This window comes from Streptomyces canus (assembly GCF_030816965.1).
Taxonomy (GTDB): domain Bacteria; phylum Actinomycetota; class Actinomycetes; order Streptomycetales; family Streptomycetaceae; genus Streptomyces; species Streptomyces canus_E.
This window is the reverse complement of record NZ_JAUSYQ010000002.1, coordinates 4,747,501-4,977,314: the sequence shown is the minus strand read 5'-3', so window position 1 is coordinate 4,977,314 and position 229,814 is coordinate 4,747,501. Positions and strand designations below refer to the sequence as shown.

The window sequence follows — 229,814 nt, the reverse complement described above, 5'->3', positions numbered from 1 at the left end:
CAGAATGTCACATGTCGGCAACACGCTGTAGTGACATGTCGACATGTGAGACCCGAATACGCCCTGGATAAAGGGGGTCTGATGGTCTTTCGGCACAGAAGTGTCGGGAACGGCGCTGGTGAGCGATTCCCTCGCGCCGGTTACGCCTCGATACTGCTTGCGAACTGCGGTGTTCCGGAACGTGCGACCGTGCGCCCCTTATGCATCGGCTATGCGTCGATCCGATTGGCGGATCGCAGCCGCTGGAAGCTACGCGCGAGTAGCCTCGAAACGTGCATCTGTGAGACGCCGAGTTCCGCGCTGATTTGCGACTGGGTGAGATTGCTGTAGTAGCGCAGCAACAGGATTCGCTGTTCGCGTTCCGGGAGTTGGACCAGGAGATGGCGGACCAGATCGCGGTGCTCCACGCCGTCCAGTGCCGGGTCCTCGTAGCCGAGCCGGTCGAGCAGACCCGGCAGCCCGTCGCCCTCCTGGGCCGCCTCGAGCGAGGTGGCGTGGTACGACCGTCCGGCCTCGATGCAGGACAGCACCTCGTCCTCGGTGATGCGCAGCCGCTCGGCGATCTCGGCGGTCGTCGGGGTCCGTCCGAAGGCGGTCGTCAGATCCTCCGTCGCGCCGTTGACCTGCACCCACAGCTCGTGCAGCCGGCGCGGGACGTGGACCGTGCGGACGTTGTCGCGAAAGTACCGCTTGATCTCGCCGACGACCGTCGGCATCGCGAAGGTCGGGAACTGCACACCGCGGTCCGGGTCGAAGCGGTCGATCGCGTTGATGAGCCCGATGGTGCCGACCTGGATCACGTCCTCCATCGGCTCGTTGCGGGAACGGAAGCGAGCGGCCGCGTAGCGCACGAGCGGGAGGTTGGCCTCGATGAGTGCCGTCCGTACCCGGCTGTGTTCCGGTGTGCCCGGCTGAAGTCCTTTCAACTGGCCGAAGAGCACCTGGGTGAGTGCCCGGGTGTCGGCGCCGCGGCTGCGTGGAGCGGCCTCCTGGCTGGCCTCCTGGGGAGGCGCGGTACTGGCCGACACGGTCAACGCCACCTCTTCGTTGATCAACCCATCCGTCAAAAGCGGTCATAGCATCACAAGACATGTGCACTGTGTGCAAGCACCGCATAACGTTGGGTTACGCCGTGTTGAGGGGCAAGTTGGAGCGGAAGGCGCAGAAAAGCCCCCCACCGTTCCCGGCGGGAGGCTTCGGAGCGCTCGGGCTCAGTAGGCGTAGTCCGCGACCACCCAGGTGGCGAACTCCTTCCACAGCGCCACGCCCGCCTGGTGATCCGGGTGGTCGAGGTACGTCCGCAGCGCGGCAGGGTCCTCGAAGCCGGAGTTGATGGCGAAGTCGTAGGCGATGGGCCGGTCGCTGAGGTTCCAGCCCAGCTCCCAGAAGCGGATCTCGGGGATCTTGGCCTCCAGTGCGCGGAAGGCCTCGGCCCCCGCCACCACGCGCGGGTCGTCGCGTTCGACGCCCTCGTCGAGCTTGAAGAGGACGAGGTGGCGGATCATGGGCGGTCCCTCGGGTCTGTCAGTGCGCCCCGTCGGCCAGCCAGGTGAAGAAGTCGCCGACGGCCTTGGCGGCGTCCGATATGCCCTCGAACCCTATCTGCACGTAGTCGGCGGCCTTCTCCGGGTCCGTGATGATCACGTACAGCACGAAGACCACGACCAAATAGACGGCGATCTTCTTTCCGTTCACCGCCACCGCGGCCTCCCCCGCTTCTGGTGTGTCTGTTCCTTCTGGGGCGCGAGTGTAACCGGGGTGATCAGTACGCACGAAGGGCCCCGTCTCTCGACGAGGCCCTTCTCAAGCGGTAGCGGAGGGATTTGAACCCTCGGTGACTTGCGCCACACTCGCTTTCGAGGCGAGCTCCTTCGGCCGCTCGGACACGCTACCGAGGGAGACCTTACAGCAAGGGGGGGCGTGCTTTGAAATCGGAATTCAGCGCTCGCGGAAGAACTCCGTGAGGAGTCCGGCACACTCCTCCGCGAGGACACCTTCGATGACTTCGGGCCGGTGGTTGAGGCGCCGGTCGCGGACGACGTCCCACAGGGAACCGGCCGCGCCCGCCTTCTCGTCCCGGGCGCCGTAGACCACCCGGTCCACCCGGGACTGGACGATCGCGCCCGCGCACATCGTGCAGGGCTCCAGCGTGACGACGAGCGTGCAGCCGGTCAGCCGCCACTCGCCGAGCTCCGCCGCCGCCCTCCTGATCGCGAGGACCTCCGCGTGCGCGGTCGGATCGCCGCCGGCCTCGCGTTCGTTGTGGCCGGCCGCGAGCACGGTCGTACCGTCCGGAGACAGTACGACGGCGCCCACCGGCACGTCCGCGCCCGCCTTGCCGGCCTCCTCCAGGGCGAGCCGCATCGCGGTCCGCCAGCGGTCGCGTACCGGATCTGCCGCGGTGGTTCCGGTCAGCGGACGGTCTCCAGGACCTCCGAGGCGCCCAGGGACTCGGCGATCTCGGTGAGGGCGTCCTCCGTGAGGGACTTCAGCTCCTTCTCGCTGACGCCCAGGTCGTCGAGGACCTGCGCGTCGCCGACCGGGCCGTGCGGCACGATCTCTCCGGATACGCCCGCCTCGGCGGCGGGGTCGTCGTCGTCCTCGTCCTCACCGTCCTCGGTGCCGTCCAGGTCGAGGGCGTCGAGATCGGGGTCGTCGTCGCCGGGCTCCCTTCCGAGCAGTTCGTCGGTGAGCAGGATCTCGCCGTACGAGCTGCGGGCAGCGGCGGCGGCGTCCGAGACATAGATGCGAGGGTCCTCCTCGCCGTCGATGCGGACGACGCCGAACCAAGCGTCTTCCTGCTCGATCAGTACGAGCACCGTGTCGTCCTCGGCCGCGGCTTCCCGGGCGAGGTCGGCCAGATCCGACAGCGTCTCCACATTGTCGAGGAGCTCTGTGTCGCTCGCTTCCCACCCGTCTTCGGTGCGCGCGAGCAGTGCGGCGAAGTACACCGTGACTCTCCCACTGGTCATAGGCGTGCCGGTTGGGGGTCCCCCCGGCGGAGGTTGTGGGCGGGGAGAGCTCGGCTCCGAGCCCCGCCCACTCGGAATCGTGGCAGAAACAAGGCGTTCAGGGGACGTCTTCGGCACCCTGTGTCCGGTGGTTTTGATCGCACGTGCGTCGGCACGTCGGTGAAGGACTCACCAGCGCACTCGTCGCCGCCACGAGCGGGATCGTACGCGGCTTTCCCAAGGACCCATGCACGGACACCTGTTCAGCGCACCGTCGGTGCGCCGCCGGTGCCCCGACGGGCTCGGGGCGCGTGATCCTCCTTACCAGCGGAAGGTCCGCATACGCATCGCGTGTCGCAGCCGGGCCACCTTCGCTCGGCGTGGCTGCACCCGGTCGCGCAGTTCTCGGGCCTCCGCGAGATCGCGCAGGAACTGCGCGCGACGGCGTCGGCGCTCGGCGTCGGTCTCTTGTGTCGACGGTTCGTGCTCAGGCAGGTCAGGCATCGGTTCACCACCCCAGTCCGTCCCTCCCACCTTCCCCCGGTCGGGCGGTTTGACGCCAGCGCGAGGGGTGCGGTGGACACGGCTACTGTTGTGGACATGCGTCTCCACGTCGTCGACCATCCTCTGGTCGCACACAAACTCACCGCGCTGCGCGACCAGCGCACCGACTCCGCGACCTTCCGTCGTCTCGCCGACGAGCTGGTCACCCTGCTCGCCTACGAGGCCACGCGCGACGTGCGCACCGAGGCGGTCGACATCCGTACGCCGGTCGCCCCGACGACCGGTGTGAAGCTGTCGTATCCGCGCCCGCTGGTGGTGCCGATCCTCCGTGCCGGGCTCGGCATGCTGGACGGCATGGTCCGTCTGCTGCCGACCGCCGAGGTGGGTTTCCTCGGCATGATCCGCAACGAGGAGACGCTTCTGGCCACCACGTATGCCGCGCGCATGCCGGAGGACCTCTCCGGACGGCAGGTCTACGTCCTCGACCCGATGCTCGCGACCGGTGGCACCCTGGTCGCCGCGATCCGTGAGCTGATCAAGCGCGGCGCGGACGACGTGACGGCGGTGGTCCTGCTGGCCGCCCCGGAGGGCGTGGAGATCATGGAGCGCGAGCTGGCGGGCACTCCGGTCACGGTGGTCACGGCCGCGGTCGACGACCACCTCAACGAGCACGGCTACATCGTCCCGGGCCTCGGTGACGCGGGAGACCGCCTGTACGGAGCGGCCGAGTAGGGGTTGCCTCCGGCGGTTGGGCGGGTGCCTGCGGCGGCCTGTTTCGGCTTCGGTGCGGGCGGGTGCAGCGCGATGGGTCCGGTGGTGGGCAGGGGCCGGGGTGAGGGGTATGCGTCCTCGGTCCGGCGGCTCGGTCCCTTGAGTGGTGCCCTGTAACGGACGCCGGCCGCTGCGGGCGGACACCCCCCACCCCGTCCCCGTCACGCCGTACGCGACCACGGGCCCGTCGTGGCGCGCGGTGCGGCGAACGGTCCGTCGTGGCGCACGAGTGGGGATCGGTCCGTCGTGGCGTGGGTGACTGCAACTCCCCAGGGGCGCGGGGAACTGCGCGTCCCGCCGTCCACCGCCGCAGCCGCACAAGATCCTCGCGACGCACCCTCTTAGGCGCCCGGCCCTAGCCCCGCGCACGCGGCCCGCGGGGAACTGCGCGACCAGCAGGCGCGACCCGCCTGCCGTCGACGGTCTGGAGGCGGACGACCAGCGACAGCGGGTCCGCCACAACGGACCCGCGATCGCCCGAGGACCCGGCGCGGCAACCCCACAGGCACCCGGCCCTACGACACCTCAGCAGCTCTTCTTCGACGCCGTAGCCGTCGACCGGGGTGCACTCAGTGCCGCCAGTGCCTTGTCCGCGGCCGCCTTGCTGGTCAGGCTCTTGAAGCCGGTCCCGATGATCAGGTCGACCTCGGCGCCCTTGCGCGTGTCCGTACGGGTCTCGGCGGAGGCCAGCTGCGTCGCGAGGACCGGCAGCGAGGTCTTGAGGGCGGACGACGGACCGAGCAGTACCCCCGTGCCCTTGACCTTCTTGTCGTAGGTCGCCGTCGCGTTGCCCACGTCGCCGATCTTGAAGCCCCGCTTCTTCAGCTCGTCCGCCGTCTTCTTGGCGAGTCCGCCGCGAGCCGTGGCGTTCAGGACGTTGACGGTGATCTGGCCCGGCTTGGGGAGAGGAATCGCGGAAGCGGAGGGGGACGCGCCGGCCTTCGTCGTGCAGTCCCCCTTGGAGCCGACCGCGGAGGCCTCGTCCCCGCCGCCCGTGAACACGTCGACGAGCTGGAGCGTGCCCCAGACGACCAGACTCAGCGCGGCGACGGAGGCCACCACGCCGAACACGAGCCTGCCGCGCCGCCGGGGCCGACGCATCCGGGGGTACTTGTCACCCGTGATCCGGTACTTACCGCCCATGCCGGGGGGCGTCAGCATGCTCATGGGCGCAGCGTAGTGCGCCAGGACGGCAATGCCTACTAGATGATCATTGACCACGGCGCAGGTGAACCCGAAAGGGTCAAACCTTTACAGCGCGGTCACTCAGTCCAGCTCGAGCACACGCGCGTGCAGCACCTGTCGCTGCTGGAGCGCCGCTCGCACCGCGCGGTGCAGCCCGTCCTCCAGGTACAGGTCGCCCTGCCATTTCACGACGTGCGCGAACAGGTCGCCGTAGAACGTCGAGTCCTCGGCGAGCAGGGTTTCCAGGTCGAGCTGGCCCTTGGTCGTCACCAGCTGATCGAGGCGGACCGGGCGCGGTGCGACGTCCGCCCACTGCCGGGTGCTTTCCCGGCCGTGGTCGGGGTACGGCCGGCCGTTTCCGATGCGCTTGAAGATCACACGGAAAGCCTACCGGTCAAGTCGTTCCGGGCGCAGCCTCCTGGCCCGGAGCGTGCGAGTCAAGTGCGTTCAGATCGTGGCCAATATCTGCCAAAGGGGGTAGATGTGACATGGCTGCTGACATATTCGCGGGTGATCGAAAGACAGTTCGGCGCTACCGCCTCGTACCGTTGCTCCCGGCCGAAGGGCGCTACTGAGTGGGAGTCCGCCCCACTGGCCGACGAGAGGCAACAAGTGGGAGACCTGTGACACCGGTCGTCGAACCACCACCACCCGAATCACGCCGGGTTCCGGTCCGGGATCCGGGGGTACGACGAGCCGCTGAGTGGGGCGCTGCACGGAGCGCCCCACTCAGGATCAGCGGTGCTTCTGCTCGCTCGGCGGCTGTGGCTTTGCTTCCTTCATCTGCGGCTTCGGAGTGCTGCGGGCGGCCTCCGCGCGCAGCAGGGCGCGCAGGACCGCGTACGGGTCGGTGGGCATGGCTGTCTTCCTTGCGTAGTGCTGAGCCGGTCGGCCTGGGGGGAACCGGCTCCGTCAGCAGCGCAGGACCACGGAACGCAGGGCGGGCAGGGCGTACGGCGACCGCGGCGGCGCTGGGACGGAGCGGCGCTCGCGGACATCGGGAGCCGTCTCCTGGCGCGGAGCGGGACGCAGGGGTACGGCCGTGCGGTGGGTGGCGCGGGCCGGTGGCCGCAGGGCCGTGTCGAGGACGTCGTACTCGGCGATCTCACCGGCCGCCACGTGCGCCGCGTGCGTCTGGGCGGGGGCGCCGGACGCCAGGAGGGCGAGGAGCAGCACGAGCGTGCGCAGCCAGATGTGGCGGTGCGGAAGGCGTCGTACGGTGCTCACGGAGGTCGTCTCCCCTGCCGACGCGCCTCGTTCATCACTTCGGCGGTGGGATTCACCCGGTCGCAGTAGCGCCCATGCCGGGCCGTACCGGCCGACGGCGCGGACGGCCGCGGTCTCCCGGGCCCGGGTGGGGATTTGCGGTGTGAACTCCACGACTCCGACGACGACCATCCAGATGCCGCCGACCAGGCTGAGCACGGCGACCGATGCGAAGGGGGGCGGTCAGGACGATCCCGGCGGCGAAGGTGAGCGCGCTGAGGAAGATCTGCTCTGGGTGATGCCGCGGATCAGCCGGACGATGCCGATGCCGATCCCCAGGGCGAGCAGCAGGATCGACCGCATCGGGCCGCGCAGACAGAACAGGCCCAGCAGGATCGACGGGCGCCGCTGATGAGGGCAAGGACGCGCAGGGCCGTCGTCATGGGGGAGGGTGCCCAGGGCCGCGACCAGCTGGAAGGCGCCGCCGATCAGGAGGTGGACGCCGACGAGGACACCGGCCGCGAGCAGGGAGGCGTCGGACCAGGACCAGGACCAGGACGCCCGGGATCAGGCGTCTCGCCCTACGCGCCCGAACCGCCCTTCGCCCTTCGAGGGGCTCCTGCACACCCTCGGCCAGCGTGGACCTTGCGGAGGCCGAAGCGGTCGTCGAACTCGGTGAGGTCCATGCGGGAACGCCTGGACACCGCACTCCCACCGGGGTGGGGCCACCCGGCTGACTAGGACTTCTTGGCCGCCTTCGCCGCCGCCTTCATCTCCTGCTTGTGCGCGCGGACCTTGGTCAGCGACTCGGGGCCGGTGATGTCGGCGACGGACCGGAAGGACTTCGGCTCGCCGTACGCGCCCGCGGCCTCGCGCCAGCCCTTCGGCTGAACGCCCAGCTGCTTGCCCAGCAACGCCAGGAAGATCTGTGCCTTCTGCTTCCCGAACCCCGGCAGCTCCTCCAGTCGGCGCAGCAGTTCGCGACCGTCGGCCACGCCCTTCCACACCAGCTCGGCCTGACCGTCGTAGTGCTCGACCAGGTACTGGCACAACTGCTGGATCCGCTTGGCCATCGAGCCGGGGTAGCGGTGCACGGCCGGCTTCTCGGAGAGCAGCGCGGCGAAGGCCTCCGGTTCCTGCGCGGCGATCTCGTGCGCGTCGAGGTCGTCCGCGCCGAGGCGGTCCGCGATGGTGCGGGGGCCCTTGAACGCCCACTCCATCGGGACCTGCTGGTCCAGCAGCATCCCGACCAGCGCGGCGAGCGGGGAGCGGCCGAGGAGTTCGTCGGCCTCGGGGTCCTGGGCGAGGTGAAGGGTGACGTCCATGTCCCCGATCATGCCTGCGCCGACGGCTCGCCTCTACCGGGAGCCGGCGGACTGCTCTCTCCAGTAGCCGAGCGCGTTCACCCGTTCCTTGGGGACGCCGAGATCCTTGCGGACGTACGACGACAGCGCCCTGGTCGTCGCCGTGTCGCAGGCGATCCACACATACGCGTCCGGGTGGCTCGTCAGCAGACCGGGCAGGTCCGCCTTCAGCTGGGCGACCAGATGCGCGCCGGAGTCGAGGCGGAGGACCCGGCGGACATCGTGGCGGGACGGGTCGGTGCGGAAGGGGAGGTCCTCGTCGCCGCCCTCGAACCAGACGGTCGCGGGGGAGGAGTCCAGGGCGCCGAGGAGGGAGTTGAGGGCGGGCAGGGAGGCCGGGTCGCTGATGGCGAAGACGTGGGTGGGCTCGGGGTCGGGGCGCTCGAAGCCGGTTCCGTGGACGGTGGCCTCGATGGTGTCGCCGGGCCTCGCCGTCCGGGCCCAGTCGCTGGCCACGCCGTCGTGCAGCGCGAACTCCAGGGTGAAGGTGCCGGCCGCGGGGTCCGCGTCGACCAGCGTGTACGCGCGCTGGTGCGGTTTGCCCGCGGCGGAGAACCACAGGCGCACCCACATCGTCGGGTGGACGCCGGTGACCGCCAGCATCCCGCCGTCGGTGAGGTGCACCCGCCGGTAGGCGCCGGTGACGTCCTCGGCGCCGGTCACGGTGAACACGAAGTCCTTCGCGCGCAGCAGTCGCAGGACCGCTCCCTCCCAGCCGTGCCCCTGCCCCATGACCGTTTCACCCCTCGCGTACGATTCCCTCACCAAGCAACTTAGGTAAGCCTAACTTAAAGGGAAGCTGGTTCGAGGGTGAGCATCGAGATCTACCGCGACGCCTGGGGGATTCCCCATCTCCGCGCGGGCAGCGCGCGTGAACTCGCCCGCGCCCAGGGCCGGGTCACCGCCCGCGACCGTGCCTGGCAGCTGGAGGTCGAACGGCATCGCGCGCAGGGCACCTCGGCCGCCTTCCTCGGTGCCGGGGCCCTGTCCTGGGACACCCTCGCGAGACGGGCCCGCCTGGACGACACGGCCAGACGCTGCTTCCAAGCGCTGGAGAGACGGGACCCGGAGACGGCCGACTGGGTGCGGGCGTACGTCGACGGCGTGAACGAGGAGCTGCCGGACACGCGGGCACCGGAGTTCGCCCGCGTCGGCCTCGCCCCCGGGCGCTGGGACCCCTGGACCCCGCTCGGCGTCTGGCTCGCCACCCACATCCTGTTCGCCGGCTTCCCGGCCAAGCTCTGGCGGGACGAGGCGCTACGGCACCTGGGCCCGGACGCGGTCGGCCTGTTCGCCGCCGACGGACCGGGCACCTCCGGCAGCAACGGCTGGCTGGTCGCCGGCACCCGCACCACCACCGGCCACGCCGTCCTCGCGGGCGACCCGCACCGCTACATCGAGGAACCCGGCGTCTACCAGCAGATCCGGCTCTCCTGCCCCGAGTTCGACGTCGTCGGCCTCGCCGTCCCCGGCGTCCCCGGCATCGCCCACTTCGGCCACACCGGCACGGTCGCCTGGTCCATCACCAACGCCATGGCCGACTACCAGGACCTGTACCGGGAGCGACTGCGCCGCACGGGGGCCGGGGTGGAGGCCCTCGGCCCGGACGGCGTCTGGCACCGCGCCACCCGGCACACCGAGACGGTCGAGGTGGCGGGCGAGGTGCCGGTCGAGATCGAGGTGATCGAGACCGGGCGGGGGCCGGTGATCGCGGGGGGTCCGGAAGGGCTGGACGGGGGAGTGCCGGAGGAGGAGCGGCCGGGTTTCCCGGGCACACCCGTGGCCCTCTCCCTCCGCTACCCGCCCCGGGTCACCGAGGACCTCGGCTTCAGTGCCCTGCTCCCTCTGCTCCGGGCCCGCCGTACCGCCGACGTGGACCGGGCGTTCGACCTGTGGGCCGAACCCGTCAACGTCGTCCAGGCCGCCGACACCGAGGGCGGGCTGCTGCACCGGGTCGCCGGAAGGGTCCCCGTGCGCGCGGAGGCCAACCGGCTGCATCCCGTCCCCGCCTGGGAGCCAGGCCACGACTGGCAGGGCTGGCACGACGCTCCCCGCGCCGGTCTCACCGACGGCATCGCCGTGATGGCCAACCAGCGCGGCCCCGCCGCCCCGCTCGGCGTCGAGTTCGCACCGCCCCACCGGGCCGACCGCATCACCGCCCTGCTGCGGGAGAAGGAGCAGTGGTCGGCCGCCGACATGCCCCGGATCCACATGGACACCCATCTCGCCTCGGCGCAGCCCCTGCTGGATCACATCAAGGCTCTGGACGGACTGAGCCCCGAGGCCGTGGCCACGAGGGAGACGATCCTTCGCTGGGATCGCCGCATGGTCGCGAGCAGCCGGGAGGCCGCCCTCTACGCCGCCGTCCGCAGCGCGGTCGTACGACGGCTCGCCGCCCACCCCGCGTTCGCGGCCCTGACCGCCCCGCCCGCCTACCCCGACGTCCTCCTCCCCTGGCTCGGCCTCGTCCCCCGTGTCGCCTTCGCGCTCGAACACCTCCTGCGCGCCGAGGAGTTGTACGGCATCGACCGCGCCGGGATCGTGCGGGCCGCCGTGGAGGAAGTGGCCGCCGATCCGCCGCGGGGCACCTGGGGCGACACCCATCGCCTCGCCCCCTGGCGGGCGCTCCCCGAGGACGAGCGGGAGGCCGCGGCCCTCTCCGCCGCCCTCTCCGGCGACCACGACTGCGTCCTGTGCACCTCCGCGGTCCCCGGACTCACGGACCTCGCCGCCCGCGGCCCGGCCGCCCGTTACGTCTGGGACCTGGCCCGCCGCGAGGACAGTCTCTGGGTGGTCCCGCTGGGCGCCTCCGGCGTGCCCGGCTCACCCCATCACCGCGACCAACTCCCCCTGTGGCTCAGGGGAGATCTTGTCCCGGTCGGCACCGACTGGCAGCACCTGACGAAGGAAGTTCGATGAGACCGAAGTCCGAGACTCCCGCCCGTGAAGCGGTCCACACCCAGACAGTGGACGGCTTCGGCACCGTCCGTGTCCTGCGGCTCGACCCGCACGCCGACGCCGCGACCGTCCACGCCTGGGTGCGTGAGGAACGGGCCGCGTTCTGGGGCATGAACGGCCTCACGAAGGAGCAAGTGGCCGAGATCTACGCCCATTTGGACACCCTCGACACCCACCACGCCTATCTCCTGGAGAAGGACGGCGAACCGGCCGGACTCCTGCAGACCTACGAGCCGGAGGCGGACCGCGTCAGCGAGTGCTACCCCGTGGAACCCGGCGACATCGGCATCCACCTGCTGCTGCCGCCCCCCGGCCCGCACGGCCCGCACCCCGGCTGGTCGTCGGCGCTGCTGTCCACCGTGGCCTCGTACGTGCTGCTGGTCCTGGACAAACGGCGGGTCGTGGTCGACCCCGACGTGCGCAACGAGAAGGCCATCGCCCGTTTCCTGAAGCAGGGTTTCGTGGCCGGAGCCACGGTCGTGCTGCCGGAGATCGACCTCCCGGACGTGCACCTGCCCGAGAAGCAAGCCCAACTGGCGTTCCTGACAAGGGAGGTAGCCTTCCCGGGTGACGCCTGACGACCTCGTCGCCCACTACGGCCTGATACCGATTCCCCGCGAGGGCGGGCTGTTCCGGCAGACCTGGGCGGGCGAGGAACGTGGCGACGGCAGGCCGCACGGCACGGCGATCGTCGCCCTCCTCACCGCCGACGACTACTCCGCCCTGCACCGCCTGCCCAGCGACGAGATCTGGCACCACTACCTCGGCGACCCGCTGGACCTCCTGCTCCTCGCCCCGGACGGCACGACGGCCACCCCGGTCCTGGGCCCGGACATACGCGCCGGCCAGCACCCCCAGCTGACCGTCCCCGCGGGCACCTGGATGGGGGCCAGGACCCGCGGCGCGTGGACCTTCTTCGGCTGCACCATGGCGCCCGGCTTCACCTACGAGGACTACGAACACGGGGACGCTGCCGAACTGACGGCGCGTTATCCGTCCCAGGCCGCGCGCATCGCGGGACTGTGCCGCCCATGAGACTCCTGGAAGGGCAGGTCGCCCTGGTCACGGGTGCGGGCGGCGGCATCGGGCGGGGGATCGCGCTGCGGTTCGCCGAGGAGGGTGCGGCGGTCGCACTCCATTGCCGTACGGCAGTGGCGGCGGCCCGTGAAGTGGCGTCCCGGATCGAGGACTCGGGCGCCCGGGCCGTCGTACTGGAAGCGGATCTGCGGGACGAGGACGAGTGCCACCGGCTGGTCCGGGAGGCCGCCGCGTGGGGCGGTCGGCTGACCGCCCTGGTCAACAACGCGGGTGTGCAGCCCACTCAGCCCCTGCCCGGGATGACGGCGGCGGACTGGCGCGCGGTCGTGGACACCAACCTGACCGGTGTCTTCGCGTGTACCCAGGCGGCGGCCGAGGTCATGGGACCGGGCGGCTGCGTGATCCACATCGCGTCCATCGAGGCGCGCCACCCCGCACCCGAGCACGCCCACTACTCCGCCTCCAAGGCCGCGATCGTGATGCACGCGCGGTCGGCGGCCCTGGAGTACGGACCGCGGGGCATCCGTGTGAACACGGTCTCGCCCGGGCTGATCGACCGGGCGGGGCTGGCGGAGGCCTGGCCGGAGGGGGTGGAGCGGTGGGTGCGGAAAGCGCCGCTCGGGCGGCTCGGTCGGCCCGAGGACGTGGCCGACGCGTGTGTGTTCCTGGCCTCACCGCTCGCGTCCTGGGTCACCGGGCACGACCTGGTCGTGGACGGCGGGGTGTCCGCCAGGCCGACGTGGTGAGCGCTCGGGGGTTCGCGTGCGTACCTATCGGGAAGACCGCGAGCCCAGGTACGGAGTAGTGACGTGAGGTGTGAGCGTGCAGGCAGCAGCACAGGCCGGCGAGGGCGAGGACTTCAAGGGCTGGTGCTGCTGGGCACCGTGCTGGTCCTGCTCCTCTTCGGCGGTGCGGGAGCGGCGTCGGCCCACGCGGCCCTCCGGGCCACCGACCCCGAGGACGGAAGCGTCCTCAGGTCCGCCCCCCGGGACATCACCCTGACCTTCACCGAGTCCGTCGGCCTGCTCGACGACTCCTTCCGGGTGCTCGACCCCGACGGCAAGCGCCTGAAGGTCACTGACGCCGGACACGGTGCGGGCGGCTCGGACACGGCCAGTGTCTCGCTGCCCGCCGAGCTCACCCAGGGCACCTACACGGTGGCCTGGCGGGTGGTCTCGGCCGACAGCCACCCGGTCTCCGGCGCCTTCACCTTCTCGGTCGGCAAACCCTCCCCGGCCACCGTGGTCATGGACACCGGCCCGACCGAGGACCCGGCCACGGAGAGCCTCTTCAACATGGGCCGCTACCTGGCCTACCTCGCCGCCGCCCTGCTCATCGGCACGGCCGTCTTCCTCCTCGCCTGCCGCCCGCCGGAGCCGTCCCGGCTGCGCAGGCTCCTGTGGGCGGGCTGGGGCACCCTGCTCGGCTCGACCGTGTTCCTGCTGGTGCTGCGGGCGCCGTACGAGTCGGGGGCGGGCCCGGCCTCCGCCTTCTCGCTGACGGCCTTCGAACGCACCCTGACCACCCGCCCGGGCGAGGCGCTCCTGGTCCGCCTGGCGCTGCTGCTCGCCGGGTACTTCTTCGTCGTACGACTGCTGCGGCTCGGGGAGTCGAGGCTGCCCCGCTCCTGGCAGGCGGCGGGCGGCGCGCTGGCCGTGGGTCTCGCGCTGACCTGGGCCGCCGCCGAGCACGCGTCCGCCGGGATCCAGGTGCCGGTGGCGATGACGTCCGCGGTGCTGCACGTCCTCGCGATGGCGGTCTGGCTGGGCGGCCTCGCGGCCCTGCTCACCACGCTGTACCGGGCGTCGTCGCAGATCCCGGCCGTCGTCGTCGCCCGTTTCTCCCGGCTGGCCTTCGCCTCCGTGACCGTCCTCGTCGGCACCGGCGTCTACCAGTCCTGGCGCGGCCTCGGCTCCTGGGACGCGGTCACCGGCACGACGTACGGCCATCTGCTCGTCTTCAAGCTGCTCGCGGTGACAGGGCTGCTGGGGGCGGCGCGGCTGTCGCGGCAGTGGACGGGACGGCTCGTGACGGCCGGGGCGCAGGTCGAGGCGGAGTCCGTCGTACGGGAGCGGGTGCCGGAGCCGGTGGGGGGACCGCCGGCCGCCTCCGATGCGCAGCGGGAGCCCGCCGCCCCGGGGGGAGACTCCCCGGCGTACCGGCGTGGCCTGCGCCGTTCCGTCCTCGCCGAAGTGGCCGTCGGGGTCGTGGTCCTGGTGCTCAGCACCGTACTGAGCGGCACGCTGCCCGGCCGGGCGGAGGCCGAGGCCGCCGAGGCGGGCCCGGCCACGGGCGGACTGCCGGCCGCGTCCCTGACCGACGTCCCCTTCTCCGTGGGGGGCGCCACGGGCCGGGTGCAGATCACCCTCGACCCGGGCCGCACCGGCGACAACTCGGTCCAGGCCATCGTCTACGCGGCCGACGGAGGCCTCGCCACCGTCCCCGAACTCCGGCTCTCCTTCACCCTCCCGGCCAAGGAGATCGGCCCGATCGACGCCGAACTGAAGGACAAGGGCGGCTACTGGGGCACGAACGACCTCACCCTCCCCCTCGCGGGCGACTGGCGGATGAAGACGACGATCAGGGTCTCCGACGTCGACCAGGTCAGCGTGACGAAGACGGTGAGGATCGTGGGCTGAGCAGGCCGGCCATGGTCTCGGCGGCCTGTACGGCGGCGGCTCCGCAGCAGTTGTTGAACAGGACGTGGAGCTCGTCCACCTGCTCGGCCAGGGCGTGCAACCGCGGTAACCACTCGGTGAGTTCGGCGCGCCGGTAGTCGTACCGGAAACGCTCCTCCTTGCTGCCGCGCCCCCAGGAGGCACTGCGTCCGTGGAAGCGCACGACGGAGAGCCGGGGTGCGGTGACGGGGGTGACCGGCGGCAGGGAGGTGGGCAGGTCCTGGCTCATGTCCACGGCCACGGCGGCGAAGCCGTACGTGCTCAGCAGCGCACAGGTGAGGTCCCGCTGCCGCTCCCCCCACCAGGACGGATGCCGGAACTCCACATGGACGGGCCATCCGGCGGTCCGCGCCGCGGTCTCCTCCAGGAACCGCTCCGCCCGCGCCCCGGGCCGCAGCCACGGCGGGAACTGGAACAGCACCCCACCGAGCCGCCCGGCCTCCCGCAACGGCTCGATCCCGGCGGCGAACCGCGCCCACACCTCGTCAGGAGCCACGTCCGCGAGGGCGGCCTGCTTCACCGGATGCCCGGTGAGCGGTGCGTACGCCTTCACGTCGAACACGAATCCCGCAGGCGTGCGCTCCACCCACAGACGGCTGTTGCGCTCACTGGGCAGGGCGTAGAACGTGCCGTCCACCTCCACCACCGGGAACCGCTCGGTGTAGTACCGCAACCGTCCCTCGGCGTCCCGCCGACCGGGCGGGTACCAACCGCTGCGGACGAGCGCTGGATCGGTCCAGGAGCAGGTGCCGACAAGGATGCTGGTCATGGGGAGTGGGTACCGACTTAGGGTTCGGCCATGACTTCCCAGGCGTACCTCTCCGAACTGTTCTCGCTGGACGGCCGTGTGGCGCTGGTGACCGGCGGGAGTTCGGGCATCGGCAGGGCGATCGCGGGGGCGTTGGCGCGGGCGGGGGCGAGCGTGGTGATCGTGGCCCGCAGGGAGCCGGAACTGACCGCGGCGGTCGAGGAGTTGAGGGCAGACGGCTGCCGAGCGGACTGGGTGAGCGGCGACTTGAGCACGAGGAAGGGTGTGCGTACGGCGGCGGAGGCGGCCGCCGCGGTGTTCGGTGAGCCGGACATCCTGGTCAACTCGGCTGGGATCAACCTGCGTCCACCGATGACCGAGCTCACCGACGACGTGTGGGACACCACCCTGGCGGTCAACCTGGAGGCCCCCTACCTCCTGGGCCAGCGCTTCGGCCCCGGCATGGCCGAGCGCGGCTTCGGCCGGATCATCCACATCACCTCCCAGCAGGCCCACCGCGCCTTCGTCCAGAGCGGCGCCTACGGCGTCTCCAAAGGCGGCCTGGAATCCCTGGCCCGCTCCCAGGCCGAGGCGTGGTCCCCGCACGGCGTCACCTGCAACACCCTCGTCCCCGGCTTCGTGCTGACCCCCCTCAACGCCCGCCTCGCCACCGACCCGGAGAAGGTCGCGTCCCTGGCCGCCCGCACCATGACCGGCCGCAACGGCCTCCCCGAGGACTTCGCGGGCGCCGCGGTCTTCCTGGCGAGCGGGGCGTCGGGCTATGTCACGGGGCAGTCGATCTTTGTGGACGGGGGGTTGTCGGTGCACTGACCGCGTCACCCGCACCGTTTCCCCTGACCGTCCGGTCACCGTCCCCGGCCGAGCGGAGGCCGCACCGGACGTCCCCGCTGAGCGAACACGTTCGTTACGATCGATGTCATGGGTGCGAGAAGAGAGCCGGCCGGCCGCCGGGAGCGTCCGGCGAAGCCCGCCCTGTCCCGACGCTGGATCGTGGACACGGCCGTGCGGATCATGCGGGCCGAAGGGCTGGAGAAGGTCACGATGCGCCGCCTGGCGCAGGAGCTGGACACCGGCCCGGCCTCGCTGTACGTGTACGTCGCCAACACCGCCGAGCTGCACGCGGCCGTCCTGGACGCACTTCTCGGCGAGGTCGACCTGACCGGCCGGGACGGCGGCGACGACTGGCGCGGCCGGCTCCGCGCTGTCATGACGTCGTACACCCTGGTGCTGTTCGCACACCCGCAGCTCGCCCGGTCCGCGCTCGTGGCCCGGCCGAGCGGAGAGAACTACCTGCGGCTGGTGGAGCGCATCCTCGACCTCCTCTCGCGCAGCGGTGCCGGCCGCGAGCAGGTCGCCTGGGGGGTGGACAAGCTTCTCCAGGACGCGACGGCCACCGCCGCCGAGCATGCGACGCAGGAGCACGACCCCGCCTCCGAGGGCGACTGGAACGCCGCCGTCGCCGCGCTGCACTCCGTGGACGAGACCACGCATCCGGCGATCACCGCACACATGCCGGACCTGATCAGTGGCACGGTCCGGGACCGGATGCGCTGGAGTTTCGACGTCCTCGTCAACGGCATCACGCGCACTCCCGTACCCGTCCCGGCCGACTGAGCCCAGCGGGTCCGGCACGGCCTGTGGACACATGCGCGGCGCTGCGAACTTGTTCGTAACGAACATGTTCGCTACGTTGGAAGCGGCCGGTGGGATCGCTTCTCGAACAGCCGTGCAGTCCCGTGCTGCCCGTCCACGGGCGGCGCCGGCAGCCTTTTCCCCGGTGCGCACACGCATCCCTCACTCCTTCGAAGAGGTTCGCCATGAGCACCCCCCACTTCCCCCTCGCGATCATCGGCGGCGGTCTCGGCGGTCTGACCGCCGCCCGCGTCCTGCACGTCCACGGCATCGAGTCGGCGATCTTCGACCTGGAGGCGTCGGCGGCGGCCCGTACGCAGGGCGGGATGCTCGACATCCACGAGGAGAACGGGCAGCAGGCCCTGCACGCCGCCGGCCTGCACGACGACTTCCTCAAGCTCGTCCACGAGGGCGGCCAGGCCATGCGCCTGCTGGGCCCCGACGGCACCGTGCACGTGTCCGAGGAGGACGACGGCACCGGCGGCCGACCGGAGGTGGACCGCGGCGACCTGCGCGATCTGCTCCTGAACTCCCTGCCCGACGGCACGATCCACTGGGGCCGGAAGGCCACCGGTGCCCGGCCGCTGGGCGACGGGCGTCACGAGGTGACGTTCGCCGACGGCTCGGTCGTCACCACCGACCTCCTCATCGGCGCCGACGGCGCCTGGTCGCGCGTACGGCCGCTGGTCTCCGACGCCGAGCCCCTCTACACCGGCATCTGCCTCGTCGAGACCGACCTGTTCGAGGCCGACACCCGCCACCCTCGTAGCGCCGCGGTCGTCGGCGACGGGTTCCTCATCGCCCTGGGACACGAGCGCGGCTTCCTCGCGCACCGGGAGAGAGACGGCTCGCTCCACGTCTACACCGCGCTCAAGGCCGACGAGGTCTGGCTGGACACGATCGACTTCACCGACCGAACCGCCGCCAAGGCCGCGGTCCTGGCTCACTTCGAGGACTGGGACGAGGGCCTGCGCGCCCTGGTCGCCGACGCGGAGACGATCACTCCGCGTCGTATCCATGCCCTGCCGGTCGGGCACCGCTGGGACCGTGTCCCGGGCGTGACGCTGCTCGGCGACGCCGCCCATGTGATGTCCCCGTTCGCGGGGGAGGGAGCCAACCTGGCCATGTTCGACGGCGCGGAACTCGCCCTGGCCGTCGCCGCCCGCCCCGGCGACACCGAAGCCGCCCTGGCCGCCTACGAGGAGGCGCTCTTCCCGCGCGGCGAGGCGTCCGCCGCCGAGTCCGCCGCCAGCCTGGACACGATGTTCGGCGAGCGAGGCCTGGAGCAGATGGTCGACTTCTTCACCACCGGCCCGGCAGCCCGGTGAGATCAGCCCCCTCAGCACGCTCTCGCCGCTGCACCGGTCCTTGGCCGGCAAGGCGCATGGCGGCTTTCGTCGACGTCGAGGTGTTCAGTCCAGGATCGCGAGGTGGTCGGCGGCGCCTCCGCGCCACTCGATCATGAAGAGGGTGGCGTCGTCGCTGGTGCGCCCGCCCCTTTCCTTCTTCAGCGTGTGCGAGAGCAGTCGCAGATCCGCCCGCATCCCGTCCGACGGCCCCTGCCCCAGGCGGTTGACGCAGCGGACGAGGCGTTCCTCACCGAAGGGCTCTCCGCCGTCGAGGCGCTCCTCGATGATGCCGTCGGTGTAGCAGAGCACCCGGTCACCCCGCTGGAGCGTGTGCTCTCTGATGCGAGGAGCCTCGCCTCCGAAGCCGACGGGCAGCGTCGTCGCGCTCTCCAGCTGCCGCACGACCTTTCCGCCGCGGATCAGCAGTGGGGCGGGGTGGCCGGCGTTGACCAGCTCCAGCTCACCGGTGGCGATGTTCAGATGCATCAGCTGCGCCGTGACGAAGTGGTCGGCGCCGAACTGCCGCGAGACGGCGAGGTCCATGAACGCGTACTTCTCGGCCAGGCTGACGAACACCCGGCGGGCATGGCGGTAGGCGCCGATGGCGATGGTCGCCATCGTGGCGGCGTCCAGGTCGTGGCCCATCGCGTCGATCACGGCCATGTGCAGGATGTTGTCGTTGAGGGCGTAGTCGAAGCTGTCGCCGGCGACGCGGTAGGCGGGCTCCAGGATGCCTGCCACCTCGACCTGCGGCACGGTCATCGTCAGCGGCGGCAGCAGGCCCCACTGGATCTCCGCAGACACACTCATCGGCTCCCGGCGCCGGGCCAGGAAGAACTGATCGGTGTAGGCGTTCTTGGTGACCAGCATGTCGGCGACCAGTCCGGAGAGCCGGCGCAACAGGCGTCGGCCATCGTCGTCGACGGTATCCAGCGTCAGGGCCATGACGCCCACCTGATCGCTTCCGTCCAGCAGGGGCAGATACATCCGGACGCCGCCGCGGGCGTGGGGTACCTCGACGACGTCCGCGCGCTGGAAGGCGCGGCCGGCGGGGGAGTCGGTCACCGGCTCGGGCTGGCCCACATGCAGTTTCTTGCCCGGAAGCGGCATCAGCAGCTCCTGGGCGTAGTCCTGGAGCAGGATGGACACCTCACGGCCGCCGATCCTGGCCACCTCCTCCGCGATCAGCGGAGCGATCAGCTGCGGCGGCAACAGCCGCGCTCGATCCAGCAGCACCCCGAGCAGCCGTTCACCGAAACCCTCCGACCGGTCCACGCTCTGCTCGCCCATGGCCCGGTTCGCCACCGCCTTCCTACCCCGCTCCGGTCACTGCCTCCGCACAACGTGACCTGGTCGAGCAGTCGGAGCGGCTCATTACGCCATGCGCGGCATGTCGGCGGCAGCGGACGTAGGTCGTCGACGTGCGTCCAGATCAGCCACCTGCAACCGCCGCGACGCAGGCGAAGGCGTGGTTGCCGGGCAGGAGGGTGAGCCCTTGCGGCTCGCCGTCGCGGCGACGACGAGATCCACCGCACCCGCACCGCGATGCTTTCCCCGTTTGGCGAGAGCTTCTTGGACCTGGCAGGCGCGGTCGTCGACGGGAACTCGACCGAAGATCAGTCGATGTCCTCGATGCCGCGCGCCCTGTCGGCTGCCGACCGGGCGCTGTAGAAGAACTCGAGCTCGGTCATCGGGCAGGTGGTGATGAGCCCGGCGGCTGCCGCCTGGTCCGGATCGAATGCGCCGTCCCCGGCCGCGGCCCGCAGCCGGGGACGAGCCAGGGCGCGACGCCGACTCTCCGGCACCTTCCGAAGAGCGGTGTCGACTGTCTCTTCTTTCTTGGTGCTCTGCCCATGGGTCCTACGCGGGCATCACGCCATGAATGCGGGAGAGAGTGAAGACGCGTTCCGCTTCGCGCAGGTGGCACCAGGCGTCGAGGTAGGGCGGGTCGAGTTCCAGGTCGCTGAGGGTGCGTACGGTCCGGTTGCCCGATGCGGCGATGTACTCGACCGTGATGGCCGCACCGGTGTCGATGGCATGGGCGACCTGGCGGACGTCGCTGTACGACAGGTGCTTCGCGTATCCGGCGACGATCTCCTCGGTGTCCGTCGCGAAAGGCACCCCGCTGCCGAACGGGTCGGCTTCCGGTGTCGTGGGCGGGGCCTTGAGCAGCCGGTCGGCCAGGACGTCCGTCCCGGCGTCGCTGGGCATGTCCGAGGCGCGGGCCGCGGTGGTCCCGGGTCGGCGCCGCCCGGCGTTCTTTCGCGGGGGCGGAACGACAGCGGCGGCCCTCTGCGGCAGGCGCTTTTCGATGCGTACCGTGCCCCCGGCGGTCTCGGCGACCGGGGCGTAACCCGCGGCACGGAGCGCGGCGAGAGCCGTCGCGGGTGGGCTGCCGCTGACCAGGACCGTCGGGGCGAGCTGCCGCAGGGCGAGCTTGGACAGTGCACGGTGGGCGGCGAGTTCGGCCAGGAGCGCGGGTTCGTCACCGTGGATGACACAGGCCGAGGGGGCGATGCGCACCCGTCCGTGACCTCGTGCGGTGTCGGCGATGAGATAGGTCAGCGGCTGTGGCAGGGCGGTGGCGGAGCCGGCTGCCAGGTCGGCTGTGATGTCGTCCGGGGTGCGGCCGGCGTCCAGGGCCCGGCGGATGCTGCCGGCACTGAAGCGCCATACCGACGCCGTGCCACTGGTCTCCCGGTCGGCCGTCGAATCCAGCAGCGCTGCGAGTCGCGCGGAAGGCGTGCCGGTGACGACGGCGGTGAGGTCGGCGCCGATCCGGGCCGTCGTGGTCGCGGGGGGCAGCAGTCGCCGGGCCGTGCTGTCGAGCTCTTCGTCGGCGTGGGCCGCCAGGTGGGCACCGAGCGGGGACAGCGCACCCCGTGCCAGCACGCCCAGCAGTTCGCCTTCGCGGATCACGGTGCTGAACGGTGCCGTGTCCTCGGGCGAGGCGTCGTCGGCGAGCGGACGGTGCCAGGCCACGAGCGGCCCCAGCTCCGAAGCGACCTTCACACCCTGTCCTGCCGGGAGCCCCGAGGCCGCGGTGAGCAGCCCGTGGCGGGCCTGCAGACAGCCGCCGCAGTCAGGCGCACCGGCGAGCGCGGGCAGCGCCTTGTCGTCCTCGTCGCGCGCCCGGGTGGGGGTGAGCGGCAGATCCCGCCATGCCCGGAGCAGTACGGCGAGTTGTTTCGCGGGCTCCTGCTCGGCCCAGGCGTCGTACGCCTCGGTGAGAGGTACGCGATCACCGTCGCGGGCCAGCAGTCCGGCGGCGTACGCGGTCTCCAGGGTGATGCGTACGACGGCGTCGTCCGCTTGGGCGGCCTTGCCGAGCCGGGCCAGTTCACGCGCGCCGATCCCGCCCGACTTCAGCCGGACCGGTGGAGCGGTGGCGCACGCAGAAAGGACGGCGGCTGCATGGGCCGCGAACGCGGTGGCGGCCACCGCGGCCTCCCGCTCCACCTCCGAGGAGGTGACGGGCACCAACTGTGTGACGGGCGGAAGAGGTTCGAACGGAGCGTGCCAATCGGGGCCCCGCAGAGCCAGGGCCACCTCCAGCGGCATCCGGACGGGCCCGTACCGGTGACGGTCCTGGAGCAGAAGCCCGCGGTCGAGTGCCCATCGGGCGCCTGGTTGCAGGTCGCTGCCAGGAGCCCCGAACGCGACGAACAGTGACTGACGTGGCGTGGACCTGGCGTTCTGCTCCAGCAACTTCCGTGTGGCCGCCGGTGCCCCCGCCACCAGCGCGGCGATCCGTTCCGCGTCACTGTGATGCTCCACCAGGGCCGCGAGTCGCTGCTGCTTGGTGCCGGGTGGCTTGATAACCAGGGCCGTCAGCATGCCGCGCAGTTCCTCCGAGGTGGTGCCGGCCAGCAGTTCTTCCAGCGGGGCGTCAAGTCCCAGGGGTGTGCTCCACGCCTGTCGCAAGGGCGCAGGCATGCGGAGTGTCTCGTTGCCGTCACGCCACACGAGCGCCCGAACCGACAGTGCCTCCAGGGTCGCGTCCAGCGCGTGTACCGCCGCGGGGGAGGTCGCGCCGAGCAACTCCGCCAGGCTGTCCCGGGTCGCTCGGCCCCCCAGGGCGGCCAGCGCCTCGGCGGCCTGCAAGCACGGCAGCGTGAGGTGCGGCAGGACGAGTGCCACGGACCCCGGACGTTGGAGACGGTCCGCCAGTTCCCCCACCGAGCGTGGTTCCGGAGAGGAAGCCGCGTCCTTCCGCATGGCGAGTACGCGTGCCAGGCGTGGACCGTCCAGTTCGCTCAGCCAAGCCGCCAGCGTCGATCGGGACTTCATGAGGGTTCACCTCGACAGACGGGGAACGTCACAGTCGGGCCGAAGCCGCTTCGGCGCCAAGGTCAAGGTTGGCGCAATTCCATGATCCGCGGATGTCGTACCAAGACAGAGTCCGGGCACCTCCCCGCAGCGAGCCCAGCCCGACGAGACGAGCCGACGGCAGACACGGGCTCCGGAACACTGAGACGGCCAACGACGAAGGGCCCCACCGCGAACGGTGGGGCCCTTCGACATCGTGCCCGGTGAGGCACTGGCGGAGGATACGAGATTCGAACTCGTGAGGGGTTGCCCCCAACACGCTTTCCAACTGTGGTGGTGGGGTGGCGGCCCGGGTACAGGTGGTCACCTGCGTTCATGGAGAGCCGGGCTCCGTGCGTTACGGGGCTTGTGGTCTTGCCTGAACGGCTGTGAACGCCGATGAATGAGACGGAAAGTGAGACCGGGCCGCCTTCGGCCTCATGGGTTGTGACATGCGGAGTCGGCTGGCACGCGGTGCGGATAGGGGCCCTCGTGCGCCTCGCCGCGCAACCAGTCGGTAAGCCACTGCGCGAGTGATTGTCCGAGTGGTGCAGGGGCGTGCCGGATGCAGCACAGGTTGGGGTCCCAGTCCCACATCTGGCCGTCGGACGTACGGAAGTCGATCAGTGTCCACATCGCGCAGCCGCGGTCCATCAGCGGGACGAGTCCCGACGGGAGGGCATCTCCGTCGGGGCCGCCGAACGCGTGGTAGGCCATGGTGATGTCCGCGCAGTCGCTGAACCAGTCGTCGGTCTCGGTCAGCGAGACCACCTGCCAGGGCCCGAAGCCACCGTTGGCGACTTCGAGATACATCCGCTTCAGCAAGTCGGGCATCGGACGGCCCACTACCCGCTCAAAGATGGTGACGTCCTCAGCAGATGCGGGACCGGGCAGTCCCCGGCCGGCCACATGCGACCGGACCGCCAGGACGAGTTCGTCATCAGTCACCCCAGGATCCTCAGCGACGCAGTTCCCCTTGTCGATGCCGCGACACAGCAGGGTCTGCGAATGAGCTTGGGAAGCTGCAGGCACTTGAGGGCGGTCTGGACGTTGACCTGGGCTGACCGCACTGGACGGCCTGGCTGGCCTCGTCGGCTTTGACCACGGTTCCCCACTCTCCCCGCTCGACTGGCGCGGTGGTGGTGCAGTCTGGTCGTCGTCGGGAAGCGTGGGAGCGCTCGGGGAGCCCGGCCAGGTGCGGGGCTGTGGAAGCCTTCGTGTCAGTGCGTGCGGTTATGTTGCGTCAGCCAGGATGGGCATCGCTCTGGGAGGGGCTGTGGGAGCCAAGACGGGACTGCTGGTGTACGCCGACGGCGACATACCGCGGCTGCTGCAACGAGTGGGGTCGGCGGACGGTGACCGGACGGCCGCCATGATGCGGCGACTGTATCCGGGGTGCGAGATCGAGGAATGCGAAGGCGCGACTCTCTGGGACGGCGTGTACCCCCCGAAGGGGACCGCGTACGCGGCCAGCTGGCCTGGCGTGGAGGTCATCGGCGATCAGAGGGTGATGATCGACCTACCCTCCCAGCTCCCGGAGTACCTGGTGTCGGCAAGTGCCGGCCGACGGCTGGTCCTGCACGCCATGCACAGCGTTGTCGACTGGCTGGCGTTTGCCGTGTGGGAGGACGGGCGCCTGATCCGCTCCCTGAGTCTGTCCCCGGACAGTGGCGTCATGGAGAACATCGGCGAACCGCTCCCCTTCGAACTGCCCTACTGGGCCGGAAACCGTCCGGCTGACATCGTGCCCTGGCCTGGCGAAGAGGAAGAGCCATACCCCCTGCCTTTTCACCCCTTGGAGCTGGGCGAGGACGCGTTGAGGGCGCTCTGCGGCTTCATCCAAGAGGGGCGCCCCGAGCCCGATGACGTCGACGCAGACGGCATCAAGCTGCACGGATTCCACATGAGGGACCGCCACGGACCCGATCTCGCAGAGCAGGAAGCGGAGTTGTGCAGAGCCGTGGAAGCCATGCCCCCGCCGCGCGTCTACACACTGGGCCCTGATGGTTCACTGATCGAGCGCGACGGCCTTTAGCTCACGACCTCTTTTCGTCCCGAAGCAACTCGGCGGGGGTGCTGCCTTGAAGTGGTGTGCCGCTCACCTGCACTGATGATCCGCGGACCTTCGCGCTTGTTCGCCGTTGTTCGTGGGCGTTGCCACGCAGTCAGACATTCACCGCGCGGCAACGCGACGCATGGTGCCGTTGCTGCTGTGATGCGTGCGCAGTCACTTCTTGCAGCGCTGGCAGGCTGTGAGCCGTTGTCCCTTGGCCTCGTCCTCGGACATCGACGTCTGCCCCGTGTAGGTGTCTTGCTTCCCGTTCAGCGATGGGCAATCCACGTCAGTGTGGTACTTGGACCGGTAGTCACCGATGCGTACGTGGACAGTGCTCATAAGGGCCCCTCCGTTGTTTGCTTCGACGGCACGTGATCCGTTCGCGCCTCCGCCAAGGGGAAACGCTCGGGCTGCACTGGGAAGACGTCGACCTGGACGCAGGGTACGTCCGCATCCGCAAGAACCGCCTCCGGCCCAAGTACACCCACGGCTGTGGAGACAACCCGTGCGGCCGGAAGGCCGGCTACTGCCCCCAGAAACAGCAGACCAGCCGAGAGCACAAGTCCACCAAGTCCCGCGCCGGACGTCGCACCATCGGTCTCCGCGACCCGCTGATCAAGCTTCTTCGCCAGCACCAGGAGCAGCAAGAGAAGGAGCGGGTCGAGGCCGGTACCGACTGGGAGGACAAGGGATACGTCTTCGCCGCCCCGACCGGTGGCCCCCTCAGCCCGAACACCGACTTCCACACCTGGAAGCGGCTACTGCGAGACGCAGGCGTATGAGACGGCCGTCTTCATGACGCTCGCCACACTGCCGCGACCCTCCTCCTGATCCTCGGCCTCCCAGACGTCGTGGTCGACGCGATCATGGGCTGGGAGCCCGGGGGAGCGGCCCGGATGCGCGCCCGGTACATGCACGTCACAGGGACGCTGCTCCGCAAGGTCGCCCAACAAGTCGGCGACGCTCTCTGGGAGCAGCCGAAGACCAGCTGAAGCTCAACTGAGACGGAAAGTGAGACGGACAACGACGAAGGGCCCCACCGCGAACGGTGGGGCCCTTCGACATCGTGCCCGGTGAGGCACTGGCGGAGGATACGAGATTCGAACTCGTGAGGGGTTGCCCCCAACACGCTTTCCAAATGTTCGTCTGGGGGTTCGGGGGTGGCCGCGTACGTCCTGACCTGCGGTGGAATGGTCCATCCGGAGGCTTCCGGACGCTGCTGAACGGAGGTGAATGCAACCAAACCTGCAACCAAGGCTGCCCCCGTTTCACCCAGGTCAGCGGCCGGATTCGAGCCATTGGCCAAGAGGCGGCCCACCTTCGCCACCGCGCTGCTCGGCAGGGAGCCGATGGAGGGGAAGCCATGGCCAGGAAGCGCGGGCGACGATCATCTGCACGCAGGCAGTGGAAGGTGATCCTCAGCGGTGGCGCCCTGCTACTGGTCACGCTGGGTGGTGTTCCGATCAGCGATGTGGCCGTACCTCATCGGAGCTGTCGTGCTCGGTGGCCTTGCTACCGGAGCCGGGTGGCTTTTACGTACGGACCGGGCTCCTTCGCGGCGGGGGCCGGCGCTGGCGCCGGGCAGGACGCGATTCGGGCCGGCCATCGGACACTGGCCGACGTCGACAAGATGTCCGGTACCGAATTCGAAGAACCGGGCGCGGCTCTCTGCTGGCGCGACGGTTGCACCGACGTCCGCCGCGTCGGCGGCTCCGGAGACAACTGTCTGACGTCACCGGCGCTTCCCAGACGGCCACACAATGATCATCCAGTGCAAGCGCTACACCGTCATCAGCACGGGCCTGAGAATCTCACCAGGCTCCGAACTCCCCGGCAGAGAACCGCACCACAGCTTGCGGCTGGCGCTTCTTGGTCTTCTTCTTCTGCGGCGGGTTCCACTCGCCTCGGTGCAACTGACAGCGGGAGTAACCGATCATCGCCGGGTTCTGGCACCGCTTGCCGGTCTTGGTATGGGTCGACCCGCACTTGACCTGTTTGCCCATTCGTCGTCCTCTGTCCGGTCGGAGGCGCGCCATGCCAGGCCCATCGTCACCGGCCAGCGGTGCGAACCGCTCTACCTGCGCGCGTATTCGACTGATTCCAGCTCTTTGGGGTCCGGATCATGACATTCTCGCCGAGGCCGATCGACATCAAGGCGGCAGCTCGCTCAGTGCCGGTGTTACGCCTGGCCGTACAGGGCTGCCAGATCGATCAGCTGGATGCCAGAGGTGGTGTCGGTGGCCATGCGGGCCTTGTCGTTGAAGCCCGCCCCGCTGAAGCAGATGAGCTGAGTGTGGGTGGTGTCGTAGCGGCCGGCCTGGGCGATGAGGTCGCGGATGTGCTGGAGGCGTTCGATGTGCGCGATGCCCATGGTGTCGTTCCATTTGGCTTCGCCGATCGCCAGCAGCGGCGGCTTGCCGCCGTCCGCGATGCCGACGACCGCAACGTCGACCTCGTGGCCGGTACGAGCCTTGGGGTCATGAACGACGCCGTGACCGACGCGGGCTGGGAGGCCGCCGAGCAGGTCGGGGTCGGCGTGGTGGAGGGCCCAGTCGCGGCAGACCTGTTCGAAGTGGGGGCCGAGGACGTTGCTGGTGAAGCGGCGACGGCTGGCCTGCCAGACCCGGGCGGCGCTGCCGGGCCGTTCCAACTGGTCCCAGACCGGGCGCATGATGGCGTGGTAGAAGCCGATCAGGGGTTCGGCGATGCGGTAGGTGGGGCGGTTGTCGCGGAAAGCGTCGGCGTCGCGGTGCAGCAGCCCGGCGTCTTCGAGGACGTTGATGGGGTGCGCGATGTCGGTGGCCTTGCGTTCCAGGTAGCCGGCCATGCCGCCGCGGGTCGCGTTGCCGTCGGCGACGGCCGCCAGGACGGACAGGTACAGGGCGGTGTCACGCAGATCAGGCTCCTCGGCCAGCAGATAACGGGCCTCGCGGAAGAGCGGCGTCTCGGGGTTGAGGACCGTACGTACAACCCAGGCGTCGAAGTCGTCGGGCCCGCTGGGGCTGTCTCCTCGCGCGAACTCGCGCCGGTAGGCGGGCGTACCGCCGACGATCGCGTTGACCTGCAGGGCCAGCCGGGGGTCGGTGATGTTCCAGAACTCGGCGGCGAGGCGGTGGTCGAGGGGGCGCACGACAAGTTCCAGTCCCGCCCGGCCCCTCAGCGGTGCGTTGCCGGACAACAGCTTGCCCATGAAGGACAGGGCCGAGCCGCACAGCAGCAACCGCGCACGAGAGGCCGTGCGCTGCTCCCGCAGCGGACGGAACGCCTCCTGGATGATGGAGGGCAGCTCCGGATTGGCCCTGACGAGGTACGGGAACTCGTCGATCACCACGGGCACGGGGTGCTCGGAGCCGAGGGCAAGGAGCTCATCGACAGCTTCGGCCCAATGTGCGAAGTGGTACGGGCTGGCGGGCCGGACATGAGCGGTGAGCGCCGTGCTGATCCGGCGCAGAGACTCAGCGTCAGCGGCCTCCGTCGCACCGAAATAGAAGCCTCCCTCGGCACGGCAGGCCGCGTCGAGCAGGAAGGTCTTACCCTGGCGCCGCCGACCGGAGACCACTCCGAGCGTGGCACCGGGCTGCTCATCGCCGATGAACCGGGTCAGCGCCGACCACTCGTAATCGCGATCGAACATCTCGGCGGGCTTGTCCACGCGCCACCTCCGGTAGATGTAGAAGTACGTATCTATAAAACGTACCCCTATATGTGAGCCGAGGCTGCTGACGCGCGGAGGAACGGCGCATCGCAAGGGAAGCGTGGCCACGAGGACCTGCTGCGCGCAGAGCGACGTCCAAGACGGTGTCGGCCCGGGCCGCGTAACTGTGAGAGAACCAGGGCATGTTGGCCTCCATCACGGCCCAGCGCTCATGACCGGGGTCGGGGTCCTGGATCAGGCCGACGTCGACGGTCCGCGCTGGGCAGGGACTCCCTGACCGTGGCGAGGAGTCCCTGGGCGAACCGGCGTACCTCGCGCTCACGCGGATCCCCGTCGAGCGGCGCGACGTCCAGCCGCCCCTAGACGGCATACCGGCTCCCGGCCGCGATCCGCCCGTCGAGCACGAACAGCCGGTACTCGACAGAAGAAGGTCACCACATTAGGAGACCAACACCGGGATGTCCGGGCCCACTCCCTCACTCGTGCGAGGAAGCCTCGATCCGAGACATACACCGCAGCAGGGAACGACTTCTCGCTCGGCGGCTTGACGAACACGGGGTGGCGCAACGCCCATGCCTCCGAGAGGGTGGTCAGCTCGATCCGCCGTGCCGTGAACTCCTCCGGCAACCGCACCAACCAGTCATCCGACGGCTCCAGCAATCCCAGCCCCAGGCCGTCGGCGACCCGGTCAGCGGCCAATGGACCCCCGTACCAGTGCACCGCTCGACCCACCAGGGCGTCCAATGCCTGCCCGTCCGTGAGCACCTGCACTTCCATGCCACACCGAGCCGCCGCATCTGCGAGCAGCCCGGTCGTACTGGTCCGCTGCCCGGAGGTCAAAAAGGGAAGCAGAGTTGGGAATACCTCACAGCGCCAGACCGAGTGAAATGACTGTAATGCCCGACATAAATGCAACCAAAACTGCACCCAAAGCACACCGAAGAGCCGGACCGCGATCACGGTCCGGCTCTTCGTTTCGCCTGGTCAGGCGACGGCGGAGGATACGAGATTCGAACTCGTGAGGGGTTGCCCCCAACGCGCTTTCCAAATGTTCGTGCGGGCGTCCGGGATAGCCGTCAGTGTCCTGACCTGCGGTGGACGGGTTCGAGCAGCGACGGCCGCACTGGGCTGAACGGGGGTGAACGCAACCCTGGCTGCAACCCTCAGGGGCTGTCGCTAACAGGCCCTAACAAAGCCTCTGGACGTGCCGGTGAGTGATCAGGCAGACGGCAAGTCCGAGGAAGGCCTCGTGGATGTCGTCGCGTCGTTCCCAGCGGATCCGTAAGCGGCGGAAGCCGTGCAGCCAGGAGATCGTCCGCTCAACGACCCAGCGGAAGGTGCCCAGTCCCGTCCCGTGCGGCTGCCCACGCTCGGCGATCGCGGGCCTGATGCCGCGCTGCCGCAAGAGCCGTCGGTACTTGTCGTGGTCGTAGCCGCGGTCGGCGAAGAGCATGTCCGGCCGTCTGCGCGGCCGCCCGACGACTCCGGCCACTGCGGGGATCTTGTCCAACAGGGGCAGCAGTTGGGTGACATCGTTGCGGTTTCCGCCGGTCAAAGACACCGCGAGCGGGACCCCCTGGCCGTCGGTGATGATGTGGTGCTTGCTGCCCGGGCGTGCGCGGTCGACCGGGCTGGGCCCGCTTTTGGGCCCCTGCGCGCGGCCCGGACATGGGAGGAATCGATCACCGCCCGCGACCAGTCCAGCTGGTTCTTCGAGCGCAGCTTGTTCAGCAGCAACTGATGCAGCTGGTCCCAGACGCCTGCCTCGTTCCAGGCCGCCAGGCGCCTCCAGCACGTCATGCCCGATCCGAAGCCGAGCTCCTGCGGGAGGTACTCCCACTGGATGCCGGTGTGCAGGACGAACAAGATCCCGCACAGGGCTTGACGATCGGGCACTCGCGGTCTGCCCTCGACCTGCTTCGGGGGCCGCTCGGGCAGCAACGGCTCGATGAGCAACCACAGTTCATCCGACACGATCCACGGTCGCGACTGACGCTTCCCCATGCCCACATCAACGAGCGATCAAGTAGACAGTCACATGATCAACCCGCTTTTGTTAGAGCCAGTAAGTGCGGATTGTGTGGTTGTGCGGGAACTCGCCCAACTTGGTTGGTCTCCCAGGCATTTCGCAATAGAGGGCCGGTCGGAAGCCGACAGGATTACAACCCAACTTGTCTTCCGCGAGTCCCACTTACGGATAGTTCTGGTAGCCGTCGCCCCCTGAAGGTACGAGGAAGTTCTCATGACGCAGCCCCTCAGATCGCGGAGGCATGCCACCGGCCGGATCAGGGCCGAGAAGGCGGATCCGGCGGAGTTGGTCGGCGGTGGCAGGGCTGCCATGCGCAGAGCCAGCAAGAAGCCTGACAGAAGGCGCGCGCTTAAGATCGTCGGGCTGTTGCTGGGGTTCGTGCTGGTGCTCGGCGTCGGCACTGCCGCGTACGCGTACTGGAAGCTGAACAGCAACATCAAGTCCGACCATCTGTCCGCCAACGGCAAGGACGGCGCCGGGCACGAGAAGGTCGACGCGTTCGGACGCAGCCCGATCAACATCCTGGTCATCGGATCCGACGCCCGTAACAGCGCGGCGGACTGCAAGCTCGGCGGCGCTTGCGGAACGGCCGGCGGCGCCCGAGCCGACGTGGAGATGATCGTCCACATATCCGCCGACCGGTCCAATGCCACGGTGATGAGCATCCCCCGCGACCTGCGGACCGACTGGAGCGGCTGCCACGACCCGGGCCACCCGAGCATGCCGGCGCAGACCCGCGCGCAGGTCAACTCGGCGCTGAACGGCGGCCCCGGCTGCAGCGTCGTCGCGGTGCACCAGCTCACCGGGATACCCATCGACCACTTCATGATGATCGACTTCGCCGGCGTGGTGGCGATGTCCAACGCGGTCGGCGGGACGCGCGTCTGCGTCAGCAAGAACGTCTACGACCCCTACAGCCACCTGAAACTGAAGGAGGGGTCGCACACGCTGAAGGGTGATGCCGCGCTGGAGTTTGTGCGGACCCGGCACGGCTTCGGTGACTCCAGCGACAGCCGCGGCCGGACCGACGCCCAGCACATCTTCCTCAACGCCCTCCTCAACCAGATGAAGAGCAAGGGCACGCTGAGCAGCCCGTCGAAGATGTGGGGCATAGCCAACGCCGCGACCAAGGCGCTGACCGTCGACAACAGCCTGGACTCCGCCAACAAGCTCATCGACCTGGCACTCGACCTCAACAAGGTGCCCGCCAGCCGGATCACCTGGGCCACCATGCAGACCCAGGACGTCGACCTGCCGGGCGGCGGGTCCGAGACGCTGATCGGCCCGGGCGCCAAGGAGATGTTCAAGACCATCGCGGACGACCAGTCGCTCACCGCGTCCACCGGGAAGAAGGGCTCCCCCTCGGCGACCGCCAGCCCGGTCTCCGCCGCCTCGGTCGTCGTCCACGTCGAGAACGGCACCGGGGTGTACCACCGGGGGGTGGCGATCGCCCAGGCGCTGATCGACCAGGGCTTCAGCAAGGAGACCGACTCGGGGAACGGGACTCCCTCCACCGCTACCTCGCTGACTTACCCGGCCGGGCAGAAGGCGCAGGCCCAGGCGGTCGCCAAGGCGCTCGGCCTCCCGTCCAAGGCGGTCGAGCAGGGCACCGGTTCGCAGATCGTGCTGCTCATCGGCACCGATTGGACGACCGGCGACACCTTCCCCGGCGGCAAGCCGACTCCGACGCACGTCGACACCCAGGTGGCTCTGAACGGCTCCCACCAGCAGACCGGCGACACCAAGAAGTGCGCGACGGTCAGCCCCTACAACGACGTCATCGGGCTGGACGCCAACGGTATGCCCACCAGCGAGGACCACCCGCCGTCCAGCACCTCCCCGACCGAGGCCTACGCCCTTGCCAAGAACGTGAAGGACTCGGCGCCGTAAGCCTCTGGGCCCCCGGACACGGTCGTCGACGCGATCACGGGCTGGGAGCCCGGCTGGTCCGCCCGGATACGCCGCCGCTACCAGCACCTGATCGCCCGCACCCTTGAAGACGTCGCGGACATGTCAACGTCATAGGTTCAAGCCTATCGGTCAAGCTGAGGGGGCGGAGTCGGTGATCGGAACGGCGATTCTGGGTAGCGCCGGAAGCGGCCCCTGTAGACAAAGACCAGGACAACGAGGGCTGGGACAACGTCGATGGGCCCCACCGCGAACGGTGGGGCCCATCGACATCGTGCCCGGTGAGGGACTGGCGGAGGATACGAGATTCGAACTCGTGAGGGGTTGCCCCCAACACGCTTTCCAAGCGTGCGCCCTAGGCCTCTAGGCGAATCCTCCGCCGCAAACAATACAAGACGTTGAGGAGTGCTCGCGAACTCGTTCCCACCCGCTGCCATCGGGTACTGTTTGGGCAGCCCCTCACGCGGCGCTATCTGACTGAACTCCCCCAGGGCCGGAAGGCAGCAAGGGTAGGTCGGCTCTGGCGGGTGCGTGGGGGGCGCTTGCGTTCCCGGCGGAGCGCACGCGCGGGCCCGGGTGTCAGTGGGCGCCTATAACCTCGTATGCGTGTCGTCTCTCGCGTTGTACCGCCGCTATCGCCCGGAGTCCTTCGCCGAGGTCATCGGGCAGGAGCATGTCACCGACCCGCTGCAGCAGGCGCTGCGGAACAACCGGGTCAATCACGCGTACCTGTTCAGCGGTCCGCGCGGATGCGGCAAGACGACCAGCGCGCGCATCCTCGCCAGGTGCCTGAACTGCGCACAGGGACCCACCCCCACCCCTTGCGGTGAGTGCCAGTCCTGCCAGGACCTCGCACGCAACGGCCCCGGTTCCATCGACGTCATCGAGATCGACGCAGCCTCCCACGGTGGTGTGGACGACGCCCGTGAGCTGCGCGAAAAGGCCTTCTTCGGGCCCGCGAGCAGTCGCTACAAGATCTACATCATCGACGAGGCCCACATGGTCACGTCGGCAGGGTTCAACGCGCTGCTGAAGGTCGTCGAGGAGCCCCCGGAGCACCTCAAGTTCATCTTCGCCACCACCGAGCCCGAGAAGGTCATCGGGACGATCCGGTCGCGAACCCATCACTACCCCTTCCGGCTCGTCCCGCCCGGCACCCTGCGGGACTACCTCGGCGAGGTGTGCGGCAAGGAGAACATCCCCGTCGAGGACGGCGTCCTGCCCCTCGTCGTGCGGGCAGGCCAGGGCTCCGTGCGTGACTCCATGTCCGTCATGGACCAGCTGCTCGCCGGGGCCAAGGAGGAGGGTGTGACGTATGCCATGGCCACGTCCCTCCTCGGCTACACCGACGGCTCCCTCCTCGACTCCGTGGTCGAGGCCTTCGCCACCGGTGACGGCGCCGCCGCCTTCGAGGTCGTCGACCGCGTCATCGAGGGCGGCAACGACCCGCGCCGCTTCGTCACCGACCTGCTGGAGCGGCTGCGGGACCTGGTCATCCTCGCCGCCGTTCCCGACGCCGCCGAGAAGGGGCTCATCGACGCCCCCGCCGATGTCATCGAGCGCATGCAGGCCCAGGCCGGCACCTTCGGTGCGGCCGAGCTCAGCCGCGCCGCCGACCTCGTGAACCAAGGCCTGACCGAGATGCGCGGCGCCAACTCGCCCCGCCTCCAGCTGGAACTCATCTGCGCGCGCGTGCTGCTCCCCGCGGCCTACGGGGACGAGCGCTCGGTGATGGCCCGCCTCGACCGCATCGAGCGGGGCGTGAACTTCTCGGCCGGCGGCGCCCCCGCGATGGGGTACGTGCCGGGGCCGGAAGCCCACGGGGGAGCGGCCCTGGGTACCCCGGGCGTCCAGGGCGTCCCTGGTGCCTCGAGTGCCTCGACGGTCGCCGTCCCGCCACCCGCACCGGTCCCGCCCGGTGGTGGCCCGGCCGCGGCGCGTGCGGCGGTCCGGGCCTCGGGCGCGGGCACGCCCGGCGGGGGAGGCTTCGGCGGCGGCACCCCGGGCGGAGTCGGCGTCCCGGGTGGCGGCGTTCCGGCCGGAGCAGGTGGCACGGGCGGATTCCCCGGCGCTACGGCCGACTCGGCGCCGCCCGTCGGCGGGACCCCTGACTCGCCCGCCGGTCCGACCCACGGTTCGACTCCCGACCTCCACACCGGCGACCCCCACGCCGGCCCGGCGCACGGTTCACCCACGGCCCAGCCTCCTGGTGCTCCCGTCGGCCAACCCTCCACCGCCCACCCGGACCAGCTCCGACCGCCCCACCAGCAGCAGTCCGCCACACCGTCCCCGGCTGCGTCGGGTTCCGCCCCCGCCCCCGGAGCCTGGCCCGCCGCCGCCCCGGTCGGCGGCGGCCGGCGTCCCGGTGGCTGGCCCACCGCGGCCCCGGCGGGCGGCGGCGGCCAACCCCAGGCGCCCGCATCGCATCGGCCCGCGACCGCCCCGGCACCGGCTCAGGCCGCACCCGCGGCCTCCGCACCCGGACCGGGCGCCTACGCCCCGCCGACCGGCAGCCCCGACCCCCGTCAGCTCTGGCCCAACATCCTGGAAGCCGTCAAGAACCGCCGCCGCTTCACATGGATCCTGCTCAGCCAGAACGCCCACGTGGCCGGCTTCGACGGCACCACCCTTCAGCTCGGCTTCGTCAACGCCGGCGCCCGCGACAACTTCGCGAGCAGCGGCAGCGAAGAGGTGCTGCGGCAGGCGCTGGCCGAGCAGTTCAGCATCCAGTGGAAGATCGAGGCCGTCATCGACCCGTCGGGCGGCGGAGGGGCGCCCCCGGCATCCGGCGGCTTCAACGGCGGCGGTGGCGGTGGCTACGGCGGAGGCGGCAACACCGGCGGCTACGGCACCGGTAGCACGGCGGGCTACGGCGCCCCGGCCCCCCAGGCCTCGTCCTCCCCCCAGCCGACGCCCGCCCCGGCGGCCCGGCCCACGCCGACGCCGGCCGCCGTACCGGCCCCTGCCCCGCAGCGGTCCGCGCCGGAACCCCCGCCGGTCTCCATCGAGGACGACATCCCCGAGGACGACGACCCCGATCTCAACGAGGCCGCCCTCTCGGGTCGCGAACTGATCGTGCGCGAGCTCGGGGCGACCGTGGTGGAGGAAATCACCAACGAATAAAACGAAGAGGGGGACGAGGGAGGGACGCGCGCGAGAGCTCATCTTGGAGGAACCTACGGCTCCGCTCCCTCCACCCCTTAGGAACCCTCCACAAAAACCCCGTTAGGCTGACCCCCGTGAAGGTCCTCGTCATCGGTAACGGCGCCCGCGAACACGCCCTGTGCCGCTCCCTGTCCCTCGACCCCGACGTCAGTGCCCTGCACTGCGCCCCCGGCAACGCCGGCATCGCCGAGGTCGCCGAGCTGCACCCGGTCGACGCCCTCGACGGCGCGGCGGTGGCAGCGCTCGCGCAGCGGCTCGGTGCCGACCTGGTCGTCGTAGGCCCGGAGGCCCCGCTCGTCGCGGGGGTCTCCGACGCCGTGCGCGAGGTGGGCATCCCCGTCTTCGGTCCGTCCGGGGAGGCCGCGCAGCTCGAGGGCTCGAAGGCCTTCGCCAAGGACGTCATGGCCGCGGCCGGAGTCCCGACCGCCCGCTCCTACGTCTGCACGACCCCCGAGGAGGTCGCCGAGGCCCTCGACGCCTTCGGCGCCCCGTACGTCGTCAAGGACGACGGACTCGCCGCGGGCAAGGGCGTCGTCGTGACCAGCGACATCGAGGCCGCGGCAGCGCACGCCAACGCCTGCGACCGGGTCGTCATCGAGGAGTTCCTGGACGGCCCCGAGGTCTCCCTCTTTGCCATCACCGACGGCGACACCGTTCTGCCCCTCCAGCCGGCCCAGGACTTCAAGCGCGCCCTCGACGGCGACGAAGGCCCGAACACCGGCGGCATGGGCGCCTACTCCCCGTTGCCCTGGGCCGACCCCAAGCTGGTCGACGAGGTCATGCAGACGGTCCTGCAGCCGACGGTCGACGAGATGCGCCGCCGCGGCACCCCCTTCTCCGGCCTGCTCTACGCCGGTCTCGCGATCACTTCGCGAGGCGTGAGGGTCATCGAGTTCAACGCCCGCTTCGGCGACCCCGAGACCCAGGTCGTCCTGGCCCGCCTCGAGACCCCGCTGGCCGGCATCCTGCTCGCCGCGGCCACCAGCAACCTGGCCGACCTGGAGCCGCTGCGCTGGAGCGAGGACGCCGCGGTCACCGTGGTCGTCGCCTCGCACAACTACCCCGCCACCCCGCGCACCGGCGACCCGATCACCGGCCTCGACGAGGTGGCCGCCGAGGACGCCCCGCACGCCTACGTCCTGCACGCCGGCACCAAGCGGGACGGCGACGCCGTCGTCAGCGCAGGCGGCCGCGTCCTGTCGGTCACGGCGTCCGGCAAGGACCTCACCGAGGCCCGCGACCGTGCGTACCGGGCGGTGGCGCGCATCCGGCTCGACGGTTCCCAGCACCGGACGGACATCGCGGCGAAGGCGGCGTCCGGAGCCTGAGAAGCTCGAAAACCAGGGCGAAACCCCCGCTCCCGAACAACCTGACCGGCCCCGGATCCGTCTAAGGATTCGGGGCCTGATCTTTGCTGTACGTCATCCACCTCTCCCCAAAGCCATTCCATCGAGTGACCGGGGATCCATACGGCTGACGGGGGCCCGGGGCCCAACTATGGTGCGGCGCAAGCGGTCCGGCACTTGGCCCACCGGCATTGCGATGTCAGTGGCGGGTGCCACAGTGGGGGAGTGAGCAACGCCAGGACAGCTGGGCATGCAGGACGGCAGGGAGGGGGTGAGGTCCGGTCATGACCGGTATCGGAGTCGAGGTAGCCGCGCAGGCCGCGCGCTCCCGGGCCCTCGCCGTGCTGCGCATCCGCAGCCGTGCGCTGGCCGTGGCGCTGCTGCCCGCGGCGGTGGCCGTGGTGCTGCTCGCCGGAGGTTCCACCAGTCATCTCATGGGCGGGTTCTGGGACACCGCCCGCCTCGCCATGACCGTTCTCGGGGCCGTGGTGCTGCTCGCCGCCGGAGCCGTGGCCCTGGTCGTCGCCCGCGCCCGCCCCGCCGTCAGTCCGACCGTCGCGATCGCCGAGGAGTCCGCGCCCGACCTGTACCGCATGGTGCGCGACCTCGCCGACCGCCTAGACGTCCCGGCTCCCTCCGCAATAGCGCTCACGCCGGACTGCGACAGCTGGCTGGAGGACCGGACCCACCCTGCCCACGGCCCGCCCCCGCAGGAGGGCCGGCACGACGAGATCGCCGGCGTCCGCGGCTCCCACCGCCGTGTCCCGGCCGCACCGGTGCTGGTCATCGGCTCGCCGTTCCTGTGGTGGATGCGCGTCGGCGAACTGCGCGCGGTCCTTGCTCCGGTCGTCGCCGGTACGGGCCCTTCGGCGCACCCCGACATAGCGGCGGCCCGCCGTTTCGTGCGGGGTCTGGACGCGGCCGTGGCCGTCGGCTCCGTCCCGGGCCGCTGTCCGCTCACCCGTGTGATGTGCGCGGGTGTCGCCTGGGTGGCCCGGCTCCTCCTGCGTAGCTGCCGGGAGCACGCGACCCAGATGGAGCGCGGGGTCGCGGCCGCGGCCGCGGAGCGTGCACAGGCTGTGGACTACGGCCTCAGGATCGTGGCCCAGGAACAGGTGGGCCTGGCGTACGCGGGCTGGGACCGGCTGCTGACCCGGGTCGCGCTCCCCGCCTGGCGGATGGGTCGCTGGCCCTCCCGCCTGGACGCGGGCGTGGTGGCCGCCCTCACCGAGCTGTCCCGCCGCGACCGACTGGCCGAGGGTTTCGCCTCGCGTCTGGGTGAGCGCCCCGCCTGCGACCTGCTCGAAGAGCCCGGCGCGGTCGACGAGGCCGCCTCCCTCCTCGCCGCCCGCCTCTTCCACGGCGGCCCCGCGGAGACCGGCCAGGACTGGTCCCCGGTGGACTGGCAGGAGTACCCGGAAGAGGTAGTGGACCGAAAGTGGCGCCTGGACGCGGCCCGACTCCACCGAGTCCTCGATGCCCAGGGCGTGAGCCGCACCCCGGGAACCGCCCCGCCGGAATCCCACGGCCCCACGCTCTCCCGAGTCCTGGCCCACCTGTCGGCTCCCGGGCACACCGGCCCCACTCCACACCCCCCGGCAGCCGACCGACCCGCCACCTCGACACCCACGTCCTCACCCGCCCCCACCACCACGGACCTCGCCCTGGCTCCGCCGACCGACGGCGTGGCGGCGGCCGGTGGACTGACTTCGGCGGACGACCCCGGCGCCGTCCAGCCCGGGCGGGACCGGGGGCCGGTTCGGGCGGACGCGGATGGTCTCGCGTCCGGCGGGACCGCGGCATCTCCGCGTGATCCTGCTTCCACAGACGGCGTGGCGATGGCCGGTGGACTGACTTCGGCGGACGACCCGGGCGCCGTCGAGCACGAGCACGAGCAGGGGCCGGTTCGGGCGGACGCGGATGGTCTCGCTTCCGGCGGGACCGCACCACCCCTGGGCGACCCCGCTTCCACAGACCTCGCCCCGCCTCCGCCGGCCGATGGCGTGGCGACGACCGATGGATCCACCTCCCCGGACGACGCCGACGCCGGAGGCGCGCTGCACGAATCGGCTCAGGCGGACGCACTCGCGACCGCCGCCCCGGCTCCAATCCGGCACGACCGGGCTCCCGCCGCCCCCCTACCGGCTCCACCGGACGGTGACATGACGGCGGACCCGGACCGTGAACCTCCCCCGGCTGACGCCCTCGCGGCCGGACAGCACACCCCCGTCCCGCCGGACGAACCCGCAGGAGTCGACCGTGAGACCGCGGCCCAGGGGGCGCCCGCAGCGGATGACGAATGTGGCGCGGGTTGCGCGCGTGGAAGCACAGACGGCGAAGCCGACACGCTCGCCGCGGCGCTCACCGCCGAGCTGGCCCGTGAGGAAGCCGCCGCCCCGCCGTCCCGTAGCACGCCCGATCTCATCCTCTGGGACGACACCGCCCTCCCCCTCTTCCCGCTCCAACCGCCCCGCAGCGCCAGGGAACTCCTCACCGACCACGTCACCGCGATGGTCTGCTGCGCCGCGATCGACACCGCCGGCGCCGCCCCGGGCCTTGACTGGCTCGATGGCCCGTCCCTCCTCATCAACGGCGAACGCGCCGCGGACCTCACCCCCCGCGTCCTCAGCCTCGTGGAGGACGGAGACCCGGCCCCTCTGCGCGCCTGGCTGGTCAAGTCGGGGATACGCCCCGAGAAGCCGGTCCGCCTCGTCTGACGAATCCGGAGTCCCCGCTTCCACTTTCGGCCAGTTCGCAACGAATAGTGACAGCCTGGGCGCGGAATGTGATGTGCTGAGACCGATCGCGCACATGGCCGCGCACATGGCAGGGGCTTGTGCCACAGGACAGGCGCACGGCACACGCACGGCACGCGCACAAAGCATGGCGCAGGACGAACAACGGGGGCACGAGGGAGGGGAGCGACCATGGGCCCAGGACCGGAGCACATCCGCCGCTGGGAGTCGGGAGCACTCGCGCACGCCGTGACGGACCCCTTCGGCCAGGGCCCCGTCCCCTGGCTGCGCGGCAGTGAGACGTACTTCGACGACACCGGCCAGGTGGTCCCGTGGTACGTCGAGACGGACCCCGCCCACACCCCGAAGGAGGGCGCCCCGCGCATCCCCTCCCCCCGCACCGCCCCCGGCGGCGGCCCCCGCTCCGCCGACGACGTCCGCCGTCAGATCAAGGGCTTCACCTCGACCGGCGCGGTCGCCCCCGGTGAGGCCGTCGACTTCCACATCACCGTCGACCCGCCGCAGGAGTTCGGCGTCGACATCTACCGCATCGGCCACTACGGCGGCGACGGCGCGGCGAAGATCACCACCAGTCCCCGTCTCTCCGGCATCGTCCAGCCCCCGCCGCTCACCGCGGAGCGTACGGTCTCCTGCCACCACTGGTGGCTGTCCTGGCGGCTGCAGATCCCGTCCTACTGGAGCGTCGGCGCATACGTCGCCGTCCTCACGACCGCCGACGGCTACCGCTCCCACATCCCCTTCACGGTCCGCGAGAACCACCCAGCGGACTTACTTCTCCTCCTGCCCGACGTCACCTGGCAGGCGTACAACCTCTATCCCGAGGACGGCCGCACCGGCGCCAGCCTCTACCACGCCTGGGACGAACAGGGCCGGCTCCTCGGCGAGGCCGACGCGGCGACCACGGTCTCCTTCGACCGGCCGTACGCGGGCGCGGGCCTGCCGCTGCATGTGGGCCACGCCTACGACTTCATCCGCTTCGCCGAGCGCTACGGCTACGACCTCGCCTACGCCGACGCCCGCGACCTGCACGCCGGCCACCTCGACCCCACCCGGTACCGGGGCCTGGTCTTCCCCGGCCACGACGAGTACTGGTCGACGGCCATGCGCCGCACGGTCGAGCGAGCCCGCGACAGCGGCACCTCTCTCGTCTTCCTGTCCGCCAACACCATGTACTGGCAGGTCGAGTTGGGCCCCTCGCCGTCCGGTGTCCCCGACCGTCTGCTGACCTGCCGCAAGCGCAGGGGCCCGGGCAAACCGGCGCTCTGGCGCGAAGTCGACCGCCCCGAACAGCAGTTGGTCGGCATCCAGTACGCGGGAAGGGTGCCCGAGCCCCACCCCCTGATCGTTCGCAACGCCGAGCACTGGCTGTGGGAGGCGACCGGTGCCCGGGAGGGCGACGAACTCGCCGGCCTGGTCGCGGGCGAGGCCGACCGCTACTTCCCGCGCACCCCGCTGCCGGAGCACGACGACCGCATCCTGCTCGCCCACTCGCCGTACGCCGACAGCGAGGGCGCCCTCCGCCACCAGGAGACGTCCCTCTACCGCGCCCCCTCCGGCGCCCTGGTCTTCGCCGCAGGCACCTTCGCCTGGTCCCCGGCACTGGACCGCCCGGGCCACGTCGACACCCGCGTCCAGCGCGCCACCGCCAACCTGCTGGACCGCATCTGCAAGCGTGACTGAGTTCACCCAGCAGCACCCCCGCCGCTCCCTGAGCGCACCCCAAGTCCAAGGTCAGCGCCCCGTACGGGACAATCGACCCGTTGGACATACTCACGGGGAGGAACCGTGTCCGGATTCGTAGAAAAGCCCGAGCCGCTCCAGGTTCCGGGCCTGGTGCACCTGCACACCGGCAAGGTGCGCGAGCTGTACCAGAACGAGGCGGGCGACCTCGTGATGGTCGCCAGTGACCGTATCTCCGCCTTCGACTGGGTGCTGCCGACCGAGATCCCCGACAAGGGCCGCGTCCTCACCCAGCTGTCCCTGTGGTGGTTCGACCAGATCGCCGACCTGCTGCCGAACCACGTCCTGAGTACGGCCGTTCCGGACGGCGCCCCCGCCGACTGGGCGGGCCGCACCCTGGTCTGCAAGTCGCTCCAGATGATCCCCGTGGAAGCCGTCGCCCGCGGCTATCTCACCGGCTCCGGACTGCTGGAGTACAACGAGTCCCGTACGGTCTGCGGTCTCGCCCTCCCTGAGGGACTGGTCGACGGCAGCGAGCTCCCCGCCCCGATCTTCACTCCGGCAACCAAGGCCGCCGTGGGCGAGCACGACGAGAACGTCTCCTACGAGGAGGTCGCCCGCCAGGTCGGCGCCGACACCGCGGCCCAGCTGCGCCAGGCGACCCTCGCCGTCTACTCGCGGGGCCGGGACATCGCCCGGGACCGCGGGATCATCCTCGCGGACACCAAGTTCGAGTTCGGCTTCGACGGCGAGACCCTCGTCATCGCGGACGAGGTCCTCACCCCGGACTCCTCCCGCTTCTGGCCGGCCGAGCAGTGGGAGCCGGGGCACGCGCAGCCGTCGTACGACAAGCAGTTCGTGCGCGACTGGCTGACCTCGGCGGAGTCCGGCTGGGACCGCAAGAGCGAGCAGCCCCCGCCGCCGCTGCCGCAGGAGGTCGTGGACCGCACCCGCGCCAAGTACATCGAGGCGTACGAGCGCCTGACGGGCACGAGCTGGTCGTAGCGCTGGTCGTAACGGAGAAGCCCCCCGGTGAAAACCAGGGGGCTTCTCGATGGAGCGAACGACGAGGTTCGAACTCGCGACCTCAACCTTGGCAAGGTTGCGCTCTACCAACTGAGCTACGTTCGCATGCGCCGTGGTGCGAGAACCACTATACCCAACCTCGCTCGCGCGCGAGCCGCACGGCCGTGTGACGGTTCTCCGCCCCCAGCTTGGAGACGGCCGACGACAGATAGTTCCGTACGGTCCCCTGCGACAGCGCGGCCCGCTCGGCGATCTCCGCGACGGGCGCCCCGTCGGCGGCGAGTTCCAGTACCTCGGCCTCCCGCACGGTCAGGGGGGAGTCCCCGGCGGAGATCGCGTCCGCGGCCAACTCGGGATCGACGTAACGGTTTCCCTCGTGCACCGTGCGGATGATCTCCGCGAGCCGCTGCGCGCTCACGGTTTTCGGAACGAACCCCCGCACACCGGCTTCCAGCGCCCGCTTGAGATGCCCGGGCCGCCCGTGGCTGGTGACGATCAGCACCTTGCACGAGGGCAGTTCGGTCCGCAGGGATGTGGCGACCTTCACACCGTCCGCGCCGGGCATCTGGAGATCGAGTACGGCCACGTCGGGCTCGTGCGCCCGGGCCATCGCCAGCGCCTCGGGACCGGTCGCCGCCTCCGCGACGATCGCGAGGTCGTCCTCAAGCGAGAGCAGCGCGGCGAGCGCGCCCCGAATCAGATGCTCGTCATCGGCGAGCAACACCCGCACGGTCACGAGCCCACCTCCGGCGCCACCACACGTACGGTCACGAGCCCATCCCCTCCAGCACCACCACACGTACGGTCACGAGCCCATCCCCTCCGACACCACGCGCACGATCACGGACCGTCCCTTCCAACACCACGTGCTTGGTCACAAGCCCATCCCCTCCAGCAGCACTGCACGGTCACGAGCCCCTCCGGCACCACATGCACGGTCACGAGCCCCTCCGGCAGCTCGTACACGGTCACGAGCCCATCCCCTCCGGCAGCACGTACACGGTCACGAGCCCCTCCGGCACATCAGGCGCGCGGTCACGAGCCTCCCCTCCAACGCCACCCGCCCAGTCACGAGCCCTCCTCTCCGACACCACCCGCCCAGTCACGAGCCCATCCCCTCCGACACCACCCGCCCAGTCAAGAGACCCCCTCCGTCGCCACCAGCGGCACCTCCGCCACCAGCCGGAACACGCCCGCGCGGGCAGGTCCCGCCTCCAGCGTCCCGGTCACGGCCGCGAGCCGCTCGCGCAGTCCGGCGAGGCCGGACCCGCCGGTGCCGGGCGACCGCGAGGCCCCATCGTTCTCCACGGTCAGCACCACCCGCTCCCCCTCTCTCCGCAGGGTCACCTCGCACCGCTTGGCGTCCCCGTGCCGCAGGACGTTCGTGGTGGCCTCCCGTACCACCCAGCCGAGCGCCGACTGCACCTCGGCGGGCAGCCCGTTCGGCTCCCCGGTGACCGTGCAGGTGATGCCGGCGGCGGTCAACACCCCTTGCGCTCCGGTGAGTTCGATCCCGAGATCGGCCTCCCGGTATCCCCGTACGACATCCCGCACCTCGCGCTGCGTCTCGTGCGCGATCCGCTGCACCTCGGTCATCTGGTCCATGGCCTCGCCCCGTCCCCGACGCGTCAGCTGCACGGCCAGTTCGCTCTTCAGCGCGATCACGGCCAGGTTCCGCCCCACCACGTCGTGCAGATCCCGCCCGAACCGCAGCCGTTCCTCGGCGACGGCGAGCCGCGCGCGGGTCTCTCGGGCCGTGTCGAGTTCGTAGACGGCGTTCAGGAGCCAGACGGAGAAGACGGAGGTGAAGGCGAGGAACCCGGCGGCGACCAGCACCACCATCCCGGTGACCAGTGACTCCGGGACGGCGTAACCCAGGGGAAAGCCACCGAGCACGGCGCCCGCGGCGAAGCCGCCCACCAGCGCGAGCACGCGCCGTCGCCTGCGGACGCCGAGCGCGCCGATACCGGCCGCGAAGGTCAGTACGCCCACGAAGACCGCACCCGCCGCCATGTCGAGACCGTCGTCGTCCGGACCCCGCTCGGCGATGCCGATCACCGCGACGGAGATGACGAGAGTGACCGCCCCGAGCAGCCACAGCGTCCGCACCGGCTGCTCGCGCCGCCCCCGCGTCCAGTCGAGCGCCCGCGACGCGGTCACCGCACACACCACGGCATGCGCGCACACCAGCAGCACCAGCCAGACCGCGAGCTGCCCCGTCACCTGCCCGAAGACCGGCAGGCCGACCGAGGCGACGTAGATCAGCGCGAAGAAGTGGAACGACCAGCGCGTGTACGTCTCCACCTTCGCCGGCGTGCTCTTCCGCCGCCACCAGCCCCCTGCCTCGCGCATGCTCTCCCCGTACGTCAGCGCCTCGGCTCCCACCGGAACCACCGCTGTACAGCAAACACGGCCAGCACGGTCCAGGCCACCGCGGTCCCGATGGCGCCCAGGGCCTCGTACGCCGAGAGAGTGCCCGCCCAGCCGCCGCGGACCAGGGTGATCACGGGCGACAGCGGCAGCAGCTCGCACACCGACGCGACCCTGTCCGGCAGCAGTTCCAGGGGTACGGCGACGCCCGAGAGGACCATCGAGATCATCACGAACGGCAGCGTGGTGACCTGCGCGCTCTCCACGGTCCGGGTCACGGCCGCCGTCACGGCCGCGAGCGCCGCGCACAGCACCAGACCCAGCATCAGTCCCAGGGCGACGAGATGGGGCGCGTGCGGTGCGGGCACGTCGAGCAGGGCTGCGCTCGCGGCCATCAGCACCAGGGACTGCGTGAGCCCCGTCGCGGCGATCGGGAGCGCAGTGCCGCAGAGGATCTCCACGTCCCGCAGCTCCCCGGTGCGCAGCCGCTTCAGCACCAGTTCCTCGCGCCGGGAGGTGTAGATCCCGGCAAGGGCGCCGTACACACCGAACAACAGGGCGAAGCCGACCGCGGCCGGCAGCAGGACCAGGCCGACGCTCAGCCCGGCCTCCTCGACGTCCATGTCGGCCACCACGGACCGCAGGCTGAACGGCAGCGCGAGCGGCACCAGCACGGCCGCGACGAGCGTGGCCTTGCTGCGTCCGAGCAGCGTGAACTCGGCGCGGGCGAGGGCGCCCAGCCTGCTCGCGGGAGTGGTGACCGTGCTCATACCGAGACCTCCTCACGTGCCGCGATCCCCAGGAACGCCTCCTCCAGCGAGGCCGACCGCACATCGAGCCGCCGCAGTTCGACCCCGGCCCGCTCGGCCCACACCAGCAGTCCGGTGGCCGTCCGCTGCAACTCCCGCGTCCGCAGCCGTACGACGCTGCCGTCGACCTCGTGCCCGCTCACCCCCAGCTCCCCGAGCGGTGGCAGATCTCCCACGAAGTACCCCTCCGGCAGTTCGAACGAGATCCGCGCCGGCTGCGCGGCGGTCACCTCGGCCGGTGTTCCCGTGGCCGCGATCCGTCCCTCGTGGAGGATCGCCAGCCGGTCGGCGAGATCCTCGGCCTCCTCCAGGTAGTGCGTGGTGAGCAGCACGGTCGTCCCACGGTCCCGCAGCGCCCGCACCAACTCCCAGGTGTCCCGGCGCCCCTCGGCGTCGAGGCCGGTCGTCGGCTCGTCGAGGAACAGCACCTCGGGGTCGCCGAGCAGCGCGAGCGCCAGGTCGAGGCGCCGCCGCTCGCCTCCGGACAACTGCTTGACCCGTACGCCGGTCCGCCGGGCGAGCCCGACGAGTTCCAGCACCTCCAGCGGCGGCCGGGCCCCGCTGACGCAGCCCGCCCACATCCGCGCGGTCTCGTCGACGGTCAGCTCGGACGGGAAGCCGCCCTCCTGGAGCATCACTCCGGTGCGTGGGCGTACGGCGGCCCGCTCCGTGTACGGGTCATGGCCCAGGACGCGGATCCGCCCGTCGGTCGGCGGGGCGAGCCCCTCGAGGAGTTCGACGGTGGAGGTCTTGCCGGCGCCGTTGGTGCCGAGCAGGGCGAAGACCTCTCCGCGGTCCACGGCGAAGCTGATCCCGCGCACGGCCTCGAACCCGCCCCCGTACACACGCCGCAGGCCGGTGACCTCGATCACGTGTTCGTGTTCGTCGGTGTTCATGAAGCCAGCGTCCCGGCGGACCGGATGCGACAGCAGTGCGCGCTGTCACCACTCCGTGTGACAAATGTCAGACGGTGCACGGACATAAAAAGACCCCGGTCGCGATGACCGGGGTCTTCTTCGTGGAGCGGACGACCAGGTTCGAACTGGCGACCTCAACCTTGGCAAGGTTGCGCTCTACCAACTGAGCTACGTCCGCATTGCCTCCGACCGGCTCTCACCGATCGGCGCGAGCATCATCCTACCCGATCCACCAGAGTGGTCCGGACGGCGATGCAGAGCGGGTGACAGGAATTGCACACTGCGCCTTCCCCCTGGAAGGGGGATGTTCTACTACTGAACTACACCCGCGTGTACTCCGTGAGCTGGGCCTTTCGGCCTCGCCCCTCGGCGTGCTCCAGACTCTAGCTGACCAGGTGGGGTGCAACGCAAGTCGGTTGGCCCGAGGGGCGGATGACCCGGCGTCGACAGGCCCTACTGGGCCTGGGTGAACGCCTCGTAGACCCTCTTGGGGATCCGTCCGCGGGCGGGGACGTCCATCTTGTTGGCCTGGGCCCAGGCCCTGACCGCCGCCGGGTCGGGAGCGACCTCGGTCTGCCGGTACGCCTTGCCGGACCTGGACCGCTTGCGGCCGGCCTCCACGTAGGGCTCGAGCGCCTTACGCAGTTTCTTGGCATTGGCTTGATTCAGGTCGATCTCGTACGACTTGCCGTCGAGTCCGAAGGCGATCGTTTCCGCCGCTTCCGAGCCGTCGATGTCGTCAAAGAGAGTGACCACGACCTTCTGCGCCACGAATATCGGTCCCTTCGTGCGGCACGTTGTCAATTCATTTGTACAGTGCCCGACAATGCATTGTGAAGCTCGACTAAATCCTTCCGCGTGTCCGAGCGCAATAGGTATCGGGTGTCGATCTGAGATCTTTCCGGGAAATTTTCACGAACGTCCGCCTCCGTGCTGGGCCGTGATGGCCGTCACGTAGATTCCTCCAACTCAACGCGCGTAGAAATTTTGTGCGGGTAGTCTGAAGGAACCTGCTCAGCACCACACCACCGGGAGTGCCAGTGGCACGCGTCGTAGTCGACGTCATGCTCAAGCCGGAGATCCTCGACCCCCAGGGCCAGGCGGTGCAGCGTGCACTGCCGCGACTGGGTTTCGACGGCATCTCCGACGTACGTCAGGGAAAGCGATTCGAACTGGAAGTTGACGGACCGGTCGACGAGGCCGCGCTCGCCCGCATCCACGATCTTGCGGAATCCTTCCTCGCCAACACCGTGATCGAGGACTTCACCGTCAAGGTGGAGGAAGTCGCGGAGGCCGCGAAGTGACCGCTCGTATTGGCGTCGTCACTTTCCCCGGCAGCCTCGACGACCGGGACACCCAGCGCGCGATCCGCCTCGCGGGCGCCGAACCGGTCGCCCTGTGGCACAAGGACAAGGACCTCCACCAGGTCGACGCCGTGGTGCTGTGCGGCGGTTTCTCCTACGGCGACTATCTGCGCGCCGGTGCCATCGCGCGCTTCTCGCCGGTGATGGAGCCCCTCATCGAGCAGGCGAAGGCCGGCCTCCCGGTCCTCGGCATCTGCAACGGCTTCCAGATCCTCACCGAGGCTCACCTGCTCCCGGGCGGGATGCTCGGCAACGACCACCTCCACTTCATCTGCCGCGACCAGAAGCTGCGGGTGGAGAACGCGGACACCGCCTGGACCACCGACTACTCGGCCGGCCAGGAGATCAACATCCCGCTGAAGAACATGGACGGCCGGTACGTCGCCGACGAGTACACCCTCGACAAGCTGGAGGCCGAGGGGCGGGTCGCGTTCCGGTACCTGGACTTCAATCCGAACGGTTCGCTGCGGGACATCGCCGGCATCAGCAACGAGGCGGGCAACGTCGTAGGCCTGATGCCGCACCCGGAGCACGCCGTGGAGCCGCTCATCGGCACCGGCCGCACCGACGGCCTCCCCTTCTTCACCTCGATCCTCAAGAAGCTGGTCAACGTATGAGCCGGACGCCTCTGGACACGGTCGAGCACGCGGCCGCGACCCCCGACGTCGAGCTGCCCTGGGCCGAACTCGGCCTGAAGAAGGACGAGTACGAGCGGGTCGTGGAGATCCTCGGCCGCCGGCCCACCGGTGCCGAGCTCGCCATGTACTCGGTCATGTGGTCCGAGCACTGCAGCTACAAGTCCTCCAAGGTCCACCTGCGCCAGTTCGGCGAGAAGGCACCCCAGAGCGATGCCCTGCTCGTCGGCATCGGCGAGAACGCGGGTGTGGTGGACGTCGGCCAGGGTTACGCCGTGACCTTCAAGGTCGAGTCGCACAACCACCCGTCCTACGTCGAGCCCTACCAGGGCGCGGCCACCGGTGTCGGCGGCATCGTCCGCGACATCATCGCGATGGGCGCGCGGCCGGTGGCCGTGGTCGACCCCCTGCGCTTCGGCGCTGCCGACCACCCGGACACCAAGCGCGTGCTCCCCGGCGTCGTCGCCGGCATCGGCGGCTACGGCAACTGCCTGGGCTTGCCGAACATCGGCGGTGAGGTCGTCTTCGACGCCTGTTACCAGGGAAACCCGCTGGTCAACGCGGGTGCCATCGGCGTCATGCGGCACGAGGACATCCACCTCGCGAAGGCGTCCGGCGCGGGCAACAAGGTCATCCTTTACGGGGCCCGGACCGGCGGCGACGGCATCGGTGGCGCCTCGATCCTCGCCTCGGAGACCTTCGACGACGCCAAGCCGTCGAAGCGTCCGGCCGTGCAGGTCGGTGACCCCTTCCAGGAGAAGCTCCTCATCGAGTGCACCCTGGAGGCGTTCAAGGAGAAGCTGGTCGTCGGCATCCAGGACCTGGGCGCGGCCGGTCTGTCCTGCGCCACCTCCGAGCTGGCCTCCAACGGCTCCGGCGGCATGCGCGTGACGCTGGACGACGTACCTCTGCGTGACTCGACCCTCTCGCCCGAGGAAATCCTCATGAGCGAGTCGCAGGAACGCATGTGCGCGGTCGTGGAGCCGGAGAAGGTCGACCGGTTCCTTGAGATCTGCGACAAGTGGGACGTCATCGCCACCGTCATCGGTGAGGTGACCGACGGCGACCGCCTGGAGATCTACTGGCACGGCGGCAAGATCGTCGACGTCGACCCGCGCACGGTCGCGCACGACGGCCCGGTCTACGAGCGCCCGTACGCCCGCCCGTCCTGGCAGGACGAGCTCCAGGCGGACGACGCGAACAAGCTGCCGCGGCCGGCTTCGAGTGAGGAGCTGAAGGACCAGGTCCTGAAGCTGGTGTCCTCTCCGAACCAGGCCTCCAAGAAGTGGATCACCTCGCAGTACGACCACTTCGTGCAGGGCAACACCGTCCTGGCCCAGCCGGAGGACTCCGGCATGATCCGCATCGACGAGTCGACGGGGCTGGGCGTGGCGATCGCGACGGACGGCAACGGCCGTTACGCGAAGCTGGACCCGTACACCGGCGCGCAGCTGGCGCTGGCGGAGGCGTATCGCAACGTGGCGACGACCGGCGCCAAGCCGCTCGCCGTCTCCGACTGCCTGAACTTCGGCTCCCCCGAGGACCCGGCCGTGATGTGGCAGTTCGCGGAGGCGATCCGTGGACTGGCCGACGGCTGCCTGCAGTTGGGCACCCCGGTCACGGGCGGCAACGTGTCCTTGTACAACCAGACGGGCGAGGCGGCCATCCACCCGACCCCCGTGGTCGCGGTCCTGGGCGTCATCGACGATGTCGCCCGCCGCACGCCGGCCGCCTTCCAGGAGGAGGGCCAGCTGCTCTACCTCCTCGGCGACACCCGTGAGGAGTTCGGCGGCTCGGCCTGGTCGCAGGTCGTCCACGACCACCTCGGCGGGCTGCCCCCGAAGGTCGACCTGGAGCGCGAGCGGCTGCTCGCCGAGATCCTGATCTCCGCCTCCCGAGACGGCATGATCGACTCCGCGCACGACCTCTCCGACGGCGGCCTGATCCAGGCGGTCGTCGAGTCGGCGCTGCTCGGCGGCAAGGGTGCGCGTCTGGTCGTACCGGACGGGCTGGACGCCTTCACCCTCCTCTTCTCCGAGTCGGCGGGCCGTGCGGTCGTCGCCGTACCGCGCTCGGAGGAACTCCGCTTCAACGACATGTGCGGTGCGCGGGGCCTGCCGGTCACCCGTATCGGTGTCGTGGACGGGGACACCGTCGACCTCCAGGGCGAGTTCGAACTGACCCTGGAGGAGCTGCGCCGGGCGCACGAAGACACGATCCCGGCCCTGCTCAAGTAGGCCGTGGTCGTACGACTCCGAAGGCCCCGCCCGTCGTTGTGACGGGCGGGGCCTTCGCGGAGCCGCTTCCTGGGCGCGCAGGATGAGTTGGCCCAGGAGCTGTCCGGACCCGACGATCACCCTTCCCCTCCTCCTTCTCCGCCTTCCCCGCCGACTAGGCTCACCGTCATGCCCACGGCCAGGAAGCGCGCCCGCGCCTACGACCCCGCCAAGATCCGCACGGCCGTCCAGGCCCAGCTCGGGAACGTACGGGAGGCCGTACGCACGCTGACCCCCGAGCAACTGGCGCTGCGTACGCGGCTGGGGGAGTGGACCGTACGGGAGCTGGTCGCGCACATCGGGATGGCGGTCACGGCCGTCCACCGGGCCCTGGACCGGCCCGCGCCCGCGCGACAGGACGCCGTGCTGCTCGACTGGCCGTTCGCCACCTCCGCCAGCTCCGCGGCCATCGCCGACTTCACCCGGGACCTGGCCCAGCGGCACCCCGACCTCGACGCCTACCTCACCGACGTCGACCGGACCCTGACCGAGCTGCTGGACACCCACCCCGGCACCCGGCTCCTGGAGACCAACGCCGGCGCGCTGCCCCTCGCCGACTACCTGGTCACCCGCACCGTCGAACTCGTCGTCCACACCGACGACCTGAGCGCCGCCGTCCCCGGCCTCGACATCCCCTACGACCGTCAGGCCCTCGCCGCCTGCACCCGCCTCCTCGCCGACGCCCTCGCCGCGAAGGCGCCCGGCGGTTCGACCGAGGTGCGGGTGCCGCCGTACGCCGTCGTGCAGTGCGTCGAGGGGCCGAAGCACACCCGGGGCACTCCGCCGAACGTCGTCGAGACCGACCCGCTGACCTGGATCCGGCTCGCCACCGGGCGGCTGACCTGGAAGGACGCGCTCGACGAGGCCAAGGTCAGCGCGAGCGGGGAGCGGGCGGACCTGAGCGGACTGCTGCCGGTCATGAGCTGACCCCATGGGCGCTGACGACATACTGACCGCGAACACGGCAACAGACTGACAACGGCATCGAACCCACCGCCCGCCTCATGCGTCAAAGAGGCATGAAGCGGACGACATACGCCAAGTACGCGGCCGCAGCCCTGGCCGGGACCACCGTCCTGGCCGCCTGTGGCACGGAGACCGTGGGGACCAGGACCCAGGACCTCTCCACCATCGCGGACACCTCCTGGGTGCCCCAGAAGGTCACCGTCGACGGCAAGGACTACGTCCTGCCCGAGAAGGGTGCTCGCAGGCACGCTCACATCGACTTCAAGCCCGGTGCCGCCGAACCGGACGTCGGCGGCGGGAAGTCCGGTGGTTCCGTGGGCTGCAACAGCATCGGTGCCGACGTGGACATCCAGGGCGACACCGTGAAGGTCTCCGACCTCGCCCGGACACTCGTCGGCTGCCAAGGGGCGGTGGGGACGTTCGAGGAGAAGTTCGTCGGCGTCTTCGACAACGACCTCAAGGCCGAGCTGGAGGGGCCGTCAGGTGCCAGGACCCTCACGCTGACCAGCCCGCAGAACGACACCATCACCCTGCGCGAGGAGAAGGCCCCCGCCCTGAAGGGCACTCGCTGGTCCCTCGGCGAGAACGCCTACCTCACCCTCACCAGGAAGAACACCGTCACCGGCAGCCTCGGCTGCAACACCTTCAACGGCATGGCCACGGTCAAGGACGGCACCATCGAGTTCGGGCGCCTCGCTACCACGCGCATGATGTGTTCGGGCCCGGTGATGAAGGCCGAGCGCGAGCTCGCCGAAATCCTCTCCGGCAAGGTCTCCTACCAGCAGGAACGGGATTCCCTGAAGATCACCAAGGCCTCCGGCGAGAGCGTTACGGCCCATGCGGAGTAAGAAAGCCCACTCTCCGCGAATTCGGACCAGTGGTCGATCTCGCCTACACTCGGAACCGTGCCACGTGGTGACGGACGACTCAACCACGACCTGCTCCCCGGTGAGAAGGGCCCCCAGGACGCTTGTGGCGTCTTCGGTGTCTGGGCTCCGGGCGAAGAGGTCGCCAAGCTCACGTACTTCGGGCTCTACGCCCTCCAGCATCGGGGTCAGGAATCCGCGGGAATCGCGGTCAGCAACGGCTCCCAGATCCTCGTCTTCAAGGACATGGGCCTCGTTTCCCAGGTCTTCGACGAGACCTCTCTCGGTTCGCTCCAGGGTCACCTTGCGGTCGGTCACGCCCGCTACTCGACCACCGGTGCCTCCACCTGGGAGAACGCCCAGCCGACGTTCCGTGCCACCGCGCACGGTTCCATCGCGCTCGGCCACAACGGCAACCTGGTCAACACGGCGCAGCTCGCCGAGATGGTCGCCGACCTGCCCAAGCAGGAGGGCCGTAGCCCGCGTGTGGCCGCCACCAACGACACTGACCTGCTCACCGCGCTCCTCGCGGCCCAGGTCGACGAGGACGGCAAGCCCCTGACCATCGAGGAGGCGGCCCACTCCGTCCTCCCGAAGGTGCGCGGTGCCTTCTCCCTCGTCTTCATGGACGAGCACACCCTCTACGCCGCCCGCGACCCGCAGGGCATCCGCCCGCTGGTCCTCGGCCGCCTGGAGCGCGGCTGGGTCGTCGCCTCCGAGTCCGCCGCCCTCGACATCTGCGGCGCGAGCTATGTCCGCGAGATCGAGCCGGGTGAGTTCGTCGCCATCGACGAGAACGGCCTGCGCACCTCCCGATTCGCGGAAGCGAAGCCCAAGGGCTGTGTCTTCGAGTACGTCTATCTGGCGCGCCCCGACACCGACATCGCCGGCCGGAACGTGTACCTCTCCCGCGTGGAGATGGGCCGCAAACTCGCCAAGGAAGCGCCCGTCGACGCCGACCTGGTCATAGCGACCCCGGAATCCGGCACCCCGGCGGCCATCGGCTACGCGGAGGCCTCCGGCATCCCCTTCGGTGCGGGCCTGGTGAAGAACGCCTACGTCGGCCGTACGTTCATCCAGCCCTCCCAGACCATTCGCCAGCTCGGCATCCGCCTGAAGCTGAACCCGCTCAAGGAAGTCATCAAGGGCAAGCGTCTGGTCGTCGTCGACGACTCGATCGTCCGCGGCAACACCCAGCGCGCCCTGGTCCGCATGCTCCGCGAGGCGGGCGCCGCCGAGGTCCACATCCGGATCTCCTCGCCCCCCGTGAAGTGGCCCTGCTTCTTCGGCATCGACTTCGCCACCCGCGCCGAGCTCATCGCCAACGGCATGACCATCGACGAGATCGGCACCTCGCTCGGCGCCGACTCCCTGGCGTACATCTCCCTCGACGGCATGATCGAGGCGACCACCATCGCCAAGCCGAACCTCTGCCGCGCCTGCTTCGACGGCGAGTACCCGATGGAGCTTCCGGACCCCGAGCTGCTCGGCAAGCAGCTCCTGGAGACCGAGCTGGCCGCAGGGCCCGCCGCCACGGCCGCGGCCGACGCGATCCGTCGCCCGTAGGCAGCCCGTCATACCTGCCGTACGACACGAAAGTTCTCTACTGCCATGTCTGAGACAACTGGTGCCAGCTACGCAGCCGCGGGCGTCGACATCGAGGCGGGCGACCGCGCCGTAGAACTGATGAAGGAGTGGGTGAAGAAGACCCAGCGCCCCGAGGTCCTCGGCGGCCTCGGCGGTTTCGCCGGACTCTTCGACGCCTCCGCCCTCAAGCGCTTCGAGCGTCCCCTGCTCGCCTCCGCCACCGACGGCGTCGGCACCAAGGTCGACATCGCGCGTCAGCTGGGCGTCTACGACACCATCGGCCACGACCTGGTCGCGATGGTCATGGACGACATCGTGGTGTGCGGTGCCGAGCCGCTGTTCATGACCGACTACATCTGTGTCGGCAAGGTCCACCCCGAGCGGGTCGCCGCGATCGTCAAGGGCATCGCCGAGGGCTGTGTGCTCGCCGGCTGTGCCCTGGTCGGCGGCGAGACGGCCGAGCACCCGGGTCTGCTCGGTCCGGACGACTTCGACGTCGCCGGCGCCGGTACGGGCGTCGTGGAGGCCGACCGGCTGCTCGGCGCGGATCGCATCCGTAAGGGTGACGCGGTCATCGCCATGGCGGCCTCGGGTCTTCACTCGAACGGGTACTCGCTCGTGCGGCATGTGCTCCTGAACCAGGCGGGCCTCGCCCTGGACGCCCGGATCGACGAGCTCGGCCGCACCCTCGGCGAGGAGCTCCTGGAGCCCACCAAGATCTACTCACTGGACTGCCTGGCCCTGCTCCGCACGGCCGAGGTGCACGCCTTCTCGCACGTCACCGGCGGCGGTCTGGCGGCAAACCTGGCCCGTGTGATCCCCGACGGTCTGCACGCCGTCGTGGACCGCACCACCTGGACCCCGGGCCCGGTCTTCGACCTCGTCGGCAAGACGGGTCAGGTCGAGCGCCTGGAGCTGGAGAAGACCCTGAACATGGGCGTCGGCATGATCGCGATCGTGCCCGAGGAGTCGGCTGACGTCGCCCTGGCCACCCTGGCCGACCGCGGGGTCGAGTCATGGGTCGCGGGCGAGATCACGGACCGCGGTGACCACACCACGGGTGCCGAGCTCGTCGGTGACTACGCCTAGGAACTGACAGGCAGCGCAAAACCCGGTCCGGTGGTGTGGACCACCCCGGACCGGGTTACGCACAGCTGGGTCGTCAAGCTCCGCGGCGTTGAGACGCAGGACCGGACTCGTCGTCCTCGTCCTCGTCGTCGTTGTAGAGATCCGCGTACTGGGCGTACGGGTCGTCTTCCTCGTCGTCCTCGAACGGCTCGCCATTCGGCGGCTGACTCGAAGTCGAAGCGCCCAGCTCATTGGCCAGACGCGACAGGTCTGTCCCGCCGCTGCTGTACTTCAGCTGGCGGGCGACCTTCGTCTGCTTGGCCTTTGCCCGGCCGCGCCCCATGGCTCGACCCCCTCGAATACGGGGCTCGGTGGCCCCAGAGTCTTGACACGCGTTCATGATCTAGAACGGACTCTCCGCAGAGAGACCGGTCCGTAGGGCTTCCACGGTACCTGAGCCCACGCCCATACGGTACGTCGCCCGCAGCACGTGCCCTGGCCCAGAACCCTCGGGGAGCCCCGTCCCCGCTGGTCAACCGCGATTTTAACCACTTCTTCGCGGCCGACCCGCCGACGAACGTGAGAGTTCTCTCTAAGTGTGCGCCGACGGGTACCGGTCAAACGTCAGTGCGCCCGTTTCGTGGCCGCCTCGTGCATCCGCTGCTCGGCGATCCGGTCGGCCGCGGCGGCCGGCGGAATCCCGTCTTCCTTCGCACGTGCGAAGATTGCCAGCGTGGTGTCGAAGATCTTCGCGGCCTTCGCCCGGCACCGTTCGAAGTCGAACCCGTGCAGTTCGTCGGCGACCTGGATGACCCCGCCGGCGTTCACCACGTAGTCCGGCGCGTAGAGGATCCCGCGGTCCGCGAGGTCCTTCTCCACGCCCGGGTGCTCGAGCTGGTTGTTGGCGGCGCCGCAGACGATCCTCGCGGTCAGCGCCGGCACGGAGACGTCGTTCAAGGCTCCGCCCAGCGCGCAGGGGGCGTAGATGTCGAGACCCTCGGTCCGGATCAGCGCGTCGGTGTCGGCGACGGGGGAGACGGAGGGGTGCCGGCCGGCGATCCGTTCCACGGCCTCCTGGCGTACGTCCGTGATCAGGACCTCGGCGCCCTCCTCGAGGAGGTGCTCCACCAGGTGGTGCCCGACCTTGCCGACGCCCGCGACGCCGACCCTGCGGCCGCGCAGCGAGGGATCGCCCCACAGGTGCTGTGCGCTGGCCCGCATGCCCTGGTAGACGCCGAAGGCGGTGAGGACGGAGGAGTCGCCGGCGCCGCCGTTCTCGGGGGAGCGGCCGGTCGTCCAGCGGCACTCGCGTGCGACGACGTCCATGTCGGCGACGTACGTGCCGACGTCGCACGCGGTGACGTAGCGCCCGCCGAGCGAGGCCACGAAGCGGCCGTACGCGAGCAGCAGCTCCTCGGTCTTGTCCCGCTCCGGGTCCCCGATGATCACGGCCTTGCCGCCGCCGTGGTCGAGCCCGGCCATGGCGTTCTTGTACGACATCCCGCGCGCGAGGTTCAGCGCGTCGGCGACGGCCTCCTGCTCGCTCGCGTACGGGTAGAAGCGCGTCCCGCCGAGGGCGGGGCCGAGCGCGGTGGAGTGGAGGGCGATGACGGCCTTGAGGCCGCTCTTGCGGTCCTGGCAGAGCACGACCTGCTCATGACCGCCCTGGTCCGAGTGGAACAGGGTGTGCAGCACGTCGGCAGCGGCGCCGGTTACGTCGGTCACTGTGGTGACTCCTGGGTACATTGCGGCGATGGGACACAGGCGCCCGTAAGGGTGGCGGGACCTGTGAGCACGAGATTAGGGCTTGTGGCGGCCCAAGACCGTGCAGTGCTCAGGATCACCTTCTCCCGGGGGACGGGCGTGCGACGATTTGCATAGTTTTCCCGCACGTTTGTGTGCGGGTTTCGCAGGTTTTCCCGGCAGGCGGCGGGGGAGAGAGCAGGCGTGCCCAAGGTGTCCTCGGTGATCGTCCCGTACGCGACCTATCTGCGCGTGTACGAACCGCTGGCCGCCTTCCCCGAGCCCGAGCGCAGTCACTGGGCCCGTTACGCCCGTCGTCAGGACCGTCCGTCGTACCAGGACGAACTGCGTCGCTCCCTGGCGGACTTGCTGCCCACCCCGCCGGTCCCGGTGCCGGTGCACGAGAGCAGCGACGCCTTCGTGCTCGACGTGGACGGCGTGGTGTGCGTGTGCCCGTGGCGCACCCGGCTGCGCGGCTGGCTGGCCCTGGAGGAGCTCGGGGAGGAGCTGCCGGGGCCGGTCCTGGACGCGGTGCTGCCCGAGGTCGTACGCCGCCAGACCGCCCAGGACTACGAGCGCTGGCTCGCCCGGAACCCGGACGCCCGGCCCTGGATCCGCACCGCGACCTGGCAGGTGCCGCTGAACTGGTTCGTGCTCGTCTCCGACGAGGAGCGGCGCTTCGACAAGGGTTCCGGCGAGATCCCGCCGATGCTGCGCTACCGGACACCCATGGTGCAGGCCCGGCGGCGCGTGGCGCGGGCTCTGAGGGCCCTCAAGGACGCCATCGACGAGGGACCGCTCATCGACGGTCTGATCGACGTGGGGCGCTGGCTGGAGGAGTTCCACCCGCGCTCGCTGGTCGAGCTCGACTACGGCGGTCTGGTGCATGTGCTGCCGCCCGGCGAGCTGGAGGACGACCACTCGGCGGCGGACGTGGCCGAGGGCATCGAGGCGCTCAGGCACGGCGACGGGGCCGCGGCGGGCGAGGCCTACGGGCGGCTCGTGGAGCGCTGGCGGGGCATCAGGGACCGGCGCTCGGCGAACTGAATGTGCGCCATGTCACGAACTGGCGTTTGACCTGACGCCCGTTTTGGGGTTTCGTCCTCGCTCAAGGTGTCAGCTTCCCCTGAAGTCTCACCGACGGGGACGTAGGTCCCGATCCGGGCGTACACCTCACGGAGTGTCAAGCGTGACGGACCGCACGTACCCGGCTCTTGCATCTCTTGCCCCTCCTCATGCCAAAATAGGACAAGGGGCCCGGGGGAGGTTCCGCTTTGGGGGGTCTGGTGACTCCTGATCGCTCTGTGACTGATCGTCACAGTGGCGTGACTGTCCGCTATGGCATGGTCCATCGGCTTCCGTCGCCGATGAACACCTGGGGGGCAATTCCATCGGTTTGGCCGACGCGGCTGGACGGATGGTGTAGTTGTAGTGCCGAGGACAAGCCGTTCGTCCTATAACCGACTCGACCCGCATCCGCCATTTCGGGCAACGCGGGTCAAGGTGCAGAATTTAGAGGAAAGAACCGAGAACGATCGGTTCTCCCGAGGAGGCCGCTCATGACCGCTCGCACCCCTGATGCCGAGCCGCTGCTGACCCCGGCTGAGGTCGCCACGATGTTCCGCGTGGACCCGAAGACGGTCACGCGGTGGGCGAAGGCCGGCAAGCTCACGTCGATCCGTACGCTCGGCGGGCACCGCCGTTACCGCGAGGCCGAGGTCCGCGCTCTGCTCGCGGGCATCCCGCAGCAGCGCAGCGAGGCCTGAACAACTCAATAACCGGGCAAACCGGCTGGCCCCCCAGTTGGCCGCGCCGCCCGAACTCTGGCTCCAAGCGACGCGGGTCCTGCCCCAACAGGGCCCATTCTCAACCCCGTCGTCGATCGCGCTGGACTCCGCCGAGTCCAGCGCGATCTTTTTTGTGCGTGGGGGGTGGGCGGACGACAGCCCTGTGAGTGGGCTTGTCGGAGTCTGGGGAGGGGTGTCGGATCTCCTGTGAGGGTCCCCTGGCTGGTGTGCGAACAGGAGTGCAATTGCACATATTAAATTGACCTGTTGTAGGGGAGGGGTAAGTTCCACGGTTTCAAAAACTCATGCGGTGACTCCCGTCACATGCCAGAGTCCTTGTTGCCTTCCGCTCCTGTGCGCTAAAAGGGGCCCGCGTCCCGGACTGCCGTCGGTGGGGCGGGGGTTGGGCTCCGTCGACGGTCACGCCGTGGAGGGGCTTTCGTCCTCGACGGCCTCGTCCGGGTCCGGGACGGTCCCTGGGGCCGAGTCCATCGCCAGCCGCAACAGGCGGTGGCAGATCGGGCAGTGGCGGGTCAGATGCCGGTATGACGACGCGGCCGCGAGGTGTGCGCGCAGCAGTGCCCGCGTCTCGTGCCTGGCCGTTGCCGCCATACGCCACCTCCGGGCTCCGCTGGGAACGGGGGCCTGGTTTCTGGGTACCGGTGCGACGCGGCGCCGTCAAGATGGCGTGGACGCCGCCGACGCCTCACAAACAGCCTCGTCCTCAAGCGCCGGACGGTCTGAGATCGCCTGAACCGGCGTACACACACGGAGAAGGCCCGCTGCCCGTTTCCGGCGCTGCGGGCCTGACTTCCCACTGCGGTCCTGACGGGATTTGCGGTGTCTGATTGCGGCTGCGCCGCGGGCGCGGCCTCCGCCTTGATTGGGTGCTGTGGACATGAAGAAGGCCCGCTCCCCGTTTCCGGGGCTGCGGGCCTGACTTCCAACTGCGGTCCTGACGGGATTTGAACCCGCGGCCTCCACCTTGACAGGGTGGCGAGCACTCCAAACTGCTCCACAGGACCAGGTTTCGCGGCGCTTACTGCTGCGTTGCGCTGCGAGAAGGACTGTACAGGAGCAGGGAGGTCCTGGTCGAACTCACCCTGTGTGCGGGAGCCGTCACGGCGCCAGCGTGTCGATCGTCTTCACGATCCGCTTGTCGGAGATCGGGTACGCCGTACCGAGCGCATGGGCGAAATAGCTGACCCGTAGCTCCTCGATCATCCATCGGACGTCCAGAACCTGCTGGGGCACAGGCCGGCCCTGCGGAAGCTGCTCCAGGAGCCAGGCGTACTCGTCCTGCATCTCGTGGACCTTCTCCATACGGGTCGTGTCCCGCTGGACGTTCGTCGGCATCTGCTGGAGACGGCGGTCGGCGGCGACCAGGTAACGCATCAGGTCGGGCAGCCGGCGCAACCCCGTCGCCGTCACGAACCCCGGCTTCACCAGCGCGTCCAGCTGCGCCCGTACGTCCGCCAGGTTCGCCAGCAGCGCCGGGCTCCGTACGGCCTTCAGACGCCGCTCACAGGCCTGCCAGGCGGCGAGCACCTGCTGCACCTGCCCCACCGTACGGACCGTGGTGTCGACGATCTCGGCGCGCACCTTGTCGTACAGCTTCCGGTACGACTCCTCGTCCCACGCCGGCCCCCCGAAGTCCCCGATCAGCTTGTCCGCCGCAGCGGTCGCACAGTCGTCGAACAGTGCCTGGATCGAGCCGTGCGGATTCGACGACAGGGCGAGCTTCTGGGGGTTCGTCAGCTTCTCGGACGCGAACTTCGCCGGGCTCACCGGGATGTTGCGCACGATCAGCCGCCGCGTGCCCTTCCACATCGCCTCGGCCTGCTCCGCCTCCGTGTCGAAGAGCCGGACCGAGACGGTGTCGCCGTCGTCCACCAGCGCCGGGTACGCCTTCACCGGCTGGCCCGCGCGACGGGTCTCGAAGACGCGCGTGAGCGTGCCAATCGTCCAGTCCGTCAGGCCCTTGCGCTCCAGGGACTCGCCGCCCTCGCGGGACGCGGTCGCGGCCGCCGCCTGGGACAGGGCCTGGCGCGCCTTCGGCCTGAGCTTCAGCCGCAACGCCTCCAGGTCCTTGTCCTCGGCCAGGTTCCGGCGCCGCTCGTCGACGATCCGGAAGGTGATCCGCAGATGCTCCGGGACCCGCGTCCAGTCGAAGTCCTCCGCGTCGAAGGGCACGCCGACCATGCGCTTCAGTTCGCGGGCCATCGTGACCGTCAAGGGCTCCTGGAGGGGGACGGCCGTATCCAGGAAGCGCCGCGCGAAGTTCGGCGCCGGTACGTAGTTGCGGCGGATCGGCTTGGGCAGGGAACGGATCAGCTCCGTCACCAGCTCCTCCCTCAGACCCGGGATCTGCCAGTCGAAGCCCTCGTCCGTCACCTGGTTCAGGACCTGGAGCGGGATGTGGACCGTCACACCGTCCGCGTCCGCGCCCGGCTCGAACTGGTACGTCACCCGGAACTTCAAAGACCCCTGCCGCCACGAGTCGGGGTAGTCGGCCTTCGTGACCGCCTCCGCCGATTCCCGGATGAGCATCTCCCGCTCGAAGTCCAGGAACTCCGGCTGCTCGTGCCGCTTCCGCTTCCACCACGAGTCGAAGTGCGCTCCGGACACCACGTGTTCGGGCACCCGCTGGTCGTAGAAGTCGAACAGCGTGTCGTCGTCGACCACGATGTCCCGGCGCCGCGCCCGGTGCTCCAACTCCTCGACCTCGCTGAGGAGTCTGCGGTTGTCGGCGAAGAACTTGTGGTGGGTACGCCAGTCGCCCTCGACCAGGGCGTTGCGGATGAAAAGCTCGCGGGAGGACTCCGGGTCGATCCGGCCGTAGTTCACCTTCCGCTGGGCGACGATCGGCACGCCGTACAGCGTGACCTTCTCGTACGCCATCACCGCGGCCTGGTCCTTCTCCCAGTGCGGTTCGGAATACGTCCGCTTCAGCAGGTGCTCCGCGAGCGGTTCGACCCACTCGGGCTCGATCTTGGCGTTGACCCGGGCCCACAGGCGTGAGGTCTCCACCAGCTCCGCCGACATCACGAACCGCGGCTGCTTCTTGAAGAGCGCCGAGCCCGGGAAGATCGCGAACTTGGCGCTGCGGGCGCCGAGATACTCGTTCTTGTTGCCGTCCTTCACGTCCTTCATGCCGATGTGCGAGAGCAGACCGGCGAGGAGGGAGACGTGGACGCTCTGGTCGGGCGCGTCGTCCTCGTTGAGATGGATGCCCATCTGCTTGGCGACCGTGCGCAGTTGGGAGTAGATGTCCTGCCACTCGCGGATGCGCAGGAAGTTCAGGTACTCCTGCTTGCACATCCGGCGGAAGGACGACGAGCCGCGCTCCTTCTGCTGCTCGCGGACATAGCGCCAGAGATTCAGATAAGCGAGGAAGTCGCTGGTCTCGTCCTTGAAGCGGGCGTGCTGCTGGTCGGCCTGGGCCTGCTTGTCGGCCGGGCGCTCGCGCGGGTCCTGGATGGACAGCGCGGCGGCTATGACCATGACCTCGCGGACACAGCCGTTCTTGTCGGCCTCCAGGACCATGCGCGCCAGCCGCGGGTCGACGGGCAGCTGGGCGAGCTTGCGGCCGGTGTCGGTCAGCCGCTTGCGTACGTCCTTCTGCACCGGGTCCAACGCGCCCAGTTCCTGGAGGAGTTGGACGCCGTCGCGGATGTTGCGGTGGTCCGGCGGATCGATGAAGGGGAACTTCTCGATGTCGCCGAGGCCGGCCGCGGTCATCTGGAGGATGACGGAGGCGAGGTTCGTCCGCAGGATCTCGGCGTCCGTGAACTCCGGCCTGCCGTTGAAGTCCTCTTCGCTGTACAGCCGGATGCAGATGCCGTCCGACGTACGGCCGCAGCGGCCCTTGCGCTGGTTGGCGCTGGCCTGCGAGACCGGCTCGATGGGCAGCCGCTGGACCTTGGTGCGGTGGCTGTAGCGGCTGATCCGGGCGAAGCCGGGGTCGATGACGTACTTGATGCCCGGGACGGTGAGGGAGGTCTCGGCGACGTTCGTCGCCAGAACGATCCTGCGGCCGGTGTGCGGCTGGAAGACGCGGTGCTGCTCGGCGTGCGAGAGGCGGGCGTACAGGGGCAGGACCTCGGTGAAGCGGTAGTTCTTCTTCACGAGGGCGTCCGCGGTGTCCCGGATCTCCCGCTCGCCGGAGAGGAAGACGAGGATGTCGCCCTTGCCCTCGCCCTGGAGCTCCTCGACGGCGTCGCAGATCGCGGTGATCTGGTCGCGGTCGGCATCGTCCGAGTCCTCGTCCAGCAGCGGCCGGTACCGCACCTCCACCGGATACGTCCGTCCGCTGACCTCGACGATCGGGGCGTCACCGAAGTGCCGGGAGAACCGCTCGGGGTCGATGGTCGCCGAGGTGATGACGACCTTGAGGTCGGGGCGCTTCGGCAGCAGCTGGGCCAGATACCCGAGCAGGAAGTCGATGTTGAGGGACCGCTCGTGGGCCTCGTCGATGATGATCGTGTCGTAGGCGCGCAGCTCGCGGTCGGTCTGGATCTCGGCGAGCAGGATGCCGTCCGTCATCAACTTCACGAAGGTCGCGTCCGGGTTCACCTGGTCGGTGAACCGCACCTTCCAGCCGACCGCCTCGCCGAGCGGGGTGTCCAGCTCCTCGGCGACCCGCTCGGCGACCGTGCGGGCGGCGATACGACGGGGCTGGGTGTGCCCGATCATGCCCTTCACGCCCCGGCCGAGCTCCAGGCAGATCTTCGGGATCTGGGTGGTCTTGCCGGAGCCCGTCTCACCGGCGACGATCACGACCTGGTGATCACGGATGGCGGCCGCGATGTCGTCCTTCTTCTGGCTGACCGGGAGCTGCTCGGGATAGGACACGGCGGGCACGCGCGCACGGCGCGCACTCACGCGTTCCTCGCCCTTGCCGACCTCCGCCTCGATCTCGGACAGGACGGCGGCCCGCGCCTCCGGTTTGCGGATCTTGCGCGCGCCTTCGAGCCTGCGCCCGAGCCGGTGCGCGTCGCGCAGGGACAGCTCGGTCAGGCGGGCGGCGAGATCCCCGAAGGCGGGGATGCCGGGGGCGGGGGCAGGATGCGTAGACATACGCGATCCAGGATCTCATCCCCGGGAAATTACTGGCGAACGGTTTTGTCCCCGTGGTTCACCTGCACGTTCACATACAACAAGACCCCGATCAGGAGATCGGGGTCTGTGCTGTGGCTGGGGCCGGGGTCGAACCGGCGACCTACCGCTTTTCAGGCGGTCGCTCGTACCAACTGAGCTACCCAGCCGCGAGGTTTCCGGGGAAACCTCAGCGGTCCTGACGGGATTTGAACCCGCGGCCTCCACCTTGACAGGGTGGCGAGCACTCCAAACTGCTCCACAGGACCAAGCGTTGTGCACGAACAGTGTCGCACACGGTGATGCGTGCCCCCAACGGGATTCGAACCCGTGCTACCGCCTTGAAAGGGCGGCGTCCTAGGCCGCTAGACGATGAGGGCTATCGGCCCGCCTGGGCGCTTCTCAGCGCGTCGGGGACGTGAGAAGCATATGGGATGCCGGGAGGTATCGCCAAAACGGTTTAGGGGCTGCCCGTGGGTGAGGCGGTGGGCGAACCCGTGGGCGAGGGGGTCGCTCCCGGCTGGTTCTCCTCCGGGAGGTGGCGGCTGACCTCCGCCGACGTGAGGCCGAGACCGCCGAGTTTGATCTCGTCCCAGGCCTGCAGGCGGCGCGTGTCGCGGTCCATGTAGAGGATCGAGGCCTCGATGGGGTCGGGGTACTTGCCCTCGACGGCCCGCAGCCCGCTGCCGCCGGTGGAGCCCTCCACCCGCAGCCGCGTGCCCTTCTTCATGACCTCCATCTCCTGGTGATGGAGGTGGCCCGACAGGATCATCGGGACCTCGCCGTCGACCTCGCGGGCCGCCGAGGGCTCGTGGGCGATCGCGAGGTCGACCGGGGTGCCCGCGGCCCGCTGCTCGCGCAGGGCGGCGGCCAGGCGGTCGCCCGCCGCCTCCTGGGACTCGTCGGCACCCGGGTCCGTGGAGCGGTCGGGAGTGAACTGGGGGTCTCCGATGCCCGCGAACCGCAGTCCGGCGATCGTCTCCGCCTTGCCGTTGTCGAGGACGTGGACCCGCTTCAGGCCCTCCATGTAGCGCTGGGTGGTGAGGGAGTCGTGGTTGCCGCGGACCCAGACGTAGGGCGCGCCGAGGTCGGGGATCGGGTCCAGGAAGCCGTTCTCCGCCGCCGTGCCGTGGTCCATGGTGTCGCCGGAGTCGACGATCACGTCGACCTTGTACTGCTCCACCAGCGAGGCGATGATCTTCCAGCTCGCGGGGTTCAGATGGATGTCGGAGACGTGCAGGACCCGGATGGTGGTGGGGTCCGGCTGGTAGGCGGGGAGGGTGGACGTGACGTCGTAGAGCTTCGTCACGTTCGTCACCAGGCGGGCCAACTCCTTCTGGTAGACGTCGAATTCGGTGACGATGCTGCGCGCGTTGCCGACCAGGGACGGGGCGGAGGAGAGCAGTCCCGAGAACTTCGGCTCCAGGACGGATTCCGGGTTCCAGGTGGCGTACGCCGTGCCGCCGCAGGCCGCCAGGAGGGTGAAGGCGAGGCCGCCGGCCGCGAGGGCCCGGCGCGGGCGGCGGTAGACGGCGAGGCCGAGGGCGGTGGCGCCCGACACCACGGCGACGCAGGAGCGCAGGGCGAGGTCGAGGGTGCCGTGCTCGACGTCCGTCGCGACCTCGTCCTGGAGACCGGAGAGGCGCTCGGGGTGGTCGACGAGGGCCTGGGAGCGTTCCGGGTCGAGCTGGTCGACGTTGACGTCGAGGCGGACGGGCGCCTGGTGGCTGTCCAGCTGGAGCGCGCCGAGCGGGGACACGTTGATCTTCGTGCCGCCGGAGAGGGACGGGCGCAGGGTCATCGTCGTGTTCATGGGGCCGACCGGGACCCGTACGTTGCCGACGATCAGCAGACCGAGCCATGCGCCCAGAAGGACGACGACGACCAGGCCGAGGGCGCGGGTCCAGGGGTGCGGCTGGTGGACGAGTTCGACGGACGGGTGGGATCGGCGCCTGCCGTACTGGCGGGCGAGGGCTCGCGGGGGCTTGCGTAGGGCGTTCAGGATGCTCCGGGCGTTCAGGACTGCGGCGGGGACGCGGGCCATTGGTCCCGTATGCCCAAGTCCGCTCGTGGATATGCGGGCGTGCTCATGACTCTCGTACGGATGGTCGTACCGGAGAATGGACGTGTGCTGGAGATGACGCGCGAGGAGTTCGAGGAACTGGTCGCCGAGGCCCTGGACCGGATTCCGCCGGAGTTGACGCGGCTGATGGACAACGTCGCGGTGTTCGTCGAGGACGAACCGCCGGCGGAGGATCCCGAGCTGCTCGGGCTGTACGAGGGCACTCCGCTGACCGACCGGGGCGAGTGGTACGCCGGGGTGCTGCCGGACCGCATCACGATCTACCGGGGGCCGACGCTGCGGATGTGCGATTCGCGGGAGGACGTCGTGGCGGAGACCGAGGTGACGGTCGTGCACGAGATCGCCCATCACTTCGGGATCGACGACGCGCGGCTGCACGCACTTGGTTACGGCTGAGTCCGTTTCGAACGGGGCGCGTGTCCTCTTGTGGGCGGCGGGAGTTGGGCAGGTTGACTTTTTGACGACCGCCCTCGGAGGTGGCTGCTCGTGCGCCCCTTGTACGTACCCGTCCGTCTGGCCGCCACGGTCATGGCCGTCGCCGCCGCAGCGGGCTGCATGAGCGTCGGCGGGGACGGCGGAGGCGACAGAGCGAAGCCGTCGCACTCCGCCGGTGAGCGGGGCGGTGCGGCGCCGGACGGGGGATCCGCGGGCTCGGGCGGTTCCGTGGGGCTCGGCGGGGCGGGCCCGGACGGCAAGCACGGCCAGCACAAGGGGAAGGCCGGCGAGGAGCCGGCGTCCCCGTCGGCGTCCGCCTCGGCGAGTGCGTCGGCCGCCGCGGGGGCGAAGCCGGGGAAGTCGGCCCAGCCGGTGCCGTCGACGACGAGGAGCGACCCGGCACCCACCCGTACGCCCGATCCGGAGCCGCCGGCGTCCAGCGAGCCGCCCGCGTCGCCCACACCGTCGCCGCCGCCCGCCGAAACGTCGTCGTCCGCGCAGCCGGAGACGGGCCCCCAGCTGAGCCAGCGGGAGCCGGCGCCGACCGCGGGGTCGCCGGTGTGACGGTGGAAGGTCCCGAGTGACCTCGGATACATGCGAGGGGATCGGTTTGCCTTCGAGGGCGACGGGTGCGTATGGTTATAGATCGTTTGATCATTTGCCCGGCGCCAAAGCAGAAGAGCGCCGTGTGGCGCGTTCTCTCCCTTGCCGTGGCTGACCGCATAGAGGCGGTCGTATTGCGAATCACGGAGTTGACGGGCGCGTGCCGACGAGACTCCGGAAGGTTTCGCATACGCATGTCCATTTCCAGTACTGATCACGTCGTCGTGCCCGAGAACGAGGGCACGGAGGAAGCCGCCGAGGTCACCTTCGCGGACCTCGGTCTCCCCGAGGGCGTCGTGCGCAAGCTCGCCCAGAACGGCGTGACCACCCCCTTCCCGATCCAGGCCGCGACCATCCCGGACGCCCTGGCCGGCAAGGACATCCTCGGCCGTGGCCGCACCGGCTCCGGCAAGACCCTCTCCTTCGGTCTGCCGGCCATGACGCGTCTCGCCGGTGGCCGCACCGAGAAGCACAAGCCGCGCGCCGTCATCCTCACCCCGACCCGTGAGCTCGCGATGCAGGTCGCGGACGCCCTCCAGCCCTACGGCGACGTCCTCGGCCTCAAGATGAAGGTCGTCTGCGGCGGCACGTCGATGAGCAACCAGATCTACGCCCTGGAGCGCGGCGTCGACATCCTCGTCGCCACCCCGGGCCGACTGCGCGACCTCATCAACCGCGGTGCCTGCTCCCTGCAGGACATCGAGGTCGCCGTCATCGACGAGGCCGACCAGATGTCCGACCTGGGCTTCCTGCCCGAGGTCACCGAGCTGCTCGACCAGGTCCCGGTCGGCGGCCAGCGGATGCTGTTCTCGGCCACGATGGAGAACGAGATCTCCACGCTGGTCAAGCGCTACCTGAGCAACCCGGTCACGCACGAGGTCGACAGCGCCCAGGGCAACGTGACGACCATGTCGCACCACATCCTGATCGTGAAGCCCAAGGACAAGGCGCCGGTCACCGCCGCGATCGCCTCCCGCAAGGGCCGCACCATCATCTTCGTCCGCACCCAGCTGGGCGCCGACCGCATCGCCGAGCAGCTGTGCGACTCCGGTGTGAAGGCCGACGCGCTGCACGGCGGTATGACGCAGGGCGCGCGCACCCGTGTGCTGGAGGACTTCAAGAAGGGCTACGTCAACGCGCTCGTCGCGACCGACGTCGCCGCCCGTGGCATCCACGTCGACGGCATCGACCTCGTCCTGAACGTCGACCCCGCCGGTGACCACAAGGACTACCTGCACCGCGCCGGCCGTACCGCTCGCGCGGGCCGCACCGGCACGGTCGTGTCCCTGTCCCTGCCGCACCAGCGCCGGCAGATCTTCCGGCTGATGGAGGACGCGGGCGTCGACGCCGGGCGTCACATCATCAACTCCGGTACGGCCTTCGAGCCCGAGGTCGCCGAGATCACCGGCGCCCGTTCGATGACCGAGGTCCAGTCCGAGTCCGCGGCCAACGCGGCTCAGCAGGCCGAGCGCGAGGTCGCCCAGCTCACCAAGGAGCTCGAGCGGGCGCAGCGCCGCGCGACCGAGCTGCGCGAGGAGGCCGACCGCCTGGTCGCCCGGGCCGCCCGCGAGCGCGGTGAGGACCCGGAGACGGCGGTCGCCGAGGCGCAGGCCGCGGTGGCCGAGGCTCCGGCCGAGGCCGTCGTCGCCGAGCAGCCCGCCGAGCGTCCCGCGTACGAGCAGCCGCGTCAGCGCCGTGACGAGCGGGGCAACTACGAGCGCCGTGACGACCGTCGGGACGACCGTGGTGGCCGTTCATTCGAGCGTCGTGACGACCGTGGCGGCTTCAACCGCGACCGCCGGGACGGCGAGCGGGGCGGGTTCCGTCGGGACGACCGTGGTGGCCGTTCCTTCGAGCGTCGTGACGACCGCGGTGGCTTCAACCGCGACCGTCGTGACGACCGCTCCACCGGTGGCTTCAATCGTGACCGTCGTGACGAGCGTCCCTCGGGTGGCTTCCGCCGTGACGACCGCCCCACGGGCGGTTTCAACCGCGACCGTCGTGACGACCGCCCCACCGGCGGTTTCAATCGTGACCGTCGTGACGAGCGTCCCTCGGGTGGCTTCCGCCGTGACGACCGCCCCTCGGGTGGCTTCAGCCGCGACCGTCGTGACGAGCGTCCGTCCACCCACCGGGGCAGCGACCGCCCCTTCAACCGTGACCGTCAGGGCGACCGCCCCACCGGCGGAGGTTTCCGCTCCGGCGGCCACGACCGCCCGCACGGCCGTCGTGACGACCACCGCGGCACCACCGGCACCGGTACCGGCACCGGTACCTTCGGCCGCCGTGACGACAAGCCGCGCTGGAAGCGCAACGGCTGACGCCTCTGAGAAGTGAACGCCGTGGCCCCCCGTCGTATCTGACGGGGGGCCACGGCGTTTGTCGTGTCACCCGGTGTGTGCCCCGACAGAAAGGGCTCTCCGTCAAGATGAACAGAAGGTAAGATCACCCCACTTATGAGACGGGTGTGATGGCCGGGGGGCCAGGGACACCGCGCGCCGGTGGGCCGTCCGTCTCCTTCTCAGGGGAGGGTCTTCCTTGGCTCGTCATGCCGCCGTACGTCTACGCCTCGTCGCCGCTTCCGCCGTACTGGTGGCCGGTCTGAGCCCGCTGCTGCCGTCGTCCGCCGTCGCCGACACCGCGCAGGAGACGGTGGTACCGGCGACGTTCCGCGACGCGTACACCGTCGCGACCGTCTCCTACGCCGAAACCACCTACGGGGGAGAAGGCGCGGGCAGCCAGGGCGTCTTCCACCGTATGGAGGGCCGCTCGGGACTGCTGTGGACGCGATACGCGGACGGTGCGTCCGTCGCAGTGCCCGCGGCCGGCAGCGGCCTGGCGATCGACAACGGCACCGGCACCGACGTCCTGGCGCGCCGCTACCAGGACGGCCGCGTCGAGCTGTTCGACGCCGCCGACGGCACGACCAGCACGATCCAGGTGCCCTCGGGGTACGCCGGGGTGTACGGCGGTGTGTACGGCAGCACGGTCGTCGCCTACGAGGACGTCACCGGCGAGGACGGGATCACCACCAAGGTCAGGCATCTGCTGAGCCCGGGACCCGATGGCGGTACCCGGGACCTGACGATCACCGGCCTGCCCTCGGGCATGCAGATCGGTGCGCCGCTGCGGGGCGACGCCTCCGGCATCGTCTTCCGCGCGTCGCTCGACGGCAGCATCCGGTCGGTGATCGTCGACCCGCAGACCGGCCGGGCCCAGGGCTGGACCCCGGCACTGTCCGGCGGTAACTCCGCTGTCCTGTCGCCCGATTACCTGGTCCAGTACGCGGGCAACGCCGCCACGAAGGCGTACGTCTACTCCCGCGCCGACCTCTCGGCACCGCCTGTCGAGGTGGCCTTGGACGGCGTCGGCGCCCTGGACCCCGCCGACGAGCTCTCCGTGGTGGGCGACTGGCTCGTCCACAGTCCGGCCGGCGGCAACAAGGTGACCGCCGTACCGATCGCGGGCGGCGACCCGGTCACCTTGCTCGCCTCCTCCCAGGGCGACGTCTCCGCCTCGGCGGACGGCGACGCCGTCGCCGTGGGCCGCACCGGCGCCGACGACTGGGGCATTCAGCGCATCCATCCTGACGCGGACGGCAAGCCCGTGGTGAGCATGGTCAAGGCGCTGCCGAAGCCTCCGTACAAGATCCAGGGTCTGGCACTGGAGCAGGGGCGGCTGCTGGTCGCCGACGACAGCCGGAGCCGTACCCGGGACGTCTACCTGCGGACCGTCGCCGCCACGGGGACGCCCACCTACGGGGCGCGTTCCGACTACGACGGCACCGACTCGCTGCTGTACTCCTGTCCGACCGCGGAGGGCGGCTGTGCCGTGTTCGGTACGGCCGACAATCGTGTGGTCTGGCTGATGCGGGACGACGGCACCAATGACCGGATCAGGGCCAACGGGCCCGAGGCGTACGACTTCTCGGAGCACTACGTCCCGGCCGGCGGGCGGATCACCGACGTCTCCGGCCAGTACGTGATCCACACGACCGCGACCCAGCAGATCGTCCTCAAGCTCGGCGACAGCGCCGGTCCCAAGGTCACCCGTGCCCCGGGCGCCGCCGCCCTCGACGGCGAGATCCTCTGGACGGCGGGGGCGAACGCCGGTGAGGTAATGGCGTACAACCTGACGACGAAGAAGACCGTCGAGACGGTGAGGACGGACGCCGGCTGCGTGCCCACCGAACTCCAGGCACTCGGCCGCTACCTGTACTGGACCTGTGACGGCCGGGCCGGCGTGTACGACCGTACGGCGGGCAGGTCCGTGGCCGTGCCCGCCGACGAGGCCAAGCTCGGCGACGGGTTCGTCGTCTCGCACGACAAGCGGGCCGGGAAGCTGACGCTGACGACGTTCGCCGAGGGCACGGCCGCGAGCCGGGTCATCGGCGATCTGCCTGACACCGGGACCTCGCAGAGGGACGTGCGCTGGACCGTCGACGAGTCCGGCGCGAACGCTGCCTACGTCGACGAGCAGGAGCAGGTGCACCTCGTGCCGTCCGGCGTGCCGCAGCAGCCGCTGCGGCTGCTCGCCCCGGCCGCCAAGGCGTCGTCCGTCGAGGCGCACACGTTCGACACAACCCCCGACACCCTGACCACCCTGCTGCTGTCGAAGCCGTCCTCCGGCTGGGACGTCACGGTGCGCAACCGTGCGACCGGCAAGGTCTACGGTGACAACGTGGACGGCACGGCCGCGCGGGGTGAGCTGACCGTCGGCTGGAGCGGTCTCGACCCCAAGGGGACCGGGGACGCGTACCTGCCGAACGGTTCCTACGACTGGACCGTCACCGTCACGCCGGCGGACGGCGTCGGCGCCCCGCTGACGGTGACCGGCACGGTCAAGCTGGTGAAGGGCACGGCGGTCCGTCGCGACCACGTGGGCGACGACGGCTTCGGCGAGCTCCTCACCCTCAACTCCTCCGGCGCGCTGACCTTCCAGCAGGGCAACGGCAAGGGCACGTTCTCCGGGAAGGTGAGCGGCGGCGGCTGGGCGACCTCGGTCAGGGCGGTGCCGTTCGGGGACCTCAGCGGGGACCGGTGCAACGACGTTCTGGTGCGGCTGAGCAGCGGCGCCCTGCGCGCCTACCGACCGGGGTGCGGTGCCGCGCTGAAGTCGTCGACGCCGTACACCTCGCTGGGCACGTCCGGCTGGAACCAGTACGACGTGCTGACCGCGCCCGGTGATGTGACCAAGGACGGGCTCCCGGACCTGATCGCGCGGAACTCCTCGACCGGGGCCGTGTACCTCTACAAGGGGACGAGCACGGGCAAGCTGTCGGCGCGGGTGAAGCTCTACGACAACTGGAAGACGTACAAGAAGATCGTGGGCGCCGGGGACCTGAACGGCGACGGCATCGGCGACCTGCTCGCGCAGGACAAGTCGAACAACCTGTACCGGTACTACGGCAAGGGCAACGGCACGTTCACGGCGCGGGTGAAGCTGTTCACCAACTGGGGCGGCTCGTACAACGTGATCGTCGGCGTCGGCGACATCACCGGGGACGGCAAGGCCGACCTGGTCTCCCGGGACAGCGGCGGGAACGTCTGGCGCAACAACGGGGACGGCAAGGGGTCGTTCGGGGCGCGGACGAAGATCGCGAGCGGCTGGCAGGGCTACAAGGGGCTTTTCTAGAAGGGCTCTTCTCAGCCAAGTTGTGACGTGTGTCACGCCCCCGGGATGGGAATCGCTGGGGGCATGACAGATGACGACAGAGTGAGTGGGCTCTCCGACGAAGAACGGCTTGCCCAGCTCGGCTACACGCAGGTCCTCGCCCGCCGCATGTCGGCGTTCTCCAACTACGCGGTCTCCTTCACCATCATCTCGGTGCTGTCGGGCTGCCTGACCCTCTACCTCTTCGGCATGAACACGGGCGGTCCGGCCGTGATCACCTGGGGCTGGGTCGCCGTGGGCCTGATGACCCTGTTCGTCGGGCTGTCGATGGCCGAGATCTGTTCGGCGTACCCGACGTCCGCGGGCCTGTACTTCTGGGCCCACCGCCTGGCGCCGCCCCGTACCGCGGCCGCCTGGGCGTGGTTCACGGGCTGGTTCAACGTGCTCGGCCAGGTGGCGGTCACGGCGGGCATCGACTTCGGCGCCGCGTCGTTCCTCGGGGCTTATCTGAACCTGCAGTTCGACTTCGAGGTGACGCCCGGCCGGACCGTGCTGCTGTTCGCCGCGATCCTGATCCTGCACGGCCTGCTGAACACCTTCGGCGTACGGATCGTGGCCCTGCTGAACAGCGTGAGCGTGTGGTGGCACGTGGTCGGCGTGGCGGTGATCGTCGGAGCCCTCACCTTCGCCCCGGACCACCACCAGTCGGCGTCCTTCGTCTTCGGCGAGTTCGTGAACAACACGGGCTGGGGCAGCGGCTTCTACGTGGTCCTGCTCGGTCTTCTGATGGCCCAGTACACCTTCACCGGCTACGACGCCTCGGCCCACATGACCGAGGAGACCCACGACGCGTCGACGGCCGGCCCGAAGGGCATCGTCCAGTCGATCTGGACGTCGTGGATAGCGGGCTTCGTCCTGCTGCTGGGCTTCACGTTCGCGATCCAGTCGTACGACGGGGCGCTGTCGTCGCCGACGGGCGCGCCGCCGGCCCAGATCCTCCTCGACGCGCTCGGCGCCACGGCCGGCAAGCTCCTGCTGCTGGTCGTCATCGGCGCCCAGTTGTTCTGCGGGATGGCCTCGGTGACCGCCAACAGCCGCATGATCTACGCCTTCTCGCGCGACGGCGCACTGCCGTTCTCGCACGTGTGGCACACGGTGAGCCCCCGCACCCGGACGCCGGTGGCGGCGGTGTGGCTGGCCGCGGCGGGGGCACTGCTGCTCGGGCTGCCGTACCTGATCAACTACACGGCCTATGCGGCGGTGACGTCCGTCGCGGTGATCGGGCTGTACATCGCCTACGTCATCCCGACGTTGCTGCGGCTGCGCAAGGGTGACGCCTTCGACCGCGGACCGTGGCACCTGGGCCGCTGGTCGCGTGCGATCGGCGTGGTCTCGGTGGCGTGGGTCGCCGTCATCACGGTGCTGTTCATGCTTCCGCAGGTCTCCCCGGTCACCTGGGAGACCTTCAACTACGCTCCGGTCGCCGTCCTGGTCGTCCTCGGCTTCGCCTGGACCTGGTGGGCGGTCTCGGCCCGCCACTGGTTCCTGAACCCCGATCACGAACGCACCAGGGCCCGCGAGGCGGCCCGCGTGAACGCCCCCGAACCGGTCGATCCCTGACCTTCCACCCCGTTCCGCCGCCCCGACACGGCCGTGTCCCCGATACCCGATCGGAGACACGGCCACGTCCCGCTATGCTCGGGGAGGCAACATCGCCTGGGCCCTTAGCTCAATTGGCAGAGCAGTGGACTTTTAATCCATTGGTTGTGGGTTCGAGTCCCACAGGGCCTACCACGGTCGGCAGGAACGGACGTTGCCTGACCTGCACGAATAGAGAAGCCCCCGATCACTCGGGGGCTTTCTCATGGCCCTCAAGCTCTTTGGCTCGCTCGTGGCTCGCTCGAAGCGTAAATCCGCGCCGCGCCGTATCAGGCAACGTTCGCCCTGGCAGTGACCGGGACCTGGGACGGCGCTGCGGCTGCTTCACCTCGCTCGGTGTTTCCTCAGCTCAGCGAGCCATGTCCGTACCTGTTCGTCGTCGTGCAGGTAGCCGCCGCTCTCGCCTGCGGAGAGATCGATTCCGTAGAGGCAGTTCAGCGCCCACCAGGACAGGTCGTCCCAGACGATCCCGTCCTCCATCACCCACCTCGCCGCCCAACGGTCAGCCTCGTCCCGGGACAGCCGACCCGCGACGAGTTCAACGAAGCGATCTTCGATCTCATCAAGAGTTGGCTGGCCGCTGTCATCCATGCCCAAACCGTATCGGCAGGGCAACGTTGTCTGACGCGGCACTAGTTCAGTGCGGCAGCAATGTCCCGGGTCTCGATGAGCCAGCCCGCCGGCACCCGCCAGGAGTCCACACACAGCGTCCACGTGCGGTCGACCCACCCTCCGGCCGGGATGGGCGTGGACAGTTCGCGGGTCTGGTTGATCGTCTTCCAGTCGGTGCCGAACAGGTCGATGATGTGCGTCCCGAAGGTGACCATGCCGGACGTCACCGGCGAACCGCCGGTGTTGCGGAACTCCACGGTCACGTCCTCGCACCACCGCTTATCGGTCTGCGCGCGCTGTACCTTCCCGACCGTGAGCTCGGCAGGCTTCACTGGCCCTGGATTGCTCGGCGCTGGCACTGGCGTCGTCTCAGGTGGGGTCTCGCTGGGGGCTTCCGGAGAGTTCGTTGGGTTCGGCGTCGCAGGCTTGTCGGGGGTATGCGGTGCGGCCGGTGTTTCCGTTCCCCAGCCGGGGGGAGCCGCCTCGCTGCTCGGTGTGGTCTCCGGCGGTTGCCCCGCGTCGGAGCCGATGATCTTGTAGTTGCTGATGTTGCGCGGGCCGCCTTTGGTGTCCCCCTTGCTGTCTTGGAGGCCCTGGTCGTCTGAGCCTGGCTGGCTCTGGGCGTCACTGTCGACGAAGCCGGGGGCGGTCGCCGACGGGGCGGGCGAGGTCGAGTCTGGAGTCTCTTCGCCGCCGGCGTTCGCGTAGTAAGCGACGGCGCTGGTGGCGATGAGGACAGAGCTGGCGGCTGCGGTGACTACCGTGGCTCGGCGTCCGCGAGCGATGGTGCGGAGACGGCCGAGGGAGGCGAGGAAGGCGGCCACTCCGCCGCCTAAGTAGAGCGCCAGGTGCTGCTTACGTCGCGCGGGCTCGGGCTCGTCCTCGGCGGCGGCGACCGATGGGGGGAGCGGTATCCGTTGCTGCGCGATGCGGGCGATCTTCTCTGCGGCGAGGTCGGCTTCGAGTTTCGTCAGGCGAGTTTTCTGTTTTTGGCCACTCTGGTAGAGCAGGACGATCGCCAGGACTGCGGCGCCGAGGACGCCAGCCAGCACAACTTCAACCACGTGTGCCCCTCTTCGTAACTATTGCGTTGCTTTGAGGGGCTAATGATCGATCTTTCACATAACTGGATTCTACTAACGAGTAACCTTCGTGATCATAACGTGACGTTCGGTTACTAGAGCGCTTTATCCAGCCCTGCGGCGCCTGGTGTCCTCCGAGGTGTCCGCAGGGCCAGTCTCGCCCGCTGCCGAACGGTCGAAACGGCTCAGCACCTGATCCCGCGCCTCAGGGGTGAGGGTGGCCAACAGCGCCGCGATCGCCTCGACCTGATCATTGCTCGCGGGTGCGCCCGGCGTGCTCGCGGCCGTCGGCGGTGCAGCGAGTTCGTCGAGGAGGTCCGCGGCGGTGCTGCGGCCGGCCTGCCGGAGCTGCTCCGGCGTGAGGCTGACGACTTCCGCCATGCGAACCAGTGTCTCGTCAGGGGCAGTCACTGGGATACGCATACCTCCGACGTCCTGATAGCCGTTGACGATCTGCCGCCATCGGGTCTCGCTTAGCCCGGCCCTCCGTGCCGCTTCCCGCCCTGATAGGCGGGCTCGGCGGACAGCCTCCTTGATGAGCACGGCCTCGGCGGGCGGCTGTGGTGTCTTTGCGTCCATATGGCGAAGGTTCGCATAACTACGCAGTACTGCGCTACGCGACGGCAAGAACTGACGGAATCCGGCAAGCCATTGTGTGACTGACGTCACATCTAATGCAAACTACGCACGCAATGTTCAAACTACGCGCCACTACGCATAGTCTGTGCGCATGAACACCCCCCGCATGCGACGCCGCAAAGGCGCGCCCTTTCACCATTCGCCCGAGGCGGTGACACGCGCACGGGAGAACGCCGGACTGACGCAGAAGGCCCTGGCTGAGGAGTGCGGGTTCAGCTTCCAGCTGCTCTGTGACATCGAGGCGGGCCGACGCAACGCGACCCCTGAGCGGCTGCGCGCGATGGCGCGCGTCATCGGCTGTCCGGTCTCGGACCTGCAACCCAGCTCCGGCGTGACCCGGCTCGACGACGAGCCGCCCGTGGCCATGGAGCGGCAGGCGTCGTGAAGGCGCCTGCACGCGGCGAGGCCGCCGAGCTCAGCACAGCTCGACGGCCTCGATCTTCCGAACGATCCAACGAAGGAGAAGGAACGTTGCCTCAACAGGCTAGCCAACCGTGGACACCGGCCGAGGCCACTTCGGACGCCGTCGCGTACGGGGCGCCGACGGCGCGGCTGCTGCTGCCTGCTGGTGACCTGAACGACCCCGAGTACCGGGCCCAGTGGGAACACGTTCGCCGCAGCGGCATCGGCGGGTCCGAGGTCGCGAAGATCCTCGGCCTCAATAAGTACCAGGGTCCCCGCCACGTCTACGAGGAGAAGCACGGCCGGCCCGTCCCGATGGGCGCCGAGCTGAGCGAGTACGCCGAAGTCGGCCTTGAGATCGAGGACTTCATTGCCCACCTGTTCACGAAGCGGACCGGCATCCCGGCAGTGCCGACGCCGGGAATGCTCGCGAACATCGACCGACCGTGGATGCGGTCCAACGTCGACAGGTACGCCCTCGACCCGGAGACCGGCGCTGTCCTCGCCCCGGTCGAGCTGAAGAACCGCAGCGCCTACCAGTTGGCCGACTGGGAAGACGGCGTGCCCGACGCGCCCGCGCTCCAGGTCCACTGGAACATGGCCGTCGGCGGCTGGCCGTACGGCTGGGCCGTCGCCCTCGTCGGCGGCAACACGCTCCGCTACCACCGCATCGAGCGGGACGAGGAGCTGATCGCGACCCTGATCGACGTGTGCGGGCGCTGGTACCGGCGGCACATCGTTGAGGGATTCCCTCCCCCCGCTGACGGTCTGGAGGCGACGAAGGAACTCCTCGGCCGCCTGTGGAACGTCAAGCCGACGCACGTCATCGACGTGCCCCGCCTGAAGGCGGAGAAGCTGCGCAAGCGGCGCGCAGCGCTGGCCGCTCAGATCAAGGAACTGGACGACCAGAAGACCACGGTCGAGAACGAGATGCGCCTTGTGTGCGGCGCCGCAGGAGTCGCCGAGGTCGATGGCAAGAAGGCCTGGTCGTACGTCCCCAACGGGACGTTCTCGGCGAAGCAGTTGGAGAAGGAGTATCCGGCCATTGCCGCCCAGTGCCGGAAGACGGTCGAGGTCCTCGACATGGACCTGATCAAGGAGAAGTACCCCGCCGAGTACGAGGCGTGCCGCGCGAGGGTCCTGCGCGTGCCCGCTAAGGAGCTGTGATGGCCCTGACCACTCTGAAGGAACGCGTCCAGCAACGGGCAGCGGCGGTCGCCAGCACCGACGACATCCGGCCCGACCGAGCGGACGACGTCGAGGAGACGCCCGCCGGGCACGGCCACGACATCGAGCAGTACCGGGCCGACATCGAGGCCGCGTTGCCGAAGCACGTCAGCGTGGACCTGTTCCTCGCGTCGCTCCGCCCCGTTCTGCCGAAGCTGCGGAAGTGCACGCCGGCGAGCGTGATGCAGGCCGTCATCACGGCCGCCCGGTTCGGGCTGGTCCCCGACGGCCAGCAGGCGGTCATCACCGCCGACGACCGGATCGCGACCTTCCTCGCCACCTACGAGGGCTACGTCGAGCTGATGTACCGGTCGGGCTTGGTGAAGTCGGTCATCGCGAACCTGGTGTATGAGGGCGACGACTACGAGTTCGTGCCGACGGCCCGCGTCGGTGAGGACTTCGTGCACAGGCCGAACGTGCTGGCGTCGAAGAAGGACCGCAGGCCACTGTTCGCGTACGCGTTCGCGTGGCTGGAGGGCGGCGCCCGGTCGAACGTCGCGGTCGTCACGCTGGAGGAAGCGGAGGAGATCCGCGACGAGCACTCCAAGGCGTACCAGCGGGCGGAGGCGAACGGCGAGAAGAACTCGCTGTGGCACACCCGGTTCGACCGAATGCACCTGAAGACAGCGATTCGGCGCCTGGTGAAGCTGGCGCCCAAGAGCGCTGAGCTGCGGGCCCTGATCGCGGTCGAGCAGGCCGCCGAGGACGGCAAGCCGCAGATCCTCGCGGCCGTCGACCGGGACACGGCCGCGCTGGAGGCGGAGGCGCGGCAGGCCGCGCGGGCGGCCGAGGCGTCACAGGACGTTCCGGCGCCCCGCCTGGCGGTCAAGGCGCGGGGCCCGGCGAAGCCGAGGCGCCGCAACCGCGACAGGAACAAGAGGCGGTAGGCGTGCTCGCCGCCTGGTTGGGCCGGGCTCGCGCACTGTTCGCGGGCCCGGCCCCCGCGCCGGCTCCCTCCGTACTGGCGCTGCCCGCGCTGTGGGCGGAAGGCCGCGCCGACATAGCTGACTTCGCTGACTGCCCGCGCGAGAAGCGCCGGACTCCGCACGCGATGCGTGTGGACGGCTCCCAAAAGTGCTTCCGCTGCGGACATGAAACCCCAGGACAGGACTCATGACGATCACCGACAACGAGCCGTTCGGGCCTGAGTATCTGCGCCCAGCGCAGGCTCCTTGCCCCAACTGCCCGTGCTGCTCGGCCCGCTTATGTGAGAAGGGCCGGACCAGCGTGATGCAGTGCCACGGTCATGTGGCCGACTCGGAGACGGTCGCCATCGTCTCCGCGTGCCCGTGCTCGGCGGAGACAACGCGCGGCACGCACGCGTGGCGGATTGCGCAGATCCGCGTCGTGAAGCACGCGACCGAGCAGCCGTTGCCGAAGGCGGCGGCGCATGTGCTGCGGGCCCTGGCCGGCGGCGACTCGTTCCAGGACCCCACCGACGAACTGCGCGGACTGCGTGCTCGCCGGTATGCGGACGGCAGCGAGGACTCGTGGCGGATCACGCAGCTGGGCCGCCGGTATCTGCTGGCCCTCGAAGAGCCGCGCTACACCAGCGCCGTCTACGTGAACTCGGTCGACCTGAAGACGCGGACGGCGAAGGTCGTCGTCCTCGGCTGGCACATGGAGCGTGAGGTCACAGTCCTCGCCGACTTCCTCGCGCAGGCCGGGGGCCTGAAGCTGGGCGACCTGCCGGGCCGCCACCTGGACGCGAAGGTGAACCTCGGCGTCGCCGACCCCGACGACCTGGTGCTCACGCGAATCCAGATGCCCGAGCAGGTCACCGAGGACTACGCCGCGGTGCGCCCGCTGCGGATCATGAAGAGCGGTGCCCGGTGACGCACAAGATGAAGAGCATCCACCTGTTCGCATCTGATCCGGAGCCAACGGCCGAGATCGCTCCCGGCCCGAACGTCGTCGGGGTTGACCTCTCGCTGTCGGCTACCGGCCTCGCCTCCTCGATGGGGTGGTGCCGGGTGATCGGCTACGAGGACAAGAAGAACCCGATCACCAAGCTCCCGCACGGAGTGCGGCTCTTCCACATGCGGCGCGTCCTGGACGCGGCGACGGAAGCGATCGGCCGCCCGGACCTGGCAGTCATCGAGGCGGCGGCTCTGTCCAGGTCCGGCGGCGGAGCGCATGAGCGTGGCTGGCTGTGGTGGCGGATCTTCGAGCGGCTCACTGACGCCGAGATCCCCGTCGGCCTCATGTCCCCGAACCAGCGGATTTTGTACGCGACCGGCAAGGGGTCGGGGCCGAAGACGGCCGTCGTCGACGCCGTCGCCCGCCGGTGGCCGCAGTGGCGCACTGGCGGCAACGACAACGCGTGCGACGCCGTGACGCTCATGGCCGCTGGCCGTGACTGGCTGCTCGCCCCGATCACCGGAATGCCCAAGGCGCATCGCGCCGCAGTCGAGAACGCCACGTGGCCGGAGGTGGAGCAATGACCACGATCGTCGAGGTCAGCGACGAGCAGATACTTCGGGCGCTGCTCGCCGAAGAAGACGTGTCGAATCGAGCCGTTGCTCAAAGGCTCGGCATCAGTGACCGGCGGGTCGACGAGGTGCGTAAGCGGGCCGGGTTGCCCTCGTACGTGCGCGGCCGGCGCGCGGCCTACCGCTCATGGGAAGAGGCGTTCACCCAGCAGTCCGAACCTGTCGATGGCGGTCACCGGCGGTGGACCGGCCCGCGGGAGAAGTCAGGGACGCCCGTGGTTCGGTACCGGACGGCCATCCAGACCGCGTACCGGGTGGCGTTCCGGCTACACAACGGGCGCGAGCCGGAAGGGTACGTGACCCGGTCGTGCAAGATCCCGGGCTGCGTCGCTGGTGAGCACCAACAGGACCGGATCATGCGCGAAGCGGCGAAGGCCGGTGAAGCGGCGTGAACAGCCTGGCGGACTTCGCCACATGGGAGCACGGCATCGACAAGGTGGCCGTTCAGCGGGTCCTGAAGGGGACGTTGCCGCACACGGCGCTGGAGCCGGAAGAGCTGCGGTACGCGGCTAGGCACTCAAAGGAGTCAGCGCGCAGCGTCGCGAAGCTCCTCGGCGTCACGGAGAAGACCGTCATGAGCTGGCGGGAGGCCGAGGGATGAAGACGGCCCTGGAGGTTCTGATCTGGATCGCCGAAAACCTCAGCTGGTGGTGGCTGCTGTTCCTGGCCCCGGGCGTGCACGTGTGGGCGTGGCTGTGGCTGCGGCCGACGGGCAAGCACCGTCGGCCGCGCCCCGGCCGGTCCGAGCCGGGGGAGGTGGTGGCGCCGCCTGCCGTCGACGAGGACACGATCGTGTTCCAGCCGGTGACCTACGCGGGCGTGGGGGACGACGGCTGATGCCTCGTCCCAGCCGCTACGCGCCCGACACCCTCTCGCGTGCTCCGCACTGGTCCGACCGGGCCGCCTGCCGCGAGTTGGACGACCGCTCGATCTTCTTCCCCGAGGACTTCCCCAAAGGGCTGGTGCTGCTCGTCACCAGGGAAGCGAAGGCGGTCTGTGCTGGGTGCCCGGTGATCGAGGCGTGCCTTGAAGCGGCTCTTGAACGGCCGGAGCCGAACGGCGTCTGGGGCGGCTTGGACAAGGACGAGCGGAAGACGTTCCGGCGACGGCAGCAGCGGCGTGCTCGCCGCCGGGACGACCGCAGACGGGAGGAGGGCGGCGATGGCGCGGGCGAAGCGGCCGACGCTGCCTGACCTACCGGCGAGCGGAGTTCTCGACTGGTCGAACGCGAAATCCCACTGGGCCGAATGGCGACGGCCGTGCCGGTACTGCAAGGGGCCGACCAACCTCCGCGACGAGGAGGGCCGCCCATCCCACAAGACCTGTGCCGAGACGCACAGGGCGCGCAAGCAGGCGTACGCCGCGCAGGAGTACGCGGAGCGGACCCAACTCATAGACCCGCGCGCACGAAACGCGCGCAGCACTTCAGGAAAGGCGGTGCCGTGAAGGCGTTCCGCAAGTTCATGGTCGGCCTGTCGTTCGGCGTCGCGACCTGGGCCGGGACCGCGTTCATACCGGTCGTCGGCCCGTGGTCGCCCGTGCTTGGGCTGGCCGTGGCCTTCGTCTTCTGGGCCTGACCCCTTCACCCGGCCTGGGCCGCAACTGGGCGGCTCCAGCTTCAGATCCACCAGTGCAGAAAGGTTCGTTCGTGTCCGTGGACGTCGCTGCTCTCTACGAGGAGGGCCTGGGTATCCGCAGCGTGGCCGAGGAGCTCGGCCGTAGCTACGCGACTGCTCGGCGGGAGTTGCTGGCCGCCGGGGTGGAGCTCCGCGCCAGCGGTGGCCGTCCCATGGAGGCCGACCCGCTCGCCGAGCACCTCGCGGTCCTGTACCGGGCCGGCCAGTTCGGGCGCGGCCTGAGCATCCGTGCCATCCAGAAGCGCACCGGGTACGGGTACGCGTTCATACGGACGCGCCTCCTCGCGGCCGGCGTCGAGATGCGCGACCAGCACGGGCGGCCCCGAAAGGCGGCGGCCTGATGCTCAGCCCCTCGAACTGCGGGGTCTGTGGCGCCGCAATCCGGTGGACCATCACCGAGGGCAGGAAGCGGCTCGCCGTCGACGCCGAGCCGCACCCGGACGGCAACACGGCCGTCTCCCGGGACGGGCGGGGCACGTGGCTCTCGCGTCGGCCAACGGAGGAACTGCCGGTCGCTCCCTACGAGAAGCTGCACAAGCCCCACGTGGCCACGTGCGAGGGACAGCAGAGCGACGAGCCGATGACCCGCTGCCTCGGCGTCATCCATCTCGACGAGCGTTTCCGTGACCGAGATGGGCGCGTCGGAGGTGGCCGGTGATCCTCGTCGGCCTCTATCTCTTCACCGTCCTGACCGGCTCGGCGGGCCTCCTTGGGCATACGCCGGTCCTGGCCTCCATGACCCAACGCGCGGCCGTCTGGGCCGTCCAGCGGGCTGCCCGCGGCCGCCGTCGGCCGCCCGTGCGGCGGGTGCCGTCGTGGGCCCGAAACGGGGGGCAGCGATGACGCCGGCGACGCCTCCGCCGCTCGGGGACTGTCAGCTGTGCCGTCACCGGAAGCACCTGTGGTCGCACAAGTCGAAGCGGGACGGGCTGGTGCGGAACCTGTGCGGCAGCTGCCACGAGTCAGCGTCGCTGGCCGAGGAGCGGGGCGGGTTCATCGACTTCGACCAGGCGTACACGCACGGCTCGGACGAGGACCTGCTGACGTGGCTGCGAGGCGACTTGTGACGGCCGAGCTGACCGAACTCCTTGCGTTGCCCGAACGGTTCCGGCAGCCCGAGCCGCCGCCTCCCGCCCGTTTCACCGACGAGGCCTAGCCGTCGCCCCTCCCCTCCCCTCAGCGCGACCTGAAAGCGAGCATCTGTTGAGCACCGAGCGCCCCCGCGTCATCCGTCGCGGCGCCGTCGTCGACTGGATCAAGTTCGACGCCGAGCTTGCCCGCGACGGCAGCGTGGACCCGGTCGACAAGGCGCTCTACGCGGCTATCGCGTCGTTCGTGGATGCAGGGACGCGGGAGTCTGCCGAGTCGGCGGAGGTGGACCCGAACAACGTCCCCACGCGGGTGCCGACCCGCAAGCGGCTGGCCGAGTGCATAGGCCGGTCGGTTGACACGGTGGATCGCGCGACGAAGCGCCTGGAGGCGTACGGCCTGCTCCGCGTGGAGCGCGTGGCCGACCCAAAGCACCCCAAGCGGCACCTTCCGAGCGTGTACGAGCTGCTGGACCACCACCGGTGGGATGAGCGGGCCGAGCAGCGGGCTGCGGCCCGCCGGGCGGCACGGAATTCCTCGGGGGGTGGCCGCAGTGGTGCGGCTACCCCTGACCGCACAGATGCGGCTACCGGTGGCCGCATCCATGCGGCGACCCCTGGCCGCATGGATGCGGCGGTAAAAGATCTACAAGAAGGTGTTGAAGAAGAGAGTGGGGAGAGTGCGCCTTCGGCGCGTAGCGCCGCTGACGTCCGTAGGACCGGTGCAGGTAGTAGCGCGCGAGCGAACGGCGGCTCCGCCGCGTCGAGGAAGAAACTGCGGCTGACCGGTGAGCAGAGGGCGGCTCTCCGGGCCGTGGAGGCCGCGCTTCCCCGCCCGCTGCTCGCCCAGCTGCCCGGCCAGCGGATCCCGGGCAACAACCACCGCGCGGTGCTCGCTGCCCTGGACGCGCGTACGCCCGAGCAGATCGCCGGGCGGATCGGCCGCCGGTGGGTTGGCTGGGGCATCGAGCCCGCCTTCTACGACGGCCTGATCCGGAATCCGATCGGCGCGGCTATGGCGCTGCTGGGCCCGACGCCGTGCTGCCCCGACCCGTCGTGCGAGGACGGCGTCATGGTCGACACGGGCGCTGAGTGCCGGGCCTGCGTCGCACGCCGGGCGAACCGGCGCGCGGCCTACAACCGCGGCGAAGACCCGCGCCGCCCCCCTGGCGCCTCCACCCCGCGCCCAGAGTGCGTCGACTGCGGTCGCCCGCTCGCCGGCGGCATCCCGGACGACGGGATGTGCCGAAGGTGCCGCGCAACGCCCGCCGACGCCATCACCGCGCTCATGGCGCGCTGGGCCGCCGAGGACGCCGCCCGCGCCGAGGCGGAGGCCCTCCACGCCGAAGCCGCCCGCCGTCGTGAGCAGCGTGGCGCCAACCCCCAGACCGCCGACCAGCACGGCCAACCGCCGTTCTGAGCCACCACGAAGGAGAACCCCGTTGCAACCCCAGTACGACACCCCCGAGGCGCTCCGCAGCTTCCTGAAGCTGTGCCTCGACCCCGGCCACGGCATCAAGCGGACCCCAGAGAAGCTGGCCGAGGTACTGCCTGAGCCGCTCGTCCGGAAGGCCGTCGAGTTCGCCCCGCACCTGGGCACGCTGCGGCACGCGGCCCAGGCCCTCGACGAGCAGGCGAAGAAGGCTCAACAGGCGTACGCCGACGCGTTGGCCGGGTGGATCCACGGCGAGGAGCCGGAGCCCGTTCGGTCGATGCCGCTACTCCAGGCCGTCGCCGTCGCGTACGACGCCGCCGTCTCCCACGCCGTGGGGTGCGGTACCTGCTGGCCGGGCATGCGGCTCGCCGAGATGTGCCCGGACGGGCAGCGCGCCGCTATCGCGAGTCTCGACACGGTCCCCGCCACGGCGGCCGAGTGCACGCACGACGAGGACGACGAGATCCGCACGGTGGCCGACCAAGTCCTGAGGTGTATCTGCGGCGCCCCCGTCGTATGGGCGAGCGGCATCGTGGACTTCGGCTGGAGGCACTCGCCTGACTCGGGCCGGAGCTGCCAACGTGCCCGGCCGCGCTGCCAGGAATGCCACATGCCGCACGCGTTGCTGCCTGGCGAACCGCCACTATGCAGAGGCATCCGCGAACACGTCACCGGCCCGGCAGCGACCAAAGCGACCGGCCCCCAGACACCGCTGACGTCCCCCGAGCAACGAGACGGCGTCCGCCTCGAGTACCGGGCGCGCGTGCCCCGCGGCCTCGTCGGCGCAGCCCTCGCCGAAGCGGTCACCGCCATCCACCGCGAGATACAGCAGCAGGAGGGACCGCCCGCCCGCGACTGAACGCCAACACACGCAGGGCCCCGGAGCCACTGCCGGTACGTCGACGCAGCGCCTAGTCCAAGATCCCCAGCTCGGTGTCCGGGCGGCAGAACGCGCACGCCTCCAGCTGCGCATCCGTCAAGGCCAACCGCGCTTCGTGCGCGGTCACCGGGTGCGTCATCTCGCTGGTCATCGTGCAGTCGTCCGAGTGCACCGCAGCCTCTTGCGGGCCTGACGGAGTCCGCCGCTGCTCGATGACGAAGCCCGTCGACTTCCGCTCGCCACGGGTGGGCGCGGGCCCCAGGGCCGCAACGGCTGTCGCTGGCCGGCGCTGCGGCGGGCGTGGGCGGGCGGGCTTCCTGTTCTCGGCCACCGTGAGGGCGTGCCGTACGGACTCGACCTGAAGCCGCAGGTACGTGACCACGGTCTCTTCCTCGGCGAGCTGCTGTTCGAGGTACCCGAGGATCGCCCGAAGGCGAGCAGGGTCAGGCGGCAGCTCGTTCATACGTTCGATTCAAGCACCCGTGCCTGCGGCTCGTCGATGTGACGTCGAGTGTCCTCTGCCATCGAACCTTGATCGCGTGCCATCGAACTTTGACGGATGTGAGTTCATGCCATCAAAGCTTGATCACGCCTGGTCAGAGGCCCCGCTGAGCGGGGGCGGCGCCGCGTAGTGCGTGCGCCTGATGCGCCAGGTCAGAGGTGGCGCGAGACCGAGGCGCTCGTGACCACGGCAACGGTTAGTCCTACAGATCGCGGGGGCGGCGTCGCCACCATCGCCGCCGCACGAACGTGGTGTCGGGCTGTGGGGTTATGCGGGGCCCCCAGCGACGTACGAAGACAGTGCCAGGCGGCGGGGCGTCAAGACGCGCTCGTTGCCAGTGACCGGTCTCTGGGTCCCAGGTGATCACCTGCCATGGTGCGAGAGGGGCTCCTTCCTCGGGCTCGGTAGGCTGCGGTGGTAGCGACGGACGTAAGGCGTCGGTGGGTACTCGCAATACAACCTTGCTGCGACGGTGGCCCACCACGATGTCCTCGCCGTTCGCGGGTCGCCCTGGGGTGCGGCGGCCTAGCAGCTGGCGGACTTTCGCGTAGGTGTCCTCGCCCGCTTTCGTGCTGATGGCCTGTACAAATGGGATCAATGCGCTCCCACCAAGCACGCCGAGGAGGAAGTCCACGGACCCGCCCCCGGCCGTCGCCTCTGCGCTGACTTCTAGCTGGTCGCCTTCGAGTACTCCCTGTTCACTCAGTGGAACGTCCGGGGCGAGGCGCACCGCGTCGCCGTCTTTGTTGCGCAGATCAACGACGGTTCGGGGGCGGCGATCGGGCCCATCCGGCACTTGCTTGTAATGGAGCCACACTGCATCGGCGATTTCCTTGGGAGTGGCGTTCCATGGCATGTCGCTGCATTCGAAGAGCTGCCGATCAGGACCTAGTACGAACAACTGGCGGTAGGCCGCCCCCTCTGTCCCCATGTTCCGCAATGATCCTCCGCTGGCCGCGTCGCCGCCATACCACTATCAACATTCGGCATCCCGCCAACGCGTCCGCTCAAGGTTTGCTGTCAATCGCTCAAGATTCGCTGGCACAGGACATCGAGTTGCCGGGCGGCCTCGATCGCCGCTGTCCGTTCTCACCAAAGCTAGTCGTCGTCTCATCCAATCCAGTCGACGCGGCTCATGCCAGGGAAGTCAGCCCAATGGCTGTGTCCGACGACTGGGTCCCTGGTCGCTGGGGGCTTAGCTGGCGGCGTGACACAGGTGGTCTTCGTGGCGACCGGTGGAGCGGGATTCCCGATGAGGCCAGCGAACCAACAGAGGGCGATTGTGAGACCAGCCAGGGCAACAAGCGGCCAGGTTGTCGCCCACGACTGGCGAACGGAGAGCCGGCGCGTCTCGCTGTGTTCGAGGACGTGAGCTGGGTCGTCGCCTCTGAGGACCGCGAGTGCACGGTCTTCGTTCGTCCGGTAGACGATGCGATCGAGGCGGTTCCGCCGCTCAATCTGGATCGCCATCCCGGCAAGGGCTACGAAGGTGCCGATGAACACGAAGCGGAGCACCCAGGTCAGCTGTTGTGGGTGCGACACTCTGCCTACGGCATCCAGTGCGAGCTTAGTGGCTACGAAGTCGACGACGGCTACGGCAGTGAACATCCGAAGCCCGATACTGCGCCGGTCCTTCATCGCATCGCGTCGATGGCGAGCCACCTCAACGAACTCAGCCGCCGTCCGTGGTGCTGACGGCTGGGGCAAGATCCCGGACAACTTGGCTCCCTTGTCACTCGGAGGACAACAAGAAGATCCGTACCTTGCTGGCGGTCGGGCATATCCAGCTCAAGGGTGGATTGGATTGAATGAGACGACGGCTGGCTTCGGTGAGAACGGACAGCCGCCCGGCTTATTCACGACGAGGTGATCCGCTCAGTCGGCGGTGCCGGCTCCGCCGTCCGCATCCTCGGCCTTCTCCTTGCGCGGCCGGGTCTTGCCCGACCCGGAGTAGCCGCGCTCGATGTCCTGGACGGTGGAGGGGGAAACGTCGATCTTCGCCGCGATTTTCCGGTGAGGGACCTTCTGCTCTCGCTGGCGGAGGACGAAGTCCCGCCGCAGGTCGCTGAGCTCCTTGACCTTGGGCCCGTACTGCCGCAGGAAGACGCTGATCTCCCGCGCCCTGTCCGCCTCGTCCTCGATGGCTTTGAGGGCTTCCAGGGCGTCGAACACGCGCTGTGCCACCTTCCCGCCGCCTGCCTGTTCCTCGGCCATCCGGTTCCTATCTGCCGCGGCCGCTTGCCCGACTGTATGGGGGTCCCATACAGTCGGGCAAGCAACGTGATGTTGCGCCTACAAGTCGGCCCCCGGTCGGGGCCTAGGAAACGCCGACCGGGGGCCACGTCAGATGGAGCTGACGCATGCGACAGCGTACTAACGCGCGCCCGGGTTCTCCCCGGGACGTCGCGAACGACCGCACGAGCAAGGCGATCCGCCGGTGACCGCCCGCCGGATCGACACGAGGACGCCGAACCAGGCGGCCACCCAGCCGGCGACGGTGCAGGCGTGCCAGCAGGACCGGGGCGCTGCGCCGGAGCGGGACGCTCGGGCTGAGGAAGCCGTCGGACAGCTGGAGTCGACGCGGTTCCACGCGAAGGCGAGTGCCGAAGCCGCCGGGGGTGCCCCTGATGGGCGAGCGCCTCGACCGCATCCGCGAAGCGATGACGGGCGGTCCGCGCTACACGCCCGCCGTCGGCCCGCACGCCTCGACCCGCGACCAGGAGAAGAACGCCCGCCGTCGCGCCCGTGAGATCGACCTCGGGGCGGGCCGTCGCCGCCGACACCGCGAGTCCGTCGCGAAGGGCAAGACGACGTTCGCCTTCGAGGAGAAGCCGGGCTTGTTCCGCCGACGCCGCTCCTGAGACCGGGCCGGGCTCCGCCCCTCGCGGAGCCCGGCCCCTCAAGCGGGCCGCTGCCTTCCCGCCTTCCCGGGCGGGGGCCGCTTCCCCAGACCGCCGGGCCCGTGCCGGCCCCCCTGTGCGCGGGCCCGGCTTCACGTCCGATCGAGCACGAAGGATCACACCATGACCACTCCGCCCGCCGTCGGTAAGAACGCCTCGGTGAAGGTCGACGCCCAGATGTATGACGACCTTGAGGTGATGCTGTCCACCGGTATGACCCTGTCGGACGCCGTGCGATCCGCGCTGCTGATCGTTGCCGGGGTCTACCGGAAGGTGTGGGACGCCGGAGCGGTGCCCGCGCGCACGCGTCCGACGATCGAACGGTTCTGGATCACACGGTGTGACCCCGGTCAGTGGCCCGGCCGCGGTACGGCGCAGACGACGGTTCCCACCGCCTACAGGCTCCGTCCGACGCCCGGTCCCCGGGGTGTGACGGCCCGTCCGACGCCCGGCCCTCCTGGTGCGACGGCCCGTCCGACCGACCTCCCTTCGTCGTACCCGGTTCTCCCCGCCGGTGTGACCCGGCCCGTCCCGTCTTCCGCACCGGTACGACCGGACGGCCCCGCAAAGACGGCCCGAGGACACCAGCCGTGAGCGAGCCCGATGAGGGGGAGACGAAGGTTCGCGCGGCACTGCATCGTCTCGGCGCCCGCTCGGCCGGGCACGCCCCGGCCGGGGACGCTGAGCGGCAGCCCGCGCCGGTCCCGGTCCGGCCCGAGTACGAGCCGACCGTGCCCGGCCCGCGCCGGGCCTGCGCGCCGCGCCTGCCCGACTGGTGGAACGCCAGGAAGCCGGAACTCGAGACCGACGACGCCCAGGAGGATGACGAGCAGGGGGAGAGCCCCGCATCCGTCGAGCAGCACGACGACGGCGACGACCTTGCCGAGGGCCGCCGCCCCCGCCTGCGGAAGGTCTCGAAGCAGCCCGACGCCGACGACATCGACGAGCCCGACGACCTGGGCGAAGAGGACGCCGAAGCGGTCGACGAGGACGCGGGGGAGGGGCAGCCACGGAAACGGGCTGCCCGGTGGCGGCGTTCGCACGGCGAGACCACCCGGCCGCCGTTCGCGACCGCCGTCCCGCTGTACCGGGAGGCCGAGAAGGTGTCACTCGCCGAGCTGATCCGCCACGTCCCGGCGCACAAGAAGTGGCTGCTGTACATCGGCACCGGCTTCGGGGCCGGCTGGTACTTCGGCGTCCCGCAGTTCGTCCGCGACGCGACGGCCAGCGTCGCTCAGCACGAAGGCCGGCTCCAGGACAACCCCGACGTCTACTTCTGGGGCGTCGTCGCGCTCGTCGTCATCTCGCTCGACCGCCGCGCCCGCCACTCCTGGTTCCTGATCGCCTGGGTCACCCGCGGCCTGACCGTCTGCCTGATCCTCGGCGCGCTGCTGTACGGCAACCCCCTCCCGCACTGACCTCGGCCACCCCCTCGTAAAGGAAGCAGACCCGTGAAATCCCTGATCCCTTCGCTCGGGGTCGTCTCGTTCGCCGTCGTCCTCACCGTCGTGCTGATCCTCGGCACGAAGGAACAGAAGGCCGGCAAGGCGAAGCCGCTCGGCTGGTGGTGGGTGCTCGGCCTCAGCATGATCGCCGGGGCTTCGTACACGGCTGCCGGGTGGCCGTTCGACATCGTGTCTCAGCTGATCATGGGAGACGCCGTGAGCCTGGCGACCGCCACCCTGCCGGGGATCACGCTGCCGGGTCTGGCGCTGATCCTCCTGGCGTTCCTGGCGTGGATGGGGCTCACCCGACGCCAGGTCGCCGTGCTCGGCATCGTCCTGGTCCACATCATGGCGGGCGCGGGCGGCGGGTTCGGCACCCTTGCCCAGCGCATCCACGCGATCGCGATGCACTTCGCGTCATGACCACCACGGCGCACACGCCCGGCCCGGACAGCGAGACGACACAGCTCGCCGCCGGGCTCACCGCCGAGCAGGCTCAGGATCACGGCGCACGTGAGCCTGAGCCTGCTGTTGGGCCTGCGTGTGAGCCTGAGCCTGAGCCGGGGGAGACGCCCGAGAAGATCCCGGCGCTGGTGATCTCGGACCTCCGCCCGTACGCCGACCCGAAGGCCGCTGTCAGCCTCGCCCGCCGCGGCCTGGCGGCGAGCCGTAAGCCCGCGACCAGGCTCGGCCACCACGCCCTGGCTGGCGTCGCTGCCGTCGCCGGGTGCTTCTGGAGGGGGACCCGGATCCTCGCCCGCCTACTGATCGGCTGGCTGAGAGGAACCTACGGCGAGAAGTTCTCCATCCCGGCTCGGTGCGGGGGAGTGGTCCTGGTCCTCCTCGCCACCGTCCACACGGTCCAGCGCTACGGCACCCCCGTGGTGCTGGCCGTCGTATGGCTGTGGTTCCAAGCGGCCGTCATGACCGGCCGGGGCCTGTTCGACCGGAAGCTCAGCAAGGCCAAGGCAGAGCAGCCAAAGGCCGCACCGAAGGCCCCCGAGAAGGCACCCGAGAAGGGCCAGGAAAAGGCCCCGACCAGCCGCCGTAAGGGCCCCGCCCGATGGCTGCGCAGGCCCGCCGAGCAGACCCCCGCCGAGGCCGTTGAACAGGCCCCCGACGAGGACCGCAGCGAGGCCCTGGCGGAGCCCGCGCTGACCGCCCTGATCCGAGAGCTGATCGGTGACGACAACGGGGTACACCTGGGCGTCCTCCGACCGGCCATGCGGGAGCGTATCCCCGGCCTGGCAGAGGCCGACGACAAGCAGCTGCGGAAGGTGCTCGTGGAGGCCGGCTTCGACCCCTCCCGCACCTTCCGGGCGAGGGGGGTCGCTGGGCGCTCCGGCGTGCACCGCCGGGACCTGCCTCCGCTCCCCTCCCCGGGAGGGGCCCAGGAGGACCCTCCAGGGCACTCTCCACTAGCGGAGAGTGGTGCTGACCTGCGGAAATCTCCGAAGGTGGAGAGTGGCCGGAGAGCCCTGCGGAAGCTCCCCGAGGGGTGGACGGAGGAGGACGACGCACGCGGATACCGATGGAAGAACGACCCCGGTCGCGGCCCATCCGCATGGGTGATGGAGCGCCGCGAAGACGTCGAATGACCGGCTGGCGCAGCGAAACGAACAGCCCGTACGAGGTGTGAAAGGCAGGGAACCATGGGCCAGCTGAGGGGGGCATCCTCCATCATGAGCGGTGACGAGACGCGACTGAGGAGGGCGCCCGTGGGCGGGCCGTACGCGTACCGCTGTCCGCTGTGCCGGACGACGTCGGAGCCAGTCGATACCCGGGCGGAGGCAAGAGCCGAGGGGAAGCAGCACCGCCACGACTTCCACGGCGGTCACCACCCCGACGGCGAGGAAGTCATCCCGGTCGCGCCTCCACCGGTGCGATGGGTCGACGTGCCGCGCGGGCAGAAGATCGCGACGGTCCTCCTCGTCCTGGCCCTGCTGCTCGGCGTCTGGGCCAAGACGGGCTGACGAAGACGCGAAGAAGGGCCGCACCTTCCGGTGCGGCCCTTCCTGTGTCCGTGGACTACTCCTTCGGCTTCGCCTTGTTCGGCTGCCGGGGCAGATGAGGGTCAGTCCTGGGTCGTCGGCTGCTGCTCAGACTGCGCGGCGCGGCGTTCCGCCCTCCAGGCTGCCTTGTTCGGCTGTCGGGGCGGGATGTCGTACTCGTCTTTGAGGAGGCGGAGTGTCGCTTCCGTCCACGGCACGAGCGGGTGTTCAGCGACGGCCTTGTAGGGGAGATCGGTGTCGGCCTTCAGGTCTGCGGCGAGTGCCGCGCGGGCCGCGTGACGTGTCCGCTCTTCCAGTTCGACGGCGTCCTGCCACGCCTTGATGGCGGCGCGGGCCTCGTCGCTGGGCTTGTACTCGGGCACTGGCTGCTTGCCGAAATAGGGCTTGGGCATGCCTCCAGTGTTCCATAACCGGTTTGTTTAAACTGCTTAGCTCCAGCCGGGCGGCGCTCAACTCGGCACCGAGAGCGGCACATTTGGGAGTTTCTTTACAGAATCAACTTGTTAAAACTGGCTAGGGTGAACCGTTTTGGACAGAATGAAAGTAGCACCACAAACCGCCACAGACAGGAATGAGCTGGTCATGAGCCCATACGCCGAGCGCCTCGCCGCGGCCTCCCCGCTGGCCGCCGCCGCATACCGGTTCGGTGAGATCGTGGACGCCACCGACAAGGCCCGCGCCGCCGAGGCGGCCGAGCCGAAGGTGTGGCACTTCGCCAGCAGCAACGACGCCCGCACGGCCGCCGACCGCGAGGAGGTCGCCGACGGGGACGTCCTGGTCGTCGAGTCTGAGCGCATCGTCGGCTTCACCGTGGGTGTCCTGCCGGTCGCGATCACCGAGCAGCACGGCGCGTTCAACCGCTACGCCAACCTCGGGAAGCCCGCCCGCGAGTACGCGGAGGGCTCGTGGACCCGCAGCGTTGAGCGCGCCGAGCAGGTCGCCATCGAACTGGACTACGCGCTCGCCGACCCGTCCGCCGCCCAGGCGGCCCGGATCGCCGCAGGCCGACCGGTGCCCATCGAGATGCCGCGCATGCTGGTCGAGCCGGGCGACGTCCTGCACGCCTTCGGCGCACGCCTGAACGTCCTCGACACCGGAACCCGGATCACGGCCACCGGAGAGGGCGAGTGGTGGGCCCTCGTTCACGGCGATACCGAGGCGGACCGCCGGCGCACCTACCGCGACCAGTGGGCCTTCGCGGTGCCCCTCGCGACGGCCGCCTGGGACGTCGTCACCGTCGAGCGGGTCCTTCCGGTAGCACGCGGCTGACAAGAATGCCCCGCCTCCTCCCCTCCACGAAAGCGAGACAGACATGAGCGCCACCACCTTTGAGGACCTGGTCCGGATCGCCGCGAGCACCGAAGCCCCCGGCATGCACGACGAGTGCGGAGCCTGCGAGGCGGCCATCGGGGAGCCGTGCACGCTGAACTGCGACAACCGCGGCGCGGCTGCCCGGGACGCCGTACGCGCCGAGGTGGTCGAGATGACGGGCGAGCGGTTCCGCGAGGTCCTGAAGGACGCCCGTGAGCGCGAGGCCCGCGACGACGAGACGCCTGGCTTCTTCTGGGCCTGGTGGGCGGTCGACGCCGAGGCCCAGGCGCGCGGCCTCGACTGCCCGGTAGGTATCTGACCTGCGATTTCTTGAGGAATCCTTTACCGAATCAATTTGTGAAAACTGGCTAGGGTGAGTTGATTCGGGCAGAATGAAAGTAGTTCAAAACACACCAAAGAACACGGAGTGAATGCCATGACCGCCACCGCCCGCACCGCCTCCATCGCGACCAATGCAGTGAAGTGCAAGGGCGGCTGCGGTCGCACGCTGACCTCCGCCAAGAGCATCGCGCTCGGATACGGACCGACCTGTGCCCGCCGGGCCGGCCTCACCGCACCGCGCCCGCGCCGACAGCCGGCCTACCGCCTCTGGCAGGACCGCTGCGGCTGGTGCGTCGAGGAGGTCTGCACGAACCTCGGCTACTACGGCCTCGCCTACATCGGCGCCCGAGCCCTCGCCGACCACTTCGAGCGGCGTGCCTTCACCGTTGCCGCCTGACCCGCCCGCCCGTCGCAGAAGGAGCATGACCGTGAAGCTCTCGCAGTACGAGATCGAGATCCTCGAAGACGCCCCCACGTCCGGAGCACTCAGGCCGTACGCCTACGCGGCGTGGACCGACCGGCGCGGCGACCTCCAGATGGGACCGGTCCGGAACCGCTGGGTCGACCCGGCGGGCACGGTCTACTACCAGTGCAGCCCGTTCGCGGGCGCGTGGGACAACCATGTCCCGCAGGGGCGCATCCATCGTGTGCGGCACCTCCAGGCGATGAGCCTCCAGGGCGCCGACGACGTCAAGTAGCGAACCGCAGGCCGCTGACCTGCGGTTTTCTTTGACGATCCTTTAATGAATCGGCTTATAAAAACTGGCTAGGGCAAGTCGATGAATGAAAGTAGTTCAAATCACCACCAACCAGGGAGCGGGACGTGCGCGCAAAGAAGGTCACCACCGAGCACAGCAGGTGCCTGAAGTGCCACCGGCCCCTCCGCAACCCCAGCCCGGACGGTCTCGGCCCGAAGTGCAGGCGGAAGGTCCGCCGCGCCACCCGGGAGGAGGCCGCCCACCCCAAGTGGCAGGTCGCCAAAGCGGCCGAGCTGCTTGAGCTGGGCGCCGTCATTCCGCTCCGCCAGAACCGGATCTTCCTCGTCGTCGCCGACGACGGCACGGAGGTCTACCGGACCGCCGCCACCGGTCAGTGCAACTGCCCGGCCGGCCTGCGCTCCGTCCGCTGCTACCACGCCGTCGCGGCCCACCTGCTGGCCGCGTGACCACCGAAGGAGACGCAACGATGTCCGCTTACCTCGCCACCGCCCGCCGCCTGAACCACCTCGCCGCCGTCGTGCGCGGCCGGGCCTACCACCCGCAGCACTTCATGATCGAGACGGTCGCCGGGGCCATCGAGGACGCCGCGATCGCCATCCAGTCGTCCCCGGTCGACGAACCCGGCCAGCTCCCTCAGCCCGCCGTGGACGCCCTGCGCGAGGCCACCGACCTGCTCACCCAGCACGACTTCATGATCCCGGCGGTGATCGTCGACTACGCGACCGCACCGGTCACCGGCGTCATGCCACAGATGGAGCCGCTCAAGGCGGTCGGCGTCCGGCTCGCCCGCCTGGACGCGGACTTGCGTGCCCGCCGGTTCGCCATCGTCGAGCACGGCCATCTCAACTCGCGCGACGAGGAAGTGCTGAACGCGGCCCTCATCGGGCTCACCGTCCTCCACCGCAGGCACGAGCGCCTGGCCGCCGAGATCGCCTTCGACAACAACCGGCCCTGGAACCGCGGCAAGGCCCCTGCCGACCTCGCCAACCAGTGACCGCCACCCGGACTCGAACAAGGAGTGTCCCGATGAGTAAAGAGTTCGCCGTCAACATCGACACCGTGCCGAGCTGGTTCGAGATGCCCTGCATCGCATGCGACATCACCGGCGGTGAGAGCCGGGCGAAGTCCGTCGTCAAAGCCAGCAGCGGCCTCGGCCTGGGCACATGCGACGACCACACCGACGTCACCTATCAGGTCATGCGCAGCCTGCGCACCTACGACCTGGCCGGACTGCGCACCTCGTTCGTGACCGCCGGGCTCACGGCCGAGCCGCATCCCGGCCAGCAGCTGGCCGACGCCTACCGCGCGGCGCGGCACGCCGCAGCCGCCGGCGGGCCGACCGAAGGCGACATGCTGCGCGCGGCGCTGGCCACCTTCGGTATCCCGTCCTTCTACGGCAAGGACCGAGGTGTCTCGTGCGTCCTGGTCGCCGTCGACCGTACCGCCGACGAAGACGACGCTCACACGGGGGCGCGCGTGTTGCTCCACTCCGGCGAACACGCCATGCGACCCGCCCGGCAGCACGACAAGCCATGGGCGGCATCCCTGTACGCGGCCGACGGCGAGTACATCAACGAGCTGTTCGCCGTGCGGCCGGGCCTGCCGCTCGACGAGGAGTGCGCGACCGCCGCCCTGTCCCTGGCCAGCTGGCTCACCGCGAACGCCCACCGCTACCCGCGCGCCCTCTGACCTGCCACCGACCTCGACCAGATAGGAACGAACGTGCCGATCTACCTGCGCGCACCCGAAGCCCCGGCCGGCGGCCCCGACGGGAAGGGCTGGAACAGGCTGAGCCTCAACGCCCACGGCGGCCTCCCGAATCAGTGCGCCCTGCGGCCCCGCCGTTGGGGTGCGCTGCTGGAGTCCCACGACACCCGGCGGGCCCGCTGGGGCGGGTTCGGCCACTGCATCAACCGCGGCGACTGCAACGACTGCCCGGTAAGAGCGGCAGTGTACGAGCAGTGCACGGTCGTACCAGTGAACGCTCCCCGCGTCCTGGTGCGCTGCGAGCCGGTGTTCGCCCCCGGCACGCTCTTCGGCGGCCCGGACGCATGGCGCCTGTGGGTCACGACCGGCCCGGACGACCAGGACTACCGCAACCGGCAGCCGAAGCCGTGGACTTGGGAGCACGCCGTCCGGGTTCACGGATGGGACCTCGGCCGCCCGTACCTCGACGAACACGGTGAGGGCTTCTGGCTGGAGCGCACCACGCGCGTCCCCGCGTGGGGCTGCGTCATCACAACCCGCACGCGGCCGTCCTTCACCCGGCACGCGTTCCGCGTGAACAGGACCAGCGTCGCGCTCCTGCACCACCACGGCGAGTGCACCCACGACGACGAGTTGCTGAACGCGATCTCCCACGCCTGCCCCGGCCCGGACGGCGCCGACGAGGAGCGCGTACCGGTCAGCTGGCGGCAGGCGCAGGAGATGACGCCGCAGCCCGCCGGGAGCGTCCGCTTCGGCGTCGACGTGGGGACGACGAGCGTGAAGATCGTCGCCGTCGACGGGCCCAGATACGAGCGGGTCCGGCTGACCCTGTCCGGATCCGGCTGGACGGCCGAGCGCGTCCGAGCCGCCGGCGAAGCACTCCGTACCCACCTCGCAGGCTGACCCCTGACCCCCTCGCAGAGAACAGGACGACGAGCATGAGCCAGCACGACATCCAGACCCCCGAGCGCTTCGGTGGCGAACCCCTGTACGGCAACCTGCCCCTCGACTACCGGCAGACCGTACGGCCGTTCACCGTCACCATCGCCGGACCCGAGCGCCGCGAAGGTTCCCGCCCCACCACGTACGTGGTCGAAGAGTGCTCCATGGAGAAGGCCTGGGCGAAGGCCCTCGCCTGGCACATCACGGCTGACGAGACGATCGACTGCTACGTCCTCGCCGACGAGTCCCACGAGGGCCTGCCGGACGGGGAGCGCGGAATCCACTGGAGCGACCTGCGAGCCGAGTACCGGCGGCAGGAGGACCTCGACGACCTCGCGGACCAGGCGGCCGAACTGGTCCACGAGTACGAGGCGGCCGTCACCGGCCGCGTGGACACCGATGGGCAGGCGCTGCCCGGTCAGCGCGGCTACGTGGACGGCGTCGTGAGCAAGTACGAGGCGGACGCCTGGCCGATGGTCCGCAGGCTGTCGGGCCTCAACGGTCGCACGGAGCTTGGCCAGTGACCGCGAGGGGCCCGGTGCCCGTCAACGGGATCCTGTACCGGGTGCGCCTGATCTGGCCGGACGCCGGATGGGTACTGCGTGAGCCGCCCGGCGTGAAAGCGTCCCTCACCTGGCAGGGTGGGCCGAGCATCGAGGAGGTCACCGAAGAGTTGCGGCGGCCCGACATCGACATGAGCCGCACCGACTGACAACCGCCTGACGGGCTCCTGACCTGCGGGTTCTTGAAAGTTCTTTTACCGAAATGGCTTGTTAAAACTGGCTAGGGCAAGCCATTTCGGACAGAATGAAAGTAGTTCAAAACACACCAACCTGCACGGAAAGGGAGCCCGCCATGGACACCGCCACCGCCAACGAGGTCTTCGCCGCGGCCGCAACCGCCTCCCACTGGAAGCGGACGAACCTCGGCCTGACCGTCCTGGTCTCCCACGACCGCTACTGGTATCTCGTCCAGCTCCCCGCCGAGGAGCGCGCCGAAATCATCGGCCGCGAGGGCATCGGCGGCGACGAGTGGGTGACCGCGCGTGCCACCTGGCCGCAGACGATCGCCATGGTCGACGCGGCCATGGCCGCCACCCGCGTCTGAGCCCTCCCCGGCCCGACACTCGCCGGGCCGGGCCTTCCATCCCGGAACGGAAAGGACCGATCGACATGACCACTAGCCACGTCTGCAACGAGGAAGACGAGCGCGCCGCGTACCGCCGGTACGTGTCCGACGGCCTAGCCGACACCGACGGCTGGTACAGCCCCGAGCCCTTCGAAGCCTGGCGGGCGCACTACCACCGGGGGATCGGCTACCAGGAGCCGCGCGCGGCGGAGTGCACCGACACCGAGTGCAACGCCCCGCAGCACGAGCGGACCTGCCTCCTGGACCACGGCAAGCGCAGGAAGCCGCGATTCGAGTCCTTCTGCCCCTCCTGCTACGAGCCCCGCGCGGCGGTCATCGTCGCCGCCCAGCGTGCCGCACGCGCCCCCCAGCAGAGCGCCGCCTCAAGCCCTCCCGCCGCGCCCCACGAAGGGACCAAGCCGGTAGGAACGAGCGCCACCGCCTCAACCCCGACCGTCGCCATCGCGCGCGTCCTGCGCCGCCTCGGCCTGACCCAGGGGCGAGGCGGCGACTTCCGCGTCACCGGGGACTACCGCAACGGCGAGCGCATCGGCACGTTCGTCGTCGTCAGCACCCGCCACGGCGACGAGGTGATCGCCGAGCGGGCGGACGACATCGAGCGCTGGGTCAGCGAAGACGGCGGCTGGGCGTTCCGCGTGTCGGTCCGCTACAGCAGCGCAGGCCGCCCGATGACCACCGTCGCGAACTACGGCAGCCGGGTCCGCGAGACGCCGCCCGCCGCACCGGCGGTCCTCGAGGACCCGGCGCAGCCGGAACCGGCTGGCGAGCCCGAGCCGGTCGAGGAGAACGAGCCGGTCCCCGTGCCCGCCCCGCCCGTCGAGGACCCGCAGGACCTGCGCCTCCAGCGGGCGCAGGCCGCCGCGCTCGGCTGGTCGACCGGCCAGGCCGATCTCGTCGCCAGCGCGGCAGCCGGCCAGCTGCACCGCGACTTCGACGGCACGCTGCGCGAGGTGCCGGTGCCGGGGCTCCCCGGCCGCATCGTCGCCAGCCACCGCCTGCCCCCGCTGGTGAAGGCCGGGTTCCTCACCATCGGCGAGCCCGACGAGACCGCGCGCCGCCCCATCCGGGTCACCGCCGACGGCCGTCGCGCCATCGCCGTATGGAGGCGGTGGAAGCCTCAGCCCGTCGAGAAGAACCGCCCCGAGGAGTACGAGGCGCTCCGCCCGCTCCTTCACGGCGAGCAGGCCGCCCGGCTTGCCCGGCGAGCCCGCGAGGAGGACGAGAAGAGGCAGGCGGACCGGACCGTGTTCTACGAGGCCCTGGACCGCCTGCATGCCTAGGAGGACCGGGAAGAGCGGCTGTGGGCGGTCTGGGCGCAGGTGAACGGCGTCCGCTTCAAGTTGCAGCGGCGGCCGGCGGACTGGTTGCCGACCGAGGAGGAGATCGCCGCCCACTTCCTCGACCCCGAGCTGGTGGCCGAGCTCCGCGCGGATGTCGAGAATCCGCAGCCGAAGCCTGAGTTGCCGAGTGTCCGGAGTGCGCCGCCCGAGGAGCTGCCGCCGCTGGAGGCGGACCTGCGGACCCCCGAGCAGCTCGACCTGTTCGGCGCGAGCCTCGCCGGGGTGGGCGCCTGACCTGCGGTTTTCTTAGAAGTTCCTTTACTGAAATGGTTTGTTAAAACTGGCTAGGGCGAGTCGTTTCGGAAAGAATGAAGGTAGTTCAAAACACACCAACCCGCCCGGAAAGGGAGCCCGACATGGCCGCCACCTTCACCGCCGACACCGAAGCCCTGGCCAACGCCCTCGCCCTCGCGTACGAGGACCTCGACCTGACCGACCTCCACCCGGGCATGGCCGCCCGGTACCGGGGCCTGGCGGCCGACCTGGTCGGACAGAACCTGCCGCGCGAGATGAAGGTGATCGCCGAGGTGCTCGCCCTGTGCATCGAGGATGCCGGCCACCTGGACCAGATCGCCCCCTGGGACGTCTGCCGTCACCTGGACGTCGCGGAGGACATCCTCGCCCGGTTCTGACCCCCGCCCCACCCCCGGCCCGGCACTCCAAGGGTGCCGGGCCGGCTCATGCCCGCAAGGAGAGAAGCGATGGAACAGCTCGACCTGTTCGCCGACCTCGGCGAACCCGAACCCCCCAAGCCCGAGACGACGATCACCCTGCCGAAGCCGACCGCCGGTCAGTGGGCGTCCACCCTGCCGAAGCCGCAGCAATCGGCCAGCATCACCCCCGAGGTCAAGAAGACCGGCAGCCGCGGCCGCGAGTTCGCCATCCGCCCCGCCGACGGCCCGACCTTCGGGGAGTCCGTCTCCACAGCCTGGCACCAGGCTCACGGCGGCAACCGCATGGAGATCCCGCTCGGCCTCGTCGCCACCCTCGCGCTCTGGCCGCAGAAGGAACACCCGCGCACCCTGGCCGAGTTCTTCCGCGGCCTCGACGCCCAGCAGATCCTCGCCTGCGTCCGCGAGGTCGCCGCCTATTGGTGGATGCGCCGCCCCGACCTCATCGACACCGCCTCCGTCCTCTTCCAATGGGCCGAGGGGGAGAAGCACACGGCGAACGAGCTGCGCGCGATCCGCGCCACCTTCCACGCGGCCCTGGACGCCAACGTCCTCGACCACACCGGGCGAGCGGATCCAGCGTGGAACGGCGATGTCGACCTGATGTCGTGGGCGGTCACCAGCCTGCGGCACAACTCGGCCCGGCAGGGCCTCGGCGAGTACCACACACCGCCCGAGGTGTGCGACATGATGGCCGCGCAGATCATCGGCCAGGACAGCGAAGCAATCCACGACGGCTACTCGTTCCTCGACCCGTGTGCCGGAACCGGCGGCATGTTCCGCTCCGCTGCCCAGCACCTGCGATACATGGGCCTGGACCCGGCCAACTACACCTGGTTCGCGCAAGAGCTCGACCCGCTGGCCGCAGCCGGGTGCGCCGTCAACGTGATCGTCTGGGGCCTCGGCCCGAACGCCATGGTGGCCTGCGGCGACACGCTCGCCGAGGGCAACCTGTGGCCCCGGGCCGTCGAGCACCGCCGCGCCATGGTCGAGCGCCGAGACGACGTCGCCGCCCAGATGGCCATCGCGTACGCGCTGGCCCGCACCGAGCAACTCCTGGGCATGGACTCCGAAGCAGCCTGACGTGCTTCTTTTGCCGTTCCTTTACTGAAATAGCTTGTTAAAACTGGCTAGGGCAAGCCATTTCGGACAGAATGAAAGTAGTTCAAAACACACCAACCTGCACAGAATGGGAGCAAGTCATGGCCGTCACCCTCGCAGAGATCTTCGAGTCCCTGGCCGAGAGCTACACCACCCGCGAAGAGAACGCGCGCACGAAGCTCGCCAAGTGCCTGACGGACCTCAGCCAGGGCGTCGACACGAGCCTGATCCGCACCGCGATGGACGCCGCCGCCGAGGCCGTCCCGTACAGGCGAGTTCTGGAGTACGCCGAGAAGGCCGGCGTCCGCGTGGCCCTGACCGACGTGCGCAAGGACCTCACCCGCCAGCTGCTGACGCGGTATGCAGGGTCCAGCACCTGCCAGATCCGCAACGAGGCCGCCCGCATGGAGGTGGAGGCCGCGCAGCGGTTCCTCCAGAACACGGACAACCCTCCTGGGTCACTACGAGGACGCCCCGAACGAGGAGACCGCCGAGCAGGCCGAGGCCGAGCCGGCGCCCGCGCCGGTCAACGTCCCGACGGCGACCCCGGCGCAGCAGCGCACCCTGGAGGCCATCCGGGACAACGGCGTGGCGCTCCAGGAGCTGCGGGTCGGCCAGTGCCGGGTGACCGTCGAGCGCGGCGAGAGGCCCCGCCGCGACATGGTCGAGTGGGTCGTTGGCCAGGGCTGGGCGCGGCAGGCGCGGAACACGTCGCTCTTCGACGGCCAGGCGGTGACGCTGACCGACATCGGCGAGGCGATCCTGGCCCGCTGACCCACGGCCACCGCACCTCACCGGCCCGGCACCGGGCGCCTTCGGGCGCACCGAGTGCCGGGCCGGACCCACCCCGGAAGGGGGCAGCCGCAATGAGAACGCCTCTGACCTGCGGGTTCTTAGAAGTTCTTTTACTGAATCAGCTTGTTAAAACTGGCTAGGGCAAGCCGATTCGGAAAGAATGAAAGTAGTTCAAACCACCCCACCAGCAAGCGATTGGACGCGCTATGACCGCCACCGCCACCACCGAGGCCACCACGACCACCGACCTCGACGGCACGGAAGACGTCGTCAGCCCGACCGACACCCCCGCGGGTTTCGCTCCGGACGGACTCGGCGCACCGAAGGACGACGACTTCCCGGCGGAGAGGACGCCCGCCCGCAGGCTCCCGCGCCGCCCCCGCACCCGGGCCGCTGCCGCCGAGCCCGCCGAGGCGCCCGCGAAGAAGACCACCGCGAAGAAGGCCCCGGCCGCGAAGAAGGCGACCCCCGAGAAGAAGGAGACGGCCCCCAAGGCGGCCGGCGATGAGAAGCGGACGCAGCTCCGCACGATCCCGACCAGCAAGATCGACCGCGACCCGGGCCAGCCGCGCGAGCACTTCGACCAGGCCTCCCTCCAGGAGCTCGCCAAGTCCATGGCGAAGCTGGGCCAGCTCCAGCCGATCACCGTCCGGTACATCCCGGAGACGAAGCGGTTCACGCTCGTCATGGGCGAGCGCAGGTGGCGGGCCGCGCAGATCGCCGAGCTGCCCCAGATGCAGGCGGTCGTCCTGCACGGCGCCAGTGACGGCCTTGAGACGTTCGCGAAGGCCGTCGCCGAGAACGTCGGCCGCGAGAACATGACCTCCATCGAGGAGGCGAAGGGCTTCAAGAAGCTCGTCGACGGCCGCATGGACGAGAACGGCAAGCAGATCGAGCCCGGATACACGGTGGACGAGGTCGCCGACCTCGTCGGCAAGAGCCCGGCCTACGTCCAGTGGCGCATCGACCTGCTGCGCCTGTGCCCCGAGGCGCAGGAAGCCCTCGTGAAGAACCAGCTGCCGGTCGGCCTGGCCTGGTACGTCGGGAAGCTGTCCAACGACAACCAGGTGCGCTTCCTCGGCAAGTGGGTGCGCGGCGACTTCAAGAGCGCCCGCGACGCCGAGGCCTTCGCGCAGGCCCTCCACACCGAGGAGAAGCGGCAGGAGGAGCAGGGATCGTTCTTCGTCCTCTCCGACGAGGCCGCCGCCGCACGCAAGGACAACGGGCAGGAGTCCCTGCCGGGCACCCTCGACCTGCCCGAGCAGGAACGCGAGCGGATCGTCGTCGACCGGAAGAAGCTCGTCGGGAAGATCGAGAAGCTCGGTGAAGCCGGGGAGATCCTCTCGCTGCTCGCCGCCACCGAGCCGGAAGAGCTGGCACTGCTCCTGGCCGGTACGCCCGGCGGCATCGGCGGTCACCGGCTGCGCATCAAGCACCTCCAGGACATCGCGGGTAAGGCGATGGCCAACCTCCGCAAGGCGGAGATGGTCGCCGCGGTCCGCGCCAGTGGCCTGACCGTCAACCCCGACGCCGAGGCCGGCGACGATGCCACCCCCGACGCCGGGGCCGACGTCGAGGCCTGACCCCCGTCCCGCCCGAGGCGCACCGCCCACCGCGCGGTGCGCCTCTCGGCCGGACATCGATCACCGGCCACCACTGCCGATCTAAGCCCCGTTCACGCGGCCAGACACCCCAACCCCTTCGGAGGGTCCGATGGAGATCCCAAGCGGCGTCCACGACATCCTCACCGACACCCGCACCGTCATCACCGGCGACCGGGTGCAGATCCCGTTCGAGCTGGACAGGCCCACGTACGAGCAGGTGAACAAGGTCCTGAAGGAGATCGGCGGACGTTGGGACGGCCGCACCGCGGTACGCGCCCACGTCTTCCCGTTCCCGGTGGAGGAGTTCATGCGGGCGTGCCTCGCCACCCGCGAGTTCCCGAGCCGGTTCGAGCAGGGCTGGTACCCGACCCCGCCGCGCGTGGTCGACGACATGCTGGCGCACGCGGGTGTCCGTGAAGGGATGAGCGTCCTGGAGCCGTCAGCGGGCACCGGCTCCATCGTGGGACCGGCCGCCGAGTGTGGCGGGGTCGTCGACTGCGTGGAGATCGACGCCCGGCGCGTACACGTCCTCCGCGAGCAGGGCACCGCCCGCCGCGTACTCGAGGCGGACTTCCTCGACCTGGACCCGCTCGACTGCCCGCACGGCTACGGACGGGTGCTGATGAACCCGCCGTTCTCGGCAGCCGTCCAGCACGTCACGCACGCGCTGGGGTTCCTCGACGACAACGGCACGCTCGTCGCGGTCCTGCCGGAGTCGGTGACGTGGCACAGCGACCGCGCCACCGTCGAGTTCCGTGAGCTGATCGCCCTCGCCGAGGGCACGTTCGCACCACTGCCCGACGAGTCGTTCGCGCCGTCAGGGACGAGCATGCGCACGGTCATCCTGGTCGTCGACGCCGAGGAGGGCGGACCGCTGCCCACCCACGGCTGGCACCAGAGGCAGCCCCGACAGCTCGACCTGTTCACGCTCGCCTGACCACCACTCTTTGGCATTCTTTTACCTAATCAGTTCTGTTAAACTGGCTAGGTAAAGCCAACTAGGAAAGAATGGAGGAAGTACCACACACCACCCCTAAGAAAGGCAAAGGCCATGGAGAACCAGGACATCCTCAAGGCAATCCAGAGCGGCGACATCTTCACCCTCACCAGGGAGGAAATGGCCCTTCTCCTTCCCTGGCTCCGGGAGACCCTCACCGCCCAGGAGAGGAAGGACGAGAACTCCGACCTCTGCCAGCTCACCGCGCGGATCCTCCGGCTCTCCAACCGGCTCTACGGCACCGAGCCGGGCGACAGGAGCACGTGCATCTGTCACGGCTAAGGCCCCATGGGGAGGGGCCGTCCACACGGCCCCTCCCTATGGCACCAGCACCCAGCACCACCAGAAAGGACGAGGATGGATCTCGCCACCTGCACCTATCAGGAGTTCCAGCCCCCCATGGGCGCTCCGATCCGCACCACCGCCGGCCACCCGCGCTTCCCGCTCGGCTACGAACTGGCCGGTCACGCGAAGCTCGTCACGCCGACACGGGAGCTGCTCGCGCAGAACCTGCCGCAAGACGCGTACGAGTTCAGCTACCGGCGGATCCTGAACAGCTACGGCATCGACCGCGTCTACGCCGAGCTGGCCGGCCTCGCAGCACGGAACGGCGGCGCCCGCCTGGTCCTGCTCTGCTTCGACCGCCTCGACAAGCTGAAGCCCGCAGACGCCTGGTGCCACCGCAACCACTTCGCGAAGTGGTGGCTTGAGCAGACCGGCGAGGAGATCCCCGAACTCGGCGCCAGGCCCTCGACCCCGCCCCCCAGCCTCTTCTGACCACCCCACACAGGGAGGACGCCATGCCCGGCGCCTACTGCAAGTTCTGCGGCCGCCGTTGCTTCGTCTACCGGGAGATCCCCGACGGCCCCGAGAAGGGATGGGCCGGGCACCTCGCCACCTGCGCCCAGGGCATGGCGCACGACCGGAAGCAGACCGGCCACGACCACACGACCGCCATCAACCCGGTGCAGAGCAACAGCGACTGACGCTCTGCACGACCGACCGGCCGGGACCCCGCAAGGGTCCCGGCCGGACCCATACCCGAAGGGAACAGTCATGATCGACACCCGCGTCACCCTGGACAGCATCGTCGGCCCTTACGACTGCGTGGCCACCGAGGAAGGCCGCGCTCCTCGCTTCACTCTCGACGTCACCCGGGAGGTATCGGCGGGGACGCTCCAGATGGCCGACGACTACGGCTTCAGCTGCACGGAGACCGTCCACGTCATCGACGGGTATGCGGGCAGCCCGGACACGGTCCACCTCTTCGACAGCGGCGAGACGTATGTGCTGAACGAGGACGGCGAGCGCGCCCCCCGTGCGGTCGCGGTGCGCGTCTGCTGGCGCGGCAAGACCCCGACCGTCACCCCGGTGCCGGTTAACAGGGAGACCCGCAGGGCTGCCCGCAAGACGCGGAGCAAGGCCCGTGGCGGCCGGGGCGCCGCCGCCCGCACGGCAGTCATCTGTGTCCACTGGCAGTGGGTGGACAACGAGGGCTCGGGCGCGCTCGACGTTATCGAGCCGCTCGCCGATGGCCGCTATCCGATTGGCGGCTGGGTGTGGCCGTGGTGCCTGGTCACCTGGAAGTGCGCGTGCGGATACGAGATGGGTTGGCACGTGACCGAGTGCCTGTGCGGCCTGACCCGCGACGGGCAGCCGCCCACGACCCTCGCGGCTGCCAGCCACCTGGCCGGAACCGAGCTGCGAACCCTGGCCCCCGAGACGACGTCGGTCACGGTCGACCTGACCAACAGCGCCTGCATCATCGACGTCTTTGCCGGCGAGCGCGTCATCACCGGAACCGACGACATCGGCCCGTTCGACACCGAGACGCTCGGCGCGGCCGACGCGATCCTCCGCCAGGCGCTCGACGAGGACCAGGACCTCGCCGCGGCCGGATGGGAGCACGTCCCGGACGAGGAGTCCGCCCGGCTGTACCGGATCACCTTCCCGACCTCCCGCTGCGCACCAAGGAGAACGCGCGTGACCAGCACTGACACCACCGCCCGCACCGCGGCCGCCGAGCCCGTACTGCGGCAGATGCCCCTGACCCGGAAGGCCGAGCACTGGTTCTGGTTCGAGCTCGGCCCGGACGGCGAGCGCATCGCCTACGCCTGCGTCATGCAGTGCCACGGCTTCGCCTGGCTCGAAGAGATCGCCGTCCACCCCGACCACCGAGGCCACGGCCTTGCCACCCGCCTGCTCGTTGCAGCCATCGACAGGTTCGGCCGCCAGCAACTCGGCCTGGGCTGCGAGGTGTTCCAGCCCGCCTTCCCGGTGAAGCGCACCGGACTCGACGCCGACCAGCTGCGCGCCTGGTACGGCCGTCACGGCTTCGAGCCCGACGACGGCAACACCCTGATCCGCCCCGCCTCCTGACCTCCACCCGCACGAAAACGAGGACCTCACATGGACAACCAGCCCGCCTCCCGCCCCGCCTATACGATCCCCGCCGACCTCGGCACCGTGACCCACACCGCCCTGGACAGCGCCACTGACGCACGCGACCAGCTCGGCCGCGCGATGGTCGTCGCGATCGCCGCCGCCGTGCGCGACATCCTGACCGGTTACGAGCCCGACGCCCCGTTCGACGCGGCGGGCCTGGAGTTGGTCGAAGCCGTGCGCGGCCCGCTCTACCCGACCGGCCGGTACTGGACGCTGGCCGGCGAGGAGCGCACCTTCACCGAGGCCGTCGGCGAGAGCGAGGCCGGTAACGGCATCCACGACATGAGCGAGTGGACCGTGTACCTGGACGACAGCACGCGCTACGTCTGGTACCCGCTGTGCACCGAGCTGCCTGACCGTGACGGGTGCCCCGCCTACCGCCTCGACCTCCTCAAGGCGGCGGCCGTCCCGCTCGCCCCGCCCGCGCCCGCCACTCCGGCCCGTCCCTTGAGCGCGATGGTCGACGTCACGGTCTGCGCGAACGACCGCGACCGCTACCCGGCCAAGGTGGACCCCGCCGACCAGCGCGACGGGTACGTGAGGCCCTGGTTCGACCTCGACACGGTCCGGTGGATCGCGGCCGACAGTCAGGCCGAAGCCGTCCGCTACGGGCACGGCTCTGTCGACACGGTGCACGTCTTGGACGGCAGTGTCGACCGCACGGCGCATGCGGTCGTCCTGGTCGTCTCCTGGATGTACCTCGGCGGGGACAAGCACGAGCAGGCGACCGAGATCCTCCAGCCGAACGAGGTCGGCCGGTACGCGGTCGGCGGTCACGACTGGTGCTGGTACGCCGTCTCGGACGACCTGCACCCGATGATCCCGTTCCTGCCCGACGGCACCTGACCTGCATTCTTTTCGAGTCTTTTACCAAATCGGATTGTTTAAACTGGCTAGGGCAAGCCGATTCGGAAAGAATGATCTTGGAACCAACCCGACCAGTCGACGCCGCCCCGGCCACGGGGCGGCGTCCCTCATTTCAGCAAGGAGACGAAGTCGTGCCCCGCCTCGACACCACCCCCCAGCCCGCGGCCGCCAGCAACCCCGAGCCGCCCATCCGGCACACCGTCCTCTCCGGGGAGCACGGCCACTGGTTCGAGATCGGCCCGGAAGGCGGCCACGTCGCCCACGTCCACGTCATCCAGTGCCGGAGCTTCGCCTGGATCGAAGAGATCGCGGTCCACCCCGCCCACCGCGGCCGGCGCCTCGCCACCCGCCTCCTCACCGCGGTCATCGCCGAGTTCGGCGACCAGGACCTCGCCCTGTCCTGCTCCGCCTTCGTGTCCGACACGTACTGGGAGCCCAAGCGCCCCGGCCTCAACAACGAGCAGCTGCGCGCCTGGTACGGGCGCCACGGCTTCCACGGCGACAGCGGCGACGCGCGCCTGATCCGCGAAGCCAGCAACTGACCTCCCCAGCGCAGAAGGAAGACATCCATGCCCTACATCGACGCCACCACTCAGGCTTGGGCCGCCAGCAGTCCGGCCCGCGCCTACAAGCACGACGGGAACGTGCTGACCGGCATGAGCTGGTTCTGCGGCGCCGGAGGCGACACCCAGGGATCGGATGCGGTCCCCGGCGTGCAGGTCACGAGAGCCGCGAACCACTGGGACGTGGCCCTCGCCACGCACACCTGGAACAACCCGTACTGCGACGTGTGGAAGGGCGACATCCGCCGCGCCCCCGTCGAGAAGTGGCCGGTCTGCCAGCTCTTTTGGGCGAGCCCCGAGTGCCCGAAGTGGAGCGCGGCCCGGGGCGTGAAGCGCGACTTCGACCGCACCATGCAAGGCGACTTCGACTTCGAAGAGGAGGACTTCAAGAACGAGAAGGAGCGCCGGGCGGCCGAGGAGCGCTCGCGCGCCCTGATGGAAGAAGTCCCGATGTACCTGTGGGGCGTCATCAACCGCGGCGGCCTGGTCCTCGCCGGGGTGGTCGAAAACGTCATCGACTGCCGGGACTGGGACCAGTGGGACCGGTGGGTCGGCGAGTTCCACAAGATGGGCTACCGCACGAAGCTCCTCGCCATCAACTCGATGCACGTCGACCCGCGCACCATGCTGCGCGTCCCGCAGAGCCGCGACCGGCTGTACTTCGCGTACTGGCACGAGAGCCTCGGCCGCAACCCGGACTTCGACAAGTGGGTGCTGCGCCCCGACGCCTGGTGCCCCGACTGCGACGACGTGGTCCGCGCGATCCAGGTCTTCCGCAAGCCCGGCAAGGACATGGGGCGCTACCGCCAGAGCTACGACTACCGGTGCCCGAACGCCAACTGCCGCGCGGTCGTCGAGCCTGCCGTCCTCCCGGCAGCGGCGGCGATCGACTTCTCGATCCTGGGCACGCCGATCGGCGACCGAGAGAAGACGGACGACTGCCCCGAGGGCCTCGCCCCGGCCACGATCGCCCGCGTGCGCGCTGGAGGCGCCCAGTACTGGGGCTGGGGCGTCGAGGAGGATGACGGCCAGGACTCACTGTTCGGCGACATGGGCGCCGAGCCCGCCGCCGAGCCCGGCTCGCTCCTCGTCCCGGCCGGCGGCACCTGGCGGGACAAGGCGATCACCCTGGATGTGCCGATGCCGACCCGCACGACGGTGGAGACCGACGGCGTCGCCTTCCCGCCCTTCCTCGTCCCGTGCGAGGGCCGCACCGGCAAGAAGCCGATGCGGGTGGACGAGCCGATGCGCACCCAGACGGCCCGCGCGGAACTCGCCATCGCCCACGCGCCGTTCGTGGTCCCCATGCGCGGCGGCGGCGACAAGGAGAAGGCCCGGCACCTCGGCCACCCGCTGCACACGGTCTCGGCCGGAGGCAACCATCACGGGCTGGTGAGTCAGCCTGAGCACCTCCTGGTCCCGTACTACGGCAACGGCCAGGCCCGGCCGGTCAGCGACCCGGTCGGCGCCTTGCCGACCCGTGACAGGTACGCGCTGGTCAAGAAGAACTTCACGCTCGAAGAGGTCCTGTTCAGGATGCTTCAGCCGCACGAGATCCACAGGGCGATGGCCTTCCGGCCGAAGTACAAGGTCATGGGCTCCAAGCGGCACCAGGTCCGCCAGCTCGGGAACGCCGTCACCCCGGCGGTCGCCGAGGTCCTGTACTGCGCGCTGGTCGAATGCATCACCGGCCAGGAGATGGACCGGTACGCGATGGCCGCCTGACCTGCCCCTTTCCTTGGGAGTTCTTTTACCGAATTGACTTGTTAAAACTGGCTAGGGCAAGTCAATTCGGAAAGAATGGAAGTAGTTCAAACCACACCACCCCGACAGGAAGGCGAGCGCCATGCTGAACATCCGCCTCACGCCCCCCACCACCACCGGCCCCGTCAAGACGGAGGTCACCAGCGTGCGCGACCTGCCCACCGAGGACCTCGACACCTGCACCGACTGCGGTGGCGACCTGGACACGCTCACCGGCAACAACGGCGAGATCCGGGCGGTGTTCTGCCCCTACTGCGACGAGTGACTGGCCGGGCGGCCGCCAGGCCGCCCCCTGAGCAGGCAGCGCGACGGGCCACCGCCCGGTGCGCGCTGCCCGCCCAGGAGCCGCCAACCGCCCCACCCGGGGCCTGGCTCACCACCACCCCAAGAAGGAGAACCCGAATGACCAGCACCCCCACCCGCGAGTTCATCATCGTCGGCCAGGAGCGGGGCGCCGGCTACGCCCTGTGGGACATCGCCCCCGCTCCGACCGACCCCGCCAAGCGGAGCGCGGTCCTCGAAGAGCTCGGCGTCGACGCGGCGGACGCCTTCGGTGACGTGAACACCGAGTGGGGCGCCACGCCCCGCGAGGCCCTCGACAACTTCCTCGCCATCATGCGCGAGCAGTCCGGCCTGGACGACTACGGGCTGACCCCCGACAGCAGGACGGAGAAGTTGGACGAGCAGGAGGGATGACCAGTACCCCACGTGATGCCGGGGAGCAGGCAGCGCTCCCCGGCTCGCCCGATCGGCCACCACCCCACGAAGGAGCACCAGCATGACCACCACCGCCCGCCCCACCCGCACAGGCGTCATCACCGACGGCGTCCTCACTGAGGACGGCAACCCGTTCAACCTGAAGTACGCCGTCCTCGCCGCGCAGCCCGGCGACGTTCTCGAGGACGTCACTACCCCGAACTACGTCGTGGGCGACGCCCTGTACCGCACCGGCCTGGTCGTCGACGCCGACCAGCGCGGCCTCGGCGTTGCCTGGCCGACCGAGCAGAACAGCACGAGCCAGGGCCGCGCCACGGTGCGCGCCGCCACCAAGACCGCCGCCGTGATCCACGCGACGGTCAGCCCCGGCCTCGACTCGTTCACCATCGACGGCGTCACCCACGGGCAGGAGACCAGGGACCGCATCCGCGCGGCCATCATCAACGGCGGCTACTCCTGGCCCACCGGCCGGGTCACGGTCACCGTCGAGAAGGTCACCGGCCCCCCTCTGGACAGTACCCACGACCTCGCCATCGCCTGCGCGATCCTCGGCGCGGACGGGCACTACAGCTCGGACGCCCTGGCCAACGTCGTGTTCATCGGTGAACTCGGCCTCGACGGCCGGGTGCGGCCCGTGGCTGACGTCAACGAAACCGCCCGCTTCGCCATCGTCAGCGACTGGACGACCGCGCTCATCGCCGACGACGACCTCAGCACCATCGACGTCGCCGACATCGGCATCTACAGCGTGGAGAACCTCCACCAGGCCGTCCTCACCCTCCAGACCTTCGACCGGGCCAACTCCTAGCCATCGTGGGGCCGGGGCGCAGGCAGCCCACCCCGGCCCCACCACCCGCCCACCCCCACCAACGGAAGGAACCGCCCCACATGACCAGCAAAGCCTTCTGGACCGAGTACTTCGAGGACGCCTACCGCGACGCCGCCAAGAAGCGGCGCGAAGTCCTCGACCGAGGCCTGCTCCTCATCGCCCACCTGATCCGCGAGGAGCTGCCCACGGCTACCGCCATCAGCGTCAACGCCAACGTCCTGACCACGGTCCACGACGGCGACAAGGTGATCTGGCGTTTCAACGACGACACCTTCCACACGCTGAGCCGCCAGGCCGTCAACGACATCCGGCACACGCTCCTCGACATGACCACCTTCAGCCGCACCGTGCACCCGCTGCTGGCGGCCGACTGGAAGCCGGTCAACGACCTGCTCGGCACACTGCGCGTCGACCTGCCCGAAGACCCCGACAAGGACCAGGAACAGGACGCCGCCCCGGCCGCCGACGACTGGCCGCACGGAACACCGGGGGAGAACGCCGGGAACCGCGCCCAGTGCGGCCGACTGCTGATCTGGGACGGAACCGGCAAGCGCGTGAACGACGGATGGGGCGAGTACCTGTGCGCCGGACCCCGCCAGGCAGGCAACCGGACCGCGACCCACGTCCTGGCCGCACCGGACACCGCTGAGGCGCAGCCGGCGGCGCAGAGCTGACCGCCATCCGACCAGCAGTGAGCCCGGGGAACAGGCAGCGTTCCCCGGGCTCACTGCTGTTCTACCGGGCCCACCCCCTTGCCGCACAACCCACCCCACCTGACCGCGATAGGCCGCCACAGATGGACAACTGGAAGCCGCGCCCCATCCGCCTCCCCGACTCCCACCTTCCCAGCGGCCCCGAGACCGACTGGAAGTGCCGAACCTGCGGCACCGCCTGGCCGTGCGCCACGGCCACGGAGCACCTGACGCAGAACAGTTGCAGCTGCGGCAGCCCCTCGTACTGGGAGAAGCGCGGCCCGAGGAACTGGCACATCGGGCCCGCTGTTACACGGACGTTGACGTCATCAACCGGCAGGCCGCCGCCCTGCACACCCATAGATCGAGAGCGTCGATTCAGCGACCTGAGGTGGGGGTCGAGACTCCCTGCCGTGCTGTGAGTTTTCTGTGAGGGAGGGGGCTTGATTCGATTCAAACCCTGACCTGGCCCTGTCAAGGTTTCGTCACTCAAAAGTGTTGACTTGATGCAACGAGTCAACTTAGATCTTCAAATTGTAAAGATCTGTTAAGGGTGGGGTGGGGGGCTATGGGGTGGCGTGTGTCACGCCGTCATGCCTGCGTGCATGCGGTGCAGAGCAAACACAGTGAACACGGCGGGCGAACTAGGGGACGATTCCTGGCGAGCGCGGTCGTGACGGCGCTGCTGGCCGGACTGCCAGTCGTCGCCGGGTCCGCGACGCAGGCGCAGGCGGATGCGACGTCGGAGGCGCAGGCCGCTTCGGCCCAGGCAGCCGAGTCCGGCGAGCGGGTCGAGGTCGTGGGCCAGCGCACTGAGTACTCGACGACGTACGCCAATCCTGACGGTCTGACCTTCAAGCTGGTGCAGTCGGCGGTTCCGGTGCGGGCCAAGCTTGCTGACGGGTCGTGGGTGGCACCGGATGCGACGTTGGAACGGCGAGCCGACGGCTCGATCGGGCCGAAGGCCGCCGTGTTGAACGTCTCGCTGTCCGGAGGCGGCGACGGCGCCGGCCTGGTGACGTTGGCTGACGACGGCATGTCCCTGTCGTTGGGCTGGCCTGGGTCGCTTCCCGAGCCGGCGCTGGAGGGTGCGTCCGCGCTGTATGCGGACGTGCTGCCGGGTGTGGACTTGCGGATGACGGCCACCGTCGAGGGCGTTCGGCAGGTGTTGGTTGTCAAGAGCGCGGCCGCGGCCGCCAATCCGCAGTTGAAGAAGCTCGATTTCTCCCTGAGGGCCAAGGGCCTCACTGTGCGGGACGGGGGCGGGAGCCTGTCTGCGGTGGACGCCAACGGCAACACGGTCTTCCGTGCCCCGTCCGCGCAGATGTGGGACTCGGCAGGGGACTCGGTCTCCTCATCGCCGAGTGCCTCGTCAGCGAACGCGTCGCAGGCTTCGTTCAGCCTGGCGTCGGCGGAGGGCACATCGGCAGGGGATGAGGACGGGTCCGGTGAGGCATCGGCAGATCCGGCGGATGGCCCGGGCGAGGGCGATGCCTCGGTGATGTTGCCGGTGTCGGCGGATGCGGATTCGGTGACGGTGGTACCGGACGCGGAGCTGCTGACCGGCGAGGACACGGTGTACCCGCTGTACATCGATCCGGATGTGTCGTGGGGCGAGTCGGAGCGCACGCTGCTGTCCTCTGACGGGGACACGTTCTACAACTTCTCCGGCGGTGACGATGGCAAGGGTGTTGGCTACTGCGGCACCTATGTGACCGGCGGATACGCCTACTACTGCGGTTCGGGATACAGGAACCGGATGTACTTCGAGTTCTCGCCGAGCCAGCTGGCGGGCAAGCAGGTGCTGGATGCCACCTTCCGGATCACCGAGCGATTCTCGATGTCCTGTGAACCGACCTGGGTGGATCTGGCGCGCACCGGAAACATCTCCTCGTCCACCAGGTGGCCGGGGCCGACCGCGAACTGGGACCTGATGGTCGACCGGTACGTTTCGGCGGGCCGGGGTTCGGCCTGCGATCCGAGTCAGCCGGACAAGGCGATCGAGTTCAACGACAGCTCGACCGAGCCCAACGAGAACCTCACTTCGACCGTGAAGAAGTTCGCGGCCGGTGACATCTCCCGTCTTACTCTGATGCTGAAGGCGCACGACGAGTCCGACCCCAACGGCTGGAAGCGGTTCGACGACGACGCGACCTTGGACGTGGACTTCGTCGGCATTCCGGCTAAGCCCACCGCGATCGGACTGGTCACCGGTGATGGCATCCAGTGCGAGACCGACCAGAGCGATCCGTTGATCGTCTCGACCCCCAACGCCCGGTTGACCGCGACCGTGCAGACGGCCAAGGGGGGCGAGGAGGACGCGCTGTTGCGCGCGGCGTTCGACCTGGACAAGTACACCGACAGCAGCAAGTCCTGGTCCCAGGCGGTCGATGAGATGGAGCGGCCCACCAGCGGACACGCCGCCGACAACACCCAGCTGTTCGCGGACACTCCGACGCTGACGGATGGCACGCTGTACCGCTACCGGACCTGGACCCGCTCGTACTACAACAGCTACAACAGCCATCTGTCGTCGGCCTCCAACGCTTCTACGACAGGCTGGTGTTACTTCAAGGTCGATTCGACTCGCCCGAAAGCCCCCGGCATCGCGGTGGCCAGCCCGTACTTCCGTTGCACGACCAACGCCTGCGTGCCGGGCGGCGGACCGGGCGTCGATGCGTCCTTCACCTTCACTCCGTACTCGGGGGACACCAACACCGCCTACATGTACAAGTTCTCCACGGAGGTCTCCTGGTCTGCCCCGATCCCCGGCTCGACGGTGACCAAGGTCATCACTCCGACCGCACCGGGCACATACACCATCTTTGTGCGCGCCAAGGACACCATCGGCTGGGGTGCCCAGAACGCGATCGATTTCGTGGTCGCCGAAGGCCCCGGCCCCGTCGGACAGTGGCATTTCGATGAGCCCAGTGGCGCTGCCGTCGATACCTCAACCACGGTGACGGCCGACCAGGACAACGCCGCCCTCTCCGCCTCGGGTGCCTCCCGTGACGGACGCGGTCGGCGCGGCGTCATCACCAAGGATGCCAACGGCAACGACCTCGGCACCCCCGTGACCGACACCGGGCTGACTCTTGACGGTTCCGCCGGCTACGCGGCGACCTCCGGCGCGGTGCTGGAGACCCGGGCCTCCTATACGGTCTCGGCGTGGGCCCGCATCGCCTCGGCTCCGGCCCACAACTACGCCGTCGTCTCGCAGGTGAGCAGCGATGCCACCGCGTCAGGGTTCTCGATCTACTACTCCACCTCCTACAAGGGCTGGATCTTCAACTGGCACTGGCGGGACTCCGCGGGGACCTCGCACATCGCCCGCTCCTATGCCAACCAGACCTCGGTGCCCTTCGGCGTGTGGACCCATCTGGCCGGCGTTTACGACTCGAAGGCCAAGACCATCCAGCTGTACGTCAACGGCAAGGCCCAAGGCTCCCCTGTCGTCCTGGACAGTGGGCAGCCCACGGCCGCCAATGGCAGTTTCCTGATCGGCCGGGCCCTTTACACGGCCGGATCTCCCACCGACTACTTCGGTGGCCAGATCGACGAGGTCCGGGCCTGGCAGGTCAAGCTCACCGATGACCTCGTGTCCACGGACGCACGGCTGAAGAACCCCAACGGGTACGCGGGAGCCGAGTTGGTGGCCTCCTGGAACCCGGCCGATGCCAGCGGCACCACCCTCGCGGACAGCGACTCCGGCTACGGCCGCTCGCTCACTCTCTCCGGTGGTGCCTCGTTGGACGGTGAAGGGATCGTCCTCCACGGTGCGGACAGCGCGGCTACAGCTTCCGGGCCGCTGGTGGATGAGACCGGTTCGTTCACCGCGACCACCGCCGTGCAACTGGACGCTGACGCACTGGTAGCCAAGAACATCGGCTACACCGCGCAGGTGATCGGTCAGCGCAGCGCCGACGGGTCCGCCTGGGGGTTTTGGTACGAGCTGAAGAACACCGACACCGACCTGGAGACGGACAAGACGATTCCGGTCGGCGTCTGGCACTTCGGACGCCTCAACGCCGATGGCAGCTTCAGCGGCGTCACCTCCGACGCGGCAGCCATGCTAGGCAGCTCGGTCCGTATGACCGGCGTATACGACGCGCAGTCCGGCACGGTCAGCCTCTATCTGGGCCTCAACCAGAACGGTGACGACACCGCCTACACAGCCGTGGTCGGATCCGGCGACTTCGCGGTTGGCAAGGGCTTCGCCAACTCTGCCTGGGGCCACTATTTGCCGGGATCCGTCACCGACATCCGGGTCTGGGCCGGCGCCATGGCCAGCCAGGACCAGATCGCCAACACCGTCGGGGACTAATCCCGAAACTTGGCGCGGGACGGGCGGCGGCAGGCACCGCCGCCCGCCCCGCGTCCGCCGTCGGACGCGGGTTGCCGCCCGCGTGCCACCACCACGTCTGCTGCGCCGACTTATGTATCCCGCCGCCGCTCTCTCGGACTTTTTCGATCCTTTTTCACCTGGGGGTTTCGTGCGTACCCGAATACCAGCCCGATGGGCGCCGCTCGTAGTGGCCCTGTCCATGGCTTTGACCGTGCCGGTCGCTCTGACGCCCGTCGCGGCTGCCGCGACGGGCGGTGGCCTGGGCAAGCCCGCGGTGGCCGAACAGCGCGTGAGCAAAGTCCGCAAGGTCACCGGGTTGGGTGACAAGAAGGCCCGCGCCACGGTCGCCAAGGCGAAAGCGGCCAACGCCGCCCAGTCCAAGCGGGCAGCTGCGGAACAGAAGGCGTCGTGGCCCACCGCGGCCGAGGACACCGCGCAGATCCCGGACAGTGGGAAGGCCAAGGTCACCGCCGGGGGCCTGCCGGTGACGATCGCCCGGTCCGGCGCCAAGAGCGCCGCCTCGGGCCAGGCACGGGTACGCGTTCTGAGTCATGAGGCCGCCAAGGCGGCCGGTATCAAGGGGGTTCTGCTCACCGCGGATGCCGCCGATCCGGGCACGGCCGAGGTGAGTGTCGACTACTCGGCGTTCGCGTCGGCGTACGGCGGCGGCTGGTCCGGCCGTTTGCGGTTGGTCCAGCTTCCTGCGTGTGCCCTCACCACGCCGAAGAAGGCGGCGTGCCGGGTTGAGACCCCGCTCGATTCGCACAATGACATCTCCGGCCAGGCCGTCTCGGCCAAGGTAGGTCTCGCCCCCGCCTCGACCACGACAGCCACCAGCCTGCTGAGCACTTCGCAGACGGCAGCCGCGACGTCCTCGGCCACGGTCCTCGCATTGACCGCTGCCGCCGGGGAGTCCGCCTCGGGCGCGGGCAACTACGCAGCTTCCCCGCTGTCGTCGTCCTCGACCTGGGAGGCGGGCGGCTCCTCCGGCGCGTTCACCTGGTCGTACCCGCTGAGCACGCCCCCTGCCGCGGCAGGCCCTGCCCCGTCGCTGTCGCTGTCGTACGACTCCGGCAGCTCGGACGGCAAGACGGCGTCCACGAACAACCAGTCCACGCAGGTCGGCGAGGGCTTCAACCTCACGTCCTCCTACATCGACCGTTCCTACGGTGCCTGCGACAACGACGGCCAGGACGACAAGTACGACCAGTGCTGGAAGTACGACAATGCCTCGCTGGTCCTCAACGGCAAGTCCAGCGAGCTGATCAAGGACGACACCGACGGCAAGTGGCGGCTGAAGAACGACGACGCCTCCACCGTCACCCACTCCACCGGCGCCGAGAACGGCGACGACGACGGTGAGTACTGGACGGTGATCACGGGCGACGGCACGAAGTACGTCTTCGGCCTCAACAAGCTCACCGGTGCCGGCACCGAGCGGACCAACTCCGTATGGACCGTTCCGGTTTACGGCGACGACTTTGGTGATCCCGGCTACGACAAGGGTGACTCCTTCTCCGGCCGCTCCCTCACCCAAGCCTGGCGCTGGAACCTGGACTATGTCGTAGACCTGCGCGGTAACGCGATGACGTACTGGTACACCGCCGAGACCAACTACTACGCCAAGAACGGCGCCGCCACCGCCACCACCGCCTACACCCGGGGCGGCTACCTCTCCAAGATTCTTTACGGGCAGAACAAGGACACCCTGTTCAGCGGGGTCACCTCGGACAAAGTCACCTTCTCCTACGACGAGCGCTGCACCGCCGCCGACTGCTCCTCACTGACGGACTCCACCGCCGACAACTGGCCCGATGTCCCCTTTGACTCCGTCTGCAAGCAGGACGCCGACTGCGACGCCAAGAGTCCGTCCTTCTTCACCCGCAAGCGCTTGACCGGCATTGACACCTACGCCTGGTCTGCCGCATCCAGCGCCTTCACCGCCGTCGACTCCTGGACGCTCACCCAGAACTTCCTGGACGGCGGCGACCTGGCCGGGGACACCTCCGACCAGACGCTGGCATTGATGTCCATCCGGCACACCGGTAAGAACGGCACCGACATCGCTCTGGACCCAGTCACGTTCGACTACCAGATGCGCGCCAACCGGGTCGACTCCAACGACGACGACATCCTCCCGCTGACCCGCCCGCGCATCGAGACGGTGACGTCCGAGACCGGCGCGATCACCACCGTGACCCTGTCCGACCCGGAATGCGTGCGCGGCTCCAACATGCCGGCCGCCGAGGACAACGACACCAAAAGCTGCTACCCGACCTACTGGCACATCAACGGCGCCGCCGAGTCGTTGATCGACTGGTTCCACAAATACCGCGTGACCGCGGTCCTCTCCTCCGACCCGACCGGCAAGAACCTCGCGGTCGAGCACGCCTACACCTACTCCGGCCCGGCCTGGCACTACAACGACGACCCCATCACCCCCTCCGACGAGCGCACCTGGTCCATCTGGCGCGGCTACGGCAAGGTCACCGAGACCACCGGTATCTCCGGCGGCACCCAGTCCAAGACCGTGTCGCTCTACCTGCAGGGCATGAACGGCGACAAACAGAAGAACGGCACCACACGTACCGCCTCCGTCGCCGGCATCGACTTCACCGGCCTGGACGTGGCCGACCAGACCGACAGCGACCCCTACGCCGGCCAACTGCGCCAGCAGATCACCTACAACGGCTCGACACCCGTGGCGGTCACGGTCAACGATCCCTGGCTGAAGAAGACCGCCACCCAGCACAAGTCGTACGCCGACATCGAGGCGTACTACGTCCGCACCGCTAAGACCTACACCCACACCTACCTCACCGCCACGTCGAAGTGGCGCACCAGCGCCTCCTCAACCACCGCCTTCGACGACTACGGCATGCCGACCAAGGTCTACAACGAGGGCGACACTGCTGCCACCGGCGACGAGACCTGCACCCGCACCTGGTACGCCCGCAACGACACCCTCGGCATCAACTCCCTGGTTTCGCGCACCCGCACGGTCGGCCAGCCCTGCTCGGTCGCCGAAACCTCCCTGTCCCTACCGACCTCTACCGCCGCGCGCGGTGACGTCCTGGCCGACACTGCCACCGTCTACGACACCACCACCGCCACCACGTGGACCGCCTCCCAGACCCCCACCAAGGGCGAGGCGACCTGGACCGGCCGCGCCTCCGCCTACCCGGCCACCGCCACCAGCGGCGAGCGCGCCCCGAGCTCCTGGCAGACGCTCTCCAAGCTGACCTACGACACCCTCGGCCGCGTCGTGACGTCGACCGACGCCGCCAGCAACACCACGACCACGGTCTATACCCCCACCGGCGCCGGCCCACTGACCAAGACCAAGGTCACCAACCCCAAGTCCCAGAACGTCTACACCTACGCCGACTACGCCCGGGGCACGCCCACCAAGGTCTACGACGCCAACAACAAGATCACCGAGAGCACCTACGACGCGCTCGGCCGCAAGACAGCCACCTGGCTGCCCAACCGCTCCCGGTCGCTGGAACAGAGCGCCAACTACACCTACGCCTACTCCGTCTCCAACGACGCACCGTCCTGGACGTCCACCTCGACGCTCAAAGCCGACGGCACGTACAACACCACCTACACCGTCTACGACTCCCTGCTGCGCACCCTTCAGACGCAGTCCCCGACACCCGTCGGGGGCCAGCTGCTGACGGACACCCGCTACGACAGCCGGGGCCTGGCCTACGAGACATACGCCGACATCTTCGACTCCACGGCGACCCCGTCGGGCACCTACACCCGGGCGGAGTACGGCGAAGCACCCAAGCAGACCAAGATCGTCTTCGACGGCGCCGGGCGCCCCACCTCCAGCACCCTGCTCATCTACGGCGTTCAGAAATGGTCCACTACCAGCAGCTACACCGGTGACTCCAGCGCCACCACCGCCCCCTCAGGCGGCTCCGCGGTACGGACGATCACCGACGTGCAGGGCCGGCCGGTGGAGCGCCGCGAGTACGCCAGCACCTCCCCGGCCGACACCGGCTACGGGGCCACCGTCGGCGCCGCCTACACCCCCACTGCGTACACCTACACCCGCGACGGCAAACAAGCCACGATCACCGGCCCCGACAGCAAGTGGACCTACTCCTACGACCTCTTCGGCCGCCAGACCTCGAGCACCGACCCTGACAAGGGCACCGCCACCACCGGCTACACCAACCTCGACCAGACGTCCTGGACCAAGGACGGCGCGGGCCGCGTCACCGTCTACGCCTACGACAGCCTCGGCCGCACCACCGACACATGGAGCGCCGCCTCCACCGCCGACCTCACCTCCACGCTGGAGGAACAGGTCGACGCCAACAAGCTCACCCACTACGCCTACGACACCCTGGCCAAGGGACAGCCGGACTCCTCCACCCGCTATGTCGGCGGAGCCTCCGCGAGCGGCAGCGCCTACACCAAGCAGGTCACGGCCTACGACAACCTCTACCGCGCCACCACCACACAGGTAGTCCTGCCCGCTGGCGACGCCCTGGTCAAGTCCGGTGCAGTCCCGTCCTCGACCCTGTCCTTCTCGACGTACTACAACATCGACGGAACCCAGCAGTACACCTCCGAGCCCGCCGCCGGCGGCCTCACTGCCGAAACCATCGACACCGAGTACAACGGACTCGGTCTGCCCACCGCCGTCACCGGCACCACGGGATACCTCCTGGACGCCGGATACTCTGCCACTGGCCAGACCGCAGAGCTCACCCTGGGAACATCCGCCGCGGCCGGTATCTATAAGGCGTACATCAAAAACAAGTACGAGGAGGGCACGGACCGGCTGACCGAATCCAGGGTCACCGACCCGACCCATCAGCTGCAGAACCTCAATTACACCTACGACGACGCCGGCAACGTCACCGCGATCAGCGACGCCACCACCCAGAGCGGCACAGTTGTAGCGGACAACCAGTGCTTCGCCTACGACGGCTACCGCCGCCTGACCAATGCCTGGACCCCGTCCACTGCCGACTGCTCCACCAGCAAGCGCACCACCGCCAATCTCGGCGGCGCCAGCCCGTACTGGTCCTCCTACACCTACACCGACGCCGGCCTGCGGAAGACCGAGACCACCCACACCACCAGCGCCGACACCACCAAGACCTACTGCTACAGCGCCACCAAGCTCCACCAGCTCGCCGCCACCACGACCGGCAGCACCTGCACCGGCGTCGCCCCCACCTACGTCTACGACGACACCGGCAACACCACCACCCGCCTCGACGGCACCACCTCCCAGACCCTGGCCTGGGACAACGAAAGCCGCCTGAACAAGCTGGTGGAAGGCAGCAGCACCACCGGCTACGTCTACGACGCCGACGGCACCCTGCTCATCCGCCGCAACACCGCGGGCGAGACGGTCCTCTACCTCGGCGCCACCGAGGTCCACCTGGACACCAGCACCTCCACCACCAAGTACTGGGCCCAGCGCTACTACTCGGCCGGCTCCGCCGTCATCGCGGTCCGCAGCAACAAGTCCGGCACCTCGACTCTCTCCTACCTCGCTGCGGACCAGCACGGCACGTCCAGCCTCGCCCTGGACGCAACGACCCAGGCCATCACCAAGCGCTACACCACCCCCTTCGGAGCCTCCCGCAGCGGCGGCACCGGAACCTGGCCGGACGACAAGTCCTTCCTCGGCAAGAGCGCCGACTCCTCCTCCGGCCTCACCCACATCGGCGCCCGCGAATACGACCCCGTCCTCGCCCGGTTCATCAGCGTCGACCCGCTCCTGGAAACCGACAAACCACAGACCCTCAACGGCTACACCTACAGTTCCAACAACCCCGCCACCTTCTCCGACCCCACCGGCGAAGGACTCGCATGCGGCGACGGCTTCGACGTCGGCTGCGGCAACGGCGTCGTCACCCATGGGGACGGCAGCCTGTCCAAGAACGGCAATCCAACCGGCGGCGGAGTAGCACCCGGATGGAACACCGGCACCGCAACCTACACCAGCATTTTCACTAATAACATCGTCCCCGGCCTGCCCTTCCAGAACGCCCTGGCAAATACCTCCATAACGCACTTCAGCAGCGGCCAGGTATTTGACGAAAAGCGTTTCATGGCAGGAGTCGCATGGGCGCTCGGTGGCATTCTGAGAGAGCTCACAAAAGAGCCGGAACCCACCGTCATGTGCACCCCAGACCACTCCTATTGTGGAACTATCGAGACAAAAGGTGGAACCTTTGCCGGTGGGGGTGGACTTCTGGGTGGGGGCGGACTATCACCGCGCACGCCTGACGGGAAGTTTGCAAACGGGGAGCCAGGAACGGGCAGCCCTGCAGGAAAAGCACCGCGTACGCCTGATGGGAAATTTGCAAAGCGAAATGGCGAGCGAGGAACGGACGGCTCTCTCGATGAGCGAACCGTGATGGATCAGCTCGAATTGGACGGCGCTCCCATAATTCGTGGCCAGGTCTATGCAAGGGTTCCTGGTTTCCCGCTCCGGAAATATGACGGAGCGGTTCAGATTGGTGGACGCTGGCTTGGCGTGGAGGTGAAGGGGGGGTCATCGCCGCTGACTCCGCCGCAAAGGGCATTTGACCAATGGCTCAATAAGCCGGGGAACACGGTTACAATCACCGGGGGTCCCACCCTGGAGGGAACCTTCAACGCTTGGGTTCCCCACTGATTGGCTGGGGGCGGCCTGCGTCTGTAGGCTGCCCCCAGCAGTGCTCAGGAGCTTTTTCCTACAGGAGTGATCTAGTGAGCTTTGATCTTGGGTTTTGGTGGGAGGCGCAGCCGATTCCTCCTGCTGAAGCGGCTCGAAAGTACAGTGCGATGATCGCGGGCGAAGCTGGAGTTGTAAGCGAGCACCCCGCATTGGACCGGTTCTTCGGTGAGCTAATCAGCCGGTTTCCTGACCTGACCGAGGAGAATTTCGAAACCTCCCCGTGGGCGGCACCTCTATATCGAACTAGCGAATGCCTGATCGTCTCTATCTCGTACCCCCGACAGCCGGAAGCGTCTGAGTTTCTGCTGGAATTGGCTAGTGCGAGCGGGGTAACTTGTTACGACCCTCAATCCGAAAATGTGCATTTTCCGACAAGCGGGAACTCGGTAACCCTAGAATTTGCTGACGGTTCCGTAGTTCACAGTCCAAGCCGAGACGACGTAACTCGAGCATTGAATGGACTTTCCCCGGAAGATTGGTACCTGATTCTCGAGACCCGGCCAGGTTGGTTCATTCAGGTAGGGTTTGGTGCCGCCGCTGGAATTCCCGCTGGCTCCTACGTCTTGGAAGTCAGGGACGGGTCGGAAAATAAGCATTTTCGTGCCATGGTGACAGAACTTCCGCGCATCATCGATGCCTTCCACAGGTCTCTATCTGGAGATTCGGATTGGCGCGCCAACTTCCATTTCTCCCGTGTCTCCTACTGAAATACGGGACCGGCGTCAGGCAGCAGACTCACCCTCACGGCCTTCGTCTTGATCGGTGCACCTTGATCGGAGCACATGATCAGGCGAAGGCCGCTTCAATCACTGCACCCCCTGTGAACTGCGGACCTCCTGCACCACTGCCGAAACCGGCCGCAACCTGACCCTGCGCCCCAAGGCCGAACACGAGATCCTCCAGCAGGCCCGCACCGAGCAGGACACCGACCACTGGCGCCGCCGCTACGGACACCGCGCCGGCGTCGAGGGCACCATCTCTCAAGGCGTCCAGGCGTTCGGCCTGCCGATCCCGCTACCGCGGCCTCGCCAAAACCCGGCTGCAACACCACGTCACCGGCGCCGCCGTCAACCTCGCCCGCATCGATGCCTGGCTCACCGGCAGACCGCTCGCCCGCACCCGCATCTCACCCTTCGCAGCACTCCGCCCCGCTGGATGAGATCCAGCGGGGCGGAGTTACCAACAGCGTCTCACCCCCCGGCGGGGGCCTTCCGCATGCCCGCCGATCCTTGGAACCGGGAGAAAGCCGCAGGTCGGCTACCATCTCCGCCCGCCTCAGACGGATCACCAAGGAGCGGCCCTCATGTTCCACGGCTCGATACCCGCGCCCCTCCGCTCGATCATCTACGAGCACGCCGGGACCTGGCCCGGGGAAGACATCTACATCGGCTGCTCCGGGAACATGACCATCGAGCGTGTGCTGCACGCCCGTTTCGGTGATGAGCGGCGCGTCCACGGCAACGACATCCAGGCCTACAGTTGCGCCCTCGGCTGGTACCTCGCCGGAGACGAGCTCAACTACACCCTGCGCGAGGAGTACGAGGAGCCCCTGGGCTGGCTCAAGCCCTACCTGGAGGACCGCACCGACCTCCTCGCCACCCTCATGCTCGGCACCCGCTTCCTCCAGTACGTCGGAAAGGACGGCGCCTACTACCGGCGAATGATGGACGCGACCCAGGACCAGTGGCCGCGCATGCACGAGAAGACAGCAACCAAGCTCCGAGGCCTCCAAACGAAGCTGGGCTCCTTCTACGCCGGCGACGTCCGCGACTACCTGCGCGAGGCCGTGCCATCCAAAGCGCCGGTCGTGATGTTCCCGCCGTTCTACTGCCTCGCCCCCGAACACCGGCTGTTGACCGCAGACCTGCGGTGGGTGCCGTGCGGTGAACTGCGGGCCGGCGATCGCCTCATCGCCTTCGACGAGGAAGCACCCGAGGGGTACACGCATCGCCGCCTGCGCTGGTCGGAGATCGTCCGGTCCGAGCCCGCCATGAAGGAGTGCGTGCGCGTCGTCCTGGAGGACGGCACAGACATCGTCTGCACAGAGGACCACCCGTGGCTGGCCGACCGCCATAACCGACCCAGCCGCGTGCTCCGCAAGTGGGTGCGCGCTGACCGGCTGCTCGAAGAGGCGCCGTACGTCATCCGCCTCACGAACACGTGGGAGCCGGTCCGTACATACGAGTCCGGGTGGCTCGCGGGGATGTTCGACGGCGAGGGCTCGGTGTACCTCGGCAAGTCGGCGTCGAAGGTGGGCATCTCACAGCGGCCCGGCCTGGCCGCCGACCAGTTCGCTCTACGGTTGAAGGAACTCGGTTTCGACACCAGCGTGAGCCCGCGCCCCAGTGGCGTGAATGGGATCGACATAGCGGGCGGCTGGCCAGAGATGCTGCGCGCCCTCGGCACTCTGCGCCCCGAGCGCCTGGTCGCTCGCCTCCAGAAACTGGAGGTCGAGCGCCTCAGCGTCCGGTCGCGCGGCAACCCCCGGGTGAAGGTCGTCGCTGTCGAGCGGGTCGGCGTCCGCCCGATCCAGTCGATCATGACGACGACGGGCACGTACATCGGCGAAGGCTTCGCCATGCACAACAGCGGCGACTACCAGGCCCAGTTCGCGCCCATCGACGCCGCATTCAACTGGCCCGAGCCCACTTTCCGTGACCTGACCGAAGAGGGCAAAGAGGAGATCATCGCCCAGGTACAGGACCGGCCCAACTGGGTCCTCGGCCTGCACATCGAACGCCCCGAGCTGCGAGACAAGCTCGCCGGCGTCGTCCAGACCGCGAACCGCGGCCTCCCTATCTACGTGTACGCCGCCGCAGGCCCGCGCCGCATCGTCCGGCCTCACCAGCCGGTCGAGCCGATCCCCATGCCGAAGATCGCGCCTAACGAGGACCTCGGCGACCGCATGACGCTCCACATCCTCACCGGCGGCCAGTTCGCGGGCATCCGCTCCCAGTTCATGTCGAAGACGATCAAACCCGGCAGCCCGCTCATCGCCTGTGGTGTCGCCGTCGACGGCAAGCTGATCGGCGCGTTCGCCTACCTGCCGCCGAAGTTCGACCCGAACACCGCCTACCTGATGTCCGACTTCCCCGTGTCGTGGACCCGCTACCGGCGCCTTGCGAAGCTCATCGTCATGGCCGCGTCCACGAAGGAGGCGCAGCTCCTCATCCAGCGCTCGCTGTCCAAGCGGATCGACGGCTGGGCGACGACCGCGTTCACCGACCGGCCGAACTCGGCGAAGTACGGGCGCGGCATCCCCGGCGTGAAGCTCCAGAAACGCACCGAAGCGAGCAGCAAGGATCCCGGCGACGGCATCCACCGCTACCAGCTCCAGTACGGCGGTCCCCTCGGCGCCTACGACCTGAACGAAGCCCTGACCCTGTGGAAGACCAAGCACGGCAAGGACATGCGATGACGACCAGCACCAGCGACAAGCGCATCCGGCCCCGCCTCGTCCAGCGCGACCCCCGCGCCCTCACCCGCCTCGCCGTCAACGCGCACTACCAGACCAAGGAGGAATACGACCGGCTCGTCGCGAACGTCAGGGCCGACGGCTGCCTCACCAGCGTCCCCCTCATCTACGGGGCCGGCGAGTATGCCGAAGGATCCGAGCTGATCCTGTCCGGCAACCATCGCTGCGACGCGGCCGTGCAAGCCGAGCTCCAACAGATCACCTGCCTGCTCATCGACGACCCGCAGGAGAAAGATCAGCTCATCGCCCGGCAGCTGTCGCACAACGCCATCACCGGCAAGGACGACCCGGCCACCCTCCAGCAGCTCTACGACCAGATCGAAGACGTGGACTGGCGGGCCTACTCCGGCCTCGACGACGCACAGCTCCAGCTCCTCGCCGAAGTCAGCCCCGAAGGCCTCTCCGAAGCGAACCTCGACTTTGCCACCGTGAGCCTGATCTTCCTGCCCATGGAGCTGGAAGCCGCCCGCGAAGCCTTCGAGCAGGCCCGCCTCGGACAGAACGAAAGCTGGCTCGCCGCACGCGCCGACTACGAACAGACCCTGGACACGCTCGCCTCCACCCACGCCGCCCACAAGGTCGGCAACGTCGCCACCGCCCTCCACGCCATCCTGGCGATCGTCGAACGCCACCTCGACGAACTCCAAGAGGGCTACACCGCCCCGGACGGCACCCACCTGCACAGCGGCAACGTCGGCCTGGAGACCGTCCTCGGAGCCCGCACCCTGCCCGCCCCCGCGGCCGTCACCATCAACAAGGCCATCGCAGCCGCAGAAGGACGCGGAGAGATAGAGCAGGGGCAGGGCTGGCGTCTCCTCGAGCGCCTGGCAGGTGAGTACCTCTCCGGCCCCAACCACGTCCCCAGCGAAGCGGCATGAGCATCCGCCCACCCATCACCCTCGACCCCGGCCTGGACCCGTGGGAACGTCAGCCCACCGAAACCCCACACAAACACGGACAGTTCGTCACCTACCGAGACATCGGCAGGACCCGCACCCTGACCGAAGCCGCGCAAAGGCTGACTCTCGCGTACGGGCACGTGAGGAACCTCGCCGCCCAGTACCGGTGGCGAGAGCGCGTCGAGGCGTACGACCGGCACCTAGACCGGCAGTACGAGGCGATGTGGCTGGAGGAACGCCGGAAGGCGGCCGAGACCGACGCGAAGATCCTGGGCGCAGCGATCGGCAAGCTCGCCCAGCGGCTCGGCACCCTGCGCGCCGACGAGCTGTCGGCCGGCGACTTCATCCGGCTGATGGACGTCGCCATGCGCCACCGGCGCGTCCTGTTCGGCGATCCGACGGAGACGATCGCCGTCACCGGTGACGGATCGAACCCGCTCGCCCAGAAGTTCGCCGAGTTCGCGCAGATGCCGGCCGAGCAGCGGCGTGCTCGCCTCGCCGACCTGGCCGCCTCGGTGAACCAGCGGATCAAGGCCGTCGACGGCGGAGACGACGGGGACGAGGAGGCATAAGCCCGTGACGACGGCCGTGGACGAGCTGGAGCACCTGGACGACGAGGAGGTCTACCGGCAGCTGGAGGCGGCACGCCGGGCCATGAGCGCTGACCTGCTACGAGATCCGGTGACGCTCGCCCGCGGCCTCGACCGCCGGTTCCGGCTACGCCCACACCTGAAGCTCATCGGCGACTCCCTCGCCGAGGTGGGCCGGGGCGAGTACGACCGGCTGCTGATCCTGACCCCGCCCCAGGTCGGGAAGAGCACGACGGTCGCGGAGTGGTTTCCGTTCTGGTGGCTGTGCACCTACCCGGAGGACAAGGTCGCCGTCACCTCGTACGGCGACGACCTGGCGCTGCGGCGCGGCAAGAGGATCCGCGGCTACGTCGAGGACTTCGGCGACGAGTGGGAGCTGCGGATGAAACCCGGCTCCGGGGCGATGCAGGACTGGGAGATCACCAAGGGCGGCGGCTGCCGCTCCGTGTCCGTCGGTAAGGGCCTCACCGGCTTCGACGTGAACCTGCTGATCATCGACGACCCGCACAAGGACCGCGCCGACGCCGAATCCGAGGCCGCGCGGCGCGCCCTGCACGACTGGTACTCGTCGGCGGCCCTGTCCCGCCTCCAGCCCGACCGGAGCGCCGTGGTGGCGATCCAGACCCGCTGGCACCCGGACGACTTCGCCGGCCGCCGCATCCAGGAAGAGGGCCGCATCGAGGACGGCGGCCGGTGGAAGGTGATTCACCTCCCCGCGGTCGCCGACCCCAAGTTCGGGGACGACCCGCTCGGCCGTGAACCCGGGGAGCCGCTGCCCCACCCGAAGATCCCCACCCGTGCCGTCGCGCGACTGAAGGCGTGGTGGGCGCAGAAGAAGGCCACGTCGATCGTCCGTGACTGGCACGCCCTCTACCAGGGCGACCCCCAGCCCGGTGAAGGAGCGCTCGTGTCCGAGGACCTGCTGCGCCTGCTCCGCGACACCACCACCCCCGTGGAACCACAGAAGATCGCCGTCTCCATCGACCCCTCCGGCGGCGGCCGCGACGTCGCCGGCGTCATCGGCGGCTTCCTCGGCGACGACGGCCGCGTGTGGATCACCGACGACGTCTCCGCGCCCATGTCGTCGGCCGAGTGGTCGACGGCGGCCTGCCGCCTCGCCTACCGGACCAACGCGGCGATCATCTACGTCGAGTGGAACTTCGGCCGGGACATGTGTGTCCTGGCGATCCAGACGTCGTGGGAGGCGCTCCAGCGCGAGGGGGAGATCCCGAAGAACGTCCTCATGCCCGCCATCGCGCCCGTGCGCGCGAAGCAGGGCAAGCTGCTGCGGGCGGAGCCGATCGCCCAGCAGATGGTGCAGGACAAGGTCCGCTTCGGTGGCCTGTTCCCCGACATGGAACGCGAGTGGGCGACGTGGCAGCCCACCGACCCCGACAGCCCCGGCCGTATCGACGCGTCCTGCATCCTCGTGTACGGGCTGATCCCGGAAGCCAACGCGGGCGCCATCGTGCACGCCCCGCTCCCGCAGGCCCCTGAAGCTGGCGGAGCTGCCCGGAGCGGTCTACCGGGCGCCGTGCAGCAGAACCGGCCGGCGGCCCCGTACGGGCGCCGTATCGGCCGATGAAGGCGCTGCCGTGGCTGAGACGGCAGCGGCCCGGTACCGCTCTCTCTGTACCGGGCCGTCAGCCTGTGCAGTTATCGGCGGACGTTGATGACGATGCGGATGCCGGCGCCACTGACGCCGGCGCTCGCCAGGGCAGCCCCTAACGTGATCGAGCACGTGAGGCCGATGATGACGCCGCAGATGACGCTCGCGGTGCACAGAGCGAGTTGGGCCCACGCCAGAGCCGAGGAAGGCCGGGTAGGCATCTCCGGCTCTGGCAGGTGCGCAGGCTGCGGTGTCTCCGGGTTGGGTACCCGCAGTGGGGTACCGTCGGTAGTGGTCACGGTTTTGCTGCCCTCTCGTTTCTCGAATGGTGCGACCGTGGCACGGCAGGGAAGTTCTCGGTAAAAGGCTCTTCGCGGTGCCACCGAGCGCTTCCCTTTGTCGTTCCACAAATTCGCGGTCTCGTTTCCGAGCTTAGGTCATCCCCAGGTGTGAGAGGGGAGATATAAGGCTCTGACCTGCGGAAACGTGGATATCTGATCGCGGGAATCTGCAGTCGCTTCACGGAAATCTGCGATTTGACCGCAGCTTTATCGGGTTGTCGCAGGTCACAGATTTTGGGGTCTGCTCCGGCGTGGACAAAAAGAGATTTCCACCACACAGGCGTGCTGGCCCGAGTGGGCGGTAGGCAAGTGGCCTTCGTGCACCGACGGCTAGGTAGTGGCCGGGAGCCGCCCCCGCGTTCTCGAACTGGAGGAGCCGAAGGATGCGCACCTCGTCCTTCGCGAGGTGGCCCATCTTGTAGTGCTGGCAGGGTGGGCCGCCTGGAGGCACCTCGGGCACCTCAAGGCGGCCCCGTTCAGCGGTGCTCGAACCAGTAGACCGCCCCCGCGAACACGCCCGTCACGGACGCCTTAACCGCCAGCCGTACGAGTTCATCGCTCGCGGTGTCCAGCAGCCGGCGCGCACGCATCCGGGCTGGGCTCAGCCGCCTGTTCTGCGGCTTCTCACCGAGGGGCGGGCCCTCAAGGTGCTGGTCAGAGTTGCTTTGACAGTGGGAGCCCGTAGGCTCGTTTTCGGTGGGAATCGTGACCTCCTCAGGTCGTCGGTTCTTGCTGTCGAAGTCGGTGGCCTCCTGCTCGCAACAGGGGGCCGCCGCCGTTTTGGCGGCGGCGCCCGAAAGGCCGCCGAGAACTAGTCTGTAGTGCAGCACTGACAAAACCGGGGTACGTCCGGGGAGTGACTCGGTCGTTGCAGCGGGGCAGTTGAAGCCCTGCATCTTGTCTGGCGTGTCGTTTCTACGGCACGACCCTGACAAATGAGACGCCCAACTCCGCTTACGTGCAGGCCGGTGCGTCCGCGTTGTTTCACGTGAAACGTGCTCAGCGGCAACTGCCTTGATCGAAGGAGCAGTACAGCCGCTCGGCCTGCTGATAGTGGCACGCGCCGGACCGTCGGCCAATCTGGCCGTCCACAGGGGTCTGGGGACAATGCCCGTACCTCTGGGGACAGTTGAGTCTCAGCTGTGGACGAGCCCGGTACGAGCCTGTGGACGACGTGGCACGCAACACCAAAAGGTGGCTTTGACCAGCAGGCTTACCCGTCCCCAGCCTGTGAGGAAGAAAAAGTACGCAGTCGCCCCAGGATTGCTTCTTCAGGTGCCCGCTGCGCGCCCCCACCGTGGGTTTTCGTAAGTGATGAAGCGCCATTGCATCTCTTACCTGTGGATTGGAGTGCCTATGGCGTGTCGCGGTGGAGCTCGGCGGTGAACTTGGCGTCGCTGAAGATCCACGTCCACGACACGGGTGCAGATGCCCGTCTTGATGCGCTTGTCGAACTCGGCGACGCGCCAGTCCGCCCGGCTGCAGTCCCCGAGCCGTTGAGCTCGTAGTCGCCCTTGGGGGCTCGCATCTCGCTCCTGTCTGAGGCCTCCAAGTAGCACGCTCAGATGCCCTTGTTCGACGAGCCGCAAGAAGTCCCAGACGAGGAGTAGCGACAGGGCCGGGATGGCGCGCCTCCCCGTCTGGTGCTTCTGGTTGGGTCATTTTGACGCAACTCTCAGCCGTAGCTGAATCTGTTTGATTCGGCGAGTGGGTGGACCCTACGGCACCACTCGACATGGCGCAACATCTGCCGTATCTTGCGTCGATATGGAGCAACCGGACTGGATGTCGCGTGTCGGCACGGGGATCGCCCGGGAGATCCGACGCCACAGATTGGCTCGCGGTATGAGCGCGCAGCAGTTGTCGGACGCCTGCGAGGAGCTCGGCACTCCGATCCCTCGCACCGTGATCTCCAACATCGAGAACGGGCGGCGGACCAACATCTCGGTAGCGGAGACCGTGGCGCTTGCGCAGGCCCTAGGGGTGCCGCCCATCGCGCTGATCATTCCTGCCGGGTATGTGGAAGAAGTGGAGCATCTCCCTAATCGCTGGATCGATCCCATTCGCGCGGTCAATTGGTTCTCAGGCGTCATCACCATTCACCGGAGGTCGAGTCTCGACGGCCTACCCAAGGACGAATGGGCCCTGACCGTGGCCCGTACCCACCGCTGGCTGGAGAACCTGATCAGCGGCATCTACAAGGACATCAACGAAGACGCTAAGGGCTTGTGGGAGATGTCAGCTGTCGATGCCGAATCGCAAAAGGAACGCGCCTATCACCTGAAGCTTGAGTTGAAAGGGCTGAGGGAGGAAATGGTCAGACGTGGCCTAACGCCTCCGCGCACGTATCTGCAGGTCGACGACCTTGAGGTGCCCGCAGATTCCGAGAAGGCCAGTTCATACTGGACGTACAAGGCAGAGATTCCGCCCTTCTGAGACTGGGAGCCAGGATGCCCGCGTCCCGCGGCGCTGGTGTCCAAGCGACAGGAGTGTCGAGGTTCGGCGTCTGTGTTGATGGTGGGCATGTGACGCCCTCGATCTCGCGCAGGGCACCCTCGGCCAGCCGCAAGCACGGCTGACACCGCCTGCCCCTCGTAGTCCTGCGCACTACGCACGTAGTGCTGCGCAGTATCCTTACCGCCGTTTCTTGACCTGGGGATCTTCACCGGAGGCGGTTCGTGATTTCTCTGCCCGTGCTCGCAGTGCTTGGCTTCGCCGCGTACCGCGCGACTCAGCTCGGCGTCCATGACACGATCCTCGACCCGGCGCGGGAGCGGCTCGCCGCCTGGCAGGCGAACAACCTCGACTCCAAGCCGCGCTCCTTCCTGATCCAGCTGATCAGCTGCGTGTACTGCCTCGGCTGGTGGCTGTCCGGGATCACGCTCCTCGTGTACCTCCTCGCCACCGACAGCTGGGACCAGGCCCCGTGGATCGTCCACGGCATCGAGTGGTTCTCCATCGCTGGAGTGCAAGCACTGCTCAACCGCCGCGACGACACGTTCAGCGGGTGACCTGTGCCCCGTCAGCTCACCGCGGCAGCCTCCCGCTACAGCGTCAAGACCACCAAGAGCAGGGCCAGCAGAAGCGACTCCTCATGGCAGCAAGAGGCGTGGAAGCACTTCAAGGACGTCCCCGAAGTGCGGTTCGCTGGAACGTGGGTCGGCAACGCCATGGGCGGCGCCACCCTGTACGCCGGGCGCCGTGCCGACGACGGCACCATCGAACGCGCCCCCGACAACCACCCGGCCAGTGAGATCGTCCGGGAGATCGCAGGCGGCCCCGACGGGCAGTCCCAGCTCCTCGGCGACTTCGGCCCCCACCTCGTCGTAGCCGGGGAAGGCTGGATTGTCGTCCGGCCCACCGTCGACAAGACCGACAACGTCGACGGCTACGACTGGCGGGTCCTGTCCACCCGCGAGGTGAAGCAGCAGAGCGGCGGGAAGATGACCGTCGAGATCGACGGCGAAGACATACCGATCCCGCCGTACGACCCGGACGCCGAACCCGATCCGATGGCACCCATCGCGATCCGCGTGTGGAAGCCGTCCCCCGACCGGCACATCGAAGCCGACAGTCCCGTCCGCTCCAGCCTCGTCCTCCTCGAAGAACTCCAGCTCCTCAACGCGGCCGTCGCCGCCATCGCCCGCTCCCGCATCACCGGCAGGGGTGTGTTGCTCGTCCCCAAGGGCACCAGGTTCCCCACCTCGCCCGGCACGGCCGGCGACGCAGAGGACGACCTGCTGGAAGTGTTCCTCGAGGTCGCCTCCACCGCGATCCGTGAACCGGACAGCGCGGCGGCGACGGTGCCGATCATCTTGGAAGTGCCCGCCGAGGTGATCAGCGACATCAAGTGGATGTCGTTCGAGTCGAACTTCGACGAACTCGCCCTGCGGTTGCGGGACGAGGCGATCCGCCGCTTCGCCAACGGCTTGGAAGTCCCCGCCGAGATCTTGTTGGGTCTCTCTGAGGCGAACCACTGGTCCGCCTGGGCGATTTCCGCCGAGGCTGTTCGTCTCGGTGTCGAGCCGCGTCTCGCGCTCGTCGCGTTCGCCCTGACCACCCAGTGGCTCCGCCCCCTCCTTGAGGACCAGGGCCTGGAGGACGCCGACGAGTGGCTCGTCTGGTACGACACGAGCCAGCTCCGCGTCCAGGCCAACCGCGCCCAGACCGCCCTCGAAGCGTTCCAGGCCGGCCTGATCTCCGCCGCTGCCGCCCGCCGTGAGACCGGCTTCGACGAAGCCGACGCCCCCACCGCGGCCGAGACCGCAGCGCGTAAGACCACCACCGACGACCCCGACGACACCGAGGGCAACGCCGAAGAGGAGACGCCGAGCAACGTGACGACCCTGCCCGTGGGAGAGACCACCAGCATCCCCGACACCCTTCCCGCCTCGGCCGCCCACCCTGAACGCGTCCTGGCCGCCGTCGACGGGCTGATCTGGGCCGCCCTCCAGGCCGCGGGGGAGCGCCTGCGGAACAAGCCGGCCTGCCCCCGCTCCGAACGCGCCCGCGCCCGCGACATCGTGCCTGCCGAGCTGCACACCGTGTTCCCGGTAGAGCCGGACATGATCGACGCCTGGCACCTCTTCGACGGGGCGTGGGTGCGCGTCCCAGAGATCGCCTCCCGCTACGGCCTCAACCCGGAATGTCTCACCGGCGTCCTCGACGACTACGCGCGAGCGCTGTTCGCGGCCCGGCACCCGCACACGTACGAGGACACCGTGCGGGTGCTGCGCGCCCCGTGCATCTCCGAGGCCGCATGAACTCCCGGGAGGCGCACGTCACCGTCACCGTGGCCACCAGCCGGCCACGGCCGAAGTGGTGCCCGGACTGCAAGGCGAACAGTGCCCTCGCCGTCGACGTGCACGCGCTCTTCCCGACCGGAGTGACGTACATCAGCACCGTCGCCGTCTGCGAGTTCTGCGACGACCCCGACGCCCCGGAGGTGAACCGTGGCTGACCTGCTCGATGCGCTCACCGCGGCGGAACAGACCGTCGCCGACGAGGGGCGCGCCGTCCTGGACGAGGTCGCCGCCGAGATAGCGGCCGAACTCGCCGATGCGAGCGAGATCGTCGCCGCCCGGTTCTCCCTCGCCCAGATCGGCCGCATGTGGACGTCCCGGATGCCGCGCCTCGTGCGCCGCCTCCTCGGTGTCGCCGAAACGGCCGGCCAGCAGGCGGCGAGCGACGTCGACGCGGAACTCCCCGACGGCTGGGACGACTTGCCAGGCCGCCACGACCGTGGTGACGGTCTCCCCGCCTCCCTCGGCTCCTACGTCACCGACACCGAGCACCTTCTACGGGCCGTGGGTGACCGGTTGACCGAGGCTGCCGTCACCGAGCTGGGCGCCGGCCTCGATGCCGGGGAGGATGTTGAGGCGCTGCGGGCCCGGCTGCGTGAGGTGTTCTCCCGTGAGGGCGCCCAGCTCGGCGAGATGCGGGAGGAGCGCATCGCGCGCACCGAGTCCACCCGCGCGTGGAACGCCGCCACCCTGGCAGCCGCCGAAGACCTCACCGGTGAGGGGCGCCCGCTGGTCAAGCAGTGGCAGACCCGCCGCGATAGCCGTGTCCGTGATGCCCACGACGACGTAGACGGGCAACTCCGCCTCCTCGGTGAAGCCTTCACCGTCAGCGGTGTCGCCATGGCGTATCCCGGCGACCCGGCCGCGCCGCCGCAGCTTACCGTGAACTGCCGGTGCGTCCTGCGACTTGCAGCAGAACAGCAGGCGTCGGCCTACGAATCTCAGGAACCGTCACCGGCTGCATTTGCAGATCCACGGAATTCGAGGGATGAGGCGGCCGCAGCGGATGGGAGTCACCTCATTGGCGGCATGATCGCGCTCCTGCCCCGGGACGAAGACGCACGGTTCCTCGCCCTGCCCGACGGGGAGGACGCCGGCGAACTCCACTGCACGCTGTGGTTCCTCGGCGACGACGTCTCCCAGTGGACCGACGACCAGCGCAACGAACTTGTCGAAGACGTGCGCGCCCAGGCTGCCGCCCTGTCAGGTCCCGTCGTCGCCCGCGCGTTCGGCGTGAACCACTGGAATCCCGACTCCGACAACCCGGCCTGGGTGTGGGCCGTCGGCGACGACGGTGACCACGACGGCCCCGGCCTGTACGACGCGCGCTCTCTCGCCGTGCAGGCCCTCGAAGGCACCCACGACCGGCCCGAGACGCCCGTCCAGCACACGCCCTGGGTCGCCCATGTCACCGGCGCCTACGGGGCCGACACGTGGCCGTTCGAGGCGATGTGTGAGCGGCTCGGCGCGATCACCTTCGACCGGATCCGCCTCGCCTTCGCGGGCGACCACTACGACATTCCGCTCGGCCCCGCAGAGGAGGAACCCCCCATGGCCACACCCGTGCAGGCGGAAACGGAAACCCCACCGCCGCCACCCGTCCGTACGTGGTCGACACCCGACGGTGCCGCGCTCGCCTACGAGGACGAGCAGACCGGCGACGGCCGGGTCTTCACCCCGAACGCCCTGTTCTGGGACAGCGGCGGCCCGTGGCCGCTCCAGTACGCGGAAGCGATGGGCCAGGGCCACAACGGTGCCGAACTCGCCGGAGCGATCCAGACGCTCGGCCGGGCCGGTAACCGCATCACCGGCACCGGCGTGCTCTACATGACACAGCCCGCCGGATTCGACGCCGCGATGCTCCTCGACCAGGAAGCGCCACTCGGAGTGTCCGTCGACCTGGACGACGTGGATGTGCAGCTCGTCGACACCACACCCCAGCCCGAAGACGACGAGGCCGAACCGGCATTCCTGGAAGCGTCGTTCGCGTCAGCGAGCGTCATGCGCCTCGCAGACGGCGCGTGGATGATCACCGCCCGCTCCCGCGCCGAATGGACCGCCTCCGGCGTCGAGATGGCACACAGCGCCCGCTCCGTCATGCTGTTCACCAGCCCCGGCGGCACCATCACCGGCGCGACCGCCCGCCGCGTGTTCGGCGACCAGATCACCGCGGCCGCCGGCGACTCCGACCCGGGCGACGGCGTCGTCTTCCACGAGGAGAAGTCCGGCGACTACCTCGTACGGATCACCCGGGCCCGGCTGCGCGGCGCAACTCTCGTGTCGATGCCCGCCTACGACAAGGCCCGTATCGTCCTCGACCCGCCCGACGAACAGACCGCGTCCGCGCCCGTGCTGGTGGCGTCCTCCAGCGACGGCCACGAGCGCGTCGTCACCTATGTGCGTACCTCGCCGACACCGGTTGGCCCGCGCCACCTGTCCAACAAGCTCGGCATGAGCCTCGACCAGGTCCACGCCCACCTCAACCGCGCCCTGGAGGTCGGCAGCCTGGTACGGATCGCCCGAGGCCTCTACGTAGGCGCGTCCACCCTCCCCGAAGGCCCGATCACGGCCGCCGCGCCCGACGACACGGAACCCGCCCCGCTCTCAGCGGATGAGGCGACGGCCGCCGCAGCCCTGGATGCCCTGTACGAGGAGCGGGGCGCCGATATCGTCGCCTCCGCCTGGCAGGTGATGCAGACCGAAGATCCGATGCCCGCCGCCTGGTTCCGTGAGCCGACCCCCGAGGAGCTGCCGCCGGGTAGCGGCGGCGTCCACATCGTCGGCGGCCGCGCGTACGGCTGGGTCGCACAGCGCGGTGTGCCGCACGCCGCGCACGGCCGGAAGGTCACCATCGAGAAGCTCGCCCAGCGCGGCCTGGACTTCAGTCACTTCCTGCGGACACAGTTCCGGCTCGACGACGGCAGCGAGGTCCGTGCGGGTGCGATGACGATGAACGTCGGCCACCACCGCGACGGCTACGAGTGCGAGACCGCGTCCTGCCAGTTCGACGACTCCCGCACCGTCGCAGCCGTCGTCACCGTCGGCATGAACGAGGGCGGCCTCTGGTTCTCCGGTGCCGCCGCCCCATGGCTGTCCCCCTGGGATCGCACCGTGTTCCAGGCGTGCCAGCCCAGCTACCACATGACGCGGGGCGGAGACGGCCGCTGGCAGCTCAAGGCGGTCCTCTCGGTGCCCGTACCCGGGCACTCGTCGCCGCTCACCGCGGCCGCCGTCGTCGACCGGTCGAACCTCGCGCTCACCGCCGCCGCGGCCGTCATCGACGAGACCACCGTCACCGCCAGCGAGCCCCTTGTCAGCGAGCCGGAACCCGAGCCCGAGCATGCACCCGCCCGCGACGAGGCCCCGGCACCGTACGTCGGCGAGATCACGGCTGCGCTCCTGGAGCCCGCATTCCTCGACCAGTTCGCCGACGCCCTCAAGACCCGCGAGGAACAGCGTGCCGTCGCCGCGCGCGCCGAACTCGCCGAACTCACCGCCCGGCTCGCACCCCTCCGCGCCGAGCTCGCTGCCACTGCTGCCCCGCAGCCGGAAAGGAACTGACCATGCCGTGCTCGTGCCAGAAGAACAAGACGCAGTACGAGGTCGTCGACGCCGACGGGAAGCGCGTGTTCGGGCCCACCCCGTACAAGACGACCGCCGACGCCATGGCCGCGCGCGGCGACGGCCGCGAAGTCCGCGAAGTGGCCAAGAAGTAGCGAAGGGGAGAGCCCCATGGGATGTGGCTGCGGCAGCAACCGCAAACGGTCCCCGAACGTAGGCCCCGCCCGCCCCTCCAGGACCACATATCAGGTGGTCATGGACGGCGGTAACGGCCGCGTCGCCTTCACCACCAGCAACGAGCCCTTGGCGAACAGCGTCTCCCGCAGCTACGCCGGGAGCATCGTGCGCCCGCTCGGCGCTGTCACAACGCCCTCGGAGACTTAAGCCCATTGGCGCCCAGGCCGATTCGGGCGGCCGAGCAGGAGGATGGGCTGCACAGTCGCACTGTGCAGCCCATCGCGATTTGAAGGCCGGCCCCACAGGTGCACCACTACCTCGGGGAGGGCCCAGGTCACGCTGCCCGAAGCAGCCTGCTGAAGAAATCGGTAAGTATCGAACGGGCGTGCTCTCGCTTCTCGAGCTCGTCATGACCAAAGCGGTAGACGTGATAGCCCAGAAGCTTCAGTTCGCGGTCCCCGGCCATAGTTTCTGCGTATTTGCGAGGGTTGGGAACCGTGCCTCGGTTGTCCGTGAAGTGCTGGCTTCCGTCGACCTCGAGTACGACGCGTTTACGGCCGGGCATCAGCAGCAGGAAGTCCATCCGGATGTGTTGCTGGGCGCGCTCACGGCGCTGCTTGACCGTCTGGTGATCCCAGTGCAGCCATACCTCGGGCAGCAAGGCGGGAAGATCGTCGAGCTCGTGCTGATAGATGTTGTAGTACAGCCAGTACAGGTTGTCCTGACCACTTGATTCCTTGGGCAGGCTGGCCCGCATGCGGTCGAACAGCGACGACCGGGCATGTCCGGTGTCGGTGATGTCGTGCTTTTCCTGCCACCAGCTCATGAGGTCACGCCAGCGGAGGCCGTCGTTGCCGATGACGCGGTTGTACACGAGGATCTCGTCGGCTTGCTCGGCGTGTTCGATGACCTCCAAGTCACCGTCCAGGACGCTGCTGACCCTGATGTCCGGCTTAACCAGGGTGGCGAAGATGACCTGCCGGGGCCGACGGGATGACGCCTGTCCGACGTTGATCAATTCGAATAGCGGGTAACCGTCGTGTTCTCCGACTGCTTGAAGTTGTGCGCCCACTCGTAGCAGGTGCTCATTGGCCATTTCGGTGAAGCGCCGCTGTGCTGGCTCCTCAGGCAGCGTTGAAGGCGCCGCCAACGCCTCCAGGAAGCGCGCGAAACGTGGATGCGGTGCCTCGAAACAGCCAAGCTGTTCGAAGAGGTATTCGGCGTCCCAGTCATCGTGCCCGATCACATGCCGGATGATCTTCGCGCGCAGGCTCTTGTCGGGCCCGCCCCAGCCGGCCAGAGGATCGTCGTCCAAGATCCAGAAGGCGTCGAGCGTCTTGAGGAAGCGTTCCGAGTGACGAGCGTGATCCTCAAGGGCAAACGACGCGGCCAGTTCACGTCTGGTCCGACCTGGGATCTCGACGCAACTACTCTCTTGCCACAGCACGTCTTGCAAGGCGTTGCGATGGGCTGCGGCGACGGGCTGGCTGGCCAGGACAGCGTGCGCGATCGCCGGAAGGGCTTCGCCTTTGCAGGCGCTCAAGCTGGCAGTCAGGCGCTTGTGCTTAGAGATCTCGCGGTTCGTGTGGGGATCTATACGTGGTGGAGGCGCAGGCATGCTGAGGCTTTCACACAGTGCTGGGATGTCGTCATGGCGGAAAACCTCGTATCGAGAGACAACTGCCTCGTCGATCAGCCTCCGAAGACTGTCCACGTCCATCTGCACTCCCATCCCGCGATGACGGTTCACTTCGAAAGCCGGCCGCCTGCGGAACCGAGCCCCCCATGCAGCGTTTCCAGCAGAACCGGTTTCTACTACCCAGATGGAGCGCCAACCTGACAGCAAGGCACGGCAGTTGCTACCGGTGGAGGCGGCATCCAAGAGTGCGAGGGGTCGGTGTCCTGTCCGTGTTGCGTACCGGTATCTGCCTGGTGGGAGCAGCGTCCGAGAAGACCACGGCGCGGTGAAAGTCTGGTGAAGCCACTACGACGTCGGTGACAGGGCGGATCGCATCCCAGGGGAAGGTTCCCAGCTTCTTCCAGGTACCCGGGGCCGCGTTGAGCCGGAGAGCGAAGTAGAGATCCAGCACGAAGCACACCACCCTTCGGCTCTTGCCCTGCCGTTCGGCCAAGTCGAGCTTTTGCTGAACGTCTGTTCTCTTCCCATCCGGGCTCGCCCGGAGTAGACCCGCGATCTCGTGAGCCAGGTCATGCAGCCCCTGGGAGAGCAGGCTCTCGGTCACACTGACGACCACGTTCCCGGTCCGGGAAGCCATTAGCCCCTCGTCATCCACGTAGGCGTCGAAGGGCGCGGTGCATGCGACCTGACAGAAGGTGCAAATGTGGCCGCCCGATCCGGCGGGGCAGCGGCGACCACCGCATCCATGAGCGTGGGTTGTGTGGATACCGGCCCGCTCCATAGAACGCACTGCTTCCAGGACCGAGTCCAACCGGTCGGTGCGAGTACGGGCGGGCACCTCGATCACCCACGGGAGGGTCAGTCCGAACTCGGCCGGATCCCCATCGAGTGGTCCAGGGTGGCGCCTGTTCCAGGAGGAGAAGTTCCTGAGCGCGGACGAGTTCACGACCGAAACGACCTCAACGGCCACATCCTCCCCCGCGAAGTCGTAGCGGCCGTTATGAGGATCCTCGGAACTGGGCGGGATGTGCATGGCTCCGCAGCCGAAGCACCTGTCGTAGGGATAGATGGGGCCGAACAGCCTGCGGCACGTCCAGAAAGCGAACTGCTCCGAAACCTGTTTCTGCACAGCCCAAAACTTCCTTCCCGCTGCGTAGTTGTCGTCGGCTCATCATGCGTCGAAGAGCGCTCGAGGACCTCGGCATCGCACTCATGGGCCGCATGCTGGGGAGAGCAATCGAGCAGGTGTGAGGTCACCCTTGAGCAGGGCGCGGCGGGTTACAGGGAGCGTCATCAGGTCCGGACGCCGTTCGTACAGGCAGCCGTCCTTGAGGCCTAGGCCAGAGCGCCCGTACAGCTAATATGCCTGTTGGACAGCTGGTTCAGGGCCGTGTCAGGTGCTCACACAGGAGACATCTGGCATGACCGAGCCGTTCGAGCTTCCCGAAGACCACACTGCCCTGGACGACGAGCAGCTTGCTGCTGCCCTTGCGGGCGCCGTTCAGGCCTTCGACGCCAAGGCGACGTCCAGCCTCGTCACCGAGAAGGACATCACCGAACTCCGCTCGCTGGCCTCCGCTGTTGAGGCCATGCGCACGGAGCAGAACGACCGCATCACCGCCGCGAAGGCTGCCGCTGCGGAGATCGAGCAGCTCGCCGCGCAGGTCCGTGGGGACGACCCGAACGCTGCCCCGGCCGTGGAAGAGCCCGTCGTCGAGGAGCCCGTGGCCGAGCCGGAGCCCGACCCGGAGCCGGTGGTGGCGTCCGCCGCCATGGTGCGGCGTCCCGCCCTCAACCTCGCGTCGGTGCGGGCCGTACAGCCGCGCGTCCTGCCGGAGCCGCCGGCCCCGGGCACGCACATCACCGCGGCCGTCGACGTCCCCGGCTACACCCCAGGCGCACCGCTCGACTTCGGGCAGGTCGTCACCGGCATCATCAGCCGCGCCAACGCCCTAAAAACCGCTGGTGGCGGCACCGGTCAGGTCATCTCGTACCGGCACCCGTACCCGGACGAGCTGATCGTCACCGACTCCAGCTCGGCGCCCGAGGGCACCACCGTGGCGATCGCCGCGCAGAACCAGGGACGGCTCCCGCAGGGTGAACTCGTCGCGTCCGGCGGCTGGTGCGCGCCCAGCGAAACGCTGTACGACATCACCGGCGTGGCCTGCCCGGACATGCTGTGGGACGCCCCCGAAATCCAGCTCGCCCGTGGCGGACTGCGCTACTACAAGCCGCTGTCCCTGGACGTCGGGTCGATGACGTGGGTCCACACCGAGGCCGACGACATCAGCGGTGCCACGAAACCCTGTTTCAAGATCCCTTGCCCGGACCCGGTAGAGGTCCGCTGCGACGCCATCGGCGTCTGCCTCGAAGCGGGCATCTTGACCCAAAGGCACTTCCCGGAGCTGGTGGCCTGGTACCTGCGCAACGCGATGGTCGCCCACGAGATCCGCGTGAAGCAGGTCCTGTTCCAGCAGGCCCTGAACACGGCGACCCCGGTCACCCTGGCCCCGACGTTCGGCGCCTTGTCCGCGATCTACGGCGCGGTCGCCCTCCAGGCCGCCGACGTCATCGAGCGGCACAGCCTCTGCGAGACCACGGCGCTGGAGGTCGTGTTCCCGTGGTGGAGCCGCAACCTGTTCCTCACCGACCTGGCGCGGCAGAACGGCGTCAACATCTGTGACCTGAGCCCGACCTGCATCCAGGACGTGTTCAGCACGCTCGGGGTGCGGGTCCAGTTCGCGCGCGGCCTGTCCCCGGCCGTCCCGGACGAGATCGGCGGCTCCGACGCGGCCGTCGACTGGCCCGCCGTCGTCCGGTTCCTCATGTACCCGTCCGGGTCGCTCCAGATCGGGCGCGGTGAGGAGGTCAACTTGGGCGTCGTGCACGATTCGACCAAGTTTGTCACGAATGACTACACGGCCTTGTTCGCTGAGGAGTGCTCGACCCTCGTCGACCGGTCGGTGGACACCCGCCTCGTCACCGTCCCGGTCTGCCCGGACGGCGCGACCGGCGCGCAGCTGGAGCTCGTCTGCGCCGCCGGCAGCAGCTGACCCCCTTCACCGTTCGCAGCCCCGGCCATCTGCCCGGTCGGGGCTGCCCGGATGAGAGGAGGTGAGGCAGATGCCATCAGCCGGACTGCGTAGGCGCGTTGCGGCCATCCCGGGCACGCCGTTGCCCCACGGCATCCTCGGCGGCTGCGTCGACATCATCGACGTGGAGGACGTGCACGAACTCCTCGGCACCGAGTGGATGCCGCTCTCGTGCGCCGCCGCGCACGACTGGGACTGGTGCCCCGAGGACAGCACCACACCCGGGCCAGCGGCCAAGGTGTTCGAGCGGCCCGGCGTGTGCTCCGCCTCGCCGATCACCATTTACGCCGGCGCCACCTGCTCCACGGTCGGCTGGCCGTACGAGGAGGCGGTCCAGCACGCCCGCGAGACGCTGCGCATGGGGGAGCAGCGCGCCCTGGAGGAGTGGTTCGCGCGGGACGTGCTCTGTCCCATGGCCGCCGACCTCACCCCCGCCACTGGGGCCGTGTCCATCGCGCAGGGTGTGGCCGCCCTTGAAGGGTGGCTCGCGGAGAACTACGGCGGTCAGGGCATCCTCCACGTCCCCGCCGGGGCCGCCGCCCTGTTGGGCTGCTGCAACGTCGTCCACATGGAGGACGGCGTCCCGCGCACCCTCATGGGCAACTGCGTGATCATGGGCAGCGGCTACTCCGTGAACGTCGGCCCGCCGGACTGCACGCAGGCCCCTCCCGGTGAGGCGTGGCTCTACATCACCGGCCCGATCCGTATCCGCCGCGAGGCCCCGCAGATCGTCCCGGACACGGACAAGGAGAGCTTCCGGATCAGCACCAACGACCGGTTCGTGCTGGCCGAGCGGTCGTTCGTGGTCGAGGTCGCGTGCTGTGAGGCCGCAGCGATCCGGGTGGTGCTGTGCCCGTGAACCTGATCATCGTCCGGCCCGCGCGGGAGCTGCGCGTGGACTTCGCCCGGTGGGCGGTCGCCCAGACGCCGAAGGTCCGCACCTGCTCCACCACGGACTTCGCTGTGCCGCCGCATCTGTTCACGCACCTGCCGGAACACCTCCTCGTCGGCTCCCTCGTGGACGGCCACCGGTACGTCCCGGTGGAGGACGAGAACCCGGAGTGGCTGACGGCCGTGCCCGGGGAGCCGCTACCGGCTGTACCGGACTCCGCGTACGGGCCGGGCTCTGTACCGCTCGACGCCGCCCCCGGCCACGGTGCCTTGCTGGCAGGTGCCGCCGAACCGGGCCAGGCGGCAGTGGAAGAAGCGGCGACCGTCGTCCAAGCCGCCGAGGACGCTGCTGCTGAAGGGGACAGCAGCGACCCCACCAGCCCGTCGGGCCCGCCGTACGCCTGCCAGTTGTGCCCGCGCACGTTCAGCACAGCGCGCGGCAGGGACGCCCACCACCGCCAAGTGCACCGGGAGGCATGAGCGATGGCCCTTGAGCCTGCCCCGTGCGCCCCGTGTGGGGGCTGCGGTGGTGAACCCGTTGAGGTGACGACGTGCTGTTCCCCGTCGCTGACCTCACAGCCCCTGTGCCTTCAGGACGGCACCCCGATCACCGTCCTGATCGAAGGCGCGTGCGTCGACTGCGGTACCGCGGCCGCGCAACCGGCCGTCACCGGCTGGGTCGACCTCACCACAGGAGCGTTCACCCCGGGGCCGCCCCCGGCCGGGGCCGGGCCGTGCGACCAGTGCGATCCCACCCCGCTGTGTCCTCAACTCCTCGGCCTGTCAGGGCCGGAGACGTGGGCCATGCCCGAGGGCACGGAGTCCGTGTCCATCCAGGTCGCGTGCGGGCCCGTGATCGTCACGGACTGCGCCGGCAATGAGACGCAGATCAACGAATGCGGGACGGGCCTGAACTGGTCGGCGCCGCCCGGCGGATGCGCCCCTGGCCGCTTGTGCACGCCGTTCACGGTGCAGGTCCTCGACGGAGCGGCGGCATACATCAACTTCCTCGGTCCCTGCGACCAAGGCGGCGCGACGATGAGCGGAGAGAACTAGTGGCCGTCGGCGGAAACTTCACGAACTGCAACTGCGGCCCAGGGGCGGAGACTTGCCAGTCGCCGACTCAGCCGGTCGCGACGGTGGGCCTGTGCCTGGCCGACGGGACCCCGATCGCGGTGACCGTCGTGCGGGACTGCGCCGGGAACATCACCTCCGAGGGCTGGATCAACCTCCTCACCGGCCAGTTCACGCCCGGCCCGGCCCCAGCTGACACGGGCTCATGTGACACCGGGTGCGCCGACACGATCTGTGTGCAGCGCTGCGACGACACCGACGGGGACGGCGCCGCCGACCAGACGTACAGCGAGCTGTGGTGCATTCGCGCCGACGGCACCGCTCAGCTCCTCCTCACCTACCAGGACGACCCGGCCAGCCCGTACACGCCGACCGCCCCGGTGGACTGCGAGTACGGGTGCACCGAGACCGACACCCTGACCCTCTGCGACGACGCGGGCCCGTTCCTGCGCCGCTACACGTGGCTGGGCGGCACCGCCACCTTCGAAGACTTCGAGTTGGACGGCGCCACCCCGCACACGGTGACCGGCACCGTCCGTACATGCGCCGGGGACGGCAGCCCGGAGACGCCGTGTGAGGCGGCCACTACCCCAGCCGCCACGCTCGGCCTGTGCCTGCCGGACGGGACTCCGCTCGCCGTCCTCATCACCCGGGACTGCGCTGGCACCGTCACCCAGGACGGATGGCTCAACCTCACCACCGGCGCCTACACCAGCGGCCCGCCCCCGGCCGGGGCGATGGCGTGCGGCGACTCCCGCGCGTTCGAACTTGCTGGGCTCCTCTGCGACGTCGACCCGGCCAGCGGGGACGTCCTCGGCCTGGTCCTCGTCGAGTACGCGTACAACCCGGACGGCTCCCTCGCGTCCGTGCGCCTGGTCGACCCCGCCACCGGGACGACGTACACCCTCCAGGGCGAGCTACGGCACTGCCCCGCCGGCACTGAGGAGCAGCCGGAGCAGGATCTCGCGGTCCTCTGCGACACCGCGGCGGACGGCACGGTCACCGCCTTCGTGCGGGACTATCGGCGCGATCCGGCGAGCGGGCAGATCATCGGGCACACGGACTACACGCTGGACGGCCAGCCGTACACGTCGACCGGCGCCGTGGGCGCCTGCCATGAGCCCGAGACAGCAGATGTGGAGTCCTGGCCCCTGTGCGTCGTGAACGCGTCCACCGGTGTCACGGTCACCCAGGTCCGCCGCGAGACGGTCTACGACGGCAACGGCGAGGCGATCACGACGCGGCTCGTCGACGCGATGACCGGCAACCCGTACACGCTGCCGGCGGGCACGCGCCTCGGCGAGTGCTGCGAGACCACACGGGAAACCGTGTGCGTCACCCCACTCTTGCCGACCTCCAAGCGGGTGGTGTCCAACCCCGGCAACAACACCAGCGGGCGCGTAGACCCGGCCTGGACCTGGGGAATGACCAAGGCCGGAGGCCGCCCCGTCTACGACGTTGCCGGACCGGCGGCTTGGAGGACTCCGCGTCCCCCCGGCGGCGGCTGGGTGTCCCTGACACCGAGCACGCTGACCACGCCGCTGCCCCCCGGGGCCCCGGTCGACTACTACATGGTCACAGAGTTCGAGCTGCCGGACGATGCGGTCCTGGACGCCACCACGATCAAGATCGACACGCTCAACGCCGACAACGCCGTGCCGGGCTACGCCCTCAACGGCGCGGCGGAGACGCGGACCAACCCGCAGGCGGCGACATGGTTCAACCAGCCGCCCTACAGAGAGGCCGAACACCGCATCGCTGGCGCGGTGCGGGGCTCCAACCTCCTCGCCATCCGCGTGACCGAGGCCGGCCCTGGGAGTAACGGCGGTGTCCTGCTCGACGTCACTCTCACCTACCGCGTGCCGGGCGTACCGGAGTACTGGACGGTCGAGCACCGCGACTGCGGCACCACCACGTTCATCGCCCCGGACGGCAAGCGGTACGAGGGCGGCCTCCCGGACGGCTACATGGCCTGCGGGGGGTCCGGCGGCTCCTGCTGCCCGGAGGAGCCCTGCCCGGCCCAGAACGTACTTGAGGCATGCCGCTGCGACGACACGGACGGCGACGGCATCGGCGACACCGATTACGTCGAGCTGCTGGCCGTGGACTGCGATGGAGCGCTCTCCAGCCTCGGTACGTACACCGCGGACCTGTCCGCTCGGTACACGCCGGTTGCCCCGGTCGACTGCGACGCCGGCGTACTGGGCGCCGAGGCTGCGGTGGGCGTGCAGGCCCGACGTGTGCAGCTTGATGCGGGCGAGACGTGGGATGCCGCGACCTATCCGGCGCTGCGTTCGGCGACCGCCACGGCCCACACCGGCACCGGGCTGATCACCACGGCGGACGGCACCTCGACCCTCTTCCAGGGCGAGTCGGTCACCTGGTCGATCGGCGAAGACCCGGACGCGAGGCTGACCGGGCCGCTCACGATCACCGCGGACACCGGGACGACCACCATCACCTACACCACGGGAGTCACGCTATGAGCGGATGCTGCGGGCCGATCCTCGTCGGCTCAGGCACCGGGGGCAGCACCCAGCCGAGCATGGACGTCGAGTACGTGACGCTGTGCGATGTCGCTGCCGACGGCACCTCCACGCCCTTCCTGCGCCGCTTCACGCACGCTGCCGACGGCACGCTGAGCGCCACGGCAGACCTCGCGCTGGATGGGGTCACCGCCTACACCCCGGCCGGGACCGTCACCGTCTGCGATGCCAGCAGCGATACGACCACGCCGCCGGTCACCACCCAGACGGCCAGCAGCCACCGCCAGGTCCTCGACAGCGCCCAGTCGTTCGACGTATTCGCCACGGCGGCCGGGACCGTCGAGTCGGTCACCGTGACCGTCATCGCCACCGGAACCGAAGGCCCATCGGTGACGACCGCCTCCGGAACCTCCCACCTGTACGGCGGGGAGTCCGTCACCTGGTCGGCGCTCCCCGATGTCGCCGCGGGCTCCGACGAGCTCACCGGCCCGCTCTCCGTGGAGACCACCGCCGGAGACATCGTCGCCGTCTCGTGGACCGAACGCCCCTGACCCCGCCCCTGTTTCGACCATCCTGCAAGGAGAGCCATGTCTGGTACCGGTGGAAGCATCTCGACGAGCGCCCCGGATCGCGAGTTCGAACTCCTCTGTGACGTCGCCGCCGACGGCACCCCTACCCCGTTCCTGCGTCGCGTGTCCGTCGACAGCACCGGCAACACGACCGTGGCCGACACCGCCCTCGACGGCATCACCGCGTACACCCCGGCGGGCACCGTCGGCGTATGCCCGGCCGAGGTGACCGACTACGAGGTCATCGAGCTGTGCGACGTCGCCGCCGACGGCACCGTGACGCCGTTCCTGCGCCGTCTGGCGATCGCCGAAGACGGCACGGTCACCGTCACGGACACCACCCTGGACGCGGTCACCGCCTACACCCCAGCCGGAACCGTCGGCCAGTGCCCGCTCACCGCCCCGCCGAAGACCGTGACCCCGCACGGCACGCAGAACACGAACTGGGACCTGGCCGCGAACGCGGGCACGCAGTCCGTGACCCTGCTCGTCTACAGCGGCACCGTCACGATCACCACCGCCGACGGCACCCTCACCGTCCCGGCCGGCAGCTCCCTCACGTGGGGTGTCGACGGTGACGCGGTCGACTCCGCGCTCACCGGAACGATCACCATCGACGGCGACCCGGCCACGGCGACGTGGCAGGTCCTTTGGACCGCCCAGCCGTAACAGCCCCACGCCTCCCGCGGGAGGCCTGACGGCCCTCGCGGGAGGCAGGCGGTCGCCCGCACCGGGCCCCCTGCGAATCCCTACGGAACGGAGAACTGATGAGCGGCACCGCAGGCCAAGTCGGCGACTGCCCCCAGACCCTGAGCAGCGAGTGCTGGAAGATCCCCGGCTACCGGTACGTCTCCTACGACAACAGCGGCACCACGCCGTGCGGCGTCTCGACCATCAACGGCACCCCGACCGGGGTCTGCGACCGGCCGAACCTCAAGTTCACGTCGTGGATCATCAACGGCCGGAACGTCATCCACGCCCCGTTCAATGACGGCCTGGACGAGTGCGGCACGCCGCTCCTGTCCGACCTGGCCGCCATCATGAACACCTGGGACCCCTTCGCGGGCGGCTGGACGGTGACCGTATCGGACCAGTGCGCCTACCACCTCCGTTCAAGGGCGCTCCCGCCCACGGGCACCAAGTACGGCGTCCTCACCGCCGTGGACAACGACACCGGGGAGACGATCACGTTCGCCCCGGTCGACGTCGTGGTCCCCGACACGTTCTATCGCCGCATCACCGAAGTGGACTGCGACGGCACCACCACCACACGGTGGACCAACGACGCCGGCGCCACGGTGCCCGCGCCGAATCCCGAACAGATCGTGGAGTGCACCGTCCAGGTCACGCCCGATGCCCGGGTCACGCCGACGCAGCGGGTCCGGTCGCGCATCAAGCGGTTCACCGGCACAGCCACGAGCGGCAACGTCGACTCCTTCCCCTCGGACGTTCAGGCCGTGACGCTCACCGTCCTGGCGGGCGCGGTACGAGTCCAGGCGGCAGGTTCCGGCTCCCGCAACGGGGGCGCACCAACCGCGTTCGAGGACGACGTCACCGTGCCGGCCGGGGTGACGCTGTCGTGGGGCGTGGACGGGGACTCCTATGACCTCGCGCTGGACGGCTCCCTCCTCTTCACCGGCACGGCCGCGGGCGCGGACTTCCTCCTCCACTGGACCGAGCATGTCTACACGGACTGGGACTAAGCCATGGGGACCTCCAGCAGCATCCGCATCTCCGGGCACGGCTACGCCGAACTGCCCGCCCCTGTTGACCTGGCGGCCACCGCGAGCGGGACGTGGGTGAACACGGGCCTTCAGGTGACGCTCCCGGCCGCCGGCACCTACCACCTCGACGCGAACGTGCGCGCGGTGCTGACCGCTGCGGACGGCACCAACGCGTGGATCGGCGTCCGGCTGTTCGATGTCACGGCGGGCGCGGTCGTGGCTGACTCCGAGCTCCTGGTCCAGCAGCTCGACATGACCGTCTCGACCGCCACGCCGGTCATCACCCAGGGCGTCAACCAGCATGGGCCGATCCTCGTCCCGTACACGGTCCCGGGCACCCGGCTCGTCCGCCTTCAAGCCGTGAAGAACTACAGCGGCCCCGCGCCGAGCGTGGCCCGTGTCCAGTCCGACGGCAACGGGCGCACCACCCTTCGGTGGGAGCGCGTCGCATGAGCGCTGGGTGCGGCTACCGGCCGTTCCACGGACTCCGTGCTGAATTGACCACCCCCCACGAGGCGGATAGCGCCTGATGCCCCGGACCACTGCCATGTGCATCCTTGCTGTCCTGCCGTCGTACGGGGCGGTGCCTCCCACAGGGGCGGTGATCACCACCCGCGAGTACCTTCGCGGGCTCGTCGCAGCGGGCCACTCCGTACACGTCGTCACCACGGGCCGCCAGTCGGGACGTGTGCGTACGGAGGACGGGGTCAAGGTGTGGCCGCTGGGGAACTGGCGGTCGGCCATCCACCAGGAGCGGCCACAGCTGATCATCACCCACCACGGCGACCGGCGTGCCGACCTGGTGGTGCGTCAGCTGTGGAGGGTTCCACATCTGCTGATGGTGCACGGCATGTCAGCGAACCGGAACCTGAGCAGCCCCGCTCTGGCCTGGTTCCCCTCGCAGGCGTGCCGGGACTATTACGCCGACTACGGCGGCCCGGGGATCGTTCTGCCGCCCCCCGTCAACCCGGCCCTGTACGGCACGACGCCGGGCGACATGGTCACCCTGAACGGGGCCACGGCCGCCAAGGGCGCGGACGTCGTTGCTCAGGTCGCCGCCCGCCTACCGGACATGCGGTTCCTGGTGGTGAAGACCGTCGGCCGCGTCCCCGCCCGCATGCCCCGCAACGTCGAACTGGTCGAACGGACCGACCCGCGGGCGGTGTACGCCCGCACCCGCGTGCTGGTGATGCCGTCCACGGTGGAGTCGTATGGGCGGGCCGGGGTTGAGGCGATGCTGTCCGGCATCCCTGTCCTGGCCGCCGCACTGCCGGGCCTGCGGGAGGCGCTCGGCGACGCAGCCACGTACATCCCGCGCGACAACATCGACCGGTGGGTTGAGGAGCTGCGCCGCCTGTCCGACCCCGACGCCTACGCCGACGCCTCCGCCAAGGCGCGGGCACACGGCGCGGGCCTGGACTGGGCGGGGAACCTGCGGGAGTTCGAGGCGACGTGCGCCAGCCTGGTACGGCCGGCCGACCTCGACCCGGTCGCTGCCTCTCCCGCCGCCCTGCATGAGCGGTCGCCGGACGTCGTGGCCTGGATCCACTTCGGGGTGCCCTACCGGCGTGCAGGCTCGGAGACGATGATCCACACCATGATGCGGGCCTTGAAGGACGAGGGTCTTGACGTCCTGGTCGTGTGTTCCGCGATGCCCGAGGCGCCCTCGCTGTGGGACGTGGACGGCGTGACCTACGCCCAGCTCACCTCTCCGGCCGCCGACGCGGCGATCCGGTCCATGCGGCCGCGCATCCTCGTCTCGCACCACGACTTCGCCGAGAGCTCCGTCATCTTGTCCCGTGGCATCGGCGCGAAGTCCGTCGTGGTCATCCACTCCGACTTCGATATTGCTGCCCGTCCCCTGGCCCTGTGGCCGGACCTGTGCATCTACAACACGGACTGGGTCCGCCGCGCCCTGGCCCCCCGCTACCTTGAGGTCGATGCGATTCCGTCCCTGGTCGTGCACCCGCCGGTGATCCCGGCAGAGCACCGGGCCCCGAAGACGGGCGACCGGGTCACGCTGGTCAACCTGAACAGGCACAAGGGCGTGGACACGTGGCGGGGGGCCGCTGCCCACCTGCGGTCCACCCCGTTCCTCGGCGTCACCGGCGGCCACGGCAAACAGATCCTGCGGCCGGTGCTGCGGAACATGCGCGTCATCGGCCAGACCTCCGACATGCGCGGCAACGTGTGGGCGCAGACCCGGGTGTTGATGGTGCCCAGCGTCTACGAGTCGTACGGCATGGCCGCAGTGGAGGCCCTCGCCTCCGGCATCCCCGTCATCGCCCACCCCACCCCCGGCCTGCGGGAAGCCCTCGGCGACGCGGGCACGTTCGTCGACCGGGCCGACGTCCGCGCGTGGGTGGCGGCGATCAAGGAGCTGTACCCGGACGGTGAGCGCCGGGACGCGGCGGTCGCCGCCGCGTTCGCCCGGAGCGCGTTCCTCGCCGACCAGATGAACACGGAGACCAAGAAGTGGGTGGAAGCGGTTCAAGCGCTGCTGTGACGGACGGTTGCACGGTCTGCGGGCTGCAGGCGCTGGTGAGAGCCGGTCATCCAGTTCGTTGGAGATCGTTTACGGGGTCTCTTAAGGTCCCCGGCGACCGTACGGGCGTGCAAGGTGCCGGGCATGCTGGGCGCGACACCGCGCGCCAAGGCTGGTGGAGAGGGGCATCGCTGTTCTCCTCGGAGGTTCGTGGGCTCCTTGGCACACAGGGCACCCACCAGGGTCCCGCGCCCGCGACGGGACCCCTCCCCAAAACGGGCCCGTATAAAAGACAGGCCCCCTCGCCGGGGCTACAGCGTAGGCAGGCGTACGAGTTGAGGGGTTGACCGATGACCACTGGCAGGGGCCGGGCGGGTGTCGCCGTAGTGCTGGCTCTGATGGCGGTTCTCTCCGGCTGCGGAGGGAACGGCGGCCGGGACGACGGCTCCGGGGAGGGGGCGGAGCCGTCGTCCCCGCGTACGTCGTTGAGTGCGAGCGACGCGGGCGCGCCGTCGGCGTCGGAGCGGCCGCCGACCTCGCCCTCTCCCACGAGTACCCCCACGAGCGGATCGGCCGCGGCCGACGGGACCGATGTCGGCGCCTGCTTCGACGGACGCTGCGAGATCACCGTGTCGAAGCCGATGACCATCAAGACTGACAGTCGGCTCGGCGTCAGCGATCTCCGGATCACGCAGATCACGGACGACGCCGTGGTGCTCCAGTCCTCGGGCTCCGGAATGTTCCTGAGCACGTCGGTCGGCGAGGGTGGCACCGGCGGCCTGAACGAGCTCGGCTTCCGCGTGAAGTCCCTGGACGGCGGTACGGCGGTGCTGGAGTTCTACCCCCGCGATTGACCGGCCCCTCCCGGGCTATCGGCTGCTTCGCGCAGGTCGTGCATCACCTCGTCGTGCCCCGGGCGGTGCAGTGGTGAGGCCGCCAGGAGGCGAATGAGCAGGCCGCCGAGGCGGCAAGAGCTGCCCGGAGGTCCTCGAATACACGTCGATCACCACATAGGACACCGTCTAGTGCCGCATCAGGCAACGTTCGCCCTGTTGTAGAACCAAGCAAATACAGCCGCGCCGACGGGTGTCCCGATAAGGAAGCCTGCGAGGAAATCAAGGTCGTGATCAGCCGCTGTCGGAAAGACCCAGTCCGCTGCTGCAGCAACGAGCAGTGCCGCCGTAATCAACGAGAGCAGGGCGGCAGCAGCAGCGAGCCGACGCGGTGGCCCTTCGCGGTACAGCTCGCCCGCAGGCTTCGCCGCGAACATGGCAGTCATGAGAGCGACGTAGTGAGAGTCGGGCAGCCACCCGAATGGCCACGCCACCAAGACGATAGCTCCGCACAAAGCGAGGCCGACGAGTTCCAGCACAACGGTGGCCATCACTAGGTCTGACGGCCTGCGCCGGATCGAGCCGTCCCCCCTGCCCTTCTCGTCGGTCACGCCGGAAGAGTAGCCGCAATCAAGGCGAACGTTGCCTGATGCGGCACTAGCGCCGGTAATTCGTGCCGTAGCACCTAGCTGCTGCGCCCGGGGTCCGGTGGTGGATGGTGCAGTCGTCGTGCATGAACTCAAGCTTCTCGCCGGGCGGGAGCTTGGATTTCACACACTCAAGAGCCTGTGCCTCAGTCATGTGCATCTCGGCGCACCCGTCATGGTGGTATCCCACGGTCTCGCCGGGGAACAGGCCGGTGGTCGGGTTGCGCCGGGGCGGCTTAGGGATCTTGCGTCCGAAAAAATCAGTGTTCGCTGGACGCCTGCGCCTCCGCCCTCCTGACAGCGGGATGGACATGCGGATCGGCCCGAAGCCGAATCCAAGACTGAGTCCCATAACCGCTCCTTAGAACGTTTATGTGTATACTTTACTCCTTTTATCCCTAACGAGTCGGTGCTTGTCGTGTAGGCCAAGCTCCATGACCTCATCGCAAGGCACATCCCAGAAATGAGCCACCAGCCACGGATCGGATGGGGTACCCAGCCCCGATGCGCTGGCGCAAGTGCTTGAGGGCCGCAGCTGCTCCGAGCTGGTCAGGCGGTACGGGACAAGTCTTAGACTGTGCTAAGTCGCTGGTTGTGGGCCGGACTTCTGCGAGATGTCAGGAGTCCTTGGGCATGTCCTGTCCCCTGATCGCCAACGCCGACGTCATGCGGATCACCAGGGTCGACCAGTGCGGTAACCCGGTCTGCGGCGAAGACAACGGCTTCGTCTTCGAGTGCTTCAGCTCCCTCGCCATGAACGTCAACTCGGACGACGGCGACGACATCACCTACAAGGCCGCGAACGGCAAGGTTTGCGGGACGAAGCGAGGCTGCCCGACGTTCAACGGGCTGGACCTGGAACTCAACGTGTTCTCCGTGTCCCCGGAGATGGTCGAGATCCTCACCGGCAACCCGGTGTTCCTCGGCTACGACGGCACGCCCATCGGCTTCGACACGTGCTCCATCCAGTGCAACACCGGCTTCGCACTGGAACTGTGGGCGGAGGTCCTGGGCGAGGAGTGCGCGGACGGCGCCGAAGGCCAGTGGCTGTACTGGCTGATGCCGTGGGTCACCAACGGGATCATCGGCGATCTGGAGATCGGGTCGGAGGCCGTCACCCTCCAGATCACCGGCTCCACCCGGGCGGGCGGCTCGTGGGGTGTCGGCCCGTACGACGTGCAGCCGCTCGACGCGGCCGGCACCCCGGGCCCGATGCTCACCCCGCTGTCCTCGTCCTGCCACCGGCGTACCTTCCTCACGACCGTGGCGCCGCCGGAGCCGTCGTGTGACTACACGCCGGTGACGTGCGACTCGATGTCTCTCGCTTCGTAATGGAGCTGCCGGACATCGTCGTTCCGGTGCGGGAGGGGGCCCACAACGAGCAGCTGCGGTACGCGCTGCGTTCGTGGGCGGCCCACCTCCCGCACCGGCATGTCTGGATCGTCGGCTACCGGCCATGGTGGGCGGCCGGCACCCGGCACATCCCGACGCACCAGCGGACCACCCCCGCATACGTCAACACCACCACCGCGGTGCGAGCGGCGTGCGAACACCCGGACGTCTCGGACCCGTTCCTGTGGGCGAACGACGACTTCTTCGTCATGGCCCCGCAGCCGTCGCCGTTCCCGGTGCTCCACCGCGGCCCGGTACGGGAGGTGTTCGCCCAGTACGGCACCCGCTCTTCCGCGTACGTGGCGGCCATGCGGGAGACGCACGCCTTCCTCGTCGGCCTGGGCTACGAGGATCCGACGTCGTTCGAGCTGCATGTGCCGCTGCCCGTGCACAAGGACGGCATGCTGCGGGCACTGGAGGCCGCGCCGGGCCACGACGTCCACAAGCGCACCGTGTACGGGGTGTTGAACGGTGTCACCGGCCTACCGATGCGGGACGTGAAGGTCGCCCGCCGCGGCCCTCAGTTCGACCCCGCCTCCCCGTTCCTGTCGACCATGCCGGACTCCTTCACCAACGGCGCCGTCGGCCGGTTCATCCGCGAACGGTTCCCGGACCCGTGCCGGTACGAGAAGCGTGGGAGGCGCTGACCCATGCCGCTCCGTATCGGCCCCTGCGAGCCGTGGCCGTTCGACCCGGTGTGCTGCAACCTCCCGGAGGGCGTCGACGAGGACGTCATCGACCGGCAGCGCGCCGTCGCGACGTTCATCCTGTGGGCGTTGTCCGGCCGACGCGTAGGCCCGTCATGCCCCTACACGGTGCGCCCGTGCCGCCGGGCTTGCCTCGACGCCTCCCCGCTGACCGTGAACTGGCAGACAGCCGGCCCGTGGATCCCATACCTCGGCCGTGACGGGGCCTGGCGGAACGCCAGCGTCTGCGGCTGCAAGTCGGACTGCTCGTGCGGCGAGTTGTGCGAAGTGCGCCTGGAAGCCCCGGTCCACGACGTCCTGGCCGTCGAGATCGACGGCGTCACGCTGCCCCAGAACGCCTACCGCGTCGACTCGGCGGGCCTCCTGGTGCGTACGGACGGCGGCTGTTGGCCCGACTGCCAGGACATGGCCGCAACGTGCGGCGCCCCGAACACCTTCTGCGTCACCTACCGGATCGGCCTGCCGCTCGACGAGGCGGCGATCACCGCGTTCAGCACCCTGGTCTGCCACCTGGTGAAGGACTGCTCTGGCGGCTGCGGCTGCAAGGTTGCCTCGAACAAGAACTTGAGCCGCCTGTCCCGGCAGGGGGTGGATCTCGAGTTCGCGGATCCGACGGTCATCTACTCGGAGATGCGGACTGGCATCCCCGCGGTCGACCTGTGGCTGAACGCCGTGAACCCCTACCGGCAGACCTCTCCGAGCCGGGTCTTCAGCCCCGACTTCAAGCGTCCGCGCCTCCAGATCTGGCCGTAGAAGGGACCACCGTGCCGCTCCTGCCGCTCGCCATCCACGAGGCCGCCTCCGACCTCCTCGAATGCGTGTGCGCCACCCTGGACGACCTCGCGACCCAGGTCGAGGACTATCCGGGCTGCCCGACCTGCCGACGCTGCCTCGTCCCCGGCCTGCCCGCGTGGGACGAGTGCGCCGACCCGTGCACCGGCGACGCCGGCGGCCAGCTCACGGTCAACCTGTCCCGCATGTACGGGTCGACGAACTTCCCCGCCGAGGACAACACGCCCCAGAACGTACGCGGCTGCACGCCGCCGCTGTCGACGGCGGTCGAGCTCGTCGTCACGGTGCTGCGGTGCGCGCCCGGCCCAACCGAAGAGGGCTGCCCGCCTTCATGTGAGGACCTTGAGGCGGCGGCCCGTGTCACCCACATCGATGCCGTCGGCGTCTTCAACGCGATCACCTGCTGTCTCGCCGCCACCGGAGGACGAGGACGGCGGCGCGGCCGGCCGTACATCCTCGGCCGTCAGCAAACCCTCGGCCCACAGGGCGGCTGCGTCGGCGTCGAGCAGCGCGTCACGATCGCCCTGCCCGGCTGCAAGTGCCCAGAGGAGGTGCCCAGCTGTGAGTGTTGAGGTACGGATCGAGCCGGGCCGGATCGCGAGACTCCTGCGTGCCCGGGGCGGCATCGCCTACCGGCGGATCAGCGCACGCACCGAGCGGGTCGCGCGGATCGCCGAGGGAGAAGCGCCCGGGTCGATGGGCTCGTACATCTCGTGGAAGGTCCAGGAGGGGCCGCGCGGTCTAGAAGGCGTCATCGTGTGCGACCACCCCGCAGTGCACTACGTCCTCAGCGGCACCCGCCCGCACCTGATCCGTCCCCGCCGCGCAAAGGCGTTGAGGTTCGAGGTCGGCGGCGAGGTGGTGTTCACACGGCTCGTCCGGCATCCAGGCACGCGGCCGAACAACTTCCTTGCCCGTGCGTTGCGGCTGGGCCGTTAGGACCTGATTTCGGACCCTACTGGTCTGTGATCACATCGGAATGCGACAGAGCCGTCCTGGCAGAGGCGATGAATTTGGCCTCCGCCTGCATGATGTAGGCGTAGAAGTGCGAGCCTTGCGGCATAGGGATTCTCTCTTCGTCCCAAAAGCAGCGGGTGAAGAGTGCAATATGGTCCTTCTCTGTGAACGTGTCACTCGGTAGGTCGGCGTAGGCATTCTGGGCTACCCGGTATGCCGTGGTGACCGGCTCTGGAACATCCTCATCGCCGTTGTGGTCGTGTATCTCGACGATTTCATAACTGCCGGAGAAGTTGCTTTCGGTGACAGCCCTCTCCAGTGCTTCGAGGCTTGCTTGGAGAGCCCTGGCAGCTTCCTGCTCGGGGTCATGTGCGGCGACCAGATCGAGCAACTTCGTCCACGCTCGAATCTCCTCGTAGCAGCGCCTCTCGCGGCGCACATAGGCGTGGACTTGTGTGCTGTACCAGTCCGCTTTCGAAGCGACTTCTGGAGGTCCTTCGAGTTTGATTATGAGGAGCTGTGAATTCAAAGCAACGTTGAACTCGCCCAGTTCACCTAGCAGAGCCGCATGTGCTTCCTCGTCGCGAGGGTTCAAGTAACGCAGCCGCATAGACCGTGTCTTCAGGTCTCCGGCTGTCGAGAGAAATGCGGCGTATGCATCCCTTCGTGCACTTCTTTGCCATTGTGTGTGCGTGTTCGCGGCGTCGGCGCGGACCGCGTCGAGGGCTGCGCGGTAAGTCGTCTCAGCAGTCCGCAGGGCCGCACGCATCTGCCACCGGCCGACGAGCAGCGCGGCCGGTATGCCCACCGCTGCGACGGCTGCCGCCGCAAGGGCGCCGACTCCCTGTAGATCCATAATCTGATCTTGCCGCAACGCGCCATTGAACGAGGCTGTTCCGCTGGTATGGCTACCCTCGGGGGTGCGCCGCTGGTTGTGGGCCGGGCGAGGAGCGGAAACCCCAGGGGAAGACCTGTGCGCAAAACCTTTGCCCTTCACACTGAGCCCCATGTCGCCGACATCGGTGGAACCGAGCTGCGGTTCCAGCCTGAGGTCATGGGCGATGAGTTCATGGACGCGTACGCCGAGTTGCGCGACGCCCAGAAGGCCAAGGGCATCGACCTGGACAACCTCGCCGAGGCCGACCCGAAGGACGTCCGCCGCACCGCACGAGCGCTGCGCCTGTTCCTCGCCAAGCAGATGCAGGAGGAGTCCGCCGCGCTGTTCCTCCGCCTCGAAGTCAAGGACCAGGCCGGCAGCGTGTTGGAGTCCTTCACTGACTTGGACGAGGCCGAGGCCTACGCGGCGCAGCACGAGGGCGCCCGTGTCGTCGACGCGTTCCGCCTGCCGACGCGCGTCATCGTCGAACTCCTCGAATGGGTGGTCGAGCTGTATGGGGGTGGTGGTAACCGCCCTACTACGTCGTCTTCCGCCTCCTCGACTCCATCGCGGCAGGCTGGGAGGCGTGGGACGGGAGTCTCGCCCTCCAGGGCGTCGACCCGCACACCTGGCCGCTGAGGCGAATGCTGAACGCCGCCGAGGCGTCCATGGACATGGCGGCCGAGGACGACGCCGCGCGGCAGCGGAACCGGGCCGAGCTGTATGCCCCGCCCAAGGGCGCCCGCCGTCGACCGGCCGAAGGGGCATGGCCACGCAGCGCGGCCCGCATCGACCCGAGCCAGGCACGTGCGCTGATGGCACAGGCGGCGGCCGAGGACGCGCGAGCATAAGTCCGAAGGTAGGGCCGGATAGTCTGGAGATCACGGCAGGCCCGTAGCGGTCTGCTGTAGCCGCTGGTTTTGGGCCGGGCAACCACACGCGAAAGCGGGGGTTGCCCGGTGGCCGGCGAGGACGAGGACTACGGCCGCGCGGTCATACGCATCGACCTCGATGACAGCGGGGCCGTCGCGGATGCGCGTGACCTCGGCATCCGGATCCAGCGCGCTCTCAACCGCGCAACTCGCGGTATCGGCGCGCAGATCCGCCGCAGCATCCAAAGGGGCCTGGACGCCGCTGCGGTCACTGTCCGGGTAACCCCGGACCTGCGGCGGTTCGATGCGCAGCTCCTGGACGGGCTGCGCTCCCTCGACTCGATCAACATTCCGGTCGCGCCTGACCTGACCGGGTTCGTCGAGCGGCTTCGGGCCGCGCTCGCCGGCGAAGAAGTCTCGATCCGGGTCGTCCCCGATCTCGACGGGTTCGACGCCCATATCAGGGCTCACCGGCCGCCCGACGTCACGGTCAACGCGAACGTCGACGTCGATAACGACCGGTTCACGCGGGCCCTGGCCGGGCTGTCCGGGGTGGCCGGTCGCCTCGGCACGGCGCTGTCGTCGGCGCTCCGCTTTGGCGTACTCGGGATCGCCGCGGCGGGCGCCGCGCAGGGCGTCCTCGCGCTCACGGCCGCTCTCGCCCCGGCCGCCGGAATCGTCGCCGCGTTTCCGGCGGCGATGGCCGGGGCCCAGGTCGCTCTTGGCACCCTGCAGCTTGCCGTCCTCGGAGTCGGCGATGCCCTGTCGGCGGCGTTCTCGGGTGACGCCGCCAAGTTCGAAGAGGCGCTGGAGAAGCTGGCCCCGGCCGCACAGCGGGCCGTCACCGCGGTAAGGGATCTCGGGCCGGAGCTGCAGAAGGTCCAGCAGTCCATTCAGCAGGCGTTCTTCGCCCAGTTCGCCGACGACGTCTCCGCGGCGATCAAGAACCTGCTGCCGCTGCGGACGCAGCTCGCCGCACTGGCGACCGAGTTCGGCCAGGCCGCCGACGAGGGCCTGAAGTTCGCGGCATCGCAGCAGGCTGTCGGGCCGCTGCACGCCATCATCCAGGGCACCACGCAGGCCGCAGCCGGGCTTCAGGCTGCCGTCGCCCCCTTGGCGAAGGGCTTCCTGGACGTCGCCGCGGCCGTCTCGCAGGCGTTCGGGTCTCAGATCGGCGGCGCAATCGCGCAGGCAGGCGCGCAGTTCGGGACGTTCCTGTCCGCGTTCGCGGCGTCGGGCCGCGCGGTTGAAGCGGTACGCGGCGCAGTCGGTGTCTTCCAGCAGCTCGGCGCGATCGCCTCCAACGTCGGGCAGATCGTGTCGGGGGTATTCGCGGCGGCGTCCGGCGCAGGCGGCGGGCTGCTGAACAACCTTCAGACGATCACGGGTGCGTTCCGTGACTTCGTCCAGAGCGCGGCCGGTCAGGAGGCGGTCGGGAACGTCTTCCGCACGGTTGCGACGATCGCCGCGCAGCTCGGGCCGATCCTGTCCGCGCTCGTCACACAGATCGGGCAGATCGCTCCCGCCCTCGCGCCGGTCTTCTCGACCCTGGGCCCGGCGATCACCGGGGTCATCAACGCGCTCGGGCCCGCCCTGGCGGCGATCGCGCCGAGCCTCCAGACTGTCGCGTCCGCGCTCGCCGACGGGCTCGCCATCATCGGGCCGAGCCTCGGGCCCGTGGGTGCGGCTGTCGGCTCGGTCCTGTCCGCGCTGTCCCCGCTGCTGCCGCTCGCCGGTCAGCTCGTCGCGGTCCTGGCGCAGGCGCTCGCGCCAGTTCTGCAGACCCTGGCGACGCTGTTCACGCCGATCATTCAGGCGCTGGTCGGCGCGCTCATGCCCGTGTTGCCGCAGATCGCGCAGGGGTTCGGGATGCTCGTGCAGGGCATGGCGCCGCTCGCCGCCGGGGTCGGGCAGGCTGTCGCTCAGATTTTCGTCGGGCTCGCCCCGCTGCTGTCGACGCTGGCCGGCGTGCTCGTGCAGGTGGCGACCGCACTGGTGCCCGTCTACACCGCGTTCGCTGACGCTCTGCTGCCGGTGCTGCCGCCGATCGTCGACGCGATCAACGCGATCTTGCAGGCGCTGATCCCGATCCTGCCTCCGATCGCCGGACTCGTCGCTGCCCTCGCGCCGCTCGTCGTCCTGATCGTCCAACTCCTCGCGCCTGTGCTCCAGGTCGCCGCGGCGTTCGCGTTGTGGGCCGCGATCAATATCGTCGTCCCGATCATTCAGGGCGTCGTCGGTGTACTGACCGGGCTCGTGTCGGGGCTGACGTCGGCGGTCACGTTCATCACCCAACTGCCCGGCATGATCGTTTCCGGGCTTTCGGCGCTCGGCTCGACGATCACGACGTTCTTCACCGGCCTCGTCACGACCATCGGTTCGTGGCTGACGACCGCCTTCACCACGGTCGTCGGCTTCTTCACCCAACTACCCGGAATGATCATGTCTGGGCTTGCCGCGCTGCCGGGCCTGCTCGTCGACCTGTTCGTGCAGGCCGTTGCGGCCGTCGGCATCGCGATCCTGACCGCGATCGCGGCCGTCGTGTTCATCTTCACCGCGCTGCCGGGCCGGATCGTCAGCGGCCTGTCGTCGCTGGGCTCGCAGCTGCTGTCGGTCTTCACATCGGCGTTCAACTCGGCCCGCTCGGCGATCTCGTCGTTCCTGTCATCGGCGGCTGCGTTCTTCTCGTCGTTGCCGGGCCGGATCGCATCGGCCGCCGCCGCGCTGCCCAGCCGTCTGTCCGCGTTGTTCCGGTCGGCCGGATCGAGCGCCCTGTCCGCCGCGCGGTCCTTCGGCTCGTCGATCGTCTCGTTCTTCTCCGGCCTGCCAGGCCGGATCGTGTCGACCCTCAGCGCCCTGGGTTCCCGTATCGCGGGTGTGTTCAGCAGCGCCGCGGGCGCAGCGCGAGGCGCTGTCTCGTCGCTGATCTCCGGGATCGTGTCCCTGTTCTCGGGCCTGCCGGGCCGCATCGCCGGCGCGCTCGGCAACATCGGCTCGCGGATCATGTCGAGCATCAAGAGCGGTCTGCCGTCGGCCGTACGCAAGTACTTGCCGTTCGCGGACGGCGGCATCGTGCTCGGGCCCACCCACGCCCTGGTCGGGGAGGCGGGCCCGGAGGTGATCATCCCCCTGACGAAGCCGAAGCGGGCCCGGCAGCTGGCCGCGCAGTCAGGTCTGGCCGAGATGCTCGGCAATGACGGCTCCTCCTCCACGCCGGGCAGCGACGGCGGGGTCACCATCGCGCCCGTGTTCAACATCTCCCAGGTCGGCGACGCCGAGACGACCGCCGCCCGGGTCATGCACCGCATGGCGCTGACGTACAGCATGTGACCTGGTGGGGCGGCCGTAAGCTGAGGGACGCCGCTGGTTGTGGGCCGGGCACCTCTCCGAATTAGGGGTGCCACGTGCTGACCGACTTCCTCCAGGTAGGCGGTATCGAGGTCATCAACACGGCCCGCCTACGCGCCTACCTCGAGACCGTCGGCTCCCCGCTGGACTCCGGCCCGGACATCTGCGGCTGCGACACCCTCACCGCCGACGTCCTCGACCCGGACGGCCGGCCGTACACGACACCCGACGACCCGGACAACCCCGCACCCTGGTACGACCCCGACGTCCCCGAGTCCGCCGACTTCGCCGGGTTCCTGCCGCTCTCCTTCGATGGCATCGACGACTATCCGGTGAAGCGGGTGGTCACGAACGCCGTTGTCGGCGGCGGCGCGCTCGGCCCCGCCCGGGTGCAGCCGCGCACCATCACCGTGACTGGCCTCCTCCTCGGCGCCACCTGCTGCGCCGTGGAGTACGGACTGCACTTCCTGGCCGAGGCGTTGCAAGGCTGCACCGGCAGCGCGTGCGGCGGCGACTGCGTGAGCATGTTCAACTGCTGCCCCGGCGAACAGGAAACACCAGCCGAATTCAACGAGCGGCACCGCCGCACCTACCGGCGCGTGGCGCTGGTGGACGGCCCGACGGTCACGGCCCGGCACGGCGACGGCAACTGCGCCTCCGGGCGGTGCTCCATCGGCGCGGACATCATCACCGTGGAGTTCGTTCTCGTCGCTGCCACTCCGTGGGCGTGGACGGACGAGATCCCGCTGCTGGACGTCCACTTGCCGGCCGACGACGACACCGAGTGCATCACGTGGTGCCTGCACACCGGTCAGAACGCCTCGGGTGAGTGCGCCGATGGGTCGTGCCGGCTTGCGGGCTGCCCGGACGTGGCGGCCGCGTGCGCGGACCCGTTCTGCACACCACCGGCGCCCCCTCAACCGGCCGTGCCCTCCTCCTGCTTCTGTGAGGCGCTCGCCACGAACCGGGAGTGCTACGAACTCGATCTGTCCAACCGTCCGGCGTGGGGCACGGATGTGCCTGTGATCTCGGTCTTCGCCGGGAGTGAGGACCTGCGGCGGCTGACGATCTCCTTCTACGAGCGGGCCGAGCAGGACGGGGACCTGTCGTGTGCGGAGATCGCGGACCGCAAGCGCTGCGACCCGCTCGCCGTGTTCGAGGTCGGGTTCGTCCCCGCCGGTGGCACGCTCGTGCTGGACGGGCAGATCGGCCGCGCCACTGTGGAGTGCGGGGGCAACTGCGAGACGAGCACGAGTGTGTGGGGGGCAGGCGGCGCCTCTCCGACATGGCCGGCCTTCGACTGCGCCTCGGTCTGCGTCTGCCTGGAGACTGACGCCATCCACCCGCCCGCCGACGACGCGCGCCTGACGATCGGGGTCACCGGCCGCGGCTACTGATCGGCCCTGCGGCCCGCTTCAACGATGCGAGCGAGATCGCCATCCACGGGGATGTCGAAGGTCTGAGCGATCTCGACTACCGCTGTTCCCACTCGCCTACGCAGGCGCCGCAATGCGTTGCAGAAAGGATTCCAGTTCCGCCGTGCCCGGTTGCTGCTCATGCCGGTGAGGAACTGACGCACCGCTGCCTGAATCTCCCGAAGACCGCTCCGCAGTTCGATAGTTTCGCACTCAGGGATTTGCTCGCTGAGATAGGACCGCAGACGCTCAGCCGAAGTGACGACCTGATCGGCGATCTCCGATTCGTAGACGTCGTAGAGCATCCGATGATCTTCCAGACGGTGCAGGGCCTCCCGGGCCCGTCCCCGATCGGTCTTCACAGCCTCCCAGTTCGCCGAGACGCCCGTCAGCGAGACGCCCACCGAAGTCAGCCGCTTCTTCTTGGTCCGCTTCCGCCAGAACCACATTGTTCCTCCCCGGACCGTGACCGACTTCCTGTCTCACAGCGCCCAACCGTTCCCCAGCCCTCTGCCTGATGACTTACCGCCGGCTCGGGCCGTTTAGTCTGGCGTCGTGCCGCTGGTTTTGGGCCGGGCCTCCTTCTCTCGCAGGGGGCCCGTTGTCTTCAGCAGGGTGTGGCGTCCACTCGGCCTACATCGTGGATCGGGGCGGAGCGGTGGTGACGCCGGCGGACACGCTGGTGTCCGTGGACTGGACGAGGATCCTGGACGACGTGAGCACGGCGCACGTCGTCATCAACCCGGACGGCGACTGCTGCGCACAGCTCGGCAAGGTGCGCACGTGGCGTCACAAGCTTGTCCTTGCCCGCGACGGTGTCACCGTGTGGGAGGGGCCGATCATCCAGGCCGAGTGGTCGTTCGGGAAGGTGGAGCTGTGGGCCTCCGACATTCTGGTGTGGCTTGACCGGCGCGTTCCGCACGAGTCGATCGTGTTCGACGGCTCCGACCTCACCGACATCGCGAGCTGGCTGATCGAGGACGCGTTCGCGCCGGATGACCCGGGCCATACCGTGGACATCCTCGGGCGCTCCGGTGTGGAGGGCGGACGGCAGTACACCGAGGACATCGGGCAGAGCGGCGACCACCTCCGCGATCTCGCGGATACCGGCCTCGACTACACGGCCATCGGCTCAACGATCGTCCTCATGCCGGAGGACTGGGACGCGAGCGTCGGCACGCTCACGGACGTCGACTTCCCCGAGGGCCTGGTCGTCGCCGAGGACGGCTCGGCGCTCGTGACTCGCTACATCGTGCACGGCGACGAAGACAGCGGTGTCAAGGGCGTCTCGGGCGGTATGGATTCCTACTACGGGCTGCTCGAGCGCAGCGTGGAGGAGACCTCGGTGACGACGAGTGCCTCGGGGGCGTCGGCGGCGCGGTCGAAGCGTGCGTCGGCGTACCCGGTGCCGGTGTTCCTTAGTTCCGACGAGGTGACCCTGTCGCCGGAGGCTGCGGTGGACGTGGCCAGGCTCGTGCCGGGCTGGTGTGTGGACGTCACCACCGCGGCGACATGCCGGCCGCTGCGGCAGCGGTTGAAGATCGGCGGCGTGAAGGTGTCGGAGGACGGAGACGGCGAGAGTGTCCAGGTCACCCTTGCGCCGCTGAGCAGCGATCTGGGGGACTGATGGCGATACGAGGATCCGCAGCGCGGCGCAACCTGGACCCCATGGGCGGCGTCCTGCGCGACCTGAACCGCCAGTCGAGGACGCTGTCTCGGAAGCCGGGCCGACGTGGGCGCCAAGGCGACCAGGGGCTGCAAGGTGAGCAGGGTGTCCCGGGGGTGCCGGGACCGCCGGGGGAACAGGGTGTGCCGGGGCCGCCCGGACCACGGGGCGCGGCACCCGCCGCCGCAGTCCTCACGACGGCCGCTGACGGCCGCGCCACCTGGACGTACGCCGAGCCGTTCGCAGAAGCCCCGGTGATCAGCGCACTGCCCGTGGATCCTCACCCGGGCGACGACCACACGGTGACGGTGACCCTGGAGCAGGTGACCGGCGAGTGCGCGATGGTCCGCGTGTGGCGGACGCAGCCGCTTCTCGGCCTGGGCCTGCTGCCGTTGCTGCCCGCTGGGGCGGGGGTGCAGGTGCACGTCACTGCGAGTGGTGAACCGGCCAGCTAACCTCTGCGGGTAGCCGCTGGTTGTGGGCCGGGCACGTGCGATTCCCCGGGAGGGGCTCTCATGGCGCGCGCCTGCGTATGCGACGACTACTTCACGGTGGACTCGGACACCGGTGAACTCTGCCTGAAGCCGGGCACGATGGGCCTTCGCCGGGTCGTCGTCCACAACGACCCGGGCACCTTCCAGTTCCGGAAAGCTGATTTCCCGTGGCTGGCGAGGGTGTTCGTCCGGGTTCAGGGGGGCGGAGGCGGCTCGGCTGGAGCGAACGCGGCCGCCAATCAGTGCATCGTGCGCCCCGGAGGCGCGGGCGGCGGCTACAGCGAGCAGCTGATTGCCGCGTCGTCGCTGGGTGCTGTGGAGACGATCGTGGTGGGTGCCGGCGGCGATGCGGGCGGGACGGCGACGAGCGGCGGGGCCGGCGGCAGCAGTTCCTTCGGCGGGTTCGTGACGGCCAACGGGGGCGACGGGGGACACTCGATTCAGACCTCGGGCACGGTGGCGGACGTGTCGTCGGGCGCGGCGGCCCCGTTCGCCGGCCGCGGCCAGTTCGCGCAGGGCGGCGCCCCCGGCGGAGGCGCGATCCGTCTCAACGGCACCAACGGGATTTCCGGCGCAGGCGGTGAGTCGTACCTGGGCCACGGCGGGCAGGCGCGCGCCAGCGAAGGCAACGGCACCGGGCCGCGCGGCTTCGGCGCCGGTGCGGGCGGCGGGCTCTCCTACGGCGGCTCGGTCAACGGCGCCCCGGGCGGCGGGGGATGCGTGATCGTGGAGCTGTACGGCTGAGCTGCCGCAGTTGGGGGCGTTGTCCCGCGCCGTAGACTGACGTTCACGCCGCTGGTTGTGGGCCGGGCCGAGATCACCTTTGAAGGGTGGGCGTCTTGGCCAGGTGTCAGTGTGGCGGTGACGGCTGCAACTGCGTGGTCATCGCCGGTGAGAACGCCGAAGTGACGGGCGCGGGCAGCACGCTGAACCCTTATGTGGTCTCGGCCGTCATCGGCTGTGAGGACGTCCGCCCGTGTATCTCGGCCGGGGACGGCATCAGCTACGACGCGTCGACCGGCGTCGTATCAGCGCACCTGTCCGGCCAGGCCGGAAACAACGTCGCCATCGGCCCGGACGGCGGCCTGTTCGTCCCCACCGGGGCGGCGACGGTGAGCGTGGGGTGCGGCATCACCGGTGACGGCTCCGCCAGCGCGCCCGTCACGGCCAACACCGGGGCGTGGCCGTATGCGTGCGACGTGGACACCTTCGGCGGTGTCGTGGCCTGCGACAGCAACGGCGTCCTGCGCTCGGAGCCACGCGGCAAGGTCTCCATGACCCGGTACGGGGAGACCCGGACGTACAACCGGGCGGTTCCGGCGGGGAGGATCCAGAGGGCGGACACGTTCTCCACCACGATCACCAACCCGGACACGTGCCGCCCAGCCTTCGTGGTCGTGGAGCGTGAAGTGGACGTGTTCTTGACCCTTCCCGCGGGTGCTGGAGCGGCGACGGGCTTCGACGGCGACGAGATGTACTACACCCGCAACAGCGGATCGAGCACCATCTCGGGCGCTCACGCGCAGGGAACGAAGGTGCTTGCGGGCGGCACGATCCCCGCGGGCGGCCGGATGACGGTCACGTTCGATGCGACGGTCGGGCGGGGCTCGGGTGGCGCCCGCTACACCCAGATCATCGGCATCATCCGCTGCTTGATGATCAGTCTGTGAGGACGACCATGCTTGAAAGCGTCGCGGCGGCAGAACCTGTATCGGCCGTCTATCACGTCGTTTACGAGGACGGCACAGCCGGCCGTATCGAAGTCACCGCTGGAGCTGTGCCCGAACTGGCCCGCCCGGGTTGCTTCGTAGAGCAGGAGGACTACCAGGCGCGGATCAAGGCCCTTCAGGACCTGGAGGCTGCGGTCCTCGCCGACGAGGAGGCCACGCAGCACGGGCAGGCCCTCGCGGACTACACGGCGCTCACCCTGTTCGGGCTCGCCGAGGAGACCGCGCGCCGTCTGTCTGGCTACGACGGACCAGGCCGTCCGGAAAGTTAGACTCCCAGGTAGCCGCTGGTTGTGGGCCGGGCGAGAACTCTCCGCATGAGGAGTGGTCCCCTTGGCCGGTTGCGGGTGCGGTAGCCGCAGGTGCACGTGCACCGTCACCGCTGGCACCGGCGTGCAAGTCGGTGGCAACGGCAGCACGTCGAACCCTTACGTCATCAGCGCGAAGCCGCCGGTCACCGGTTGCGGTCTGACCGGTGACGGCACCGCGGCAGCTCCCCTCGCCGCGCACGTCGGGACTTGGCCGTACGCGTGCGACCTCGACACCGTCGCCGGAAGTGTGTACTGCGATCCGGCCAGCGGTGAACTGCGCGGCGACCCGCCGTACTGGGCCGATTTCCAGGGAAACCAGACCACCACGCTTCTGAGCACCCCGCTTCGGGTGCCGGCTGCCGAGCAGGTGGTGATCGACACGATCTCGGTCGATATCACGAACCCTGATCCGTGCCGCAGGGCGATCGGGCTGCTGTTCCGTGAAGTCGACCTGGACTTCGTGCTGCCGCCGGGCTCGGGCGCCATGGCCGGTATCGACGGCGACGACATGAACTATCTGGGCAACCAAGGCAACGCGACGATCTTCAACACCCACTCCCAGGACAACAAGCTCAGCGTCTTCACGCTCAACCCTGGGGCGACGCGCACGATCACGATGAACGTCGAGGCCGGTCGCGGCAGCGGCGGCGCGACGATCACCAAAATTCAGAAGTCGATTCGCGCCTGGGTCTGGTCGAACCAGTTCAACTGACAGGAGCCGCAGTCATGGCAGACCAGACCTTTTACTACGAGTACCCGGACGGCGCGATCGCCGAGCGGGTCACGACGGCAGACGACCCGGAGCACCCGGAAGGCGTGACGCTGCTGACGGCGGCCGAGTACGCCACGAAGAAGGCGGCGATCGAGACGGCTCTCGCGCAGCAGCAAGCCGACGTCCAGGCGGCGGAGACCGCGGCGAAGAAGAACGCGTACGACGCACTGATCGCCGCCGGGATTCCCGAGGAGGCGGCCCGGACGCTGTCGGGCTACCGGCCCGAGCCGACGGGCGGTGCGTGATGGCAGACCCGATGACACCAGCTGAGTGGCGTGCCGCGCTGCGTGCTGAGGGCGTGCGGTTCGTCGAGTACCGCGGCTGGACCACGCGCGGCCGGGACGCGGCCACGGGCAAGACGTTCGGGCCGGTTCACGCCGTGCTCAATCACCACACGGCTGGCCGTGACTCACTCGCGGCTGTCGCCGTGAACGGCCTGCCGGACTTGCCGCCGCCGCTCGCTCACGCGTACCTGCCGAAGTCCGGTGTGTTGACGCTCGTCGCCGACGGCCGCGCCAACCATGCCGGGCTGGCTGCGAAGAACGTGGTCGACGCACTCGTTGCCGAGCGAGACCTTCCGAGGCAGTCAGCCGGGTCGGGCACGGTCGACGGCAACGATGCGCTGTACGGGATCGAGGTCGAAAACCTCGGGGACAACGTCGACACGTACACGGCCGAGCAGTACGACACCTGGGTCCGCTTCAACGCGGCGATCTGCCGTCATCACGGCTGGTCGGCCGCGTCCGTGGCCGGTCACCTCGAAACGAGCGTCGAGGGCAAGGTCGACCCTCGCGGGCCTGTGGCCGGTTACGGCAACCGCGGACGCTTCACGTTCACGATGGACCGCTTCCGCGCGGACGTGGCCGAGCGCCTGGCCCACCCGGCGAGCTGGGACCCCACCCATGAGGAGGACGACGACATGCCCGAGTACGCGAACCTTGGCCTCGCGAAGCCGTTCACGCTCAAGCCCGGCGCCTGGGACTCGATCGAGTTCACGCAGGAGTGGAACGACACGGCCGGCGACCACGGCACGAACGGCAGCGTCTTCGTCCGAGGCGCCGCTCGCTTCACCGGCAGCGTCAGCCTGACGTTCTCCGGGCTGCCGGTCGGCGACGCCGTGCAGGTCCGGATGAGCGAGTACGACGGCGACGAGCACAAGGCCGATCACCCGGTGCACGAGGTCGTCGGCACCGAGGGCGGGACCTTCCAGGTCGTGCCGCTCACGAAGCGTCTCCCCGCCGGGCGAGGAATGCGGGTGCGGCTGCTGAACCAGTCGGACGCGCCGATCACCGTCGAGAGCGCCGTCCTGACCGCGCTCGTCTGGAAGGAGTAACCCTATGCTGCTGCCCTCCCTGCTGCGCACGCTCGTGCCGCTCCTGGCCGGCTGGATCATCGTCGCCCTTACCGGGCTCGGGTTCACGCTCGACTCGAACTCCGCGCAGACCGCCGTGGCGTTCGCCGTCGCGGGCGCCTACTACGTGGTGTTCCGGCTCGTCGAGCGGGCGGCCGAGAAGTTCGGCGGTCCCCTCTGGCTCCAGGGCGCGGTCGGCGCGCTGCTCGGCTATGCCCGGCCGCCGCGCTACAAGTCGACTGATGACGTCGTCGAGCTGCTGCGCCAGAGCCGGTCATGACCGTGCAGCCGCCGGAACCCGGCGTCTACATCTCGCCGACGCAGACGTATACGGAAGTTCAGCGGCTGGTGCGAACGGTGGACCAGATCAACGGCAAGATCGACCGCATCCTCGAAGACAACCGTGAGATTAAGGGCGACGTGTCCGACCACGAGACGCGGCTTCGCGCGCTTGAACTCGGCGAGACCGAGAGGCAAAAGAGGGAGACGATGCGGATCGACGAGCTCGAAACTCGCCGGTGGCCGTTGCCCGCGCTCGGCGCCGTCGCCGCCCTTGTGGGTGCGGCCGGTGGCGCCGCCGGGTTCTTCCTGCGCTGACCGTCCCGAGTGGCTTTGTAGGTGAGAGTGGAGGCCAGATGTTGGTGGGTTCTGACTCCAGTGAGGGGAGTATCGGGGTGCATCAGCTAGAGCGTGTCTCCTTGTTCGTGGACTACGCTCCGGCCATGGGTAAGTTCCTCGCGGTCCTGAATGGCGCGGCCGACGACGCTGACAAGGCGGAGTTCACCGAACAGCAGCGAAGTGAGTTCATGAACGCGTGGGCGGCATGGGCTCAGAGGAACAAGCACGCGCTGCTCGATCCCGGCGCGCCACTGTTCCGCAAGAAGCTGGTGACGGCCCAAGGCGTCGAGGACTTCACCGACTCGAAGACCGGATACGCGATCGTGGAGGCCGAATCGCACGATGACGCGGCGCGGCTCTTCAGTGAACACCCTCATATCGCCTTGATTCCAGGGAACTCGATCGAGGTCCTTGAGTGTCCGTCCATCCCTGCCTAGGTTCTGCTTCCTTGGTCATCGTCGTGTCCAGATGAGGATGGCGGCGAGGTGCAGTGCCGCCTGGTAGGCGAGGGCGAGCTTGTCTGTCCGCATGGCCAGACCGCGCCACTGCTTGAGCCGATTGATGCAGCGTTCGACGGTGTTCCGCTCCTTGTATGCCTCGGCGTTGAAGTCGGGCGGTCGGCCTCCGGCACGGCCTCGCCGCAGACGGTGGCCGACCTGATCGGAGGGCTGAGGGATGACCGCACGGATTCCACGCCGCCGGAGGTGATCCCGGATCGCGCGGGACGAGTACGCGCGGTCCGCCAGGACGGCATCTGGTCGGGTCCTAGGTCTTCCGGAGCCGCTTCGCGGAACACGGATGCTAGCCATGACGGCCTCGAAGGCCGGTGCGTCGCCCGCCTGGCCTGCGGTGACACGCAAGGCCAGCGGCCGTGCACGGCTGCTGGCAAGGTGGATTTTCGTGCTCAGGCCGCCGCGCGAACGTCCGAGCCCGTGATCATCGGGTTCGTCCCTGTCCGGCGCCCCTTTTTCTCGGCTCCGGCGGCATGCTGGTGGGCCCGGCAGACGGTGGAGTCCACCGACACGGTCCAGCCGATGTCCTCGCCGTCGTCCGCTGCTGCCAGGACGGCGCCGAGGATCCGTTCCCAGGTTCCATCCACGGCCCACCTGATCAGTCGTTTGTGAGCTGTTTGGAACGAACCGAGCTCGTCGGGCAGGTCCCTCCATGGCGAGCAGGTGCGGTACTTCCAGGCGATGGCCTCAAGGGTTCGGCGGTGGTCGGCCCATCGCCGCCCACGGGCTGGATCTGCCGGCATCAATGGCTTGATCCGGTCCCACATCGCATCAGTGATCACTAATCGGACGGACATATCTGATCAACTGCCCAGCCGACCAAAGAGACACGCTCTAGCCCTGGGTGGCTCAAGTGCCCCTTTCGAAGGTCGAGTTGTACGCGGCGATACGCCATGACGCTCGGGTCGAAGGGCTGTCCAGCACTCCTATCCGTGACTCACGGTGCAAGGTAGCCACTGCCGCGATGTGACGCATGCCACATGCGGTTCCTGTCAGTAATCAGGGCGCTGTTCCGCTCAGGTCACGGAGAGCCAAGCGAACCGACAGGAGCAGCACATGAAGCACCGCATCGTCGTCCTCGGCGCCGGCTATGCCGGGGCCTACGTGGCCGGAACTCTGGCCCGTCGGCTGTCCCCGGCGGACACCGAGATCACCGTGGTCAGCGCCGAGCCGGACTTCGTCCAGCGGCTGCGGCTGCACCAGCTCGCGGCCGGACAGGAGATCAAGGCTCCACCACTCGCCGACGTCTTTGTGGGCACGGGGATACGGCTGCGCCTGGCCCGTGTCACCGCCGTCGACCCCGAGCGCCAGGTCGTCGCTGTGGCCGACGCCGAGGGCGGCGGCGAACTCGGCTACGACACGCTCCTCTACGCGCTCGGCAGCCACGCCGCCGACCACGGCGTCCCCGGAGTGGCCGAGCACGCCTTCGACGTCAGCAGTCGTCCGGCGGCGCTGCGCCTGCGCGAGCGCCTGGACAGCCTGAGCAGGCGGGACGAGGACGGGAGTGTGCTGGTCGTCGGCGACGGGTTGACCGGCATCGAGACCGCCACCGAGATCGCCGAATCCCGGCCCGGCCTGTCGGTGGCGCTGGTCGCCCGCGGCGAGCTGGGCGCCCCGCTCTCCGCCGGAGCCCGCAGCCACCTGCGCCGGGCCTGCGACCGGCTGGGCATCACCGTCCTGGAGCACACCAGCGTCGAAGCCGTCGAAGCGACGCGGGTGCTGTGCGCCGACGGCACCGCCTTGGCATCCGACGCGACCGTGTGGACGGCCGGGTTCGCGGTCAGCCCCATCGCCGCCACCAGCGGGCTGGAGGTCACCGAGAACGGTCGGATCGTCGTCGATCGCACCATGCGGTCGGTCTCGCACCCGAACGTCTACGCCGCCGGCGACAGTGCCTACGCCATCGGCGACAACGGCCGGCCACTGCCGATGTCCTGCGCTTCGGCCGGCTACACCGGCATGCAGGCCACGTCCGCGATCGTGGGACGCCTGACCGGCCGCAAGATCCCGAACACCAAGCTGGACTACCTGGGCAACCACATCAGCCTCGGGCGGCGGGACGGGATCCTGCAGATGGTCGACGGCGAAGCGCAAGCAAAGCCGAAGTATGTGGTCGGCCGGAAGGCCGCGCGGATCAAAGCGGGCATCCTCAAGATGTCGCTGTGGACCACCTCGCACCCGACCTTCGGCCTGCCCAAGCTCAAGCGCCACCTGGCCGCCGTACCGGATGGGGCAGCCGAGAGGATGGTCGCGTAGCCGCCTGACGAGGGAGGTCCGCGTGGACAGCACCGCCACTGATCGCTTCGACACCAGCCGGTTCGAGGCCAGCCGGAACCGGCTGGCCTCGCTGGCGTACCGGCTGCTGGGCTCCGCCGCCGACGCCGAAGACGCCGTGCAGGACGCGTTCCTGCACTGGCAGGCCACCGACCGGCAGCTGATCAAGGTGCCGGAAGCATGGCTGACCAAGGTCGTCACCAACCTGTGCCTCGACCGGCTCCGCTCGGCACAGGCCCGCCGCGAACGCACCGTCGGCGCCTGGCTGCCCGAACCGCTCCTGGACGGCGACCCGATGCTCGGCCCGGCCGACACCTTCGAGCAGCGCGAATCGGTCTCCCTGGCCGTGCTGACTCTCATGGAACGCCTGTCACCCCTTGAGCGGGCCGTCTACGTCCTGCGCGAAGCGTTCTCCCACCGCCACGCCGAGATCTCCGAGATCCTCGACATCACCGAATCCGCAAGCCAGCAGCACCTCCACCGGGCCCGGCACCGCATCACCGCCGCGCGCCCCAGCGTCGGCGAAGTCGACCCGGCATCCGCCCGCAGGATCGTCGAGGAATTCCTCGCCGCTGCCTCCTCAGGCCGCACCGAACGCCTGGTGGCGCTGCTCACCGACGACGCGACCGCGATCGCCGACTCTAACGCCGCCGGCCCGGCCAAGACGCTGCTGCAGTACGACACTCCGCAGCGCATCGCCGACATCGCACGGGCCGGTTTCAAACCCACACCCGCGAAACGGCGACTTGCCGGCGGCACGCCCGCCATCCACTACGCGCTCGTCAACGGCGCCCCCGCCATCCTCTTCGTGATCGGCGACCAGGTCATCGGCGCCGTGACGTTCGACATCACAGCCGGCAAGATCGCAACCGTGCGCGGCATCGCCGCCCCCACCCGCCTCGTCCGCCTCACCGAAGCCTGGCGGCAGCACGGACCGGACACGCCGCTCGTCACCCAGTGGTGACCCGCCACAGGCTCAACCCGCACAAGGTGGGGGGCGCCAGGTGGAGTCATTTCTCACCTACAAAATCGGCACCCCCACCCACCGGGTGGAGTCAGAACTGACTTACAAGTGGCGTCAACCGTCACCTACGAAGCCACTCATTGACCTGGCGGCAGTCAATCCTCCTGCTTAACGGAGCGCAGCATGACCGAGAAGACGGGCGAGTCAGGAAACGGCTTCTGGTCACCCAACTTGCGATAGCCCCATGCCTCGTAGACGGCTTGGACAGCGCCGTCGCCATTCGCCGGGTTGACGAGCAGGGTCACGCGCTCCTCTGCCCGATGGCTCAGCCAGGCCTCGTGGAGCTGCCAAGCAACGCTCCGTCCCCGCCACTGCTTGCGCACGACGATTTCGTTGAGTGCGACGGTGCGCTTTCCATCCTCGGCGGTGACGTCGGCAGGCAGAGGGGTGAGCATGTTGTTCCACCACTTGGTGTCTGGTGCAAGGGTCGTGCCGAAGCAGAAGCCAACGGTCTCGCCGTTCTCGTACCCGAGTACCGCTGTCCACCCGGGTCGCGATGCGTACGCAGATAGGCGCTCGTCAAAGCGCTCCATGTCGTAGAACGGGCCTGTGAGGCCGAAGTCGCGGTGGCGGACCTCGACATGCGTGTCGAGGATCTGCTGCCGGATCTCGGGGAGGTCCTCGGCGACATAGTGCTTTACGTCGACCGTCACGGTGTTTGATCTCCTTCGGCGTAGCGGTCGGCCCACTCGACCGCGATGCGGGAACCGGGGGCCAGGCGGGTCAGCCCCTGGTCGAACTGTTGCAGAAGTTTGCCGGTCCGCCCAGACGTCTTTTGCCCCGGTGCAGGCAGATACTGGAGAGCTGTTGCATACGCCTGCTCGGCTTCGCCCTGGGCGAGTTGCGCTAGGGCGAGGTTCAGCCCGTAGTACGTGCGGTTACGGCGGTACTCGGGACGCAGGCGGGCCAGCGTTCGGTGTAGGTGGGCCTCGCTGTCGGCGTGCCGCCCCAACCGGCCCATGACCAGAGCGGACAGGCCGTCCAGTTCCGCGCGGTCGAAGAAGGCCATCCAGGCCGCGCGCTCATCCTCAAGGTCGGCCCGTTGGTACGCCTTCTCGGCCGCGGCCAGGCTGCGCCGTGCCGGAGTGTCTTCACCTAACGCTGACTGGATGCCCGCCAGTCTGGCGCTGGCAAGAGAGCGGAACAGAGGGTCCTGTCGGCAGATGTGCTCGCGGGTCCCAGCTTCGGCCGCGGCCAGAGCGTCGTGCATCTGATGTTCTTGATACGAGAGAAGCGCCGCGTGTCCCCACAAACGCATCTGCATCTCGCTGCTTCCAGCCATGCCAGCTAGCTTCATCGCCTGATGGAGGTGGCCCAGTGCACGCTGAGGATGCTGCGAGTCAACGGCTGCCCAGAGTGCCGTCCCGGTGAATGCGGCAGCGAGGTAGTACAGGCGTTGCCGGACCCGGGTCGCTGCCTGGCCGACGGCTTGTAGGTCGAGCGCGTGCTGAGCGTGGGCAAGGGCGCGGGTTTCGAGTCGGATGCTGGCGCCAGTCTCGTTGTCGTCGTGTACGAGCTCCACGAAGTTGCGTTCGAGGCGGTCTGCGTCGCTCATGCCGACCCGGCGGGAGCCGTTGGACGGCGCGGAGGGAAGCAGGGCAGCAGCCGTCAGGGAAGCCGTAGCGGTGGTGAAGGTGCGGCGCCGCACAGAGTCCTCCGATGGTGCTCGTTCTCGTCCGGCGGGAGGGCTGAAGCCCAGTTCTTCCGCTGTGACACCGAATTCTTCTTCGAGGACGAGCCGCTGTCTTGTCTGTGGCCAACGGGTTTTTCCGGTCACCCAGTTCCTGACGTGGCGATCGGTCAGCTTCCCTAACTGGCCTGTCAGGGCGCCGATTCGCTGGTTCAGGCGGTCTGCTAACTCGCCTTGTGTCAGCCCAGCGCGTTCCATGCGCGCGGCCAGATGCGGGTTACCCGTCATGTCCTCACGGTAGAGCGATCCGTGCCTACGGCAGAGGCGGAAGGTAAAAATTTCCGGTTGGCCGCGTAGAGACCGCTCCCGCAATTACCTGTCAACGCCAGGTAGTTAAGCGGTTACCTCGGATGTGCGGACGTCTTCCCCAGCCGTAGGGCGAGGCTCCACGGTGACGAGAGAGCGGAGGTAGCCCGGTGAAAGGAGAGCTGCAACGAGCTGCGGCGGACGAGGTGGAGGGGGAAGCCGTGATGATGCTTAAGGAGCGGCAATTCGCCGTCTCCCAGTGGCTCCTGACCGCCGCAGATGACCGGGAAGTGGCGCGTTCCCAATGGGCTGACCAGGGCATCGCGCTCCTGTGCTGCGGCGGCGTCCTCTCCGCTATGCGTATCCCCGCCCGTCTGGTGTGGGCGGCGGCCAGGACGGATGACCTCAACGAGGTGGACGACTTCCTGCGCCGCTTCTTCAGTGGAGGCGCGGTGTTCATGGATCTCCACGCGCAGCGTTACTACGCCCTGGTAGGCGGGGCCACGCGATGGCCGTGGAGAGGACGGGACTTCCCCGAGGTGGGGCGCCTCGGCCGTGACACGTTCCTCGGCGTACCTGCGACCCACCTCACCGAGCCGCGCGGGCGCTCGTACTGGTGTGTCCCGATGGAGTCCCCCGGAGACCTGACCTACATGGATGAGGTGGGGGATCTGTGCCACCGCGGGCGGGCGGCGCTGGCTGAAGTAGGTGGCCTGTGAACGGCGATGCCTTCGCCGCTGCGCCCGCGCTCCCCCTCCCCGAGGCCCTCATGCCTGACTCGTTAGCGACCAGCGCCATCCCCACACGCCGCGGAGAACCACGAGTGCCCTTACGTGACATGACCCTGATCGTCAGTCCGATCGGTGAGGACACAGACCTGCGGGCAGCACTGGAGGATCTAAAGCTGGGGCGCTACTCGGCCGCCCGTGACCTGTTGTCGCGGACGGGTTCGCACTGGGCATTGCGTACGAGCCGCAGCCAGCTTCTCGCCGCCGGCGCGGGGGAGGCCGGTGTCTTCAAGGCATGGCGGGATGAGGAGCCAGACAGTCCGCACGCCTGCATGATGTGGGCGCGGGCGCTCACCCGGGCGGCAGTGGAGGCCTACCGCAAGGGCGAGCGTCAGCAGGTGGTGGGGCGTGCCGCGGCCCTGGCCCAGCAGGAGTGGCGGAGGCTGGACCACCTGTGGCCGGAGTGTCCGGTGCGGTGGATCGGCCGCCTGCACCTCACCCAACTCCCGTACTCGGCGAGCTACTTCGACCCCTACGCACAGAGGCGCCGGGCTCCGTGGGATCAGCTGGACGATCCCGCCATGCACTATCGGGGGCCGTGGCCGCTCCTGGACGAGGTCAACCGGCTCCACCCCGGCAACCGGGAGAGCCATCACCGCATGCGCGAGTACTTCCTGTACCGCGGCGGCGGGGCAGCGGCCGCCATGCAGTTCTCGGCCTGGCTCGTGTCCGGCAGGCTGTCGAATCCTGAGCTGCTCATGCTGCCTGTGTACTCGCTCCTGGACCTCTACCGGGAGCGGCACGGCGACGGTCGGGGCGGCGCGCTCCAGTTCTGGCAGACCGCGCAGGTGCGGCACTACGCCTGCCGGGCCTACGACGAATGGTTCGCGCCTCTTCCGGCCACCGAATACCCGTGGCTCTCGATCTCCGATCTGAGCCATCTGGCTCATGCCCTGGTGGCCTGCGGAGAAGACGACCGGGCCGCGTGGGTGTTCAAGGCGATGGGCCCCTACGCCATGCCGCAGCCCTGGAAAGACGTCAACGCCAGCCTCGGCCGCTCTCGGGACTGGACAGACGCATTCCTCCGCATCCGCGCGTCCGTCTTGCGATAGCAGCGCCGTGGCGCACAGCCGGGCACCGCCAGGTCGCCAACGCGCCCCTGACCCATCCGTCTCCCCTTCTTCACCTGAAAGTGGATCTCTGGTGTCTCACAGAAGCGCTGCCATGACTGCACCAGCCAGTGACGATGACGTCCTGGCTGCCCTCGGGATCAAACCCGAGCTGTCCCGCAAGATGGGGCCCTTCGGCAATTTCGCGATCAGCTTCTCGGTCATCTGCATCCTGGCCGGCGGCATGAGCTTGTTCGGGTTCGGCCTGGGCCACGGCGGCCCGGTGGTCATGCTCGGCACGTGGATCATCATCGGCTTCATGACGCTGCTGGTCGGCCTGTCCCTGGCCGATGTCGTCTCCGCCTACCCCACCAGCGGCGGCCCGTACTTCATGGCCGACAAGCTCGGCGGGGCCGGCTGGGGCTGGGTGACAGGGTGGCTGAACCTGCTGGGCCTGCTCGGTGCGATCGCCGGTATCGACTACGGGGCCGCCACCTTCGCCGGAGCCTTCGCGCAGATGCAGTGGGGCATCACCCCCACGGACGGCACCACGATGACCATCTTCGCGTGCATCCTGCTCCTGCACGGGCTGCTGAACTCGGCCGGGGTGCGCCTGGTCACCGTGCTGAACTCGATATCCGTGTGGTGGCAGCTGCTTGGCGTGGCCGTCATTGTCGGCGCCCTCACCATCGCCCCGGCCCAGCATCAGTCGGCGAGCTTCGTGTTCACGCACTTCCACAACGACACCGGCTTCTCCAGCCCCTTCTACGTGCTTCTCATTGGCTCGTTGTTGGCCGGTTACACGTTCTGCGGCTACGACGCCTCCGCCCACGTGGCCGAGGAGACCAACGACGCGCAGACCTCCGCGCCCAAGGGCATCGTCCGCTCCATCTGGGTCTCCTGGGCGGCCGGGTTCGTTCTCCTGGCCGGGCTGCTGTTCGCCATGCAGGACTACACGGCTACGCAGAACTCTGCGACCGGGGTGCCGCCCGCGCAGATCTTCCTCGACGTCCTCGGCGCGAGCGGGGCCAAGGCGCTGCTCCTGGTCGTCATCGTGGCGATGCTGTTCTGCGGTAACGCGGAGGTCGCCGCGGCGAGCCGCATGGTCTACGCCTTCTCCCGCAGCCGGGCCCTGCCGGGCTGGCAGAGCTGGCGGATCGTGAATGACCGTACGAAGACGCCCACGCGGGCGGTGTGGTTCGTCATCGTCGTGCCCTTCGTGCTTGCCCTGCCGGCCCTGTGGTCGCCTGCCGCCTATGGCGCGATCACCGCGATCAACGCGGTCGGTATGACGCCGGCCTACGGCATCCCCGTTCTCCTCGCCCTGGTCAAGGGCCGCGACTACCGGCCCGGCCCGTGGAGCCTGGGGCGCTGGCGTCGGCCCATCGGGTACGTCGCGGTCGTCTACGTCGTGGTCATCACCCTCGTGTTCTGCCTGCCGCAGTCCTCGCCGATCACCGCCGACTCCTTCAACTACGCCGGGGTGACCCTGCTGGCCGCGCTGCTGCTGGCCTGGGGCACCTGGCTGACCCGCGGCAAGCAGCAGTACCAGCTCACCGCAGCCAGCGCGGCCCGGCCCGGCGAAGCCATGATCAGTGAGGGTTTCTGATGAACGCAGAGACCAACCGCACCGACGCCCCGTGGCCGACAGGACCGGTGACCCCGGAAACGCTTCAGCGCCTGCTGAAGGACCGGTCTGTCACCGACATCATGCTGGCCGTGCCGGACCTCCAGGGTCGGCTCCTCGGCAAGACTTTCAACGCCCCGGTGTTCCTGGAACGGATGACCGACGGGGCGGAGATGTGCTCCTACGTCCTGGCGACCGACGTCGATATGACACCTCTCGACGGATTCGACTTCACCGGCTGGGAGCAGGGGTTCGGTGACTTCCTCGTCACCCCGGACCTGGACAACGTGCGGATGCTGCCGTACCGGCCCGGCACCGCCCTGGTGTTCGGTACGCCGGTCCACGACGACGGCACTCCCGTGGAGGTGGCGCCCCGCCGCATGCTGGAAACCCAGATCGAGCGGCTCCACGAACTGGGCTATGTGGTGAAGGTGGGGGTCGAGAGCGAGTTCGTGCTCTACTCGGACGGGCCATCAGGTCGGACACCGGTGTGGGGTGAAAATTTCGACTACGGCCTGTACTACCCGCCCCATGTCAGCGACGTCTTCCGCCACCTGGCCGATGCGATGCGCGACGTCGGCATCGTCCACGAGGCGATCAAAACGGAAAGCGCAGCGGGCCAGACCGAGGTGACGCTCGCCTACGGTGAGGCGCTGAAAGCCTGCGACGACTACGCGGTCTTCCGTCACCTCATCCGCGACATCGCCGGGCGGCACGGCATGGTCCCCGTGTTCATGGCCGCCCCCGAGACCGGTGTCGGCAGCGGACTGCACCTGCACGTGTCGCTGTGGACCGAGCGCGACGAGCCGGGATTCGCCCACCACCGGGGACAAGAGCTGCCGCCCCTGATGGAGCGGGCCATCGCGGGACTGCTCTCCGCGCTGCCGCACATGGCCCCGCTGTATGCGCCCACCCCCAACGCCTACAAGCGCTACCAGCCGCACTCGTTCGCCCCCACCCGCTACAGCTGGGGATTCGATCACCGCGGGTGCGCGATCCGCGTCACCGGCCACGGCAACGGCGCCCACCTTGAGGTCCGTCTCGCCGGCGCCGACGCCAACGCCTATCTCGCCCTGGCCGCCTACCTCGCCGCGATGGCCCACGGCCTCGAGGAGGAACTGTCGCCGCGGCCGGCCTGCGACGGCGACGCCTACCAGGACCGGGCCTCCATCCCCCTCTACGCCGATCTCGCCGAGGCCCTCCAGCACTTCGAGCACAGCACCATCGCCCAGTCCCTGCTCGGCAAGGACGTCGTGCGGCACTACGCCCACGCAGCCCGGGCCGAACTCGCCTGGTACCGCACACACGTCTCGGACCTGGAACGGCTCCGCGGCATCCGATGAGCCCCCTGCCGCCGGGTGAGACTCCCCCTCGGCGGTAGGGCCCCGCTCCTTGCCGCCCAGCCCTGGATCGCTACTCCCCGGTCTGGGCGACAAGGGGCCAGACAACGACCCACTCAACCTGAAAGCAACGCATGCCTTCTGTTGATGTCCGCAATGAAGCCGGACCTCGATTCGACCCGCTCGCGGCGCGTCTTGACACCCTCGCGGTCGAGACCCTGCCGCTGGTGGAGGCAGTCACCGGACTTCCCCTGCCCGATCCCGTGGTCATCCGCACCATGACGGTGCGCGACTGGAAGCGGGAACACCGACGCAGCGCAAAGCGGCAGCTGCACTCGGAGACCGTGGAGCTTGATGTTCCGCTCAAGGCTCTGCGCCAAGCCGGGATTCAGAGCGCTGGCAGGCAGCGCTTCCGCAAGCGGTTCTGGCCGACGATAGGCGGCCAGGCCGTGCTGTTCGAGCCCGGCCGCCCCGAACTGGTCCTGCTGCCCAAGGCGTTACGGCACGGCGGCCGCCTCGATGACACGGCGTTCCTGTACAAGGCTCTGGGCCACGAGATGACGCATCTGGCACAGTACGCGGCCAGCGACGGCGCCATCTGGGCAGCACAGGACACTTTCTATCCGGCCCAGCGGGGCATCGCGGACCGGGATTACGCCTTCCTGCTGGAAGGGCACGCGTACTGGGCCGACCAGCAGATCACCACCAAGATCCTGGGTGCGCCGGTGTCGACCGTTGAGGCCAGCCCGCATGCCTCCAGGCGCTACCGGAAACTTGCTGCCTCTCCACATCGCCGTGCGGCCCTAGAGCAGTTCCGACGGGCCTGCGACACCGTGTCCCAGATCGTCAACTCCTACGGCCTCGACGTCTTCAACCAGGTGTGGCATCGCCCGGATCTCGTCCCCACCCAAAAGGAGACGAGCGATGACGTCGCCGCCTGGCAGGCCCGCTTTTCGGCGCTGAGAACTCAATGAAGGGGCGGTCGTCGTGAATGATGACCGGTTTCGATCACCGCAGCCGAGCTGGCACCGCAGACACGTCACGGACGTGGAGCGGCAACGCGGCATCCGCTGAGACTCCCTGCCGCCGGGTGCAACTCCCCCTCGGCGGCAGGGGCAGAATCCTCGCTCTTCGACCGGACAGCGGCCGGAGCGCCAGGAGACGGCTCGTTCAAGCCCCGCCCACCCGCGGCATCTTCCGAGCGGCGCGGTAGGCGGGCAGGTACTTCCCCTGCCGGTGTCCTCTCAGGGTTGGGCGATCCTCAACCGAGGGGACAGCGAGTGTCCGGCAGGGGGCCCGTGAGATGCAGCCGAGTCGCGAAAACAAACGGCCGCGTCGGCTGACGTCCGGTCCGACCCCGGACACGGGCACAACTCTTTCCGTTCCGGCCGCGACGTCATGGCAGCACGACCAGACAACCAACCCTCTCGGAGGTGTTCGTGCATTCCCTGCTCGTGAGCCCTTTCCTGGGCCAGTACCTCATCCTGCAGCCTGGTCACGCGGCCGGTGTTCAGATCCCCGAGAACCGGTACGAAGAACTGCGGACCGCCGTCGCGGAGGACCAGCCCGCCCCGCCCTGGCTCGACCAGGCGACGGAAGCCGCCTGGAACACGCGGCTGCTCGCCTCGACCATCGGGAGGGCCGTCCTCGTCCGGGAGCGGTCCCGGTTCGGGTTCGGCCGGGCATCGTGGGAGATCAACCTCGGCTGTGATGCCGACTGTGGATTCTGCTACCTCGGCGAGAAGCGGTTCGAGGGCCTGGGGTGGGCGGACAAGACGCGGATGCTCGACATGCTCGCCGAGGCCGGGGTGCTGTGGTTCCAGATCACCGGCGGTGAGGCGCTGATCGATCCGCAGTTCGCCGCCGCGTACGAGTACGCATACGGCCTCGGCCTGATGATCCAGGTCTCGACGAACGGCAGCCAGCTCCACAAGAAGCCGATACAGGAGCTGTTCACGCGGCTTCGGCCGTACCGGCTGACGGTGAGTCTGTACGGAGCGACGTCGGGCACGTACGAGGCGGTCACCCGCAACCGCGGCATGTACGAGCGAGTCACGTGCGGGCTCGACAAATGCCGGGACGCCGGACTGCCGGTGCGGATCAACATCATCGTCGCGGCGGAGAACGCCCACGAGACCGACGCCATGGTCCGCCTGGTCGACGAGCGGTGGGGATTCCCATACCAGGTCTTCAGCAACATGTCGCCGACGATCCACGGCGAAGCGGCACCCCTCGCGCAGCAGGCCGAGAAGTACCTGACGCCGCGGCGAGTCTTCACGGGCTGCAACGCCGGTCACACGTTCTTCCACGTCAATCCGCACGGCATCGCGTCTATCTGCAAGATCGGCCGCGACCCGAGCGTGAATCTCATGGTCGAGGGCGTCGACGCCCTCGCCCGGCTCGGCGGCATCGCCGAGTCCCTACAGCTCCGCACCGGTGGCTGTTCTGGCTGCACGAAGGCCGACACGTGCCGCACGTGCCGACCGATGGCCAAGCTCCATCAGGAGGCGGGGGACGACCGCTCACTCTATTGCCAACACGGAGGTTACGGATCATGACCGCACCCACCCTGACCCGGCCCGAGCCGGTGATGGTCACCATCGGACGCCGCCCGCCCGAGGCGACGGCCAGCACGCTCCCCATCCCGGTCACCCCGCCGGCGATCGCAGACAACGAGTTCCGCGTCATCGCCGACGTGGACGGCGAGGTTGTCGAGACGGCGGGTTGCAGCTGCAACGCGAGCGACGACCAGCCTTACTAGGCCAACCGGCCTGACCTTCTGCTGCCCCGGCCGTACTCTGACGGCCGGGGCAGCGCCTCCACCGGACGCGACAGACGAGGAACCAGAGTCACCGTGGCCATGGACCGCATTCACTACGACGACCTGCCGCAGGCTGCCCGACAGGCGGTCGAGATCCAGACCGGCCGCATCAAGGGCGCCCGCACCACCGGGGGCGGGATCAATTCCGGCGTCGCCGCTGTCCTCGACGGCGAAGGCGGACCCGTGTTCGTCAAGGGCATCCCGCGCGAGCACCCGCAAGCCGTCTCGCAGGCCCGAGAGGTCGCTGTCGCTCCGTACCTGCCTGCCGCCTGTCCGCGGCTTTTGTGGCACCTCGAGGCGGGCGGCTGGGTCCTGCTCGGGTACGAGGTCATCGACGGCCGTCATGCGGACTACACCGACAGCGGCGACCTGGTCCTCGTCCTCACCGCACTTCGGGAGCTCCAGGAGGTCACCGCGCCGGACGTGCCCGAGCTGAAGCGGGCCGAGCAGCGGTGGACGGCGTACGCCGACGAGGGCACCGCCGGCCTGTTCGCCGGTACGGCCCTGCTGCATACCGACTGGGCCCCGCACAACGTGCTGATCGGCGATGGCCGCGCCCACCTCATCGACTGGGCGTGGCCGACGCAGGGCGCCGGGTTCATCGACCCTCACGTCCTGGCGGTGCGCCTGATGGAAGCCGGTCACTCGGCGGGCGACGCGGTCACGTGGGTGCGCCGCATCATGTCATGGCGCGAAGCGGGCAGGGCCGAACTGGACGCTTTCTCTGTCACCTCGATGCGGATGTGGCGGGAGATCGCCGACAACGATCCGCAGCCGTGGAAGGTGACCATGGCGGGATGCGCGGCCGAACTGCGCGCGTTCCTCCTGGCGTCGTCCTGGGCGCGGTAACGGGTCACTGCGCATGGCAGCGGGCCCGGCTACGTCGAGCTGCAGGCACTGCCCGCCAGAGAATCCGTCCTGCATAAGCCCCTGCACGGTGGCCCGGTGGCCCGGCTGCCCTGCGGGCCCTGGCCATCGGGCAGACAACAAGCTCCGCCCGTACGAGAAATGGCATTCGGCGCGGGCGGAAGCGGCGCTGGGGTCTCGCTCCCCTCGGGACCCCCGGCGCCGATCGAAAAGACCATGGCCCGCTCACGCGGGTCCTACTGCGACACAGAGGAGAGGCATGTTCGTCCACACTGATCGTCTGCCCACAAGTCCAGCAGTCCCGCAGGGGACCATCACTCCGCGCCCGTGGGGCGTCAGCCGCATGGCGCCGTACCCCACGATGGCACCCGCGTACGCCGGTGTCCGGCTGGACCCGGACACCCAGACCGCCGTGTTCTTCGACGCCTCCGGGCAGGTCATGGAGATGCCAGGCCACGGCACCAGCACCGGCACGACCCCGTCGACGGGTACGAGCCCGGACGGGCAGGGCCAGGGCACCACGGACACCGACCAGGGGAGCGACAGCGACCAGTGAGTGACTCACGTCCGGTGTTGGTCGTCACCAGCCTGCACGACCCCACCGCCGACGTGGTGATTCGCGAGCTGCACGACCGGGGCGTCCCGGTCGTGCGGTTCGACTCGGGGGACTTCCCCGCATCACTGTCGGTGGAGGCAGAGATCACCCAGGACGGCATCCGGGGGCGCCTGGCTACCCCCTCGCGTACTGCCGACCTCCACGACGTTCGTGCGCTGTACTACCGGCGTCCGACTGGCTTCGCCTTCCCGCACCTTGACGAGCAGGACGCGCGGTTCGCCATCACTCAGGCCCGGTACGGCCTCGGGGGCGTGATCGCGTCGCTTCCGAACTGCCTGCACGTGAACCATCCGCACTACAGCGGGGACGCCGAGTTCAAGCCGTCTGGTCTGGCTACTGCGGTCAAGGCCGGCCTCAAGGTTCCACGCACGCTCATCACGTCGAACCCCGACGCCGCGCGGGCCTTCGTCAAAGAACACGGCCCGGTGATCTACAAGCCTCTGTGGAACCCCGTGTATCGGGTCGGTGACGTCTCCTCCGTCGTCAAGATCGCCGAGGTGACCGCCGAGGACATCGACGACCGGGTTGCCGGCACCGCCCACATGTTCCAAAAGCGCGTGCCCAAGACAGCCGACATCCGTGTGACCGTCATCGGCCCGCGCACGTTCAGTGTCCGTATCGACTCCGATCTCTTGGACTGGCGGACCGACTACAGCCGCTTGAGCTACAGGCCGGTGCCCACGCCCGCGGACATCGAGCTGTCGCTGCACGAGTACATGGACCACTTCGGGCTCCATTTCGGTGCTTTCGACTTCGCGCTGGACGCCGACGGGCAATGGTGGTTCCTGGAGTGCAACCCGTCGGGTCAATGGCACTGGCTGGAGCACGAGACCGGCCTGCCGATGTGCGCAGCCCTGGCCGACCTACTGGAGAGGAAGACGTGAGCGACCACGAACAGCTCCATCGGCAGCTCATCGACAGCATGACCGCGAGCGGCTCGCTGCGCACCGAACCGTGGAAGCGCGCCGCCGAGGCCGTCCCGAGGCACGAGTTCCTGCGAGGCGGGTTCTTCCGCCTCGTCCCTGGCTCGGTGCCTTCCGCGTGGGCCCCCGTGGTGGAGGAGGGCGACGGTTGGCTTGAAGGCTGCTACGCGGATGAGTCACTCGTGACGCAGATCGCTGGCACCATCGTGCCGGCGGACATCCGCGGCGAGATCATGCGGCAGCCGACCAGCTCCAGCACAGTGCCTTCCCTCGTGCTGCGCATGTGGGAGGACCTCCAGGTGGACCCGGGGTCCAAGGTGTTGGAGATCGGCACCGGCACCGGCTACTCAACGGCGGTGGGGTGTGCACGGCTCGGCGAGGAGAACGTCACCTCGATCGAGTACGACCAGGAGGTGGCCGCACGGGCACAGACCGCCCTCGGCCGGATCGGCATGTACCCCACGCTCGTCACCGGCGACGGTCTCCTCGGTCACGGCGACGGCGCCCCGTATGACCGCGTGATCGCCACCTGTGGCGTGCGGACCGTCCCCGCGAAGTGGATCGAGCAGACCAGACCGGGAGGGCTGATCCTGGTCACAGTCGGCGGGTGGCTCGGCTCCTCAGAGCTTGCACGGCTGACGGTGCACGAGGACGGCACGGCGTCCGGCCCGCTGCTGGGCGGGGGTGTCAGCTTCATGCTCGCGCGCCCGCAGCTGCCGCCCCCGCTCGGGCTGCTGCCGGACCTGAGCGTCGGCAAAGAACGCGAGACGGTCACGGGCGCGGACGTCCTGAACAACTGGACCTCTCGCTTCGTCGTGCAGCTCGCCGTACCGCATGCGCAACGCCTGACCCTGCAACAGGACGCGCGTACGGAAGACGTTCTGATCGATACCAAGTCTGGTTCCTGGTGCGTCCTCTACGAGGAGGCCGGCCGCTGGATGGTTCGCCAGGACGGCCCGGATGCGCTCTGGGACGCCGTTGAGGAGCACCTCGGCCGCTGGCACGCCGCCGGTACGCCGGCGCTTGAGGAGTTCACCGTCCACGTCACCGCAGAGGGGCAGAGCATTCGCTGGTAGCCGCAAGACCGGCCCCGGTCGTCCGCACCCCCGTAGCGGATGGCCGGGGTCCTGCGCATGGCAGCGGGCCCGGCCGAAGGGGAGATGGAACACCGACACCATGAACTTCCAGTCCTGGCCACACCGCGTGCTCGTCGTCGACGTCGAAGGCAACGGGACGACTCCGCCCGATCTCGTCGAGATCGCCGCGCTGCCCGTCCGCGCCGGCCAGCCGGACACCAGCACTGCCGGCGCCTGGCTGATCTGCCCGGAACGGCCGGTCACGGCGCGCGCCGCGAGCATCCACGGCCTGACGAACGAGTTCCTGGCCGACAAACCGGCGTGGACGGAACTCGCCGACCAGGTCCACGACTTCATCGGCAAGGACTGGATCTGCGCCCACCACGCGCATGTCGACTACCGGGAGCTGAGCCGTCACCTCCCGACGTGGGAGCCAGCCGGGGTCATCGACACCCTTCGCCTCGCCAAGGCGACGTACAAGGGCCTGCCCTCATACACGCTCGACGCCCTGCTCAAGCATGTAGGGCCGAACCTGTCGCAGGCCCCGCGTGTGGGCCGACACCGGGCGACGTACGACGCCTACGCCACGGCGCAGCTCCTGCTCGCCATGGCTGGCCACTACGAGACCTGGGACCAGCTCATCGCCGCGGCGGTTCCGCCTGGCCTCCCCGGCGCCCCCGAGCCAGAAACGGACCCAACTCTGTGGTGACTTACTGACTTCGGCTTGTCAGGGTGAATCTTTGTGAAGTCCCTGAAGGGTCCGAAGTGGCCGTATCCCGTTCTGTGCGAGGTATGCGGATGGTGGCGGGCTGACCGCTGCGGGGCGGCAGCGCCGGGGAACGGTACGGATGCAGGCAGCCGAGCTGTTCGAGCAGAAGATCAAGCCGCCGGAGGTCGCAAGGCGCCTGAGGGTGAGCCTGAAGTCGGCCTATCAGTGGCACCAGCTGTGGCGGGAGGGCGGTCGTAAGGTTCTGGCCGCCCGTGGCCCGAGCGGGTCGCGATGCCGTTTGTCTCTGCGCTGCTTGGAGAAGCTCGCCGGGTATCTCAAGCAGGGGCCGGCCGCGCATGGATGGGTGGAGGACCAGGTGGGGCCGCGGCGAGGGTGGCCACGCTGATCGGCAGGAAGTTCCACGTCTCCTACAGCGTCTCGGGTGCCACCCGGCTGATGCACCGGCTCGGCTTCAGCTGCAGGTCCCCGTGCGGCGATTGGCAAGCTGCCGCGGCCTTGGTGACCTTCGCACTGTGTGGCTGTGGACGAAGGTCACCACCGGCAGGTGCGCGGCTGGTCTGGCCGTGGCGTACAGCTGGTCGAGTCCTTCCGGACCGGTGGAGGGCGGTGAACGTCTCCCTCCTCGTCGCTCTCGTCAGGGGGTGGGCGCGATGGCCACGCCAAACGGGTTATCGCCGACGGGGATGGTCGCGGTGACGGTGTTGGTGGCAGTGTTGATCACCGACACGTTGTCCGAGTTGGCATTGGTGACGTAGGCGCGGGTGCCGTCCGGGGTGACCGCCACGTCCAGCGGGGTATCGCCGACGGGGATGGTGGCGATGACGGTGTTGGTGGCAGTGTTGATCACCGACACGTTGTCCGAGTTTTGGTTGGTGACGTAGGCGCGGGTGCCGTCCGGGGTAACCGCCACCCCTCTCGGGTTTGTGCCGACGGGGATGGTGGCGATGACGGAGTTCGTGGCGGTGTCGATCACCGACACGTCGTGCGAGTTGAGGTTGGTGACGTAGGCGCGGGTGCCGGCAGGGTTGACCGCCACGCCAACCGGTTCAACGCCGACGGGGATGGTGGCGATGACAGTGTTCGTGGCGGTGTCGATCACCGACACGTCGTGCGAGTCCGCATTGGCGACGTAGGCGCGGGTGCCGGCAGGGTTGACCGCCACGCCCTCCGGGTTATCGCCGACGGGGATGGTGGCGATGACGGTGTTGGTGGCGGTGTCGATCACCGACACGTTGCCCGGGACGAGGTTGGTGACGTAGGCGCGGGTGCCGGCAGGGTTGACCGCCACGCCCCACGGGTTATCGCCGACGGGGATGGTGGCGATGACGGTGTTGGTGGCAGTGTCGATCACCGACACGTTGTCTGAGTTGATATTGGTGACGTAGGCGCGGGTGCCGTCCGGGGTAACCGCCACCTCACACGGGTTATCGCCGACGGGGATGGTGGTGATGACGGTATTGGTGGTGGTGTCGATCACCGACACGTTGTCCGACAAAGAATTGATGACGTAGGCGTCTCCCGTCTGGACGGGGGGCGGTGGCGTGGGTGACGGCACGGCCGTCGGTTCCGATAGCCTGGTTCTGGCACTCGACACGCTGTCCGAGCGATTGTTGGAGACGTTGTCCGAGCGATTCTTGGAGACGTGGACAAACGGTCCCGTCTGGTCGGGAACTGGTGGCGTGGGCGATGACACAGCCATCGGTGTCGACAGCCCGGCCGCAATGACTACTCCGAGCAGGGTGATTCCGACCCGAAGCCACCAGCCCGCGATGGCAGGTGTGATTCGTCTTTTCCGCAACGGGACCTCCGTACCCATGCGACACACGCCAAGGCGGCCCAAGGCGGCAGCGCTTCACAGTGATGTCGCGAAGCATAGGAAGGCCCCTGTCATTTCGACGCGAACGTTGGACCGTTCTGCGGGGAGTCACCCAGCACTCACACCCAAGCGGCGGAATCGTCACACCAGACATGCCCAACCACCGTTAACCCCGCGACGAGCACGACAGCGGGCCCGGCCTCCGGAGGGGGGAGGGGAGGCCGGGCCCGCTGATGGGGGGATGGGCAGTGGCCTGTAGGGCAGCGGTCAGGCCGCCGCGGCGTCCTCGGTGCTCTCTGGGACGCAGAGCACGCGGAGCATGTCGGCGGTGACGACGCGGTAGGACCCACCGACTCTGACGACCTTGCACGGGAACTCGCCGGCCTTCGCGAGCTGGTAGGCCTTCGTACTGCCCATCCCGAACGCCTTCCCAGCCGTCACTACGTCGGTCACCGGCGGAAGGCTGAGCAGGTTGCCGACGGTGAGGCCCTGTTGCTCCGTACTCGCCTCGTGGGTCATGTCGCGTAACTCCCGTGCTGGCAGGTTCTCGTCCGCAGCGCATAACTGCGCGCTACTACGCACGGTAGGGCATGGGTTGTTAAGAAACAACAGGCGGCGTAGCTTCCCGTCGAGAATCGTCCACGAAACCGCGTGCGTAGTGCGCGCTGATGGCGGAGGTCCCGTATGCCCGGAGCGCGGCGAGCTGGCAGCATCACGCGGCGCTGCAACTGCCGAGACGCGAACCGTAGGAGGCTCGGCAAGTCGTGCCCGCAGCTCGCGAAACGGAGCCACGGCACCTATCAGTTGCAGCAGGAGATACCGCCAGGCGAGGACGGTACGCGCCGGATCTTCCGCCGCACCGGCTATCCGACGGTCAAGGACGCGCAGAGCGATCTGGACAAGGTGCGCGCGATCCTCGACCTCGCTGGGGACGACGAGGACGCGGTCCGCCGCGTCGGTGACCTCCTCGACGAACTCAGCGGCAGCCGCGAGCCTCTGCCGGATCCGTCCGACGTGTCCCGGAAGCTCGGCGTCGGTGTGCCGCTCGACGGGAAGACCACCGTCAGCGACTGGCTCGACAGGTGGATGGCGGGCAAGAAGACGCGGCCGACGACGAACCGCGGGTATCAGTCGCACATCCGCTACCACCTGAAGCCCAAGATCGGGCACCTCCGCCTTGACCGGCTCACTGTCGGGCACCTGGCCGACATGTTCGCCAAGATCGCCGACGAGTCCGACGTGATCCGCGCGGAGAACCAGGCGAGACGCGAGCAGGAACAATGGGCCAGATGGGGTAAGCCCGGCCGGCCACCCGCGAAGGAGCGCGAGCGCCTGGCGGTTGAGAGGGAGAAGCTCGCCGAGATGAAGCCGTACCGGAAGGCCAACGGCCCGGCGACACGGCAGGCGATCCGGCGCACGCTGCGGACCGCCCTCAACGCAGCGATAGCCCAGCAGATGATCACCTTCAACGCTGCCACGCACGTCGAGCTGGACGCGGCGGCCCGGCCCACGGGTCTCCTGTGGACGCCCGAGCGTGTGGCGCGGTGGCGGGAGACGGGTGAGATCCCGAGCCCGGTCATGGTGTGGACGCCCGAGCAACTGGGCGAGTTCCTGGACGCCGCCGAGGGGCATCGCCTGTATTCGATCTATCACGTGATCGGACACCACGGTCTGCGCCGCGGTGAGGCTGTCGGCGCAGGCTGGGACAACGCGCACCTCGACGGCCGTCCACCCCGCCTGGAGGTACTCGAAGAGATCGTGTTGGACGGCTCGCAGCTGATCGAGACTGCCCCCAAGACGGACCAGTCGATGGCGGCCGTGGTCGTGGACCGCGAGACCGTCCAGGTGTTGAAGGAGCGCAGGAAGCAGCAGCGCGCCGAGCGGAAGGCATGGAATGCGCAGGCCGCAGATAAGCGGGAGCGCGGCGAGGAGGCGTACGACTGGCTCGACACCGGGAAGATCTGGACGGCGGAAGACGGTTCCTGGATCCACCCAGACGTGGTGAGCCGCGAGTTCGACAGGATCATGCACCGGGCCGGGCTGCCGCCGATCAATCTCCGGGACCTACGGCACTGCGCGGCGGGCCTGGTGAAGGCTGGCGGCGGCGACATCCACGACGCGCAGAAGAAGCTACGGCACAGCACCATCGTGCTGACGGCGGACACGTACACGCCGCTGTTCTCCGAATACGAAGAGAAGCTCGTCGAGGCGTCCGCAGCGGCCGTTCCCCGAGCCCGGCGGCGCGCGTCGAAGGCAGCGTACTAAAGCGTATTGCAGAAGGCCGTGATCACGCAGCCTGAAGCGGGCGGCCGACGTGGGGCGAGGGCAGCTGGATCGATCCGGCAGGGACGTCACGATCGCCTCGGAACACAGCGCCACGAGATCCTTGGGTGGCCAGAATCCGCCAGGTTTGGGAGCCGTGCGGCATCGCAGGCGCGGCACTGTACGCCTTGGCGCGTTGGCTTCGCGGTATCCGTCGCATCGAGCTGGCCACGCTGGAACAGGAGACTGCCGACGAGTGAGACGAACCCGCCCCAGCCGCCTTCGACCGGCGGGGAGGCGGCGGCTCCGATGTAGCCGTGCTACCGATTTTGCGCAGATGGAGAAGGGCGAGCTGCGCCTCCTTGAAGCAACCGAGCTTACGCCAGCGGGTGTTGCGGGCCCGGCGGTGCTCGTACAGCAGCCAGGCAACATGCTCAACCAGCTCGTGCGGGATGTCGAGCATGGCAGGATACGGAACCAACAGGGCTCCTTCGGTCGCCGGTGTGATGAGTGGAATCACCACGCCAACGACGAGGGGCCCTGTCTCGTCACCACACCCGCTGACCAGCCCATTTCACCCTTCAGCACAGGATGAAAGAGCCCTGCGACTCGCTGGAATCATCCGGGAGTTCCGGGCACTGGCTGGTGCCCGCCTCCATTCGGCTCGAACCCTGCCAGCATCTGCTCCAGCGCTGCCTGGTCCGGCCCCACGTACGCCGGAGCCCCAGCCGCCGAACCCAGCCTGTCGATCATCGCCCCGGTGATCCCCGGGGCCGGCGGCAGATGCGTGGAGAGGATGAGCTCCGGCTCCCTCTCCCGCAGGGGCCGGAAGCTGCCGAGGAACTTCTGGACATCCACGTTCTGCACCCACGGGCTGTCGACCGTCGCCCACAGCAGCTGCGCGGCCCGCAGATCCTCCTCGCCGACCGCACCGACATCATCGGCTCGTGCCAGGTCGGCGCTAGGCATCGGCCCGCCGAAGCAGTCGGAGGTGAAGCAGGCTCCGGACCGGTCGTCGAAGAAGCCGACCGTGCCCGGGTTGTCGAAAAGCGGTGGTCTGAACCCCATGAGGGTACGGTCGCCGACATCCAGGCTCTGCCCTGGGTTGATCAGATAGAGGCGATCGAGCGGCAGTGGCCGCTCACAGGACAGGTACCCCACGGAAAGGAACGTGGTCACGACACGAGCCTCGGGCGCCGCGGCCAGCAGATCGAAGATCCCGCCCGTGTGGTCTCGGTCCGGGTGTGTGAGCCAGATCCATCGCACATCGACGGGGTCGAGCACTGAACCCACCAGCTCCAGGAAGTTCCGGTCGGGCAGCCCGAGACCGGTGTCGATGACGACGGGCTGCGAGGCATGCAGCACAAAGGAATTCACCGGGAGATGCCCGATTCCCGGCACCTCGAGGCTGTCATTCAGGACGCTGATGTCCGGTCGGACCTTGTGAACCGGCATGACGCATCTCCAAACCCCCAGGATGGTGATCGCGTCGCGGCCTACTGTCCATCCTCGCTCCTTCTCGCAGAGGCTGCATCCGTCAAGACGCCGGGGCACACACCGCGAAGATGCGTGCGCGTGCAGGGCCACCAGGTGGCGGGCGAACCTTCACCTTGCGAGAGGCTGCACTACCGCGCCACGGGGCACATGACAGCACAGACGGTTTTGTAAGCGCGAGCGGGCAACGTTTAGCGATGGTTTTGGGCAGCACTGAGCGATCAGAACAGCTCGAAAATCTCGATGAGAACCGGCAACGCTCGCAGGGCTGGGATGGTGGCGAGGGTGCTCGGCACCCCTGCCTCAGCCGGTCGGCCCCTTGATCGGCTCGCGCTGGATGCGGGAGGCGAGCCGGTCCGCCGCCGTGACGAGACCCGCCTCGACGGTCGTCATGAGGTCCAAGACGTCGACGGGCGCCGCGCGGGCGCCGGGGGCGTCCTGGTTGGTGTCGGCTCGTTCCTCGGCGAACTCCTGGCGCTCCTCGTCGCTCATGAGCCGGGCTACGCCCATGGCCGGGGGCCAGGTGCAGCGGGTGCCAGCGCGTTCCTCGAGGGCGGGTGGCGTGGTCCGCGAGGACAACACGAAGGGCCCTGTCGAGACTGGTCGGCGGGGCCCTGTGGCTCGCTCGTGGCTCGCTCGGATGTTTCGGTGAGTCCCGGGAAAGATCGATAAGAAGCGTTGACCTAGGCTGCGCGGGAGAGCGCGCAGCACCCGCCTGACCTGCGAGGATCGGTGGCTTCTGGCGTCGCCCGGCAAGGGCTGACAGAAAGCGTGAACACGAGGGTGCTTTGGTCAATTGGCAGGGCGCTGGACTTTTAATCCATTGGTTGTGGGTTCGAGTCCCACAGGGCCTACCGGTGGTGGGCCGGGGGGTGCCCCCCCCCTCCAGCCCGCTGCGCAGCGCTCGGTTCGGCTTCGGTCGGGTCGGGCGCTGCGGCGTTCTCGGGCCTGCGCGGGAGCGGGTCCGCCGCCGAGTGGCCGAGCGTCTGCGCTCCGAATTATTCAATAGCTGTGCCCGTGAGGTGAGATTTCACCCGGACACGCGGACAGCTTCTCTGACGTATAAAGCAGAGTCGGACTTCTTACCGCACACAGACCGCTGCGGCGTGCTACTGTCGATCTCAGTTGCAGGTGTGGTTGCCGGTAGGTTCATTTTCCGACGGGTTAATCACCGCGATTCCCCAAAGGAGATATGACATGGCTGCTGGTACTGTGAAGTGGTTCAACGCGGAAAAGGGCTTCGGCTTCATCGAGCAGGACGGTGGCGGCGCTGACGTGTTCGCCCACTACTCGAACATCGCCGCCCAAGGCTTCCGGGAGCTGCTCGAGGGCCAGAAGGTGACCTTCGACATCGCGCAGGGCCAGAAGGGCCCGACGGCCGAGAACATCGTTCCCGCCTGACGCTCACGCGTACTTGCAGCTGGGGCCCGCATCCTTCGGGGTGCGGGCCCCAGCTGCTCGCATTTCCCGCAGTGTTTTACCGACGCATCTCTTCATGACCGCACCGCGGTGGACGCCCCGAATATCGCGTCCGCGCCGCGCCACTCGTTTCAGCGCCTGTGCCCGTACGAATTCTTCGTCGGCCAGATTCGCTGTCTCGTTCCACCGGCCTTTCTTGCAATTCACCGTGCTGCTCATCGCTGCGGGAATTCCTTGATATGTGCCGCATCGAGGAAGGTTCCGCATGAACCGCACACGTACGAACGACCGCTTCGCCCGCACCCGTAACGGCAGTGCCGACTCCGGAAGGGGTGGCGGCCGGTTCGGTTCGCCGGCCCCGCGCCGGTCCGGCGGGCCGAGCCGTTCCGGTGGTCAGGGCCGCCGACCCGCCGCGGTACAGGGGGAGTTCGCCCTTCCCCAGTCCGTCACCCCCGCGCTTCCCGCCGTGGAGGGCTTCGCCGATCTCGACATGCCCGGGGAACTGCTGGCCGCGCTCGGCTCGGAGGGCGTGACCGTACCGTTCCCGATCCAGGCGGCGACCCTGCCGAACTCCCTGGCCGGCCGGGACGTCCTCGGCCGCGGCCGCACCGGCTCCGGCAAGACCCTCGCCTTCGGGCTGGCGCTGCTGGCCCGTACGGCCGGTCGGCGCGCCGAGGCCAGGCAGCCGCTGGGGCTGATCCTCGTACCGACGCGTGAGCTGGCCCAGCAGGTCACCGACGCACTCACCCCGTACGCCCGCTCCGTGAAGCTGCGGCTGGCCACGGTCGTGGGCGGGATGTCGATCGGCCGGCAGGCGAGCGCGCTGCGCGGGGGCGCCGAGGTCGTCGTGGCCACCCCGGGACGCCTCAAGGACCTCATCGACCGCGGCGACTGCCGGCTGGACCAGGTCTCCATCACCGTCCTGGACGAGGCCGACCAGATGGCGGACATGGGCTTCATGCCCCAGGTCACCGCGCTGCTCGACCAGGTCCGCCCCGAGGGCCAGCGCATGCTGTTCTCCGCCACCCTCGACCGCAACGTCGACCTGCTCGTGCGCCGTTACCTCAGCGACCCCGTCGTGCACTCCGTCGATCCCTCGGCGGGCGCGGTCACGACGATGGAGCACCACGTGCTGCATGTCCACGGCGCCGACAAGCACACCGCCACCACCGAGATCGCCGCCCGCGACGGCCGCGTGATCATGTTTCTCGACACCAAGCACGCCGTCGACCGCCTCACCGAGCACCTCCTGAACAGCGGGGTACGGGCCGCGGCCCTGCACGGCGGCAAGTCCCAGCCGCAGCGCACCCGCACGCTGACTCAGTTCAAGACCGGGCATGTCAACGTGCTGGTGGCGACCAACGTCGCGGCGCGTGGCATCCACGTCGACAACCTCGACCTCGTCGTGAACGTGGATCCGCCGACGGACCACAAGGACTACCTGCACCGCGGCGGCCGTACGGCCCGCGCCGGCGAGTCCGGCAGCGTGGTCACCCTGGTCACCCCGAACCAGCGCCGCGAGATGACCCGCCTCATGGCGGCGGCCGGCATCATCCCGCTGACCACCCAGGTCCGCGTCGGTGACGAGGCCCTGCGCCGCATCACCGGCGCCCAGGCCCCGTCCGGCATCCCGGTCGTCATCACCGCACCGGTGGTCGAACGCCCCAAGAAGCGCGGTGCCACCTCACGCGGTCGACGTCGCCCCGCCTCGGCGGCCCGCCGCGTGTCCGTACGGCAGCCCGCCGTCGGTGCGGCGGCCTAGCACCTTCGTGATCAGGAAGCCGGCCCATCTTCGCAGGAGGCACCCTTTGACGCTGGTCCAGACGCAGCCCCGCCCCGTGAGCGCCCACCCCGGGCACGGCACGCCGGCCGACACCAGGGACGTGGCCGGGCCACGGGTCTGGGGGGACATGACCGTCGAGGTGGCGCTGTCCGTGATGGCGGCCGCCCGTACGGGCCGTCTGGTCGTCTGTGACGAGGACGGCCAGCGCGTCGGCCTGGTCACCCGGGCCCGGCTCACCGCCGTTCGCAACAGCCTCGGATACACGGACCGCATCCGCCTGCGTGACGTCACCGACGGCAACGGGCTCCTCGCCCTCTTCCGCTGAACCGCTTCACTGCTGTCTCGGCCCGTCTCCTCCTCTCCCCTTCTCCCTGTGAGGCATCATGCGCTGTGTCATCGCCCGCTTCCCGTTCGACCTGACCAAGAGCGGCGTGCTGGAATCGATGAAGGGTGTCAAACCCGAACCGGTCACCGGCGAGTCCGTGATCATCGGACGACGCCACTATCCCCTCAAGCAGGTCGGCCAGGTGATCACCCGTCAGGACCGCCGCGATTTCAGTGCCGGCGAGGTCCTTCGGGCCATGGCCCAGCTCGGCTTCACCTGCCGCGCCCTTCCCGAGGCCGCGCCGGCGCACAGCGAGAGCCCGTTGCAGCGGGCTTCCGCGATGCTCGGCACGCCCTTGTCCGTCTGACCGACGGGACAGGGGGCTCTCACTCACGCGTATGGCCGGAAACGACGCGGGAGTTTCCTATGGTGGCGGCGGGTGCGGACCGGTAGCGTCTGTGCCAGCTGTCGTGGTTCGGAGTTCCCCTTGCCCACGCCTTAGGTGTGGGCGCTTTGCTGTGCTGTGCCGCAGGGACCAGGGCGATCACCTCCGTCTTCCCCACAGGGGGAGGGCGTTCATCGACTGGAAGGCATGACTATGGCTTCGGGAACTGTGAAGTGGTTCAACGCCGAGAAGGGCTTCGGCTTCATCGCCCAGGACGGCGGCGGTCCGGACGTCTTCGCGCACTACTCCGCGATCAACTCCTCGGGCTTCCGTGAGCTCCAGGAGGGCCAGACCGTGACGTTCGACGTGGTCCAGGGCCAGAAGGGCCCGCAGGCGGAGAACATCACCCCTGCCTGACCTTTCTCGTGACGTTCGGGGCCGCGCGGCGCACGCCGCGCGGCCCCGGCGTTTTGTGTGACGTTCTTGGTCACAGCTTGATCGGACGTATCTCCTCGCTTTGATCTGCCATGTCCGTGGCGTGCCTAGGCTTGGCCCGCCTTGGGGGTCTGGAGGGGAGTTGAAGATGGTGCGACGGAGATCGCTCGCTTTCGTCGGGGTGGCCGCGCTGGTACCGCTGGTCGCTTCCGCCGTTTCCGCGCAGGCGGCGTCGGGCTCACTGGCCGTCACCACGCTGGGTCGGCACGGCGCCAAGGTCTCGACGACGGTCACCGTGGTGGCCGTGCCGTCCGGGCAGACGTACAGCGTCACGTCGGGCAAGCGGATCAGCCTGCCGGCGGGGCGCTACCTCGCGATGACCGACATCTGGGAGCACGGCACGGAGGGGCTGGGCACCGACACCATCGGCGCGCGGGTCGTCCAGGTGTCCGGCAGCACCTCGGTGACGCTCGACGCGCGCAAGGGCAAGGCCGTCAAGGTGTCCCTCGACACGCCCGCCGACGTGACCGGCCCGCCGCGGATCAGCGCGCAGGTGTGCGCCGCCACCGTCAGCAACCTGCCCTCCGCCTTCAGTTCGGGCGGCTGGAACTACCAGGGATCCCTCTACGCCATCCCGAACTCCTCCAAGCTGCTGCAGTTCGGGTACCTGGCGCAGTGGTCGGGCAACGACAGCTACGTCGCCGTGAAGAACACCACGGGCATCCCGGCCGCGCCCGGCGGGTCGTTCAAGCGGTCGAACCTGGCCACGATGCGCTTCTCGGTGCGCAGCGGCACGCAGATGGCCCGGCAGAACGACACCGCGCTCCAGGCGATGCCCAGGACCCACGACTGCACGACCGACCTGATGACCGAGGTCCGCGACGACAGCGCACCGTACAGCGCCACCGTCCATGTGACTCCGGGGACCTGGCAGCCACGCGACGACCTCATCGCGAGCAACGGCGAGGACGTCGGCGGCGGTTTCCCGAAGGTCAGGACTCTGAAGGCGGGACAGAGCTTCACCCAGTCCTTCGGCCGGGCCGCGTGGAGCCCGATGCACTACCTGCCGATGATCGGCGACAAGTCCGTCACCTTCATCCCGGACGCCCTGATCGGCGACCCCGACGTCGGGGTCAACGGGGCCGACCCGACGAAGGAGACGGTGGTCCTGTCCAAGGGCGGCACTACCGTCAAGAAGCAGACCGTGACCAACTGGGGTGCCGGCGACGCCGAGTTCTCCGCCGGGATCCACTCGGTCGGCTGGTACGACCTGACCGTCGACGCCCATCGCTACCGTCCCGGCATCACCTTCCCCGCCGGCATGCTGTCGTCGCGCGTCACCCTCGACTGGCACTTCAAGGCCGACCCGGACAAGGCGATGGTCGCGCCGGTCTTCATGACCCGCTTCCTGCCGACCGGGCTCAACAGCCACAACCAGGCCGCGGCGAACGGCACCACCACGGTCGACGTGAGCGCCGGGCGCGGCTCCCAGGGCCCCGACCTGAAGTTCACCGAGGTGACCGCCAAGTCCGTGCGGGTCTGGTCGTCCGCCGACGGCGGCAGGACCTGGAAGGCGGCGACCGTCAAGCACTCCGGCTCGACCTGGCAGGCGTCCGTCCACAACCCGGCGTCCGGTGTGGTCGCCCTGCGCTCCGAGGTGACCGACGCGGCCGGGGACCGTTCGGTGGAGACGGTGTACCGGGCGTACGCCATCGGCTGAGACCGGCGGGGCGCGGGTTCACAGCAGGTGGCGGTTGGGTGCCTTCGCGCGGCCCTCGTACTCGCCCAGCACCACCACGTCCACGCCCGCCCCCGTGAGCAACCCCGTCCCGTCGGCCCCCGCCACGAACGTGTCCGGCTCCCGCCACGCCGTCACCACCCGGCGTACTCCCGCGTCCAGGATCAGCCGGGCGCAGGGGAAGGGCCGGGACGCCCGCCGGGTACAGGGTTCCAGGCTCGTGTACACCGTGGCCGTGGCCAGGCGGGGGTCGGCCGGATCGATCTTCGCCAGGGCCGCCTCCTCGGCGTGGACCACCGGATCGCCGACCTCCCTGGAGTGGCCGCGGGCCAGCTCCGTGCCGTCGGCGGCCACCACGACCGCGCCCACGCTGAACGCCGTCTGTGAGGGCGGGCACCGGGTCGCCAGCTCGCAGGCCAGGGAGAGCCAGTGGCGGTCCGCGGGGGACGGGTGCAGGCCCGTACCGGGGGCGGTGGGTTCGTAGCGCATGAGGACCACGTCCTCGATCCGGCGGGACTCCACGAGGCGGAGGCGTCCTGCCTGGTAGGAGCCCGGGCCGAAGAGGCGGGGGGCGTCCGGGGTGCCCACGAAGAGGGGGGCGAGGACCAGCTGCAGCTCGTCCGCCAGGCCCTGCTGGAGGAGCTGGGTGTGGACCCGGCCGCCGCCCTCGACCATCAGGCGGTCCACGCCGCGCTCCTCGTGCAGGTGCTCCAGCAGGCGGTGCCAGTCCAGTTCGGGACCGAGAGAGACGACGTCGGCCGCGAGACCCAGGGAGCGGGCCCGCTCCGCGCCCTTGTCCGTCGTACAGACGAGCTTCTCGCCGCCGGTGTGCCAGAAGTTCGCGGACGGGTCCAGGTCTCCCGAGCCGCTGACCGTGACCTTCAGGGGGTACGGCGGCTTTCCGGCGGCGACCCGGGCCGCGCGGCGTGCCTCGGAGTTCACCAGCAGGCGGGGGTTGTCGGCGCGGATCGTGCCCGCGCCGATGAGGATGGCGTCCACGGAGGCGCGGACCTCGTCGACGCGGTCGAAGTCGGCCGGGCCGGACAGGAGGAGGCGGTCGGGGCCGGTGTCGTCGAGGTAGCCGTCGAGGGAGACCGCGGCGGAGAGGAGGACGTAGGGGTGGGGCATCGGGGCTGTCCCTCTCGAAAACGGATGACGGGTCTTGGTTCAAGTTTGAAGCAAACCTACACTGGGGGCATGACGACCCGCTGGCTCAGCCCCGACGAGCAACGCGCCTGGCGCGCGTACATCGCGGCCTCGCTCCTCCTGGAGGACACCATCGACCGGCAGCTCCAACAGGAGGCCGGCATGCCGCACCTGTACTACTCCATCCTGGCCAACCTTTCGGAAACCCCGGAGCGGCGGCTTCGGATGACCGAGCTCGCCGAAGGGCTGAAGATCACCCGGCCCCGGTTGACGTACGCCGTCGCCCGGCTGGAGAAGGACGGGCTGGTGCGGCGCGAGAGCTGCCAGTGGGACAAGCGCGGCAGTGTCGCGGTCCTCACGGACGAGGGGATGGCGGTGCTGGAGCGGGCGGCGCCCGGGCATGTGGAGACGGTCCGTGCCGCGCTCTTCGACCGGCTCACTCCCGAGCAGGTGGGGCAGCTGGAGGAGATCTTCATGAGCGTCACCGAAGGGCTCCAGAGTGACGGTGGCGGCTCCGAGGGGGTCCCCTGGCGCCGGCGCTCGTCCCCGTCCTGCTCCTGAGGGACGCCCTGCGTGACGAGCGCCATATATCCATTGCTTCAAATTTAAAGCATGAGGTAGGGTCTCGGATCAGTAGAACTGCTTCAAATCTGAAGCAGGTATGCCTACGAACCGGAGTACCCGCATGCCCGACCTGCCCGCCGCCACCCAGCGCTCCCGCGTCCGCGTCCCGCTGCGCTTCGGGGACGGCTACCGCGTAGACGCCGAGCTCGTCACCTTCCACGGCCTGACCGACGGCCAGGAACACCTCGCCGTCGTCCTCGGCGACCCGGGCCCCGTCCCCCTGGTGCGCCTGCACTCCGAGTGCCTCACCGGCGACGTCTTCGGCTCCGCCCGCTGCGACTGCGGCCCGCAGCTGCGCGAGGCGGTCGAGCGCATAGCCGAGCGCGGCGGCGTCCTGCTCTACCTCCGCCAGGAGGGCCGTGGCATCGGCCTCTACAACAAGCTCGACGCGTACGCCCTTCAGGACCAGGGCCTCGACACCTACGCCGCGAACACCGCGCTGGGCCTGCCCGAGGACGCCCGCGACTACACGGCGGCCGCGCAGATGCTCCGGGCGCTGGGCATCGGAGAGCTCGACCTGCTCTCCAACAACCCCGACAAGGCGGGCCAGTTGCGCGACCTCGGCATCGACGTCCGCGACCGTGTCCCCACCGGCGTCTTCACCACCGCCCACAACGTCCGGTACCTGCGCGCGAAGGTCCTGCAGACCCAGCACACGCTGCCGCTGGGGGAGTTGACCGAGCTCGGCGTCGGATGAGCGTCACTTGGGCGTGTGCGCCAGATAGGCCAGTACCGCCAGCACCCGCCGGTGGCCGCTGTCGCTCGGCGGCAGACCCAGCTTGAGGAAGACGTTGCCGATGTGTTTGCTGACCGCGCGCTCGGTGACGACGAGGGTCTTCGCGATGGTGGTGTTGTCGTGGCCCTCGGCCATCAGCTTCAGCACCTCGCGCTCGCGCGGGGTGAGGGAGTCGAGGGGGGTGTCGCGGCGGCGGGTGAGGAGTTCGGTGACGACCTCGGGGTCGAGCGCGGTGCCGCCGGCCGCGACCCGCTCCAGCGCGTCGAGGAACTCGTCGACCCGGCCGACCCGGTCTTTCAGGAGGTAGCCGACCCCGCTGCTGCCACCGCCGAGCAGTTCGGCGGCGTACGACTCCTCGACGTACTGCGAGAGCACCAGCACAGGGAGTCCGGGGATCCGCTCGCGCGCCTCGAGAGCCGCCCGCAGCCCCTCGTCGCGGAAGCCGGGCGGCATGCGTACGTCGAGCACCGCCACGTCCGGCCGGTGCTCCAGCACAGCGGGCAGAATTTCCGGACCGGTGCCGACGACAGCCACCACCTCGTGCCCGGAGGACGTCAGCAGGAGGACCAGCCCCTCTCTCAGGAGGGCGTTGTCCTCGGCGATCACCACACGCACGGCAGCTCCACATCGATCACGGTCGGGCCCCCTACGGGGCTGGTCACTTCGAAGGTCCCGTCGAGCGCGGCGACCCTGCGCCGCATCCCGAGCAGCCCTGAACCCGCGGACTCGTCGGCGCCGCCGCGGCCATCGTCCCGCACCCGCACGGTCAGGCCGCGCCGGGTGCGGGCGAGCCGGACCTCGGCACGGTCCGCCCCGCTGTACTTGGCCACATTGGTGAGGGACTCGGCGACCACGAAGTAGGCCGCGGCCTCCACCGCCGCGGGCGCCCGGGTGCCCGCGTCCAGACCGCCGTCCTCGACGCCGACCGTGAGCCCGCTGCTCGACGCCAGTGCCCGCACCGCGCCCACGAGACCCCGGTCGGTGAGGATCGGCGGATGGATGCCGCGCACCACCTGCCGCAGCTCCGTCAGCGCCTGTTCGGCCTGGCCCTGGGCGTCGTCCAGCAGTCTGCGGGCGGCGTCGGGGTCTCGGTCGTAGGCCCGCTTGGCGAGTCCGATGCGCATCGAGAGCGCCACGAGGTTGGCCTGGGCGCCGTCGTGCAGGTCCCGCTCGATGCGGCGCAGTTCGGCCTCGTGCGCGGCGATGGCGTCGGCCCGGGTCTCCTTCAGCTCCTCGACCCGCCGGGCCAGCCTGGCCTTCGGGGAGGGCATGAGCAGCGCGGTCGACCAACGGGCCTCGGTGTCCGCGAGCTTCACGATCAGCGGCAGGACGACCGGGCTGCGGCGCAGGATCCCGGCCCACACACCGTCGACCACGAGGCCGAGGGGCCACAGCGGGAGGGCGAGGGCGAGGAGGGCGCCGTAGAGGTAATAGGAGAGCATCCAGCGGAAGTCCCTGAGCGTGCCGGGGTCTTGCACGGTGATCCTCAGCCGCTCGCGGAGGGTGCCGGTCATCGGCGTGTACGCCTCGGGGATCTCCCGGCCCGTCCACAGGGCGGTCAGGTTGCGCTTGGCGCCGGCGATCCGCCGTATCAGCAGCACGGCCTCGGGCAGCAGCCAGCAGCCGACCACGGCGACCGTACCGATGGCGGCGATCAGCAGCACGGTGATGAAGATGTACACGCCGAAGCACATCGCCGCGGCCACCACGAGGTGCACGGTCGCCATCGCCGCACGCTGCACCGACTTCCACATGCGGCTCACGCTAGATGATCGGGCCCGGGAGCACGGTGTAGCCCGCTACACCATCGGGACCCGAACGAGGCTCACTCCGGGCTGCCGCCGTCACCGTCGCCGTGGTCGCGGACCCGGTTCCGGTGGGCGTTCGATCTTTCGCGGCCGGGGGAAGCGTCAGTACGGCCCCGTCGTCGATCTGCTCCAGGCTCGTCACCACGTAGGGAGAACACGCCCGCACCGCCAGCCGGATGCCGCCGTCGCCGAACTCCGTCACCCGCAGCGTCCGGCCGCCGGAGAGCGGGATGTCCCGCTTGTCGATCTCCACCGGCCGCTCGTCGGCTGCCGCCCTGTGCCCCTCCCCGTTTCCGTGAGGGGCGCCACGGTACGCCGCCCTCGCCCGGCCGATCCCCACCATGGCGCGAACCACCCCGTGGATGGCGTATGCTGGTCACACAACGACGCGGGGTGGAGCAGCTCGGTAGCTCGCTGGGCTCATAACCCAGAGGTCGCAGGTTCAAATCCTGTCCCCGCTACTCAAGGCTCAGGGCCGGAATCCAGTTACTGGACTCCGGCCCTGAGTGTTTCCCCAGGCCGGGCCACCCGGTGCCGAGCTCATCCGCGCGCACCTTCGTTCGCCCACTCCCGGCGCGGCTGCTCGTCGCGGGGGGCGTGCTACGACTACCTCGCCCCGTCACGGTTCTCCGCCGCGCCCCTCTTCACCGCCGCGCCTCTGGTCGCGGCCCCGCTCTGCTCCCGGCGCGGCACCGTCTCACCGGCGTCGAGTCCGCCCTCGTCGTCCTCGCGGTCCACCTGCGGCTCGGCATCCTCCTCCAAGCCGACGCCGTCACCGAGCCGGCCACCGCGGCGACGGTCGCCCGTCCCCGCGGCCTTGTCGATCTCCTCGTCCGCCGAGGCAGCGAACCGCCGGCCTACCGGCGCGAGATCGCCGAAGCCGCCCAGCGAGCGGTGCTGCCCCGTGCCGCCGGGCGGATCGGCAGGTTCGCCCTCGCGGTGCCCTGCGAGGCGGCCCAGACGGACGCGTTCATCAGGCGCCCGTTCGCACGGATGGTCGTCGGGGACGTGCGCGGCAAGGGAATGGGGCCGGTGGCGGCTGTCGCGAGCGTCATCGCGGTGTTCCGGGAGGCCGTCGAGGAAGAGACCACACCGACGCCGACGCGAGGTGGGACCCGGCGGGACAGCGTCGAGGCCTTCGAGGAGTTGACCACGGCCGTCCTCGCCGAACTCCCGCACGGCGACGGGGTCGTACGGATCGTCAGCCGCGTGGGCAACCACCGCGTACGGCCTCCACGAGCGGTTCTACGACCCCGGGCGCTGCTCGCCGCCCGACGGCCTTCGTGACCTGGCGTGAGCGGGTGAGCGCCCTCCGCATAACAACTGACGCACCGTCAATACCTGTGGGGCGCCCGGGGTGAGGTCAACTCGCCCGTTTTTCACCGCTCATGGGCCGTAAGTCCTGCGGGATTTCGTTAATGATCAAGTGGAACAGCTTGGAATCGAGCCCCCGGGTCTATTAACGTTCGATAACGCAGCGCGGTCGTCCCAGCCGTCACAAGAGACGGCTCCGTGCTCACGCGCCGAATCCCGCAAGGGAACCGGGGAACCACTAACTTGGGGTGAATCGCTCGTACTCCGCCGTGGCAGCACGGCGGGTATACGCGCGTAGGAGACCTTCCTGCTCCGAACCCGTCAGCTAACCCGGTAGGCGAGAAGGAAGGAAAGGAGTGCGCCCACGTGGCGAACCCGCCTGCCCCTGAGGCCCCGTTCGAGCCCGGTCAGCGCAGTACCGACACACTTGTGTACGGCGGCTACCGTGCCGACGACGAGGCCACGCTGGGGGAGTGGAACCCCACCGCGGAGACCCTCCCCGCCGTACGTGGCCGGCACCGCGTCACCAAGCAGCGTGGCGGGGGATTCGCCCGCAGCTCCACCGTTCTGGGCGTCGGTGTCATAGCCGCCGTCAGCGCGGGCGGGATGGCCAGCGCCAACACCGGCAAGCCGCCGGTCTCCATCTCCATGCCCGACCTGCCCTCCGTGGGTTCGCTCATCTCGGACGACTCCGACTCCGCCGCGGACGACACGAGCGCCTTCAGCAGCGTCGGCACCGCCACAGCCGACACCGCCAAGGGCACCTCGGACGCCGGTGAGGCGCTGCGCTCGCGCATCCTGGCCCAGGCCGAGCGGCAACAGGACCAGATCGACACCAAGGCCGCCGCGGCCGTCGCGGCCGCCGCCGAGAAGGAGGCCGACGCGGCCGCCGCCAAGGCGGAGAAGGACGCTCAGGAGAAGGCCGCCGCCGCGAAGAAGAAGGCGGAGGAGGAGGCCGCGAAGAAGGCCGAGGCCGCGCGCCTGGCCGAGCTCGCCAAGCAGTACACGCTGCCGACCTCGTCGTACACCATCACCTCGACCTTCGGTCAGGCCGGCTCCCTGTGGTCCTCCGGCTACCACACGGGCCTCGACTTCGCCGCGCCCACGGGCACGCTCATCAAGGCCATCCACAGCGGCACCATCACCGAGGCTGGCTGGGCCGGTTCCTACGGCTACCGCACGATCCTGACCCTCGACGACGGCACCGAGCTGTGGTTCTGCCACCAGTCCTCGATCAGCGTCAGCGTCGGCCAGAAGGTCGGCACCGGTGACGTCATCGGCCGCGTGGGTGCCACGGGCAACGTGACCGGCGCGCACCTGCACCTGGAGGTCCACCCGGGCGGCTCGGCCGACGGGATCGACCCGATGGCGTGGCTGCGCGGCAAGGGTCTCAACCCCTGAGGTTTACGGCGATTTTGCGGCCGTCACGGAAGGCGGGCGTCCGGTGCTTGCGTTGACGTAGGACATGACTGCTTCTCCGCTTCGCAAGCTCGGCTCCTCCGACATCGAGGTCTTCCCGCTCTCCCTCGGCGGCAACGTGTTCGGCTGGACGGCCGACGAGTCCCAGTCCTTCGCCGTCCTCGACGCGTACGCCGCCGCGGGCGGCAACTTCGTCGACACGGCCGACTCGTACTCGCACTGGGTCGACGGCAACTCCGGCGGTGAGTCCGAGACCGTCATCGGCAAGTGGCTGGCGGCGCGGGGCAACCGCGACGACGTCGTCATCGCCACGAAGGTCAGCCAGCACCCCGACTTCCCCGGCCTGACCGCCACCAACATCAAGGCCGCCGCCGACGCCTCGCTGCAGCGCCTGGGCACCGACCACATCGACCTCTACTACACCCACTTCGACAAGACCGAGGTGCCGGTCGAGGAGATCATCGGCGCGCTGGACGAGCTGGTGAAGGCGGGCAAGGTGCGGGCGATCGGAGCCTCCAACATCTCCGCCGCGCGCCTCGCGGAGTCCCTGGCCTTCTCGGACCGCGAGGGCCTGGCGCGCTATGTCGCCGTGCAGCCCCACTACAACCTGGTCTCCCGGGACACCTACGAGGGCGAGCTGCAGGCGGTGGCCGCGCGTGAGGGCCTCGCCGCCGTCCCGTACTACGCCCTCGCCTCCGGGTTCCTCACCGGCAAGTACCGCCCCGGCGCGACCGTCGACAGCCCGCGGGCGGCGGCGGGCGCCGGCAAGCACCTGGACACCGAACGCGGCCGGAAGGTCCTCGCGGCCCTGGACGACATCGCCGAGTCCCACAGCGTCCCGGTCGCCACGGTCGCCCTCGCCTGGCTCGCGTCCCGGCCGACGGTCGCGGCCCCGATCGCTTCCGCGCGTACGGTGGCACAGCTGCCGGCGCTGCTGGGGGTGGCGGAGCTGGCGCTGACGGAGGAGGAGGCGGCTCGCTTGACGGAGGCGTCGGCCTGAGTCGGGCGCAGGGGCCGACCGGCGGTGCCGAGGTCTGAGCAGCCCTACGTCCGGTACGGGTTGTAGGCGGGGTACGGCACCGTCGAGTGGGCCGGCTGGACCGGGTGCGGCGGATAGCCGTACACCCCGTACACCGGCCAGGGCGGCGCGGCCACCGGGACCGGCGGCGCCGTCATCCGGGCGGCGTGGTCCAGCGCGGGCCGCGCGACGTCACGACGCCGCCACAGCTCGTGCAACAACTCCCGCTCCCGTACGACGAAGTCGGCGTTCGCCCGCCCGAGCCGCCCCCGGCGCCGTAGGAACGCCAAGGACGTCGCGTACGCCTCGTACTGCGAGACGGCCCGTGCCGCGGCCCGCCCGCCGAACTGCCGCCGCGCGTACTCCCGCGCCACCCGTCGTGCCCGCATCGAGCCCAGTACGTACGGCTCCGTCGGCGCCAGCCACCCGGCGACGGCGTACGCGGGCAGTTCCTCGCGCACGGTCTTCAGCTCCCGCTGCCGCGTCCAGATGACCAGCCAGGTCAGCAGCGCGAACGCCGGCACCATGAACATCGCGTACACCGCGAAGAACCCGTACTCCCCGAGCGTCGAGGAGCCGTTCCACATCGCGTGCATGCCCATCGCGAGCAGCAAACCGGACAGCGGGACGAGCACTCGCCGTACGTGCTGGCGTTCCGCCGAGAGCGCGGAGATGCCGAAGCCGATGCCGGTGAGGACGGTGAACAGGGGGTGCGCGAACGGTGACATCACGACGCGCACGAAGAAGGTCGCGGCGGTGACGGAGGCGATGCCGCCGTGGCCGTTGAGCTGGTCGGTGCCGAAGGCGGTGCCGATGTAGAGGATGTTCTCGGTGAAGGCGAAGCCGGTGGCGGTGACCCCCGCTATCACCACCCCGTCGACGATCCCGGTGAAGTCCCGTCTGCGGAACAGGAAGACCAGCAGCACGGCGGCGGCCTTGGCGGACTCCTCGACGATCGGCGCTATGACGGTCGCGCCGAGGGTGTCGGCGCTGGTCGGGTCGGCGGTCGCCGTCGCTATCCATTTCGTCGCGAAGCTGTTGGCGATGATCGCTATCAGCGCCGCCGCGCAGGCGCCCCAGGCGAAGGCGAACAGCAGATTGCGCCAGGGACCCGGTTCGACCCGGTCGAGCCAGCGGAACGCGGCTATGAGCAGCGGTACGGGCAGAACGGCCAGGCCCAGTCCGACCAGGAACCCCTCGGTACCGGTCTGCTGGCGGACCAGGGCGAGGATGACGAGCCCGGACAGCGCGAGGAGCGTGATCAGGGCGCCGTAGCGCACCCACTTCCGCTGCCACCAGTGCGCATGCCGCAGCGCGGCGCCGCCGGTGGGGTCACCGGGGTGCGTCGGATACGGGGGACAGGTGGCCACAGCATCGACCTTAACGAGACAGAGGCGCCGCCCGCAGGCGGAGCGGGTGATCAGGCGCCGGTGGGGGACTGGTCGGATCGGTCGGGTCGGTCGCCGTGCTGTACGCGGCGGAACAGCAGGTCGTTCACGACATGTCCTTTGTCCAGTCCCTGGCCCTCGAAACGGGTCAGTGGCCGGAAGTCGGGACGCGACGCAAAACCGCCGTCTGCCTGTGTGTTCTCGAAGGCGGGGTGCGCGGTGAGCACGTCGAGCATCTGTTCGGCGTACGGTTCCCAGTCGGTCGCGCAGTGCACCAGCGCCCCCGGCCGCAGCCGTGTCGCGGCCAGGTCCAGGAACTCCGGCTGGATCAGTCGCCGCTTGTGGTGCCGCTTCTTGGGCCAGGGGTCCGGGAAGTAGACGCGCAGTCCGTCGAGCGAGTCCTCGGTCAGCATCTCGCGGAGCAGGATGATGGCGTCGCCGTTGCCGACCCGGACGTTGGACAGCTTCTGCTGCTCGGCGAGATTGAGCAGGTTCCCCTGCCCAGGGGTGTGCACATCGACGGCGAGGATGTTGATCCCCGGCTCCGCGGCGGCCATCTGCGCGGTGGCCTCACCCATGCCGAAGCCGATCTCCAGCACGACCGGACGGTCGTTGCCGAACATCTCACCGAAGTCGATCGTGCGCTGTCCGTCGATGTCGAGGCCCCATGTGGGCCACAGCCGCTGCAACGCGTCCGCCTGCCCCGCCGTCACCCGGCTGCGGCGCGGCTGAAAACTCCGGATCCGCCGCTCGAAGTGCGATCCCGCGGGATCGGCACTGGGCCCGTCGGGAAACCGCGGCTCCCCTTTGGCCCGGGCGTGCCGAACGGGGACACCGGGGGCGTGCGGAGCGGACTCGTCGGCGGCGGTCGGCCGGGACCGGGGAGCTTCGGGGGCGTTGAGGGAGTCAGACACAGTGGAGTCGATTTTACGGTGGCCTCGGGGACGAGCGCCGCTCAGGGATGTTCCGGCCGTCACGTCCGGGGGCACCAGTCACCCCTCACGCCGAGCGCAGCGTCTCCAGCGCCCGTCGGGCCACCTCCCGCCCGATCGGCAGGGACGCCGTCGCCGCGGGCGAGGGGGCGTTCAGCACATGCACCGCCCGAGCTCCCTCGCGGATCAGGAAGTCGTCCACCAGCGTGCCGTCCCGCAGCACCGCCTGGGCCCGTACCCCGGCCGCCGAAGGCACCAGATCATCCGCCGTGACGGCAGGCAGCAGCCTGCGCACAGCCGCGGTGAACGCCCTCCGCGACACCGACCGCCGCAGCTCCCCCGTGCCGTACCGCCAGTGCCGCCGGGCTATCTGCCACGACCCCGGCCAGGCCAGCGTCGCCGCCAGCTCCCGAGGTCGTACGGTCCCCCAGTCGTACCCCTCCCGGGCCAGTGCGGGCACCGCGTTGGGCCCGACGTGCACACCCCCGTCGATCCCGCGCGTGAGATGCACCCCGAGGAACGGAAACGCCGGATCCGGCACCGGATACACCAGTCCCCGCACCAGCTCGGGCCGCGCCAGCGAGTAGTACTCCCCCCGGAACGGCACGATGCGCATCCCCGGCTCGTCCCCGGTCAGCCGGGCCACCTCGTCGCAGTGCAGCCCGGCGCAGTTCACCAGCACCCGCGCCCGTACGACGTCCCCGGCGCCCGTCAGCACGGCGACCCCGAGCTCCGGCCGCCGGTCGATCCGCCGCACCTCGGCGCCGTACCGGATCTCCGCGCCCGACGCCTCGGCCAGCTGCCGCGCGACCCCGACGAAGTCGCACACGCCGGTCGTCCCGACGTGTATGGCGGCGAGCCCCTCGACCTCGGGCTCGTACTCCGCGATCTGGGCGGCGCCCAGCTCGCGCACCGGAATGCCGTTCTCCCGGCCGCGCTGCACCAGTCCGTGCAGCCGGGGCAGCTCGCTGCGCTCGGTGGCGACGATCAGCTTGCCGGTGACGGCGTGAGCGATGCCGTACTCCGCGCAGAACTTGACCATCTCGGCGGCGCCCCGCGCCGCGTACCGCGCCTTGAGCGACCCGGGCCGGTAGTAGATCCCGCTGTGGATCACCCCGCTGTTGCGCCCGGTCTGATGCCGGGCGGGCCCCGCCTCCTTCTCCAGCACGACGACCCGGGTACCGGGCGCGCTGCGCGTGATCGCATACGCCGTGGACAACCCGACAATGCCCCCACCGACCACGAGCACGTCACAGTCGTAAGCGATCCCCGTCGACACCTGCACCACCTCCCACACCCGATAGTGCACTGCACCACTGACAGTCACTTCAAACGCGGGGGCGGTGACGGCCGCCGGGGCTCAGGCCGGCGCCATCAGCAGCGGCCGGGCCCGCTCCCGGAGCTCCACCACCCGCGGCTCATCACCGTACGGCTCCAGCCGATGGAGCAGATCCTTCACGTACTCGGTGGTACGGGCCGAGGAGATCCGCCCCGCGACCTCCACCGCCCGCACGCCCTGCTCGCAGGCCGCGTCGAGATTGCCCGACTCGAGCTCGGCGACCGCCGAGACGACCAGGCGGAGCCCGTGCGACCGTACGAACTCCTCCGTCGGCTTCGACAGCGCCTGCTCCGTGAACCGTCGCACCTGACGCGGTGCCTTCAGATCCCGGTAGCACTCGGCCGCGTCGGCGGCGAACCGGTCGTACGAGTAGAACCCGAGCCACGACGGATCGTTGTCCCCGTCCCGGGACCGCTCCAGCCACCCCTCGGCCGCCTTGAGCGCCGCTCCGGCCGCGGCGGCGTCACCAGCACGCGCGTGTGCCCGTGCCTCGACGAGCCGGAAGAAACTCATGGTGCGGGCCGTCGCCAGCCCCCGGTTGCGCTCCAGCGCGGCCTGCGCGAGATCGACCCCCTCGTCGCCGAAGCCTCGGTAGGTCGCCTGCAACGACATCGACGCCAGCACATACCCGCCGAGCGGTACGTCGGCGGCGGCCCGGGCCAGCCGCAGTGCCTGGATGTAGTACCGCTGCGCCGCCTCCTGCTGACCCGTGTCGAAGGCCATCCAGCCCGCGAGACGGGTGAGTTCGGCGGAGGCCCCGAACAGTGCCCGGCCCACTTCGTCGGAGTACGAGCCGAGCAGCAGCGGTGCCGCCTCCACCCGTAGACACTCCGGCACCATGGACGAACGCCAGTCGCCGCCTCCGTACTTGGAGTCCCAGCGCCTGGCGTCCTCGGCGGCCTCCCGCAGCTTCTGCACGTCGCTGTGGCCGACTTTGAGTGGTGCGCCCGAGTCCTCGGAGTGGTTCACCTCGCGCGCGACCGAGCTGTCGGCCGGGGTTATCAGCCACCGTGAGGCGGGCGTTGCGTATGCGCTCACTGCGAACGAACCGGCGAGGGACTGCCAGATGCCGCCCGCGCCCGACCGGCGGCCGGCGAGGTCGAGACGGTAGAGCTCCGTGGCCGACCTGACGGCCTGTCCGACGTCCCTGGGGAAGGCGAGACCCACCTCCGGCGCGGGATCCGCGTCCGCCAGGCCGATCTCGTGGAGCGGCACCGGGCGGCCGAGCTTCTGGCCGATGGCGGCGGCGATGAGGTGCGGCGCCGCACCTTGCGGCACCATTCCCTTCGACACCCAGCGCGCCACCGACGTCTTGTCGTAGCGAAGAGTCAACCCGCGTTGAGCGCCAAGATCGTTGACGCGACGCGCGAGTCCTGCGTTGCTGATTCCCGCGAGGGCGAGAACGGTGCCGAGTTTTTCGTTCGGCCCGCGTTGCTCCCTGGACATGCGCCACCCCTCGACACAGACGGCTGCCGCGCTGGCATAACCACGCGGCATTCGTAAACCCAGCGTAGTTCGCCGCATCCCAAGCGTTAAGAGGCATTGTTCCGGATGGCGGGATTGTGGTCCGTACTGAAGTACGGGTCCGATACGCGCAGTTGTGTCGTGCTCCCGTTGTGTGGCCGTGCGCCTGTCCGTGCGCTCTTCTCCGGCCACCGGGGGAGCGCTTCCATGGATGATGCGTGGGTCGGCCCGCTGTACTGGATCCAGTGGGCTGGGGGACACCGCCGCCTTCATCCCCGCGGGCGGCGGACGGGCCCGGGGGGCGAAGTGGCGTCTCCCGGGCTGCGCGCCTGTCGTGCGGCGCGCGGACTGTGTACGGAGCGTGCGCGAGCCTGTCCCCGTGACGCCGATTTGGCTGAAAACAGACCCTCGTCCTCGCGGGCGATCAGCCCTCCTACCATGGTAGTTGAGGGCGCGTTAGGCGTTTTGGGGGAGCGTATCGGGGGCGCATTCGCGTCGCACTTCCCTTGCCTCGCGTGGGTGTTCGCACGCGTACGCGGGTGTTCACAGGGGCGCGTTCCCCGCATCTCAAGCGACTCCACCGGCCCTCCGGCACGCTTCCTTCATGGCAGCATGGTGACCGGTTCGTACGGTGCACTGGTTGTCCACAGCCTGTGGAGGCGTCGATGCGGTGGTTGGTGGGATGGAGCAGCACCGCCGCGGGCGTCTCCGGAATCGGGACGGCGGGGGCGACCGGAGGCGACGGCGAGACCGTGCACCCGGTGGGTTCCCACCTGTTGTGGGGCGACCCGGATCCGCTGTGGGCGGTCGGCGACTGGCGCCCCGACGAGGTGCGCGTGGTCACGGTCGACGCGCAGACCCGGATCGCGGTCCTCGGCACCTGCGGGGCCTCCGACGAACAGCTGCGGGTCGGACTGCTCGCCGCGCGCGGAGGGGCACTTCGGCATCTGACGGCCTGGTCGGGGGCGTACACGGCGGTGGTCCAGGTGGGCCGCCGGATCACCGTGGGCGGCGATCTGGCGGGCGCGCGGCCGGTGTTCTACACCCCCTGGGCCGGCGGTACGGCCTACGCGACGGCGGCCCTGCCCCTGGCCGACCTCATCGAGGCCAACCTCGACTTCGGGCACCTCGCCGCGCTGCTCGCCGCCCCCGACGTACCGGCCGCGCTCCACGACTCCACGCCCTACGAGGGCGTACGGCGCATTCCGCCGGGTCACGCGCTGATCCTGCGCAACGGCGCACGCGAGATCGCCGGCTACGAGCCGGTCGCCTCCCTCGCGGTCGCCGCGCCCTCCGCCGACCCGGACAGCGCGGTCGACGGTGTGCGGGACGCTCTGGTCGAGGCGGTGCGTGCCCGGCTCTCCGCGCCCCGCCACGTGCCCGACATCGACCCCGGTCCCGTGCCCGGCATGGGGCCCGCCGAACGCCGTGCCGCGCGCGGGATGCCGGTACCGGGGATCGGGGCCGACCTGTCCGGGGGGCCCGCGTCGGGGACGCTCGCCCTGCTGGCCGCCGGGCTGCCAGGGATGCCGGGGACGGTCCTGGGGCACGGCACCGGGGCCGGCGAGCGGCTGCTCGCGGTCACCTTCAACGACCTCGCCGTGGGCGGACGGGAGGCCGAGCTGGAACGGGCGGGGACGCTCGCGGCGAATCCCCGGCTGCACCATGTGGTGGTGACCGGCGGCGAGGAAACGCTTCCCTACGCCGAACTGGACGGGCCGCTGACGGACGAACCCGGGCCGTGCCTGGTGACGGCCGCGCGGCACCGTGCTCGGCTGGCCGCGGGCAGCGCCGACCACTTCACCGGCTACGGGGCCCGGCAGGTGCTGGACGCGCATCCGGCGCGCCTCGCGGACCTGCTGATGGACCGCAAGCGGCGCCATCTGGTCCGGCCTGTGGCCGCCCTGACCAAGGCGGACGGTTCCGTACTCGTCCCCGCGCGGGTGTACGGCGCCGCGCGGCGGCTGGCCCGTACGCCGTACCGGGTCGGTCTGGAGATGTTGGCCGACCGGCTCATGCACCAGCGTTTCGACGAACCCGGGGGTGCGGTGGGGGCGTCTCTCGCCGCGCTCACCTGGGCCAGACCGGGCCCTGCGGCGCGCTGGCTGACGGGGGAGGCGCTGGCTGAAGTATCGGTTCGCCTGCAGGGGGCCACGCATCGATCCGGGGTGGGGCCCGGGCAGCATCCCGGCGATTTCCGCGCGCGTGCGGCACTCGCGCGTCACGCCTCGGACCTTCGCGTCCTGGAGCAGGCCGCGGAGATCCGCTCCCAGCGGCTGCACGCGCCGTTCCTGGACAACCAGGTGGTGCGTGCCTGCCGTGCCCTTCCCGAGGCGCTGCGGGTCCGGCCGGGGGCCCGTGCGGAAATCCTCCGTACGGTCCTGGAGGGCGCCGGTGTCTCCGACCTCCCGCCCGGCTGGGGTGCCCCGTCCCACGCGTCCTCGGCCGCGGCGACCCGTACGGGGCTGCGGGTGGCGGCGGACTCCTTGATGTCCCTGTTCGGCACGCCGTTACTGGCGCAGGCGGGGCTGGTGGAGGCCCGGGTGGTCCGCAAGGCGCTGCGGGCGGCGGCGGAGGGCGAACCCCTGCCTCTGGACGGCTTGGCGGACCTGGTCTCGCTGGAGCTGTGGCTGGGTCGGCTGCTGGCCCGCCGAGGCACCTGCTGGACCGGAACCCCGGCACGCGCGCGTGCGGTACCGGCGGGGATCCGGCCGCAGCGGGGGGCGTTGGGGGCGGGTGCCTCCGGCGGTTGAGCGGGGGTGCCTGCGGCGGCCTGCTTCGGTTCGGTGGGGGCGGGCGTTGTGCGCGGTTCCCCGCGCCCCTGAGTGCCTGTGGCGGCCCGTTTCGGCTTTGGCGGGGGCGGGTGCCTCCGGCGGTTGGGCGGGGTGCCTGCGGCGGCCTGTTTCGGTTCGGTGGGGGCGGGTGTAGCGCGTGCGGTCTGTGGGTGGGTCGGGGCCGGGGTGGGGGGTATCCGTCCTCGGTCCGGCGGCTCGGTTTCTTTGAGCAGGGCTCGGTGCCGGACGCCGGCCGCTGCGGGCGGACACCCCCACCCCGTCCCCTTGCCGCCGTACACGGCCAACGGTCCGGCGGGGCACGCGGTGCGGTGAACGGTCCGGCGGGGCGCGCGGTGCGGTGAACGGTCCGTTGTGGTGGGCGAGGTGGCGAATGGTCCTTCGTGGCGCGGGGTGCGGTGATCGGTCCGTCGGGGCGCGCGAGGTGGCGAACGGTCCGTCGTGGCGCGGGTGGCTGCAGCTCCCCAGGGGCGCGGGGAACTGCGCGACGAGCCACAACGGACCCGCCGCCGCCGGACAACCCGACCCGGCACCCCCAATAGGCGCCCGGCCCAAGCCCCGCGCCCGCGGCCCGCCCCGAGGACACAGCCAGGCACACCCATCGGCGAAACTCCCCGGCTCCTGTCAGGAACCCGGCGACAATGGCTCCGTGCGGTACAGAATCCTGGGCGTGACCGAGGCGGCGGACGATCACGGTACCGGCATACCCCTCGGCGGCCCCCGCGTGCGCGCCCTGCTCGCCGCCCTCGCCCTCCGCCCCGGCCGTACCGCGAGCCCCGAGACCCTGATCGACGAGGTCTGGGGTCAGGAGCCGCCCCAGGACGCCCCGGCCGCCCTCCAGGCACTGGTCGGCCGGCTCCGCCGTACCGTCGGCAAGGACGCGATCGTCTCCGAACCCGGCGGCTACCGGCTGGCCGCCGCCGAGGACGACGTGGACCTGTATGTCTTCGAGCGCCTCGTACGGCAGGGAACCGTCGCCCTGGCCCACCGGGACGCACGGACAGCCGCGCGGAACCTCACCGCGGCCCTCGCCCTGTGGCGCGGTGACGCCCTCGCCGACCTCCCCGACCGCACCGCCGCGACCCGCCCCGAGACACTGCGCCTGGAGGCCACCCGGACCCGGATCGAAGCGGATCTGCTGCTCGGCCGTGCCCAGGACGTCGTACCGGAACTGAAGGAGCTGACCGGGACGCATCCGTACGACGAGCCGCTGCACGTTCTGCTCATCCGTGCCCTGCGCGACACCGGCCGCGGCGCCGACGCCCTCGCCGCCTACGAGACCGCCCGCCGCGCTCTCGCCGACGGCCTCGGCACCGACCCGGGCTCGGAGTTGCGAGACCTGCACGCCGAGCTGCTCACGGCACCTCTCAGCCGCCCCCGTGCCGAACGCACCGGCAACATCCGTCCGCGACTTACCTCTTTCGTGGGCCGGGAACCCGAACTCGACGCCATCCGTTCCGAATTGCACAGGGCCCGCCTCGTCACCCTCACCGGACCGGGCGGATCCGGAAAGACCCGTCTCGCCGAGGAAGCCGCCTCCGGGTTCCCGCAGGCGTGGCTGGTCGAGCTCGCCCCGCTCGACCGGCCTGAGGCGGTGCCCGGCGCGGTGGTCAGCGCGCTCGGTCTGCGCGAGACCGTGCTCATGACCACCGAGCTGACGGCCCCGCAGGACGACCCGATCGCCCTGCTCGTCGAGTACTGCGGCCAGCGCAGTGAGCTCCTGATCCTTGACAACTGCGAACATGTCATCGAGGCGGCGGCCCGCCTCGCGGAGACCCTCCTCACCCGCTGCCCGGGGCTCACCGTCCTCGCCACCAGCCGGGAACCCCTGGGCGTGCCTGGCGAATCCGTGCGGCCGGTCGAACCCCTCCTCCCCGACCAGGCCCACCGCCTGTTCGCCGAGCGCGCCGCCGCCGTCCGCCCCGACGCGGCCACCGTGCTCGCCGACCAGGAGGCCGTCGCCGAGATCTGCCGGCGCCTCGACGGGCTGCCGCTCGCCATCGAACTGGCGGCGGCCCGCCTGCGCCTGCTCACCCCCCGCCAGATCGCCGACCGCCTCGACGACCGTTTCCGCCTGCTGACCTCCGGCAGCCGTACCGTCCTGCCCCGCCAGCAGACCCTGCGGGCCGTCGTCGACTGGTCCTGGGAGCTGCTGGACGAGCGGGAACGGACACTGCTGTGCGAGGTGTCCGTGTTCGCGGGCGGCTGGGAGCTGGAAGCGGCGGAGGCCGTGTGCACCGGGCCGGCCGCGGAGCTGCTGGGTGCACTCGTGGACAAGTCCCTGATCGTGGCCACCCCACACGAGCGGGACGGCTCCGACGGCATGCGCTACCGCCTGCTGGAGACCATCCACGAGTACGCCGTCGAGCGCGCCGCCGAGCGCCCCGAGCTGCGCGCCGCCGCCGAGCTCCGGCACCGCGCGTGGGTGCGCGCGCTCGTCGAGGAGGCCGAACCGCAGCTGCGTTCGGCCGGACAGCTCCCGTGGATCTCCCGTCTGGAGACCGAGCTGGACAACATCCGCGCGGGCGTCGACCGCACGCTCACCGCGGGCGACGAGGCGCAGGCCGGTGCCCTGGTTCTCGCCATGGGCTGGTTCTGGTGGCTGCGCAACTACCGCCGCGAGGGAATGACCTGGGTGGACAGGCTCCTGCGCCTGGGGGTGGCCCTGGACGGGGCGGCCATGACGGGCACGCACCACCTCCGGTCCGATGGCGAAGCCCCGGACCCGATCGACGCCTACCTCACCGCCCCGCACACCGAGACGAACCACCCGGCACACCGCCGACGCATGAACCTCCGGATGCTGCATCTCTTCCTCAAGGCCGAGACGGAGCCCATGGACGGCGATCTGGACCCCCGGCTGCGCCGCTATGTGGAACTCGTCCGCAACCACTTCGCCCAGGGCGGCCCGGACGCCGCCCGCCTCCCCGGCATCGTCTGGCCCATGATCGGCCTCACGCTGAAGGAACCGGTGGACATCCGCCCCCTGATGGACGCCTCCGTCGCCCACTGCCGAACCCACGGCGACGACTGGGCCGTAGCCACCGCCCTGATGCTGCGCACCCACATGGTGGTCGACTCCCCGGGCGGCCTGACCGGTGTGGACGACGACCTGGAGGAACTCCGCGTGCTCAGCCGCCGCGTGGGCGACCGCTGGCTGCGCGCCCAGGTCAGCAGCGCGGCCGGCGAGGCTGCCATGGCCCGCGGCCGCCCCGCCGAGGCCAAGGAGGAGTACGAGGAGGCACTGCGCCTCGCCTACGAGGTGGGGGCGTACGCCGAGACGCCGTTTCTCATCGCCCGGCTCGCCGAGGTCGCGTACCGCACCGGCGACCGCTCCACCGCGCTGACCACCCTGGACGAGGCGAGCGCCGCGGGTGACCGGTACGGCGTCCCGGAGACCCGGGCGTTCGTCAGGCTGATGCGGGCCCACATCGCCCTGGAGGACAAGGACACCGCCCGTGCGCGCGAGTTGGTCGACGGGGTGCGCGAGGAGATCGGTCAGTCGTCCCCGCCACCCCAGTTCACGGTGATGCTGAACTCGGTCGCCGCGATGGTGACTGCCGCCGAGTCGGGCCCGGAGCAGGGACTGCCCCTGCTGGCGGACACCGTCCGGGAGGCGATCGAGAGGCGGTGTTCCGACACGGTCGTGGCGACGCTCGTGGACGGCGCGGCGGCCCTGCTCTGCGACCTCGGCGACCTCCCGCGCGCGGTCCGGCTGCTCGGCGCCGCGGACCGCTGGCGCGGCGGCGACCCGCGCCCGCACCCCGAATGCGTGGAGGCGGAGCGAGCGGAGGCCACCGCCCGCACCGTCCTGGGCCCCGTGCGCTACGCGGCGGAACACGCCCGGGGCTCGGCCCTCACCCCGGCCGAGGCCCTCGCCGAACTCGACGAGGTGGAGTGGGCGCGGCGCGCTATGAACACCTGAACTTCGACTCCGCCCAGTCCGCGAGCATCACGTCGTCGATGGGGCTGTGCGGCTCGACCACCAGGCGTACGGACCTGCGCCCGGCGAGGTTCACATGCACGGGCACGGCCCGTTCGCCGCCCTCGAGCAGCCCGGACCTCCACAGCCGCACCCCGTCGGCGTAGACGGAGAAGTACACCTTGCCGAGGCCAAGCGTCATGTCGTCGACGCCGACCATCGCGTCGTAGGAGGAGCAGGCGCGGTTGAGGTCGATCGTGACGGAGGAGCGGCCGTGCACGGTCACGCCGTGGGCGTACGCCTGGTCGGCGACCGAGACGCCGTAACGCTGCCACACCCAGCTGCTCTCGCCGATCCGCATCTCGGGCTCGCTGCCGTCGCCGGAGATGTCGTAGGCCAGCTCGCTCCACTGGTGGAAGGCCGGAGGGGGCGGGGGAGTCGGCGTAGGGGTGGGCGTGGGCGTGGGCGTGGGGGCGGGCGTCGGGGGCGGTGTCGGCTTCGGCGTGGGAGTCGGGGTGGGCTTCTGGGCCGGTGTGGGAGTGCGGGTCGGTGTCGGCTTCGGGGACGGTGCGGCCGCGACGGGGATCACGGGGGGCGCCGGCTCGGGCTTCCTCGGGGAAGGCGTGGGCGCGGGATCGGCCGGCTCGACCACCGGCGTGGGCGCGGGGTCGGCCGGCTCGACCACCGGCGCGGACGCGGGCGGTTTGGCGTCCGGCTTCCTGGCCGGGCTGTCGTCGCCGGTCAGCGCGAGCGCCACCGCGGCGGCGGCCACGGCGACCACACCGGCCGCGATACCGGCCTTCACCGGCGCGCCCAGCCCCTCCGAGGCCGCTGCGCCGCCGGCTCCCGCTCCCCCCGAGGAGCCCCCGCGCGCTGCGGCGGCCGCGCCCGCGGCACCGGCCGCTCCCGCCCCGGCGCCGCCCGCGACGAGCCCGACGGCCTTGGCGTACCCGGCAGCCCCGAACCAGCCGATGACCGCGATCGGTACGACGGCCGGGATACCGCCGGCGACTTCCTTGATCTGGCCCGCGGCCAGCCGGCACTTGGCGCACTCCTCCAGGTGCTTGCGCAGACCCCGTTCGGCACGGGTGCGCAAGCCGCCGCGGGTGTAGGCGCCCAGCCGGTCGGCGTAGCGGGCGCACTCCTCGTCGGCGGCGAGGGTGGCGCTGACGTGGGCCTGGAGGTACGCCTGCTTGAGGCCCTCGCGGGCGCGGCTGGCCAGCACACGCGTGCCATTGGCGTCGAGTCCGAAGAGCGTGGCGACCTCGCTCGGCGACTCGTCCTCGACCTCGGTGTGCCACAGGACGGCCTGCCAGCGTTCGGGCAGCGAGCGGAAGGCCTGCATGGCCATGGACTGCTCGGCCACATGCATCGCGCGCACGTCGGCGCCCAGGTCCAAGGCGTCGTCGGAGACCTCCGACGAACGCGTGGCCTGCGCGGCGAACACCGCGAAGTCGTCGACGAGCTGCTCCCGCCTGGCCGACTTCGTCCAGCCGACGGCGACGCGGCGGATGCTGGTGAGCAGATAGGGACGCACGGCGTGCTCGGGGCCGTGGCCGCCGCGTACGGCCTGCAACATGCGGGCGAAGACCTCGGCGGTGAGGTCGTCCGCCGTGTGGCCGTCGCGGCAACAGGTGCGGGCGTAGCGGCGCACCGACCCCGCGTGGCGCCGGTAGAGCTCTTCGTAGGCCGTGTCGTCGCCGGAGCGCATCCGATCGATCAGGTCGGCGTCGGACGTGGGCATCTCCCTGGGCGGCGGCAGGAGGCCGCCGTCCTGCCTCCGGTCGCGCTGCGCCGGGACGGTGCCCTCGACGGGTTCGCCGGCCTGTGCCGGGATTCCGCCCTGCGGGATCCCGGCGCGGCTGCCCTGGCCCGGCACCTGTGGGGTGCCCTCGGCTTCCCCGTCGCCCTCGCCAAGGGGTTCGTTCCGCCCGTCAACGCTCATCGCGGAATGCCCCCGCCGCCGGCCCAACCAGTCCCGAACACCGGGTCAGAGTGCCATATTGGCTTTTGGTCAGTGCCCTGCCGTACGGAGCATCCGCCCGCCTGTGGGGACTTCCCGCACGGCAGCACCGAGGATCATCCGTCCGGGGAAGACTCAACTGTCGCGGCTGGTGCAGGAGTTGGTTCGCCCGCCCGGAAAGCGCCGGAATGTTCCCGGGTGCGGACGTCAGACGACCGCACCCCCGCTGTCATCCTTTCGAGTCACACCGGCCGGGACCGCAACCCCTCCAGCAGGATGTCCAGCAGCCGCGCCGAGGCCGCCGCCTGCTGCGCCGCGTCCGGCAGCGAGGGCGCCGCGGTCGCGATCACCAGCAGGACGTCCGACACCGACACATCGGTCCGCAGCTCACCGGCCGCCCGTGCCCGGTCCACGAGCCGGCCCACGACCTCCAGCAGCGCCGCCGCCCCGGTGTCGTCGTCGGCGGAGACCATCGGGGCCTCCTCCGGCACCAGCCGCAGCTCGCCGGAGCCCGGAGTCGTCCGCTGCTGCGGCACCCGCGACCCGTCGTAGCCATCGGTGCCCTCGTCGGCGACGCCGACCCGCAGCACCTGCGGCGGCAGCAGCCGCCCGGCACCGGACGCGACCGACGTGCGCAGGAAGCGCGACAGCGCCGACCACGGCTCGTCCTCCTGGCCGAGCGCCGCCCGCGCCTGGTCGGTCAGCCGGGAGGTCTCCTCCTCGGCTATCCGCCGGACCAGGACGTCCTTGCTCGGGAAGCGCCGGTACACCGTGCCGACACCGACCCGGGCGCGCCGCGCCACGTCCTCCATCGGCGCGCCGTAGCCCAGCTCACCGAAGACCTCGCGCGCCGCGCGCAGTACGTGTTCCAGGTTGCGCTGTGCGTCCACGCGCAGCGGGGCCGAACGTGATCCGTCACGTCCGTTGCCCGCCGCGCTCATCGCCGAACCCATCGCGCCGCCCATCGCCCCGCCACCGGGTGCGATGGCGGACGCGGTAGACCAATGAGAGTCCTGAATGTGCATAAATAATCCCCCGGTAATGACGTCTCCCCCCGGAGACTCTCCCCGTCATCGAAAGCCGGAGCGTGCGGAACAAGCCCGTTTCGCGAGTCCGCCCGTCGCGGACCCGGAGCGCATCCCCCTACACCCCGTCGACACACGAACATAGTTGAGCGGGGGTCAATTCAGAAGGGGCAGGTTCCGCACGGAGCGCCCCCCGATCGGAGTACGGGTGCCAAACGCCCCGATTGCACCCCCTCCGCCCGCCCGGCGCACCCCCATTGACCTGCGCACCTTCCGCGCACTCCGCAGATCCGGCCAACCCGGCGCGCCGACGAACTCCGGTCACACAATTTGTCGAGGCTGTGGACAAACTCAAGCGACGGGTGCGTCATGGGATGGTGAAGGAACGTGCGCGCATTCTGGTTGTCGGCGGCGGCTACGTCGGGATGTACACGGCTCTGCGTCTGCAGCGGAAGCTGAAACGGGAACTCGATCGGGGAGAAGTCGAGATCACGATCGTCACGCCCGACCCGTACATGACCTATCAACCGTTCCTGCCGGAAGCGGCCGCCGGATCCATCTCCCCGCGCCATGTCGTCGTACCACTGCGCCGGGTCCTCGACCGCTGCCGTGTCGTCGTCGGCGAGGCCACCGCGATCGACCACGCCAAGCGCACGGCCTCCGTCACCACCCTCGCCACCGAGGAGGAGCGCACGGGCGGCGAGCAGCTGTCGTACGACGAACTCGTCCTCGCCCCTGGTTCGATCGCGCGCACGCTGCCGATCCCCGGACTCGCCGACCACGCCATCGGGTTCAAGACGGTCGAGGAGGCCATCGGCCTGCGCAACCACGTCATCGAGCAGATGGACATCGCCTCCTCCACCCGCGACCCCGCGATCCGCGACGCAGCCCTCACCTTCGTCTTCGTCGGCGGCGGCTACGCGGGCGTGGAGGCACTCGGCGAGCTGGAGGACATGGCCCGCTACACCGCGCGCTACTACCACAACGTCCGTCCCGAGGACATGAAGTGGATCCTCGTCGAGGCCTCCGACCGCATCCTCCCCGAGGTCGGCGAGGACATGGGCCGCTACACGGTCAGCGAACTGCGCCGCCGCAACATCGACGTACGCCTGAACACCCGCCTGGAGTCCTGCGTGGACCGCGTCGCCGTCCTCAGCGACGGCAACCGCTTTCCCACGCGTACGGTCGTGTGGACGGCCGGCGTCAAACCCAGCCCGCTCCTGGCCGCCACCGACCTCCCCCTCAATGACCGCGGGCGACTGAAGTGCACCCCTCAGCTCACCGTCGACGGCACCACGCACGCGTGGGCGGCCGGAGACGCGGCCGCCGTCCCGGACGTCACCGCCGAGGAGCCCGGCAAGGAGACGGCACCCAACGCCCAGCACGCCGTCCGCCAGGCCAGGGTCCTCGGCGACAACATCGTGCACGCGCTGCGGGGCGAGCCCCTGGAGACGTACTCCCACAAGTACGTCGGCTCGGTGGCCTCCCTGGGCCTCCACAAAGGTGTCGCGTACGTCTACGGACGCAAGCTGAAGGGCTACCCTGCCTGGTTCATGCACCGCGTCTACCACCTCAGCAGGGTCCCCACCTTCAACCGCAAGGCCCGCGTCCTGGCCGAATGGACCCTGTCGGGGCTCTTCAAGAGGGAGATCGTCTCCCTCGGTTCACTCGAACATCCCCGAGCGGAGTTCGAACTCGCGGCCGGTGGAAAACATCCTCACGACCCGAAGAACGACCCGAAGGGGTCGTCCTGACCGGACCGAGGAACTCCACGGACCGCCCCGGCGTCTGACGAATGTCGACCCGGTCGGTCACCCTGCCAGACTGGTGCCCGACTTCGGACGGGCAGCCGCCCGCCCCTCGAACCAAGAGGTTTCCCCGTGCTGCACCCCCGGGCTGCCGTCCCCAGCCCACCGGCCGGGCCCGGAGCCGGCCCGAAGACGCCGAAGACGACGACACGAGGCAAGGATTCGTGAACTTCACGCGCTGGAGCGCCCGCCTCCCCGGAACGCAGCGCCGCGCCGCAGCGCGGACCGACGATTTGGTCACCGAGGACCGCCTGAGCGACGGCGCCGTCCCCGCGGCCCGCGCCGAACAACTGACCGTGCCGGCTCCCGCCGTCGACGAACTCCCCGTACGCGAGGTCCTCGACCGTGTCCCCGCCCTCGTCGCCCTCGTCCACGGCCCCGACCACCGCCTCGCCTACGTCAACGACGCCTATGTGGTCGCCTTCGGCCTGCGCCCCACCGGCGAACCGGCCCGCCGAGCCCTCCCGGAGCTCGACGAGATCGGCCTCCTCCCGCTCCTCGACCAGGTCCTGCGCAGCGGCAAGCCACGCACCGTCAAGTCCCGCAAGGCCCCCGACGGCCGCTCCTACACCTTCACCTGCACCCCGGTGACGGAAGGACACGGCGGGGGTGGCGGTGGCAGCGGTGTCCTCGTATTCGCGACCGACGTCACCGACCACGCCGAGGCCGCCGAGCGCCTCCGGGCCAGCGAACGCCGCCAGCGCGAGACCGCCGTGACCCTCCAGCGCAGCCTGCTCCCCCAGGAACTCGAGGAACCGGACGACCTGCGCATCGCCGCCACCTATCTTCCCGGCGGCACGGAGGCCGCGGTCGGCGGCGACTGGTACGACGTCATCACCCTCGGCGGCGGCCGCACGGCCCTGGTCATCGGCGACGTCATGGGCCGAGGGGTCCGCGCGGCGGCGGTCATGGGCCAGCTCCGCACGGCCGTCAGGGCGTACGCCCGCCTGGACCTGCCCCCGCACGAGATCCTCCAGCTCCTGGACGGCCTCGCCATGGAGATCGACGCCAACCAGATCGCCACATGCGCGTACGCCATCCACGATCCGAACGAGGGCAAGCTGGTCTACGCCTCGGCTGGTCACCTGCCCATCCTGGTCCGTGACGAGAGCGGCGTCGTCCTGCGCGCCGACGAACCCACCGGCCCGCCGCTGGGCACCGGCGGCTGGATGCACACCTCGGGCTCCATCCCGCTCGGCCCCGGTTCCACGGCGGTGCTCTACACGGACGGCCTGGTCGAACGCCGTGACGAGGACCTGGACGAGGGCATCGCCGCGCTGGAGCGCGCCCTGGCCGGCGCGACCGGCACCCCCCAGGTGATCTGCGACCGCCTGGTCCGCTCGGCCGGCGTCACCGCGGAACACGACGACGACGTGGCCGTCATGGTCCTCCAGCACCCGGCCCACCTGGGCCCCGACGGCGATCTCTTCCGCAACGCCGCATTGGAACTGCTGGGCGGAGTCGAGGCGGCTCCACGCGCGCGTGCGTTCGCCTCCGGCGTGCTGACGAGCTGGCGGTTCCCGGTGGAACTGCATGATCTGGGCGTGCTGGCGGTGAGCGAGCTGGTCGCCAACTCCCTGCAGCACGGGGCCCCGCCCATGCGGTTGCGGCTCCGCCGTACCGACCGGCGACTGATCGTCGAGGTGACGGACGGGGACGACCATCTGCCCCGGCGTCGGCGCGCGGAACCCGGCGACGAGTCCGGCCGGGGCATCGCCATCGTGGCGACCATCGCGTCGAACTGGGGGTCGCGGAGGACTCCGGGGGGCGGGAAGGCGGTCTGGTGCGAGTTCGTGTTGCCGAAGGGGTAACGCCGCGGGGGGGTGCGGGTTGCCTGTGGCCGGTATGGGCGCGTCGCAGTCAGACGGTGACGGATTCCGTCTGCTTTCCCCCCTGGGCCACCACACGGCTCCTGCTCAGTGACGGCTGGTTCTGAGCCGGGGTCAGCTGCCTGCCCAGTCGCACGGCCAGGTAGGTGATCCCCAGGGAGAACAGCAGGAACGTCACGATGTACGGCGCATGCAGGGAGGCACCCATAGGGCCGCCGACCGCCGGGCCCACCGCCAGGGCGAGCTGCTTCACCAGGGCGAAGGCGGAGTTGTACTGGCCCGCCATTCCCTCCGGCGCCAGATCGGCGACCAGGGGGGCCACCGTCGGCGACAGCATCGCCTCACCCAGTCCGAACAAGGCGTACGTCGACACGAAGGCGGCCGTGGCCATCTCCCGGCTGCCGTGGCCGAGGCCTGCGTAGCCCGCCACGATCCACGCCACGGACCAGATGATCCCGACCGCGGCGATCACCCGTGACCGCTTCCGCCGCTCCACGAACTTCAGCACGGCGAACTGCGCCACCACGATCATCGCGGTGTTGGCGGCCAGAGCCGTCCCCAGCGCGGAGGTGGAGATACCGGCGGCCTCGACGCCGTAGGCGCTCAGCCCGGACTCGAACTGTCCGTAGCAGGCGAAGAACAACACGAAGCCCAACACGCACAGCTGCACCATGGCGCGGTTGCCGAGCAACTGCTTCCAGCCGCTCTTGGCGGACTGGGTCGGCGCGCCCTCGACGCGGGGCGCGTGCGGCAGCCGCAGGGTCGCCATCACGACCACCAGCAGCAGGAACACCGCCGCCTCGATCGCGAACAGCATGGTGAAGGACGTGGCGCTCGAGGTGTCGACGAGATGCCCGCCGATGAGACCCCCGACGCCGAGTCCGAGATTCTGCAGGAAGAACTGCGTCGCGAAAGCCCGGGACCGCGTCTCCGAGGTGGAGCAGTCCACGATCATCGTCGCCAGCGCCGGCTGCATGACGGCCTGACCGGCCCCCAGCGCGGCCGCCGCCAGCAGCACGGTCGCCGCATGGCCGGCGAGTCCGAGACTCAGTGCGCCGAGCGCGGCCGTGATCAGGGCGACGAGCAGCACCGGCAGCGGGCCCCGCCGGACGATGGCCCGCCCGGCGAACGGCAGCACGATCAGTGCCGCCACGGCGAAGACGGTGAGGACCAGCCCCGCCGTCATGGCCCCCAGCCCACGCACCTGCGCCACATAGACGTACAGATAGGGGACGGTGAAACCGAGCCCGAACGCGCTGAGTGCGTTGCCCACGTGGATCCGGCGCATCGCTGCGCCCATCGCCCTGGTCACGTTCACCTCTCTCACTAGTTAGGAGTGAAGACTTCAAAGCTAAAGTTCGAAGTTGAAGAGTACATAGTGAAGGACTTCAAGGCAAAGAAGGCGCGTGCCATACTGCGACCATGGCCGAGACTCCTGGCGTCCCCGAGCCGACGCTCGAAGAGCAGATCGCCGCCTACCAGCGCGAGTTCCAGGACCTCGACCCTCAGGTCGAGCAGATCGTCTCGGCGCTCTCTCGTCTGAACCGCCGCATGAACGTCGCTTATGGCCGTCAGACCGCAGATCTCGGCATCAGCAACGCCGAGTGGGAGGTCCTCAAGGCCCTCGTGCTCTCCGGTGCCCCCTATCGGATGGGTCCCAGCGATCTCGCCAAGCGCCTCGGCCTCACGCCG

The 229,814-nt window shown here is 69.4% G+C and carries 217 protein-coding genes, 11 tRNA genes, 1 other RNA gene, 5 pseudogenes and 1 riboswitch (1 of these 235 running past the window's edge); of the genes and pseudogenes, 163 read left to right on the top strand and 71 right to left on the bottom strand.

Annotated elements, in window-relative coordinates; genetic code table 11:
- Positions 1-209 precede the first annotated feature (209 nt).
- From QF027_RS23920 to QF027_RS23890, 7 genes are all read right to left on the bottom strand, one after another.
- Positions 210-1,067 carry an RNA polymerase sigma factor SigF gene (locus QF027_RS23920; RefSeq protein ID WP_306979175.1) on the bottom strand — a complete coding sequence of 286 codons (858 nt, stop codon included), beginning with the start codon at positions 1,065-1,067 and terminating at the stop codon, positions 210-212.
- A gap of 144 nt (positions 1,068-1,211) precedes the next feature.
- Positions 1,212-1,505 carry a Dabb family protein gene (locus QF027_RS23915; protein WP_306979177.1) on the bottom strand — a complete coding sequence of 98 codons (294 nt, stop codon included), beginning with the start codon at positions 1,503-1,505 and terminating at the stop codon, positions 1,212-1,214.
- Between the two features lie 19 nt (positions 1,506-1,524).
- Entirely contained in the window at positions 1,525-1,701 is a 177-nt protein-coding gene (locus QF027_RS23910) for a hypothetical protein (RefSeq protein ID WP_306979179.1), read from the bottom strand.
- A gap of 107 nt (positions 1,702-1,808) precedes the next feature.
- Positions 1,809-1,893: transfer RNA gene (locus QF027_RS23905), tRNA-Ser, on the bottom strand.
- Positions 1,894-1,938: 45 nt separating this feature from the next.
- A complete protein-coding gene (gene tadA / locus QF027_RS23900) occupies positions 1,939-2,364 on the bottom strand; it encodes a tRNA adenosine(34) deaminase TadA (protein WP_307076975.1) in 426 nt (141 codons plus the stop codon).
- 47 nt (positions 2,365-2,411) lie between these two features.
- Positions 2,412-2,951: a tRNA adenosine deaminase-associated protein gene (locus QF027_RS23895; RefSeq protein ID WP_306986626.1), complete on the bottom strand. Its 540-nt coding sequence runs from the start codon at positions 2,949-2,951 to the stop codon at positions 2,412-2,414.
- 321 nt (positions 2,952-3,272) lie between these two features.
- On the bottom strand, positions 3,273-3,455 hold the full coding sequence (locus QF027_RS23890) for a hypothetical protein (protein ID WP_306979184.1): 183 nt from the start codon (positions 3,453-3,455) through the stop codon (positions 3,273-3,275).
- 96 nt (positions 3,456-3,551) lie between these two features.
- Here QF027_RS23890 and upp point away from each other — a divergent pair, with 96 nt between their 5' ends.
- Entirely contained in the window at positions 3,552-4,187 is a 636-nt protein-coding gene (gene upp / locus QF027_RS23885; RefSeq protein ID WP_306979186.1) for a uracil phosphoribosyltransferase, read from the top strand.
- A 564-nt stretch (positions 4,188-4,751) separates the two neighbouring features.
- On the opposite strand, the gene QF027_RS23880 is transcribed toward upp, so the two are convergent.
- The 4 genes from QF027_RS23880 to QF027_RS23865 form a co-directional block, all read right to left on the bottom strand.
- Positions 4,752-5,393: a LytR C-terminal domain-containing protein gene (locus tag QF027_RS23880; protein ID WP_307076973.1), complete on the bottom strand. Its 642-nt coding sequence runs from the start codon at positions 5,391-5,393 to the stop codon at positions 4,752-4,754.
- A 99-nt stretch (positions 5,394-5,492) separates the two neighbouring features.
- Positions 5,493-5,789 (bottom strand): type II toxin-antitoxin system VapB family antitoxin, encoded by a 297-nt coding sequence (locus QF027_RS23875; RefSeq protein WP_003999914.1) that lies wholly within the window; start codon positions 5,787-5,789, stop codon positions 5,493-5,495.
- 357 nt (positions 5,790-6,146) lie between these two features.
- Positions 6,147-6,269, bottom strand: a complete 123-nt coding sequence (locus QF027_RS23870) for a hypothetical protein (protein ID WP_306979192.1) — start codon at positions 6,267-6,269, stop codon at positions 6,147-6,149.
- A 54-nt stretch (positions 6,270-6,323) separates the two neighbouring features.
- Positions 6,324-6,638 carry a hypothetical protein gene (locus QF027_RS23865; RefSeq protein WP_307082473.1) on the bottom strand — a complete coding sequence of 105 codons (315 nt, stop codon included), beginning with the start codon at positions 6,636-6,638 and terminating at the stop codon, positions 6,324-6,326.
- A gap of 142 nt (positions 6,639-6,780) precedes the next feature.
- Between QF027_RS23865 and QF027_RS49660 the strand changes: the two genes are divergently transcribed.
- Positions 6,781-7,029 carry a hypothetical protein gene (locus tag QF027_RS49660; RefSeq protein ID WP_373432431.1) on the top strand — a complete coding sequence of 83 codons (249 nt, stop codon included), beginning with the start codon at positions 6,781-6,783 and terminating at the stop codon, positions 7,027-7,029.
- A gap of 325 nt (positions 7,030-7,354) precedes the next feature.
- Here the strand turns inward: QF027_RS49660 and QF027_RS23855 are convergent, their stop codons facing one another.
- Together QF027_RS23855 and QF027_RS23850 are read right to left on the bottom strand one after the other, a co-directional pair.
- On the bottom strand, positions 7,355-7,942 hold the full coding sequence (locus QF027_RS23855) for an HhH-GPD-type base excision DNA repair protein (RefSeq protein WP_307076971.1): 588 nt from the start codon (positions 7,940-7,942) through the stop codon (positions 7,355-7,357).
- 33 nt (positions 7,943-7,975) lie between these two features.
- On the bottom strand, positions 7,976-8,713 hold the full coding sequence (locus QF027_RS23850) for a siderophore-interacting protein (RefSeq protein ID WP_307076968.1): 738 nt from the start codon (positions 8,711-8,713) through the stop codon (positions 7,976-7,978).
- A 78-nt stretch (positions 8,714-8,791) separates the two neighbouring features.
- Between QF027_RS23850 and QF027_RS23845 the strand changes: the two genes are divergently transcribed.
- The 5 genes from QF027_RS23845 to QF027_RS23825 all read left to right on the top strand — a co-directional run bounded on the left by QF027_RS23845 (position 8,792) and on the right by QF027_RS23825 (position 14,616).
- On the top strand, positions 8,792-10,900 hold the full coding sequence (locus tag QF027_RS23845) for a penicillin acylase family protein (RefSeq protein WP_307076966.1): 2,109 nt from the start codon (positions 8,792-8,794) through the stop codon (positions 10,898-10,900).
- Positions 10,897-11,517, top strand: a complete 621-nt coding sequence (locus QF027_RS23840; RefSeq protein ID WP_307076964.1) for a GNAT family N-acetyltransferase — start codon at positions 10,897-10,899, stop codon at positions 11,515-11,517. The genes QF027_RS23845 and QF027_RS23840 overlap by 4 nt, the downstream gene beginning before the upstream one ends.
- On the top strand, positions 11,507-11,974 hold the full coding sequence (locus tag QF027_RS23835; RefSeq protein ID WP_306979205.1) for a cupin domain-containing protein: 468 nt from the start codon (positions 11,507-11,509) through the stop codon (positions 11,972-11,974). The genes QF027_RS23840 and QF027_RS23835 overlap by 11 nt, the downstream gene beginning before the upstream one ends.
- A complete protein-coding gene (locus QF027_RS23830; protein ID WP_306979207.1) occupies positions 11,971-12,723 on the top strand; it encodes an SDR family NAD(P)-dependent oxidoreductase in 753 nt (250 codons plus the stop codon). Before QF027_RS23835 ends, QF027_RS23830 begins: the two co-directional genes overlap by 4 nt.
- 123 nt (positions 12,724-12,846) lie before the next feature.
- The gene (locus QF027_RS23825) at positions 12,847-14,616 is read left to right on the top strand and encodes a copper resistance CopC/CopD family protein (protein WP_307076962.1); all 1,770 of its coding nucleotides are present in this window, start codon (positions 12,847-12,849) and stop codon (positions 14,614-14,616) included.
- Here the strand turns inward: QF027_RS23825 and QF027_RS23820 are convergent.
- A complete protein-coding gene (locus tag QF027_RS23820) occupies positions 14,582-15,424 on the bottom strand; it encodes a DUF72 domain-containing protein (RefSeq protein WP_307076960.1) in 843 nt (280 codons plus the stop codon). The two genes, QF027_RS23825 and QF027_RS23820, sit on opposite strands and share 35 nt — an antisense overlap.
- A gap of 30 nt (positions 15,425-15,454) precedes the next feature.
- On the opposite strand from QF027_RS23820, the gene QF027_RS23815 reads away from it, so the two are divergent.
- From QF027_RS23815 to QF027_RS23805, 3 genes are all read left to right on the top strand, one after another.
- Positions 15,455-16,234, top strand: a complete 780-nt coding sequence (locus QF027_RS23815) for an SDR family NAD(P)-dependent oxidoreductase (RefSeq protein ID WP_307076958.1) — start codon at positions 15,455-15,457, stop codon at positions 16,232-16,234.
- Between the two features lie 108 nt (positions 16,235-16,342).
- On the top strand, positions 16,343-17,038 hold the full coding sequence (locus tag QF027_RS23810) for a TetR/AcrR family transcriptional regulator (protein ID WP_307076956.1): 696 nt from the start codon (positions 16,343-16,345) through the stop codon (positions 17,036-17,038).
- Between the two features lie 203 nt (positions 17,039-17,241).
- Entirely contained in the window at positions 17,242-18,384 is a 1,143-nt protein-coding gene (locus tag QF027_RS23805) for an FAD-dependent oxidoreductase (RefSeq protein ID WP_307076954.1), read from the top strand.
- Positions 18,385-18,468: 84 nt separating this feature from the next.
- On the opposite strand, the gene QF027_RS23800 is transcribed toward QF027_RS23805, so the two are convergent.
- From QF027_RS23800 to QF027_RS23780, 4 genes and pseudogenes are all read right to left on the bottom strand, one after another.
- Positions 18,469-19,695 (bottom strand): PP2C family protein-serine/threonine phosphatase, encoded by a 1,227-nt coding sequence (locus QF027_RS23800; protein WP_307082471.1) that lies wholly within the window; start codon positions 19,693-19,695, stop codon positions 18,469-18,471.
- A gap of 142 nt (positions 19,696-19,837) precedes the next feature.
- Positions 19,838-20,135 (bottom strand): annotated as a pseudogene (locus QF027_RS23795) (PIN domain nuclease); the annotation flags it as partial.
- A 130-nt stretch (positions 20,136-20,265) separates the two neighbouring features.
- Positions 20,266-22,695: a helicase-associated domain-containing protein gene (locus QF027_RS23785; RefSeq protein WP_307076951.1), complete on the bottom strand. Its 2,430-nt coding sequence runs from the start codon at positions 22,693-22,695 to the stop codon at positions 20,266-20,268.
- 456 nt (positions 22,696-23,151) lie between these two features.
- The gene (locus QF027_RS23780) at positions 23,152-23,661 is read right to left on the bottom strand and encodes an SMI1/KNR4 family protein (protein ID WP_307076948.1); all 510 of its coding nucleotides are present in this window, start codon (positions 23,659-23,661) and stop codon (positions 23,152-23,154) included.
- Positions 23,662-23,965: 304 nt separating this feature from the next.
- Between QF027_RS23780 and QF027_RS23775 the strand changes: the two genes are divergently transcribed.
- Positions 23,966-24,748: a DUF6928 family protein gene (locus QF027_RS23775; protein WP_307076946.1), complete on the top strand. Its 783-nt coding sequence runs from the start codon at positions 23,966-23,968 to the stop codon at positions 24,746-24,748.
- A gap of 192 nt (positions 24,749-24,940) precedes the next feature.
- On the opposite strand, the gene QF027_RS23770 is transcribed toward QF027_RS23775, so the two are convergent.
- On the bottom strand, positions 24,941-25,108 hold the full coding sequence (locus QF027_RS23770; protein WP_306979224.1) for a hypothetical protein: 168 nt from the start codon (positions 25,106-25,108) through the stop codon (positions 24,941-24,943).
- A 47-nt stretch (positions 25,109-25,155) separates the two neighbouring features.
- On the opposite strand from QF027_RS23770, the pseudogene QF027_RS23765 reads away from it, so the two are divergent.
- Positions 25,156-25,761: pseudogene (locus QF027_RS23765) on the top strand (site-specific integrase); the annotation flags it as partial.
- An 819-nt stretch (positions 25,762-26,580) separates the two neighbouring features.
- Here QF027_RS23765 and QF027_RS23760 read toward each other — a convergent pair.
- The 4 genes from QF027_RS23760 to QF027_RS23740 form a co-directional block, all read right to left on the bottom strand.
- Entirely contained in the window at positions 26,581-26,772 is a 192-nt protein-coding gene (locus QF027_RS23760) for a hypothetical protein (RefSeq protein ID WP_307076944.1), read from the bottom strand.
- A gap of 176 nt (positions 26,773-26,948) precedes the next feature.
- Positions 26,949-28,421, bottom strand: a complete 1,473-nt coding sequence (locus QF027_RS23755; RefSeq protein WP_307076942.1) for an AAA family ATPase — start codon at positions 28,419-28,421, stop codon at positions 26,949-26,951.
- Positions 28,422-28,742: 321 nt separating this feature from the next.
- Complete coding sequence (locus QF027_RS23745; protein WP_307076938.1) at positions 28,743-29,201, bottom strand: ATP-grasp domain-containing protein; 459 nt, start codon at positions 29,199-29,201, stop codon at positions 28,743-28,745.
- Positions 29,202-29,610: 409 nt separating this feature from the next.
- Positions 29,611-30,428, bottom strand: a protein-coding gene (locus QF027_RS23740) for an IS5 family transposase (protein ID WP_373432430.1) whose coding sequence is annotated in 2 segments (ribosomal slippage) — positions 29,611-30,077 and positions 30,077-30,428 — 819 coding nt in all. Because the reading frame shifts where the segments join, the coding sequence is not laid out codon by codon here.
- A gap of 238 nt (positions 30,429-30,666) precedes the next feature.
- Between QF027_RS23740 and QF027_RS23735 the strand changes: the two genes are divergently transcribed.
- Positions 30,667-32,343 carry an LCP family protein gene (locus QF027_RS23735; RefSeq protein WP_307076935.1) on the top strand — a complete coding sequence of 559 codons (1,677 nt, stop codon included), beginning with the start codon at positions 30,667-30,669 and terminating at the stop codon, positions 32,341-32,343.
- 308 nt (positions 32,344-32,651) lie between these two features.
- Here the strand turns inward: QF027_RS23735 and QF027_RS23730 are convergent.
- A tRNA-Ser gene (locus QF027_RS23730) sits at positions 32,652-32,739 on the bottom strand.
- 72 nt (positions 32,740-32,811) lie between these two features.
- Here QF027_RS23730 and ffs point away from each other — a divergent pair.
- The 6 genes from ffs (at position 32,812) to QF027_RS23700 (ending at position 42,313) form a co-directional block, all read left to right on the top strand.
- Positions 32,812-32,910, top strand: an RNA gene (gene ffs, locus QF027_RS23725) — signal recognition particle sRNA small type.
- Positions 32,911-32,967: 57 nt separating this feature from the next.
- Complete coding sequence (locus tag QF027_RS23720; protein ID WP_307076933.1) at positions 32,968-35,484, top strand: DNA polymerase III subunit gamma and tau; 2,517 nt, start codon at positions 32,968-32,970, stop codon at positions 35,482-35,484.
- A 116-nt stretch (positions 35,485-35,600) separates the two neighbouring features.
- Positions 35,601-36,854 (top strand): phosphoribosylamine--glycine ligase, encoded by a 1,254-nt coding sequence (gene purD, locus QF027_RS23715; protein WP_306979238.1) that lies wholly within the window; start codon positions 35,601-35,603, stop codon positions 36,852-36,854.
- 302 nt (positions 36,855-37,156) lie between these two features.
- On the top strand, positions 37,157-39,589 hold the full coding sequence (locus tag QF027_RS23710; protein WP_307076931.1) for a hypothetical protein: 2,433 nt from the start codon (positions 37,157-37,159) through the stop codon (positions 39,587-39,589).
- A 210-nt stretch (positions 39,590-39,799) separates the two neighbouring features.
- On the top strand, positions 39,800-41,308 hold the full coding sequence (locus QF027_RS23705; RefSeq protein WP_306979242.1) for a N,N-dimethylformamidase beta subunit family domain-containing protein: 1,509 nt from the start codon (positions 39,800-39,802) through the stop codon (positions 41,306-41,308).
- A 105-nt stretch (positions 41,309-41,413) separates the two neighbouring features.
- Positions 41,414-42,313, top strand: a complete 900-nt coding sequence (locus QF027_RS23700) for a phosphoribosylaminoimidazolesuccinocarboxamide synthase (RefSeq protein WP_306979244.1) — start codon at positions 41,414-41,416, stop codon at positions 42,311-42,313.
- 50 nt (positions 42,314-42,363) lie between these two features.
- Here the strand turns inward: QF027_RS23700 and QF027_RS23695 are convergent.
- The 8 genes from QF027_RS23695 to QF027_RS23660 all read right to left on the bottom strand — a co-directional run bounded on the left by QF027_RS23695 (position 42,364) and on the right by QF027_RS23660 (position 47,201).
- Positions 42,364-42,439: transfer RNA gene (locus tag QF027_RS23695), tRNA-Gly, on the bottom strand.
- A 22-nt stretch (positions 42,440-42,461) separates the two neighbouring features.
- The gene (locus QF027_RS23690; RefSeq protein ID WP_306979246.1) at positions 42,462-43,070 is read right to left on the bottom strand and encodes a response regulator transcription factor; all 609 of its coding nucleotides are present in this window, start codon (positions 43,068-43,070) and stop codon (positions 42,462-42,464) included.
- 401 nt (positions 43,071-43,471) lie between these two features.
- Positions 43,472-44,686: a sensor histidine kinase gene (locus tag QF027_RS23685; protein WP_306979248.1), complete on the bottom strand. Its 1,215-nt coding sequence runs from the start codon at positions 44,684-44,686 to the stop codon at positions 43,472-43,474.
- 14 nt (positions 44,687-44,700) lie between these two features.
- A complete protein-coding gene (locus QF027_RS23680) occupies positions 44,701-45,474 on the bottom strand; it encodes an ABC transporter permease (RefSeq protein WP_306979249.1) in 774 nt (257 codons plus the stop codon).
- Complete coding sequence (locus QF027_RS23675) at positions 45,471-46,409, bottom strand: ABC transporter ATP-binding protein (RefSeq protein ID WP_306979250.1); 939 nt, start codon at positions 46,407-46,409, stop codon at positions 45,471-45,473. Before QF027_RS23675 ends, QF027_RS23680 begins: the two co-directional genes overlap by 4 nt.
- A 123-nt stretch (positions 46,410-46,532) precedes the next feature.
- Positions 46,533-46,608: transfer RNA gene (locus QF027_RS23670), tRNA-Gly, on the bottom strand.
- 80 nt (positions 46,609-46,688) lie between these two features.
- Positions 46,689-46,760: transfer RNA gene (locus QF027_RS23665), tRNA-Gly, on the bottom strand.
- Positions 46,761-46,883: 123 nt separating this feature from the next.
- Positions 46,884-47,201 (bottom strand): histone-like nucleoid-structuring protein Lsr2, encoded by a 318-nt coding sequence (locus tag QF027_RS23660; protein ID WP_306979252.1) that lies wholly within the window; start codon positions 47,199-47,201, stop codon positions 46,884-46,886.
- Positions 47,202-47,470: 269 nt separating this feature from the next.
- On the opposite strand from QF027_RS23660, the gene purS reads away from it, so the two are divergent.
- From purS to purM, 7 genes are all read left to right on the top strand, one after another.
- Complete coding sequence (gene purS, locus QF027_RS23655; protein ID WP_007383088.1) at positions 47,471-47,734, top strand: phosphoribosylformylglycinamidine synthase subunit PurS; 264 nt, start codon at positions 47,471-47,473, stop codon at positions 47,732-47,734.
- The gene (gene purQ / locus QF027_RS23650; RefSeq protein ID WP_307076928.1) at positions 47,731-48,411 is read left to right on the top strand and encodes a phosphoribosylformylglycinamidine synthase subunit PurQ; all 681 of its coding nucleotides are present in this window, start codon (positions 47,731-47,733) and stop codon (positions 48,409-48,411) included. Before purS ends, purQ begins: the two co-directional genes overlap by 4 nt.
- The gene (purL, locus tag QF027_RS23645; RefSeq protein WP_307076925.1) at positions 48,408-50,666 is read left to right on the top strand and encodes a phosphoribosylformylglycinamidine synthase subunit PurL; all 2,259 of its coding nucleotides are present in this window, start codon (positions 48,408-48,410) and stop codon (positions 50,664-50,666) included. The genes purQ and purL overlap by 4 nt, the downstream gene beginning before the upstream one ends.
- A gap of 168 nt (positions 50,667-50,834) precedes the next feature.
- Positions 50,835-51,632 carry a maleylpyruvate isomerase family mycothiol-dependent enzyme gene (locus QF027_RS23640; protein WP_307076923.1) on the top strand — a complete coding sequence of 266 codons (798 nt, stop codon included), beginning with the start codon at positions 50,835-50,837 and terminating at the stop codon, positions 51,630-51,632.
- A 92-nt stretch (positions 51,633-51,724) separates the two neighbouring features.
- The gene (locus QF027_RS23635) at positions 51,725-52,519 is read left to right on the top strand and encodes an META domain-containing protein (protein ID WP_307076921.1); all 795 of its coding nucleotides are present in this window, start codon (positions 51,725-51,727) and stop codon (positions 52,517-52,519) included.
- Between the two features lie 57 nt (positions 52,520-52,576).
- A complete protein-coding gene (gene purF / locus QF027_RS23630) occupies positions 52,577-54,103 on the top strand; it encodes an amidophosphoribosyltransferase (RefSeq protein WP_306979262.1) in 1,527 nt (508 codons plus the stop codon).
- 45 nt (positions 54,104-54,148) lie between these two features.
- Positions 54,149-55,213, top strand: a complete 1,065-nt coding sequence (purM, locus tag QF027_RS23625; protein ID WP_306979265.1) for a phosphoribosylformylglycinamidine cyclo-ligase — start codon at positions 54,149-54,151, stop codon at positions 55,211-55,213.
- Positions 55,214-55,286: 73 nt separating this feature from the next.
- Here purM and QF027_RS23620 read toward each other — a convergent pair whose 3' ends face one another.
- Entirely contained in the window at positions 55,287-55,535 is a 249-nt protein-coding gene (locus QF027_RS23620; protein ID WP_053849467.1) for a DUF3073 domain-containing protein, read from the bottom strand.
- Positions 55,536-55,816: 281 nt separating this feature from the next.
- Positions 55,817-56,917 (bottom strand): Leu/Phe/Val dehydrogenase, encoded by a 1,101-nt coding sequence (locus tag QF027_RS23615; protein WP_306979267.1) that lies wholly within the window; start codon positions 56,915-56,917, stop codon positions 55,817-55,819.
- A 222-nt stretch (positions 56,918-57,139) separates the two neighbouring features.
- On the opposite strand from QF027_RS23615, the gene QF027_RS23610 reads away from it, so the two are divergent.
- Entirely contained in the window at positions 57,140-57,982 is an 843-nt protein-coding gene (locus tag QF027_RS23610; RefSeq protein WP_306979269.1) for a hypothetical protein, read from the top strand.
- A 512-nt stretch (positions 57,983-58,494) separates the two neighbouring features.
- Positions 58,495-58,701 (top strand): developmental transcriptional regulator BldC, encoded by a 207-nt coding sequence (gene bldC, locus QF027_RS23605; RefSeq protein ID WP_003949541.1) that lies wholly within the window; start codon positions 58,495-58,497, stop codon positions 58,699-58,701.
- A 441-nt stretch (positions 58,702-59,142) separates the two neighbouring features.
- Here the strand turns inward: bldC and QF027_RS23600 are convergent, their stop codons facing one another.
- From QF027_RS23600 to QF027_RS23570, 7 genes are all read right to left on the bottom strand, one after another.
- Complete coding sequence (locus tag QF027_RS23600) at positions 59,143-59,334, bottom strand: DUF6274 family protein (RefSeq protein WP_306979271.1); 192 nt, start codon at positions 59,332-59,334, stop codon at positions 59,143-59,145.
- A gap of 338 nt (positions 59,335-59,672) precedes the next feature.
- Positions 59,673-59,747, bottom strand: a tRNA-Asp gene (locus QF027_RS23595).
- A gap of 94 nt (positions 59,748-59,841) precedes the next feature.
- Entirely contained in the window at positions 59,842-63,801 is a 3,960-nt protein-coding gene (hrpA, locus tag QF027_RS23590) for an ATP-dependent RNA helicase HrpA (RefSeq protein ID WP_307076919.1), read from the bottom strand.
- 114 nt (positions 63,802-63,915) lie between these two features.
- Positions 63,916-63,989: transfer RNA gene (locus QF027_RS23585), tRNA-Phe, on the bottom strand.
- A 24-nt stretch (positions 63,990-64,013) separates the two neighbouring features.
- A tRNA-Asp gene (locus QF027_RS23580) sits at positions 64,014-64,088 on the bottom strand.
- Between the two features lie 38 nt (positions 64,089-64,126).
- Positions 64,127-64,199: transfer RNA gene (locus QF027_RS23575), tRNA-Glu, on the bottom strand.
- 80 nt (positions 64,200-64,279) lie between these two features.
- On the bottom strand, positions 64,280-65,863 hold the full coding sequence (locus tag QF027_RS23570) for a metallophosphoesterase family protein (RefSeq protein WP_307076917.1): 1,584 nt from the start codon (positions 65,861-65,863) through the stop codon (positions 64,280-64,282).
- Positions 65,864-65,947: 84 nt separating this feature from the next.
- Here QF027_RS23570 and QF027_RS23565 point away from each other — a divergent pair, with 84 nt between their 5' ends.
- The 6 genes from QF027_RS23565 to QF027_RS23540 all read left to right on the top strand — a co-directional run bounded on the left by QF027_RS23565 (position 65,948) and on the right by QF027_RS23540 (position 74,347).
- Positions 65,948-66,298, top strand: coding sequence for a metallopeptidase family protein (locus QF027_RS23565; RefSeq protein ID WP_037722149.1), 351 nt, complete (start codon positions 65,948-65,950; stop codon positions 66,296-66,298).
- A gap of 90 nt (positions 66,299-66,388) precedes the next feature.
- Positions 66,389-66,901 (top strand): hypothetical protein, encoded by a 513-nt coding sequence (locus QF027_RS23560; RefSeq protein ID WP_307076915.1) that lies wholly within the window; start codon positions 66,389-66,391, stop codon positions 66,899-66,901.
- Positions 66,902-67,134: 233 nt separating this feature from the next.
- A complete protein-coding gene (locus tag QF027_RS23555) occupies positions 67,135-69,261 on the top strand; it encodes a DEAD/DEAH box helicase (protein WP_307076913.1) in 2,127 nt (708 codons plus the stop codon).
- 217 nt (positions 69,262-69,478) lie between these two features.
- On the top strand, positions 69,479-72,574 hold the full coding sequence (locus tag QF027_RS23550; protein ID WP_307076911.1) for an FG-GAP repeat domain-containing protein: 3,096 nt from the start codon (positions 69,479-69,481) through the stop codon (positions 72,572-72,574).
- 63 nt (positions 72,575-72,637) lie between these two features.
- Entirely contained in the window at positions 72,638-74,173 is a 1,536-nt protein-coding gene (locus QF027_RS23545) for an amino acid permease (protein WP_306979286.1), read from the top strand.
- 98 nt (positions 74,174-74,271) lie between these two features.
- Positions 74,272-74,347, top strand: a tRNA-Lys gene (locus QF027_RS23540).
- A gap of 189 nt (positions 74,348-74,536) precedes the next feature.
- Here the strand turns inward: QF027_RS23540 and QF027_RS23535 are convergent.
- The 3 genes from QF027_RS23535 to QF027_RS49655 all read right to left on the bottom strand — a co-directional run bounded on the left by QF027_RS23535 (position 74,537) and on the right by QF027_RS49655 (position 76,287).
- Positions 74,537-74,803, bottom strand: a complete 267-nt coding sequence (locus QF027_RS23535) for a hypothetical protein (protein ID WP_307076909.1) — start codon at positions 74,801-74,803, stop codon at positions 74,537-74,539.
- Between the two features lie 41 nt (positions 74,804-74,844).
- A complete protein-coding gene (locus QF027_RS23530; RefSeq protein WP_307076907.1) occupies positions 74,845-75,888 on the bottom strand; it encodes a hypothetical protein in 1,044 nt (347 codons plus the stop codon).
- A 123-nt stretch (positions 75,889-76,011) separates the two neighbouring features.
- Complete coding sequence (locus QF027_RS49655) at positions 76,012-76,287, bottom strand: hypothetical protein (RefSeq protein ID WP_373432429.1); 276 nt, start codon at positions 76,285-76,287, stop codon at positions 76,012-76,014.
- A gap of 349 nt (positions 76,288-76,636) precedes the next feature.
- Between QF027_RS49655 and QF027_RS23520 the strand changes: the two genes are divergently transcribed.
- The 15 genes from QF027_RS23520 (at position 76,637) to QF027_RS23450 (ending at position 85,685) form a co-directional block, all read left to right on the top strand.
- Positions 76,637-76,930: a helix-turn-helix domain-containing protein gene (locus QF027_RS23520; RefSeq protein WP_307076903.1), complete on the top strand. Its 294-nt coding sequence runs from the start codon at positions 76,637-76,639 to the stop codon at positions 76,928-76,930.
- Between the two features lie 86 nt (positions 76,931-77,016).
- Positions 77,017-78,114 (top strand): YqaJ viral recombinase family nuclease, encoded by a 1,098-nt coding sequence (locus tag QF027_RS23515; RefSeq protein WP_307076901.1) that lies wholly within the window; start codon positions 77,017-77,019, stop codon positions 78,112-78,114.
- Positions 78,114-79,061 (top strand): recombinase RecT, encoded by a 948-nt coding sequence (locus QF027_RS23510; protein ID WP_307076899.1) that lies wholly within the window; start codon positions 78,114-78,116, stop codon positions 79,059-79,061. Before QF027_RS23515 ends, QF027_RS23510 begins: the two co-directional genes overlap by 1 nt.
- A gap of 226 nt (positions 79,062-79,287) precedes the next feature.
- A complete protein-coding gene (locus tag QF027_RS23505) occupies positions 79,288-80,010 on the top strand; it encodes a hypothetical protein (protein WP_307076897.1) in 723 nt (240 codons plus the stop codon).
- Positions 80,007-80,618, top strand: coding sequence for a hypothetical protein (locus tag QF027_RS23500; RefSeq protein WP_307076895.1), 612 nt, complete (start codon positions 80,007-80,009; stop codon positions 80,616-80,618). Before QF027_RS23505 ends, QF027_RS23500 begins: the two co-directional genes overlap by 4 nt.
- The gene (locus QF027_RS23495) at positions 80,615-81,058 is read left to right on the top strand and encodes a winged helix-turn-helix domain-containing protein (RefSeq protein WP_307076893.1); all 444 of its coding nucleotides are present in this window, start codon (positions 80,615-80,617) and stop codon (positions 81,056-81,058) included. Before QF027_RS23500 ends, QF027_RS23495 begins: the two co-directional genes overlap by 4 nt.
- Positions 81,055-81,267 (top strand): hypothetical protein, encoded by a 213-nt coding sequence (locus QF027_RS23490; RefSeq protein ID WP_307076891.1) that lies wholly within the window; start codon positions 81,055-81,057, stop codon positions 81,265-81,267. Before QF027_RS23495 ends, QF027_RS23490 begins: the two co-directional genes overlap by 4 nt.
- The gene (locus tag QF027_RS23485) at positions 81,264-81,503 is read left to right on the top strand and encodes a hypothetical protein (protein ID WP_307076889.1); all 240 of its coding nucleotides are present in this window, start codon (positions 81,264-81,266) and stop codon (positions 81,501-81,503) included. The genes QF027_RS23490 and QF027_RS23485 overlap by 4 nt, the downstream gene beginning before the upstream one ends.
- Complete coding sequence (locus QF027_RS23480) at positions 81,503-81,859, top strand: WhiB family transcriptional regulator (RefSeq protein ID WP_307076887.1); 357 nt, start codon at positions 81,503-81,505, stop codon at positions 81,857-81,859. The genes QF027_RS23485 and QF027_RS23480 overlap by 1 nt, the downstream gene beginning before the upstream one ends.
- A gap of 249 nt (positions 81,860-82,108) precedes the next feature.
- Positions 82,109-82,243, top strand: coding sequence for a hypothetical protein (locus QF027_RS23475; protein WP_307076885.1), 135 nt, complete (start codon positions 82,109-82,111; stop codon positions 82,241-82,243).
- A gap of 71 nt (positions 82,244-82,314) precedes the next feature.
- On the top strand, positions 82,315-82,644 hold the full coding sequence (locus tag QF027_RS23470) for a helix-turn-helix domain-containing protein (protein ID WP_307076883.1): 330 nt from the start codon (positions 82,315-82,317) through the stop codon (positions 82,642-82,644).
- On the top strand, positions 82,644-82,961 hold the full coding sequence (locus QF027_RS23465; protein WP_307076881.1) for a hypothetical protein: 318 nt from the start codon (positions 82,644-82,646) through the stop codon (positions 82,959-82,961). The genes QF027_RS23470 and QF027_RS23465 overlap by 1 nt, the downstream gene beginning before the upstream one ends.
- 181 nt (positions 82,962-83,142) lie before the next feature.
- Positions 83,143-83,370: a hypothetical protein gene (locus tag QF027_RS23460; RefSeq protein ID WP_307076879.1), complete on the top strand. Its 228-nt coding sequence runs from the start codon at positions 83,143-83,145 to the stop codon at positions 83,368-83,370.
- A gap of 136 nt (positions 83,371-83,506) precedes the next feature.
- The gene (locus QF027_RS23455) at positions 83,507-84,811 is read left to right on the top strand and encodes a hypothetical protein (RefSeq protein WP_307076877.1); all 1,305 of its coding nucleotides are present in this window, start codon (positions 83,507-83,509) and stop codon (positions 84,809-84,811) included.
- Between the two features lie 22 nt (positions 84,812-84,833).
- Positions 84,834-85,685 (top strand): hypothetical protein, encoded by an 852-nt coding sequence (locus tag QF027_RS23450; protein WP_307076875.1) that lies wholly within the window; start codon positions 84,834-84,836, stop codon positions 85,683-85,685.
- Positions 85,686-85,737: 52 nt separating this feature from the next.
- Here the strand turns inward: QF027_RS23450 and QF027_RS23445 are convergent, their stop codons facing one another.
- Entirely contained in the window at positions 85,738-86,169 is a 432-nt protein-coding gene (locus tag QF027_RS23445; protein WP_307076873.1) for a DUF6233 domain-containing protein, read from the bottom strand.
- Between the two features lie 1,395 nt (positions 86,170-87,564).
- Here QF027_RS23445 and QF027_RS23440 point away from each other — a divergent pair.
- Positions 87,565-87,903: a hypothetical protein gene (locus QF027_RS23440; RefSeq protein WP_307076871.1), complete on the top strand. Its 339-nt coding sequence runs from the start codon at positions 87,565-87,567 to the stop codon at positions 87,901-87,903.
- Between the two features lie 180 nt (positions 87,904-88,083).
- On the opposite strand, the gene QF027_RS23435 is transcribed toward QF027_RS23440, so the two are convergent.
- A complete protein-coding gene (locus QF027_RS23435; protein WP_307076868.1) occupies positions 88,084-88,422 on the bottom strand; it encodes a helix-turn-helix domain-containing protein in 339 nt (112 codons plus the stop codon).
- A 413-nt stretch (positions 88,423-88,835) separates the two neighbouring features.
- On the opposite strand from QF027_RS23435, the gene QF027_RS23430 reads away from it, so the two are divergent.
- From QF027_RS23430 to QF027_RS23405, 6 genes are all read left to right on the top strand, one after another.
- Positions 88,836-89,069: a hypothetical protein gene (locus QF027_RS23430; RefSeq protein ID WP_307076867.1), complete on the top strand. Its 234-nt coding sequence runs from the start codon at positions 88,836-88,838 to the stop codon at positions 89,067-89,069.
- A gap of 162 nt (positions 89,070-89,231) precedes the next feature.
- Positions 89,232-89,702: a hypothetical protein gene (locus tag QF027_RS23425; RefSeq protein ID WP_307076864.1), complete on the top strand. Its 471-nt coding sequence runs from the start codon at positions 89,232-89,234 to the stop codon at positions 89,700-89,702.
- On the top strand, positions 89,699-90,526 hold the full coding sequence (locus tag QF027_RS23420) for a hypothetical protein (RefSeq protein ID WP_307076862.1): 828 nt from the start codon (positions 89,699-89,701) through the stop codon (positions 90,524-90,526). Before QF027_RS23425 ends, QF027_RS23420 begins: the two co-directional genes overlap by 4 nt.
- Positions 90,527-90,559: 33 nt before the next feature.
- Entirely contained in the window at positions 90,560-90,976 is a 417-nt protein-coding gene (locus QF027_RS23415) for a hypothetical protein (RefSeq protein ID WP_307076860.1), read from the top strand.
- Complete coding sequence (locus QF027_RS23410; RefSeq protein ID WP_307076858.1) at positions 90,973-92,151, top strand: hypothetical protein; 1,179 nt, start codon at positions 90,973-90,975, stop codon at positions 92,149-92,151. The genes QF027_RS23415 and QF027_RS23410 overlap by 4 nt, the downstream gene beginning before the upstream one ends.
- Positions 92,152-92,271: 120 nt before the next feature.
- Positions 92,272-92,526: a hypothetical protein gene (locus tag QF027_RS23405; protein WP_307076856.1), complete on the top strand. Its 255-nt coding sequence runs from the start codon at positions 92,272-92,274 to the stop codon at positions 92,524-92,526.
- A 101-nt stretch (positions 92,527-92,627) separates the two neighbouring features.
- Here QF027_RS23405 and QF027_RS23400 read toward each other — a convergent pair whose 3' ends face one another.
- Entirely contained in the window at positions 92,628-92,957 is a 330-nt protein-coding gene (locus tag QF027_RS23400; RefSeq protein ID WP_307076855.1) for a hypothetical protein, read from the bottom strand.
- A 190-nt stretch (positions 92,958-93,147) separates the two neighbouring features.
- On the opposite strand from QF027_RS23400, the gene QF027_RS23395 reads away from it, so the two are divergent.
- The 43 genes and pseudogenes from QF027_RS23395 (at position 93,148) to QF027_RS23185 (ending at position 139,594) form a co-directional block, all read left to right on the top strand.
- The gene (locus QF027_RS23395; RefSeq protein ID WP_307076853.1) at positions 93,148-93,834 is read left to right on the top strand and encodes a hypothetical protein; all 687 of its coding nucleotides are present in this window, start codon (positions 93,148-93,150) and stop codon (positions 93,832-93,834) included.
- Positions 93,835-93,877: 43 nt separating this feature from the next.
- Positions 93,878-94,195 carry a hypothetical protein gene (locus QF027_RS23390; protein ID WP_307076851.1) on the top strand — a complete coding sequence of 106 codons (318 nt, stop codon included), beginning with the start codon at positions 93,878-93,880 and terminating at the stop codon, positions 94,193-94,195.
- Between the two features lie 117 nt (positions 94,196-94,312).
- Positions 94,313-94,615 (top strand): DUF6011 domain-containing protein, encoded by a 303-nt coding sequence (locus QF027_RS23385; protein WP_307076848.1) that lies wholly within the window; start codon positions 94,313-94,315, stop codon positions 94,613-94,615.
- 31 nt (positions 94,616-94,646) lie between these two features.
- Complete coding sequence (locus QF027_RS23380; RefSeq protein ID WP_307076846.1) at positions 94,647-94,916, top strand: hypothetical protein; 270 nt, start codon at positions 94,647-94,649, stop codon at positions 94,914-94,916.
- Positions 94,917-95,041: 125 nt separating this feature from the next.
- Positions 95,042-95,383 carry a hypothetical protein gene (locus tag QF027_RS23375; RefSeq protein WP_307076844.1) on the top strand — a complete coding sequence of 114 codons (342 nt, stop codon included), beginning with the start codon at positions 95,042-95,044 and terminating at the stop codon, positions 95,381-95,383.
- A 20-nt stretch (positions 95,384-95,403) separates the two neighbouring features.
- Complete coding sequence (locus QF027_RS23370; protein ID WP_307076842.1) at positions 95,404-95,931, top strand: hypothetical protein; 528 nt, start codon at positions 95,404-95,406, stop codon at positions 95,929-95,931.
- A gap of 32 nt (positions 95,932-95,963) precedes the next feature.
- A complete protein-coding gene (locus QF027_RS23365; protein ID WP_307076840.1) occupies positions 95,964-96,626 on the top strand; it encodes a hypothetical protein in 663 nt (220 codons plus the stop codon).
- Positions 96,627-96,659: 33 nt separating this feature from the next.
- Positions 96,660-97,547, top strand: coding sequence for a hypothetical protein (locus QF027_RS23360; RefSeq protein ID WP_307076838.1), 888 nt, complete (start codon positions 96,660-96,662; stop codon positions 97,545-97,547).
- Between the two features lie 35 nt (positions 97,548-97,582).
- A complete protein-coding gene (locus QF027_RS23355) occupies positions 97,583-98,110 on the top strand; it encodes a hypothetical protein (protein WP_307076836.1) in 528 nt (175 codons plus the stop codon).
- Positions 98,107-98,298 carry a hypothetical protein gene (locus QF027_RS23350; RefSeq protein ID WP_307076834.1) on the top strand — a complete coding sequence of 64 codons (192 nt, stop codon included), beginning with the start codon at positions 98,107-98,109 and terminating at the stop codon, positions 98,296-98,298. Before QF027_RS23355 ends, QF027_RS23350 begins: the two co-directional genes overlap by 4 nt.
- A 143-nt stretch (positions 98,299-98,441) precedes the next feature.
- Entirely contained in the window at positions 98,442-98,693 is a 252-nt protein-coding gene (locus tag QF027_RS23345) for a hypothetical protein (protein WP_307076833.1), read from the top strand.
- 65 nt (positions 98,694-98,758) lie between these two features.
- Positions 98,759-100,015, top strand: a complete 1,257-nt coding sequence (locus QF027_RS23340) for a hypothetical protein (protein ID WP_307076831.1) — start codon at positions 98,759-98,761, stop codon at positions 100,013-100,015.
- A 39-nt stretch (positions 100,016-100,054) separates the two neighbouring features.
- Entirely contained in the window at positions 100,055-100,309 is a 255-nt protein-coding gene (locus tag QF027_RS23335; protein WP_307076829.1) for a hypothetical protein, read from the top strand.
- Positions 100,310-100,431: 122 nt separating this feature from the next.
- The gene (locus tag QF027_RS23330) at positions 100,432-100,707 is read left to right on the top strand and encodes a hypothetical protein (protein WP_307076827.1); all 276 of its coding nucleotides are present in this window, start codon (positions 100,432-100,434) and stop codon (positions 100,705-100,707) included.
- Between the two features lie 69 nt (positions 100,708-100,776).
- A complete protein-coding gene (locus QF027_RS23325) occupies positions 100,777-101,829 on the top strand; it encodes an N-6 DNA methylase (protein ID WP_307076825.1) in 1,053 nt (350 codons plus the stop codon).
- Between the two features lie 378 nt (positions 101,830-102,207).
- Positions 102,208-102,621: a hypothetical protein gene (locus QF027_RS23320; RefSeq protein WP_307076823.1), complete on the top strand. Its 414-nt coding sequence runs from the start codon at positions 102,208-102,210 to the stop codon at positions 102,619-102,621.
- 227 nt (positions 102,622-102,848) lie between these two features.
- Positions 102,849-104,225 carry a ParB/RepB/Spo0J family partition protein gene (locus QF027_RS23315; protein ID WP_307076822.1) on the top strand — a complete coding sequence of 459 codons (1,377 nt, stop codon included), beginning with the start codon at positions 102,849-102,851 and terminating at the stop codon, positions 104,223-104,225.
- 130 nt (positions 104,226-104,355) lie between these two features.
- Entirely contained in the window at positions 104,356-105,183 is an 828-nt protein-coding gene (locus tag QF027_RS23310) for a class I SAM-dependent methyltransferase (RefSeq protein WP_307076820.1), read from the top strand.
- Between the two features lie 114 nt (positions 105,184-105,297).
- Positions 105,298-105,525, top strand: coding sequence for a hypothetical protein (locus QF027_RS23305; RefSeq protein ID WP_307076818.1), 228 nt, complete (start codon positions 105,298-105,300; stop codon positions 105,523-105,525).
- Between the two features lie 75 nt (positions 105,526-105,600).
- On the top strand, positions 105,601-106,020 hold the full coding sequence (locus QF027_RS23300; protein ID WP_307076816.1) for a hypothetical protein: 420 nt from the start codon (positions 105,601-105,603) through the stop codon (positions 106,018-106,020).
- A gap of 23 nt (positions 106,021-106,043) precedes the next feature.
- Positions 106,044-106,229 carry a hypothetical protein gene (locus QF027_RS23295; protein WP_307076814.1) on the top strand — a complete coding sequence of 62 codons (186 nt, stop codon included), beginning with the start codon at positions 106,044-106,046 and terminating at the stop codon, positions 106,227-106,229.
- Between the two features lie 70 nt (positions 106,230-106,299).
- The gene (locus QF027_RS23290) at positions 106,300-107,622 is read left to right on the top strand and encodes a GNAT family N-acetyltransferase (protein ID WP_307076812.1); all 1,323 of its coding nucleotides are present in this window, start codon (positions 106,300-106,302) and stop codon (positions 107,620-107,622) included.
- A gap of 30 nt (positions 107,623-107,652) precedes the next feature.
- Complete coding sequence (locus QF027_RS23285; protein ID WP_307076810.1) at positions 107,653-108,534, top strand: hypothetical protein; 882 nt, start codon at positions 107,653-107,655, stop codon at positions 108,532-108,534.
- 152 nt (positions 108,535-108,686) lie between these two features.
- Complete coding sequence (locus tag QF027_RS23280) at positions 108,687-109,097, top strand: GNAT family N-acetyltransferase (protein ID WP_307076809.1); 411 nt, start codon at positions 108,687-108,689, stop codon at positions 109,095-109,097.
- Between the two features lie 27 nt (positions 109,098-109,124).
- Complete coding sequence (locus QF027_RS23275; protein ID WP_307076806.1) at positions 109,125-110,843, top strand: DNA cytosine methyltransferase; 1,719 nt, start codon at positions 109,125-109,127, stop codon at positions 110,841-110,843.
- A gap of 121 nt (positions 110,844-110,964) precedes the next feature.
- Entirely contained in the window at positions 110,965-111,147 is a 183-nt protein-coding gene (locus QF027_RS23270) for a hypothetical protein (RefSeq protein WP_307076805.1), read from the top strand.
- A gap of 137 nt (positions 111,148-111,284) precedes the next feature.
- Positions 111,285-111,578, top strand: coding sequence for a hypothetical protein (locus QF027_RS23265; protein ID WP_307076803.1), 294 nt, complete (start codon positions 111,285-111,287; stop codon positions 111,576-111,578).
- Between the two features lie 82 nt (positions 111,579-111,660).
- Positions 111,661-112,407: a magnesium chelatase domain-containing protein gene (locus tag QF027_RS23260; RefSeq protein ID WP_307076802.1), complete on the top strand. Its 747-nt coding sequence runs from the start codon at positions 111,661-111,663 to the stop codon at positions 112,405-112,407.
- A gap of 80 nt (positions 112,408-112,487) precedes the next feature.
- A complete protein-coding gene (locus tag QF027_RS23255) occupies positions 112,488-113,102 on the top strand; it encodes a hypothetical protein (protein WP_307076800.1) in 615 nt (204 codons plus the stop codon).
- 619 nt (positions 113,103-113,721) lie between these two features.
- Positions 113,722-117,444 (top strand): LamG domain-containing protein, encoded by a 3,723-nt coding sequence (locus QF027_RS23250; protein ID WP_307076799.1) that lies wholly within the window; start codon positions 113,722-113,724, stop codon positions 117,442-117,444.
- A 220-nt stretch (positions 117,445-117,664) separates the two neighbouring features.
- The gene (locus QF027_RS23245; protein WP_373432428.1) at positions 117,665-124,120 is read left to right on the top strand and encodes an RHS repeat-associated core domain-containing protein; all 6,456 of its coding nucleotides are present in this window, start codon (positions 117,665-117,667) and stop codon (positions 124,118-124,120) included.
- Between the two features lie 74 nt (positions 124,121-124,194).
- On the top strand, positions 124,195-124,869 hold the full coding sequence (locus tag QF027_RS23240) for a hypothetical protein (protein WP_307076794.1): 675 nt from the start codon (positions 124,195-124,197) through the stop codon (positions 124,867-124,869).
- A 91-nt stretch (positions 124,870-124,960) separates the two neighbouring features.
- Positions 124,961-125,321: pseudogene (locus tag QF027_RS23235) on the top strand (transposase); the annotation flags it as partial.
- A gap of 144 nt (positions 125,322-125,465) precedes the next feature.
- On the top strand, positions 125,466-127,580 hold the full coding sequence (locus QF027_RS23230) for a putative antirestriction adenine methyltransferase (protein WP_307076792.1): 2,115 nt from the start codon (positions 125,466-125,468) through the stop codon (positions 127,578-127,580).
- Positions 127,577-128,515 (top strand): hypothetical protein, encoded by a 939-nt coding sequence (locus tag QF027_RS23225; RefSeq protein WP_307076790.1) that lies wholly within the window; start codon positions 127,577-127,579, stop codon positions 128,513-128,515. The genes QF027_RS23230 and QF027_RS23225 overlap by 4 nt, the downstream gene beginning before the upstream one ends.
- Positions 128,512-129,108 carry a hypothetical protein gene (locus QF027_RS23220; RefSeq protein WP_307076788.1) on the top strand — a complete coding sequence of 199 codons (597 nt, stop codon included), beginning with the start codon at positions 128,512-128,514 and terminating at the stop codon, positions 129,106-129,108. The genes QF027_RS23225 and QF027_RS23220 overlap by 4 nt, the downstream gene beginning before the upstream one ends.
- A 4-nt stretch (positions 129,109-129,112) precedes the next feature.
- The gene (locus QF027_RS23215; RefSeq protein ID WP_307076786.1) at positions 129,113-130,711 is read left to right on the top strand and encodes a terminase large subunit domain-containing protein; all 1,599 of its coding nucleotides are present in this window, start codon (positions 129,113-129,115) and stop codon (positions 130,709-130,711) included.
- 2,132 nt (positions 130,712-132,843) lie between these two features.
- The gene (locus QF027_RS23210; RefSeq protein ID WP_307076784.1) at positions 132,844-133,512 is read left to right on the top strand and encodes a helix-turn-helix domain-containing protein; all 669 of its coding nucleotides are present in this window, start codon (positions 132,844-132,846) and stop codon (positions 133,510-133,512) included.
- A gap of 257 nt (positions 133,513-133,769) precedes the next feature.
- The gene (locus QF027_RS23205) at positions 133,770-134,087 is read left to right on the top strand and encodes a DUF1360 domain-containing protein (RefSeq protein WP_307076782.1); all 318 of its coding nucleotides are present in this window, start codon (positions 133,770-133,772) and stop codon (positions 134,085-134,087) included.
- 3 nt (positions 134,088-134,090) lie between these two features.
- Positions 134,091-135,839, top strand: a complete 1,749-nt coding sequence (locus QF027_RS23200) for a hypothetical protein (protein WP_307076780.1) — start codon at positions 134,091-134,093, stop codon at positions 135,837-135,839.
- Complete coding sequence (locus tag QF027_RS23195) at positions 135,836-136,036, top strand: hypothetical protein (protein ID WP_307076779.1); 201 nt, start codon at positions 135,836-135,838, stop codon at positions 136,034-136,036. Before QF027_RS23200 ends, QF027_RS23195 begins: the two co-directional genes overlap by 4 nt.
- Positions 136,029-139,439, top strand: coding sequence for a phage minor head protein (locus tag QF027_RS23190; RefSeq protein ID WP_307076777.1), 3,411 nt, complete (start codon positions 136,029-136,031; stop codon positions 139,437-139,439). The genes QF027_RS23195 and QF027_RS23190 overlap by 8 nt, the downstream gene beginning before the upstream one ends.
- A gap of 2 nt (positions 139,440-139,441) precedes the next feature.
- Positions 139,442-139,594, top strand: coding sequence for a hypothetical protein (locus QF027_RS23185; protein WP_307076775.1), 153 nt, complete (start codon positions 139,442-139,444; stop codon positions 139,592-139,594).
- A gap of 356 nt (positions 139,595-139,950) precedes the next feature.
- Here QF027_RS23185 and QF027_RS23180 read toward each other — a convergent pair whose 3' ends face one another.
- Both QF027_RS23180 and QF027_RS23175 read right to left on the bottom strand, forming a co-directional pair.
- A complete protein-coding gene (locus QF027_RS23180; RefSeq protein ID WP_307076773.1) occupies positions 139,951-141,336 on the bottom strand; it encodes an AbiJ-related protein in 1,386 nt (461 codons plus the stop codon).
- A 139-nt stretch (positions 141,337-141,475) separates the two neighbouring features.
- Positions 141,476-142,384: a hypothetical protein gene (locus QF027_RS23175; protein WP_307076771.1), complete on the bottom strand. Its 909-nt coding sequence runs from the start codon at positions 142,382-142,384 to the stop codon at positions 141,476-141,478.
- A 292-nt stretch (positions 142,385-142,676) separates the two neighbouring features.
- Between QF027_RS23175 and QF027_RS23170 the strand changes: the two genes are divergently transcribed.
- The 11 genes from QF027_RS23170 to QF027_RS23120 all read left to right on the top strand — a co-directional run bounded on the left by QF027_RS23170 (position 142,677) and on the right by QF027_RS23120 (position 154,430).
- Complete coding sequence (locus QF027_RS23170; protein ID WP_307076769.1) at positions 142,677-144,308, top strand: major capsid protein; 1,632 nt, start codon at positions 142,677-142,679, stop codon at positions 144,306-144,308.
- Positions 144,309-144,378: 70 nt separating this feature from the next.
- A complete protein-coding gene (locus QF027_RS23165; RefSeq protein WP_307076767.1) occupies positions 144,379-145,206 on the top strand; it encodes a cupin in 828 nt (275 codons plus the stop codon).
- Positions 145,203-145,718, top strand: coding sequence for a hypothetical protein (locus QF027_RS23160; RefSeq protein ID WP_307076765.1), 516 nt, complete (start codon positions 145,203-145,205; stop codon positions 145,716-145,718). The genes QF027_RS23165 and QF027_RS23160 overlap by 4 nt, the downstream gene beginning before the upstream one ends.
- A 63-nt stretch (positions 145,719-145,781) precedes the next feature.
- Positions 145,782-146,294 carry a hypothetical protein gene (locus QF027_RS23155; protein ID WP_307076764.1) on the top strand — a complete coding sequence of 171 codons (513 nt, stop codon included), beginning with the start codon at positions 145,782-145,784 and terminating at the stop codon, positions 146,292-146,294.
- Positions 146,294-148,798, top strand: coding sequence for a hypothetical protein (locus QF027_RS23150; protein ID WP_307076762.1), 2,505 nt, complete (start codon positions 146,294-146,296; stop codon positions 148,796-148,798). Before QF027_RS23155 ends, QF027_RS23150 begins: the two co-directional genes overlap by 1 nt.
- A gap of 59 nt (positions 148,799-148,857) precedes the next feature.
- A complete protein-coding gene (locus tag QF027_RS23145; protein ID WP_307076760.1) occupies positions 148,858-149,349 on the top strand; it encodes a hypothetical protein in 492 nt (163 codons plus the stop codon).
- Positions 149,350-149,385: 36 nt separating this feature from the next.
- Positions 149,386-150,036: a hypothetical protein gene (locus QF027_RS23140; protein WP_307076758.1), complete on the top strand. Its 651-nt coding sequence runs from the start codon at positions 149,386-149,388 to the stop codon at positions 150,034-150,036.
- Between the two features lie 98 nt (positions 150,037-150,134).
- Positions 150,135-151,070 carry a hypothetical protein gene (locus QF027_RS23135; protein ID WP_307076757.1) on the top strand — a complete coding sequence of 312 codons (936 nt, stop codon included), beginning with the start codon at positions 150,135-150,137 and terminating at the stop codon, positions 151,068-151,070.
- A gap of 3 nt (positions 151,071-151,073) precedes the next feature.
- Positions 151,074-151,544: a hypothetical protein gene (locus QF027_RS23130; RefSeq protein WP_307076754.1), complete on the top strand. Its 471-nt coding sequence runs from the start codon at positions 151,074-151,076 to the stop codon at positions 151,542-151,544.
- 76 nt (positions 151,545-151,620) lie between these two features.
- Positions 151,621-153,597: a glycosyltransferase family 4 protein gene (locus QF027_RS23125; RefSeq protein ID WP_307076752.1), complete on the top strand. Its 1,977-nt coding sequence runs from the start codon at positions 151,621-151,623 to the stop codon at positions 153,595-153,597.
- 329 nt (positions 153,598-153,926) lie between these two features.
- Positions 153,927-154,430, top strand: a complete 504-nt coding sequence (locus QF027_RS23120; protein ID WP_307076750.1) for a hypothetical protein — start codon at positions 153,927-153,929, stop codon at positions 154,428-154,430.
- A 179-nt stretch (positions 154,431-154,609) separates the two neighbouring features.
- On the opposite strand, the gene QF027_RS23115 is transcribed toward QF027_RS23120, so the two are convergent.
- On the bottom strand, positions 154,610-155,020 hold the full coding sequence (locus QF027_RS23115; RefSeq protein WP_307076748.1) for a hypothetical protein: 411 nt from the start codon (positions 155,018-155,020) through the stop codon (positions 154,610-154,612).
- Between the two features lie 669 nt (positions 155,021-155,689).
- On the opposite strand from QF027_RS23115, the gene QF027_RS23110 reads away from it, so the two are divergent.
- The 5 genes from QF027_RS23110 to QF027_RS23090 are packed head-to-tail and all read left to right on the top strand — an operon-like array spanning position 155,690 to position 158,886.
- Positions 155,690-156,388, top strand: coding sequence for a hypothetical protein (locus tag QF027_RS23110; RefSeq protein ID WP_307076746.1), 699 nt, complete (start codon positions 155,690-155,692; stop codon positions 156,386-156,388).
- Positions 156,388-157,095 (top strand): hypothetical protein, encoded by a 708-nt coding sequence (locus QF027_RS23105; RefSeq protein ID WP_307076744.1) that lies wholly within the window; start codon positions 156,388-156,390, stop codon positions 157,093-157,095. The genes QF027_RS23110 and QF027_RS23105 overlap by 1 nt, the downstream gene beginning before the upstream one ends.
- A gap of 3 nt (positions 157,096-157,098) precedes the next feature.
- Complete coding sequence (locus tag QF027_RS23100; protein WP_307076742.1) at positions 157,099-157,908, top strand: hypothetical protein; 810 nt, start codon at positions 157,099-157,101, stop codon at positions 157,906-157,908.
- A gap of 11 nt (positions 157,909-157,919) precedes the next feature.
- Positions 157,920-158,519, top strand: a complete 600-nt coding sequence (locus tag QF027_RS23095; protein WP_307076740.1) for a hypothetical protein — start codon at positions 157,920-157,922, stop codon at positions 158,517-158,519.
- Positions 158,509-158,886: a hypothetical protein gene (locus tag QF027_RS23090; protein ID WP_307076738.1), complete on the top strand. Its 378-nt coding sequence runs from the start codon at positions 158,509-158,511 to the stop codon at positions 158,884-158,886. The genes QF027_RS23095 and QF027_RS23090 overlap by 11 nt, the downstream gene beginning before the upstream one ends.
- Positions 158,887-158,902: 16 nt before the next feature.
- Here the strand turns inward: QF027_RS23090 and QF027_RS23085 are convergent, their stop codons facing one another.
- Entirely contained in the window at positions 158,903-159,760 is an 858-nt protein-coding gene (locus QF027_RS23085; RefSeq protein ID WP_307076736.1) for a hypothetical protein, read from the bottom strand.
- Positions 159,761-159,958: 198 nt separating this feature from the next.
- Here QF027_RS23085 and QF027_RS23080 point away from each other — a divergent pair, with 198 nt between their 5' ends.
- From QF027_RS23080 to QF027_RS23065, 4 genes are all read left to right on the top strand, one after another.
- Positions 159,959-160,420 (top strand): hypothetical protein, encoded by a 462-nt coding sequence (locus QF027_RS23080; protein WP_307076734.1) that lies wholly within the window; start codon positions 159,959-159,961, stop codon positions 160,418-160,420.
- Positions 160,421-160,425: 5 nt separating this feature from the next.
- On the top strand, positions 160,426-160,632 hold the full coding sequence (locus tag QF027_RS23075) for a hypothetical protein (protein WP_307076732.1): 207 nt from the start codon (positions 160,426-160,428) through the stop codon (positions 160,630-160,632).
- 108 nt (positions 160,633-160,740) lie between these two features.
- Complete coding sequence (locus QF027_RS23070) at positions 160,741-163,983, top strand: hypothetical protein (RefSeq protein ID WP_307076731.1); 3,243 nt, start codon at positions 160,741-160,743, stop codon at positions 163,981-163,983.
- Between the two features lie 74 nt (positions 163,984-164,057).
- The gene (locus QF027_RS23065; protein ID WP_307076729.1) at positions 164,058-165,398 is read left to right on the top strand and encodes a hypothetical protein; all 1,341 of its coding nucleotides are present in this window, start codon (positions 164,058-164,060) and stop codon (positions 165,396-165,398) included.
- Here the strand turns inward: QF027_RS23065 and QF027_RS23060 are convergent.
- On the bottom strand, positions 165,392-165,865 hold the full coding sequence (locus QF027_RS23060; RefSeq protein WP_307076727.1) for a hypothetical protein: 474 nt from the start codon (positions 165,863-165,865) through the stop codon (positions 165,392-165,394). The genes QF027_RS23065 and QF027_RS23060 overlap by 7 nt on opposite strands.
- A 212-nt stretch (positions 165,866-166,077) precedes the next feature.
- Between QF027_RS23060 and QF027_RS23055 the strand changes: the two genes are divergently transcribed.
- The 11 genes from QF027_RS23055 (at position 166,078) to QF027_RS23005 (ending at position 172,792) form a co-directional block, all read left to right on the top strand.
- The gene (locus tag QF027_RS23055) at positions 166,078-167,043 is read left to right on the top strand and encodes a hypothetical protein (RefSeq protein ID WP_307076725.1); all 966 of its coding nucleotides are present in this window, start codon (positions 166,078-166,080) and stop codon (positions 167,041-167,043) included.
- Positions 167,043-167,537 (top strand): hypothetical protein, encoded by a 495-nt coding sequence (locus QF027_RS23050; protein WP_307076723.1) that lies wholly within the window; start codon positions 167,043-167,045, stop codon positions 167,535-167,537. Before QF027_RS23055 ends, QF027_RS23050 begins: the two co-directional genes overlap by 1 nt.
- 60 nt (positions 167,538-167,597) lie before the next feature.
- Complete coding sequence (locus tag QF027_RS23045) at positions 167,598-168,320, top strand: glycine-rich domain-containing protein (protein WP_307076721.1); 723 nt, start codon at positions 167,598-167,600, stop codon at positions 168,318-168,320.
- A gap of 95 nt (positions 168,321-168,415) precedes the next feature.
- A complete protein-coding gene (locus QF027_RS23040) occupies positions 168,416-169,246 on the top strand; it encodes a hypothetical protein (RefSeq protein ID WP_307076719.1) in 831 nt (276 codons plus the stop codon).
- 8 nt (positions 169,247-169,254) lie between these two features.
- Complete coding sequence (locus tag QF027_RS23035) at positions 169,255-169,575, top strand: hypothetical protein (RefSeq protein WP_307076717.1); 321 nt, start codon at positions 169,255-169,257, stop codon at positions 169,573-169,575.
- 121 nt (positions 169,576-169,696) lie between these two features.
- Positions 169,697-170,326, top strand: a complete 630-nt coding sequence (locus tag QF027_RS23030) for a hypothetical protein (protein ID WP_307076715.1) — start codon at positions 169,697-169,699, stop codon at positions 170,324-170,326.
- 14 nt (positions 170,327-170,340) lie between these two features.
- The gene (locus tag QF027_RS23025) at positions 170,341-170,631 is read left to right on the top strand and encodes a hypothetical protein (RefSeq protein ID WP_307076713.1); all 291 of its coding nucleotides are present in this window, start codon (positions 170,341-170,343) and stop codon (positions 170,629-170,631) included.
- 11 nt (positions 170,632-170,642) lie between these two features.
- Positions 170,643-171,719, top strand: a complete 1,077-nt coding sequence (locus QF027_RS23020) for a peptidoglycan recognition protein family protein (RefSeq protein WP_307076711.1) — start codon at positions 170,643-170,645, stop codon at positions 171,717-171,719.
- Positions 171,720-171,723: 4 nt separating this feature from the next.
- A complete protein-coding gene (locus tag QF027_RS23015) occupies positions 171,724-172,017 on the top strand; it encodes a hypothetical protein (RefSeq protein WP_307076709.1) in 294 nt (97 codons plus the stop codon).
- Complete coding sequence (locus QF027_RS23010; protein WP_307076707.1) at positions 172,014-172,334, top strand: hypothetical protein; 321 nt, start codon at positions 172,014-172,016, stop codon at positions 172,332-172,334. Before QF027_RS23015 ends, QF027_RS23010 begins: the two co-directional genes overlap by 4 nt.
- A 125-nt stretch (positions 172,335-172,459) precedes the next feature.
- Complete coding sequence (locus QF027_RS23005) at positions 172,460-172,792, top strand: hypothetical protein (protein ID WP_307076706.1); 333 nt, start codon at positions 172,460-172,462, stop codon at positions 172,790-172,792.
- A gap of 15 nt (positions 172,793-172,807) precedes the next feature.
- Here QF027_RS23005 and QF027_RS23000 read toward each other — a convergent pair.
- A protein-coding gene (locus QF027_RS23000; protein WP_307076704.1) for an IS5 family transposase occupies positions 172,808-173,664 on the bottom strand; the annotation gives its coding sequence in 2 pieces (ribosomal slippage) (positions 172,808-173,322 and positions 173,322-173,664; 858 coding nt in all).
- A gap of 259 nt (positions 173,665-173,923) precedes the next feature.
- Here QF027_RS23000 and QF027_RS22995 point away from each other — a divergent pair.
- The gene (locus QF027_RS22995; RefSeq protein WP_307076702.1) at positions 173,924-175,123 is read left to right on the top strand and encodes an NAD(P)/FAD-dependent oxidoreductase; all 1,200 of its coding nucleotides are present in this window, start codon (positions 173,924-173,926) and stop codon (positions 175,121-175,123) included.
- Positions 175,124-175,145: 22 nt separating this feature from the next.
- On the top strand, positions 175,146-176,105 hold the full coding sequence (locus QF027_RS22990; RefSeq protein WP_307076700.1) for a sigma-70 family RNA polymerase sigma factor: 960 nt from the start codon (positions 175,146-175,148) through the stop codon (positions 176,103-176,105).
- A gap of 155 nt (positions 176,106-176,260) precedes the next feature.
- Here the strand turns inward: QF027_RS22990 and QF027_RS22985 are convergent, their stop codons facing one another.
- Together QF027_RS22985 and QF027_RS22980 are read right to left on the bottom strand one after the other, a co-directional pair.
- Positions 176,261-176,818, bottom strand: a complete 558-nt coding sequence (locus tag QF027_RS22985; RefSeq protein WP_307076697.1) for a GNAT family N-acetyltransferase — start codon at positions 176,816-176,818, stop codon at positions 176,261-176,263.
- Entirely contained in the window at positions 176,815-178,083 is a 1,269-nt protein-coding gene (locus tag QF027_RS22980) for a hypothetical protein (protein ID WP_307076695.1), read from the bottom strand. The genes QF027_RS22985 and QF027_RS22980 overlap by 4 nt, the downstream gene beginning before the upstream one ends.
- 239 nt (positions 178,084-178,322) lie before the next feature.
- On the opposite strand from QF027_RS22980, the gene QF027_RS22975 reads away from it, so the two are divergent.
- From QF027_RS22975 to QF027_RS22910, 13 genes and pseudogenes are all read left to right on the top strand, one after another.
- Positions 178,323-178,820, top strand: a complete 498-nt coding sequence (locus tag QF027_RS22975) for a hypothetical protein (protein WP_307076692.1) — start codon at positions 178,323-178,325, stop codon at positions 178,818-178,820.
- A 119-nt stretch (positions 178,821-178,939) separates the two neighbouring features.
- Complete coding sequence (locus tag QF027_RS22970; RefSeq protein WP_307076690.1) at positions 178,940-179,941, top strand: hypothetical protein; 1,002 nt, start codon at positions 178,940-178,942, stop codon at positions 179,939-179,941.
- Between the two features lie 112 nt (positions 179,942-180,053).
- On the top strand, positions 180,054-181,547 hold the full coding sequence (locus QF027_RS22965) for an amino acid permease (RefSeq protein WP_307076688.1): 1,494 nt from the start codon (positions 180,054-180,056) through the stop codon (positions 181,545-181,547).
- Positions 181,547-182,908 (top strand): glutamine synthetase family protein, encoded by a 1,362-nt coding sequence (locus tag QF027_RS22960; RefSeq protein WP_307076686.1) that lies wholly within the window; start codon positions 181,547-181,549, stop codon positions 182,906-182,908. Before QF027_RS22965 ends, QF027_RS22960 begins: the two co-directional genes overlap by 1 nt.
- A 131-nt stretch (positions 182,909-183,039) precedes the next feature.
- Positions 183,040-183,879, top strand: coding sequence for a hypothetical protein (locus tag QF027_RS22955; protein WP_307076684.1), 840 nt, complete (start codon positions 183,040-183,042; stop codon positions 183,877-183,879).
- Between the two features lie 459 nt (positions 183,880-184,338).
- Positions 184,339-185,463, top strand: a complete 1,125-nt coding sequence (locus QF027_RS22950; protein WP_307076682.1) for a radical SAM protein — start codon at positions 184,339-184,341, stop codon at positions 185,461-185,463.
- Positions 185,460-185,666, top strand: a complete 207-nt coding sequence (locus tag QF027_RS22945; protein WP_307076680.1) for a hypothetical protein — start codon at positions 185,460-185,462, stop codon at positions 185,664-185,666. The genes QF027_RS22950 and QF027_RS22945 overlap by 4 nt, the downstream gene beginning before the upstream one ends.
- Before the next feature lie 99 nt (positions 185,667-185,765).
- The gene (locus QF027_RS22940) at positions 185,766-186,575 is read left to right on the top strand and encodes an aminoglycoside phosphotransferase (protein ID WP_307076678.1); all 810 of its coding nucleotides are present in this window, start codon (positions 185,766-185,768) and stop codon (positions 186,573-186,575) included.
- A gap of 13 nt (positions 186,576-186,588) precedes the next feature.
- Entirely contained in the window at positions 186,589-187,149 is a 561-nt protein-coding gene (gene tgmA, locus QF027_RS49650; protein ID WP_373432427.1) for a putative ATP-grasp-modified RiPP, read from the top strand.
- Positions 187,146-188,093, top strand: a complete 948-nt coding sequence (gene tgmB, locus QF027_RS22930) for an ATP-grasp ribosomal peptide maturase (RefSeq protein WP_307076674.1) — start codon at positions 187,146-187,148, stop codon at positions 188,091-188,093. Before tgmA ends, tgmB begins: the two co-directional genes overlap by 4 nt.
- Complete coding sequence (gene tgmC, locus QF027_RS22925; protein WP_307076672.1) at positions 188,090-189,208, top strand: ATP-grasp peptide maturase system methyltransferase; 1,119 nt, start codon at positions 188,090-188,092, stop codon at positions 189,206-189,208. The genes tgmB and tgmC overlap by 4 nt, the downstream gene beginning before the upstream one ends.
- 100 nt (positions 189,209-189,308) lie before the next feature.
- Positions 189,309-189,917: a 3'-5' exonuclease gene (locus QF027_RS22920; RefSeq protein WP_307076670.1), complete on the top strand. Its 609-nt coding sequence runs from the start codon at positions 189,309-189,311 to the stop codon at positions 189,915-189,917.
- A 64-nt stretch (positions 189,918-189,981) separates the two neighbouring features.
- Positions 189,982-190,633, top strand: a pseudogene (locus QF027_RS22910) (helix-turn-helix domain-containing protein); the annotation flags it as partial.
- On the opposite strand, the gene QF027_RS22905 reads toward QF027_RS22910, so the two are convergent.
- Positions 190,573-191,637, bottom strand: a complete 1,065-nt coding sequence (locus tag QF027_RS22905) for a YVTN family beta-propeller repeat protein (RefSeq protein WP_307082469.1) — start codon at positions 191,635-191,637, stop codon at positions 190,573-190,575. The pseudogene QF027_RS22910 and the gene QF027_RS22905 overlap by 61 nt on opposite strands.
- Before the next feature lie 384 nt (positions 191,638-192,021).
- Entirely contained in the window at positions 192,022-192,273 is a 252-nt protein-coding gene (locus QF027_RS22900) for a DNA-binding protein (protein WP_307076666.1), read from the bottom strand.
- A gap of 165 nt (positions 192,274-192,438) precedes the next feature.
- On the opposite strand from QF027_RS22900, the gene QF027_RS22895 reads away from it, so the two are divergent.
- Entirely contained in the window at positions 192,439-194,019 is a 1,581-nt protein-coding gene (locus QF027_RS22895; protein WP_307076663.1) for a site-specific integrase, read from the top strand.
- Positions 194,020-194,344: 325 nt separating this feature from the next.
- Here QF027_RS22895 and QF027_RS22890 read toward each other — a convergent pair.
- From QF027_RS22890 to QF027_RS22880, 3 genes and pseudogenes are all read right to left on the bottom strand, one after another.
- Positions 194,345-194,539: pseudogene (locus tag QF027_RS22890) on the bottom strand (IS5/IS1182 family transposase); the annotation flags it as partial.
- Positions 194,540-194,634: 95 nt separating this feature from the next.
- The gene (locus QF027_RS22885) at positions 194,635-195,471 is read right to left on the bottom strand and encodes an MBL fold metallo-hydrolase (RefSeq protein ID WP_307076661.1); all 837 of its coding nucleotides are present in this window, start codon (positions 195,469-195,471) and stop codon (positions 194,635-194,637) included.
- 342 nt (positions 195,472-195,813) lie between these two features.
- On the bottom strand, positions 195,814-196,002 hold the full coding sequence (locus tag QF027_RS22880) for a hypothetical protein (protein WP_307076659.1): 189 nt from the start codon (positions 196,000-196,002) through the stop codon (positions 195,814-195,816).
- 705 nt (positions 196,003-196,707) lie between these two features.
- Between QF027_RS22880 and QF027_RS22875 the strand changes: the two genes are divergently transcribed.
- From QF027_RS22875 to QF027_RS22850, 6 genes are all read left to right on the top strand, one after another.
- The gene (locus QF027_RS22875; protein WP_023586116.1) at positions 196,708-196,911 is read left to right on the top strand and encodes a cold-shock protein; all 204 of its coding nucleotides are present in this window, start codon (positions 196,708-196,710) and stop codon (positions 196,909-196,911) included.
- 283 nt (positions 196,912-197,194) lie between these two features.
- A complete protein-coding gene (locus QF027_RS22870; RefSeq protein WP_307076656.1) occupies positions 197,195-198,691 on the top strand; it encodes a DEAD/DEAH box helicase in 1,497 nt (498 codons plus the stop codon).
- Between the two features lie 46 nt (positions 198,692-198,737).
- Positions 198,738-199,037, top strand: coding sequence for a CBS domain-containing protein (locus QF027_RS22865; RefSeq protein WP_307076654.1), 300 nt, complete (start codon positions 198,738-198,740; stop codon positions 199,035-199,037).
- A 58-nt stretch (positions 199,038-199,095) separates the two neighbouring features.
- Positions 199,096-199,404: an SCO5918 family protein gene (locus QF027_RS22860; protein ID WP_306979309.1), complete on the top strand. Its 309-nt coding sequence runs from the start codon at positions 199,096-199,098 to the stop codon at positions 199,402-199,404.
- 231 nt (positions 199,405-199,635) lie between these two features.
- Positions 199,636-199,839 (top strand): cold-shock protein, encoded by a 204-nt coding sequence (locus QF027_RS22855; protein ID WP_057609368.1) that lies wholly within the window; start codon positions 199,636-199,638, stop codon positions 199,837-199,839.
- Between the two features lie 166 nt (positions 199,840-200,005).
- Positions 200,006-201,577 carry a hypothetical protein gene (locus QF027_RS22850; protein WP_307076652.1) on the top strand — a complete coding sequence of 524 codons (1,572 nt, stop codon included), beginning with the start codon at positions 200,006-200,008 and terminating at the stop codon, positions 201,575-201,577.
- An 18-nt stretch (positions 201,578-201,595) separates the two neighbouring features.
- Here QF027_RS22850 and QF027_RS22845 read toward each other — a convergent pair whose 3' ends face one another.
- Positions 201,596-202,723 (bottom strand): dihydrofolate reductase family protein, encoded by a 1,128-nt coding sequence (locus QF027_RS22845; protein WP_306979315.1) that lies wholly within the window; start codon positions 202,721-202,723, stop codon positions 201,596-201,598.
- Positions 202,724-202,792: 69 nt separating this feature from the next.
- On the opposite strand from QF027_RS22845, the gene QF027_RS22840 reads away from it, so the two are divergent.
- Both QF027_RS22840 and QF027_RS22835 read left to right on the top strand, forming a co-directional pair.
- On the top strand, positions 202,793-203,302 hold the full coding sequence (locus tag QF027_RS22840) for a MarR family winged helix-turn-helix transcriptional regulator (protein ID WP_306979318.1): 510 nt from the start codon (positions 202,793-202,795) through the stop codon (positions 203,300-203,302).
- Positions 203,303-203,426: 124 nt separating this feature from the next.
- Entirely contained in the window at positions 203,427-204,062 is a 636-nt protein-coding gene (locus QF027_RS22835; protein WP_266562846.1) for a GTP cyclohydrolase II, read from the top strand.
- A gap of 3 nt (positions 204,063-204,065) precedes the next feature.
- Here the strand turns inward: QF027_RS22835 and QF027_RS22830 are convergent, their stop codons facing one another.
- Genes QF027_RS22830 through QF027_RS22820 form a run of 3 tightly spaced genes read right to left on the bottom strand, consistent with a single transcriptional unit; the run spans position 204,066 to position 206,162 of the window.
- Complete coding sequence (locus QF027_RS22830; protein WP_306979321.1) at positions 204,066-204,716, bottom strand: response regulator; 651 nt, start codon at positions 204,714-204,716, stop codon at positions 204,066-204,068.
- On the bottom strand, positions 204,704-205,855 hold the full coding sequence (locus QF027_RS22825; RefSeq protein ID WP_307076650.1) for a sensor histidine kinase: 1,152 nt from the start codon (positions 205,853-205,855) through the stop codon (positions 204,704-204,706). Before QF027_RS22825 ends, QF027_RS22830 begins: the two co-directional genes overlap by 13 nt.
- A 10-nt stretch (positions 205,856-205,865) precedes the next feature.
- A complete protein-coding gene (locus QF027_RS22820; protein WP_307076648.1) occupies positions 205,866-206,162 on the bottom strand; it encodes a hypothetical protein in 297 nt (98 codons plus the stop codon).
- A 134-nt stretch (positions 206,163-206,296) separates the two neighbouring features.
- Here QF027_RS22820 and QF027_RS22815 point away from each other — a divergent pair.
- The 4 genes from QF027_RS22815 to QF027_RS22800 all read left to right on the top strand — a co-directional run bounded on the left by QF027_RS22815 (position 206,297) and on the right by QF027_RS22800 (position 209,642).
- Positions 206,297-206,370, top strand: a tRNA-Met gene (locus QF027_RS22815).
- A 136-nt stretch (positions 206,371-206,506) separates the two neighbouring features.
- The gene (locus tag QF027_RS22810; protein WP_307076646.1) at positions 206,507-207,196 is read left to right on the top strand and encodes a hypothetical protein; all 690 of its coding nucleotides are present in this window, start codon (positions 206,507-206,509) and stop codon (positions 207,194-207,196) included.
- Between the two features lie 224 nt (positions 207,197-207,420).
- Positions 207,421-207,578: riboswitch (cyclic di-AMP (ydaO/yuaA leader) on the top strand.
- Between the two features lie 11 nt (positions 207,579-207,589).
- Entirely contained in the window at positions 207,590-208,624 is a 1,035-nt protein-coding gene (locus QF027_RS22805; protein WP_306979329.1) for a M23 family metallopeptidase, read from the top strand.
- A 64-nt stretch (positions 208,625-208,688) separates the two neighbouring features.
- A complete protein-coding gene (locus tag QF027_RS22800) occupies positions 208,689-209,642 on the top strand; it encodes an aldo/keto reductase (protein WP_307076644.1) in 954 nt (317 codons plus the stop codon).
- A gap of 44 nt (positions 209,643-209,686) precedes the next feature.
- On the opposite strand, the gene QF027_RS22795 is transcribed toward QF027_RS22800, so the two are convergent.
- From QF027_RS22795 to QF027_RS22780, 4 genes are all read right to left on the bottom strand, one after another.
- Positions 209,687-211,030, bottom strand: coding sequence for a PrsW family intramembrane metalloprotease (locus QF027_RS22795; RefSeq protein WP_307076642.1), 1,344 nt, complete (start codon positions 211,028-211,030; stop codon positions 209,687-209,689).
- 50 nt (positions 211,031-211,080) lie between these two features.
- Positions 211,081-211,962, bottom strand: a complete 882-nt coding sequence (gene trmB / locus QF027_RS22790; protein WP_307076641.1) for a tRNA (guanosine(46)-N7)-methyltransferase TrmB — start codon at positions 211,960-211,962, stop codon at positions 211,081-211,083.
- Between the two features lie 85 nt (positions 211,963-212,047).
- On the bottom strand, positions 212,048-213,268 hold the full coding sequence (lhgO, locus tag QF027_RS22785) for an L-2-hydroxyglutarate oxidase (protein WP_306986628.1): 1,221 nt from the start codon (positions 213,266-213,268) through the stop codon (positions 212,048-212,050).
- A 72-nt stretch (positions 213,269-213,340) separates the two neighbouring features.
- Positions 213,341-214,765, bottom strand: coding sequence for a hypothetical protein (locus tag QF027_RS22780; RefSeq protein ID WP_057609392.1), 1,425 nt, complete (start codon positions 214,763-214,765; stop codon positions 213,341-213,343).
- A gap of 683 nt (positions 214,766-215,448) precedes the next feature.
- Here QF027_RS22780 and QF027_RS22775 point away from each other — a divergent pair.
- Positions 215,449-217,536: an asparagine synthase-related protein gene (locus tag QF027_RS22775; RefSeq protein ID WP_307076638.1), complete on the top strand. Its 2,088-nt coding sequence runs from the start codon at positions 215,449-215,451 to the stop codon at positions 217,534-217,536.
- Positions 217,537-218,224: 688 nt separating this feature from the next.
- Complete coding sequence (locus QF027_RS22770; protein ID WP_307076636.1) at positions 218,225-221,500, top strand: BTAD domain-containing putative transcriptional regulator; 3,276 nt, start codon at positions 218,225-218,227, stop codon at positions 221,498-221,500.
- Here QF027_RS22770 and QF027_RS22765 read toward each other — a convergent pair.
- On the bottom strand, positions 221,487-223,442 hold the full coding sequence (locus QF027_RS22765; RefSeq protein WP_307076634.1) for a sigma-70 family RNA polymerase sigma factor: 1,956 nt from the start codon (positions 223,440-223,442) through the stop codon (positions 221,487-221,489). The two genes, QF027_RS22770 and QF027_RS22765, sit on opposite strands and share 14 nt — an antisense overlap.
- Positions 223,443-223,702: 260 nt before the next feature.
- Positions 223,703-224,485, bottom strand: coding sequence for a TetR/AcrR family transcriptional regulator (locus QF027_RS22760; RefSeq protein WP_306979347.1), 783 nt, complete (start codon positions 224,483-224,485; stop codon positions 223,703-223,705).
- A gap of 374 nt (positions 224,486-224,859) precedes the next feature.
- Here QF027_RS22760 and QF027_RS22755 point away from each other — a divergent pair, with 374 nt between their 5' ends.
- Both QF027_RS22755 and QF027_RS22750 read left to right on the top strand, forming a co-directional pair.
- Positions 224,860-226,239: an NAD(P)/FAD-dependent oxidoreductase gene (locus QF027_RS22755; protein WP_306979349.1), complete on the top strand. Its 1,380-nt coding sequence runs from the start codon at positions 224,860-224,862 to the stop codon at positions 226,237-226,239.
- A gap of 218 nt (positions 226,240-226,457) precedes the next feature.
- Positions 226,458-228,104, top strand: coding sequence for an ATP-binding SpoIIE family protein phosphatase (locus QF027_RS22750; RefSeq protein ID WP_306979351.1), 1,647 nt, complete (start codon positions 226,458-226,460; stop codon positions 228,102-228,104).
- A 49-nt stretch (positions 228,105-228,153) separates the two neighbouring features.
- Here the strand turns inward: QF027_RS22750 and QF027_RS22745 are convergent, their stop codons facing one another.
- Positions 228,154-229,422 (bottom strand): MFS transporter, encoded by a 1,269-nt coding sequence (locus QF027_RS22745; RefSeq protein WP_307082467.1) that lies wholly within the window; start codon positions 229,420-229,422, stop codon positions 228,154-228,156.
- A gap of 122 nt (positions 229,423-229,544) precedes the next feature.
- Between QF027_RS22745 and QF027_RS22740 the strand changes: the two genes are divergently transcribed.
- Positions 229,545-229,814 carry the start of a MarR family winged helix-turn-helix transcriptional regulator gene (locus QF027_RS22740; RefSeq protein ID WP_307076631.1) on the top strand. 279 nt of this gene lie beyond the right edge of the window, so the window shows 270 of its 549 coding nt (coding positions 1-270); the start codon lies at positions 229,545-229,547; its stop codon lies beyond the right edge, outside the window.

What these genes read in the sequence shown, in the direction of transcription:
- QF027_RS23390 (WP_307076851.1), top strand. Translation starts at nt 93,878, where the DNA reads ATGAGCGCCACCACCTTTGAGGACCTGGTCCGGATCGCCGCGAGCACC.
- QF027_RS23355 (WP_307076836.1), top strand. Translation starts at nt 97,583, where the DNA reads ATGAGCCAGCACGACATCCAGACCCCCGAGCGCTTCGGTGGCGAACCC.
- QF027_RS23145 (WP_307076760.1), top strand. Translation starts at nt 148,858, where the DNA reads ATGGACGTCGAGTACGTGACGCTGTGCGATGTCGCTGCCGACGGCACC.
- QF027_RS22905 (WP_307082469.1), bottom strand. Translation starts at nt 191,637, where the DNA reads ATGGCTGTGTCATCGCCCACGCCACCAGTTCCCGACCAGACGGGACCG.
- QF027_RS22845 (WP_306979315.1), bottom strand. Translation starts at nt 202,723, where the DNA reads ATGCCCCACCCCTACGTCCTCCTCTCCGCCGCGGTCTCCCTCGACGGC.
- QF027_RS22995 (WP_307076702.1), top strand. Translation starts at nt 173,924, where the DNA reads ATGAAGCACCGCATCGTCGTCCTCGGCGCCGGCTATGCCGGGGCCTAC.
- QF027_RS23295 (WP_307076814.1), top strand. Translation starts at nt 106,044, where the DNA reads ATGCCCGGCGCCTACTGCAAGTTCTGCGGCCGCCGTTGCTTCGTCTAC.
- QF027_RS23745 (WP_307076938.1), bottom strand. Translation starts at nt 29,201, where the DNA reads ATGGAAGTGCAGGTGCTCACGGACGGGCAGGCATTGGACGCCCTGGTG.
- QF027_RS23220 (WP_307076788.1), top strand. Translation starts at nt 128,512, where the DNA reads ATGAGCATCCGCCCACCCATCACCCTCGACCCCGGCCTGGACCCGTGG.
- QF027_RS23125 (WP_307076752.1), top strand. Translation starts at nt 151,621, where the DNA reads ATGCCCCGGACCACTGCCATGTGCATCCTTGCTGTCCTGCCGTCGTAC.
- QF027_RS23085 (WP_307076736.1), bottom strand. Translation starts at nt 159,760, where the DNA reads ATGGATCTACAGGGAGTCGGCGCCCTTGCGGCGGCAGCCGTCGCAGCG.
- QF027_RS23015 (WP_307076709.1), top strand. Translation starts at nt 171,724, where the DNA reads ATGCTGCTGCCCTCCCTGCTGCGCACGCTCGTGCCGCTCCTGGCCGGC.
- QF027_RS23435 (WP_307076868.1), bottom strand. Translation starts at nt 88,422, where the DNA reads ATGGCCGAGGAACAGGCAGGCGGCGGGAAGGTGGCACAGCGCGTGTTC.
- bldC (WP_003949541.1), top strand. Translation starts at nt 58,495, where the DNA reads ATGACCGCTCGCACCCCTGATGCCGAGCCGCTGCTGACCCCGGCTGAG.
- QF027_RS23340 (WP_307076831.1), top strand. Translation starts at nt 98,759, where the DNA reads ATGACCACTAGCCACGTCTGCAACGAGGAAGACGAGCGCGCCGCGTAC.
- QF027_RS22960 (WP_307076686.1), top strand. Translation starts at nt 181,547, where the DNA reads ATGAACGCAGAGACCAACCGCACCGACGCCCCGTGGCCGACAGGACCG.
- tgmA (WP_373432427.1), top strand. Translation starts at nt 186,589, where the DNA reads ATGGCAGCGGGCCCGGCTACGTCGAGCTGCAGGCACTGCCCGCCAGAG.
- QF027_RS23705 (WP_306979242.1), top strand. Translation starts at nt 39,800, where the DNA reads ATGGGCCCAGGACCGGAGCACATCCGCCGCTGGGAGTCGGGAGCACTC.
- QF027_RS23495 (WP_307076893.1), top strand. Translation starts at nt 80,615, where the DNA reads ATGACCACGATCGTCGAGGTCAGCGACGAGCAGATACTTCGGGCGCTG.
- QF027_RS23315 (WP_307076822.1), top strand. Translation starts at nt 102,849, where the DNA reads ATGACCGCCACCGCCACCACCGAGGCCACCACGACCACCGACCTCGAC.
- QF027_RS23810 (WP_307076956.1), top strand. Translation starts at nt 16,343, where the DNA reads ATGGGTGCGAGAAGAGAGCCGGCCGGCCGCCGGGAGCGTCCGGCGAAG.
- QF027_RS23890 (WP_306979184.1), bottom strand. Translation starts at nt 3,455, where the DNA reads ATGCCTGACCTGCCTGAGCACGAACCGTCGACACAAGAGACCGACGCC.
- QF027_RS23330 (WP_307076827.1), top strand. Translation starts at nt 100,432, where the DNA reads ATGGCCGCCACCTTCACCGCCGACACCGAAGCCCTGGCCAACGCCCTC.
- QF027_RS23710 (WP_307076931.1), top strand. Translation starts at nt 37,157, where the DNA reads ATGACCGGTATCGGAGTCGAGGTAGCCGCGCAGGCCGCGCGCTCCCGG.
- QF027_RS22980 (WP_307076695.1), bottom strand. Translation starts at nt 178,083, where the DNA reads ATGACGGGTAACCCGCATCTGGCCGCGCGCATGGAACGCGCTGGGCTG.
- QF027_RS22955 (WP_307076684.1), top strand. Translation starts at nt 183,040, where the DNA reads ATGCCTTCTGTTGATGTCCGCAATGAAGCCGGACCTCGATTCGACCCG.
- QF027_RS23545 (WP_306979286.1), top strand. Translation starts at nt 72,638, where the DNA reads ATGACAGATGACGACAGAGTGAGTGGGCTCTCCGACGAAGAACGGCTT.
- QF027_RS23075 (WP_307076732.1), top strand. Translation starts at nt 160,426, where the DNA reads ATGCTGAACGCCGCCGAGGCGTCCATGGACATGGCGGCCGAGGACGAC.
- QF027_RS23320 (WP_307076823.1), top strand. Translation starts at nt 102,208, where the DNA reads ATGCAGGGTCCAGCACCTGCCAGATCCGCAACGAGGCCGCCCGCATGG.
- QF027_RS23685 (WP_306979248.1), bottom strand. Translation starts at nt 44,686, where the DNA reads ATGCGCGAGGCAGGGGGCTGGTGGCGGCGGAAGAGCACGCCGGCGAAG.
- QF027_RS23640 (WP_307076923.1), top strand. Translation starts at nt 50,835, where the DNA reads ATGCCCACGGCCAGGAAGCGCGCCCGCGCCTACGACCCCGCCAAGATC.
- QF027_RS23080 (WP_307076734.1), top strand. Translation starts at nt 159,959, where the DNA reads ATGGGCGATGAGTTCATGGACGCGTACGCCGAGTTGCGCGACGCCCAG.
- QF027_RS23600 (WP_306979271.1), bottom strand. Translation starts at nt 59,334, where the DNA reads ATGGCGGCAACGGCCAGGCACGAGACGCGGGCACTGCTGCGCGCACAC.
- QF027_RS23760 (WP_307076944.1), bottom strand. Translation starts at nt 26,772, where the DNA reads ATGGGCAAACAGGTCAAGTGCGGGTCGACCCATACCAAGACCGGCAAG.
- QF027_RS23020 (WP_307076711.1), top strand. Translation starts at nt 170,643, where the DNA reads ATGACACCAGCTGAGTGGCGTGCCGCGCTGCGTGCTGAGGGCGTGCGG.
- QF027_RS23570 (WP_307076917.1), bottom strand. Translation starts at nt 65,863, where the DNA reads ATGGCCCGCGTCCCCGCCGCAGTCCTGAACGCCCGGAGCATCCTGAAC.
- QF027_RS23480 (WP_307076887.1), top strand. Translation starts at nt 81,503, where the DNA reads ATGCCTCGTCCCAGCCGCTACGCGCCCGACACCCTCTCGCGTGCTCCG.
- QF027_RS23260 (WP_307076802.1), top strand. Translation starts at nt 111,661, where the DNA reads ATGACCACCACCGCCCGCCCCACCCGCACAGGCGTCATCACCGACGGC.
- QF027_RS23915 (WP_306979177.1), bottom strand. Translation starts at nt 1,505, where the DNA reads ATGATCCGCCACCTCGTCCTCTTCAAGCTCGACGAGGGCGTCGAACGC.
- QF027_RS22765 (WP_307076634.1), bottom strand. Translation starts at nt 223,442, where the DNA reads ATGAGCGTTGACGGGCGGAACGAACCCCTTGGCGAGGGCGACGGGGAA.
- QF027_RS23345 (WP_307076833.1), top strand. Translation starts at nt 98,442, where the DNA reads ATGGACACCGCCACCGCCAACGAGGTCTTCGCCGCGGCCGCAACCGCC.
- QF027_RS23635 (WP_307076921.1), top strand. Translation starts at nt 51,725, where the DNA reads ATGAAGCGGACGACATACGCCAAGTACGCGGCCGCAGCCCTGGCCGGG.
- QF027_RS23785 (WP_307076951.1), bottom strand. Translation starts at nt 22,695, where the DNA reads ATGAAGTCCCGATCGACGCTGGCGGCTTGGCTGAGCGAACTGGACGGT.
- QF027_RS23025 (WP_307076713.1), top strand. Translation starts at nt 170,341, where the DNA reads ATGGCAGACCAGACCTTTTACTACGAGTACCCGGACGGCGCGATCGCC.
- QF027_RS22900 (WP_307076666.1), bottom strand. Translation starts at nt 192,273, where the DNA reads ATGACCCACGAGGCGAGTACGGAGCAACAGGGCCTCACCGTCGGCAAC.
- QF027_RS22840 (WP_306979318.1), top strand. Translation starts at nt 202,793, where the DNA reads ATGACGACCCGCTGGCTCAGCCCCGACGAGCAACGCGCCTGGCGCGCG.
- QF027_RS23385 (WP_307076848.1), top strand. Translation starts at nt 94,313, where the DNA reads ATGACCGCCACCGCCCGCACCGCCTCCATCGCGACCAATGCAGTGAAG.
- QF027_RS23520 (WP_307076903.1), top strand. Translation starts at nt 76,637, where the DNA reads ATGAACACCCCCCGCATGCGACGCCGCAAAGGCGCGCCCTTTCACCAT.
- QF027_RS23170 (WP_307076769.1), top strand. Translation starts at nt 142,677, where the DNA reads ATGACCGAGCCGTTCGAGCTTCCCGAAGACCACACTGCCCTGGACGAC.
- QF027_RS23840 (WP_307076964.1), top strand. Translation starts at nt 10,897, where the DNA reads ATGAGACCGAAGTCCGAGACTCCCGCCCGTGAAGCGGTCCACACCCAG.
- QF027_RS22880 (WP_307076659.1), bottom strand. Translation starts at nt 196,002, where the DNA reads ATGAGCGACGAGGAGCGCCAGGAGTTCGCCGAGGAACGAGCCGACACC.
- QF027_RS23325 (WP_307076825.1), top strand. Translation starts at nt 100,777, where the DNA reads ATGGAACAGCTCGACCTGTTCGCCGACCTCGGCGAACCCGAACCCCCC.
- QF027_RS22745 (WP_307082467.1), bottom strand. Translation starts at nt 229,422, where the DNA reads ATGGGCGCAGCGATGCGCCGGATCCACGTGGGCAACGCACTCAGCGCG.
- QF027_RS22920 (WP_307076670.1), top strand. Translation starts at nt 189,309, where the DNA reads ATGAACTTCCAGTCCTGGCCACACCGCGTGCTCGTCGTCGACGTCGAA.
- QF027_RS22965 (WP_307076688.1), top strand. Translation starts at nt 180,054, where the DNA reads ATGACTGCACCAGCCAGTGACGATGACGTCCTGGCTGCCCTCGGGATC.
- QF027_RS23815 (WP_307076958.1), top strand. Translation starts at nt 15,455, where the DNA reads ATGACTTCCCAGGCGTACCTCTCCGAACTGTTCTCGCTGGACGGCCGT.
- QF027_RS23060 (WP_307076727.1), bottom strand. Translation starts at nt 165,865, where the DNA reads ATGTGGTTCTGGCGGAAGCGGACCAAGAAGAAGCGGCTGACTTCGGTG.
- QF027_RS22835 (WP_266562846.1), top strand. Translation starts at nt 203,427, where the DNA reads ATGCCCGACCTGCCCGCCGCCACCCAGCGCTCCCGCGTCCGCGTCCCG.
- QF027_RS22855 (WP_057609368.1), top strand. Translation starts at nt 199,636, where the DNA reads ATGGCTTCGGGAACTGTGAAGTGGTTCAACGCCGAGAAGGGCTTCGGC.
- QF027_RS22800 (WP_307076644.1), top strand. Translation starts at nt 208,689, where the DNA reads ATGACTGCTTCTCCGCTTCGCAAGCTCGGCTCCTCCGACATCGAGGTC.
- QF027_RS23830 (WP_306979207.1), top strand. Translation starts at nt 11,971, where the DNA reads ATGAGACTCCTGGAAGGGCAGGTCGCCCTGGTCACGGGTGCGGGCGGC.
- QF027_RS23465 (WP_307076881.1), top strand. Translation starts at nt 82,644, where the DNA reads ATGCTCAGCCCCTCGAACTGCGGGGTCTGTGGCGCCGCAATCCGGTGG.
- QF027_RS23850 (WP_307076968.1), bottom strand. Translation starts at nt 8,713, where the DNA reads ATGGGGCAGGGGCACGGCTGGGAGGGAGCGGTCCTGCGACTGCTGCGC.
- QF027_RS23510 (WP_307076899.1), top strand. Translation starts at nt 78,114, where the DNA reads ATGGCCCTGACCACTCTGAAGGAACGCGTCCAGCAACGGGCAGCGGCG.
- QF027_RS23270 (WP_307076805.1), top strand. Translation starts at nt 110,965, where the DNA reads ATGCTGAACATCCGCCTCACGCCCCCCACCACCACCGGCCCCGTCAAG.
- QF027_RS23430 (WP_307076867.1), top strand. Translation starts at nt 88,836, where the DNA reads ATGGGCGAGCGCCTCGACCGCATCCGCGAAGCGATGACGGGCGGTCCG.
- QF027_RS22780 (WP_057609392.1), bottom strand. Translation starts at nt 214,765, where the DNA reads ATGTCCAGGGAGCAACGCGGGCCGAACGAAAAACTCGGCACCGTTCTC.
- QF027_RS23735 (WP_307076935.1), top strand. Translation starts at nt 30,667, where the DNA reads ATGACGCAGCCCCTCAGATCGCGGAGGCATGCCACCGGCCGGATCAGG.
- QF027_RS23135 (WP_307076757.1), top strand. Translation starts at nt 150,135, where the DNA reads ATGAGCGGCACCGCAGGCCAAGTCGGCGACTGCCCCCAGACCCTGAGC.
- QF027_RS23285 (WP_307076810.1), top strand. Translation starts at nt 107,653, where the DNA reads ATGGACAACCAGCCCGCCTCCCGCCCCGCCTATACGATCCCCGCCGAC.
- QF027_RS23290 (WP_307076812.1), top strand. Translation starts at nt 106,300, where the DNA reads ATGATCGACACCCGCGTCACCCTGGACAGCATCGTCGGCCCTTACGAC.
- QF027_RS23185 (WP_307076775.1), top strand. Translation starts at nt 139,442, where the DNA reads ATGCCGTGCTCGTGCCAGAAGAACAAGACGCAGTACGAGGTCGTCGAC.
- QF027_RS23300 (WP_307076816.1), top strand. Translation starts at nt 105,601, where the DNA reads ATGGATCTCGCCACCTGCACCTATCAGGAGTTCCAGCCCCCCATGGGC.
- QF027_RS23005 (WP_307076706.1), top strand. Translation starts at nt 172,460, where the DNA reads ATGGGTAAGTTCCTCGCGGTCCTGAATGGCGCGGCCGACGACGCTGAC.
- QF027_RS23870 (WP_306979192.1), bottom strand. Translation starts at nt 6,269, where the DNA reads ATGCCCACCGACCCGTACGCGGTCCTGCGCGCCCTGCTGCGCGCGGAG.
- QF027_RS23140 (WP_307076758.1), top strand. Translation starts at nt 149,386, where the DNA reads ATGTCTGGTACCGGTGGAAGCATCTCGACGAGCGCCCCGGATCGCGAG.
- QF027_RS23555 (WP_307076913.1), top strand. Translation starts at nt 67,135, where the DNA reads ATGTCCATTTCCAGTACTGATCACGTCGTCGTGCCCGAGAACGAGGGC.
- QF027_RS23245 (WP_373432428.1), top strand. Translation starts at nt 117,665, where the DNA reads ATGGCTTTGACCGTGCCGGTCGCTCTGACGCCCGTCGCGGCTGCCGCG.
- QF027_RS23675 (WP_306979250.1), bottom strand. Translation starts at nt 46,409, where the DNA reads ATGAACACCGACGAACACGAACACGTGATCGAGGTCACCGGCCTGCGG.
- QF027_RS23400 (WP_307076855.1), bottom strand. Translation starts at nt 92,957, where the DNA reads ATGCCCAAGCCCTATTTCGGCAAGCAGCCAGTGCCCGAGTACAAGCCC.
- QF027_RS49655 (WP_373432429.1), bottom strand. Translation starts at nt 76,287, where the DNA reads ATGGCGGAAGTCGTCAGCCTCACGCCGGAGCAGCTCCGGCAGGCCGGC.
- QF027_RS23045 (WP_307076721.1), top strand. Translation starts at nt 167,598, where the DNA reads ATGGCGCGCGCCTGCGTATGCGACGACTACTTCACGGTGGACTCGGAC.
- QF027_RS23820 (WP_307076960.1), bottom strand. Translation starts at nt 15,424, where the DNA reads ATGACCAGCATCCTTGTCGGCACCTGCTCCTGGACCGATCCAGCGCTC.
- QF027_RS23805 (WP_307076954.1), top strand. Translation starts at nt 17,242, where the DNA reads ATGAGCACCCCCCACTTCCCCCTCGCGATCATCGGCGGCGGTCTCGGC.
- QF027_RS23305 (WP_307076818.1), top strand. Translation starts at nt 105,298, where the DNA reads ATGGAGAACCAGGACATCCTCAAGGCAATCCAGAGCGGCGACATCTTC.
- QF027_RS23225 (WP_307076790.1), top strand. Translation starts at nt 127,577, where the DNA reads ATGACGACCAGCACCAGCGACAAGCGCATCCGGCCCCGCCTCGTCCAG.
- QF027_RS22850 (WP_307076652.1), top strand. Translation starts at nt 200,006, where the DNA reads ATGGTGCGACGGAGATCGCTCGCTTTCGTCGGGGTGGCCGCGCTGGTA.
- QF027_RS23230 (WP_307076792.1), top strand. Translation starts at nt 125,466, where the DNA reads ATGTTCCACGGCTCGATACCCGCGCCCCTCCGCTCGATCATCTACGAG.
- QF027_RS22760 (WP_306979347.1), bottom strand. Translation starts at nt 224,485, where the DNA reads ATGCACATTCAGGACTCTCATTGGTCTACCGCGTCCGCCATCGCACCC.
- QF027_RS23120 (WP_307076750.1), top strand. Translation starts at nt 153,927, where the DNA reads ATGACCACTGGCAGGGGCCGGGCGGGTGTCGCCGTAGTGCTGGCTCTG.
- purM (WP_306979265.1), top strand. Translation starts at nt 54,149, where the DNA reads ATGTCTGAGACAACTGGTGCCAGCTACGCAGCCGCGGGCGTCGACATC.
- QF027_RS23365 (WP_307076840.1), top strand. Translation starts at nt 95,964, where the DNA reads ATGAGTAAAGAGTTCGCCGTCAACATCGACACCGTGCCGAGCTGGTTC.
- QF027_RS23855 (WP_307076971.1), bottom strand. Translation starts at nt 7,942, where the DNA reads ATGGACGTCACCCTTCACCTCGCCCAGGACCCCGAGGCCGACGAACTC.
- QF027_RS22775 (WP_307076638.1), top strand. Translation starts at nt 215,449, where the DNA reads ATGCGGTGGTTGGTGGGATGGAGCAGCACCGCCGCGGGCGTCTCCGGA.
- QF027_RS23255 (WP_307076800.1), top strand. Translation starts at nt 112,488, where the DNA reads ATGACCAGCAAAGCCTTCTGGACCGAGTACTTCGAGGACGCCTACCGC.
- QF027_RS22945 (WP_307076680.1), top strand. Translation starts at nt 185,460, where the DNA reads ATGACCGCACCCACCCTGACCCGGCCCGAGCCGGTGATGGTCACCATC.
- QF027_RS23130 (WP_307076754.1), top strand. Translation starts at nt 151,074, where the DNA reads ATGGGGACCTCCAGCAGCATCCGCATCTCCGGGCACGGCTACGCCGAA.
- QF027_RS23880 (WP_307076973.1), bottom strand. Translation starts at nt 5,393, where the DNA reads ATGAGCATGCTGACGCCCCCCGGCATGGGCGGTAAGTACCGGATCACG.
- QF027_RS22825 (WP_307076650.1), bottom strand. Translation starts at nt 205,855, where the DNA reads ATGTGGAAGTCGGTGCAGCGTGCGGCGATGGCGACCGTGCACCTCGTG.
- QF027_RS23620 (WP_053849467.1), bottom strand. Translation starts at nt 55,535, where the DNA reads ATGGGGCGCGGCCGGGCAAAGGCCAAGCAGACGAAGGTCGCCCGCCAG.
- QF027_RS22755 (WP_306979349.1), top strand. Translation starts at nt 224,860, where the DNA reads ATGGTGAAGGAACGTGCGCGCATTCTGGTTGTCGGCGGCGGCTACGTC.
- QF027_RS23395 (WP_307076853.1), top strand. Translation starts at nt 93,148, where the DNA reads ATGAGCCCATACGCCGAGCGCCTCGCCGCGGCCTCCCCGCTGGCCGCC.
- QF027_RS22895 (WP_307076663.1), top strand. Translation starts at nt 192,439, where the DNA reads ATGCCCGGAGCGCGGCGAGCTGGCAGCATCACGCGGCGCTGCAACTGC.
- QF027_RS23265 (WP_307076803.1), top strand. Translation starts at nt 111,285, where the DNA reads ATGACCAGCACCCCCACCCGCGAGTTCATCATCGTCGGCCAGGAGCGG.
- QF027_RS23105 (WP_307076744.1), top strand. Translation starts at nt 156,388, where the DNA reads ATGGAGCTGCCGGACATCGTCGTTCCGGTGCGGGAGGGGGCCCACAAC.
- QF027_RS23195 (WP_307076779.1), top strand. Translation starts at nt 135,836, where the DNA reads ATGAACTCCCGGGAGGCGCACGTCACCGTCACCGTGGCCACCAGCCGG.
- QF027_RS23370 (WP_307076842.1), top strand. Translation starts at nt 95,404, where the DNA reads ATGTCCGCTTACCTCGCCACCGCCCGCCGCCTGAACCACCTCGCCGCC.
- QF027_RS23010 (WP_307076707.1), top strand. Translation starts at nt 172,014, where the DNA reads ATGACCGTGCAGCCGCCGGAACCCGGCGTCTACATCTCGCCGACGCAG.
- QF027_RS22870 (WP_307076656.1), top strand. Translation starts at nt 197,195, where the DNA reads ATGAACCGCACACGTACGAACGACCGCTTCGCCCGCACCCGTAACGGC.
- QF027_RS22875 (WP_023586116.1), top strand. Translation starts at nt 196,708, where the DNA reads ATGGCTGCTGGTACTGTGAAGTGGTTCAACGCGGAAAAGGGCTTCGGC.
- QF027_RS23680 (WP_306979249.1), bottom strand. Translation starts at nt 45,474, where the DNA reads ATGAGCACGGTCACCACTCCCGCGAGCAGGCTGGGCGCCCTCGCCCGC.
- QF027_RS23485 (WP_307076889.1), top strand. Translation starts at nt 81,264, where the DNA reads ATGAAGACGGCCCTGGAGGTTCTGATCTGGATCGCCGAAAACCTCAGC.
- QF027_RS23505 (WP_307076897.1), top strand. Translation starts at nt 79,288, where the DNA reads ATGACGATCACCGACAACGAGCCGTTCGGGCCTGAGTATCTGCGCCCA.
- QF027_RS22970 (WP_307076690.1), top strand. Translation starts at nt 178,940, where the DNA reads ATGACCCTGATCGTCAGTCCGATCGGTGAGGACACAGACCTGCGGGCA.
- QF027_RS22940 (WP_307076678.1), top strand. Translation starts at nt 185,766, where the DNA reads ATGGACCGCATTCACTACGACGACCTGCCGCAGGCTGCCCGACAGGCG.
- QF027_RS23100 (WP_307076742.1), top strand. Translation starts at nt 157,099, where the DNA reads ATGCCGCTCCGTATCGGCCCCTGCGAGCCGTGGCCGTTCGACCCGGTG.
- QF027_RS23210 (WP_307076784.1), top strand. Translation starts at nt 132,844, where the DNA reads ATGGAGCAACCGGACTGGATGTCGCGTGTCGGCACGGGGATCGCCCGG.
- QF027_RS23770 (WP_306979224.1), bottom strand. Translation starts at nt 25,108, where the DNA reads ATGAGCACTGTCCACGTACGCATCGGTGACTACCGGTCCAAGTACCAC.
- purL (WP_307076925.1), top strand. Translation starts at nt 48,408, where the DNA reads ATGAGCCGGACGCCTCTGGACACGGTCGAGCACGCGGCCGCGACCCCC.
- hrpA (WP_307076919.1), bottom strand. Translation starts at nt 63,801, where the DNA reads ATGTCTACGCATCCTGCCCCCGCCCCCGGCATCCCCGCCTTCGGGGAT.
- QF027_RS23110 (WP_307076746.1), top strand. Translation starts at nt 155,690, where the DNA reads ATGTCCTGTCCCCTGATCGCCAACGCCGACGTCATGCGGATCACCAGG.
- QF027_RS23180 (WP_307076773.1), bottom strand. Translation starts at nt 141,336, where the DNA reads ATGGACGTGGACAGTCTTCGGAGGCTGATCGACGAGGCAGTTGTCTCT.
- QF027_RS23165 (WP_307076767.1), top strand. Translation starts at nt 144,379, where the DNA reads ATGCCATCAGCCGGACTGCGTAGGCGCGTTGCGGCCATCCCGGGCACG.
- QF027_RS23800 (WP_307082471.1), bottom strand. Translation starts at nt 19,695, where the DNA reads ATGGGCGAGCAGAGCGTGGACCGGTCGGAGGGTTTCGGTGAACGGCTG.
- QF027_RS23535 (WP_307076909.1), bottom strand. Translation starts at nt 74,803, where the DNA reads ATGGATGACAGCGGCCAGCCAACTCTTGATGAGATCGAAGATCGCTTC.
- QF027_RS23275 (WP_307076806.1), top strand. Translation starts at nt 109,125, where the DNA reads ATGCCCTACATCGACGCCACCACTCAGGCTTGGGCCGCCAGCAGTCCG.
- QF027_RS23775 (WP_307076946.1), top strand. Translation starts at nt 23,966, where the DNA reads ATGGGCATCGCTCTGGGAGGGGCTGTGGGAGCCAAGACGGGACTGCTG.
- QF027_RS23050 (WP_307076723.1), top strand. Translation starts at nt 167,043, where the DNA reads ATGGCGATACGAGGATCCGCAGCGCGGCGCAACCTGGACCCCATGGGC.
- tadA (WP_307076975.1), bottom strand. Translation starts at nt 2,364, where the DNA reads ATGCGGCTCGCCCTGGAGGAGGCCGGCAAGGCGGGCGCGGACGTGCCG.
- upp (WP_306979186.1), top strand. Translation starts at nt 3,552, where the DNA reads ATGCGTCTCCACGTCGTCGACCATCCTCTGGTCGCACACAAACTCACC.
- QF027_RS23035 (WP_307076717.1), top strand. Translation starts at nt 169,255, where the DNA reads ATGCTTGAAAGCGTCGCGGCGGCAGAACCTGTATCGGCCGTCTATCAC.
- QF027_RS22860 (WP_306979309.1), top strand. Translation starts at nt 199,096, where the DNA reads ATGCGCTGTGTCATCGCCCGCTTCCCGTTCGACCTGACCAAGAGCGGC.
- QF027_RS22885 (WP_307076661.1), bottom strand. Translation starts at nt 195,471, where the DNA reads ATGCCGGTTCACAAGGTCCGACCGGACATCAGCGTCCTGAATGACAGC.
- QF027_RS23445 (WP_307076873.1), bottom strand. Translation starts at nt 86,169, where the DNA reads ATGAACGAGCTGCCGCCTGACCCTGCTCGCCTTCGGGCGATCCTCGGG.
- QF027_RS23425 (WP_307076864.1), top strand. Translation starts at nt 89,232, where the DNA reads ATGACCACTCCGCCCGCCGTCGGTAAGAACGCCTCGGTGAAGGTCGAC.
- QF027_RS23310 (WP_307076820.1), top strand. Translation starts at nt 104,356, where the DNA reads ATGGAGATCCCAAGCGGCGTCCACGACATCCTCACCGACACCCGCACC.
- QF027_RS23410 (WP_307076858.1), top strand. Translation starts at nt 90,973, where the DNA reads ATGACCACCACGGCGCACACGCCCGGCCCGGACAGCGAGACGACACAG.
- QF027_RS23460 (WP_307076879.1), top strand. Translation starts at nt 83,143, where the DNA reads ATGACGCCGGCGACGCCTCCGCCGCTCGGGGACTGTCAGCTGTGCCGT.